198 protein-coding genes and 1 tRNA gene (1 of these 199 only partly in view) are annotated in these 198116 nt (G+C 69.1%); 68 read left to right on the forward strand and 131 right to left on the reverse strand.

From position 1 onward, the window contains the following. From HBH26_RS01710 to dapA, 9 genes are all read right to left on the reverse strand, one after another. Positions 1-258 carry the 5' portion of a hypothetical protein gene (locus HBH26_RS01710; protein ID WP_168132834.1) on the reverse strand. The gene continues 135 nt to the left of window position 1, outside the view, so only the first 258 of its 393 coding nucleotides appear in the window; it begins with the start codon at positions 256-258; the stop codon falls past the left edge of the window. Beyond that, a complete protein-coding gene (gene ilvD, locus HBH26_RS01715; protein WP_168132835.1) occupies positions 245-1966 on the reverse strand; it encodes a dihydroxy-acid dehydratase in 1722 nt (573 codons plus the stop codon). Before ilvD ends, HBH26_RS01710 begins: the two co-directional genes overlap by 14 nt. A gap of 87 nt (positions 1967-2053) precedes the next feature. Continuing rightward, a complete protein-coding gene (locus HBH26_RS01720; RefSeq protein ID WP_239024498.1) occupies positions 2054-2401 on the reverse strand; it encodes a response regulator in 348 nt (115 codons plus the stop codon). A 40-nt stretch (positions 2402-2441) separates the two neighbouring features. Then, on the reverse strand, positions 2442-4883 hold the full coding sequence (locus HBH26_RS01725) for a hybrid sensor histidine kinase/response regulator (protein ID WP_168132839.1): 2442 nt from the start codon (positions 4881-4883) through the stop codon (positions 2442-2444). 4 nt (positions 4884-4887) lie between these two features. Beyond that, positions 4888-6984, reverse strand: a complete 2097-nt coding sequence (locus HBH26_RS01730) for a M13 family metallopeptidase (protein WP_168132841.1) — start codon at positions 6982-6984, stop codon at positions 4888-4890. 57 nt (positions 6985-7041) lie between these two features. Continuing rightward, positions 7042-7620, reverse strand: coding sequence for a DUF2062 domain-containing protein (locus tag HBH26_RS01735; RefSeq protein WP_239024499.1), 579 nt, complete (start codon positions 7618-7620; stop codon positions 7042-7044). Positions 7621-7650: 30 nt separating this feature from the next. Beyond that, positions 7651-8133, reverse strand: a complete 483-nt coding sequence (gene smpB / locus HBH26_RS01740) for an SsrA-binding protein SmpB (protein ID WP_168132843.1) — start codon at positions 8131-8133, stop codon at positions 7651-7653. 181 nt (positions 8134-8314) lie between these two features. Next, positions 8315-8617: a hypothetical protein gene (locus tag HBH26_RS01745; protein ID WP_168132844.1), complete on the reverse strand. Its 303-nt coding sequence runs from the start codon at positions 8615-8617 to the stop codon at positions 8315-8317. Between the two features lies 1 nt (position 8618). Then, positions 8619-9500: a 4-hydroxy-tetrahydrodipicolinate synthase gene (gene dapA / locus HBH26_RS01750; RefSeq protein ID WP_168132845.1), complete on the reverse strand. Its 882-nt coding sequence runs from the start codon at positions 9498-9500 to the stop codon at positions 8619-8621. 154 nt (positions 9501-9654) lie between these two features. Between dapA and HBH26_RS01755 the strand changes: the two genes are divergently transcribed. Genes HBH26_RS01755 through HBH26_RS01780 form a run of 6 tightly spaced genes read left to right on the forward strand, consistent with a single transcriptional unit; the run spans position 9655 to position 14241 of the window. Continuing rightward, on the forward strand, positions 9655-11604 hold the full coding sequence (locus HBH26_RS01755) for a lytic transglycosylase domain-containing protein (RefSeq protein WP_168133056.1): 1950 nt from the start codon (positions 9655-9657) through the stop codon (positions 11602-11604). 4 nt (positions 11605-11608) lie between these two features. Further along, on the forward strand, positions 11609-12106 hold the full coding sequence (gene greB, locus HBH26_RS01760) for a transcription elongation factor GreB (RefSeq protein ID WP_168132846.1): 498 nt from the start codon (positions 11609-11611) through the stop codon (positions 12104-12106). Positions 12107-12158: 52 nt separating this feature from the next. Beyond that, positions 12159-12542: a DoxX family protein gene (locus HBH26_RS01765; RefSeq protein ID WP_168132847.1), complete on the forward strand. Its 384-nt coding sequence runs from the start codon at positions 12159-12161 to the stop codon at positions 12540-12542. Positions 12543-12594: 52 nt separating this feature from the next. Then, complete coding sequence (locus HBH26_RS01770) at positions 12595-12834, forward strand: hypothetical protein (protein ID WP_168132848.1); 240 nt, start codon at positions 12595-12597, stop codon at positions 12832-12834. Positions 12835-12875: 41 nt separating this feature from the next. Then, positions 12876-13643 carry an NYN domain-containing protein gene (locus tag HBH26_RS01775; RefSeq protein WP_168132849.1) on the forward strand — a complete coding sequence of 256 codons (768 nt, stop codon included), beginning with the start codon at positions 12876-12878 and terminating at the stop codon, positions 13641-13643. Between the two features lie 40 nt (positions 13644-13683). Next, a complete protein-coding gene (locus tag HBH26_RS01780; RefSeq protein WP_168132850.1) occupies positions 13684-14241 on the forward strand; it encodes a Uma2 family endonuclease in 558 nt (185 codons plus the stop codon). Here the strand turns inward: HBH26_RS01780 and HBH26_RS01785 are convergent. The 3 genes from HBH26_RS01785 to HBH26_RS01795 are packed head-to-tail and all read right to left on the reverse strand — an operon-like array spanning position 14216 to position 17216. Continuing rightward, the gene (locus HBH26_RS01785; protein WP_168132852.1) at positions 14216-14659 is read right to left on the reverse strand and encodes a ribose-phosphate pyrophosphokinase; all 444 of its coding nucleotides are present in this window, start codon (positions 14657-14659) and stop codon (positions 14216-14218) included. The genes HBH26_RS01780 and HBH26_RS01785 overlap by 26 nt on opposite strands. Before the next feature lie 43 nt (positions 14660-14702). Next, complete coding sequence (locus tag HBH26_RS01790) at positions 14703-16097, reverse strand: methyl-accepting chemotaxis protein (protein WP_168132854.1); 1395 nt, start codon at positions 16095-16097, stop codon at positions 14703-14705. 36 nt (positions 16098-16133) lie between these two features. Then, complete coding sequence (locus HBH26_RS01795) at positions 16134-17216, reverse strand: GNAT family N-acetyltransferase (RefSeq protein WP_239024500.1); 1083 nt, start codon at positions 17214-17216, stop codon at positions 16134-16136. A gap of 77 nt (positions 17217-17293) precedes the next feature. On the opposite strand from HBH26_RS01795, the gene HBH26_RS01800 reads away from it, so the two are divergent. Next, the gene (locus HBH26_RS01800; RefSeq protein WP_168132856.1) at positions 17294-17743 is read left to right on the forward strand and encodes a DUF2721 domain-containing protein; all 450 of its coding nucleotides are present in this window, start codon (positions 17294-17296) and stop codon (positions 17741-17743) included. A gap of 58 nt (positions 17744-17801) precedes the next feature. After that, the gene (locus tag HBH26_RS01805; protein ID WP_168132858.1) at positions 17802-18974 is read left to right on the forward strand and encodes an MBL fold metallo-hydrolase; all 1173 of its coding nucleotides are present in this window, start codon (positions 17802-17804) and stop codon (positions 18972-18974) included. A 73-nt stretch (positions 18975-19047) separates the two neighbouring features. On the opposite strand, the gene HBH26_RS01810 is transcribed toward HBH26_RS01805, so the two are convergent. Beyond that, on the reverse strand, positions 19048-20160 hold the full coding sequence (locus tag HBH26_RS01810) for a zinc-binding dehydrogenase (RefSeq protein ID WP_168132859.1): 1113 nt from the start codon (positions 20158-20160) through the stop codon (positions 19048-19050). A 91-nt stretch (positions 20161-20251) separates the two neighbouring features. Between HBH26_RS01810 and HBH26_RS01815 the strand changes: the two genes are divergently transcribed. Genes HBH26_RS01815 through HBH26_RS01825 form a run of 3 tightly spaced genes read left to right on the forward strand, consistent with a single transcriptional unit; the run spans position 20252 to position 23848 of the window. Continuing rightward, entirely contained in the window at positions 20252-21484 is a 1233-nt protein-coding gene (locus tag HBH26_RS01815) for a parallel beta-helix domain-containing protein (RefSeq protein ID WP_168132861.1), read from the forward strand. Next, positions 21481-22671: an SO2930 family diheme c-type cytochrome gene (locus tag HBH26_RS01820; protein WP_209308256.1), complete on the forward strand. Its 1191-nt coding sequence runs from the start codon at positions 21481-21483 to the stop codon at positions 22669-22671. The genes HBH26_RS01815 and HBH26_RS01820 overlap by 4 nt, the downstream gene beginning before the upstream one ends. Before the next feature lie 31 nt (positions 22672-22702). After that, positions 22703-23848 (forward strand): CaiB/BaiF CoA transferase family protein, encoded by a 1146-nt coding sequence (locus HBH26_RS01825; RefSeq protein ID WP_168132863.1) that lies wholly within the window; start codon positions 22703-22705, stop codon positions 23846-23848. Between the two features lie 7 nt (positions 23849-23855). On the opposite strand, the gene HBH26_RS01830 is transcribed toward HBH26_RS01825, so the two are convergent. The 4 genes from HBH26_RS01830 to HBH26_RS01845 form a co-directional block, all read right to left on the reverse strand. After that, on the reverse strand, positions 23856-24071 hold the full coding sequence (locus tag HBH26_RS01830) for a hypothetical protein (protein WP_168132865.1): 216 nt from the start codon (positions 24069-24071) through the stop codon (positions 23856-23858). Continuing rightward, a complete protein-coding gene (locus tag HBH26_RS01835; RefSeq protein WP_168132867.1) occupies positions 24068-24283 on the reverse strand; it encodes a hypothetical protein in 216 nt (71 codons plus the stop codon). The genes HBH26_RS01830 and HBH26_RS01835 overlap by 4 nt, the downstream gene beginning before the upstream one ends. Positions 24284-24342: 59 nt before the next feature. Continuing rightward, positions 24343-25734 (reverse strand): class II fumarate hydratase, encoded by a 1392-nt coding sequence (gene fumC, locus HBH26_RS01840; RefSeq protein WP_168132868.1) that lies wholly within the window; start codon positions 25732-25734, stop codon positions 24343-24345. 214 nt (positions 25735-25948) lie between these two features. Continuing rightward, positions 25949-26434, reverse strand: coding sequence for an SspB family protein (locus HBH26_RS01845; protein WP_168132870.1), 486 nt, complete (start codon positions 26432-26434; stop codon positions 25949-25951). A 73-nt stretch (positions 26435-26507) separates the two neighbouring features. Here HBH26_RS01845 and hisB point away from each other — a divergent pair, with 73 nt between their 5' ends. Genes hisB through hisA form a run of 4 tightly spaced genes read left to right on the forward strand, consistent with a single transcriptional unit; the run spans position 26508 to position 28769 of the window. Then, positions 26508-27095 carry an imidazoleglycerol-phosphate dehydratase HisB gene (gene hisB / locus HBH26_RS01850; RefSeq protein ID WP_168132871.1) on the forward strand — a complete coding sequence of 196 codons (588 nt, stop codon included), beginning with the start codon at positions 26508-26510 and terminating at the stop codon, positions 27093-27095. Further along, positions 27092-27403 (forward strand): YciI family protein, encoded by a 312-nt coding sequence (locus HBH26_RS01855; RefSeq protein ID WP_338057207.1) that lies wholly within the window; start codon positions 27092-27094, stop codon positions 27401-27403. Before hisB ends, HBH26_RS01855 begins: the two co-directional genes overlap by 4 nt. After that, a complete protein-coding gene (hisH, locus tag HBH26_RS01860) occupies positions 27400-28017 on the forward strand; it encodes an imidazole glycerol phosphate synthase subunit HisH (protein ID WP_168132872.1) in 618 nt (205 codons plus the stop codon). Before HBH26_RS01855 ends, hisH begins: the two co-directional genes overlap by 4 nt. Further along, entirely contained in the window at positions 28005-28769 is a 765-nt protein-coding gene (hisA, locus tag HBH26_RS01865) for a 1-(5-phosphoribosyl)-5-[(5-phosphoribosylamino)methylideneamino]imidazole-4-carboxamide isomerase (protein WP_209308257.1), read from the forward strand. Before hisH ends, hisA begins: the two co-directional genes overlap by 13 nt. Here the strand turns inward: hisA and HBH26_RS01870 are convergent. Both HBH26_RS01870 and HBH26_RS01875 read right to left on the reverse strand, forming a co-directional pair. Further along, a complete protein-coding gene (locus HBH26_RS01870; RefSeq protein ID WP_168132873.1) occupies positions 28766-29650 on the reverse strand; it encodes a hypothetical protein in 885 nt (294 codons plus the stop codon). The genes hisA and HBH26_RS01870 overlap by 4 nt on opposite strands. 239 nt (positions 29651-29889) lie before the next feature. Further along, a complete protein-coding gene (locus HBH26_RS01875) occupies positions 29890-30657 on the reverse strand; it encodes a helix-turn-helix domain-containing protein (protein ID WP_168133061.1) in 768 nt (255 codons plus the stop codon). A 110-nt stretch (positions 30658-30767) separates the two neighbouring features. On the opposite strand from HBH26_RS01875, the gene hisF reads away from it, so the two are divergent. From hisF to bfr, 11 genes are all read left to right on the forward strand, one after another. After that, positions 30768-31529, forward strand: a complete 762-nt coding sequence (gene hisF / locus HBH26_RS01880; RefSeq protein ID WP_168132874.1) for an imidazole glycerol phosphate synthase subunit HisF — start codon at positions 30768-30770, stop codon at positions 31527-31529. A 75-nt stretch (positions 31530-31604) separates the two neighbouring features. Beyond that, positions 31605-32735 (forward strand): DUF47 family protein, encoded by a 1131-nt coding sequence (locus tag HBH26_RS01885; protein WP_209308258.1) that lies wholly within the window; start codon positions 31605-31607, stop codon positions 32733-32735. Positions 32736-32751: 16 nt separating this feature from the next. After that, entirely contained in the window at positions 32752-33765 is a 1014-nt protein-coding gene (locus tag HBH26_RS01890; RefSeq protein WP_168132875.1) for an inorganic phosphate transporter, read from the forward strand. Between the two features lie 35 nt (positions 33766-33800). Next, positions 33801-34490, forward strand: a complete 690-nt coding sequence (locus tag HBH26_RS01895; protein WP_168132876.1) for a hypothetical protein — start codon at positions 33801-33803, stop codon at positions 34488-34490. A 10-nt stretch (positions 34491-34500) separates the two neighbouring features. Continuing rightward, the gene (locus HBH26_RS01900; protein ID WP_168132877.1) at positions 34501-34821 is read left to right on the forward strand and encodes an ArsC/Spx/MgsR family protein; all 321 of its coding nucleotides are present in this window, start codon (positions 34501-34503) and stop codon (positions 34819-34821) included. 104 nt (positions 34822-34925) lie between these two features. Next, the gene (locus HBH26_RS01905) at positions 34926-36251 is read left to right on the forward strand and encodes a phospholipase D-like domain-containing protein (RefSeq protein WP_168133063.1); all 1326 of its coding nucleotides are present in this window, start codon (positions 34926-34928) and stop codon (positions 36249-36251) included. Between the two features lie 139 nt (positions 36252-36390). Continuing rightward, a complete protein-coding gene (locus HBH26_RS01910; protein ID WP_168132878.1) occupies positions 36391-37170 on the forward strand; it encodes an SDR family oxidoreductase in 780 nt (259 codons plus the stop codon). Between the two features lie 211 nt (positions 37171-37381). Then, a complete protein-coding gene (gene purL, locus HBH26_RS01915; RefSeq protein WP_168132879.1) occupies positions 37382-39595 on the forward strand; it encodes a phosphoribosylformylglycinamidine synthase subunit PurL in 2214 nt (737 codons plus the stop codon). A 52-nt stretch (positions 39596-39647) separates the two neighbouring features. After that, positions 39648-40808, forward strand: coding sequence for a DUF418 domain-containing protein (locus HBH26_RS01920; RefSeq protein ID WP_239024502.1), 1161 nt, complete (start codon positions 39648-39650; stop codon positions 40806-40808). Positions 40809-40885: 77 nt separating this feature from the next. Next, positions 40886-41056 (forward strand): (2Fe-2S)-binding protein, encoded by a 171-nt coding sequence (locus HBH26_RS20535; RefSeq protein WP_168132880.1) that lies wholly within the window; start codon positions 40886-40888, stop codon positions 41054-41056. 101 nt (positions 41057-41157) lie between these two features. Continuing rightward, the gene (gene bfr / locus HBH26_RS01930) at positions 41158-41673 is read left to right on the forward strand and encodes a bacterioferritin (protein WP_168132881.1); all 516 of its coding nucleotides are present in this window, start codon (positions 41158-41160) and stop codon (positions 41671-41673) included. Between the two features lie 7 nt (positions 41674-41680). On the opposite strand, the gene HBH26_RS01935 is transcribed toward bfr, so the two are convergent. The 46 genes from HBH26_RS01935 to HBH26_RS02160 all read right to left on the reverse strand — a co-directional run bounded on the left by HBH26_RS01935 (position 41681) and on the right by HBH26_RS02160 (position 74850). Then, complete coding sequence (locus HBH26_RS01935; RefSeq protein ID WP_168132882.1) at positions 41681-42091, reverse strand: Hpt domain-containing protein; 411 nt, start codon at positions 42089-42091, stop codon at positions 41681-41683. A 77-nt stretch (positions 42092-42168) separates the two neighbouring features. Beyond that, on the reverse strand, positions 42169-43533 hold the full coding sequence (der, locus tag HBH26_RS01940; protein ID WP_168132883.1) for a ribosome biogenesis GTPase Der: 1365 nt from the start codon (positions 43531-43533) through the stop codon (positions 42169-42171). Positions 43534-43565: 32 nt separating this feature from the next. Next, a complete protein-coding gene (locus HBH26_RS01945; RefSeq protein ID WP_168132884.1) occupies positions 43566-44888 on the reverse strand; it encodes an outer membrane protein assembly factor BamB family protein in 1323 nt (440 codons plus the stop codon). Continuing rightward, positions 44885-45616: a tetratricopeptide repeat protein gene (locus HBH26_RS01950; protein ID WP_168132885.1), complete on the reverse strand. Its 732-nt coding sequence runs from the start codon at positions 45614-45616 to the stop codon at positions 44885-44887. Before HBH26_RS01950 ends, HBH26_RS01945 begins: the two co-directional genes overlap by 4 nt. A 64-nt stretch (positions 45617-45680) precedes the next feature. Then, entirely contained in the window at positions 45681-46559 is an 879-nt protein-coding gene (gene panB / locus HBH26_RS01955) for a 3-methyl-2-oxobutanoate hydroxymethyltransferase (RefSeq protein WP_168132886.1), read from the reverse strand. A 24-nt stretch (positions 46560-46583) separates the two neighbouring features. After that, positions 46584-47003, reverse strand: a complete 420-nt coding sequence (locus HBH26_RS01960; protein WP_168132887.1) for a hypothetical protein — start codon at positions 47001-47003, stop codon at positions 46584-46586. 49 nt (positions 47004-47052) lie between these two features. Continuing rightward, on the reverse strand, positions 47053-47400 hold the full coding sequence (locus tag HBH26_RS01965; RefSeq protein WP_168132888.1) for an arsenate reductase: 348 nt from the start codon (positions 47398-47400) through the stop codon (positions 47053-47055). 166 nt (positions 47401-47566) lie between these two features. Then, on the reverse strand, positions 47567-48400 hold the full coding sequence (bla, locus tag HBH26_RS01970) for a subclass B3 metallo-beta-lactamase (protein WP_338057209.1): 834 nt from the start codon (positions 48398-48400) through the stop codon (positions 47567-47569). Between the two features lie 155 nt (positions 48401-48555). Continuing rightward, positions 48556-50109: a glutamine-hydrolyzing GMP synthase gene (gene guaA, locus HBH26_RS01975; RefSeq protein WP_168132889.1), complete on the reverse strand. Its 1554-nt coding sequence runs from the start codon at positions 50107-50109 to the stop codon at positions 48556-48558. Between the two features lie 33 nt (positions 50110-50142). Beyond that, positions 50143-51231 (reverse strand): AI-2E family transporter, encoded by a 1089-nt coding sequence (locus HBH26_RS01980; RefSeq protein WP_168132890.1) that lies wholly within the window; start codon positions 51229-51231, stop codon positions 50143-50145. 183 nt (positions 51232-51414) lie between these two features. Continuing rightward, positions 51415-51837 carry a 50S ribosomal protein L17 gene (gene rplQ, locus HBH26_RS01985; RefSeq protein ID WP_168132891.1) on the reverse strand — a complete coding sequence of 141 codons (423 nt, stop codon included), beginning with the start codon at positions 51835-51837 and terminating at the stop codon, positions 51415-51417. Positions 51838-52073: 236 nt separating this feature from the next. Beyond that, positions 52074-53138 (reverse strand): DNA-directed RNA polymerase subunit alpha, encoded by a 1065-nt coding sequence (locus HBH26_RS01990; RefSeq protein WP_168132892.1) that lies wholly within the window; start codon positions 53136-53138, stop codon positions 52074-52076. A gap of 97 nt (positions 53139-53235) precedes the next feature. Then, a complete protein-coding gene (rpsK, locus tag HBH26_RS01995; protein WP_066486290.1) occupies positions 53236-53625 on the reverse strand; it encodes a 30S ribosomal protein S11 in 390 nt (129 codons plus the stop codon). Positions 53626-53740: 115 nt separating this feature from the next. Continuing rightward, complete coding sequence (rpsM, locus tag HBH26_RS02000) at positions 53741-54109, reverse strand: 30S ribosomal protein S13 (protein WP_168132893.1); 369 nt, start codon at positions 54107-54109, stop codon at positions 53741-53743. Positions 54110-54282: 173 nt separating this feature from the next. Then, positions 54283-54519, reverse strand: coding sequence for a hypothetical protein (locus HBH26_RS02005; RefSeq protein WP_168132894.1), 237 nt, complete (start codon positions 54517-54519; stop codon positions 54283-54285). 8 nt (positions 54520-54527) lie between these two features. Then, complete coding sequence (locus HBH26_RS02010; RefSeq protein ID WP_168132895.1) at positions 54528-55112, reverse strand: Uma2 family endonuclease; 585 nt, start codon at positions 55110-55112, stop codon at positions 54528-54530. Between the two features lie 22 nt (positions 55113-55134). Further along, positions 55135-55782, reverse strand: coding sequence for an adenylate kinase (locus tag HBH26_RS02015; protein WP_168132896.1), 648 nt, complete (start codon positions 55780-55782; stop codon positions 55135-55137). Between the two features lie 32 nt (positions 55783-55814). Next, on the reverse strand, positions 55815-57179 hold the full coding sequence (gene secY, locus HBH26_RS02020) for a preprotein translocase subunit SecY (protein ID WP_168132897.1): 1365 nt from the start codon (positions 57177-57179) through the stop codon (positions 55815-55817). A gap of 201 nt (positions 57180-57380) precedes the next feature. Then, positions 57381-57905: a 50S ribosomal protein L15 gene (gene rplO, locus HBH26_RS02025; protein ID WP_168132898.1), complete on the reverse strand. Its 525-nt coding sequence runs from the start codon at positions 57903-57905 to the stop codon at positions 57381-57383. A gap of 111 nt (positions 57906-58016) precedes the next feature. Beyond that, positions 58017-58196 (reverse strand): 50S ribosomal protein L30, encoded by a 180-nt coding sequence (gene rpmD / locus HBH26_RS02030; protein ID WP_168132899.1) that lies wholly within the window; start codon positions 58194-58196, stop codon positions 58017-58019. Between the two features lie 6 nt (positions 58197-58202). Then, positions 58203-58994 (reverse strand): 30S ribosomal protein S5, encoded by a 792-nt coding sequence (gene rpsE, locus HBH26_RS02035; RefSeq protein ID WP_239024503.1) that lies wholly within the window; start codon positions 58992-58994, stop codon positions 58203-58205. 3 nt (positions 58995-58997) lie between these two features. Then, positions 58998-59348 (reverse strand): 50S ribosomal protein L18, encoded by a 351-nt coding sequence (gene rplR / locus HBH26_RS02040; protein ID WP_168132900.1) that lies wholly within the window; start codon positions 59346-59348, stop codon positions 58998-59000. Beyond that, positions 59345-59878, reverse strand: coding sequence for a 50S ribosomal protein L6 (gene rplF / locus HBH26_RS02045; RefSeq protein ID WP_168132901.1), 534 nt, complete (start codon positions 59876-59878; stop codon positions 59345-59347). The genes rplR and rplF overlap by 4 nt, the downstream gene beginning before the upstream one ends. Then, positions 59878-60273 carry a 30S ribosomal protein S8 gene (rpsH, locus tag HBH26_RS02050; protein ID WP_168132902.1) on the reverse strand — a complete coding sequence of 132 codons (396 nt, stop codon included), beginning with the start codon at positions 60271-60273 and terminating at the stop codon, positions 59878-59880. The genes rplF and rpsH overlap by 1 nt, the downstream gene beginning before the upstream one ends. Positions 60274-60283: 10 nt before the next feature. Beyond that, positions 60284-60589 carry a 30S ribosomal protein S14 gene (gene rpsN, locus HBH26_RS02055; protein ID WP_168132903.1) on the reverse strand — a complete coding sequence of 102 codons (306 nt, stop codon included), beginning with the start codon at positions 60587-60589 and terminating at the stop codon, positions 60284-60286. 35 nt (positions 60590-60624) lie between these two features. Continuing rightward, positions 60625-61212 (reverse strand): 50S ribosomal protein L5, encoded by a 588-nt coding sequence (rplE, locus tag HBH26_RS02060; RefSeq protein WP_168132904.1) that lies wholly within the window; start codon positions 61210-61212, stop codon positions 60625-60627. Beyond that, positions 61205-61522, reverse strand: coding sequence for a 50S ribosomal protein L24 (rplX, locus tag HBH26_RS02065; RefSeq protein WP_168132905.1), 318 nt, complete (start codon positions 61520-61522; stop codon positions 61205-61207). Before rplX ends, rplE begins: the two co-directional genes overlap by 8 nt. After that, complete coding sequence (rplN, locus tag HBH26_RS02070; protein WP_114687598.1) at positions 61522-61890, reverse strand: 50S ribosomal protein L14; 369 nt, start codon at positions 61888-61890, stop codon at positions 61522-61524. Before rplN ends, rplX begins: the two co-directional genes overlap by 1 nt. A gap of 170 nt (positions 61891-62060) precedes the next feature. Further along, positions 62061-62345 (reverse strand): 30S ribosomal protein S17, encoded by a 285-nt coding sequence (rpsQ, locus tag HBH26_RS02075; RefSeq protein ID WP_168132906.1) that lies wholly within the window; start codon positions 62343-62345, stop codon positions 62061-62063. 13 nt (positions 62346-62358) lie between these two features. Further along, on the reverse strand, positions 62359-62568 hold the full coding sequence (gene rpmC, locus HBH26_RS02080) for a 50S ribosomal protein L29 (protein WP_168132907.1): 210 nt from the start codon (positions 62566-62568) through the stop codon (positions 62359-62361). 1 nt (position 62569) lies between these two features. Beyond that, positions 62570-63004, reverse strand: coding sequence for a 50S ribosomal protein L16 (gene rplP / locus HBH26_RS02085; RefSeq protein WP_168132908.1), 435 nt, complete (start codon positions 63002-63004; stop codon positions 62570-62572). 12 nt (positions 63005-63016) lie between these two features. Continuing rightward, the gene (gene rpsC / locus HBH26_RS02090) at positions 63017-63724 is read right to left on the reverse strand and encodes a 30S ribosomal protein S3 (RefSeq protein WP_168132909.1); all 708 of its coding nucleotides are present in this window, start codon (positions 63722-63724) and stop codon (positions 63017-63019) included. After that, positions 63724-64101: a 50S ribosomal protein L22 gene (rplV, locus tag HBH26_RS02095; RefSeq protein ID WP_168132910.1), complete on the reverse strand. Its 378-nt coding sequence runs from the start codon at positions 64099-64101 to the stop codon at positions 63724-63726. Before rplV ends, rpsC begins: the two co-directional genes overlap by 1 nt. Then, a complete protein-coding gene (gene rpsS / locus HBH26_RS02100; RefSeq protein ID WP_168132911.1) occupies positions 64101-64376 on the reverse strand; it encodes a 30S ribosomal protein S19 in 276 nt (91 codons plus the stop codon). Before rpsS ends, rplV begins: the two co-directional genes overlap by 1 nt. After that, on the reverse strand, positions 64376-65209 hold the full coding sequence (gene rplB, locus HBH26_RS02105) for a 50S ribosomal protein L2 (RefSeq protein ID WP_168132912.1): 834 nt from the start codon (positions 65207-65209) through the stop codon (positions 64376-64378). The genes rpsS and rplB overlap by 1 nt, the downstream gene beginning before the upstream one ends. A 1-nt stretch (position 65210) precedes the next feature. Continuing rightward, positions 65211-65528: a 50S ribosomal protein L23 gene (locus tag HBH26_RS02110; protein ID WP_168132913.1), complete on the reverse strand. Its 318-nt coding sequence runs from the start codon at positions 65526-65528 to the stop codon at positions 65211-65213. Next, positions 65521-66135 (reverse strand): 50S ribosomal protein L4, encoded by a 615-nt coding sequence (gene rplD / locus HBH26_RS02115; RefSeq protein WP_168132914.1) that lies wholly within the window; start codon positions 66133-66135, stop codon positions 65521-65523. The genes HBH26_RS02110 and rplD overlap by 8 nt, the downstream gene beginning before the upstream one ends. A gap of 2 nt (positions 66136-66137) precedes the next feature. Continuing rightward, on the reverse strand, positions 66138-66887 hold the full coding sequence (gene rplC, locus HBH26_RS02120) for a 50S ribosomal protein L3 (protein ID WP_168132915.1): 750 nt from the start codon (positions 66885-66887) through the stop codon (positions 66138-66140). 259 nt (positions 66888-67146) lie between these two features. Further along, positions 67147-67455 carry a 30S ribosomal protein S10 gene (gene rpsJ, locus HBH26_RS02125; RefSeq protein ID WP_055983317.1) on the reverse strand — a complete coding sequence of 103 codons (309 nt, stop codon included), beginning with the start codon at positions 67453-67455 and terminating at the stop codon, positions 67147-67149. Positions 67456-67706: 251 nt separating this feature from the next. After that, positions 67707-68900, reverse strand: coding sequence for an elongation factor Tu (gene tuf / locus HBH26_RS02130; RefSeq protein WP_168132916.1), 1194 nt, complete (start codon positions 68898-68900; stop codon positions 67707-67709). A 198-nt stretch (positions 68901-69098) separates the two neighbouring features. Continuing rightward, positions 69099-69674 (reverse strand): Uma2 family endonuclease, encoded by a 576-nt coding sequence (locus HBH26_RS02135; RefSeq protein WP_168132917.1) that lies wholly within the window; start codon positions 69672-69674, stop codon positions 69099-69101. Positions 69675-69867: 193 nt separating this feature from the next. Further along, positions 69868-71961, reverse strand: coding sequence for an elongation factor G (gene fusA, locus HBH26_RS02140; RefSeq protein ID WP_168132918.1), 2094 nt, complete (start codon positions 71959-71961; stop codon positions 69868-69870). Positions 71962-72067: 106 nt separating this feature from the next. Further along, on the reverse strand, positions 72068-72538 hold the full coding sequence (gene rpsG, locus HBH26_RS02145; protein ID WP_168132919.1) for a 30S ribosomal protein S7: 471 nt from the start codon (positions 72536-72538) through the stop codon (positions 72068-72070). A 98-nt stretch (positions 72539-72636) separates the two neighbouring features. Next, complete coding sequence (gene rpsL / locus HBH26_RS02150) at positions 72637-73008, reverse strand: 30S ribosomal protein S12 (protein ID WP_168132920.1); 372 nt, start codon at positions 73006-73008, stop codon at positions 72637-72639. Positions 73009-73203: 195 nt separating this feature from the next. Beyond that, positions 73204-73548, reverse strand: a complete 345-nt coding sequence (locus HBH26_RS02155; RefSeq protein WP_168132921.1) for a DUF3140 domain-containing protein — start codon at positions 73546-73548, stop codon at positions 73204-73206. Positions 73549-73578: 30 nt separating this feature from the next. Next, entirely contained in the window at positions 73579-74850 is a 1272-nt protein-coding gene (locus HBH26_RS02160; protein ID WP_168132922.1) for a Xaa-Pro dipeptidase, read from the reverse strand. A 58-nt stretch (positions 74851-74908) separates the two neighbouring features. On the opposite strand from HBH26_RS02160, the gene HBH26_RS02165 reads away from it, so the two are divergent. Continuing rightward, positions 74909-75370: a GFA family protein gene (locus tag HBH26_RS02165; protein WP_168132923.1), complete on the forward strand. Its 462-nt coding sequence runs from the start codon at positions 74909-74911 to the stop codon at positions 75368-75370. Here HBH26_RS02165 and HBH26_RS20965 read toward each other — a convergent pair. From HBH26_RS20965 to HBH26_RS02185, 4 genes are all read right to left on the reverse strand, one after another. Further along, positions 75360-76514 (reverse strand): hypothetical protein, encoded by a 1155-nt coding sequence (locus HBH26_RS20965; RefSeq protein WP_168132924.1) that lies wholly within the window; start codon positions 76512-76514, stop codon positions 75360-75362. The two genes, HBH26_RS02165 and HBH26_RS20965, sit on opposite strands and share 11 nt — an antisense overlap. A 46-nt stretch (positions 76515-76560) precedes the next feature. Next, positions 76561-78504: a CocE/NonD family hydrolase gene (locus HBH26_RS02175; RefSeq protein ID WP_168133067.1), complete on the reverse strand. Its 1944-nt coding sequence runs from the start codon at positions 78502-78504 to the stop codon at positions 76561-76563. Positions 78505-78508: 4 nt separating this feature from the next. Further along, positions 78509-79033, reverse strand: coding sequence for an acyloxyacyl hydrolase (locus HBH26_RS02180; RefSeq protein ID WP_168132925.1), 525 nt, complete (start codon positions 79031-79033; stop codon positions 78509-78511). 121 nt (positions 79034-79154) lie between these two features. After that, the gene (locus tag HBH26_RS02185) at positions 79155-80429 is read right to left on the reverse strand and encodes a hypothetical protein (RefSeq protein ID WP_168132926.1); all 1275 of its coding nucleotides are present in this window, start codon (positions 80427-80429) and stop codon (positions 79155-79157) included. A gap of 319 nt (positions 80430-80748) precedes the next feature. On the opposite strand from HBH26_RS02185, the gene rpoB reads away from it, so the two are divergent. The 5 genes from rpoB to HBH26_RS02210 all read left to right on the forward strand — a co-directional run bounded on the left by rpoB (position 80749) and on the right by HBH26_RS02210 (position 92607). Beyond that, entirely contained in the window at positions 80749-84942 is a 4194-nt protein-coding gene (gene rpoB / locus HBH26_RS02190; RefSeq protein WP_168132927.1) for a DNA-directed RNA polymerase subunit beta, read from the forward strand. Between the two features lie 160 nt (positions 84943-85102). Further along, positions 85103-89389 carry a DNA-directed RNA polymerase subunit beta' gene (rpoC, locus tag HBH26_RS02195; protein ID WP_168132928.1) on the forward strand — a complete coding sequence of 1429 codons (4287 nt, stop codon included), beginning with the start codon at positions 85103-85105 and terminating at the stop codon, positions 89387-89389. A 134-nt stretch (positions 89390-89523) separates the two neighbouring features. After that, positions 89524-89964 (forward strand): MarR family winged helix-turn-helix transcriptional regulator, encoded by a 441-nt coding sequence (locus HBH26_RS02200; protein WP_168132929.1) that lies wholly within the window; start codon positions 89524-89526, stop codon positions 89962-89964. Continuing rightward, the gene (locus HBH26_RS02205) at positions 89957-91048 is read left to right on the forward strand and encodes an HlyD family secretion protein (protein ID WP_168132930.1); all 1092 of its coding nucleotides are present in this window, start codon (positions 89957-89959) and stop codon (positions 91046-91048) included. The genes HBH26_RS02200 and HBH26_RS02205 overlap by 8 nt, the downstream gene beginning before the upstream one ends. Continuing rightward, entirely contained in the window at positions 91048-92607 is a 1560-nt protein-coding gene (locus HBH26_RS02210; RefSeq protein WP_168132931.1) for a DHA2 family efflux MFS transporter permease subunit, read from the forward strand. Before HBH26_RS02205 ends, HBH26_RS02210 begins: the two co-directional genes overlap by 1 nt. 189 nt (positions 92608-92796) lie before the next feature. Here the strand turns inward: HBH26_RS02210 and HBH26_RS02215 are convergent, their stop codons facing one another. Further along, a complete protein-coding gene (locus HBH26_RS02215; RefSeq protein WP_168132932.1) occupies positions 92797-93822 on the reverse strand; it encodes an aspartate-semialdehyde dehydrogenase in 1026 nt (341 codons plus the stop codon). A 166-nt stretch (positions 93823-93988) separates the two neighbouring features. Between HBH26_RS02215 and HBH26_RS02220 the strand changes: the two genes are divergently transcribed. Continuing rightward, entirely contained in the window at positions 93989-96253 is a 2265-nt protein-coding gene (locus tag HBH26_RS02220) for a coiled-coil domain-containing protein (RefSeq protein ID WP_168132933.1), read from the forward strand. Positions 96254-96346: 93 nt separating this feature from the next. Here the strand turns inward: HBH26_RS02220 and HBH26_RS02225 are convergent, their stop codons facing one another. The 32 genes from HBH26_RS02225 to gap form a co-directional block, all read right to left on the reverse strand. Beyond that, the gene (locus tag HBH26_RS02225) at positions 96347-96625 is read right to left on the reverse strand and encodes a DUF1467 family protein (protein WP_168132934.1); all 279 of its coding nucleotides are present in this window, start codon (positions 96623-96625) and stop codon (positions 96347-96349) included. 4 nt (positions 96626-96629) lie between these two features. Continuing rightward, complete coding sequence (locus HBH26_RS02230) at positions 96630-98270, reverse strand: ribonuclease J (protein ID WP_168132935.1); 1641 nt, start codon at positions 98268-98270, stop codon at positions 96630-96632. A gap of 72 nt (positions 98271-98342) precedes the next feature. After that, entirely contained in the window at positions 98343-99125 is a 783-nt protein-coding gene (locus tag HBH26_RS02235) for a type III pantothenate kinase (RefSeq protein ID WP_168132936.1), read from the reverse strand. Between the two features lie 14 nt (positions 99126-99139). Continuing rightward, the gene (locus HBH26_RS02240) at positions 99140-99859 is read right to left on the reverse strand and encodes a biotin--[acetyl-CoA-carboxylase] ligase (protein WP_168132937.1); all 720 of its coding nucleotides are present in this window, start codon (positions 99857-99859) and stop codon (positions 99140-99142) included. Positions 99860-99908: 49 nt separating this feature from the next. Next, positions 99909-101369: an NADH-quinone oxidoreductase subunit NuoN gene (gene nuoN / locus HBH26_RS02245; protein ID WP_168132938.1), complete on the reverse strand. Its 1461-nt coding sequence runs from the start codon at positions 101367-101369 to the stop codon at positions 99909-99911. Then, on the reverse strand, positions 101369-102910 hold the full coding sequence (locus HBH26_RS02250) for an NADH-quinone oxidoreductase subunit M (RefSeq protein ID WP_168132939.1): 1542 nt from the start codon (positions 102908-102910) through the stop codon (positions 101369-101371). Before HBH26_RS02250 ends, nuoN begins: the two co-directional genes overlap by 1 nt. Then, a complete protein-coding gene (locus tag HBH26_RS20970) occupies positions 102907-103035 on the reverse strand; it encodes a hypothetical protein (RefSeq protein WP_275402925.1) in 129 nt (42 codons plus the stop codon). Before HBH26_RS20970 ends, HBH26_RS02250 begins: the two co-directional genes overlap by 4 nt. Continuing rightward, a complete protein-coding gene (nuoL, locus tag HBH26_RS02255; RefSeq protein ID WP_168132940.1) occupies positions 103032-105140 on the reverse strand; it encodes an NADH-quinone oxidoreductase subunit L in 2109 nt (702 codons plus the stop codon). Before nuoL ends, HBH26_RS20970 begins: the two co-directional genes overlap by 4 nt. 7 nt (positions 105141-105147) lie before the next feature. Continuing rightward, entirely contained in the window at positions 105148-105465 is a 318-nt protein-coding gene (nuoK, locus tag HBH26_RS02260) for an NADH-quinone oxidoreductase subunit NuoK (protein ID WP_420824967.1), read from the reverse strand. Further along, positions 105462-106073, reverse strand: a complete 612-nt coding sequence (locus HBH26_RS02265; RefSeq protein ID WP_168132941.1) for an NADH-quinone oxidoreductase subunit J — start codon at positions 106071-106073, stop codon at positions 105462-105464. The genes nuoK and HBH26_RS02265 overlap by 4 nt, the downstream gene beginning before the upstream one ends. A 9-nt stretch (positions 106074-106082) precedes the next feature. After that, positions 106083-106568 (reverse strand): NADH-quinone oxidoreductase subunit NuoI, encoded by a 486-nt coding sequence (nuoI, locus tag HBH26_RS02270; RefSeq protein WP_168132942.1) that lies wholly within the window; start codon positions 106566-106568, stop codon positions 106083-106085. Between the two features lies 1 nt (position 106569). Further along, positions 106570-107616 carry an NADH-quinone oxidoreductase subunit NuoH gene (gene nuoH / locus HBH26_RS02275; protein ID WP_168132943.1) on the reverse strand — a complete coding sequence of 349 codons (1047 nt, stop codon included), beginning with the start codon at positions 107614-107616 and terminating at the stop codon, positions 106570-106572. Next, complete coding sequence (gene nuoG / locus HBH26_RS02280) at positions 107613-109604, reverse strand: NADH-quinone oxidoreductase subunit NuoG (protein ID WP_168132944.1); 1992 nt, start codon at positions 109602-109604, stop codon at positions 107613-107615. Before nuoG ends, nuoH begins: the two co-directional genes overlap by 4 nt. Next, positions 109604-110929, reverse strand: coding sequence for an NADH-quinone oxidoreductase subunit NuoF (nuoF, locus tag HBH26_RS02285; RefSeq protein ID WP_168132945.1), 1326 nt, complete (start codon positions 110927-110929; stop codon positions 109604-109606). Before nuoF ends, nuoG begins: the two co-directional genes overlap by 1 nt. Next, positions 110926-111600 carry a complex I 24 kDa subunit family protein gene (locus HBH26_RS02290; RefSeq protein ID WP_168132946.1) on the reverse strand — a complete coding sequence of 225 codons (675 nt, stop codon included), beginning with the start codon at positions 111598-111600 and terminating at the stop codon, positions 110926-110928. Before HBH26_RS02290 ends, nuoF begins: the two co-directional genes overlap by 4 nt. Beyond that, on the reverse strand, positions 111600-112814 hold the full coding sequence (locus HBH26_RS02295) for an NADH-quinone oxidoreductase subunit D (protein ID WP_338057217.1): 1215 nt from the start codon (positions 112812-112814) through the stop codon (positions 111600-111602). Before HBH26_RS02295 ends, HBH26_RS02290 begins: the two co-directional genes overlap by 1 nt. Positions 112815-112891: 77 nt before the next feature. Continuing rightward, positions 112892-113767, reverse strand: a complete 876-nt coding sequence (locus tag HBH26_RS02300; RefSeq protein ID WP_168132947.1) for an NADH-quinone oxidoreductase subunit C — start codon at positions 113765-113767, stop codon at positions 112892-112894. Then, the gene (locus HBH26_RS02305; RefSeq protein WP_168132948.1) at positions 113764-114333 is read right to left on the reverse strand and encodes a NuoB/complex I 20 kDa subunit family protein; all 570 of its coding nucleotides are present in this window, start codon (positions 114331-114333) and stop codon (positions 113764-113766) included. The genes HBH26_RS02300 and HBH26_RS02305 overlap by 4 nt, the downstream gene beginning before the upstream one ends. Next, entirely contained in the window at positions 114324-114698 is a 375-nt protein-coding gene (locus tag HBH26_RS02310) for an NADH-quinone oxidoreductase subunit A (RefSeq protein WP_168132949.1), read from the reverse strand. Before HBH26_RS02310 ends, HBH26_RS02305 begins: the two co-directional genes overlap by 10 nt. A 122-nt stretch (positions 114699-114820) precedes the next feature. Next, positions 114821-115633: an inositol monophosphatase family protein gene (locus HBH26_RS02315; RefSeq protein ID WP_168132950.1), complete on the reverse strand. Its 813-nt coding sequence runs from the start codon at positions 115631-115633 to the stop codon at positions 114821-114823. 230 nt (positions 115634-115863) lie between these two features. Beyond that, on the reverse strand, positions 115864-116427 hold the full coding sequence (gene efp, locus HBH26_RS02320) for an elongation factor P (RefSeq protein WP_168132951.1): 564 nt from the start codon (positions 116425-116427) through the stop codon (positions 115864-115866). Positions 116428-116485: 58 nt separating this feature from the next. After that, on the reverse strand, positions 116486-117082 hold the full coding sequence (locus HBH26_RS02325) for a M23 family metallopeptidase (protein WP_338057213.1): 597 nt from the start codon (positions 117080-117082) through the stop codon (positions 116486-116488). Between the two features lies 1 nt (position 117083). Then, on the reverse strand, positions 117084-118091 hold the full coding sequence (locus tag HBH26_RS02330) for a L,D-transpeptidase family protein (protein ID WP_338057214.1): 1008 nt from the start codon (positions 118089-118091) through the stop codon (positions 117084-117086). Positions 118092-118150: 59 nt separating this feature from the next. Next, entirely contained in the window at positions 118151-118843 is a 693-nt protein-coding gene (gene thiE / locus HBH26_RS02335) for a thiamine phosphate synthase (RefSeq protein ID WP_168132952.1), read from the reverse strand. A 113-nt stretch (positions 118844-118956) separates the two neighbouring features. Continuing rightward, positions 118957-119457, reverse strand: coding sequence for a hypothetical protein (locus HBH26_RS02340; protein ID WP_168132953.1), 501 nt, complete (start codon positions 119455-119457; stop codon positions 118957-118959). 39 nt (positions 119458-119496) lie between these two features. Beyond that, on the reverse strand, positions 119497-120183 hold the full coding sequence (locus HBH26_RS02345) for an O-methyltransferase (RefSeq protein WP_168132954.1): 687 nt from the start codon (positions 120181-120183) through the stop codon (positions 119497-119499). 17 nt (positions 120184-120200) lie between these two features. Then, the gene (locus HBH26_RS02350) at positions 120201-121106 is read right to left on the reverse strand and encodes a fructose bisphosphate aldolase (RefSeq protein ID WP_168132955.1); all 906 of its coding nucleotides are present in this window, start codon (positions 121104-121106) and stop codon (positions 120201-120203) included. A gap of 25 nt (positions 121107-121131) precedes the next feature. After that, positions 121132-121458, reverse strand: a complete 327-nt coding sequence (locus HBH26_RS02355; RefSeq protein ID WP_168132956.1) for a type II toxin-antitoxin system PemK/MazF family toxin — start codon at positions 121456-121458, stop codon at positions 121132-121134. Continuing rightward, the gene (locus HBH26_RS02360) at positions 121455-121739 is read right to left on the reverse strand and encodes a Clp protease/crotonase-like domain-containing protein (RefSeq protein ID WP_168132957.1); all 285 of its coding nucleotides are present in this window, start codon (positions 121737-121739) and stop codon (positions 121455-121457) included. Before HBH26_RS02360 ends, HBH26_RS02355 begins: the two co-directional genes overlap by 4 nt. A gap of 41 nt (positions 121740-121780) precedes the next feature. Beyond that, positions 121781-122971, reverse strand: a complete 1191-nt coding sequence (locus tag HBH26_RS02365) for a phosphoglycerate kinase (RefSeq protein ID WP_168132958.1) — start codon at positions 122969-122971, stop codon at positions 121781-121783. Continuing rightward, positions 122896-123432: an MOSC domain-containing protein gene (locus HBH26_RS02370; RefSeq protein ID WP_420824968.1), complete on the reverse strand. Its 537-nt coding sequence runs from the start codon at positions 123430-123432 to the stop codon at positions 122896-122898. The genes HBH26_RS02365 and HBH26_RS02370 overlap by 76 nt, the downstream gene beginning before the upstream one ends. 87 nt (positions 123433-123519) lie before the next feature. Further along, on the reverse strand, positions 123520-124521 hold the full coding sequence (gap, locus tag HBH26_RS02375) for a type I glyceraldehyde-3-phosphate dehydrogenase (RefSeq protein ID WP_168132959.1): 1002 nt from the start codon (positions 124519-124521) through the stop codon (positions 123520-123522). Positions 124522-124650: 129 nt separating this feature from the next. On the opposite strand from gap, the gene HBH26_RS02380 reads away from it, so the two are divergent. The 4 genes from HBH26_RS02380 to HBH26_RS02395 all read left to right on the forward strand — a co-directional run bounded on the left by HBH26_RS02380 (position 124651) and on the right by HBH26_RS02395 (position 126052). After that, positions 124651-124830: a hypothetical protein gene (locus HBH26_RS02380; protein WP_168132960.1), complete on the forward strand. Its 180-nt coding sequence runs from the start codon at positions 124651-124653 to the stop codon at positions 124828-124830. Between the two features lies 1 nt (position 124831). Beyond that, positions 124832-125137 (forward strand): cell division protein ZapA, encoded by a 306-nt coding sequence (locus tag HBH26_RS02385; RefSeq protein ID WP_168132961.1) that lies wholly within the window; start codon positions 124832-124834, stop codon positions 125135-125137. Positions 125138-125318: 181 nt separating this feature from the next. Further along, positions 125319-125849 (forward strand): 5-formyltetrahydrofolate cyclo-ligase, encoded by a 531-nt coding sequence (locus tag HBH26_RS02390; RefSeq protein WP_168132962.1) that lies wholly within the window; start codon positions 125319-125321, stop codon positions 125847-125849. Continuing rightward, on the forward strand, positions 125834-126052 hold the full coding sequence (locus HBH26_RS02395) for a DUF2842 domain-containing protein (protein ID WP_209308259.1): 219 nt from the start codon (positions 125834-125836) through the stop codon (positions 126050-126052). The genes HBH26_RS02390 and HBH26_RS02395 overlap by 16 nt, the downstream gene beginning before the upstream one ends. Here HBH26_RS02395 and HBH26_RS02400 read toward each other — a convergent pair whose 3' ends face one another. From HBH26_RS02400 to HBH26_RS02425, 6 genes are all read right to left on the reverse strand, one after another. Beyond that, on the reverse strand, positions 126053-126535 hold the full coding sequence (locus HBH26_RS02400) for a DUF421 domain-containing protein (protein WP_168132963.1): 483 nt from the start codon (positions 126533-126535) through the stop codon (positions 126053-126055). Positions 126536-126548: 13 nt separating this feature from the next. Beyond that, positions 126549-127073 carry a hypothetical protein gene (locus HBH26_RS02405; RefSeq protein WP_168132964.1) on the reverse strand — a complete coding sequence of 175 codons (525 nt, stop codon included), beginning with the start codon at positions 127071-127073 and terminating at the stop codon, positions 126549-126551. A gap of 72 nt (positions 127074-127145) precedes the next feature. Beyond that, positions 127146-127222, reverse strand: a tRNA-Asp gene (locus HBH26_RS02410). A gap of 23 nt (positions 127223-127245) precedes the next feature. After that, on the reverse strand, positions 127246-128472 hold the full coding sequence (locus HBH26_RS02415) for an AI-2E family transporter (RefSeq protein ID WP_168132965.1): 1227 nt from the start codon (positions 128470-128472) through the stop codon (positions 127246-127248). Positions 128473-128513: 41 nt separating this feature from the next. Beyond that, on the reverse strand, positions 128514-129200 hold the full coding sequence (locus tag HBH26_RS02420) for a Crp/Fnr family transcriptional regulator (protein ID WP_239024504.1): 687 nt from the start codon (positions 129198-129200) through the stop codon (positions 128514-128516). Positions 129201-129282: 82 nt separating this feature from the next. Beyond that, positions 129283-130992, reverse strand: coding sequence for a class I adenylate-forming enzyme family protein (locus tag HBH26_RS02425; protein WP_168133074.1), 1710 nt, complete (start codon positions 130990-130992; stop codon positions 129283-129285). A 166-nt stretch (positions 130993-131158) separates the two neighbouring features. Between HBH26_RS02425 and HBH26_RS02430 the strand changes: the two genes are divergently transcribed. From HBH26_RS02430 to HBH26_RS02455, 6 genes are all read left to right on the forward strand, one after another. Continuing rightward, positions 131159-132379, forward strand: coding sequence for a serine hydrolase domain-containing protein (locus HBH26_RS02430; protein WP_168132967.1), 1221 nt, complete (start codon positions 131159-131161; stop codon positions 132377-132379). 100 nt (positions 132380-132479) lie between these two features. Further along, a complete protein-coding gene (locus tag HBH26_RS02435) occupies positions 132480-134510 on the forward strand; it encodes a 3-hydroxyacyl-CoA dehydrogenase NAD-binding domain-containing protein (protein WP_168132968.1) in 2031 nt (676 codons plus the stop codon). Positions 134511-134628: 118 nt separating this feature from the next. Then, positions 134629-135966 (forward strand): amidase family protein, encoded by a 1338-nt coding sequence (locus HBH26_RS02440; protein ID WP_209308260.1) that lies wholly within the window; start codon positions 134629-134631, stop codon positions 135964-135966. A 62-nt stretch (positions 135967-136028) separates the two neighbouring features. After that, positions 136029-137213 (forward strand): acyl-CoA dehydrogenase family protein, encoded by a 1185-nt coding sequence (locus HBH26_RS02445; RefSeq protein WP_168132969.1) that lies wholly within the window; start codon positions 136029-136031, stop codon positions 137211-137213. Between the two features lie 143 nt (positions 137214-137356). Beyond that, complete coding sequence (locus HBH26_RS02450) at positions 137357-138484, forward strand: acyl-CoA dehydrogenase family protein (protein WP_168132970.1); 1128 nt, start codon at positions 137357-137359, stop codon at positions 138482-138484. A gap of 145 nt (positions 138485-138629) precedes the next feature. Beyond that, positions 138630-139526, forward strand: a complete 897-nt coding sequence (locus HBH26_RS02455) for an acyl-CoA thioesterase (RefSeq protein WP_168132971.1) — start codon at positions 138630-138632, stop codon at positions 139524-139526. A 13-nt stretch (positions 139527-139539) separates the two neighbouring features. On the opposite strand, the gene HBH26_RS20975 is transcribed toward HBH26_RS02455, so the two are convergent. The 7 genes from HBH26_RS20975 to HBH26_RS02490 form a co-directional block, all read right to left on the reverse strand. Further along, complete coding sequence (locus HBH26_RS20975) at positions 139540-140187, reverse strand: methyl-accepting chemotaxis protein (protein WP_168132972.1); 648 nt, start codon at positions 140185-140187, stop codon at positions 139540-139542. A 111-nt stretch (positions 140188-140298) separates the two neighbouring features. Further along, positions 140299-141384, reverse strand: a complete 1086-nt coding sequence (locus tag HBH26_RS02465) for a catalase family protein (RefSeq protein WP_168132973.1) — start codon at positions 141382-141384, stop codon at positions 140299-140301. 36 nt (positions 141385-141420) lie between these two features. Continuing rightward, complete coding sequence (locus HBH26_RS02470; RefSeq protein WP_168132974.1) at positions 141421-142236, reverse strand: SDR family NAD(P)-dependent oxidoreductase; 816 nt, start codon at positions 142234-142236, stop codon at positions 141421-141423. A gap of 91 nt (positions 142237-142327) precedes the next feature. Further along, positions 142328-143092: an SDR family NAD(P)-dependent oxidoreductase gene (locus tag HBH26_RS02475; RefSeq protein WP_168132975.1), complete on the reverse strand. Its 765-nt coding sequence runs from the start codon at positions 143090-143092 to the stop codon at positions 142328-142330. A gap of 23 nt (positions 143093-143115) precedes the next feature. After that, on the reverse strand, positions 143116-144165 hold the full coding sequence (locus tag HBH26_RS02480) for a phosphotransferase family protein (protein WP_168132976.1): 1050 nt from the start codon (positions 144163-144165) through the stop codon (positions 143116-143118). 13 nt (positions 144166-144178) lie between these two features. Next, on the reverse strand, positions 144179-145264 hold the full coding sequence (locus HBH26_RS02485; protein WP_168132977.1) for a Zn-dependent alcohol dehydrogenase: 1086 nt from the start codon (positions 145262-145264) through the stop codon (positions 144179-144181). A gap of 118 nt (positions 145265-145382) precedes the next feature. After that, positions 145383-146690, reverse strand: a complete 1308-nt coding sequence (locus HBH26_RS02490; RefSeq protein ID WP_168132978.1) for an acyl-CoA dehydrogenase family protein — start codon at positions 146688-146690, stop codon at positions 145383-145385. A 154-nt stretch (positions 146691-146844) separates the two neighbouring features. On the opposite strand from HBH26_RS02490, the gene HBH26_RS02495 reads away from it, so the two are divergent. Then, entirely contained in the window at positions 146845-148080 is a 1236-nt protein-coding gene (locus HBH26_RS02495; RefSeq protein WP_168132979.1) for a TetR/AcrR family transcriptional regulator, read from the forward strand. 6 nt (positions 148081-148086) lie between these two features. On the opposite strand, the gene HBH26_RS21125 is transcribed toward HBH26_RS02495, so the two are convergent. From HBH26_RS21125 to HBH26_RS02520, 5 genes are all read right to left on the reverse strand, one after another. Continuing rightward, positions 148087-148929 carry a helix-turn-helix domain-containing protein gene (locus HBH26_RS21125; RefSeq protein ID WP_168132980.1) on the reverse strand — a complete coding sequence of 281 codons (843 nt, stop codon included), beginning with the start codon at positions 148927-148929 and terminating at the stop codon, positions 148087-148089. 79 nt (positions 148930-149008) lie between these two features. Further along, positions 149009-150304 carry a spinster family MFS transporter gene (locus HBH26_RS02505; protein WP_168132981.1) on the reverse strand — a complete coding sequence of 432 codons (1296 nt, stop codon included), beginning with the start codon at positions 150302-150304 and terminating at the stop codon, positions 149009-149011. Positions 150305-150446: 142 nt separating this feature from the next. Next, on the reverse strand, positions 150447-153491 hold the full coding sequence (locus HBH26_RS02510; RefSeq protein WP_168132982.1) for a TonB-dependent receptor domain-containing protein: 3045 nt from the start codon (positions 153489-153491) through the stop codon (positions 150447-150449). Positions 153492-153707: 216 nt separating this feature from the next. Then, complete coding sequence (locus tag HBH26_RS02515) at positions 153708-154772, reverse strand: acyl-CoA dehydrogenase family protein (protein WP_168132983.1); 1065 nt, start codon at positions 154770-154772, stop codon at positions 153708-153710. 202 nt (positions 154773-154974) lie between these two features. After that, a complete protein-coding gene (locus HBH26_RS02520; protein ID WP_168132984.1) occupies positions 154975-156207 on the reverse strand; it encodes an acyl-CoA dehydrogenase family protein in 1233 nt (410 codons plus the stop codon). A gap of 120 nt (positions 156208-156327) precedes the next feature. Between HBH26_RS02520 and HBH26_RS02525 the strand changes: the two genes are divergently transcribed. Next, positions 156328-157548 (forward strand): TCR/Tet family MFS transporter, encoded by a 1221-nt coding sequence (locus HBH26_RS02525; protein WP_168132985.1) that lies wholly within the window; start codon positions 156328-156330, stop codon positions 157546-157548. Continuing rightward, positions 157545-158234, forward strand: a complete 690-nt coding sequence (locus tag HBH26_RS02530; RefSeq protein WP_168132986.1) for a glutathione binding-like protein — start codon at positions 157545-157547, stop codon at positions 158232-158234. Before HBH26_RS02525 ends, HBH26_RS02530 begins: the two co-directional genes overlap by 4 nt. Before the next feature lie 79 nt (positions 158235-158313). Here the strand turns inward: HBH26_RS02530 and HBH26_RS02535 are convergent, their stop codons facing one another. Beyond that, the gene (locus HBH26_RS02535) at positions 158314-159099 is read right to left on the reverse strand and encodes an SDR family NAD(P)-dependent oxidoreductase (protein ID WP_168132987.1); all 786 of its coding nucleotides are present in this window, start codon (positions 159097-159099) and stop codon (positions 158314-158316) included. 68 nt (positions 159100-159167) lie between these two features. On the opposite strand from HBH26_RS02535, the gene HBH26_RS02540 reads away from it, so the two are divergent. From HBH26_RS02540 to HBH26_RS02575, 8 genes are all read left to right on the forward strand, one after another. After that, positions 159168-160691 carry a class I adenylate-forming enzyme family protein gene (locus HBH26_RS02540; RefSeq protein ID WP_168132988.1) on the forward strand — a complete coding sequence of 508 codons (1524 nt, stop codon included), beginning with the start codon at positions 159168-159170 and terminating at the stop codon, positions 160689-160691. 105 nt (positions 160692-160796) lie between these two features. Continuing rightward, complete coding sequence (locus HBH26_RS02545; protein WP_168132989.1) at positions 160797-161579, forward strand: acyl-CoA thioesterase; 783 nt, start codon at positions 160797-160799, stop codon at positions 161577-161579. Between the two features lie 110 nt (positions 161580-161689). Further along, positions 161690-162145: an EF-hand domain-containing protein gene (locus HBH26_RS02550; protein ID WP_168133076.1), complete on the forward strand. Its 456-nt coding sequence runs from the start codon at positions 161690-161692 to the stop codon at positions 162143-162145. A 45-nt stretch (positions 162146-162190) separates the two neighbouring features. Further along, positions 162191-162910 (forward strand): response regulator, encoded by a 720-nt coding sequence (locus HBH26_RS02555; RefSeq protein WP_168133077.1) that lies wholly within the window; start codon positions 162191-162193, stop codon positions 162908-162910. Positions 162911-162942: 32 nt separating this feature from the next. Further along, entirely contained in the window at positions 162943-164247 is a 1305-nt protein-coding gene (locus HBH26_RS02560) for a sensor histidine kinase (RefSeq protein ID WP_168133078.1), read from the forward strand. An 88-nt stretch (positions 164248-164335) separates the two neighbouring features. After that, positions 164336-165154, forward strand: a complete 819-nt coding sequence (locus HBH26_RS02565; protein ID WP_168132990.1) for a hypothetical protein — start codon at positions 164336-164338, stop codon at positions 165152-165154. 43 nt (positions 165155-165197) lie between these two features. Further along, positions 165198-165752 carry a dCTP deaminase gene (dcd, locus tag HBH26_RS02570; protein ID WP_168132991.1) on the forward strand — a complete coding sequence of 185 codons (555 nt, stop codon included), beginning with the start codon at positions 165198-165200 and terminating at the stop codon, positions 165750-165752. A 348-nt stretch (positions 165753-166100) separates the two neighbouring features. After that, complete coding sequence (locus HBH26_RS02575) at positions 166101-167681, forward strand: reverse transcriptase domain-containing protein (RefSeq protein ID WP_093065243.1); 1581 nt, start codon at positions 166101-166103, stop codon at positions 167679-167681. Positions 167682-167775: 94 nt separating this feature from the next. Here the strand turns inward: HBH26_RS02575 and HBH26_RS02580 are convergent, their stop codons facing one another. The 4 genes from HBH26_RS02580 to HBH26_RS21130 all read right to left on the reverse strand — a co-directional run bounded on the left by HBH26_RS02580 (position 167776) and on the right by HBH26_RS21130 (position 174160). After that, complete coding sequence (locus HBH26_RS02580; RefSeq protein WP_168132992.1) at positions 167776-169311, reverse strand: nucleotidyltransferase; 1536 nt, start codon at positions 169309-169311, stop codon at positions 167776-167778. Then, on the reverse strand, positions 169308-169865 hold the full coding sequence (locus HBH26_RS02585) for an SLATT domain-containing protein (protein ID WP_168132993.1): 558 nt from the start codon (positions 169863-169865) through the stop codon (positions 169308-169310). Before HBH26_RS02585 ends, HBH26_RS02580 begins: the two co-directional genes overlap by 4 nt. A 75-nt stretch (positions 169866-169940) precedes the next feature. Next, positions 169941-173018, reverse strand: a complete 3078-nt coding sequence (locus HBH26_RS02590) for an AAA family ATPase (protein ID WP_168132994.1) — start codon at positions 173016-173018, stop codon at positions 169941-169943. After that, positions 173015-174160 (reverse strand): exonuclease SbcCD subunit D C-terminal domain-containing protein, encoded by a 1146-nt coding sequence (locus HBH26_RS21130; RefSeq protein ID WP_168132995.1) that lies wholly within the window; start codon positions 174158-174160, stop codon positions 173015-173017. The genes HBH26_RS02590 and HBH26_RS21130 overlap by 4 nt, the downstream gene beginning before the upstream one ends. Positions 174161-174234: 74 nt before the next feature. Between HBH26_RS21130 and HBH26_RS02600 the strand changes: the two genes are divergently transcribed. The 12 genes from HBH26_RS02600 to HBH26_RS02650 all read left to right on the forward strand — a co-directional run bounded on the left by HBH26_RS02600 (position 174235) and on the right by HBH26_RS02650 (position 185890). Continuing rightward, positions 174235-175020, forward strand: a complete 786-nt coding sequence (locus HBH26_RS02600) for a BrxR family transcriptional regulator (protein ID WP_168132996.1) — start codon at positions 174235-174237, stop codon at positions 175018-175020. 140 nt (positions 175021-175160) lie between these two features. Further along, on the forward strand, positions 175161-175877 hold the full coding sequence (locus HBH26_RS02605) for a hypothetical protein (protein ID WP_168132997.1): 717 nt from the start codon (positions 175161-175163) through the stop codon (positions 175875-175877). A 185-nt stretch (positions 175878-176062) separates the two neighbouring features. After that, positions 176063-176755, forward strand: coding sequence for a hypothetical protein (locus HBH26_RS02610; RefSeq protein WP_168132998.1), 693 nt, complete (start codon positions 176063-176065; stop codon positions 176753-176755). Positions 176756-176833: 78 nt separating this feature from the next. After that, positions 176834-177142, forward strand: a complete 309-nt coding sequence (locus HBH26_RS02615) for a hypothetical protein (protein ID WP_168132999.1) — start codon at positions 176834-176836, stop codon at positions 177140-177142. Next, the gene (locus HBH26_RS02620; protein WP_168133000.1) at positions 177117-178313 is read left to right on the forward strand and encodes a DUF6791 domain-containing protein; all 1197 of its coding nucleotides are present in this window, start codon (positions 177117-177119) and stop codon (positions 178311-178313) included. The genes HBH26_RS02615 and HBH26_RS02620 overlap by 26 nt, the downstream gene beginning before the upstream one ends. A gap of 134 nt (positions 178314-178447) precedes the next feature. Continuing rightward, entirely contained in the window at positions 178448-178792 is a 345-nt protein-coding gene (locus tag HBH26_RS02625) for a hypothetical protein (protein WP_168133001.1), read from the forward strand. Positions 178793-178904: 112 nt separating this feature from the next. Next, on the forward strand, positions 178905-179663 hold the full coding sequence (locus HBH26_RS02630) for a hypothetical protein (protein ID WP_168133002.1): 759 nt from the start codon (positions 178905-178907) through the stop codon (positions 179661-179663). Between the two features lie 127 nt (positions 179664-179790). Next, positions 179791-180033: a hypothetical protein gene (locus HBH26_RS02635; protein WP_168133003.1), complete on the forward strand. Its 243-nt coding sequence runs from the start codon at positions 179791-179793 to the stop codon at positions 180031-180033. After that, positions 180030-181604, forward strand: a complete 1575-nt coding sequence (locus HBH26_RS02640) for a type I restriction-modification system subunit M (protein WP_168133004.1) — start codon at positions 180030-180032, stop codon at positions 181602-181604. Before HBH26_RS02635 ends, HBH26_RS02640 begins: the two co-directional genes overlap by 4 nt. Next, on the forward strand, positions 181601-182299 hold the full coding sequence (locus HBH26_RS20355; protein ID WP_209308262.1) for a restriction endonuclease subunit S: 699 nt from the start codon (positions 181601-181603) through the stop codon (positions 182297-182299). The genes HBH26_RS02640 and HBH26_RS20355 overlap by 4 nt, the downstream gene beginning before the upstream one ends. Beyond that, positions 182292-182873 carry a restriction endonuclease subunit S gene (locus HBH26_RS20360; RefSeq protein WP_209308263.1) on the forward strand — a complete coding sequence of 194 codons (582 nt, stop codon included), beginning with the start codon at positions 182292-182294 and terminating at the stop codon, positions 182871-182873. The genes HBH26_RS20355 and HBH26_RS20360 overlap by 8 nt, the downstream gene beginning before the upstream one ends. After that, positions 182870-185890 carry a type I restriction endonuclease subunit R gene (locus tag HBH26_RS02650; protein WP_168133005.1) on the forward strand — a complete coding sequence of 1007 codons (3021 nt, stop codon included), beginning with the start codon at positions 182870-182872 and terminating at the stop codon, positions 185888-185890. The genes HBH26_RS20360 and HBH26_RS02650 overlap by 4 nt, the downstream gene beginning before the upstream one ends. Before the next feature lie 16 nt (positions 185891-185906). Here the strand turns inward: HBH26_RS02650 and HBH26_RS02655 are convergent, their stop codons facing one another. The 5 genes from HBH26_RS02655 to HBH26_RS02675 all read right to left on the reverse strand — a co-directional run bounded on the left by HBH26_RS02655 (position 185907) and on the right by HBH26_RS02675 (position 195321). Further along, positions 185907-187805: a DUF262 domain-containing protein gene (locus HBH26_RS02655; RefSeq protein ID WP_168133006.1), complete on the reverse strand. Its 1899-nt coding sequence runs from the start codon at positions 187803-187805 to the stop codon at positions 185907-185909. A gap of 422 nt (positions 187806-188227) precedes the next feature. After that, the gene (locus HBH26_RS02660) at positions 188228-191194 is read right to left on the reverse strand and encodes a DEAD/DEAH box helicase (protein ID WP_168133007.1); all 2967 of its coding nucleotides are present in this window, start codon (positions 191192-191194) and stop codon (positions 188228-188230) included. Further along, positions 191187-192587, reverse strand: coding sequence for an EH signature domain-containing protein (locus HBH26_RS02665; RefSeq protein ID WP_168133008.1), 1401 nt, complete (start codon positions 192585-192587; stop codon positions 191187-191189). The genes HBH26_RS02660 and HBH26_RS02665 overlap by 8 nt, the downstream gene beginning before the upstream one ends. After that, positions 192584-193378 carry an OmpA family protein gene (locus tag HBH26_RS02670; protein ID WP_168133009.1) on the reverse strand — a complete coding sequence of 265 codons (795 nt, stop codon included), beginning with the start codon at positions 193376-193378 and terminating at the stop codon, positions 192584-192586. The genes HBH26_RS02665 and HBH26_RS02670 overlap by 4 nt, the downstream gene beginning before the upstream one ends. A 17-nt stretch (positions 193379-193395) precedes the next feature. Next, the gene (locus tag HBH26_RS02675; protein ID WP_168133010.1) at positions 193396-195321 is read right to left on the reverse strand and encodes a hypothetical protein; all 1926 of its coding nucleotides are present in this window, start codon (positions 195319-195321) and stop codon (positions 193396-193398) included. Positions 195322-195424: 103 nt separating this feature from the next. On the opposite strand from HBH26_RS02675, the gene HBH26_RS02680 reads away from it, so the two are divergent. Beyond that, positions 195425-196666, forward strand: a complete 1242-nt coding sequence (locus HBH26_RS02680; protein ID WP_168133011.1) for a hypothetical protein — start codon at positions 195425-195427, stop codon at positions 196664-196666. Continuing rightward, positions 196663-197562 carry a hypothetical protein gene (locus HBH26_RS02685; protein WP_168133012.1) on the forward strand — a complete coding sequence of 300 codons (900 nt, stop codon included), beginning with the start codon at positions 196663-196665 and terminating at the stop codon, positions 197560-197562. The genes HBH26_RS02680 and HBH26_RS02685 overlap by 4 nt, the downstream gene beginning before the upstream one ends. A 264-nt stretch (positions 197563-197826) precedes the next feature. On the opposite strand, the gene HBH26_RS02690 is transcribed toward HBH26_RS02685, so the two are convergent. Beyond that, positions 197827-198116, reverse strand: a 290-nt coding sequence (locus tag HBH26_RS02690) for an ATP-binding protein (protein ID WP_168133013.1), incomplete at its 5' end; no start/stop codon positions are given.

Here is a 198116-nt window from a genome sequence, read left to right on the forward strand (position 1 = left end):
GCTGGTGACGAGCAGCCGGCGGAATCCGCCGTCGGGATGGCGCATCGTCAGCACCAGCCCGCGCGCCTCCTGCGTCCGCTCCACCCCGCATACGCGCTCGAGCGCCGCCGCCCCCGCCAGCGCGCACTTCACGCGCCCTTCGTCCGCCGCCGCCGCGCTCTGCTCGGCTTCCACCTTGGCCAGCACCTGGGTGTCCGCCGGCCGGTCCGAACAGGCGGCGAGGAGGAGCAGCGCCGTCGCGGGGCTAGATATCCGCATAGACGTGGCGCTCGGCCTTCGCGCCCGGATGCGTCACCGCGCCCGCCCACGCCGGGCCGACGTTCTGCGCGTAGCGCCACAGCGCGCCCGAGCCATAGTCGTTCTGCCGCGGCTGCCAGCGCGCGCGCCGCTCCGCCAGCACGTCCTCGGCGACCAACAGGTCAATCGTCCCCGCCTCGGCGTCGATGGCGATCCGGTCGCCGTCCTCCACCAGCGCGATCGGCCCGCCCGCCGCCGCCTCCGGCCCGACATGGCCGATGCAGAAGCCGCGCGTCGCGCCGGAGAAGCGCCCGTCGGTGATGAGCGCCACCTTCTCGCCCATGCCCAGGCCGTAGAGCGCGGCGGTGGTGGACAGCATCTCGCGCATCCCTGGCCCGCCCTTCGGCCCCTCGTAGCGGATGACGACCACCTCCCCCTCGGCGATGGCGCGCGCCTCCACCGCGGCGAAGGCATCCTCCTCGCAATCGAAGCAGCGCGCCGGCCCCTCGAACTGCAGCCGGTGCATTCCCGCCACCTTCACGATCGCGCCCTCGGGTGCCAGCGATCCGCGCAGGCCGACGACGCCGCCGGTCGGCGTGATCGGCGTGCGCGCGTCGTAGATCACCTTCTGGTCCGGGTTCCACGTCACCTGGTCGATGTTCTCGCCCAGCGTCCGCCCCGTCACGGTCATGCACTCGCCGTGGAGCAGCCCCTCGGCCAGCAGCGTCTTCATCAGCATGTACGCGCCGCCGGCCTCGTGCATGTCCTTGGCCACGTACTGACCGCCGGGCTTCAGGTCCGCGCAATAGGGCGTCGACTTGAAGATGGCGGCGACGTCGTGCAGGTCGAAGTCGATCCCCGCCTCGTGCGCCATCGCGGGCAGGTGGAGCGCGCCGTTGGTGGAACCGCCGGTCGCCGCGACGATCCGCGCCGCATTCTCGAACGCCTCGCGCGTGCAGATATCGCGCGGGCGGATGTCGCGTGCCAGCAGCTCCATCACCTGCGCGCCCGCCGCCACCGCGATCTGCTCGCGAGAGGTGTAAGGAGCCGGCACCATGTTGCTGTTGGGCAAGGACAATCCGATTGCCTCGCCGACGCAGGCCATGGTGTTGGCGGTGTATTGCCCGCCGCACGCGCCGTGGCCGGGGCAGGCCACCTTCTCCAGCGCGTGCACCTCCGACAGCGGGCAGGCGCCGGCGGCATATTTCCCGACCACTTCAAACACGTCGACGACGGTGACGTCGCGCTCCTGGTAGCGGCCGGGCAGAATCGAGCCGCCATAGACGAAGATCGACGGAACGTTCAGCCGCAGCATCGCCATCATCATGCCGGGCAGCGACTTGTCGCAGCCGGCGAAGCCGACCAGCGCGTCGTAGCAATGGCCGCGGACGGACAGCTCGACCGAATCGGCGATCACCTCGCGGCTGACGAGGCTCGCCTTCATGCCCTGGTGGCCCATCGCGATGCCGTCGGTGACGGTAATGGTGTTGAACCGGCGCGGCATGCCCCCGCCCTGTTCCACGCCCGCGCGCGCGGCGTCGGCCTGCGCATCCAGCGTCGTGTTGCACGGCGCACTGTCGTTGCCCGCGGAGGCGAGCGCGACGAACGGCCGCGCGATTTCCTCCTCGGTCAGGCCCATGGCGTAGTAATAGCTGCGGTGCGGCGCGCGCTCGGGCCCCACCGACACGTGGCGGCTGGGCAGGCGGGACTTGTCGAAACGGTCGGTCATGGCGCGCACGCCTATGTCGCGGGAGGGGGCGTCGGCGCAAGGATATTAGACGATCCTGCCCGGGCGCCCCGTCGCGGCGGGCGAAGGTCAGCCCAGCTGCGCCAGCGCCTTCTCGACCCCGTCCATCGTGAACGGCTTGGCCAGTCGCGGGCGATCGCGATGCTCGACCGCGATCTCGTCGCCGCCGCCGCCGGTCGCGAAGACGAAGGGGATCTGCCGCGCGGCCAGCGCGTCGGCGATCGCGAAGCTCTTCTCCCCGCCGCGCAGGTTCACGTCGAGGATCGCGGCATCGACGTTCCCCGCCTCCACCAGCGGCAGCGCCGCGGCGACGCTGTCCGCGGTGCCGGCGACCTGCCGGTCCAGCGCGTCGAGGAAATCCTCCAGCATCATCGCGATCAGGGGTTCGTCTTCAACGAGGAGCACGCGCATCGTCATGCGCGCCGCCATAATGGCTCCGGCGCGCGGCGCAACCGCATCATGCGGTGCCGTGCCCGGTCAGTTGTGCCGCCTCGGGCCCCTCCTCGCGCGACAGCACGTCGCGCACCGCCTCCGCCAGCTGCTGGACGGAGAACGGCTTGGGCAGGAACGACACGTTGTCGAGGTCGATCGATCGGCGCAGCTGCTCCTCGGCATAGCCCGACATGAACAGGATCGGGATGCCCGGCAGCTGGCGGCGCAGATGGGTGGCCAGCGTCGGCCCGTCCATCACCGGCATCATGACGTCGCTCACCACCAGCCGCGGCCGCTCGATCCCGTCGACCAGCTCCAGCGCCGCCTCGCCGTTCTCCGCCGCCAGCACGGTATAGCCCTGCCGCGTCAGCGCGCGCTCCGCCACGGCGCGCACCATGTCCTCGTCCTCGACGAGGAGGATCGTGCCCGATCCCCACAGCTCGCCGGTGCGCAGGCGGTTGTTGCTGGCCAGCGGCGTCGCCACCGGCCCGTCGCCGGACGCGGCGTGGACCGGCAGGTAGACGGTGAAGGTCGCCCCCTGCCCGGGGCGCGAATCGGCGAAGATGTAGCCGCCCGACTGCTTGACGATGCCGTACACGGTGGAGAGGCCCAGCCCCGTGCCCTTGCCGACCTCCTTGGTCGTGAAGAAGGGTTCGAAGATCTTGTGCTGCACCTCCAGCGGGATGCCGGTGCCGGTGTCGGTCACCTCCAGCGCGGTGTAGTCGCCCACCGGCATGATGTCGCCGCGGCGGCGCACCTCGGCGATCGGCACGCTGCGCGTCTGGATCGTCAGCCGGTGCGGCCCGTCGCCCGGCTTGGAGACCATCGCGTCGCGCGCGTTGACGGCCAGGTTGACGACCACCTGCTCCAGCTGGCCCGGATCGGCGCGCACCGACCCCTGGTCGCGTCCGTGCTTCACCTCCATCCGCACCGTCTCGCCCATCAGGCGGCGGAGCAGGTTGGACACCTCGCTGACGACGTCGGGCAGTTGCAGCACCTGCGGGCGCAGCGTCTGCTGGCGGCTGAAGGCGAGCAGCTGCCGCGTCAGCGATGCGGCGCGATTGGAGTTGGCGCGAATCTGCTGGATGTCGTCATAGTCGCTGTCGCCGGGCGAGTGACGCATCAGCATCAGGTCGCAATGGCCGATGATGGCGGTGAGGATGTTGTTGAAATCGTGCGCCACGCCGCCGGCGAGCTGCCCCACCGCCTGCATCTTCGTCGCCTGCGCCACCTCGCGCTTCAGCCGGTTCTCCTCGCCATTGTCCTTCAGGCTGAGCAGCACCGCCGCGTCGCCCAGGCCGCGGGCCGAGGCGATCGAGAAGACGATCGGTTCGTCCGGATGGTCCTTCAGCCGGACGGCGAAGTCCATCGATCGCCCGCCACCGCCGGCGAAGCGCCGCACCGCGTCCGCCACCACCGATTTGTCCTCGCGCACGACGAGGTCGCCGGGATAGAGCGGCGGCGCGGTCGGCTCCGCGGAGACGGCGCGCGCGAAGGCGGCGTTCATCTGCATGAACCGCCCCTCGCGATCGACCAGCGCCACGCCGAACGGCATCAGCATCACCAGCGCCTCGACATCCGCGGCGGCACCGTGCGCGATCGTGCCCTCGGCATCGACCATCGCGACGAGGATCGGCGAGTCGGCGCGGTCGCCCAGCGGCAGCTGCACCAGCCGCATCGGCGTCGCCATCTCGCCCTCCGCGACGAAGCGGACCAGCCGGTCGGCATCGCCGGCGAGATATTGCGCCAGGTCGTTGCCGACGATCTCCGCGTCGCCCGCGCGCGCGCGCAGCACCGGGTTCGCCGCCAGCACGTGGCCGTCGACGTCGATCACCGCGGCCATGATCCCCGCCTCGCCCGCGCGCACGCCCAGCGTGCCGGCGATGGCGTCGGCCAGCCGCTCGGGCGCGGCGCCGCCCTGGCCCTCCACCAGCCGCCACACCAGGCAGTCGCCGTCCGCGCCCGCGCGCAGCACGGTGGCGGCCAGCATCTCGCCACCCAGCATCAGGCCGTCGCACTGCGCCCGCCCGTCGCGCCACGCCGCGCGGCCCGCGCTCGCCAGTCGGTCCGCGCCGTCGCCGTCCAGCGGCAGCGAGGGCGGCGTGGCATAGCCGGCGAACAGCGCGGCGTAGCGGTCGTTGGCGCAGACCAGCCGCCCGCCGCGATCCGTCACCGCCACCGCGTCGCCGCTCGCCTCCGCCAGCGCGTGCGCGACACTCCAGTCCACCTCTCCGCCCGGCGCGGCACGCGCGGGCAGCAGGCGCGCGACGACCACGGCCACGCCCGCCAGCACGATCGCCGCGCCCAGGAAGCCCGCCGCGATGGTCACGCTGCCGATCAGCCACAGCACCAGCGCCGCGGCCAGCAGCCCGGCGACCGTCGCGATCGCCAGCGACGCGCGCGCACCCGTGCCGATCCGCGCCAGTCCGCGCGGCTCGTCCACGGTCGCGAGCACGTCGACGCCCATGCCGCTACCAGATCCTGATGCGCTGCGCCGGCGCCAGGTACGTCGCCTCGCCCGGCTTCGCACCGAACGCGGCATACCACGGGTCCAGGTTGCGCACGGTCAGCGCGCGGTAATGGCCCGGCGAGTGCGGGTCGCTGACCAGCTGCTGGCGCAGCGCGGGCTCGCGGAACTTCGTCCGCCACACCTGCGCCCAGCCGTAGTAGAAGCGCTGGTCGCCGCTGAGGCCGTCGATCGTCGCCGCCTTCTTGCCCTTCAGCGAGGCGTGATAGGCGTCGATCGCGACGGTCAGCCCGGCCAGGTCGGCGATGTTCTCGCCCAGCGTCAGCCCGCCCTGGATATGCTGGCCCGGCAGCGGCTCATAGGCGTCGTACTGCGCGACCAGCTGCTTCGTGAACGCCTCGAACCGCGTCACGTCCTGCGGTGTCCACCAGTCGGCGAGCTTGCCGGTCGGGTCGTACTTGCGTCCCTGATCGTCGAAGTGATGGCTGATCTCGTGGCCGATCACCGCGCCGATGCCGCCGTAGTTCACCGCCGGATCGGCCTTCGGGTCGAAGAACGGCGGCTGCAGGATCGCGGCGGGGAAGACGATCTCGTTCATCGTCGGGTTGGCATAGGCGTTCACCGTCATCGGCGACATGAACCATTCGTCGCGGTCGATCGGCTTGCCCAGCTTGGCGAGATCGCGCGCATAGTCGAACTCGTTCGAGCGGGCGACGTTGCCGACCAGGTCGTCGCGCTTCACCTCCAGCGCCGAATAGTCGCGCCACTTCGTCGGATAGCCGATCTTCGGCGTGAAGGCGGCGAGCTTCACCAGCGCCTTCCGCTTCGTTTCCGGCGCCATCCAGGCCAGCTTCTTCAGCCGCTCGCCCATCGCCGCGGTCACGTTCTTGACGAGCAGGTCGGCCTGTGCCTTCGCCTCGGGCGGGAAATAGCGCGCGACATAGGCCTGGCCCACGTCCTCGCCCAGCGCGCCGCTGACGAGGTCGACGCCCCGCTTCCAGCGCACCTGCTGCTCCGGCGTGCCCGACAGCGTCGTGCCGTAGAAACCGAACGTCGCCGCGTCGAACTGGTCGGTAAGATAGGGCGAATAGGCGCGCAGCGTGCGCAGCATCAGCTGGTCCTTCAGGACCGGCAGCGGCGTGGCGGCATAGACTTTCGCCTCGCCGGCGAAGGCGGTCGGCTGCGCGACCAGCACCGCGGGCTGCGCGTCGACGCCCAGCGCGCCGGCATAGGCCTTCCACGGGAAGCCCGCGGCCTGGCTTTCCAGCTGCGCCCAGGTCAGCTTGTTGTACGTCTTGTCCGCATCGCGGCTCTCGATCCGCGTCCAGTGCGCCTTGGCCACCTCGGTCTCATAGGCGAGCACCGCGGCCGCCCGCGCGTCGGCGTTCTGCTCGCCCGCCAGCGTCAGCAGCTGCGCGAGATACGTCCGATAGGCGGTGCGATAGGCCGCGAACGCCGGCGCGGGGTTCAGGTAATAGTCGCGGTCGGGCAGGCCGATGCCGCCCTGGTACATGCTGACGATATAGGCGTCCGGGTTCTTGTCGTCCTGGCCCACGCCGACGCGGAAGGGCCCCCCGACGCCCAGCCGCTGGAGCTTCCCCGCCTCCACCGCCAGCGCGTCGCGGTCGGTCGCGGCGGCGATGGCGGCCAGCCACGGCTTCACCGGGCCTGCCCCCTTCGCGTTGGCGGCGGCCTGGTCCATGAAGCTGGCGTAGAGGTCGCCGGACTTGCCGCCGGGCGTGCGCGCCGCCTCTTCCAGGATCTCGCGCGTGCGGCTCTGCGACAGGTCGCGCAGGACGTGGAACATACCGTAGCTGCTGCGGTCGGCCGGGATCTGCGTCGTCTTCTCCCACGTGCCGTTCGAATGCTCGTAGAAGTCCTTGCCCGGCGTCACGCTCGGATCGCGGCCGGCCATGTCGAAGCCGAAGTCGCCGATCTGCGGTCCGTTCGCCTTGGCGGGGGTTACCGGACCGGCCGCGGCCTTCGCGACCTGGCCGGTCTGCTCGCGCGTTTCCGGCGCGGAGGTTCCGGGCGCCGTCTGGGCGATGGCGAGGGTGGCGGCGGAAACGAGCAGGGGAAAGAGGACGACGGAGCGACGCATGTTTGTTCTCGACCCATTTGGTGGATGCCGCGTGGCATAAAGCCCTGCCGCCGCCCGTCAATCATGGTTACGCGCGTCACCAAGTCGCTCGTCATGCCGATCGTGGCGGTGCCGCCACTTGCGCGCGATCCACGCCCGCCAGCCAAGGGCCGCGACGGCGTAACCCAGCACCGCGCCCGCCACCGCGCACACGATCATGCCCAGCCCGGTCGCCGGCCCCACGTCCTGGATCAGCCAGTCCAGCCACGACGGCGCGGCACCCACCGCATCGCCCAGCGGCTGCCCCGGCACCGCGCTGTCGACGTGGAGCAGCAGCGCTCCCACCTTGTAGTACAGCACGAACAGGAAGGGCGTGGTCAGCGGGTTCGTGAAGAACGTCGTCAGCGCCGCCGCGGGCACGTTGGCGCGGAACGGCAGCGCCAGCACCGCGGAGGCGGGGATCTGCCCCATCGGGATCAGGATGCCCGTGAACATGCCCAGCGCCACGCCGCGCGGCACCGACCGGCGCGTGAAGCGCCACAATTCGGGCGCCAGCACGCGGTGCGCGATGGGGCGCAGCAGCCGGCTGTTCTCCATCGATTCGCGCGTCGGCAGGTTGCGCCGGCTCCACGCGGCGAAGCGGTCCCACGCGGTCATCGGTCGCGACGCCATCCGGCCCCCCTGCCGTCAACCATGATCGCGCAGCAGGCGACCCGCCTCGCGCTTCCAGTCGCGTTCCTTGATATGCTCGCGCTTGTCGTGCGCCTTGCGCCCCTTGGCCAGCGCCAGCTCCACCTTCGCCCTCCCCTGCCCGTTGAAATAGACCGTGAGCGGGACCAGCGTCATGCCTTCCCGCGCGACGGCGCCGTGCAGCTTGTTTATCTCGCGCTCGTGAAGCAGCAGTTTACGCGGGCGCTTGGGCTCGTGGTTGAAGCGGTTGCCGTGGCTGAATTCGGGGATGTTCGAATTGACCAGCCACACCTCGTCGCCCTTCACCTCGGCGTAGGACTCGGCGATCGATCCCTCGCCGAAGCGAAGGCTCTTCACCTCGGTGCCGGACAGGACGATCCCCGCCTCGTAGGTGGTGTCGATCGCATAGTCGAAGCGCGCGCGGCGGTTCTCGGCGACGATCTTCTTCTTGTCGAAGGTGGCGGGCTTGGGACGCGACATGTCCGGGCGATGTAGGCGCGGGCGACGCCGGAGGCAAAGGGCGATCGTTACGATTGGGCGTGGAGGGCGGGCGCACCGGCGCGGCTGCCCTTCGACTTCGCTCAGGGCGAACGGATGAAGCGTCCGGGAACCCTGTTTCCGTTCGGGCTGAGCGAAGTCGAAGCCCCTGCACGCGCACGGATCAGAACGGCGTCTTCAGCCGCACCATCGCACGGTTACTCGTGAACCCGCCGACGCCGGCCTGCTCCGCCTCCGCCGCCAGCTTCGTCCTCCCGCCGAAAATGCCGGTCTCCGCCTTCGGCAGCGCCGACGGATCGGCGGTAAAGCGGTCGGGCAGCGGGCGCAGCCGGAACGCCTCCTGCCCTTGCCCGCACACCACCAGCGAGCCATCTGCCGCGGCCGTGCCGCACGCCGGCACGGGAGTGCGCGGCTTCTCCATCACCGGGCCGGCGACCGCAGCCTGCAGCATCGCCAGCACCAGCATCTCAGAGCCCGGCCCGCGCCAGCGCCGCGTCGACCGCGGCGCGGCTCGCCTCTCCCGGCCAGGTCATCGGCAGCCGCAGGCCGTCGGGAAACCCGCGCCGAACCTTCGTCATGGCGTATTTGACCGGACCGGGCGACGCGTCGGTGAACATGGCGAGGTGCAGCGCGAAGAGGCGATCGTGCAGCGCCAGCGCCCCTGCGTTCTCCCCCGCCGCCCACGCCCGCTGGAACTCGGCGCACAGCCGCGGCGCGACGTTGGCGGTGACGGAGATGCAGCCGGTGCCCCCCATCGCGTTGAAGGCGAGCGCCGTCTCGTCGTTGCCCGACAGCTGCACGAACCCCTCGCCGCAGCCGGCGCGCTGCTCCGTCACGCGCGCCAGCGATCCGGTCGCGTCCTTGATGCCGACGAACGTGTCGGGAAACGCGGCGACGATCCGCGCCACCGTGGCGGGCTGGATGTCGGTGACGGTGCGGCCGGGCACGTTGTAGAGCACGATCGGCAGGTCGCTGCCACGCGCTACCGCCTCGAAATGGCGGAAGATGCCTTCCTGCGACGGGCGGTTGTAATAGGGCGGCACCATCAGCGCGGCGTCCGCCCCGGCTTCCTTCGCCGCCGCCACGTTGGCGATGGCGACGCGCGTGTCGTTCGATCCAGCACCCGCCAGCACCGGCACGCGCCCCTTCGCCTGGTCGACGCAGACGCGCACGATCGCGAACTGCTCCTCCTTCGTCAGCGTCGCCGCCTCGCCGGTGGTGCCGCACGGCACCAGCCCGGCAGACCCTTCGGCGATCTGCCACTCGACGAGGTCGCGATACGCTTTCTCGACGAACGCGCCCTCCGCATCGAACGGCGTGACGAGGGCGGGGATCGAACCTGAGAACATGGGTGTTGGACGCTCCGGACGCGGTGGAGGGCTTGGGGGACTGCGACGTGTTCAGGACAGATACGGGTTCGGTCGCTATCCTGTCCACCAGCGGCGACCAACAACGGTGAAAGCGGGCATCTTGATCGGATTGGTGACAGCGACGACCCTGGCGATGACGCTCGCCGGCAGCGCGGGCATGCAACAGGCGGCGGCGCCCGCCGCGGCCGCGCCCACCGCGCCTACTTATGTGACGGTGACGAACCCCGGCGGGATCGCGCAGGCGGTGGCACAGTGGAAAGTGCTGACGACGACGGATCAGCTGCCGTTCGACAGCTACGCCGGCTTCCTGATGCAGCACCCCGGCTGGCCCTCGCAGGCGGCGATCCGCCGCACCGCGGAGAAGAAGGCGGCGGACGGCACCGCCCCGCCCGCCAGTGTCGCCGCCTTCTGCCGGCGCCTGCCCCCGCTGACCGGAGCCGGGGCGGTCGCGTGCGCCCGCGCGTTCCAGGCGACGGGCTCGCCGACCGAGGCGGCGACGGCCGCGCGCGGGGCGTGGCGATCGGGCAATCTGTCGGCGCAGGACGAGGCCGTCGTGCTGGGCAGCTTCGCCTCAGCGCTGACGCCGGCGGACCACGACCGCCGCATGGACGCGCTGCTGTGGCAGGGGGCGACGGGCGCGGCGGCGCGGCAGATCGCCTATGTCAGCCCATCGGCGCGCCCGCTGCTGGAAGCGCGGCTCGCCTTTCGCACCAACGCGCAGACCGCCTCCGCGCTGGCCGCCGCCAACGACGCCGCGGGCGCGCGCGACGCAGGCTACCTCGCCGACAAGGCAACGTGGCTTCGGGGCAGCGGCGCCTCGCCCAGCGCGCGATCCTGGCTGGCGCGCACCCGCACCGGCATGACCCCGCCGGGCAACGTCGAGAAGTTCTACGAGGTGCTGCTGGCCAACGCGCGCGGCGCGGCGGCGGACGGGCAGTACCAGGCCGCCTACGACATCGCGCGACAGGTGGACGACGCCTATCCGGCAGGCACCGACGTCTCCACCAAGCCCTACGGCGAGCGCGACGACTACACCAGCCTCGCCTGGCTGGCCGGCCAGATGGCGTTGACGAAGATCGCCCGCCCGGCGGACGCGATGGTGATGTTCGGCAAATACGCCGCTGCCAGCCAGTCGCCCCAGACCCGTGCCAAGGGCTTCTACTGGTCGGCGCGCGCGGCGGAGGCGGCGCGGCTGCCGACGGAGGCGGACGCGCTGTTCCGCCGTACCGCGGGCTATCGCGACCAGTTCTACGGCCAGCTCGCCAGCGAGCGTCTCGGCCGCGCGCTGGTCGGCCCGCCCCCGGTCGCCGCCGGGCTGATCGATCCCGCCGCGCGCCAGCGCTTCCACGCGCGCGAGGTGGTGCAGGCGGCCGTGTTCCTCGGCAACGCGGGCCAGTACCAGGACCAGACCGCTTTCGTGAAGCAGATCGCCGCGGACGCGACCGGCGACAGCGACCACCTGCTCGCCGACGAGCTGTCGCGGATCATCCGCCGGCCCGACCTCGGCGTGCTGGTGGGACGCAGCGCGATGCAGAACGGGCTGACGGAGTATAGCGCCACCGCCTTCCCCACGGTCGCCGTCCCCGCCGCGCACGAGCCGTGGTGGACGATGATCCACGCCATCTCGCGCCAGGAAAGCCAGTTCGACCGCGCGGCGAGAAGCCCCGTGGGCGCGACCGGGCTGATGCAGCTGATGCCCGGTACCGCGCGGGAACAGGCGGGCAAGCTCGGCCTTCCCTACGATCAGCCGCGGCTGGCCACCGACACCGGCTACAACATCCAGCTCGGCTCGGCCTATTTCCAGCGCATCTTCGCCAGTTACGGCAGCTACCCGCTCGCCATCGCGGCCTACAACGCAGGACCGGGTAACGTGAACAAGTGGCTGCGCGCCAACGGCGATCCGCGCACCGGGGCGGTCGACATGGTCGACTGGATCGAGGCGATCCCATTCACGGAGACGCGCAACTACGTCCAGCGCGTGCTGGAGAACGCCGTCGTCTACGACCTGATGAACCCGCCGCGCGCCCGCAGCCGCGGGCCGGCCAACCTCAGCTGGTACATGGGCCGGGCGAAGAGGGGGTGAGCGGATGGATCGCCCCAATTACATCACCCCGGCGGGATACGCCGCATTGCGGGCCGAATACGACCGGCTCCTCGCCACCGAGCGGCCTGCGCTGGTGGAAACGATCGCCTGGGCGGCGGGCAACGGCGACCGCAGCGAGAACGGTGACTATATCTACGGACGCAAACGGTTGCGGGAGATCGACCGGCGGCTGGGCTTCCTGTCGCGCCGGATGAAGGCGGCCAAGGTCGTCGACCCGGCCCGGCAGGACGATCGCACGCGCATCTTCTTCGGCGCGACCGCGACGATCGCGGACGAGGACGACCGGCACCGCACGCTGACGCTGGTCGGCGACGACGAGGCGGACGCGGGCGCGGGCAAGGTGGGCTGGAACGCGCCGCTCGCGCGTGCGCTGCGGGGCGCCGCCGTGGGGGACGTGCGGCGGGTCGCGCTGCCCGCGGGCGAGAAGGAATATGAGGTGATGTCGATCGACTATCCCCCGGTTGCGGCCGACACGGCTTGATCTATGTTTTGCGTCGCCTCGGACTGGAGGCGATTGCGAAAGGACATGGACGATGCCGATCCCAGCCAGCTGGTCGCCCCCGCTGCTCAGCCTCTTCCGCGCCGTTTTCGGCCTCGTCTTCCTCAGCCACGGCGTTTCGAAGTTCTTCGGCCTGCCGCCCTTTCCCATGCCGATGACCCCCTTGATGACGGTGGCGGGCGGGCTGGAACTGGTCGGCGGCGCGTTGCTGGTGCTCGGTCTCTTCACGCGACCGGTGGCGTTCGTGCTGTCGGGGCAGATGGCGGTCGCCTACTTCATGGCGCATCTTCCCCACGGCTTCCTGCCGCTCGCCAATGGGGGTGAGGCGGCGATCCTCTACTGCTTCGCCTTCCTCTACCTCGCCGCAGCGGGTGGCGGATCGATCGCGCTCGATACGGCGCGCGTGCGCGCGCGCTGACCGGGAACGGCGCGCGGCGGCGGTTCGTTGGGGTGGCGAAGGAGATGGGACCATGGCGGAGAATCCCCGCACCACCACGGCGCGCGACCATGACGACAAGGATGTGATCGAGGGCATGATCCCCGCCGGCGACGCGGTGGCGGAGAGTGCAGGCGGCAATCTGCAGCGCGACATCGGCTCGCGTGCGGATCTGGGCCAGGTCGACGATCCCGACGGCACCGTCCGGCCGGAGAAGCAGGACGATATCGACAACGGTCAGGCCTATGACAGCAGCCGCGGCCCGAACCGCTGATCGTGCATTGACGTCATGACCGCGTGGGGGGAGGAAGCGTCATGCCCGACGAGACTCCCTCCCGCAACGTCGCCCTGCTGATCGACGCCGACAACGCCTCCTGGCACGCGATCGACCCGGTGCTGACCGTCCTGGCCGAGCTGGGGACCGTCAACGTCCGCCGCGTCTACGGCAATTGGTCGAAGCCCGCGCTGACCGGCTGGCGTGACATGTCGATCCGCCACGGCATCGAGCCGCAGCAGCAGTTCGACCTGACCAAGGGCAAGAACGCCACCGACATGAAGATGACGATCGACGCGATGGACCTGCTCTTCCGCGGCCGCGTCGAGGGCTTCGGGATCATGTCCTCGGACAGCGACTTCATGCCGATCGCCATGCGCATCCGGCAGGACGGCATTCCGGTCTACGGCTTCGGCAACGCCAACACGCCGGAGGGTTTCCGCCAGGCCTGCACCCGCTTCATCGACGTCGCCGCGCTGCTGGCCGAAGCCACGCCCGCCGCCCCGGCGCGCCCGGTGAACGAGGACGTGCCGCTCGACGCCTCGCTGCCCCCCGCGATCGGGACCAAGCGCAAGGCGGGGGACGATCCCGAGCTGCTGAAGCTGCTGATCGACGCCTATGACGCGGTGAAGCATGATGCCAAGGGCTTCTCCAGCCTGTCCGCGGTCGGGCAGCTCGCCGCCAACCGCTCCAGCTTCGACGCGCGCAACTACGGCTTCAAGCGCCTGTCCGACCTGATCGAATCGCTCCCCGCCTTCCAGACCGAGCGGCGCGAGGACGGGCAGATCTTCGTGAAGCGCGTGCGGTGATGCCCTTCCGGCGCACGGCGGCGGATGTTAGATTGTCGCCATGACGGCGCATGAACGGCTCCCGGGCAAGTACGACCTGCGCGTGGCGGACTACGCCATGCTTGCCGAAGCCGGTGCCTTCGGCGATCGCCGGACCGAGTTGATCGACGGGGACGTGATCGTCACGACGCCGGAGTTCAGGCCGCACGCCTTTCTTCGCGACGAACTTCACTTCCGGCTGCGCACGCGGCTCGAGGGACTTTCGTCGGACCTTTTCGCCACGAGCGGCAGCGTGGCCCTGTCCGAAACGACCATGCCGCAGCCCGACATCGTCCTGACGAGCGAACCGCGCGGCGAAGGTCCGATACCCGTCCTCTCGGTGGCCCTGCTGGTCGAGGTGTCGTCCACCACCGTGGACCGCGACCTCGGCCTCAAGCAACGGCTCTACGCCGCCGCCGGCATCCCCGAATACTGGATCGTCGACCTGCCCGCGGCGACCATCCGCCAGTTCTGGTCGCCCGCCGACGGCGCCTATGGCGAACAGCGCGAGGTCGCGTTCGGCGGCGACCTCTCCGCCGCGACCATCCCCGGCCTCATCGTGGCGACGACGGGCCTGTGACCCGCCAGTAGGCGAACACCTCGTCCTGCAACCCGCGGATCAACTCCGCCGCGGCCGTGCCGGTCCACGGCCCCGCATAATCGCCCTTGGCCGCGCCGGTCCACCAGCCCTGCCCCGGCAGCCGGTCCGACTCGCGCACCACCAGCACCGCCAGCCCCGGCTCTCCCGCCGCCGCCCCCGTGGTGTCGATCGCGTCGAGCGTGCGGCACAAGGTCCGCATCTTCGGCCGGGTGAAGCGATGCCCCAGCGCCAATAGCGCCTCGCTGTAGCTCAATGCCCGCCCCTCGCGCGCCGCGGCGAGCAGCAGGTCGCGCACGCGCGCCACGTCGGCGATCGAACCCGGCCCCGTCGGCGCGTCGAGTCCGTTCGCCACCAGCCAGCCGGCGAGGTCGCCCGACGCCGCCCGCCGCGCCGACATCAGGCGGGGGCGTGCGCGCAGGCGCGGCGGAAGGGTCGGCTCGTCATGCCGGGTTCTCATACGCCAGCGTCACGATCCCCCAAAGCGCGTTTCCGAAGCGCACCGGCGCCACCACCTGCTTCAGCAGCAGCACGCCGCCCGCCGCCAGCGGGCGGCGATAGGCCTTCACGTGGAACGGCAGGTCCGCGCGCGTCTCGCTCACCTGTCCCGGATGGCCGTGCATCAGCCCCTGTCGCGAATATTCCGCGTTCCATTCCGGCTGGCCCGGCCGCTGCGGCAGCGCACGCTCCGGCATGGGCACGGCGCCGAACTGGTTGCGGTCCATCAGCGTCATGCCGAAGAAGCCGGGCAGCGAGCGCGCGCGTTCCTGGTGCGGGCGGAACGCCGGGATGACCACCGCCTGGCTGGGATGCGTGAACTGCGGCGGGTCGCTGCCGACGATCGGCGCGTAGTGATCGCTCATCAACTGCGCCACGGTCACGTCGCCGCGCGCGATCGCGGCGTCGACGGTGGCGGTCACCTCCGTCACCACGTCGAGGACGAAGCGGATGTAGGGCGAGTCGGGGATCTCGACGCCGCTCTGCGCGATCATCTGCAACAGGCCGTTGGTGTCGTCGCTGACCCCGGCGACGCGGTGCGACAGCCGCTGGAGCCCGGCGGCGTTGTCGCTCGACGTGCTGGACAGCGCCTCCAGCCCGCCGCGGACGTGGCCGACCGCGGACACCATCGAATCGATCCGGTCGGCCACCGTCTGGCTGTTCGCCGACAGTGCCGCGATCAGCGAGGAGAGCCGGCCCACCAGCGTCTCGATGTCGCGCGCGCCGCGATGCGCCGACTGCGCCTTGGCGACGCCGTCGCCGATATGGCCAAGCATCTCCTCCGCCTCGCCCGTCAGCGCGCCGATCGACCGCTCGATCCGCTGCGTCGCCGCGGCCGTCTCGCTCGCCAGCTTCTTCACCTCGCTCGCCACCACCGCGAAGCCGCGCCCGGCGTCGCCGGCGCGGGCGGCCTCGATCGTGGCGTTGAGCGCGAGGAGGTTCGTCTGCTGTGCGATCGTGTGGATCGCGGCGGTGACGCGCCCCACCTCTTCCAGCGCGACGTTGAACGCGCCCAGCCCCTCGTGGATGCGGCTGACCTCGGCGATCAGCTCCACCACGTCCATCGTCGCCGCGCCCAGCTGCGCGCTGGAATCGGCGATCACGCCATGCGCCGCCGCGCTAGTGTCGCGCGCCTCGCTCGCGGCATGGGCGACGTTCTGCACGTCGCCGTCCAGCATCGTCACGCGCGCGCCGACCTGCTCGATCGTCCCGGCCTGCTCGGTCACGCGGGTCGCCAGTTCGGCGATATCGGCCTGGAGATCGAGCGTCCGGATGCCCAGTTCGCCGGCGACCGCAGCGGAGCGGACGACGGTTTTCTCTATGGGAATCGGCTGGTTCATGGTCGCGCAGCTATCACGCGCATCGTTAACGGACGGTCAGTCGCGCGTGCGCCACCATCGCCGCGCCAGCGGGGCCAGCCACGCCGGGACGCCGGGTCGCATCAGCACCCAGTCGCGGATCGCCGGTCCCTCCGCGGCGCCGATCACGCGCTTGTACCCGCTGTCGCCCGCGCCCCAGTCCACCCGCTCGACGCCGCGGTCGATCGCGGCGGTCAGGTTGCGATAGTAGAGCAGCTTGCCCGGCGAATGCTTGGCATAGGCGGGGTCGTAGCTGTTCGCGATCGCGTATTTCAGCGTGCCCGCATCGAGATCGAAGGAGAAGGCGGCGGGAACGCCGTCGACGTGCAGCAAGGCGGCGCTGAACATGCCGGCGATCACCGGGTCCTGCGCCGCCGCGCGGAAGAAGGCGCCATGGCCCCAGCGCGTGAACTTCGTGTCGCGGCCGTCGGTCCGCTCCGCCAGCCAGCTGCGCTTCTCCACCTCCGCCATCGCGTCGAAGGCGGCGGACCAGCCGGCGGGATCGGCGAAGGACCAGTCGAGCGTGCCGTGCGCGGCCAGGTGCTTCTCGTGGAAGCGGTTCTTGCGCAGCGTCGACCCGCGTGGCCACTGCCCCTCGCCACGCAGCGCGGCCATGTCGAGCAGGTAGCTGGTCGCCACCGTCCGGCTCGCCACGCCCCACCCGCGCAAGCGCGCCGCCGCGATCAGTGGGGCGATCACCGGATCGCCGTCGTAGACCGGGCCGATCCGCACCACCCGCGCCGTCCGCGCCAGCGTGTTCAGCGTCGCGTCCAGCACCGCCGGCGTGCAGAGCGCCGGGATGGCGGGTGCGCCGCGGAACGGCCAGTAGCAGCCCGGCACCGCCATCGCCTTCAGCCACCCCGGCCCGATCGCCACCAGCGGCAGCGCGAGCGCGGGAAAATCGTGCAGCGAGGCGACGATCGTGCGCGGCGCGCCGCCATAGGCCGCTACCGCGGCGGCATACCATCGCCGCCGCAGGAACCGGTGCGACGCCGGCGATCCGTCCGCCACCGCGTCGATCGTGGGCGGCAGCCCGTCGTGCAGCCGTGCCGTGGCGCGCGCGGCGGCATCGGTGTCGAGGCGCGTGGCGACCGTCATCATGCCGCGCGCTAGCATCGCGGCGGTTACCAAGCCGTTCGCCCTTGCGACGCGCGCGCGCGCTACGCAAAGAAGGCGTCATGGCCTATTCCCCCGCGGTCTCCACGATCGCCGACGCGATCCAGGCGTCGCTCAGCCCCGTGTTCATGCTCGCCGGCATCGGCGCGCTGCTCAACGTCCTCGCGGGGCGGCTGTCGCGCGTGATCGACCGCGCCCGCGCGCTGGAACGGGTGCACCTGGAGTCCAACGGCGCGGAGCGCGAGCGTGCGGTGCGGGAGCTGCGCCTGCTGGCACGCCGCATGACGATCACCAACGCCGCGCTGCTGATGGCGGTATCCAGCGCGGTGATGACGTGCATCGTCGTCGCCATGCTGTTCATCGCCGTGCTGCTGAAGTTCCACATCGGCCAGTACGTGGCCGCCGGCTTCATCCTGGCGATGGCGCTGCTGATCGCCAGCCTGGGCGCCTTCATGCTGGAGGTGCGCGTGTCCACCCACGCCATCCGCATCCGCGACGAACTGCTCCGCTGACGCATCCCGGCGGCGGCTTGCGCGTTCGGACGCTTCACCTGGATCAGGAGGGAAGCGGTTGGCGCTGGTGCTGAAGGTGGTCGCGGGCGTGATCCTGCTGCTGGTGGTGGCGATCGGCCTCACCGTCACGATCGTGCCGCGCTTCCTCGACCGCATCTACTACGAAGGGCCGGCCAGCGACCATTTCGACGGCGCGCGCTTCTTCAATCCGGACGGCGACGCGGACACCGTGCGGCCGCCAGGCGGCGGCGGGCGCGGCGGCTTCTTCTATCGCCAGCTGACCGGCAGCGACGGGCGCCCGGCCTGGCCCGCGCGCGTGGCGGTGGCGCGGTCGCGTCCCGCCACGCGGGTGGATGGCGAGCGGATGGTGGCGACGTGGATCGGCCACGCGACCGTGCTGGTGCAGACGCAGGGACTGAACATCCTGACCGATCCCGTCTGGTCCGACCGCGCCGGCCCGCTGGGGCTCGGCCCCCGGCGCGTCGCCGCGCCCGCCGTCGCCTTCGACGACCTCCCGCCGATCGACCTCGTTCTGGTCAGCCACAACCACTACGACCATCTCGACAAGGCGACGCTGCGGCGGCTGTGGCGGCGCGACCGGCCGACCATCGTCACCAGCCTGGGCAACGACAGCGTCATCGCGCAGACCGGCGCGCGCGCCACCGCGCTCGACTGGGCTCGGTCGGTGGAGGTCCGCCCCGGCGTCACCGTGGCGGTGACGCGCAACCATCATTGGGGCAGCCGCTGGTTCAGCGACCGGAACCGTGCCCTGTGGTCCAGCTTCGTCGTGACGCTGCCGTCCGGCGGCAACCTGTTCTTCGCCGGCGACACCGGCTTCGGCGACGGGCGCTGGCCGGCGGAGGCGGCGGCGCTGGGGCCGATCCGGCTCGCGCTCATCCCGATCGGCGCCTTCCGCTTCGTGCCCGGGCAGATGTCGTCGGGCAGCCACATCGGCCCGGCGGAGGCGGCGCTGGTGCACCAGCGGCTCGGCGCCGCGCGCGCGCTGCCGATCCACTGGGGCACGTTCCGCCTCAGCTACGAAGGGTATGACACGCCGCCGCGGATGCTGGCCGCGGCGATGCGCTGCACCGGCGGCACCGGCTTCGCCCCGGCGCCGCTGGGAGAACCACAGGAGATCGCGCCCTATGCCGCGGTGCCGACCTCACCGCAGATGGAGCGCGCCGCCATTCTCTCCTGCATGGACACGCCGGCGGTGAGAGCGCTGCGATGACGCAGGGCATGCCTCCGCGACGGCAAGGACCCGGTCCGGGCCCCCACCTTCCCGCAAGCACGATCTGTCCCGATCACCGCGAGGGATCGATCAGATACTTCTCCCCCGTCGCCTTGCGCTCGTACGCGCGCAGCACCTCGGGATCGAGCGCCTCGGCCAGGCCGATCGTCCGCGTATAGCGGCTGGCGAAGGTGGTGGTCAGCTCGTCGACGACGCGCTGGCGCATCCGCCCCACCACCTCGCCGCCCGCCTTCTGCATGAACGGCGTCAGCAGCCAGCCGCCGACGCTCCACTGGAAGCCGAAGGCCAGGCGGTTCAGCGTCGTCGGCGCCAGGTCCAGCGCGCCGTAGATGTACAGCTGCTTGAAGCTGTTCGATCCGTAGCGGCTGTATTCCTTCATGTTGCGGTTCGCCGCCTGCTCCATCGCCTGCACGATGTCGCTGCCCAGGCTGCCACCGCCGATCGCGTCGAACGCGATCGTCGCCTCGGTCGCGGCGATCGCATCGGTCAGGCGCTGGCGGAAGTCCGCGTCCTTGCTGTTCAGCACATGGGTGGCGCCGATGTCGCGCAGGATCGCGGCCTGCTCCTCGCTGCGCACCACGTTCACCAGCGGGACGCCGTCCGCCAGGCAGATCTTCTGCAGCATCTGCCCCAGGTTGGACGCGGCGGCGGTGTGGACGATCGCCTTGTGCCCCTCCATCCGCATCGTCTCCACGAAGCCCAGTGCGGTCAGCGGGTTCACGAACATCGACGCGCCGTCGGCGGCGCTCGCGCCCTCGGGCAGCGGCACCACGTCGCGCGTCTTCAGCTTGCGGAACTGGGTGTACATGCCCCCGCCCAGCATCCCCACGCGCTTGCCCTCCAGCGCCCTGGCGTTCTCGCCCGCGGCGACGACGGTCCCCGCGCCCTCGTTGCCCACCGGCAGCGACTGGCCCAGCCGCGCGCGCACGCCGCCGCGCCGCGACTCGGGAATGTCGAAGGAGAGGCCGCCATCCGCCTGCGCCATCGACGCGACGTCCGCCGGACCGAGCAGCAGCCCCAGGTCCGACGGGTTGATCGGCGCCGCCTCCACGCGCACGATCACCTCGTCGGCGCCCGGCGCGTCCAGCGTCACCTCCTCCAGCGCCAGCCTCAGCCGACCGTCCTCGGTCGCGGTGGAGCGCAGCTCCTTGCCGGTATAGGCCATACCCTCTCCTCTATCTCGATCAATGTCCCGGCCTGCGCTATAGCCATGCGGCGGACGGCGCAACGCCGCCGCACGACGGGGAGGATGCTGAATGCGCAGGATCGTGCTGGCGATGGCGATGGCGGGGGCGATGTCGATCGCACTTTCGGCGTGCGGCGCGAAGGTGGACGAGAACGGGTTCACCATAGACCCGGATTTCGAAAAGCGCCTGCAACAGCAATTGCTCGATGCCAAGCCCGGCGACACGGTGGCGATCCCCGCGGGGAAATACCGCCTGTCGCGCAGCCTGAGCCTCACCGGCAACGGCGTGACGGTGAAGGGCGCGGGCATGGAGAAGACGGTGCTTTCCTTCGCCGGCGCGACCTCGGGCGCGGAAGGGCTGCTCGTCACCGGCGACGACTTCACGCTGCAGGACCTCGCACTGGAGGACACCAAGGGCGACGCGCTGAAGGTGAACGGCGTGAAGAACACCGTCATCCGCCGCGTTCGCGCCGAATGGACCGGCGGGCCCAAGACCTCGAACGGCGCCTACGGCCTCTATCCCGTGCAGGTGACGAACGTGCTGATCGAGGACACGGTGGTGAAGGGCGCGTCGGACGCGGGCATCTACGTCGGCCAGTCGAGGAACATCGTCGTGCGCAACAACCGCGCCGAGGGGAACGTCGCCGGCATCGAGATCGAGAACAGCTCCGACGCCGACGTCTACGGCAACGCGACGACGGGCAACACCGGCGGCATCCTCGTCTTCAACATGCCCAATCTGCCGGTTCCCGGCGCGCGCACCCGCGTGTTCCGCAATAAGGTGAAGGCGAACAACCACGCCAATTTCGGCGCCGCGGGCAGCGCGGTCAGCTCGGTCCCGCCGGGCGCGGGGGTGATCGTCAACTCGAACGACGCGGTCGAGATCTTCGACAACGACATCGCCGACAATCAGACCGCCAACGTCATCGTCTCCTCTTATTATTCCACGGGCTTCGACACGGCGAAGGGTGTCGCCGCCGCCTACGATCCCTATCCGCAGGACGTGTTCGTCACCGGCAACCGCTTCACCGGCGGCGGCAACGCCCCGCCGGCGCGCTATCGCCCGCTCACCGCGCTGAACGACGGACGGCTGCCGGACGTGATCTGGGACGGCTTCACCGATCCCAAGCGCGCCGACCCCGGCATCTGCGTGCGGAACGGCGCGGCGAAGCTGCTGAACGTCGACGGTCCGGGCAAGTACGCGAAGGCGCGGATCGACACCGCGCGGGATTGCGCGCCCACGCAGCGGCTGAAGCCCGTGGTGCTCCCTGCCGCGATGACGAAGGACGGCGCGAAGGCGTGACCGCGATCGCGCTCGCCGTGCTCCTGCGCACGCAGGAGCCCAGGGCCGCAAGCGCCGGCGCTCGTAATCCTGGGCTCCTGCGTGCGCAGGAGCACGGGCGCGCGACGGTGTTCGCCCTTCTCCTCCTCGCGCTCCTCCTCGCCGCCTGCGCCCGCGCGCCGGCGGCGGTGACGTTCCACGACTCAGGCTATCCAGAGCATCTCTCCGACTGGGGCCTCTACGCGCGAGAGGGCGAGAGGCTGGTCGGGCGGCAGGGCGTCGTCGCCTTTGCGCCGGTCACGCCGCTGTTCAGCGACTATGCGCTGAAATGGCGGACGATGTGGACGCCCGCGGGCATGCCGGCGCGCTGGACGCCGACCGACGCCTTCGACTTTCCCGTCGGCACGATCGTGGCGAAGACCTTCTACTATCCGCGCAGCGGCGACGCGGTGGCGATCGGCAAGGCGCCACCGTTGTCCGCCACGCTAGACACCCGCGGCATGCGGCTGATCGAGACGCGCCTGCTGGTCCGCCGCGCGGAGGGGTGGGTGGCGATCCCCTATGTCTGGAACGAGGACGGCAGCGACGCGACGCTGGCGCGCACCGGGGCGGAGGTGCCGCTGACGCTGGCGCCCGCAGGCATGCGCTTCACCTACACCGTCCCCAACCAGAACCAATGCGCCGGCTGCCACGCGCAGGACAACCGCACCCGCGCACTCTCGCCGATCGGGCTGAAGGCGCGTCACCTCGACCATAACGGGCAGATCGCGATGCTGGAGCGGGCGGGCTATCTGGCCGGCGTCCCCGCCTCGCGCCCCGCCGCGAACGTCGACTGGTCCGACGAGCGGAAGCCGCTCGCCGCGCGGGCCCGCGCCTATCTCGACATCAACTGCAGCCACTGCCATGCGGAGCGCGGCCCTGCGCGTACGTCCGGCCTGTGGCTCGACGCCGCGACCGAGGATCCGCGCGTGCTCGGCCTGTGCAAGCCCCCGGTCGCCGCCGGGCGCGGCACCGGCGACCGGCCGTTCGACGTCGTCCCCGGTCACCCCGACCGCTCGATCCTCGCCTATCGACTGGAGAGCACCGATCCCGGCGCGATGATGCCTGAACTGGGCCGCGCGCTGGCGCACAGGGAGGGCGTGGCACTCGTCGCGCGCTACATCGCCGACCTGAAGGGCGCGTGCGAGCCCCTGGTGCCGCGCACTTGAGCCTGCGCGCCGCCTGCCGCAAAGCCGCGCGATGACCGATACCCCGCCCCGCCCCCTCGCCGGCCTGCGCGTCCTCGAACTCGCGCGCATCCTCGCCGGTCCCTGGGCGGGGCAGCTGCTGGCCGATCTCGGCGCCGACGTCATCAAGGTGGAGCGGCCCGGCACCGGCGACGACACGCGCACCTGGGGCCCGCCCTTCGTCACCGGCGCGGACGCAGAGAACCTGTCCGCAGCCTATTACCACGCCTGCAACCGCGGCAAGCGCAGCCTGGCGCTCGACATCGCCACGCCGGAAGGTCAGGCGCGGGTGAAGGCGCTGGCCGCCGGCGCCGACGTGGTGATCGAGAACTACAAGGTCGGCGGCCTCGCCAAATACGGGCTCGATGCCGCCAGCTTGCGCGCCGCGAACCCGCGGCTGATCGTCTGCTCCGTTACGGGCTTCGGCCAGACCGGGCCCTATGCGCATCGCGCCGGCTACGATTTCATCATCCAGGGGCTGGGCGGCATCATGTCGCTGACCGGCGAACCGGACGGCGCGCCGCAGAAGAGCGGGGTCGCGATCGCGGACCTGTTCACCGGCGTCTACTCCGCCGTCGCGATCCTCGCCGCCCTGCACGAGCGCGCTTCGACCGGCGCGGGCCGCCACATCGACATGGCGCTGCTCGACACGCAGGTCGGCGTGCTCGGCAATCAGGCGCTGAACTGGATGGTCGGGGGCACCGTGCCCGGCCGCATGGGCAACGGCCACGTCAATCTCGCGCCCTATCAAAGCTTCCCCACCGCGGACGGCGACCTGATCGTGGCCGTCGGCAACGATGGCCAGTTCGCAAAGCTGTGCACGGTGCTGGGCGTCCCTCTGGCAACCGATCCGCGTTTCGCGACCAACCCCATGCGCGTGACGAACCGCGCGGCGTTGATCCCGCTCGTCGTTGCGGAAACGGTGAAGTGGGACAGCGCCACACTGCTCGTCGCGCTGGAAGCGGCGGGCGTTCCCGTCGGCGCGGTCAATCGCGTCGATCAGGTGTTCGCCGACCCTCAGGTGGTCCACCGCGGAATGCAGCTGATGATCGACGGCCTGCCGGGCCTCGCCGCGCCGATCACCATCGATGGCGCGCGCATGGTCGCCGACGGCGCAAGCCCGCGGCTGGGAGAGCATCCCGACGCGGACTGGCGCTGATGCGACGTCAGATCGTCGGCGGCACCCGCCCGGCGCGGCTCGCGCGGTGGCGATCGTAGGCCTTCTTCGCGACATAGCCGCCGCCGAGCAGCATGCCGAGCGGCCCCATGCGCGTCGCGGCGCGGGCGGCCAGCGCGCCGAGCGCGGCGCCCTTCAGCCCGCCGCTGCCATCGCGCCGGTCCATTTCGCGCCCGACCAGCGCGCCGATGATGCTCCGAATCATGCCTTGATCCTTTCCGATACCGCGTTGCTCACCGCTTCCAGCCCCTTCAGCACGCCCCAGCCGATCGCCCAGGTCGCGACGACCGGCAACGCCACCTTCAGGACATTGGCGGTGATCGCGCCCTTGATGGCGCCGTCGAACGAGCCGTCGTCGTCGCCGGACATGGCATCGATCGCGCCGCCGATCAGCGCGCCGAGGGTGGTTGCGCCCATGGATGAAAGTCCCTTTCGTTACGCTGCAACAATGCTGCGCGGACGCCGCGGTTCCACCCTCACCCGCCCAGCATCGCCTCCGGTCGCACCACCCGGTCGAACGTCGCCTCGTCCACCAGCCCGAGCGCCAGGCCCGCCTGCTTCAGCGTCAGCCCTTCCTCGTGCGCGTGCTTGGCGATCTTCGCCGCGGCGTCGTAGCCGATCTCCGGCGCCAGGGCGGTGACGAGCATCAGCGACCGGTCGAGCAGCTCGGCGATCCGCCCGCGGTTCGCCGCCAGCCCCTCGACGCAGCGCTCGGCGAAGGTGGCGCACCCGGTCGCCAGCAGGTCGATCGAGCGCAGCACCGCCGCGCCGATCATCGGCTTGAAGACGTTCAGCTCGAGATGGCCCTGCGCCCCGCCCACGGTGATCGCGACATGGTTGCCCATCACCTGCGCGGCGACCATGGTCAGCATCTCCGCCTGCGTCGGGTTCACCTTTCCCGGCATGATCGAGCTGCCCGGCTCGTTCGCCGGCAGGTCCAGCTCGCCGAGACCGCAGCGCGGGCCGGAGCCGAGCAGGCGGATGTCGTTGGCGATCTTCGTCGCCGCCACCGCCAGCGTGTTGAGGACGCCGGACAGATGAACCAGCGGATCGTGGCTCGCCAGCGCCTCGAATGTGTTCTCCGCGGGCGAGAAGGCGATGCCGGTGATGCCGCGCAGCTCGGCGCAGACGTCCTTGGCGAACCCCCTGGGCGCGTTGAGGCCGGTGCCGACCGCGGTGCCGCCCTGCGCCAGCCGGTCGGTGCCGTGCTCCACCGCGGGCTCGATCCGCATCAGGCAGCGGTGGACCTGGTGCGCGTAGCCGGAGAATTCCTGGCCGAGCGTCAGCGGCGTCGCGTCCTGCAGGTGGGTCCGCCCGATCTTCACCACGTCGTGCCATTCCTGCGCTTTGGCGTCGAGCGCGACGTGCAGCCGCTCCACCGCGGGGATCAGTCGGCGCCGCACCGCGATGGAGCAGGCGACGTGGATCGCGGTAGGGAAGCTGTCGTTCGACGATTGCCCGCGATTGACGTCGTCGTTGGGGTGGACCGGCGCCTTGCCGCCGCGCGTGCCCGCCAGCACCTCGTTGGCGCGCCCGGCGATCACCTCGTTGACGTTCATGTTCGTCTGCGTGCCGCTGCCGGTCTGCCAGATCGCGAGCGGGAACTGGTCGTCCAGCTTCCCCCCGGCCACCTCCGCCGCCGCGGCCTCGATCGCCTCCGCCTTCTCCGCCTCCAGCCCGTGCCGCCGGTTCACCCGCGCCGCCGCCTGCTTCACCAGCGCCAGCGCGTGGACGATCTCGATCGGCATCCGCTCGCGCGCGCCGAAGGGAAAATTCTCCAGGCTGCGCTGCGTCTGCGCGCCCCAATAGGCGTCGGCGGGGACCTCGACGGGGCCGATCGAGTCGGTTTCGGTGCGGGTAGCGGTCATGCGCGCTCCTTATCCTCCCCGGTACGGGGAGGGGGACCATGCGAAGCATGGTGGAGGGGGAAAGCCTCGAACGCTACAGCGGCAAGGTCGTTTCCCGCGCCGGGCCGTCATGGGAACAAGTCCCATGACGTCGAAGGCGGCCGATGGCCGCCCCGGCCGAGCCGGCGCGTCGCCTCGCGATCGGCGCGTAGCCGAAGCTACGCGCCTCGCACCGTCACTTCTTGCGCTTGAAATCCACCGCCACGACGTTCGAGCCGTCCTCGACCGGCGCCGCCACCGGCCCGTCGTTCTCCGCCGGGTCGTGCCCGCCCGGCCCGTCGCCCGGCCCTTCCTGCGCCTGGAAACGCAGTTCGAAGTTCACCGTCGGATCGTGGAAGCCGGTGATCGCCGAATAGGGGATGACCAGCTTGGACGGCACCTGGTTGAACGACAGGCCGACGGAGAACTTCTGAGCGTCGACGGCGAGGTCCCAGAAGCGGTTCTGCAGGACGATCGTCATCTCGTCGGGGAACCGCTCGATCAGCCGCGCCGGAATGTCGACTCCCGGCGCCTGCGTCTTGAAGGTGATGTAGAAATGGTGGTCGCCGGGCAGGCCGCCCGATTCGGCCACCGTGCCGAGCACGCGCCCCACCACGGCGCGCAGCGCTTCCTGCACGATCTCGTCGTAGGGGATCAGGCTGTCGGGCAACATGTCACTCATCGCCACTATGGGTAACGCCCTGACGGTGACGGTCAAGATTGCATGAGCCGCCGCGCGCGCTATGGCACCGGCCATGCGCACCGCCACGCTTCGCCGCGCCACCAGCGAAACAGAAATCGACGTCGCCGTGAACCTGGACGGCACCGGCGTCTACGAGATCGCGACCGGGGTCGGCTTCTTCGACCATATGCTGGAGCAACTCTCGCGCCACTCGCTGATCGACATCCAGGTGACGACGCGCGGCGACCTGCACATCGACCAGCATCACACGGTGGAGGATACCGCGCTGGCGCTGGGCGCCGCGGTGGCGCAGGCGCTGGCGGACAAGCGCGGCATCCGCCGCTACGGCGACGCGCTGTCGCCGATGGACGAGACGCTCACCCGCGTCGCACTCGACATCTCCGGCCGGCCCTGGCTGGTGTGGAAGACGCAGTTCACCCAGACGAAGCTGGGCGAGATGGACACCGAGCTGTTCCAGCATTTCTTCCACAGCTTCGCGCAGGCCGCCGGCCTCACGCTGCACGTCGAGACGCTGTACGGCGAGAACAACCACCATATCGCCGAGAGCGCGTTCAAGGGCCTCGCCCGCGCGCTGCGCGCCGCGGTGGAGATCGACCCGCGCAAGGCGGACGCGATCCCGTCGACCAAGGGGATCCTGTGAGCGGCTATCGCGCGGCCGGCTCGCTGTGCGCGGTGGTGCTCAGCTACGTCCGCCCGCTGGACGAGGTGGACGCGCTGATGCCCGCGCACGTCGCCTGGCTGGAGGCGGGGTTCGCCGAGGGCGCGTTCCTCGTCGCCGGGCGGCGCGATCCGCGGACCGGCGGCGTGATCCTGATGCGCGGCACCGCGGACGACGTCGCGGCGGCGGCGGCGACCGACCCGTTCGTGACGGGCGGCGTCGCCACGGTGGAGGTGATCGCCTTCAACGCCAGCTTCGCCCAGCCGGACCTCGCAGGGCTGCTGGCATGACGCTGGCGCTGATCGACTATCAGGCGGGCAACCTCCACTCGGTCGCCAACGCGCTCGCCGCGGCGGGTTGCGCCGACCTGGCCGTCACCGCCGATCCCGCCGCCGTGGCGCGGGCGGACCGGATCGTGCTGCCCGGGGTCGGCGCATTCGGCGCCTGTGCCGCGGCGCTGCGCGGGGTGCCGGGCCTGGTGGAGGCGCTGGAGCGGCGCGTCCTCGGCGAGGCGGCGCCCTTCCTCGGCATCTGCGTGGGGATGCAGCTGATGGCGGACGCGGGGGAGGAGCACGGCACGCACGCCGGGCTGGGCTGGATACCGGGCCGCGTCCGCCGGCTCGATCCCGGCGCCACGGAGGCGAAGGTGCCGCACATGGGCTGGAACGACGTCGTCCCGCTCGCCGATCACCCGCTGATCGTGCGCGGCGAGGCCTATTTCCTGCACAGCTACGCCTTCGAGGGCGCCGGCGATCGGGATAGCGTGGTCGCCACCACCGACCACGCCGGCCCCGTCACCGCCGCCGTCGCGCGCGACAATCTGGTCGGCGTCCAGTTCCATCCGGAAAAGAGCCAGCGCTACGGCCTGGCGCTGCTCGAGAGGTTCCTCGCATGGAAGCCGTGACGGCGCCGCTGATCGTCTTTCCCGCCATCGACCTGAAGGCGGGGCAGGTCGTCCGCCTGGCCGAGGGCGACATGGATCGCGCCACCGTCTACGGCGACGACCCCGCGCACCAGGCGACGCTGTTCGCCGCGGCGGGCGCGGGGCACCTCCACGTCGTCGACCTCGACGGCGCCTTCGCCGGCGAGAGCGTCAACGGCGGGGCGGTGCGCGCCATCGTCGCCGCCTTTCCCGGGTACGTTCAGCTGGGCGGCGGCATCCGCACGCCGCAGAGCGTGGAGGCATGGTTCGACGCCGGCGTCGCGCGCGTCGTGATCGGCACCGCCGCGCTGGAGCGGCCGCAGTTCGTGCGCGACATGGCCGCGGCCTTTCCCGGCGGCATCGTCGTGGCGGTGGACGCGCGCGACGGCATGGTCGCGACCAAGGGCTGGGCCGACGTGTCCACCACCAGCGTCGTCGATCTCGCGCGACGGTTCGAGGATGCGGGCGTCGCGGCGCTGCTGTTCACCGACGTCGGCCGCGACGGGCTGTTGAAGGGGTGCAACGTGGAGGCGACGGTGGACCTCGCCCGCGCGGTGGACATTCCGGTGATCGCCAGCGGCGGCGTCGCCGGCATCGCCGACATCCACCTGCTGGCGATCCACGCGCGCGCCAATGGAGCGAAGGGCGGGATCGAGGGGGTCATCACCGGCCGCGCGCTCTACGACGGCCGGCTGGACCTTGCCGCCGCGATCAGCGTGGCCGCCGCGGCCTAGCTTGCGATCAATCGCCGCATCGCCGTCGCCGCCCCGGCGGCGTCGGGCAGGCCGGTGAGATCGACCGCCTCGACGTTCGACGTGCCTTTCCGCACCGTCACCGCCACCCAGCCGCGGCGACTCCGGTGATCTTCGCCGTTCTCCACCAGCGTCACGTCGACGATCGCGTCGGCGTCGATCGCGCGATACACCTCCGCGCGCAACGGGTGCAGCCAGGCGATCCGGCGATCGGTGACGACCAAGGTGCCGGCCACGTCGCGCGCCCACTCGGCCAGCGCCGACGCGCCGACGGTGGCGGCGAAGAACAGCACGCCGCCGAAGACGAAGAGCAGCGCGAAACTGAAGAGCAGCTTCTCGCCCAGCATGCCGTCGCCGGTCCACAGCCTCGTCGTCAGCAGGCCGAACACCATCATGACCGCGCCGACGCCCGCCAGCGCCAGCAACCGGCCCGCGCCGATGGCGTGCAGCCCGCGCCGCCCGCGCCACCGCACGGGCTCGCCGAGCGCGAGGCCCGCCGCGACGGAGACTTCGGCCCGGTCGGAGAGCAATCGGCGCAGGTTGGCGACCAGCCCGGCGGCGGCGACGACGATACACGGCACCAGCAGGGCAAGCAGCGGGACCTGGACATAGAGGGTCGGCACCACGAGCCCGCCCCGGCGCCGCCCGATCCACGCCGGCCCCTCCGCCGTGACGGTCAGCCACGCCATCGCCACCAGCAGCGCCAGCACCAGCGCGCCGCCGGCCACGCCGGCCTTCGCCATCAGCCGCCGCGCCGATCGCAGATGTCGCCGCCCGCCCGTCATCGTCACCCCCGCCGCCCGCCTTGTCGCGAAGCGCGACGGGCGGCGCAACCCCGTCGATCCTCCGACGAGGCCGGCCACGCCTTCGACGTCGTCGCTCGGGCCGGTTCCGGGATGACGGAGGCCCCTCGCTGCTAGCGTTACCGGATCAGGTGGGATCACCGGCACGGTGGTGATTTCGGCGTGCTGCAAGGCAAGAGGAGGGAGCGATGCTGAAGCATCGTGACCGACGAGCAACGCCGCAGCTCGCCGAAAGCGCCCCGCCGCACAGCGGTCGTCCGCGGGACGATGACGGTGGTTCAACCTGGTCCGGTAACGCTCTAGGCGATCGTCACGCCGACGACCCGCCACTCGCCGTCCTCGCGCTCCAGCGACACGGTCTCCACCGCCTCCGCCTTGTTGGCGAAGCGCGTGCGGAACTTGACGACCTCATAGCCGGCAGGCGGGGCGGGCAGTTCCTCCTGGCTGGCGAAGGTGCGCGACAGCGCGGCACCGAGCGGCACGCGCACCTTCTGCGAGACGTCCGCCCACACCCTGGCGGTGTTCAGCTTGCGAAACGCGGTGCCGGTCGCGCGATAGCTCTCGTCCCACCGGCCCTGGTCGACCAGCGTCAGGAACCGCTCGGCCGCGGCGACGACTGCGGGATCGCTCGCCTGCGCGGCGGCCGGCGGCGCTTGGGGTGCGGTGGCGACGGGAAGCGCGCCGGACAGCGCGAGCAGGCCGAGGAGGATGGTCATGACGGTGGCTCCGATGATGAAGGGGGAAAGCCGGCGCCGCGCCGGCCCCGCGCCGCCCGGCGACGCCGCTTCCGTCTCCTCCGTCGGGGGCGCCGCGTCCTCCCCCAACGTGCTGTACACAGGATTCTGATGGGGCCGCTCGCCCTCCGCCTCGAGCAGCAGTCGCGCCGCTTCCCGGCTGCTCGATACCGCCATCTTGCGCCGCGCCTCGCGCAGCCGCTCGTTGATCGTGTGGACGGACAGGTTCAGCGCGCGCGCCGTCGATTTCGCGTCATGCCCGCGCACGATCAGGCGAAGTGTCTGCTTCTCCTTTTCCGTCAAGGACCAGAGATCGTCCGCCCGCGTCATCATGCCGCTCGCTACGGCGCGCACGGCGGGGCAGCTACCCCAAAAAAATCGTAGCCACCTTCCCCCCGCGGCGGCGCTTGCCCTTGCCGCCCCCCGCGGGCATGGCGCGCCGCATGACCGTGCGTGCCCGTGTGATCCCCTGCCTCGACGTGTCGAACGGCCGCGTGGTGAAGGGCGTCAACTTCGTCGACCTGATCGACGCCGGCGACCCGGTGGAGCAGGCGCGCGCCTATGACGCCGCGGGCGCGGACGAATTGTGCTTCCTCGACATCGGGGCCAGTCACGAGGGACGCGACACGATCGTCGACGTGGTGCGGCGGACCGCGGCGGTGTGCTTCATGCCGCTGACGGTCGGCGGCGGCGTGCGCAGCGCCGACGACGCGCGCGCGCTGCTGCTGGCGGGTGCCGACAAGGTGGCGGTGAACAGCGCCGCCGTGGCCCGGCCCGAACTGGTCGCCGACATCGCCGAGCGGTTCGGCAGCCAGTGCTGCGTCGCCAGCGTGGATGCGCGCCGGACGGGTGATCGCTGGGAGGTGTTCACCCACGGCGGGCGGCGCGCCACCGGGATCGACGCGGTGGAGCACGCGCTGCGGCTGGCGGTGCTGGGCGCGGGCGAGCTGCTGGTGACGTCGATGGATCGCGACGGCACGCGCGACGGCTACGATCTCGCGCTGATCCGCGCCATCGCCGATCGCACGGCGGTGCCGGTGGTCGCCTCCGGCGGTGTCGGCACGCTCGACCATCTCGTCGCAGGCATCACTCAGGGCCACGCCTCCGCCGTTCTCGCCGCCTCGATCTTCCACTTCGGCGAGGCAAGCGTGGCGGACGCGCATCGTGCGCTGGCGGCGGCGGGTGTCCCGGTTCGGGCGGACTGACGCGCACGCTCGCCACCACTGTCGTCAACCTGTAACATAGCGCAGGCTAAGCGCCCCTTCAGACTGCACGAGTCCATGACGATCCGACAGACCGCCGCCCTGCCCTACCGCTCCGACGGCGCGTCGCCCGACGCCGCCGTACGCGTGCTGCTGGTCACCTCGCGCGAGAGCGGGCGGTGGGTGGCGCCCAAGGGCAACATCGCCGCCGGTCACGCCCCCCACGCCGCCGCGGCGCGCGAGGCGGAGGAGGAGGCGGGCGTGGTCGGCGCGGTGTGCCCGGTGCCGCTCGGCAGCTACCGCTACCGCAAGCGGCGCGGCAGCGGGGCGTCGCTGCTGATCGACGTGGACGTCTTCCCGCTCGCGGTCACGCGCGAGCTGGAGGAGTGGAAGGAAATGCACCAGCGGCAGCGCCGCTGGTTCTCGCTCGCCGAGGCGGCGGAGGCGGTGGACGAACCGGACCTGAGGGAGCTGTTCCGCAGCTTCAATCCGGCCGAGTTCCGCGCCGCCGTCCGCCGCAGCGGGCGGCCGGGGGTTCCGGCATTGGCAAACGGGAAGGGTTGGATGTTCGCTTGGTTCCAGCGGCTGCTGCCGCGCACGGGCAATTTCTTCGGCATGTTCGAGGCGCACGCCGCCACGGTGCTGGCCGGCGCGGAGGCGACGGCTCGGCTGTTCCACGGCGGCGCGCACGCGGCCGAGCACGTCCGCGAGATCGCCGAGCGCGAGCACGAGGCGGACGACATCACCCGCGACGTGCTGAAGACCGTGCGCGCGACGTTCCTGACGCCGTTCGACCGCAGCGCCATCGCCGCGCTGATCGGCGCGCTGGACGACACGGTGGACGAGATGCACGCCGCCGCCAGCGCCGTCTCGCTCTACGGCGTAACCGATTTCCCGCCGGAGATGCGCGACATGGCGGCGATCGTGGTCGACGCCGCGCGACTGACGTCGGAGGCGATGCCGCTGCTGCGCGACGTGGCGAAGAATGCCGGGCGCCTGCACGAACTGACCGAGCGGCTGATCCGCATGGAAGGCCAGGCGGACGAGATCCACGCCGCGGGCCTCCGCCGCGCGCTGTCCGACCACGGCGAGAAGGACACGCTGCGATTCGTCATCGAGCGCGAGCTCTACAAGCACCTGGAACGCATCACCGACGCGTTCGAGGACGTCGCCGACGAGATCGACGGCATCGTCATCGACCACGCCTGATCGGATCCGCCGGACCATGCATCAGCTCGCCTTTCCCCTGCTCGTCGGGCTGATCGCGCTCGCGCTCGCGTTCGACTATCTGAACGGCCTGCACGACGCCGCCAACTCGATCGCCACCGTGGTCGCGACGCGGCTGCTGTCGCCCGTCACCGCGGTGGTCTTCGCCGCCTTCTTTAACTTCGCCGCCTATTTCCTCACCCTCGCCTTCCCGCAGCTGCACGCCGTGGCGGAAACGATCGGCAAGGGGCTGATCGACCAGGAAGTGGTGACGCCCGCCGTCATCTTCGGCGCGCTGGTGGGCGCGATGTTCTGGAACGTCGTCACCTGGCTGAAGGGCATCCCGTCGTCGTCCAGCCACGCGCTGATCGGCGGGCTGGTCGGATCGGGCGTCGCGCACGCGGGCTTCACCGGCGTGCACTGGGGCGGGCTGAACAAGACGCTGATCGCGATCGTCCTGTCGCCCACGATCGGCATGTTCCTGGCGCTGGGCGTCATGCTGCTGTCCAGCTGGGCGCTCCACCGCCTGCCCGCGGTGAAGGCGGAGCGGACGTTCCGCACGCTCCACCTCTTCTCCTCGGCCGCCTACTCGCTCAGCCACGGCCTGAACGACGCGCAGAAGACGATGGGGATCATCACCGTCCTCCTCTACTCGACCGGCTATCTGTCGGGCGAGTTCGAGGTGCCGCACTGGGTGGCGATCAGCTGCTACGTCGCCATCGCCTGCGGCACCGCGACCGGCGGGTGGAAGATCATCGAGACGATGGGCAGCCGCATCACGAAGCTGTCGCAGCACCAGGGGTTCAGCGCCTCCACCGCGGGGTCGATGGTGATCTTCGGCGCCTCCGCGCTGGGCATCCCCGTGTCGACCACGCACACCATCACCGGGTCGATCATCGGCGCGGGCGTCGCGCGGCGCGCCTCGGCGGTGCGGTGGGGCGTGGCGAAGAACGTGGTGACGGCGTGGATCATCACCATCCCCGCGTCGGCGACGGTGGGCGCATTGTTCTACTCGCTGACCACGCTGTTCTGATATCCTCCCCGGCATGGGGAGGATAAGCTAGCCCCATGTTCGTCGGTCACTACGCCCCCGCCCTCGCGCTCGCCGGCACGCGCCGCGGGCCGCGGCTGGCGGCGCTGTTCGTGGCGGCGCAGTTCGTCGACCTCTTCTTCTTCGCCTTCGTTCTCCTCGGCGTCGAGCGGATGCGCGAGGTGCCGGGGCACACCGCGATGAACGCGATGGACCTCTACCACATGCCCTGGACGCACAGCCTGATCGGCACGCTGGGCTTCGCCGCGCTGTTCGCGCTCGTCGTGCGGTTGCGGCGCGGGACGTGGCAGGTCGCGATGCTGGGCGCCACGGTGGTCGCGTCGCACTGGCTGCTCGACTGGCTGGTCCACGCGCCCGATCTGACGCTGCTGGGCGTCGGGCGGCGACTGGGGCTCGCGCTGTGGAACCGTCCCGCCGTGGCGATGCCGCTCGAGCTCGGCATCACCGCGCTGGCGCTGGTCCTGTTCGCCTCGCGCACGCGGGCGCGCGGCGTGATGGGGCACGTCTCGCTCGCGGCGCTGGCCACGGCGCTGCTCGCCTTCCAGCTGGTGAATTGGTTCGCGCCGCAGCCCGCGATCGTCGTCGATCCCGTCCCCGCCAGCGTGCCGCTGACCGCGCTGCTCGCCTACGCCATCCTCACCGCGCTCGCCAGGTGGGTGCAGGCGACGCGCACGCCGGGGGCTGGACCGGCGGTGTCCAGCCTGTAGGACGGGCGGCATGAAGGCGACGATCTGGCACAACCCGCGCTGCTCCAAGTCGCGCGACGCGCTCGCGATCCTGCGCGACGCCGGGGCGGACGTGACCGTCGTCGAGTATATGAAGGCGCCGCCCTCGCGCGCGGAGATCGCGCGCGTCCTCGCCCGCGCCGGCATAGCGCCCGTGGCGGCGCTGCGCGCGGACGCGCCGGCGGTGGCGGACGACGCCGCCGCGCTGGCGATGATGGCACGCGACCCGTCGACCATCGAGCGACCCGTGGTCGAGACGGAGAAGGGCGCGGTCATCGCGCGCCCGCCGCACCTCGTGCGCGACCTGCTGTGACGGCGTCCCCCCTGCCCGACCGCGCGCGCTGGCGCGTGGAGCGCGCCACCCGCGCCGCGGTGGTGATCGACGCCGACGCCTATTTCCGCGCAGCGCGACAGGCGATGCTCCAGGCGCAGCACCAGATCCTGCTGGTCGGCTGGGATTTCGACGCGCGCATCAACCTGGCGTGGGCTGACGACCATCCGGAGGCGCCGACGACGGTGGGCGACTTCATCGGCTGGCTGGTGCGCCGCACGCCGGGCTTGCAGGTCTACATCCTGCGGTGGGACACCGGCGCGCTGAAGACGCTGTTCCGCGGCAAGACGCTGTGGACGCTGACGAAGTGGCGCTTCCTGCGCAAGCGCATCCACCTGAAGCTCGATTCGGTCCACCCGTTCGGCGCGTCGCAGCACCAGAAGATCGTCGTCATCGACGACTGCCTCGCCTTCTGCGGCGGCATCGACATGACCGACGAGCGCTGGGACACGCGGGAGCATCTGGACGATCAGCCGCACCGCCGCACGCCCTGGGGCACGCCCTACAAGCCCTGGCACGACGCCACCACCGCGCTGCAAGGCCCCGTCGCCCGCGCGCTGGGCGAATTGTGCCGCACCCGCTGGCAGATCGCCGGCGGCGGCGAGGTGGTGCCCCCGCCGCCCGCGACCGGCGAGTGCTGGCCCGCCAGCCTGTCCACCGACTTCACCGACGTGGACGTCGCGATCTCCCGCTCGCAGCCGCTGCACGAAGGACAGGAGGAGGTGCGCGAGATCGAGGAGCTGTACCTCCACCTCATCGCCCGCGCGCGCCGGCGGATCTACGCGGAGAGCCAGTATTTCGCCTCCCGCCGCATCGCGGAGGCCATCGCCGCGCGGCTGGCAGAGGACGACCCGCCCGAGATCGTCGTCGTCAACCCGGTGACGGCGCAGGGCTGGCTGGAGCCGCTGGCGATGGACACCGCGCGCGCGCGGCTGGTCACCGAATTGCGCCGCCGCGACCGCCACGGCCGCTTCCGCCTCTACCATCCCGTCACCGCCGGAGGCGAGGCGATCTACTGCCATGCCAAAGTGCTGGTGATCGACGAGGAGGTGATCCGCATCGGCTCGTCCAACTTCAACAACCGCTCGCTGCGGCTGGACACCGAATGCGACGTGACGATCGCCGACGGCGCCCCTGCCATCGCCGCGATCAGGGACGACCTGATCGCCGAGCATCTCGACGTCGAGCCGCGCCTCGTCACCGACGGCATCGCCGCCGAGGGCCTGATCGCGACCATCGAGCGGCTGCGCGGCGACGGCCGATCGCTCATCCCCTACGAGGTGGACGACCTGTCCTCGGTGGAAAAATGGCTGGCCGACAACGAGGTGCTAGATCCCGAAGGCCCCGCGGAGATGTTCGAGGCGTTCGAGAAGCGCGGGCTGTTGCGCCGGCTTCGGCGCCGGCGGCGGTAGCGCCGCTTGCGATCGGCGGCGCGCAGCATTAGCCTCGTCGTTCGGTACGGAGTTCTCGACATGATCCAGCGTCACCGCCGCGGTTGATCCGCCTCCGCCTCGCGGAGGCCCCGTCGGGTTGCTGTTTCACGAGAGCATCATGCAACGATTGAAGAACAAGACGTGCGTCGTCACCGGCGCGGCGCGCGGCATCGGTCGCGCCATTGCCGCGCGTTTCCACGCGGAGGGCGGCATCGTCGTCGCCACCGACATCGACGAGGCCGCGGGTGCGGCGACGGCGTCGGCCATCGGGTGCCGCTTCGAACCTCTCGACGTGCGCGAGGAAGCCGGCTGGTCGCGTCTCGCCCGCCTCGTCCCCGTCGCTGACGTCGTGGTCAACAACGCGGGCGTGACCGGGTTCGAGAGCGGAGCCGCCGCCCACGATCCCGAACACGCCAGCCTGGCGGACTGGCGCGCCGTCCACCGCGTCAATCTCGACGGCACCTTCCTCGGCTGCCGCTACGCGATCGGCGCGATGAAGGCGACGGGCACCGGCTCGATCATCAACATATCGTCGCGTTCGGGTATGGTCGGCATCCCCGGCGCGGCTGCCTACGCCTCCTCCAAGGCGGCGATCCGCAACCATAGCAAGACGGTGGCGCTCTACTGTGCACAGCAGGGCTGGCGCATCCGCTGCAACTCGATCCACCCGGCCGCGATCCTGACGCCGATGTGGGAGCCGATGCTGGGCAGCGGAGCCGATCGAGAGGCGCGAATGCAGGCGCTGGTCGCGGCCACGCCGTTGCGACGCTTCGGCCTGCCGGACGAGGTGGCGGCAGCGGCAGTCCTCCTCGCGTCGGACGAGGCGACCTACGTCACCGGAACGGAGATCACGATCGACGGCGGGCTGCTCGCCGGGTCGGCCGCGTCGCCGGGATGACGGCGCCCTGTCCTACGGCGGCCAACATCCGGCAATGCCGGCGGGATGGCCCCTGCCCCGCCCCGTTCGGCATGGCCCCGCTCGGCCATCGCCCACGCGCCGTCCGCGCCGAAGTGGACGAACGGTGCGCGACCCGGGAAAGATTCTCAACATTCGCGCGGTGCGTCCTGCGCCTTCCCTCGCCGCGCCCACGTCGCTAAGCGCTGCCCGCATGACCGCCATCACGCCGCAGATCGTCGCCGACCACGGCCTTTCCACCGAGGAATACGACCGCGTCCTCCACGCGCTCGGCCGCGAGCCGAACCTGGTGGAACTCGGCATCTTCTCCGTGATGTGGTCGGAGCATTGCAGCTACAAGTCGAGTCGCATCCACCTGAAGAAGCTGCCGACCACCGGTCCCCAGGTCATCTGCGGCCCCGGCGAGAACGCGGGCGTCATCGACATCGGTGACGGACAGGCGGCGATCTTCAAGATGGAGTCGCACAACCACCCAAGCTACATCGAGCCGTACCAGGGCGCGGCGACCGGGGTCGGCGGCATCCTGCGCGACGTGTTCACCATGGGCGCACGGCCGGTCGCGAACCTCAACGCGCTGCGCTTCGGCCGGCCTGACCATCCGAAGATGCGGCATCTCATCTCGGGCGTCGTCCACGGCATCGGCGGCTACGGCAATTGCGTCGGCGTGCCGACGGTCGGCGGCGAGGTGAACTTCCACCCGGCCTACGACGGCAACATCCTCGTCAACGCGATGACGGTGGGCGTCGCGGACACGGACAAGATCTTCTACTCGGCCGCCTCCGGCGTCGGCAATCCGATCGTCTACGTCGGGTCGAAGACCGGGCGCGACGGCATCCACGGCGCCACCATGGCCTCGGCCGACTTCGGCGAGGACGCCGATGCCAAGCGCCCCACGGTGCAGGTCGGCGATCCGTTCACGGAGAAGCTGCTGATCGAGGCGTGCCTCGAACTGATGGCCTCGGACGCGATCGTCGCGATCCAGGACATGGGCGCCGCCGGCCTCACCTCCTCCTCGGTCGAGATGGCGTCCAAGGGCGGCGTCGGCATCGAGCTGGTCATGGACGACGTGCCGCAGCGCGAGACCGGCATGACGCCCTACGAGATGATGCTGAGCGAGAGCCAGGAGCGGATGCTGATGGTGCTGAAGCCCGGCCGCGAGGATTTCGCGAAGGCGATCTTCGAGAAGTGGGAACTCGACTTCGCCGTGATCGGCCAGGTCACCGACACGGGCCGTATGGTGCTGAAGTGGCACGGCGAGACGGTGTGCGACATCCCGCTCGCCCCGCTCGCCGACGAGGCGCCGCTGTACGACCGCCCGCACGTGCCGACGCCGCCGGCCAAGGCGCTGGTGAACGTGCCCGAGTGCAAGGACATCGCCGCCGACCTGCTGGCGCTGATGGGCTCGCCCGACATCGCCAGCCGCCGCTGGATCTGGGAACAATACGACCACATGGTCGGCGCCGACACCGTGCAGCGCCCCGGCGGCGACGCGGCGGTGGTGCGCGTCCACGGCACGCAGAAGGCGCTGGCCATGACCACCGACTGCACCCCGCGCTACTGCTTCGCCGACCCGGTGGAGGGCGGCAAGCAGGCGATCGCGGAGGCGTGGCGCAACCTGTCGGCGGTCGGCGCCACGCCGCTGGCGGTCACCAACTGCCTGAACTTCGCCAATCCGCAGCGGCCCGAGATCATGGGCCAGATCGTCGGCTGCCTGGAAGGGATGAGCGAGGCGTGCCGTGCGCTCGATTTCCCGATCGTGTCGGGCAACGTGTCGCTCTACAACGAATCGAAGGCGACCGGCGGCGGCTCCGCCATCCTGCCGACCCCGGCGATCGGCGGCGTCGGCCTGCTGAAGGACTGGACGAAGAGCGCGACGATCGCGTTCAAAGGGTCGGGCGACGTCATCCTCGCGGTCGGCACCCGCCGCGGCCAGCTGGGCCAATCGCTGTGGCTGCGCGAAGTCCACGGGCGCGAGGAAGGCCCCCCGCCGCGCGTCGACCTCGATGCGGAGAGGAAGGCGGGCGACCTCGTCCGCACCGCGATCCTCGCCGGGCAGCTCACCGCCGTCCACGACGTGTCCGATGGCGGCGTGGCGGTCACGCTGGCCGAGATGGCGCTGGCGGGCAACGTCGGCGCGATGATCGACCGCAAGCAGCCGTTCGACTGCGCCGGCAGCTTCTTCGCCGAGGATCAGGGCGTCTACGTCGTCACCGTGGACGATGCCGCGCTGCTCGACTTCCTCGCCGCCGCGCAGGACGCGGGCGTGGAGGTGGAGCCGCTCGGCCGCACCGGCGGCAAGCGCCTGATCTTCGAGCGGCCCGACCGCGACGACGTGGTGACGCTGGATGCGCTGCGCGCCACGCACGAGGGCTTCTTCCCCGAGCTGATGGGGACCGGCCTCGCCTGAGGGACCCGCTCCCCGCATCGCCGCGCTGGACTTCGTGCGCGGCGCGGCGGTGATGGGGATCCTCGTCGCCAACCTACCCGGCTTCGCGCTGCCGCGTGCGGCCTATTTCTCGCCGCTCGCCTGGGGCGGCACCGCGCCGACGGACCTTGCGGCATGGGCGCTCACCTTCGTGCTCGTCGAAGGCAAGATGCGCGGGCTGTTCGCGCTGCTGTTCGGCGCGTCGGTGCTGCTGGTGGTCGAACGCGCCGAGGCGGCCGGGCAGAACGCCGCCGCCGTCCACCTGCGCCGCATGGCCACGCTGTTCGTCATCGGCTGCGCGCACCTCTACCTGTTGTGGTGGGGCGACATCCTGAACCAATACGCCCTTCTCGGCATCGCCGCCTTCCTCTTCGCCGGTGCGCCCACGCGGCTGCTGGTCGCCGCCGGGCTGGCGGGGGTGGCGGTGGCGGTGATCGACGGCGCGTCGCTGACGCTGACCGCCTACGCCACCGCCCCGCGCGCCACCACGGCGCAGGTCGCCGCCTGGGAGGCGCTGTCCGGCGGATGGGGCGTCCCGCCGACCCGCGACCTGCTGCGCGAGATCGCGACGTTCCGCGGCGATTGGCTGCGCGGCGTCGGCTGGCGGTGGGGGATGACGGCCAACCCCTTCGCGACCGCGCTGCGCGACGGGGCGGAGACGTTGGGCTACATGCTGCTCGGGATGGCGGCGTATCGCGGCGGCTTGCTGACGGGCGGCTGGTCCCGCCGCGGCTATCGCCGGCTCGCGCTGGCGACGCTGCCCCTCACGCTGGCGATCCACGTCGGACTGGCGCTCGCCACCTGGAGGAGCGGGTTCGACCTGCGCCGCGTCCTCCTCGCTTCCATGCTCGTGTCGCCGCTGGTCCGCCCGGCGATGGTGCTGGGCTATGCCGCGCTGCTGCTGCTCGCCTTCCGGCCCGCCGGCACGCTGTCGCGCTGCGTGGCGGCGGCCGGGCGGATGGCGCTCAGCAACTATCTCGCGACCAGCCTTGTTATGGTCCTGTTCTTCGACGGCTGGGGCCTCGGCCAGTTCGCGCGCTGGCCCCGCGCGTCGCTCTACTGGCTCGTGCCCGTCGCCTGGACCGTCATGCTGCTGTGGTCACCCTGGTGGCTCCGCCGATTCGCTTACGGCCCTGCCGAATGGGTGTGGCGAGCGCTGGCACGCGGCGAACGGCCCGCGTGGCGCGCCGTGTAGTTGCGAACGCGACGCAGAAGTTCTTGCGAATAATTCTCACCTGCGCTACTGACGCGATCGAAGCGAGGGGTTCGTCGATGGTCGTGTGCGTCTGCAACGCAATTCGGGAATGTCAGGTGCGAGAGGCCGCCCGGTCCGGTTCGACCACGGCCTGCCAGGCCTACCGCAGCATGGGTCGCCAGCCGAAATGTGGCCAGTGCGTCCCGTTCGCGCGGGAGATCATCGATCAGGAACGCGCAGCCGCTTAAGCCTCGCAATAGCGAAGAAACCGCAGTTTTCCGCCACTTTCAGGCTTGTCGCCGACCAGCGTGACGGCGTATTTGCGGCTCCAGCAAACACGGAGCCGATCATGAAGGGCGACCCCCAGGTCATCGACTATCTGAACGAGGCGCTCAAGAACGAGCTGACCGCGATCAACCAATACTGGCTGCACTATCGCCTGTTCGACCATTGGGGCGTCTACAAGCTCGCCGAGTTCGAGCGGCACGAATCCATCGACGAGATGAAGCACGCCGACTGGCTGGCGGAGCGCATCCTGTTCCTCGACGGGCTGCCCAACTTCCAGTTGCTGGGCCGCCTGCGCATCGGCGAGACCGTGGAAGAGGCGCTGAAGGCCGATCTCGCCATGGAGATCGAGGCGGTGGCGCAGCTGAAGGCCGCGGTCGCGCATTGCGAACAGGTGAAGGACTTCGTCAGCCGCGAGCTGTTCGCGCGCATTCTCGCCAGCGAGGAGGAGCATGTCGACACGCTGGAGCGGCAATTCGAGATGATCGAGCGGATGGGCATTCACAATTACATCCAGCTCAACTCGGTCAGCGAGCACGACAAGCCGGAGAGCGGCGCCGCACCTTACCTGAAGGCGTAGCCACGCGTCAAAGGCGACGGCCGAAGCCCTGTGCCGGCCGCCGCTGCGCCAGCGGATTCGCCTCGCGTTCCAGCAGCTCCAGCGTCCGCACGAACAGCGGGCGCAGCGCGACCACGTCCTCGATCGCGCCGCTGGGCGAGTCGCGCCGCTCGACGCAGGCGCGGGCGTGGTCCTCGATCTTCTCCGCCAGCGTCGCCAGCGGGTCCGCGCCGAACTGGCGCGCCTCCCCTTTGAGCGTGTGCGCCGGGATCACCATCGCCGCCGCATTGTCGGCCCGCAGCGCCCCCTCCAGCGCCCTCAGCGACTTCTCGCCATCCTCGCGCAGGTAGCCGAGCAGCCGCACGAACGACGCGCCCAGCTCCGCGCGCGCGCGCTGATAGGCGACGTGGTCGATCAATATGCCACCTTCGAACGACACCTTACCCTCCCGGCTCCCAATGCCCGGTCGTTGTCACCGCGCCATCTTGCCGCAAATCGGTAAAGGCGAGGTAAGCGTCAGCTGTCGAAGGGGTTTTTCGGCGCGCGCAGCATCAGTCGCACGGGCACGGCGCCGAAACCCAGCTCGCGCCGGATGCCGTTGACGAGATAGCGCTGGTAGCTGACCGGCAGCAGGTCGACGCGCGTGCCGAACAGCACGAAGCCCGGCGGACGCGTCTTCGCCTGGGTCATGTAGCGCGGCTTGATCCGCTTGCCGCCGGGGGCGGGCGGCGGATTCGCCTCGATCGCGCGCTCGAACCAGCGGTTGAGCTCCCCCGTCGGCACGCGCCGCGACCATGCCTCGCGCGTTTCGAACGCGGCGGAGAGCATCTGGTCCAGCCCCTTGCCCGTCGCCGCCGACACCGCCAGCAGCGGCACGCCGCGCGCCTGCGCCAGCCCCTCGTCCAGCGCGGCGCGCACGCCGTTGAACAGCTTCGACGGCTCCTCCGCCACATCCCATTTGTTGAGTGCGATCAAGAGGGCGCGGCCTTCCTCCAGCACCTTGTCGGCGATGCGCAGGTCCTGCGCCTCCAGCCCGAGCGTGGCGTCGAGCAGCAGCACGACCACCTCGGCGAAATCGACCGCGTGGAGCGCGTCGGCGACGGACAGCTTCTCCAGCTTGTCCTGCACCTTCGCCCGCTTGCGCATGCCGGCGGTATCGATCAGCCGGACCTGCCGCACCTCGCCGCGCGAGTCGCGCCATTCCCAGTCGATCGCGATCGAATCGCGCGTGATCCCCGCCTCCGGCCCGGTAATCATGCGGTCCTCGCCCAGCAGGCGATTGACCAGCGTCGACTTGCCCGCGTTGGGACGGCCGACGATGGCCAGCTTCAGCGGTGCGTCGGGCCTCTCCTCGTCCTCTGCCTCTTCCTCGACGCTCAGAGCGTCGAGGTGTGGCAGCAGTTGCTCGAACAGGTCGGCCAGCCCCTCGCCGTGCTCGGCGGACAGCTGCACCGGATCGCCGAAGCCAAGCGCGAGCGACTCCAGCACGCCCTGCTCGCCCGCGCGGCCCTCCGCCTTGTTCGCCACCAGCACGATCGGGGTGGAGGCGCTGCGCAGCCAGCGGGCGATCTCCTCGTCCAGCGGGACGATGCCGGCGCGCGAATCGATCACGAACAGCGCGACGTCGGCGGCGTCCACCGCCGCCTGCGTCTGCCGCCGCATCCGGCCGGGCAGCGTGTCGGGATCTTCGTCCTCGTAGCCGGCGGTGTCGATGACGCGGAAGTCGAGGCCCAGGAGGTGCGCGTCGCCCTCACGCCGGTCACGCGTCACGCCGGGGCGGTCATCGACCAGCGCCAGCTTCTTGCCGACCAGGCGGTTGAACAGCGTCGACTTGCCGACATTGGGGCGACCGACGATCGCGACGGTGGGAAGCGGAGACATGGCGCGCGCCCTAGCGCGCCACGCCCCGTCCGTCACCTGTAGGCGGAGATGCGCCCGTCGCCGCTCAGCACGTACAGTGTCTGATTGGCCACGACCGGGGGCAGCGAGAAGCGCTCGCCCGCCTTGATCGTCGTCTGCACTGACCCGTCCGTGGCGGACAGGCCGACCAGTTCGCCGACCGAGTTGGTCAGCCACAATTTCTCGCCCGCCAGCACGGGACCGAACCAATTGTAGGCGTCGTTGCGCTTTTCCACGTTCTTGAAGCCGCGCAGCTGGCTGATCCAGCGGACCTTGCCGTTGGCGCGCGACAGGCAGACGACGCGCGCGTCGTCGGTCACGACGAAGATCCACTCTCCCGCGATCCACGGCGTGGAAATGCCCGCGAACGTCTGCTCCCACAGACGCTGCCCGGTCGCGATCTCCAGCGCGACCATGCGGCCGCCCTGTCCGATGGCGTAGACGCGGCCGTCCTCGATCACCGGGTCGGCGTCGATGTCGGCCAGGCTGGACACCGACGTGGTGATCGACGTGCGCGACAGTGCGTCCTGCCACAGGGTCCGCCCGTTCTCGTAACGATAGGCGGTCAGTTCGCCGCTGGAGAAGCCCGCCACCACCGTGCCCGCGCTGGCGGCCGGCGCGGCGACGCCGAACACGCCCTGCGACTCGAGGCTGGCGCTGGCGTTCCACACGACGACGCCATCGGGCTGGTTCAGCGCGAAGATCTGATTGTCTTGGCTCAGCACGTAGACCTGGCCGTTGGCGATCGTCGGCGCGCCGCGCAGCGGGCCGCCCGGCTTCGCGCGCCACAATTCCTTGCCGTCCGCCGCGTTGAAGGCGACCACGTCGCCCAGCCCGTCGGTAGCGTAGACCTTGCCGTCGTCGTAGCTGACGCCGCCGCCGAAGCGCGCCGTGCGGTTCTGGTCGCCCTTCGCCACGCCCGCGGACCACAGCCGCGCGCCCGTGTCGGCGGTGAAGGCGTGGAGCGTGCCCGTCACGTCCACCGCGAACAGCTTGCCGTCGGCCACCACCGGCGCGGCGCCCAGCCGCGCGCGATTGCTGCCGCCGTCGATCTGCACCGTCCAGGCGCGCGACGGCGCGGCAGCCAGCGCGGGATGGTCCATCGACTTTTCCGCGTTGCCGCCCGACTGCGCCCACGCCGCGTTCGGCGCGGCGGCGGGCAGCAGGACCTGCACGTTGGCGAGCGCGGGATCGACCTCGACCGCATTCTCCGACGCCAGGATCGGGACGCGCTGTCCCACCGTCGGTGTCTTCTTCGGACCGCCCTTGAAGATGCCGCAGCCCGACAGGCTGGTCAGTGCGGCGACCGCGGCCACCGCCGCGAACGACTTCCTCATTGCTTGGTCACACCCTTGTTGCCGGCGTTGGTCGCGCCCGGGGCCCGCGTGCCCGCGGGCGCATCCACCCCCATCGCGCTCGACATCTGAACCGCACGTTGACGCAGGGAGGGCGGCACGCCCTCGTCGCGCGCGATCATCGCGAAGGTCTGCGCCGCCAGGTCGCGCCGCCCCTGCTTCAAATAGGCCGCGGCGACCAGCTCGCCCGCGCTGCCCAGCCACGGATTGCCCGGCACGACCAGCGACTTCAATCGCGTAACGACGGTAGCGGGGGCGAGCGTGTCGAACTCCGCGCTGGTCTGGCGGATCAGCGCCAGGTCGCGGAACGGCTGCGCCACGGCGGTGTCGCCGGCGATCGTCCCGAACTTCTGCGCCGCGCCCTTCAGGTCGTTTTTCACGAGCAGCAGGTCCGCCTGGGTAAAGGCGGCGAGCGTGCGATAGCCCTCCCGCTTCGACGCGGCGAGCTCCGCCAGCGGCTTGGCCGCGCCCGCGGTGTCCTGCGCCGCGAGATAGTCGTAGGCGGACTGGAGCTTCTCGCCCTCCTTCTCCGCGGCGACGGTCTGCTGGTGCCGGTAGAAGAGAAAGGCGCCGAAGGCGGCGAGCGCGACGACGACCGCGACGATCGCCACCCGGCCCCATCGCCGCCACAGCGCCACCGCCTGGTCGCGGCGCAGCTCCTCGTCGACTTCGCGCAGGAACGCTTCGTTGTTCTGGGGCGTCAGCGCCACCGCTCACTCCGCTTCTGAAAGGGAAACGCCGCGCTCTAGCCGAGGCGCGCGCGCGTGGAAAGTGTCACGCCTTCGGCGCGTAGGTCTGCTCCGCCGTGGGAAAGCTGCGGTCGCGTACCTCCCCGGCGTAGGTCGCCGCGCGATCGGAGATGAAGCCGGCCATGTCGCCGTAGCGCTTCACGAAGCGCGGCGTCCGCTCGAACAGGCCCAGCATGTCCTCCGCCACCAGCACCTGGCCGTCGCACTGCGCCGACGCGCCGATGCCGATCGTCGGCACGCCGACCGCCCGCGTGATCTCGATCGCGATCGGCTCCACCACGCCCTCGATCACCACGGCGAAGGCCCCCGCCTGCGCCACCGCGCGCGCGTCGCCGACGATCTTCGCCGCCTCCGCCTCGCTGCGCCCGCGCGCGCCATAGCCGCCGAGCGCGTTCACCGCCTGCGGCGTCAGGCCGACGTGCCCCATCACCGGGATGCCGCGATCGGAGAGGAAGGCGACCGTTTCCGCCATGGCCTCTCCCCCCTCCAGCTTCACCGCCGCCGCGCCCGTCTCCTTCAGCAGAAAGGCCGCGCTCTCGAACGCCTGCCGGGGCGACGCCTCGTAGCTGCCGAAGGGCATGTCGACGACGACCAGCGCGTGATAGCTGCCGCGCACCACCGCCGCGCCGTGCGCCGCCATCATCTGCAAGGTGACCGGCACGGTGGAGGGCAGGCCGTAGATCACCTGCCCCAGGCTGTCGCCGACCAGCAGCAGGTCGCAGTGCGGATCGAGCAGCTGCGCGGTCCGCACCGTATAGGCGGTCAGCATCACCAGCGGCTCGCCCCTGCCCTCGGCGATCGCCTGCTTGCGCGCGCGGATCGCCGGGACGGTCAGGCGCTTCATCGGCGCGGCCACGGGGGTGGCGCGGCTGGTGGAGGTGTCGATGGTGAAGGTGGTGGACATGCGCCCGTCCCTACCCCGCCCCGCTCACGCGATCCAGCGCCGCGCCCGCGCGCGGCGCGCGAGCCACAGCGCGAAGACGCCGATCGCGAGGATGACGGCGGGGAAATAGGTGACGAAGACGCCCTTGGCGGCGATGATGTCGGTCGCGGCGAAGAGCCAGCCGAACTGGACGAGGATCGCCACGATGGAGATGGCGGCGAGCGGCACCGCCAGCACGGACCGGAACAGCAGCGCCAGCGCCGCGAGGAAGCCGGTGCCCACGGCCACCGCGTAGATCGCATTGTACCACACCGGCAGCCGCGCGTAGAGCGCCCGGTCGTAGTCGCTCGCCGGCCCCATCGCCTCGGCGCCTAGCCGGAACTGCTGGATGCAGGCGAAGACGCCGGCGGCGCCCCACAGCAGCAGCAGCACGACGACGATCATGAACCAGCCCGGCCGCTTCATCGCACCCCTCCCCTCCCATCCCGCGCGCCACCATGCGCTCGGCCGCATCTTAGGGGAAGAGGGCGGCGTAGCGCTCCGACCCGAAGCCCACTTCCAGCCGGTCGCCGTCGACCAGCACCGGGCGCTTGATGGCGGACGGATGCGCCAGCATGATCGCCACCGCCCGGTCGCGATCGAGGCCCGCGCGATCCGCCTCGGGCAGCTTGCGGAAGGTGGTGCCGGCGCGGTTCAGCAGCACCTCCCAACCCAGCCGGTCGACCCATCGCTCCAGCGCGGCGGCGTCGACGCCGGCCTTCTTGTAGTCGTGGAAGGTGAAGGCGACGCCGTGGTCGTCGAGCCACGTGCGCGCCTTCTTGACGGTGTCGCAGTTGGAGATGCCGTGGAGGATGGCGGTCATGGTCTCACCTTTGGACAGGAGGTGCAGCGCGAATGTTGAGAATGTTGGCCGGTTCGCGCGCCTTTCGTCGACATTCGCCGGCCGCACGGTGCCCGGCCGCCGCTCGCCGCATCTTGGCGAAGGTGGCCGACGTAGGACAGCCCTTCCTCGCCACGGCAAGCAGCCGCTACGGCGCGGGCCTCGCCGCCCGCGTCTGCTTCGCCAATTCGCGGTCGAAGTCGTCGCGCGCCTTCACCACCATGGTGCGCAGCAGGCCGGGGGCGACGAGCGTGCCGGATCTCGCGCGCGCGAACACGTCGGCGCCTTCGGGATGCGCGGGCAGCACCACATCGGCCTTCAGCGCGGCGAGGCGGGCGAAGCTGGCGCGGAAGTCGGCGACGATGCCGGGATAGCGGCGGTTGCCGATCAGGCGGTTGCCCGCCACGGTGACGCTGCACGGGAACACGACGTCGCGGCGCCGGCCGCGATCGGCGACCTGCATCGTCCAGGTGGTGCAGCCCGGCGTGTGTCCCGGCGTCGCCACCGCGCGCAGCGTGACGTTGCCGAGCCGGACGCGATCGCGATCGCGCACGCGGCGATCCACCGTCACCGCGGGAAAGCGAATGACGCCGTAGCTGACCTCGCCGGGCGGAATCCCGCTCTCCAGCGCGGCGGCGTCACGGATGCCGGCCACCACCTTCGCACCGGTGGCGCGCTTCATCGCGGCGAGCCCGGCGGCGTGATCGAAGTGCGCGTGGCTGACGAGGATCAGCTTCACCTGGCGCAGCGGCACGCCGCTGGCGACGATGTTGCGCTCGATCGCGGGGACGTTCTGCTCCATCGTCGCGTCGATCAGGATCGCGCCCGCGTCCGTGCGGATCAGATAGGCGGCGAGGCCCTCGGTGCCGACATAGGTGATCGGTCCGATCAGCGGCACCGGCGGGATCGGCCGCGTCCACGCCGGCGGGTCGAGCTGCGCCGCGGCGGGGGCTGCGATCGCGAGCAGGGCGAGTGCGCCCACGCGCGAGAGAGGCTTGCCGATCGCGGCAGCCGACGGCGCCTTTCGGCGCCGAATGACGAAGCCGCGATCACGCCACGCGTGATCGCAAGCCCCATAGCGCGACGCCGCGCCGAATGATCGGGGCGAATGGCCCCCGGCCATTCGCTTCAACCCGATCATTCCCATTCGATCGTCCCCGGCGGCTTGGACGTATAGTCGTAGGTCACGCGGTTGACGCCCTTCACCTCGTTGACGATCCGTGTCGCGACGCGGGGCAGGAAGTCGCCCGGGAACTGGAACGCCTGCGCGGTCATGCCGTCGGTCGACGTCACCGCGCGCAGCGCCAGCACGCTGTCGTAGGTGCGCCCGTCGCCCATCACGCCGACCGAGCGCACCGGCAGCAGCACGGCGAACGCCTGCCAGATCGCGTCGTAGAGGCCCGCGGCGCGGATCTCCTCGAGATAGATGGCGTCGGCCTTGCGCAGGATGTCGCAGCGCTCCTTCGTCACCTCGCCGGGAATGCGGATGGCGAGGCCCGGGCCGGGGAAGGGGTGGCGGCCGACGAACACCTCGGGCAGGCCCAGCTCGCGCCCGAGATCGCGGACCTCGTCCTTGAACAATTCCCGCAGCGGCTCGACCAGCTTCATGTTCATCCGCTCGGGCAGGCCGCCGACATTGTGGTGGCTCTTGATCGTCACCGACGGGCCGCCGGTGAAGCTGACGCTCTCGATCACGTCGGGGTAGAGCGTGCCCTGCGCCAGGAAATCCGCGCCGCCGATCTTGCGCGCCTCCTCCTCGAACACCTCGATGAAGGTCTTGCCGATGAACTTGCGCTTGGCTTCCGGATCGGTGACGCCGGCCAGGCCGTTCATGAACAGCGTCTCCGCCTCCACGTGGACCAGCGGGATGTTGTAGTGCCCGCGAAACAGGCTGACGACCTGCTCGCTCTCGCCCGCGCGCATCAGGCCGTGATCGACGTAGACGCAGGTCAGCTGCTCGCCGATCGCCTCGTGGATCAGCACCGCCGCGACGGCCGAATCGACGCCGCCGGACAGGCCGCAGATGACGCGGCCGGTGCCCACCTGCGCGCGGATCTCCTCGATCTTCGTCGCGCGGAACTCCGCCATCGTCCAGTCGCCGGCCAGGCCGCAGACGTGGCGGGCGAAATTGGCGATCAACTTCCCGCCGTCGGGCGTGTGCACCACCTCGGGGTGGAATTGCATGCCGTAATAGCGCCGCTCCTCGTCCGCGGTGATCGCGAAGGGAGCGCCGGGGGAGGACGCGACGGGCCGGAAACCGGGGGCGAGCGCCGCGACATGGTCGCCGTGGCTCATCCACACCTGGTGCCGCTCGCCCTCCTGCCAAAGGCCGTCGAACAGACCGCAGCCGGCGTCGACCGCGACATAGGCCTCGCCGAACTCGCCGGAATTGCCCTTCTCCACGCGCCCGCCGAGCTGCGCGTTCATCACCTGCTGGCCGTAGCAGATGCCGAGCACGGGGACGCCCGCGTCGAACACCGCCTGCGGCGCGCGCGGGCTGCCCGCGTCGGCGACGGAGGCGGGGCCGCCGGACAGGATCACGCCGCGCGGCCGCATCCGATCGAAGACTTCCGCGGCGGACTGGAACGGCGCGATCTCGCTGTAGACCCCCGCCTCGCGCACGCGGCGCGCGATCAGTTGCGTGACCTGGCTGCCGAAATCGACGATGAGGATGCTGTCGGGATGCTCCATGCCGCGGGCTGTAGCGGGGCGGCCGGGTCCCCGCTAGCCCTCCGCCTCGGTGGCGGCTTCCGCCGGCACGCCGCGGCGCTGCTCCGTCAGGATCTGCCAGCCGGTCAGGAACAGCGCGCCCGCCAGCGGCCCGACCACGATGCCGCTGAGGCCGAGGAGGTCGATGCCGCCCAGCGTCGTCACCAGCACCAGCCAGTCGGGAATGCCCGCGTCGCGCCCGACCAGGATCGGCCGCAGGATGTTGTCGGCCAGGCCGATCACCAGCACGCCCGAGGCGATGACGACCACCGCCTGCCAGATCGCGCCGGTCGCCAGCAGGTAGAGCGCCACCGGACCCCAGATGATCGCCGGGCCGATCGCGGGCAGAAGCGCCGCGATCGCCATCAGCATCCCCCACAGCAGCGCCGCGGGCAGGCCGACGATGGCGAAGGTGATCGCGCCCAGCGCTCCCTGCACGATCGCGACCACGCCCGATCCCTTGATCGTCGCGCGCACGACGGAGACGAACTTGTCCGCCAGCCGCTCCGCGACGCTCCGCTCCAGCGGCAGCGAGCGGACCACCGCCGGGCCGATGCGGTCGCCGTCGCGCACCAGGAAAAAGGTGACGTAGAGGCCGACGCCGAACGCCAGCAGGAAGGCCGCCGCGTTGGCGCCGATCGAGAAGGCGCGGCGCGTCAGCATGCTGGCGCTGTTGCCCACCGCCTGCGTCAGCCGGGCCTGCGCCCGCTCGAAGCTGCCGAAGCCCGATCCGTCGAGCCAGCGCTGGATGCGGTCGGGAAGCGCGTCGTGCACCTGCTGGAAATAGGCGGCGAAGTTGATCTGCCCGCCGCGGATCTGCGTGTAGACGCCCGCCGCCTGATCGACGACCAGGCTGGCGATCACGAAGGCGGGGATCACCACCGCGATCGTGATGATGAGCAGCGTCACCGCCGCGGCCAGGTTGCGCCGGTCCGGCCAGCGCCGCAGCAGGCGCTGGAACAAGGGCTGGAAGAGCAGCGCCGCCAGCGCCGCCCACAGCAGCGCGCCCGCGAAGCTGGAGACGATCAGCGTCAGCCCGACGGTGATGAGCGCGAGGAAGAGGACGAGGCCGCCGTTCTCGACGCGACTGCGGGGGAGTGTCATCGCGCGGACATGCCCGCCTGAAGAGGAGCGATCGTCACGGAAGCCTTTCCGAAGGTCGTTTCGCCGGTGGAACTCTCGTGGCCGGCGAAAGGCTCCCGTTCTCGCGCCCTCGCCGCTCGTGCCGAAACGAATAGGGCCGCCCCATCGCTGGAGCGGCCCCTTCCTGTCTCGATCGGCGCGCGATCAGGCGGCGACGTCGAAATCCTCGTCGGTGGTCACGGGGCCCGAATCCTGGCCCTTCGCCGCCACGTCGCGGTCGACGAACTCGATCACCGCCATCGGCGAGGCGTCCGACGCGCGGATGCCGGCCTTGATGATGCGGGTGTAGCCGCCGTTGCGCGAGGCGTAGCGCGCGGCCAGCACGTCGAATAGCTTCACCAGCTGCGCATCGTCCAGCAGGCGGGCGTGCGCCAGGCGACGGTTGGACAGGCCGCCCTTCTTCGCCAGCGTGACCAGCTTCTCGACGTAGGGACGCAGTTCCTTCGCCTTGGCGACGGTGGTGGTGATCTGCTCATGCTTGATGAGCGCGGCCGACATGTTGCGGAACAGCGCGGCGCGATGCGCGGACGTCCGCTGGAGCTTACGACCGCCAACCTTGTGACGCATGATGGTCTTCCTTCTCGTTCGTCAGGGGGCCGTGCGAGGTACCCCTAGCCTGGTGGAACGGCGGCCACCGAACATACCGTTGTCCCTGAGCAGGCAGGGACCCATGTCTCTATCGAACAGCGCCGCGGCGGAGCCGCGTCGTGACGTCAGACGGATGGAGTGGCGGCTTCGCCGCGCCCCCATCCGCTGACCGGGCTTCCGCCGTCTCACGGATAGCTTCGCTATCCGCGCGCGGCTCAGCCCATGATCTCCTGCTCGAGCTTCTTCGCCACCTCTTCGATGTTCTCCGGCGGCCAGCCCGGGATCTCCATCCCCAGCCGCAGCCCCATAGACGACAGCACTTCCTTGATCTCGTTCAGCGACTTGCGGCCGAAGTTCGGGGTGCGCAGCATCTCCGCCTCGGTCTTGCCCACGAGATCGCCGATGTAGATGATGTTGTCGTTCTTCAGGCAGTTGGCCGAGCGCACCGACAGTTCCAGCTCGTCCACCTTCTTGAGGAGGTAGCGGTTGATCTGCGCCGTGTCGCCGGCCGGCTCGCCACCCGCGGCCGCCGGTGCCGCCACGCCGACCGGGGCCGAACGCGCGATCGACGAATCGTCGAAGTGGACGAAGAGCGCCAGCTGGTCCTGCAGGATGCGGCCGGCATAGCCCAGCGCGTCCTCCGGGGTGACCGTGCCGTCGGTCTCGACCGTCAGCGTCAGCTTGTCATAGTCCAGGTCCTGGCCCACGCGGGTGGGATCGACCTTGTACGACACCTGCCGCACCGGCGAGTAGAGCGCGTCGACCGGGATCAGGCCGATCGGCGCGTCGGCCGGGCGATTGGCCGTGGCCGCGACATAGCCCTTCCCGACGTCGGCGGTCAGCTCCATGTTGAGCGTCGCGCCCTCGTCGAGGTGACAGATCACGAGCTCGGGGTTCATCACCTCGATGTCGCCCGACACCGCGATGTCGCCCGCCTTCACCTCGGCAGGGCCGGTGGCGGACAGCTGGAGCCGCTTGGGCCCCTCGCCCTGCATCTTCAGTGCGATCTGCTTCACGTTCAGCACGATGTCGGTCACGTCCTCGCGGACGCCCGCCAGGCTGCTGAACTCGTGCAGCACGTTCTCGATCTTGATCGAGGTGACGGCGGCACCCTGCAGGCTCGACAGCAGCACGCGGCGCAGCGCGTTGCCCAGCGTCAGGCCGAAGCCGCGCTCCAGCGGCTCGGCGACGAAGGTCGCCTTGCGCTTGCCGTCGCCGCTCTTCTTCTCGAGGCCGTTGGGCTTCTTCAGTTCCTGCCAGTTCTTCGCGTTGACAGACAAGATCTCGTCCCCTGGGGTTGGGCGGGGGGTCGGCACGCGCCCCGCCAAGTAGAAACAGGACACGGCCGCTCGTCAGCGGCCGCGCGAGAACATCAGGTCAGACGCGGCGACGCTTGGACGGGCGGACGCCGTTGTGCGGGATCGAGGTCACGTCGCGGATCGACGTGATCTGGAAGCCGACCGCCTGGAGCGCGCGGAGCGCCGATTCGCGGCCCGAACCCGGACCCTTCACTTCCACCTCCAGCGTGCGCACGCCGTGCTCGGCGGCCTTCTTGCCCGCGTCCTCGGCCGCGACCTGGGCGGCGTAGGGCGTCGACTTGCGCGAGCCCTTGAAGCCCATCATGCCGGCCGACGACCAGCTGATGGCATTGCCCTGCGCGTCGGTGATGGTGATCATCGTGTTGTTGAAGCTGGCGTTCACGTGCGCGACGCCCGCGGTGATGTTCTTGCGTTCGCGCCGACGAAGGCGCTGCGGTGCCTGAGCCATGTGGTGTTCCTGACCTTCTTTTCCAAGTAGGCGGCCGGGAGGCTGTCAGCCTTCTACCGACCTCCGGTGGAGTGATCCGTGCGCAAACAGTCCCCCGGACTGTTCGCGTCTCGGATCACTTCTTCTTACCCGCGATCGGCTTGGCCTTACCCTTGCGGGTGCGCGCATTGGTATGCGTGCGCTGGCCGCGGACCGGCAGGCCCTTGCGGTGGCGCAGGCCGCGATAGCAGGCCAGGTCCATCAGGCGCTTGATGTTCATCGCGGTCTGGCGGCGCAGGTCGCCCTCCACCGTATAGCCCGCGTCGATCGCCTCGCGGATCTGAAGGACCTCCTGGTCGGTCAGGTCCTGCACGCGGCGCTCCGGCGTGATGGAGAGCTTCTCAGTGATCTCCTTGGCCTTCGCCGGGCCGATGCCGTGAATATAGGTCAGCGCGATCACCACGCGCTTGTTGGTCGGGATGTTCACACCCGCGATACGTGCCATGAAATATGTTCTCCTGTGCTCCACAGGGTGCGGCATGGCGCGCACACCCCATCTCGTCGCATTGCCTTCCGACTCGCCGCCCCTTCAACGCCGGAGCGCGGCGCACGCGCAAGGGCGCCGCCGGGGAACGGTTGATCGGAAGAGGTGCCGGTTAGGCGCGCGCCAACGCCATGTCAAGCAAGAGGTTCCCTGTTCCCGCCACGACGCATCCACCATCGTCGCAGCGCGACGACGAACCAGATCAGTTCGACCGCGCCGAACGGCCAGGCGCCCTGGAGGAAGCCGTACGCCGACCCGAGCAGGCAACCGAGCGCGAACAGCAACGTCCAACAGGCGGCGCGCTCCTCCAGCATGTAGCAGACGAGCATGAAGGTCACGGCGAACAGGCCGAAGGCGGTGAGCGCGTCCACGTCCCCGGTCAGCGCAGGCGCGCGGTGTCGACGAGGAGGCCGGGGATCGTGGCGGACGCGATCATATCGCCGAAAGCGAACTCCGCCTGCTCCGCGAACGCTTCGCCGGACGGCGAATGGAACCGCAGGATGCGCCGCCCCTTCACGTCGGCCACCCAATATTCGGGCACGCCGGTGCGCGCGTAGAGCCGCAGCTTGCGCCCCAGATCATGGCGGAGGGAGGAAGCGGAGACTTCGAGGACGAGGCGGACGATGTCGGGCGTGGCGAGGTCGCCTTCGGTACCGTTCAGTTCCACGACCAGCAGGTCCGCCTCGGGCAGGCTGTGGTCGTCCGAGCGGAGCGATACCGGGGTGAGCGCACTGAGCGCCGGAAAACGTTCGCGCAGCGCGATCACGACCGACGCCGTCAACTCGGCAAGGATCGAGCCGTGCGGCAGGAACAGCGGGCTCATCTCGAAAATCTCTCCCTCGATCAGCTCCACCCTGCCGAGGTTGTCGAACGCGCCCGCTTCGTCCAGCGCGAGGAACTCCTCGACCGTGAACCGGTGCACCACCGGCTCGCGATCGACGATGATGGCCTGTTCGTCACCCATGTCGGCAACCTAGCACGCCGCCTCACCGGCCGTCGAGGATCGCTCCGATCGCGGCGGTCACCGCGCCGATCTCGCCCATGCCGTCGACGCGCTTCACGAGGCCGCGCGCCTCGTAGCCCGGCAGGATCGGCGCGGTCTTCGCGCGATATTCCGCCATGCGGGTGCGCACCGTCTCCTCGTTGTCGTCGGGACGGCGCTTGAACTCGTGCGCGCCGCACACGTCGCACGTGTCGGCCACGGCGGGCTGCTTGAAGCGGTCGTGGTAGCCTTCGCCGCAATGGGCGCAGGTGTACCGGCCGACGATCCGCTCGACCAGCGCGTCCTCGTCCACCGCCAGCTCGATGACGTGGTCCAGCTGCTGGCCGCGCTCGTCGAGCAGCAGGTCGAGCGCGTCGGCCTGCGCGGCAGTCCGCGGATAGCCGTCGAAGATCGCGCCGGAGCCGGTGCCGGCATCCATCCTCTCGCCGATCAGCGCGGAGACGATCGCGTCGGAGACGAGTTCGCCCGCCTCCATCACCGCCTTCGCCTGGAGACCGACGGGCGTCCCCGCCTTCACCGCGGCGCGCAGCATGTCGCCGGTCGACAGCTGCACCATGCCGCGATCCGCGACCAGCCGCTGCGCCTGCGTGCCCTTGCCCGCCCCCGGCGGCCCCAGGAGGATGATGTTCACACGAAAACTCCCCTATTGCCGGACGGACCGGATCAGCGGCGCCGTGCGCCCTTCAGCTTCGCCTTCTTGATGAGGTCGCCGTATTGATGCGCCAGCAGGTGCGACTGGATCTGCGTCACCGTGTCCATGGTCACGTTCACGACGATCAGCAGGCTGGTGCCGCCGAGATAGAACGGGATCGACAGCGCGCTGACCAGATATTCCGGCACGATGCAGATGAAGGTCAGATAGGCCGCGCCGATCACCGTGATGCGCGTCAGCACGTAGTCGAAGTAATTCTCCGTGTTCTTGCCCGGGCGAATGCCGGGAATGAACCCGCCGTAGCGCTTCAGGTTCTCCGCCGTCTCCTCCGGATTGAAGACCACCGCGGTGTAGAAGAACGAGAAGAAGATGATGCCGGCGGCGTACAGCGTCATGTACACCGGCGAGCCGTGCTGGAGATATTGGTTCAGCGAGATCAGCAGGTCCCCGCCCCAGCTCTCGCCCGACACGCGATTGCCCGCGAACTGCGTGATCGTCAGCGGCAGCAGCAGCAGCGACGAGGCGAAGATCGGCGGGATGACGCCCGCGGTGTTCAACTTCAGCGGCAGGTGGCTGCGATCGGCCTGGACGCCGCGCTGCGTCTGGCGCTTGGGATATTGGATCAGGATGCGGCGCTGCGCGCGTTCCATGAAGCAGATCAGCAGGATCAGCCCGACCACGACCACGACGATGGCGATCAGGATGACCGGGCTGGTCGAGCCGGAGCGCCCGCCCTCCAGCAGGTTCAACAGCGTCGTCGGCAGGTGCGCCACGATGCCGGCCATGATGATGAGCGAGATGCCGTTGCCGATGCCGCGGCTGGTGATCTGCTCGCCCAGCCACATCAGGAACATCGTGCCGCCGATCAGCGACACGACCGCGCCGACGCGGAACAGCAGGCCCGGCTCGATCACCGCCTGCACGCCCGCCGTGGCACCGAAGCTCTCGAGGCCCACGGCGATGAAATAGCCCTGCACCGCCGTCAGCGCGACCGTACCATAGCGGGTGTATTGGTTGAGCTTCTTGCGCCCGCTCTCCCCCTCCTTCTTGATCGCGGCGAGCTGCGGCGACAGCGACGTCGCCAGCTGCACGACGATGGAGGCGGTGATGTACGGCATCACGCCCAGCGCGATCAGGCTCATGCGCGTCAGCGCCCCGCCCGAGAAGGTGTTGAAGAAATCGAGGACGCCGCCCTGCGTCTGGTTCGCCAGCAGGCCGAGCGCCGTCGGATCCACGCCGGGCAGCGGCACGTAGCTGAGCAGGCGGAAGACGATCAGCGCGCCGATGGTGAACCACAGCCGCTTCTTGAGGTCGGTCGCCTTCGCGAACTTCGCGAGGTTGAGGCTGCTTGCCATCTGATCGGCTGCGGATGCCATGCGCTTTTCGAATCCTGAAACGAAGAACGGCGGGATGCGTTGTCACCCGCCCCGCCGCCCATATAGGCGCGCGCGGCGCCTTGTCTAACCGGCTTGCGACCATTCGATCGTCACCCCGGCTTCGTGCCGGGGTCCAGCGCCAGGAACGTCGACGTCCGTGGCCCCGGATGCCGGGACGAGCCCCGGCATGACGGGAACGGCTCAGCCCTGCGTCTTGGGCGCGGCGCGGCCGGTGCGGTGCTTGGCCTTGGCCTTCTCCGCGGCGGGAACGATCTCCGGCACGGTCACCGAGCCGCCCGCCTTCTCGATCGCCTCGCGCGCCGAAGCGGAGACGCCCGCGACGGTGAAGTTCAGCTTGGCGGAGAAATCGCCCTTGCCCAGGACGCGCACGCCATGCTTGCCGCCGCGCGCCAGACCGGCCGCCTTCAGCGCCGCGTGGTCCACGTCGCTTCCGGTCAGCTTGCCGGCGTCCACCGCCTTCTGGATCGCGCCCAGGTTCACCTCGGCATAATCCTTGGCGAAGATGTTGTTGAAGCCGCGCTTCGGCAGCCGCATGTGGAGCGGCATCTGGCCGCCCTCGAAGCCGGCGATGCTGACGCCTTCGCGGCTCTTCTGGCCCTTCTGGCCGCGCCCGGCGGTCTTGCCCTTGCCCGAGCCGATGCCGCGGCCGACGCGGATCTTGGACTTGCGGGCGCCCGCGTTGTCGCGGAGTTCGTTGAGCTTCATGGTGTGCACTCGCTTTCGCTTTTGACGCGCTGATGGATACGGGAATGGAAAAGAGGAAGGGGGCCGTTAGCCCCCTCCCCCGCATTTGTCACTAGTCGGACGGGAGCGGCGTCAGCCCTCCTGAACCTCGACCATGTGCTGCACCTTGCGGATCATGCCACGCACTTCCGGCGTGTCCTGAAGCTCCGACACGCGGTGCATCTTGTTCAGGCCCAGGCCGACCAAGGTCGCGCGCTGGTCCTTGGTGCGACGGATCGGCGATCCGGTCTGCTTCACCTTGATGGTCGCCATCTGTGCTTACTCCGTCACCGCGGCCGCTTCGGCCTCGGCGGTCTCGGCCGTCGCGCCGTGGCCGCGGCCCAGCAGGTCGGCGATCTTCTTGCCGCGACGCTGTGCCACCGACTTGGGCGAGGTCTGATCGCCGAGCGCCTCGAACGTCGCGCGGATCATGTTGTAGGGGTTGGACGTGCCGATCGACTTCGTCACGACGTCGGCGACGCCCAGCGATTCGAACACGGCGCGCATCGGGCCGCCCGCGATGATGCCGGTGCCCTGCGGCGCCGAGCGGACGTGGACGCGGCCCGCGCCGAAGTGGCCGTTGCCGTCGTGATGGAGGGTGCGGCCCTCCTTCAGCGGCACGCGCACCATCTTCTTCTTGGCCGACGCGGTCGCCTTCGAGATCGCCTCCGGCACCTCGCGCGCCTTGCCGTGGCCGAAGCCGACGCGGCCCTTGCCGTCGCCCACGACGACCAGCGCCGCGAAGCCGAAGCGCTTGCCGCCCTTCACCGTCTTCGACACGCGGTTGATGTGGACGAGCTTCTCGATCAGCTCCTCGCCGCCGTCGTCCTGCGGACCGCCACGACGATCGTCGCGACGGCCGCCGCGGCCACCGTCACGCCCGCCGCGATTGCCGCCGGGGCCACCGCGCCCGCGACCGCCACCGGGGCCGCCACGTCCGCCACCCGGACCGCGACCGCCGCCCTGATAACCGCCACCGAAGTTGCCGCCGGTGTTAGCGCCGGCATCACCGGCGGGAGCGTCAGTCGCGGCGACGTCGCCGGGCTGCTGCTGGGTATCGTTGTCAGCCATCACTTAGAACTCCAGTCCCGCTTCGCGCGCCGCCTCGGCCAGCGCCTTGACGCGGCCGTGGAACAGGAAGCCGCCGCGGTCGAACACCACCTGCGTCACGCCGGCGGCCTTCGCCGCCTCGGCCACGCGCTTGCCCACCTCGGACGCGGCGGCGACGTTGGACGTCGCCCCCTCGTGACCGGCCAGCGTTGATGCCGACGCGATCGTGCGACCGGCGGCATCGTCGATGACCTGGGCGTAGATGTGCTTGCCCGAGCGGTGCACGGACAGGCGCGGACGCGTCCCCGCGCGCGCGCGCAGCGCGGTGCGGTTGCGGCGGCGCCGCTTCTCGAAAAGCGAAAGGCCCTTGGTCACTTCTTCTTCCCTTCCTTACGGAAGATGAACTCGCCGTCGTACTTGATGCCCTTGCCCTTGTACGGCTCGGGCTTGCGCCAGCGGCGGATCTCGGCGGCCAGCTGGCCCACCTTCTGCTTGTCCGCGCCGCTGATCTCGACGGTGGTGGCGTCCGGCGTCTTCACCTCGATGCCTTCCGGCACGTCGATGTTGACGTCGTGGCTGTAGCCGAGCTGCAGCTTCAGGTTGCGGCCCTGCGCGGCGGCGCGGTAGCCGACGCCGGTGATGAGCAGCTTCTTCGAGAAGCCCTCGGTCACGCCGGTCACCAGGTTCTGCACCAGCGTGCGCTGCATTCCCCAGAACGCCTGCGCGCGCTTCGTGTCGTTCGCCGGCTTCACGCCGATCGAGTCCGACTGCACGTCCCAGCTGACCAGCTCCGACATCGGCATCGACAGGGTGCCCTTGGGCCCCTTCACCGACAGCTGGTTGCCATCCACGCTCGCGGTCACGCCGTTCGGCACGGCGACCGCCTTCTTGCCGATGCGGCTCATCAGAACACCTCCGCCAGCACTTCGCCACCGACGTTCTGCTCGCGCGCTTCCGCGTCGCTGAGCACGCCCTTGGGCGTCGAGACGATGGTGATGCCGAGGCCGTTCATCACGCGCGGCAGCTCCTGGCTGCCCGAGTAGATGCGACGGCCCGGCTTCGAGACGCGCGCGACGTGCTTGATCGCCGGCTGGCCCTCGAAATACTTCAGCTCGATGCGCACGCCCTTGGCGGGGCCCATTTCTTCCTCGGCGTAGCCGCGGATGTAGCCCTCGCGCTGGAGCACGTCGAGCACGCGGATGCGCAGCTTGGACGCCGGCGACAGCACGCTGTCCTTGCGGGCGCGCTGGCCATTGCGGATGCGGGTGAGCAGGTCGCCCACGGGATCGGTCACTGCCATGATCGTATCCTTACCAGCTCGACTTCGTGAGACCCGGGATCAGGCCCTTGTTGGCCAGATCGCGCAGCATCACGCGGGCGAGACGGAACTTGCGGTAGTAAGCGCGCGGACGGCCCGTGATCTCGCAGCGGTTGCGGATGCGGGTAGGGTTCGCGTTGCGCGGCAGCTCGGCCATCTTGAGGCGGGCGATCAGACGCTCGGTCTCGTCGAGCGACTGGTCGTTCGCCGTCGCCTTCAGCTTGGCATACTTGCCGGCATATTGCTTCACGAGCTTCTTACGCCGCTCGTTCTTGTTCACGGAACTCAGTTTCGCCATGGACTTAAGCTCTCTTTATCAGACCAGAAGGGCGGTCATGCCGCCTTCTTCTCTTCGGTCGCTTCGTCTTCGATCGGGAACGGGAAGCCGAACAGGCGGAGCAGCTCGCGCGCCTCCTCGTCGGTCTTCGCCGTCGTGGTCACGATCACGTCCATGCCGCGCACCTTGTCGATGCGGTCATAGTTGATCTCGGGGAACACGATCTGTTCCTTGATGCCGCAGGCGTAGTTGCCGCGGCCGTCGAAGCTCTTCGGGTTGAGCCCGCGGAAGTCGCGGACGCGGGGAAGCGCGATGGTGATGAAGCGGTCGAGGAACTCGTACATCCGCTCGCGGCGCAGCGTCACCTTCACGCCGATCGGCATGCCCTCGCGCAGCTTGAACTGCGCGATCGACTTCTTCGCCTTGGTGATGACGGGCTTCTGGCCGGCGATCAGCTCCATCTCGGACGCGGCCTGCTCGACGCGCTTCTTGTCCTGCGTCGCCTCGCCCACGCCCATGTTGAGCACGATCTTCTCGATCCGCGGGATCTCGAGCGCGTTCTTGTAGCCGAACTTCTCGCTCATCGCCTTGACGATGCGATCCTCGTAGATGCCCTTCATCCGGGGCTTGTAGGCATCAGCCATCGATCTTCTCCCCGGTCTTGACGGCGACGCGGACCTTCTTGCCGTCCTGGGTCTCGAAACGGACACGCGTGGGCTTGCCGTCGGCGGTCACGTGCGCGACCTTGCTGACGTGCAGCGGCGCCTCGATGCGCTCCAGCCCGCCCTGCGGGTTGGACTGGTCGGGCTTGCGGTGGCGGGTCGCGACGTTGACGCCGCCCACGATCACCTTGCCGTCCTTGGGCATCGCCTGCGTCACGGTGCCGGTCTTGCCCTTGTCCTTGCCGGACAGGACGATGACCTGGTCGCCCTTCTTGATCTTTGCCGCGGCCATCACAGCACCTCCGGAGCGAGCGAGATCACCTTCATGTGGCCCTTGCCGCGCAGCTCGCGGACGACGGGGCCGAAGATGCGGGTGCCGATCGGCTCCTCGTTCTTGTTCACGAGAACCGCGGCATTGCCGTCGAAGCGGATCACCGAACCGTCGGCGCGGCGGATGTCCTTCGCCGTGCGCACGATGACGGCGCGGTGCACGTCGCCCTTCTTCACGCGGCCGCGCGGCTGCGCTTCCTTGACGGAGACGACGATGATGTCGCCCACGCCCGCCGTACGGCGCTTCGAGCCGCCCAGCACCTTGATGCACTGCACGCGCTTCGCGCCGCTGTTGTCAGCGACGTCGAGGTTCGACTGCATCTGGATCATGTTGAACCAGTCCTTCTACCCTGGGGTGGATTCCGACCCAACCCCGCCTTCGTCATATCCGTTCGTCCCGAGGAGCCGCTGAGCGAAGTCGAAGCGGCGTCTCGAAGGACCAGTGGTTCGAGACCGGGCTTCGACAAGCTCAGCCCCTCCTCACCACGAACGGGGTTCGTTCAAGCCGTCGCCGGCTCGTCGATCTCGACCCGCGCCGGCGTCGCGTGGGTGTTCACCCGCTCGATCACCTTCCAGGTCTTCAGCTTGCTCATCGGCGCGGTCTCCTCGATCCGCACCGTCTCGCCCGCCTTGTACTCGTTCGCCTCGTCATGGGCGTGGTACTTCTTCGAGCGGCGGATGATCTTGCCGTAGAGCGGGTGCTTGACCTTGCGCTCCACGTTCACGACCACCGTCTTCTCGCCCTTGTCCGAGACGATCATCCCGGTCAGCACGCGCTTCGGCATGTCTCTCGTCCTCTTACTTCGACGCCGCGGCAGCGCGGGCTGCCTGGGCGGTCTTGATGCGGGCGATGTCCTTGCGGACCTCGCGCACGCGGCTTGGCTTCTCGAGCTGGTTGGTCGCGGCCTGGAAGCGCAGGTTGAACTGCTCGCGCTTCAGCTGGCCCAGGTTCTCCGACAGCTGGTCGTCGGTCTGCCCGGCGATGTCGGTCTTCACGTTCTTCGCCATCTCACTCGCCTCCCAGGTGCGACGTGTCGCCGAGGCGCGCCACGACCTTGGTCTTGATCGGCAGCTTCATCGCGGCGCGCTCGAACGCCTCCGCGGCCAGCTTGCCCTCCACGCCGTCGAGCTCGAACAGGATCCGGCCCGGCTTGACGCGGGCGGCCCAGAACTCCGGCGAACCCTTGCCCGAGCCCATGCGGACTTCGGCAGGCTTCGACGAGACCGGCACGTCCGGGAACACGCGGATCCACAGGCGCCCCTGGCGCTTGATGTGGCGCGTGATCGCGCGGCGCGCCGCCTCGATCTGGCGGGCGGTGATGCGGTCCGGCTCCATGGCCTTCAGGCCGTAGGAACCGAAGTTCAGCGCGGTACCGCCCTTGGCGTCGCCGTGGATGCGGCCCTTGAACGCCTTGCGGAACTTGGTGCGCTTCGGTTGCAGCATGTCCTGTCTTCCTTAGCGACGGTCGTCGCGCGCAGGGCGCACGCCGGAGGTCTGAGCCTCCATCATGAGGCGATCGGTGGCGAGCGGGTCGTGGCCCAGGATCTCGCCCTTGAACACCCACACCTTCACGCCGCAGACGCCATAGGCGGTGTGCGCCTCGGCCTCGGCATAGTCGATGTTGGCGCGCAGCGTGTGCAGCGGCACGCGGCCCTCGCGATAGCTCTCCGAGCGCGCGATCTCCGCGCCGCCCAGCCGGCCGCCGCAATACACCTTGATGCCGTCGGCGCCGAGGCGCATGGCCGACTGCACCGCGCGCTTCATGGCGCGGCGGAACGCGATGCGACGCTCCAGCTGGTCGGCGATACCCTGGGCGACGAGCTTCGCGTCGACCTCGGGCTTGCGGATCTCGACGATGTTCAGCGACACGTCGGACGAGGTCATCGAACCCAGCTTCTTGCGAAGCTTTTCGATGTCCGAGCCCTTCTTGCCGATGATGACGCCGGGGCGCGCGGCATAGACGGAGATGCGGCACAGCTTGGCCGGACGCTCGATCACCACCTTGGAGATCGCCGCCTGCGGCAGCGTCTTCACGATGTACTGGCGGATCTTCAGATCCTCCAGCAGCAGGCGGCCGTAATCCGCACCCTCGGCGAACCAGCGGCTGTCCCAGGTGCGGTTGATCTGCAGGCGCAGACCGATCGGGTTGCTCTTGTGACCCATTAGGCTTCTTCCTGCTCGCGCACGACGATCCGCAGCCGGCTGAACGGCTTCAGGATGCGGGTGGACTTGCCGCGGCCGCGCGTGGCGAACCGCTTCATGGTGATCGACTTGCCGACCGACGCCTCCGCGACGACGAGCGCGTCGACGTCGAGGTTGTGGTTGTTCTCCGCGTTGGCGATGGCCGAAGCCAGCACCTTGCGGGCGTCCACCGCCATCGCCTTCTTCGAGAAGGTGAGGATGTTCAGCGCGTCGCCGGCCTTGCGGCCGCGGATCAGGCCTGCGACCAGGTTCAGCTTCTGGGCCGAACCGCGGATCTGCGTGCCGACCGACAGCGCTTCCTTGTCGCCGACCTTGCGGGGGGATGCTGGCTTGCTCATCAGCGCTTGCCCTTCTTGTCCGCGGCGTGGCCGGGGAAGTAGCGCGTCGGCGCGAACTCACCCAGCTTCATGCCGACCATGTCCTCGTTCACCGATACCGGCACGAACTTGCGCCCGTTGTAGACGGTGAACGTCAGACCGACGAACTGCGGCAGGATGGTGGAGCGGCGCGACCAGGTCTTGATCGGCGCGCGGCCACCCGCGTCCTGCGCGGCCTCGGCCTTCTTCAGCAGGCTCAGTTCGACGAACGGGCCCTTCCAGACGGAGCGCGCCATTACTTCTTCCTCGCGTGACGGCTGCGGATAATCATCTTATCCGTGGACTTGTTGTGGCGGGTGCGCGCACCCTTGGTCGGCTTGCCCCAGGGGGTGACCGGGTGACGGCCGCCCGAGGTCCGGCCCTCGCCACCGCCGTGCGGGTGGTCGACCGGGTTCTTGGCGACGCCGCGGGTCAGCGGGCGCTTGCCCATCCAGCGGCTGCGGCCGGCCTTGCCCAGGTTCTGGTTCTGGTTGTCCGGGTTGGACACCGCCCCCACCGTGGCCATGCAGTCGGCGCGGATGTAGCGCTGCTCGCCCGAGTTCAGGCGGACCATCACCATGCCGCGGTCGCGACCGACGACCTGCACGTAGGTGCCGGCCGAGCGCGCGATCTGGCCACCCTTGCCCGGCTTCATCTCCACGTTGTGGACGATGGTGCCGACGGGGACCTGGCCGATCTCCATCGCGTTGCCCGGCTTCGTGTCGGTCTTCTTCGCCGCGATCACCTTGTCGCCGGGCGCGAGCCGCTGCGGCGCGATGATGTAGGCCTGCTCGCCGTCCGGATAGGTGACCAGCGCGATGAAGGCGGTGCGGTTGGGATCATACTCCAGCCGCTCCACGGTGCCCTCGACGTCCCACTTGCGCCGCTTGAAGTCGACGTAGCGGTACTTCTGCTTGTGGCCGCCCGCGATGCCGCGGCTGGTCACGTGGCCCTTGTTGTTGCGGCCGCCGGTCTTGTGCTTGCCCTCGGTCAGCGACTTGACGGGCTTGCCCTTCCACAGCGCCGACTTGTCGACGAGGATCAGGCCGCGCTGCGCCGGCGAGGTCGGATTGTAATGCTTGAGTGCCATCTTACTTGGCCCCCTCGGTCACGTCGATCGACTGCCCTTCGGCCAGCGTCACGATCGCCTTCTTCATGTCCGAACGGAAGTACGGCGCGCCCTTCCAGCGCTTCGTCTTGCCCTTCTGGACGATCGTGTTCACGCCCTTCACGGTCACGTCGAAGATGGCTTCGACCGCGGCCTTGATCTCGGGCTTGGAGGCGGTCTTCGCCACCTTGAACACGACGGCGTTCTGCTCGGACAGCAGGGTCGCCTTCTCGGTGATGTGCGGCGCGACGATCACGTCATAGTGACGGTTGTCGATCGCACCCTTCTGCGGCTTAGCCATTGAAGCGCGCCTCCAGCTTCTCGACGGCCGCGCGGGTCAGCACCAGCGTGTCGGCCTTGATGATGTCGTACACGTTCGCGCCGACGGCCGGCAGCAGCTCCACGCCCGGCAGGTTGCGGCCGGCGCGGAAGCCCTCGGCGGCCTCGCCGTCGATGACCAGCGTGCGCTTGCCGACGTTCAGCGTCGCGAAGTGACCCTTCAGGTCCTTGGTCTTCGCGACCTCGAACCCGTCCAGCACGATCAGCGAGCCGGCCTTGGCGTGGCTGCTGAGCGCCATCTTCAGACCCAGCGCGCGAACCTTCTTGTTCAGCGACGGATTGAAGTCGCGGACGCGGGCGCCGTGCGCCTTGCCGCCGCCGATGAAGACGGGGGCGCGCCGATCGCCGTGACGGGCGACGCCGCCGCCCTTCTGGCGACCCAGCTTCTTGCCCGACCGGGCGACGTCCGAACGCTCGCGGGTGCCGCGCGCGGTCGCGCGACGCTTCTCGAGCTGCCAGGTCACGACGCGGTGCAGGATGTCGGCGCGCGGATCGAGGCCGAAGACCTCGTCGTTGAGCTCGATGTCCTGACCGTCGGTGCCGGCGAAGGAGGAAACCTTGACCTTCACGTTCAGCCCTCCTGGCCGTCGGTCGCTTCCGGAGCGGCCGTCTCGGCCGGCGTATCCGCAGCGGTGTTGGTGTTCGCCGCGGCCTTCAGGCCGGCGGGATACGGGGTGTCGGCGTGCGCCTTCACCTTGACGGCGTCCTTCACGAACAGCCAGCCGCCCTTCGATCCGGGCACCGAGCCCTTCACGAAGATCAGGCCGCGCTCGACGTCGGTGCCGACGATCTCGAGGTTCTGCTGGGTGCGGTTCTTGTCGCCCATGTGGCCGGCCATCTTCTTGTTCTTGAAGACGCGACCCGGGTCCTGGCGGTTGCCGGTGGAGCCGTGCGAGCGGTGCGACACCGACACGCCGTGCGTGGCGCGCAGACCGCCGAAGTTCCAGCGCTTCATGGCGCCGGCGAAGCCCTTGCCCTGCGTGCGCCCCTGGATGTCGACGTACTGGCCGGCGACGAAGTGGTCGGCCGACAGCTCGGCGCCGACGTCGAGGAGATTGTCCTCCGTCACGCGGAACTCGTGGACGACCGCCTTGGGCTCGACCTCGGACTTGCCGAAGTGGCCGCGCTGCGGCTTGGCGACGTTCTTGGCCTTGGCGCTGCCGGCGCCAAGCTGGACGGCGGTGTAGCCGTCACGATCGGTTTCGCGACGGGAGACGACCTGAAGCCCGTCCAGCTGCAGGACGGTGACGGGCACGTGGCGGCCGTCGTCCTGGAACAGGCGGGTCATCCCCAACTTCTTCGCGATCACGCCGGTACGCATGATCTGGTGCTCCTTACAGAGGCACCCCGGGGACCATCCCGCGGGGTGCGTGTCCGGACCCGAAAATGCGAAGCGTGCCCCCGTCCGGGCCGGTTTGCCTCCGTGAAGGAAGCGACGGGAGACGCTGTCCCGGCGACCGAGGCCGCCGGCGGTATCTCTGCTTGTCAGGTTCCCCGCCTGGCGGGGGCCTCACCGCCCTTCCCCACCGAGGGAAGGACCCGCCCGCGGGACTCAGCGTCAACCGCGGGAAGGCGAGCCATTAGGCGAGCTTGATCTCGACGTCAACACCGGCCGCGAGGTCCAGCTTCATCAGCGCGTCGACCGTCTGCGGCGTCGGCTGCACGATGTCGAGCATGCGCTTGTAGGTGCGCACCTCGAACTGCTCGCGCGACTTCTTGTCGATGTGCGGGCCGCGGTTGACCGTGAACTTCTCGATGCGGGTCGGCAGCGGGATCGGGCCGCGGATCAGTGCGCCGGTGCGACGGGCGGTGTCGGCGATGTCGCCGGTCGCCTGGTCGAGCACGCGATGGTCGAACGCCTTCAGGCGAATGCGGATGTTGGTGTCCATGTTACCCTACCGATGCTGTCCACGCCCCCGGCCGTCACCCCGCCCGCTTGAAGAGCGGGGGCTCGTGCCGCAGGCGGATGCCGGCGGGATGAGATCCCCCACCAGCGGGGGACGACGGAGAAAGAGCGAAGGTCTCTAGATCTCGAAGTGGCGCCGCTTAGCGGTGCCCTCATTAAAAGGCAACCGCCCGCCGCACCTTTTCGGTGCGACGGGCGGAACCTTTCGCGACGAACCGCTCGCGCGGCCGCGGCTTACTTGGCGATCGAGCTCACCACGCCGGCGCCGACGGTGCGGCCGCCCTCGCGGATGGTGAAGCGCTGGCCGACGTCCATCGCGATCGGCGCGATCAGCTTGATGCCCAGGGCGACGTTGTCGCCCGGCATCACCATCTCGGTGCCCTCGGGCAGCTCGACGGTGCCGGTCACGTCCGTGGTGCGGAAGTAGAACTGCGGACGATAGTTTGCGAAGAACGGCGTGTGGCGGCCGCCCTCGTCCTTCGACAGCACGTACACCTCCGACGAGAAGTCGGTGTGCGGCTTGATCGAGCCCGGCTTGCACAGCACCTGGCCGCGCTCCACCTCGTCACGGGCGACGCCGCGGATCAGCGCACCGACGTTGTCGCCGGCCTGGCCCTGGTCGAGCAGCTTGCGGAACATCTCGACGCCGGTGACGGTGGTCTTGCGGACCTCCGGGTGGATGCCGACGATCTCGACTTCCTCACCGACCTTGATGATGCCGGTCTCGACGCGGCCGGTCACCACGGTGCCGCGACCCGAGATCGAGAACACGTCCTCGATCGGCATCATAAACGGCTTGTCCAGCGGACGCTCCGGCTGCGGGATGTACTCGTCGACCGACTTCATCAGCTCGAGCACCGCGTCCTGGCCCAGCTTCTGGTCCGAACCCGACAGCGCGGCCGTGGCCGAACCCTTGATGATCGGAATGTCGTCGCCCGGGAAGTCGTACGAGCTCAGCAGCTCGCGCACTTCCAGCTCGACGAGCTCCAGGATCTCCTCGTCGTCGACGAGGTCGACCTTGTTCATGAACACCACCATCGCGGGCACGCCGACCTGGCGCGCCAGCAGGATGTGCTCGCGGGTCTGCGGCATCGGGCCGTCGGTGGCCGACACGACCAGGATCGCGCCGTCCATCTGCGCGGCGCCGGTGATCATGTTCTTCACGTAGTCGGCGTGGCCGGGGCAATCGACGTGCGCGTAGTGGCGGTTCGTCGTCTCGTACTCGACGTGCGCGGTCGAGATGGTGATGCCGCGCTCGCGCTCTTCCGGCGCCTTGTCGATGTTCGCGAAGTCGACCGCGACGCCGCCCGACGTCTCGGCCAGCACCTTCGTGATCGCCGCGGTCAGCGAGGTCTTGCCATGGTCGACGTGACCGATGGTGCCGATGTTCAGGTGCGGCTTCGTCCGCTCGAATTTCGCCTTCGCCATGTTTCTTCCTCTACAGCGCGCCGCCTGGAAGCCGGCGGGCCGCGTGATCTCGAATCGACTATGAAAAGGGGTCGCCCCCTAAGCGCAAGAAGCCGGGCGTCGCCGCCCAGCCCCTACGAGGCCGCGCACATAGCGAGCCACGGCGGGGTGCGCAAGACGGTTGAGCGCCATCCAGATGTCGGCACACGGGAACGCGCGTCAGGCGAGGAGGAACCCGGTCTCGACGCTCAGGCCCGGGATGGCGATGGATATCAGGTCGCTCCCGAACGCCACCTCGCTCTTCACGCCGTACCCTTCGGCACCGGGCTGCGCGTGGATCACCATCCGTGCGGCATCCAGATCGACCACCCAATATTCCGGAATGCCCGCGGCGGCATACAGAGCGGCCTTGCGACCGAGATCGACGGCGAGGATGGAACTGGCGACCTCCACCGCAAGAAGGACCGTGTCGCCCGGCATGAAGCGGGAGCCCTTGTAGCTCGAAACGACGATATCCGGTTCTGGCACGCTGTCGTCTGCGACGACCACCGATACTGCGATGATGGTGATCAGGTCGGGACGCAGCGTCTTGAGGTGCGATCGTATCTGAAAGCCAAGCTCCGTCTTCGCGACGCCGTGACGGGTGGTTTGCGGACTCATGGTGTAGATGTCCCCGTCGATCAGCTCGGCCTTGCGCACGTCCTGGAGCGCGCCGCCTTCGTGCAGGACCTCGAAGTCGGATGCGCGCAGGCGGTGTCCCTGATGCGCCTCGGCAAGAAGGGCGGGAGCGTTCATGGCGCCAGGATAACGCGCGACAACGCGGGACGGAAGCGGACGCGAAAAGGCCCGCCCCCGGCGTGGGGACGGGCCTTTCGGTTCTCGCGGGCCGACGCGGGAGCAAGTCCCGCTTCGCCGAAGCAGTGGCATGCGCCCGAGCCCGGCCGGCCCTGCGGCCTCTCGGGGCCAAGCAGACTTGGCCTCGTGCGCCTCAGGCCAGCTTCGCCTTCACCTCGTCGGCGACGTTCTGCGGCACCTCGTCATAGTGCGAGAACTGCATCGAGTAGCTCGCGCGGCCCTGCGTGAACGAGCGCAGCGAGTTGACGTAGCCGAACATGTTCGCGAGCGGCACCATCGCGGTCACCGCCTGCGCGTTGCCGCGCGTGTCGGTGCCCTGGATCTGCCCGCGACGGCTGTTCATGTCGCCGATCACGTCGCCGAGGTAATCCTCCGGCGTCACGACCTCGACCTTCATCACCGGCTCCAGCAGCGTGATGCCGGCCTTCTGCGCGGCCTCCCGCATCGCGCCGCGCGCGGTGATCTCGAACGCCAGCGCCGACGAGTCGACGTCGTGGTACGCGCCGTCGTACAGCGTGATCTCGAAGTCGATGATCGGGAAGCCGACCAGCGAGCCGGTCGCCGCGGTCTCGCGGAAGCCCTTCTCGATCGCGGGGATATATTCCTTGGGAATGTTACCGCCCTTGATCTCGTCCTTGAAGATGATGCCCTCGCCGCGCTCGCCCGGCACCAGCTTCACCTTCACCCGGCCGAACTGGCCGGTGCCGCCCGACTGCTTCTTGTGCGTATAGTCGACGTCGACCGCCTTCTTCAGATACTCGCGATACGCCACCTGCGGCGCGCCGACGTTCGCCTCGACCTTGAACTCGCGCTTCATGCGGTCGACCAGGATCTCGAGATGGAGCTCGCCCATCCCCTTGATGATGGTCTGCCCGGACTCGTGATCCGTCGACACGCGGAACGAGGGGTCCTCGGCGGCCAGGCGGTTGAGCGCGATACCCATCTTCTCCTGGTCGGCCTTGGTCTTCGGCTCCACCGACAGCTCGATGACCGGCTCCGGAAACTCCATGCGCTCCAGGATGATCGGGTGCGCCGGGTCGCACAGAGTGTCGCCCGTGGTGGTCTCCTTCAGGCCCGCGATCGCGACGATGTCGCCCGCGCGTGCCTCGTCGATGTCCTCACGCGAGTTCGCGTGCATGAGGAGCATGCGGCCGATCTTCTCCTTCTTGTCCTTCACGGAATTCAGGTAGCCGCCCTTGACCAGGACGCCCGAGTAGATGCGCGCGAAGGTGAGCGAGCCGACGAAGGGATCGTTCATGATCTTGAACGCCAGCGCCGAGAACGGCGCCTCGTCCGAGGACGGACGCTCGTCCGGCGTCTCGCCGTCCAGCTTCACGCCCTTGATCGCCGGCACGTCGAGCGGCGACGGCAGGAAGTCCACCACCGCGTCCAGCAGCGGCTGCACGCCCTTGTTCTTGAACGCCGAGCCGCAGACGACCGGCACGAACGCCATGTTCAGCGTGCCCTTGCGGATCAGCGCCTTCAGCGTCTTCGTGTCGGGCTCGTTGCCCTCCAGATACGCCTCCATCGCGTCGTCGTCCTGCTCGACGGCGAGTTCGATCAGGTCGTTGCGGTACTTGGCCGCCTTCTCGACCATGTCGTCGGGAATGGGCTGGTACTCGAACTTCGCGCCCAGGCTCTCTTCCAGCCAGATGATCGCGCGGTTCTCGACCAGGTCGACCAGACCCTTGAAGCCGCCCTCGATGCCGATCGGCAGGTACAGCACCGCCGGCTTCGCGCCCAGGCGGTCGATGATCGACTGCACGCAGAAGTAGAAGTCGGCGCCGGTGCGGTCGAGCTTGTTGACGAAGCACATGCGCGGCACGCCGTACTTGTCGGCCTGGCGCCACACCGTCTCCGACTGCGGCTCCACACCCGCAACGCCGTCGAAGCACGCGACTGCGCCGTCGAGCACGCGCAGCGACCGCTCGACCTCGATCGTGAAGTCGACGTGGCCGGGCGTGTCGATGATGTTGATGAGGTGCTCGGGGCCCTTGCCCTCCTCGGCCTTCCACTTGCAGGTGGTGGCAGCCGACGTGATCGTGATACCGCGCTCCTGCTCCTGCTCCATCCAGTCCATCGTCGCGGTGCCCTCGTGCACCTCGCCGATCTTGTAGGACTTGCCGGTGTAGTAGAGGATGCGCTCCGTCGTCGTCGTCTTGCCGGCGTCGATGTGCGCCATGATGCCGATGTTGCGATACAGTTCGAGCGGATGGCTGCGGGCCATGGTCGGGCTTCCTTAGCGATGTGGGGAGCGCAGCGTTATCGGCCGGCTCCCCACGATATAGGTCAGTTTTGCGACGCTTCCAAGACGGACCGCGCCGGCATCGCGGTTACCAGCGATAGTGGCTGAACGCGCGGTTCGCCTCCGCCATGCGGTGCGTGTCCTCGCGCTTCTTCACCGCGTTGCCGCGGTTGTTCGACGCGTCGAGCAGCTCGCCCGACAGGCGCGACGACATGGTGTTCTCGCTGCGGCTGCGCGCCGCCGAGATCAGCCAGCGGATCGCCAGCGCCTGCGCGCGCTCCGGACGGACCTCGACCGGCACCTGGTAGGTCGCACCGCCGACGCGGCGGCTGCGGACCTCGATGCCCGGCTTGATGTTGTTCAGCGCATCGTGGAACACGCCGATCGGCTCGCGCTTGGCACGGGTCTCGACGGTCTCCAGCGCGGAATAGACGATGCCTTCCGCGACCGACTTCTTGCCGTCCAGCATCACGCTGTTCATGAACTTCGACAGGACCACGTCACCATAGACGGGGTCGGGCAGGATTTCCCGCTTCTCGGGACGACGACGACGAGCCATCTGGACTTCCTTGCTTCTTCAGCTGTTCCGGAACCCGTCCGGGGCTTACTTTTGATTCTGGACCCCGGCCTGCGCCGGGGCGATCGGCCGGCGGCCGATCACTTCGGACGCTTGGCGCCGTACTTCGAGCGGGACTGACGGCGGTCCTTTACGCCCTGCGTGTCGAGCACGCCGCGCAGCACATGGTAGCGCACGCCCGGAAGGTCGCGCACGCGGCCGCCGCGGATCAGCACCACCGAGTGCTCCTGCAGGTTGTGGCCCTCGCCCGGGATGTAGCTGATGACCTCGCGCTGGTTGGTCAGGCGGACCTTGGCCACCTTGCGCAACGCCGAGTTCGGCTTCTTCGGCGTGGTCGTGTAGACACGGGTGCAGACGCCGCGCTTCTGCGGGTTCTGCTCCATCGCAGGGACCTTGGACTTGGCCTTCTGCAATTCGCGGCCCTTGCGGACCAGCTGGTTGATCGTCGGCATTGAAGCCTTCACCTTTCAAAGGGTTACTTTGCTGGAGCCTAACAAGCCAAGGAATACGAAAAGGACCGTGCGGACGCCCGTTTCCGGTCGCCGGCGGCCCTGATGCATCCAGCAATGTTCAAGCGTGCCCGACGGAGTCGCCTCCTCCGAACGGGCGGCGCTATACCGCCGCGCCGCGGCGTGGTCAATCGGCCGCTACTTCAGCGGGTCGTGGCCCCAGTTCATCAGCGAGTAGCGCCAGTCGCTGTGCTCCTTGTCCGTCGCCGGGCCGCCCTGCTTCAGGTGGCGGTGAACGTAGCCGACCACCTTGCGCATGTGCGCGTAATCGTCGTCGGTGAGGTCCGCCTTCTTCGTCCGCTTCAGCTCGACGATCCGGCGGCCCGACTTGTGCCCGACGCTCTCCCCGGCGCCCTGCCCGTCCTCGCCCTTCCAGCCGACGCGCTTGCTGTCGTCGGTGTCGAGCCACTTGTCCAGCTCCGCGGGGGCCATGTTGACGGCGTCGGCGAAATCCTTCGCGGTCCGGTCGTGATCCTCTGCCATGCGTGCTGAACGAGCCGGCGCCCGCGCGGTTCAATCCACCCGCTCGCCGCCCTTCACCACCGCCACCGGGCGCTCCAGCACGGTGACGTCGGCCAGCGGATTCCCCCTCACCGCCACCATGTCGCCGAACCGGCCGGTCGCGATCGCGCCCACGTCCTTCTCCCGTCCCAGCGCCTGTGCGGCATTCCACGTCGCGCTGCGGATCGCCTCCGCCGGCGTCAGGCCGAACCGGACCATGACGGCGAACTGCCGGGCATTGTCGCCATGCGGGTAGACGCCCGCGTCGGTCGAGTAGATCATGCGCGCGCCCGCCCGCGCCGCCTTGCGGAAATTCTCGCGCTGGAGCGTGCCGACCGCGCGTTCCTTCGCGATGTTCTCCGGCAGGACGCCGTTCTTCTCGCCTTCCGCCAGCGTGTAGTCGGTGTTGTAGACGTCGAAGCCGAGCCAGGTACCGCGCTCCTTCGCCAGCCGGATGCCCTCGTCGTCGATGAAGCTGACGTGCTCGATCGTGTCGATGCCGGCGCGGATCGCGGCCCTGATCCCCTCGGCCCCGTGCGCGTGCGCCGCCGTCTTCAGCTTCCAGAAGTGCGCCTCCTCCGCCACCGCCCGCAGCTCGTCCTCGCGCAGCTGCTGGACGCCGGGTTCGGTGTTGCGGCTAAACACGCCGCCGGTCGCGCACACCTTGATGACCTCCGCCCCGTACTTGCGCTGCTCGCGCACGCGCTTCCTCAGTTCGTCGGGCGTGTCGCCCACGGCGGGCGACACCGCCTTGAACGACGGGGGCAGATAGGTCTGGTCGCAATGGCCGCCGCTGGCGCCGAGCGCATGGGCCGCGGGCACGATGCGCGGTCCCTGCACCCAGCCGCCGTCGATCGCCTGCTTGATGCCGACATCCCCGTAGCCGTCCGAACCGACGTTGCGGACGGTGGTGAAGCCGGCGCGAAGCGTGCGCTCCGCGTTGCCGACGCCCTGCGCGATCCAGAAGCTGTCGGTGAACTGCAGGCTGCTGTAGCCGCCGTAGCGGGCATTGCTGGTCAGATGGACGTGCATGTCGATCAACCCGGGAACGAGCGTGACGTCGCCCAGGTCGATCCGCTCCGCATCCGCCGGGGTCGCCGCGGGCGCATCGCCGCGGGTGGCAATGGCGGCGATGCGGCCATCGGTGACGACGACGACCGGATTGGCGAGCAGCGCGCCCTTCTCCACGTCGAGCATCCGCGCGGCGGTGACGACGCTGGTCTTCGCCGCGGCGGGCACGGCCGCGCAGGCGGCGGACGCGAGGATGACGGCGCGCAGTCTCATATGGCATTCCCCCTTCGACAGCGGCGATCCTTCACCAGATGCGCCGGGGAGAAAAGCGATGAATCCAGGCCAGCTGCCAATGGAGGGCGGGTGCCGCTGCGGCGCGGTCCGCTTCCGCGTGGACGCGGCGCCGCTGCTGACGATGGCGTGCCATTGCACGGGGTGCCAGCGGATGACGGCGAGCGCCTTCTCGCTCTCCGTCGCGGTGCCGACCGCCGCGTTCGACGTGACGGCGGGCGAGACCGTGATCGGCGGCCTGCACGGCGCGCAATTGCACCATCACCATTGCGACCGCTGCAAGAGCTGGCTGTTCACGCGGATCGACCCCGATCCCGGTTTCGTCAACGTGCGCGCGACGATGCTGGACGACGCGTGCTGGTACGTGCCGTTCGTCGAGACCTTCACCAGCGAGGCGCTGCCCTGGGCCAGCACGCCCGCCCGCCACTCCTACGCCGGCTTTCCGCCGATGGAGCAATTTCCTGCGCTGCTCGCCGAGTACGCAGGATCGACTAGCGCCTGACCGATAGGACGTGCGGGCGCACGCCCACCGCGTCGTGCATCCGCGCGGGCGCGTCGAGGAAGAAGGGCGCCAGCTTGTCCGCCCCTTCCCGCTCGACCCCCAGCGCGAACGCGGTGGCGGTCACGCCCGCCTCGCCGTCGGTCACGTAGCGGGCGCCGAGCGCGGCGACGGGGACGAACATCGCGCGATCGGCGACGGTCATCACGTTGATGTCGGCGCGCGGCAGCGTGGCGATGGCGGCCATCGCGCGCTCCTCCCCCGGCGCGAGCGAGAAAGGCGCGGCGATGGCGCGGGCGGCCGCGTCGGTGGCCACCGCCTCCAGCTCCGCTTCCTGGTCGGCGCGCGCGCTGAGCAGCCGCAGGACGACGCGCACGTCCTCCGCCGCCGCCTCTCCCTCGTTGCGGACGATCACCTCGGCGTCAAGCGTGGCGGTGAGCAGGTTCATCCCCGCCCGGCGCGGGCGCAGCTCCAGCGCGATCCAGGCGCGCGGCGGGGCGGCGGGTGACGGGGCGGCGGGTGACGGGGCGGCGGGTGACGGGGCGGAGCTCGCGACCGGTGCGCGCGGTGCCGCCGGCCTCGACGCCTCCACCTGCTCCGTCACGACGGGGACGGGGTGGGGGTCGGGATCGGCGGCGCGCCGTCGCCGCCGCGCCGCCAGCGCCACCAGCACCAGCGCGATCAGCAGCCCGCCGACCGTCGGCAACATCCACGGCGACCCGCGTTCCGGCGGAATCGGCAGCGCGGTGGCGGGCCGCCCCCCGGCGAGCGTTGACGGCGCCGGCGCGAGTGCGGCGACGGTGGCAGGCGTCGTCAGCGTCGGTGCGGGGGCGGCCGCACCGGGTGACGGCGGCGATTCGGGCGTTGCTGACGGCGTGGGCGTGGGCGTCGGCGTCGGCGTCGGGCGCTCCCGCGGCGTCGCGGCGGCAAGCGGCGCGGGAGCCGCGCGCGTCGGTGTCAGCGCCGGCGTCGGCGTGGGTGTCGGCAGCGTGATCGCGATCGGCGGGGGAACCGCGCTCGCCGCGGGAGGCAGCGCGACGGCGGGTGTCGGCGATGGCGTGGGCGAGACGGTCGCCACCGGCACGTCCTGCGTCGGAGCGGGGGTGGCGAGTGCGGCGGCGAGCAGGAGCGGAAGTCGCGAGGGCATGGCGCGTTGCGCTACCCCCGCGAGCGTGAACGTCAACTGTCCCGTCCTATCGCGCCCCTGACGCGGACGCCGCCACCGCCGCCTGATCCACCGGCACGATGGGCAGTTCGACCGCGCTGGCGCTCGCCCCGCCTCGCTCGATCGTCACCGTGGCGGCCTTGTAGTCCTGCGGACGGGCGAGGAAGATGTTCGGCACGTACGTCTGCGGATTGCGATCGTAGAGCGGGAAAAGGCTGGACTGCACCTGCACCATGATGCGGTGCCCCGGCTGGAACACGTGGTTCACCGTGGGCAGGCGGAAGCGATAGCGCTGCACCCTGCCAGCCGGGATCGCGCTCGGCTTCGCGAAGCTGTCGCGATACCGGCCGCGGAAGATGTCGAGGCTGATCGGCAGTTGATAGCCGCCCATCTTCGGGTCGGTCGCGTTCGCCGCCGGATAGACGTCGATGATCTTCACGACGAAGTCGCCGTCCGTCCCGGTCGTGCGCGCGAACAGGTTCGCGAAGGGCGCGCCGGACACGCGAACCGCCTGCGTCAGCGGCGCGGTCTGATAGGTGAGCACGTCGGGGCGGCCATCGGCGTGGCGCTGGTCGCTGACCAGCCAGTCGCCCCAGCGACCGTCGTCGAAGTTCACCGGCCGCGGCAGATGCGGCACCGGCTTGGCGGGATCGGACACGTAGCGGTCCCCGCCCTGCCCGCCCCGCGCGAAACCGAGCGCGCCGTCCGCCTGGAGGAAGAGGGGCGTCAGCGGCGCGGCGCATCCCGCCTCGCACGCCAGCGGCCATTGCGACAGACGGTCCCACCGGTTCTCGCCCGTGTTGTAGATCGCGGCGACCGGCAGGTTCGCCGCCGGGCTGCCGGGCTTCAGATACTGGTCGAACAGCGGCAGCACCATGTCGTCGCGGAATTGCGCGGCGGTGTCGCCGTTCCACTGGAAGGGGCCAAGCGAGCGCCCCTCGCGATTCACCTGGCTGTGTCGCCACGGCCCCATCACGAGGAAGTTGTTGCCGGTCTTGCCCTTGGCCTTCAGCGCCTCCCACGCGGTGATCGCGCCGTACATGTCCTCCTGATCCCACAGCCCCTGTTCCCAGATCGTCGGCACGTCCGAGGGGTTGGCGGCGAGCAGCTTGTCCAGTGCCTGCCCCTGCCAATAGGCGTCGTAGGCCGGGTGGCTGACGAACCGCTTCCAGAACGGCAGCTGGTCATAGCCCGACTTCTTCGCCCAATCGCCGGCCGAGCCGGTGCGGAAATTGTCGTAATCGTCCCAGCCGCCAGACGGCGGCGCCTTGCCCGCGCCCTTGTAGCCGGTCTGCGACCCGATCCAGCCGATGTTGGCCAGGCGGAAGGCGCCGTAATGGTACCAGTCGTCGCCCATCCAGCCGTCGATCATCGGACTTTCCGGCGCGGCGACCTTCAGCGCCGGGTGCGGCTTCAGCAGCGCCATGACCACGGTGAAGCCCTCGTACGACGAGCCGATCATGCCGACGCGGCCGTTGCTTTCCGGCAGGTTGGCCTTGTTCACCAGCCAGTCGATCGTGTCCCAGGCGTCCGTGGTGTGATCGACGGCGGTGGGGTTGAGCGGACCGATCGGCGGTCGCGTGACGACATAGTCGCCCTCCGACCCGTACTTGCCGCGCACGTCCTGGTAGACGCGGATGTAGCCGCCCTTCACGAACCCCTCGTCGGCGAGCGGCAGCGCATTCAGCATCGACGGGCTGTCGCTGCGATTGGCGCGGCCGGCGGCGTTGTAGGGCGTGCGCGTCAGCACGATGGGCGCGTCCTTCACGCCCTTGGGCACGACGATGACGGTGTACAGCTTCGTGCCGTCGCGCATCGGCACCATGACGACGCGCTTGTCGTAATCGTAGCCGACCTTCGGCGGGGAGAAGGCGGCGGGGATGTCGCCCGCCGGCGCGGGTGCCTGCTGCTGCGCGGCAAGCGGCGCGGCAACGGCCGCCGCGGCAAGAAGAAGATACGCCTTCACATCGATTCTCCTAGCGTAGCGCCACGGCGAGGCGGGCGCCGATCATGTCGAGCCCCGGGTTCTGCGCGCCGAAGATCTGCGCGTGGCTGAGGTGTGTCCACGTCAGTTCCGCGGTGACGCGCGGCGCGACGGCGGTGCCGATGCCCAGTTCGGGCTCGAACAGCACGCGGCTGCCCAGGTCGGTGTAGATGTTCGTCCGCCGGTCCAGCCGGGTCGACGGGCCGTCGTGCACCGCAATGCCGATGCCCGGCCGCAGGAACCAGCCGCCCACCGGCACCTTCAGCGCGACGCCCGCCGCGACGAAGCTGGTGTCACCGGCGGTGTTGAGCGATCCGAAGGCGTAGGGCTGCAACGCCGCCCCGCCGATCCGCGCGACGGGCGCGAGCCGGACGCCCGCCTGCACGTCGACCCCGCGCTCGCCGGTATCGAAGGTGAGCGGCGTGTCGACGCCGTGGGCGAGGATGCCGCCGAACACCTCCTGCGCGTGCGCCGCGGGGGCGGCGAGCAGGAGGAACGGCGCGACGATGCGGATCATCGCCCCAGCCTAGCCGAAGCCAGGTGCCGGGCAAGGGGTTAGAAGGCGGGATCGATCCCGGCGCGCGCGTGCCGGTCCGCGACGAAGTGCAGCGAACCGGGCGCGCGGCGCGCCGCGCCGCTCAGATCCGCTCGGGCTGGCGGTAGAGTTGCGCCTCCACGTCGTCTCGCATCAGGTTGCGGTCGAGCGCGATCGGCTCCGGCGCGCCGCCGCCGGTCGCGCCGCCGACGAGGAACGAGGCCGAGGTGCGGCCCTCGCTGCCGTCGGGCAGGCGGTAGCGGGCGTCGGCGACGATCACGGGGCGGAACGCGCCGGTGCCCAGCGCGGCGCGGTTCATCGCCAGGGTGGCGTCCACCCGCGTCCCCTCCCCCGCGGCGATCGTCATCGGCGACACGGCCGCGTCCTCGCGCGGGTCGATCAGCAGGCGCTCCATCTCCGTGGCGTCGTCGGCGGAGAGCATGAAGGTGGCGATGCGCACGTCCTCCGCCGCGACCGGGCCGGCGTTGCCCACGGTCAGTTCGATCTCGACCAGCGCCTCGTCGACGTTGGTGCCCGCGCGCACCGGACGCATCGCGAACTCCAGCCACGGGCGATCTCCCGGCGATTCGGCCGCGGTGAGCGCGGCGACGTCGTCGCTGTCGGCGGGGGCGACGCTCGCCTCCTCCGCCGCCACCGGGACGACCGGCGCGTCGGGCACGGGATCGTGCCGCGGCGTCACCAGCGGCGCGGCGGCCATCGCCGCGGGGGCGGCGCGCACCGGGCCAGGCTCGACCGCCGCCGGGCCGGCGGCGCCGTACTCGGCGGGCGCGGGCTCGCCCCATTGATCCTCCGCCTCGTCGGCCTTGCGGCGGCGCAGGAAAAAGAAGGCGCCGGCGGCGACGATCAGCGCGGCGATGACGGCGAGCGGCCACACCGGCGCGCCGCCTTCCTGCGCCGGCTGCGCAACGGCCGGTGCCGAAGCCGGCCGGGCCGGCTCTGCGGCGGTGGGGGAAGTCTCCCCCGGGGCTGCGGGCGCCGCGGCCGTTAACGAAGGTGTGGCGGAAGCCGTGGGCTGCGGCCGTGCGGCCGGCGCCTCGGTGCGGGCGGCGGCGCGGACCGCCGGTGCGGCGGCCGCCTCGCGGGGCGGGGCGGCACGGCGGCTCGCGCGGCGCTCGGCGGCGCGCTCCTCATCCTCGGCCGCAGCCTGTGCGGCGGCTTCCGGATTGATCGGCGTCGCGCTGTCACCGGAAGCGGGGCTCGACGGCGTCGCGGTCTGCGGCGCGGCGGTGGACGCGACGGGCGGCGGCGTGACCGGCACGACCTGCCCGGCGGCGGGCCCGGGTGTCGGCGGGACCTGCTGCGCCAGCGCGGGGGCGGACATCGTGACGGCGGCCGAGATCATCAGCGCCGCGCGCACGGATCGGTTCCTCTCCATCTCTATCTCTCCCATCGTTTGCACGGATCAACCCGCTGCGAAACGGATCGGTTCCGGAACGGACGCTTCCGGCATGTCGGCCGGCGTTGACATGGTGCGGGCACGTCCCTATTTCCCGATCACTTCCACAGCACCGGGACATGGGGCGCCGTCGCGCAGCGCCCCGCACGTATGGTGCCGCGGAAACAGGACGCCGAAGGCTGCCGTCGCCTGCCCCGACATCGGGACAGGCAGACGAGCGGCCTTTTTCCGTTCTGTCACGAAGCGCTCGTGATTTCCTGCTGAGAGGCAAACAGGCACCATGGCAACCAAGGCGATCGACGCGGGCTCCGCGCGGACGGACAAGGCGGGCACGCGCAAGCGGCGCATCCGCAAGGTGTTCGGCAACATCCACGAAGTGGTGCAGATGCCGAACCTGATCGAGGTCCAGCGCGAGAGCTACGAGCAGTTCCTGCGGTCCGACCCGTCGATCGGCTACGTCTCGGGCCTGGAGAAGACGCTGCGCAGCGTGTTCCCGATCCGCGACTTCGCCGGCACCGCCGAGCTGGACTTCGTCAACTACGAGCTGGAGCCGCCGAAGTTCGACGTCGAGGAATGCCGCCAGCGCGGCATCACCTACGCCGCGCCGATGCGCGTCACGCTCCGCCTGATCGTGTTCGAGGTGGATCCCGATACGGAAACCCGCTCCGTGCTCGATATCAAGGAGCAGGACGTCTACATGGGCGACATGCCGCTGATGACGGAGAACGGCACGTTCTTCATCAACGGCACCGAGCGCGTGATCGTCAGCCAGATGCACCGTTCGCCGGGCGTCCTGTTCGACCATGACCGCGGCAAGACGCACGCGTCGGGCAAGTACCTGTTCGCCGCGCGCGTGATCCCCTATCGCGGCAGCTGGCTGGACTTCGAGTTTGACGCCAAGGACATCGTCAACGTCCGCATCGACCGCAAGCGCAAGCTGCCGGTGACGGCGCTGCTGTACGCGCTGGGCCTCAACTCGGAAGAGATCCTCAACCACTTCTACAACCGCGTCACCTTCGTGCGCGGCGCCAATGATGTGGAGGGGGGCGGCTGGCAGATCCCGTTCGCGGCGGAGAACTGGCGCGGCGTGAAGCCGACGTTCGACCTGATCGACGCGAGCTCGGGCGAGGTCGTGTTCGCCGCGGGGCAGAAGATCACCCCGCGCGCCGCCAACAAGGCGGGCAAGGACGGGCTGGCGACGCTGCTGATCCCGACCGAGGAGATCTACGGCCGCTATTCCGCCTACGACCTCATCAACGAGACGACGGGCGAGATCTACGTCGAGGCGGGCGACGAGATCGGTCCGGACAATCTGGAGAAGCTGGACAAGGCCGGGATCGACCGGATCGAGCTGCTCGACATCGACCACGTGTCGACCGGCGCGTGGATCCGCAACACGCTGAAGGCGGACAAGGCCGAGGAGCGCGAGCAGGCGCTCTCCGACATCTATCGCGTGATGCGCCCCGGCGAGCCGCCGACGCTGGAGACGGCCGAAGCGCTGTTCGCCGGCCTGTTCTTCGATCCGGACCGCTACGACCTGTCGGCGGTGGGCCGCGTGAAGCTGAACATGCGCCTCGACCTCGACGCCGAGGACACGGTGACGACGCTGCGCACCGAGGACATCCTGGCGGTCGTGAAGACCCTGGTCGACCTGAAGGACGGCAAGGGCGAGATCGACGACATCGACAACCTGGGCAACCGCCGCGTGCGGTCGGTGGGCGAGCTGCTGGAGAACCAGTATCGCGTCGGCCTGCTGCGCATGGAGCGCGCGGTGAAGGAGCGCATGTCGTCGGTGGACGTGTCCACGGTGATGCCGAACGACCTCATCAACGCGAAGCCCGCGGTCGCCGCGGTGCGCGAGTTCTTCGGTTCGTCGCAGCTGTCGCAGTTCATGGACCAGACCAACCCGCTGTCCGAAGTGACGCACAAACGCCGCGTCTCGGCGCTCGGGCCGGGCGGGCTTACCCGCGAGCGCGCGGGCTTCGAAGTGCGCGACGTGCACCCGACGCACTATGGCCGCATCTGCCCGATCGAGACGCCGGAAGGCCCGAACATCGGCCTCATCAACTCGCTGTCGACCTTCGCCCGCGTCAACAAGTACGGCTTCATCGAGACGCCGTACCGGCGCGTGGTGGACGGCAAGGTGACCGACGAGGTCGTCTACCTGTCGGCGATGGAGGAGCAGAAGCACACCGTCGCGCAGGCGTCCGCGGAGACGGACGAGGACGGCCGCTTCACCGAAGAGCTGGTCTCCGCCCGACAGGCGGGCGAGTTCCTGATGGCGCTGCCCGAAACGATCACGCTGATGGACGTGTCGCCCAAGCAGCTCGTGTCCGTCGCGGCCTCGCTGATCCCGTTCCTGGAGAACGACGACGCGAACCGCGCGTTGATGGGATCGAACATGCAGCGCCAGGCGGTGCCGCTGGTGAAGGCCGAGGCGCCGTTCGTCGGCACCGGCATGGAGGAGACCGTGGCGCGCGATTCCGGCGCCGCGATCGCCGCCCGCCGCGCGGGCGTGGTCGACCAGGTCGACGCGAGCCGCATCGTGATCCGCGCCACCGGCGAGCTGGATAGCAGCAAGTCGGGCGTCGACATCTACACGCTGATGAAGTTCCAGCGCTCCAACCAGTCGACCTGCATCAATCAGCGCCCGCTGGTGAAGGTGGGCGACGTGGTGAAGGCCGGCGACGTGCTGGCCGACGGCCCGTCCACCGAGTTCGGCGAGCTGGCGCTCGGCCGCAACGCGCTCGTCGCGTTCATGCCCTGGAACGGCTACAACTACGAGGATTCGATCCTCATCTCCGAGCGGATCGTGAAGGACGACGTGTTCACGTCGATCCACATCGACGAGTTCGAGGTGATGGCCCGCGACACGAAGCTGGGGCCGGAGGACATCACGCGCGACATCCCCAACGTCGGCGAGGAGGCGCTGCGCAACCTCGACGAGGCGGGCATCGTCTACATCGGCGCAGAGGTGGAGCCGGGCGACATCCTGGTGGGCAAGATCACGCCGAAGGGCGAGAGCCCCATGACGCCGGAGGAGAAGCTGCTTCGCGCCATCTTCGGCGAGAAGGCGTCCGACGTGCGCGACACGTCGCTGCGCCTGCCGCCGGGCGTTGCGGGCACGATCGTCGACGTGCGCGTCTTCAACCGCCACGGCATCGACAAGGACGAGCGCGCGATGGCGATCGAGCGCGAGGAGATCGAGCGCCTGAAGAAGGACGCCGACGACGAGCGCACGATCCTGAACCGCGCCACCTGGTCCCGCCTGCGCGAGATGCTGCTCGACCAGGTCGCCACGGCTGCGCCCAAGGGCGTGAAGAAGGGCGTGACCATCGACATGGACGTGCTGGACAGCGTCGACCGCCACGAATGGTGGAAGTTCGCGGTGCAGGACGACGCCCGCCAGAGCGATCTGGAGGCGGTGAAGGCGCAGTACGACGAGGCGGCCAAGCGGATCACGGACAAGTTCCACGATCGCCGCGAGAAGCTGGAGCGCGGCGACGAGCTGCCGCCGGGCGTGCTGAAGATGGTGAAGGTCTTCGTCGCGGTGAAGCGCAAGCTGCAGCCGGGCGACAAGATGGCCGGCCGTCACGGCAACAAGGGCGTCATCAGCCGCATCCTGCCGCAGGAAGACATGCCCTTCCTCGCGGACGGGACGCCGGTCGATCTGGTGCTGAACCCGCTGGGCGTGCCGAGCCGCATGAACGTCGGGCAGATCTTCGAGACCCACCTGGGCTGGGCCGCGCGCGGCCTGGGTCAGCAGATCGCGGAGGCGCTGGACGACTGGCGCGAGGCCAATCCCGATGCTAAGCCGGGCGCGATGCCCGACGCGGTGAAGGACCGGCTGAAGTCCGTCTACGGCGAGCACTACCTCGAGGATATCGAGGCGCGCGACGGCGAGCAGATCGTGGAGCTGGCGCAGAACCTGCGTGCGGGCGTGCCCATGGGCACCCCGGTGTTCGACGGCGCGGTGGAGGCGGACGTCTCGGCCATGCTGGAGCTGGCGGGCCTCGACCCGTCAGGCCAGTCGGACCTGTTCGACGGGCGCACCGGCGAGAAGTTCGACCGCAAGGTGACCGTCGGCATCATCTACATGCTGAAGCTGCACCATCTGGTGGACGACAAGATCCACGCGCGCTCGATCGGGCCGTACAGCCTCGTCACCCAGCAGCCGCTGGGCGGCAAGGCGCAGTTCGGCGGCCAGCGCTTCGGCGAGATGGAGGTGTGGGCGCTCCAGGCGTACGGCGCCGCCTATACGCTGCAGGAGATGCTGACGGTGAAGTCCGACGACGTGGTCGGCCGCACCAAGGTCTACGAGGCGATCGTCAAGGGCGACGACACGTTTGAGGCCGGCATCCCGGAGAGCTTCAACGTGCTGGTGAAGGAGATGCGCTCGCTCGGCCTCAACGTGGACCTGAAGTCCATGGAGGAAGCCGACGGCGACGACGGCATCGCCATCGCGGCGGAGTAAGGAGCAACCGCCTTCCCTTTCCCGGCGGGAGAGGGAGGGAGCGGCCGCAGGCCGCGGAAGGGTGAGGGCGAGCTAGGCGCGCCTGTCACCCTCACCTTCCCACCCGGCTGCGCCGGGCGGGCCCCTTCCTCTCCCAAGGGAGAGGAGAAAGAGGTTGAAAATGAACGAACTGACCAATTTCGCCAATCCGCTCGCGAAGCCGGAGACCTTCGACCAGATCCAGATCGGGATCGCGTCGCCGGACAAGATCCGCAGCTGGTCCTTCGGCGAGATCAAGAAGCCCGAGACGATCAACTATCGCACGTTCAAGCCCGAGCGTGACGGCCTGTTCTGCGCGCGCATCTTCGGTCCGATCAAGGACTATGAATGCCTGTGCGGCAAGTACAAGCGCATGAAGTACAAGGGCATCGTCTGCGAGAAGTGCGGTGTCGAGGTCACCGTCTCGAAGGTCCGCCGCGAGCGGATGGGCCATATCGAGCTGGCCGCGCCCGTCGCGCACATCTGGTTCCTGAAGTCGCTGCCCTCGCGCATCGGCCTGCTGCTCGACATGCAGCTCAAGCAGCTGGAGCGCGTGCTCTACTTCGAGGCCTATATCGTCATCGAGCCGGGCCTGACGCCGCTGGAAAAGTACCAGCTGCTGACCGAGGACGAGCTGCTCGAGGCGCAGGACGAATATGGTGAGGACGCCTTCTCCGCCGGCATCGGCGCCGAGGCCGTGCGCATCATGCTGGAGAACCTCGACCTGGAGGGCGAGAAGACCCAGCTGCTGGAAGAGCTGGCGACGACCAAGTCGGAGCTGAAGCCCAAGAAGATCATCAAGCGGCTGAAGGTCGTCGAGAGCTTCCTCGAGTCGGGCAACCGGCCCGAGTGGATGATCCTCGAGGTCGTGCCGGTCATCCCGCCCGAGCTGCGCCCGCTGGTGCCGCTGGACGGCGGCCGCTTCGCGACGTCCGACCTGAACGACCTGTACCGCCGCGTCATCAACCGCAACAACCGCCTGAAGCGGCTGATGGAGCTGCGCGCGCCGGACATCATCGTGCGCAACGAGAAGCGGATGTTGCAGGAAGCGGTCGACGCGCTGTTCGACAACGGCCGCCGCGGCCGCACGATCACGGGTGCCAACAAGCGTCCGCTCAAGTCGCTGTCCGACATGCTGAAGGGCAAGCAGGGCCGCTTCCGCCAGAATCTGCTCGGCAAGCGCGTCGACTATTCGGGCCGTTCGGTCATCGTGACCGGGCCGGAGCTGAAGCTGCACCAGTGCGGCCTGCCCAAGAAGATGGCGCTCGAGCTGTTCAAGCCGTTCATCTACGCGCGCCTCGACGCCAAGGGCCTCAGCATGACGCTGAAGCAGGCCAAGAAGTGGGTGGAGAAGGAGCGCAAGGAAGTCTGGGACATCCTGGACGAGGTGATCCGCGAGCATCCCGTGCTGCTCAACCGCGCGCCGACGCTGCACCGCCTGGGCATCCAGGCGTTCGAGCCGGTGCTGATCGAGGGCAAGGCGATCCAGCTGCACCCGCTGGTCTGCTCCGCGTTCAACGCCGACTTCGACGGCGACCAGATGGCCGTGCACGTGCCGCTGAGCCTCGAGGCGCAGCTGGAAGCGCGCGTCCTGATGATGTCGACGAACAACATCCTGTCCCCGGCGAACGGCAAGCCGATCATCGTGCCGTCGCAGGACATGGTCCTCGGCCTCTACTACCTCTCGATGATGAAGGAGAAGGAGCCGGGCGAAGGCATGCTGCTGGCCGACATGGCGGAGGTGCACCAGGCGCTGAACTCCGGCGCGGTGACGCTGCACACCAAGGTCATCAGCCGCGTTCCCCAGACGGACGAGAACGGCAAGCAGTACCTGAAGCGCTTCGAGACGACGCCGGGCCGCATGCTGCTGGGCGAGACGCTGCCGAAGAGCCACAAGGTGCCGTTCGACGTCGTCAACCGCCTGCTGACGAAGAAGGACGTCGGCGACGTGATCGACGAGGTCTATCGTCACACGGGGCAGAAGGAGACGGTGCTGTTCGCCGACGCCATCATGGCGCTGGGCTTCCGCCACGCGTTCAAGGCGGGCATCTCGTTCGGCAAGGACGACATGATCATCGCGCCGGACAAGGACAAGCTGGTCGACGAGACCCGCGAGCAGGTGAAGGATTACGAGCAGCAGTATCAGGACGGCCTGATCACGCAGCAGGAGAAGTACAACAAGGTGATCGACGCCTGGTCGCGCTGCGGCGATCAGGTCGCGAACTCGATGATGAACGAGATCAAGGCGGTCCGCCATTACGAGGACGGCGATGACGCCGGCCGCGAGAAGCCGATCAACTCGATCTACATGATGGCGCACTCGGGTGCCCGCGGCTCGCAGGCGCAGATCAAGCAGCTGGCGGGGATGCGCGGCCTGATGGCCAAGCCGTCGGGCGAGATCATCGAGACGCCGATCATCTCGAACTTCAAGGAAGGCCTGACGGTCCTCGAATATTTCAACTCCACCCACGGCGCCCGCAAGGGTCTCGCGGACACGGCGTTGAAGACGGCGAACTCGGGTTATCTCACCCGCCGTCTCGTCGACGTGTCGCAGGACTGCGTCATCATCGAGGACGATTGCGGCACCGAGCGCGCGCTGGAGATGAAGGCGATCGTGCAGGGCGGATCGACCATCGCCTCGCTCGGCGAGCGCATCCTGGGCCGCACCACGGCCGAGGACGTGGTCGACGCGAAGTCGGGCGAGGTGGCGATCCCGTCGGGCACCTTGCTGGACGAGCCGATGGTGGCGCGGATCGAGGCGCTGGGCATCCAGGCGATGAAGATCCGCTCGCCGCTGGTCTGCGAGAGCAAGATCGGCGTCTGCGGCAAGTGCTACGGGCGTGACCTCGCGCGCGGCACTCCGGTGAACATCGGCGAGGCCGTGGGCGTCATCGCGGCGCAGTCGATCGGCGAGCCGGGCACGCAGCTGACGATGCGGACCTTCCACATTGGCGGCGCGGCGCAGCTGAACGAGCAGTCCAACCTGGAAGCGCCGGTCGACGGCACGGTCGAGTTCCGCGACCTGCGCCTGATCGAGGACCAGCGCGGCCGCCGCGTGGTGCTGAGCCGCTCGGGCGAGATCGCGATCGTCGACATGGACGGTCGCGAGCTGGCGGTGCACAAGATCCCCTACGGCGCCTACGTCATGTTCGATGATGGCCACATCATCAGCAAGGGCGACCGCATGGCGGAGTGGGACCCGTTCACCATGCCGGTCATCACCGAGACCGGCGGCACGGTAAAGTTCCAGGACCTCATCGAGGGCAAGACGCTGACCGAGCAGGTCGACGAGGCGACGGGCATCGCCCAGCGCGTCGTTACCGAGTTCCGCGCCTCGGCACGGAGCAAGGAGGATCTGCGCCCGCGCATGACGCTGCTGGACGAGGGTTCGGGCGAGGCCGCACGCTACATGCTGGCGGCGGGCGCGGTGCTCTCCGTGGAGGACAATGCGACGGTGCAGGCGGGCGACGTGCTCGCTCGCGTCGCCCGCGAGTCCGCCAAGACCCGCGACATCACCGGCGGCCTGCCGCGCGTCGCCGAGCTGTTCGAGGCGCGCGTTCCCAAGGACTCGGCGATCATCGCCAAGGTCTCGGGCCGCGTCGTGTTCGGCAAGGACTATAAGGCGAAGCGCAAGATCGGCATCCAGCCCGAGGATGGCGGCGAGGTGGTCGAGTATCTCGTCCCCAAGTCGAAGGTGATCGACGTTCAGGAAGGCGACTACGTCAAGCGTGGCGACAACCTGATCGGCGGCTCGCCCGATCCGCACGACATCCTGGAGACGATGGGCGTGGAGCCGCTGGCGGAGTATCTCGTCAGCGAGATCCAGGAAGTCTATCGACTGCAGGGCGTGAAGATCAACGACAAGCACATCGAGGTGATCGTCCGCCAGATGCTGCAGAAGGTGGAGATCACCGACGGCGGCGACACCACGCTGCTGAAGGGCGAGCAGGTCGACCGCGAGGCGATGGACGAGGTGAACGCGAAGCTGGAGAAGAACCAGCAGCCGGCGCAGGGCAAGCCCGTCCTGCTCGGCATCACCAAGGCCAGCCTGCAGACGCGCAGCTTCATCTCGGCGGCGTCGTTCCAGGAGACCACCCGCGTCCTCACCGAGGCGGCGGTCCAGGGCAAGCAGGACACGCTGATGGGCCTGAAGGAGAACGTTATCGTTGGCCGCCTGATCCCGGCGGGCACCGGTGCGGGCATGAACCGCCTGCGCGTGGCGGCCTCGTCGCGCGACGCGGCGCTGCGCGTCCAGCAGCGCAAGCTGCAGGAGGCGATGATCCTGGCCGGCACCGCCAGCGAGGTGAAGGCGGCCGAAGACGCGCGCAGCCCGCGCGACGACACCGGCACGGGCAGCGATCCGCTGGCCGAGGTGGTGCCGTCGGGCAGCGGCACCGATGCCGATGCGGGCGAGTATCTGAACGACTGATCCACCGACCTCGGTGGAGAACGAGGGCCGTCGATCCTGCAGGATCGGCGGCCCTTCGTCGTTGATGCGCCCCGTAGAGACAAGGTTCCGGTCGGCCCTTCACCTTCATAAGCATGCTTATTATATGTGCACGCATGACGGAATCGATCGGCTTCCTCCTCTCCGACACCTCCCGCCTCCTCCGGCGCCGCTTCGACGAGCGCGCGCGGGCGATCGGGGTCACGCGCCCGCAATGGCGCGCGCTGACCGCGCTCAGCCGCGCCGAGGGCATCAACCAGGGCGCGCTGGCCGAGCGGCTGGAGGTGGAGCCCATCACGCTGTGCCGGATGGTCGACCGGCTGGCGGAAGCGGATCTGGTCGAGCGTCGCCGCGATCCCGGCGACCGGCGGGCGTGGCGCATCTTCCTCACCGACCGCTCGCGCCCGCTGCTCGACGAACTGCGCGGGATCGGCGGAGACGTGATCGAACGCGCGCTGGACGGGATGGACGAGGCCGACCGCGAGGCCCTGGTCCGCGCGCTGGAGCGCATACGCGAGAATCTGTCCGCCGAGACGAAGGAGGCTGCGCATGGCTGACGCCGACCCGCATCGCGCGCCCGTGGTCGATGCCAACGCCCCCGCGGCCGACGTTCCGAGCCTGACGCCCGACGCCGCCGCGCTGCCGCGCCGCCGCTGGGTGCGGCTGGCGCTGCTGCTCGGCGTGCCCCTGCTGATCGCGCTGGTGGGCGGCTGGTTCTACCTGACGTCGGGCCGCTACGTGTCGACCGACAACGCCTATGTGCGGCAGGACATGGTCTCCGTCAGTCCCGACGTGTCGGGCCGCATCGTCGCGGTCAACGTGCGCGAGAACCAGGGGGTGAAGGCGGGCGACGTCCTGTTCCGCATCGATCCCGAGCCGTTTCGCATCGCGCTGGCGCAGGCCGACGCGGCACTGGCGGAGGCGCGCGTCGACCTGGCGACGAAGGCGACCGACACCGGGGGCGCGGCGGCGGACCTGCAGAGCGCCAGCGCGGACCTGACGCTGGCGCAGGCGACGTACCAGCGGCAGGACGCGCTGATGCAGCGCGGCTTCACCACCCGCGCCTCCTTCGACGCCGCGACGCAGGCGGTGGCCGCCGCTCGCGCCCGGGTCGCCGCGGCGCAGGCGAGCGCGGCGCGCGCGCGCCAGCAGCTCGGCTCCGGCAATGCCGCGGGCACGCCCGCCGCGATCCAGGCGGCACAGGCACGCCGCGCCCAGGCCGCGCTGAACCTGGAACGCACGGTCGTCCGCGCCCCCACGGATGGTGTGGTCAGCCAGACCAGCCGGTTGCAGGTAGGCAACATCACGCCGTCCGGCGTCCCCGCGCTCAGCCTGGTCGCCAGCCAGGCGGCGTGGGTCGAGGCGAACTTCAAGGAGACCGACCTCGACCACATGCGCGTCGGCCAGTCGGTCGACATTGAGCTGGACGCCTATCCCGAACTCGACATCCACGGCCGCGTGCAGTCGATCGGGGCGGGCACGGGGTCCGAGTTCTCCGTGCTGCCGGCGCAGAATGCGAGCGGCAATTGGGTGAAGGTGACGCAACGCGTGCCCGTGCGCATCGCGATCGAGGGCCGTCCGCCACGTGCGCTGATCGCGGGACTTTCCGCGGACGTGAAGGTGGATACGGGCGAGCGCTGATGGCGACGGCCGCCGGTTCCGTGCGGGCTGCGCCGGTGGAGGGCCGCCCCCTCCTGCCCGTGCGCAACCGCGGGCTGCTGACCGTCGGCGTCATGGGCGCGATGGTGATGCAGATCCTGGACACGACGATCGCCAACGTCGCGTTGCCGCACATGCAGACGTCGCTGGGCGCCACCGTGGATACGGTCACCTGGGTGCTGACGAGCTACATCGTCGCCACCGCCATCGCGCTGCCCGCCACCGGCTGGCTTTCCGACCGGATCGGCAGCCGCAACCTGTTCCTCGTGTCCGTCGGCGGCTTCGTCATCGCGTCGATGCTCTGCGGCATCGCCACCAGCCTGCCGGAGATGGTCGCCTTCCGCGTGCTGCAAGGCATCTGCGCCGCCTTCATCAACCCGCTGTCGCAGACGGCCATGCTCGACATCAACCCGCCCGAGCGCGCCGCGAAGGCGATGAGCGTGTGGGGCATGGGCGTGATGGTGGGGCCGATCATGGGGCCGGTGATCGGCGGCTTCCTGACGGAGAATTACGACTGGCGCTGGGTGTTCTACGTCAACGTGCCGGTCGGCGTGCTGACCTTCGCGATCCTCTGGTTCCTCCTGCCCTCTCGCGAGAAGGCGCAGCGGTCGTTCGACTATGCCGGCTTCGTCTACGTCGGCGTGGCGGTGGCCGCGTTCCAGCTGATGCTCGACCGCGGGCAGAGCGAGGATTGGTTCGAGAGCTGGGAGATCGTCGCCGAGGGCCTCGTCGCCGCCGCCGCCGCGTGGATGGCGGTGGTCCACCTGACGACGGCACCGCGCCCGCTGTTCGATCGCGCGCTGTTCCACAACCGCAACCTGGTGATGGGCATGATCTTCATGGTCGTCGTCGGCATCTCCACCATGGCGCCGATGGCGCTGCTGCCGCCGATGCTCCAGCAATTGTTCGGCTATCCCGTGATCGACACCGGCATGATGATGGCGCCGCGCGGCGTCGGCGTGCTGTTCACCATGTGGCTGGCGGGGCAGATGATGGGGAAGGTGGACACGCGGATCGTCATCATGACGGGCCTCGTCATCTTCGCCTGGTCACTGCGGATGATGGCGAACTACTCGTTGGAGATGGATTACTGGCCGGTGGTGAGCGCGGGGTTCATCCAGGGGCTGGGCATGGGGCTGGTCTTCATGCCGCTGAACGCCCTCGCCTTCGCGACACTGGACGGCAAGTACCGGACCGACGGGGCGAGCATCCTGAACCTGATGCGGTCGATCGGCCAGTCGGCGGGGATCTCGATGGTGACGGTGCTCCTGGCCCGCAACATCCAGACCAGCCACGCCGACCTCGCCGCCCACGTGACCGCGAACACGATCCCCGCGGTCAACCTGGCGCAGATCGACCGGTTCGGCAGCCTGTCCGACGCGACGCTGGGCATGGCGGACGCGATGGTGAACCGGCAGGCGGCCATGATCGCCTATATCGACGACTTCTATCTGATGGCCTGGATCTCGATCGCGGTGGTGCCGCTGGTGCTCCTGCTGAGGAAGCCCAGGGGCAAGGTGGAGGTGGTGCATTCCGAGTGAGGCGTCTGCGTGCGGCAGCCTGCCTCCGCTGAACCGCCTTCGTTCAGGCCGATCGAAGCCCAAGGCGACACGCGTGCGGCATTGCTTCGACTTCGCTCAGCATGAACGGATGCGGCTGCTCCCGGCTCGCTGATCGGCAGAACATTCGGACGGGCACCAGAGCGGCACCCGCCCTCGATCACCGACTCGCTACGCCTTCTTGAGGTGCCGCCGCCCCAGCAGCTCGGCGATCTGCACCGCGTTCAGCGCCGCGCCCTTGCGCAGATTGTCGCTGACGCACCACAGCGCGAGGCCGTTCTCCACCGTCGGATCCTCGCGCACGCGGCTGACGTAGGTCGCGTCGTCGCCCGCGCTCTCGATCGGCGTGACGTATCCGCCGTCCTCGCGCTTGTCGACCAGCATCACGCCGGGCGCCTCGCGCAGGATCTTCTGCGCGTCCTCGGCGGAAAGCTCGTTCTCGAACTCGACGTTCAGCGCCTCGGAATGGCCGACGAACACGGGCACGCGCACGCAGGTGGCGACGACCTTGATCTTCGGATCGAGGATCTTCTTCGTCTCGACCACCATCTTCCACTCTTCCTTGGTCGACCCGTCGTCCAGGAAGCTATCGATGTGCGGGATCACGTTGAAGGCGATCTGCTTGGTGAACTTCTTCGGCTCCGCGGGATCGCCGACGAAGATGTTGCGGCTCTGTTCGAACAGCTCGTCCATGCCGGTCTTTCCCGCGCCCGACACCGACTGGTAGGTCGCGACGACCACGCGCCGGATCGTCGCGGCGTCGTGCAGCGGCTTCAGCGCGACCACCATCTGCGCGGTGGAGCAATTGGGATTGGCGATGATGTTCTTCGCGCGGTAGCCGTCGATCGCGGCCGCGTTCACCTCCGGCACGATCAGCGGCACGTCCGGATCCATACGGTAGAGCGAGGAATTGTCGATCACGGTGCACCCGGCGGCGGCGAACTTGGGCGCGTAGACCTTCGTCGCCTCGCTGCCGATCGCGAACAGCGCCATGTCCCAGCCGGCGGGATCGAAATGCTCGATGTTCTTCACCGTCAGCATCCGGCCGGTGTCGCCGTATTCGATCTGGTCGCCGGTGGAGCGCGAGGAGGCGAGGACGGCGATCTCGTCCGCCGGAAACTGCCGCTCCGCCAGGATGTTCACCATCTCGCGTCCGACATTGCCCGTCGCCCCGGCGACCACGATACGATAACCCATGCTGCTTCCCCGTGCGAACTGTGCCGCGCTCCTAGGCCGCGGGCACGCGGATGGGAAGCGCGCGGCGCTTTGGCCGGGTAAAGCCGCGGTTGCCGGTCGGCCGCATCCGCACTCGGTCCACCGCCTCGGGCCTTTCGCAGGCACGGAAAGATGATACACCCGGGCGATGAACGGGGGACTGGCGATCGTCGAGACGCGCGCAACCGAGGCGTATGAGGAGCAGGCGGAGGCACAGCCCTTCGCCGAGCCCGCGCCCGTATTCAACGAGGATCTGCCCGAAGGCGGCGCGCGGCGCCGCGCCGTCGGGATCGCGGCGGTCGTGCTGTCGCTCGCGTGGGTCGGCGCGCTGCTGTGGCTGGCGCGCGACGACCTGGCCTTCATGTCCGCACTCGGCGTGGCGCAGCTCGGCGCCGCGGCGGCGACCGTGCCTGCCCTCGCCGGCATCCTGTGGCTGGTCGCGCTGCGCACCAGCACGGCGGAGGCGCGCCGCTTCGCCGCCAGCGCCCATGCAATGCGCGTGGAGGCGCAGGCGCTGGAGAGCACGGTCGCGATCCTGGGCGACGCGGTGGAGGAACGCCGCCAGCAGCTTGCCGAGCAGGTGCGGCTGCTGACCGCGCTGGGCGATGCCGCCACCAACCGGCTCGCCACCATCGGCCGCGGCCTGTCCGAGGAGATCGACCAGGCGGACGTCCACGCCCGCGCGCTCGCCGCCGCGGCGGAACGGACGCAGGCACAGCTCGACGTGCTGGTCACCAGCCTGCCGCGCGCGCACGACGAAACCCGGTCGCTGACCGAGGCGATGGAGCGCGCCGGACTCGCCGCCGGGGAACGCACCGCCGCGCTTGATGCGCAGGTCGCGGCGCTGGCCGCGCGCGGTCGGGAGGCGGAGACGATCGCCAGCGGCGCGGCGGAGAAGCTGGCCGCGCACATGGCGCGCATGGACGCTACCGGCGCCGCCGCGGGGGCGAAGCTGGAAACGGTGACGCAGGACGCCGCCGCCGCGGTGGACGCGCTGCTGGACCGCACCGCCCACGCCATCGACCAGTCGCGTCAGGGCATCGCCGCGCAGGGCGACGCGATGCTGGCGATGATCGGCGCCAATCAGTCGGCGCTGGACCAGGCGGCGCGCGAGAGCGCCGAGGCGCTCGCCGAGCGGATCAGCCTGATCGAGATCGTGATCGAGCGGATCGCCGCGCGGCTCGACGCGCAGCGCGAGAGCGGGCGCGGGCTGTTCGACGAGCTGGACGAGGCGACCTCGCGGCTCGACCGCCGCTTCTCGGCGCTGAGCGAGGCGGGCGCGGAGCGGACGCAGGCGCTGGCCGCCTCGGTTAGCGCGCTGGGCAGCAGCGCGGAGGCGATGGCCTCGTCGCTGGACGCCGGGCTCGCCGCGGGCGAGCGCTCGATCGCCTCCGCCGAACTGCTGCTCACCGCGCTGGACGCCGCGGTGCGCGAGATGGACGAGACGCTGCCCGACGCGATCCAGCGGCTGGAAGCGCGCGTCGCGCAGTCGCGACAGGTGGTGGTCGCCGCCAAACCCGAACTGCTGGCGCTCGTCACCGCGGCGGAGAGTACGCACGACGCGATCGAGGCGGTGGCGCAGGTCGTGTCCGATCAGCGGCGGCAGGTCGACACCATGTCGCAGACCCTGCTCGATTCGCTGGCGCAGGGCCGCGACCGCGCCGACGCGATCGGCGCCGCGGTGGGCGAGGCCGCGCGCCAAGCCGACGACCTTTCGGAACAGGCCGCGCCACGCCTGATCGAGGCGCTGCTGCGCGTGCGCGAGACCGCAGCCGCCGCGGCGGAGCACGCGCGCGAGGCACTGGCCCGCGTCATCCCCGAAGCGGCAGAGGCGCTGGAGCAGGCGAGCGCGGCGGCGGTGATCCGCGCGACCGAGCACGGAGTCGAGCCGCAGGTCCGGCAGATCGCCACTGCGGCGGAAGAGGCGGTGGCCTCCGCCGCGCGCGCCGCCGAGCGGCTCGATCGCCAGCTGCACGGGATTGAGGCGACGATTGCGCTGGTCGACCAGCGGCTGGAGGAGGAGCGCGAGGCGCGCGAGGAGACGGACAGCTTCGCCCGCCGCGCCTCGCTGCTGATCGAGGCGTTAAATTCCGCCTCGATCGACCTGACGCGCACCTTCGCACCGGAGATTTCCGACAGCGCCTGGGCCGCATACCTGAAGGGCGACCGCGGCGTCTTCACCCGGCGCGCGGTGCGGCTGCTGGACGGCAGCGAGCAGCGCGACGTCGCCAGCCTCTACGACCGTGACACCGCCTTCCGCGAGCAGGTGAACCGCTACATCCACGATTTCGAGGCGATGCTGCGCACCATTCTGGCGCAGCGCGACGGCTCGCCGCTGGGCGTGACGCTGCTGTCCAGCGACATGGGCAAGCTGTACGTCGCACTGGCGCAGGCGATCGAGCGGCTGCGCTGACTGACGCGCCAGCCGCGCGGCCTCTTTCCCCCTCGAACTAATCGGAGACGCGGAGGTTCAGGCGGCGCGGATCACTACACGTCGCACGACCGATCAGTCGGCGACCTCCACCGGCCCGGCCCAGTCGAACTGGCTGGGCGCGATCCAGCCGTATTCGTAATTGGCGACGAACAGCCCGAACAGGACCGTCGCGACCGCCGTGGTCCGCAGCAGCACCCTCTTCAGCGAGAAGGTGTGCGGGGCGCTCTCCGCCTGTCCCGGCACCAGCGCCGCGCCCGCCTCCCCCGACGTCTTCACGCCGAAGGGGAGGACGAGGAACACCGAGAACGCCCAGAAGAGGATGTAGATCGCGACCAGCGAGGTCCAGCGCATGGCGTCAGACCTGCACGATCACCACGTCCACCACCGGCTTCTTGCCGGTCCAGCGCGTCGCGAGGCGGCGCACGGCGAGGCGGACGTCCTCGCGCAGCCGCTCCCGGTCGCGCGGGGGCCCGCGCATCGCCTCGCTGGCGGCGTCGACCGCGTCGGCCAGGAAGGTGTCGCGCTCGTCCTCCACCGGCACGCCCTGCACGCGCACCTCCGGGATACCGCCGGCGCGCCCGTTGCGGTCCACGCCGATGCCGACGGAGATCTGCCCGTTCACCGCGATCCGGCGCCGCTCGTTGATCGTGCCGCCGTCCGCCGGCAGGATCACGTCGCCGTCCAGCACCAACCGGCCGATCGGCGCGTCGCCGATCTTCTGCGGTCCGTCGGGCGCGATTCGCACGATGTGACCGTCGGTCTGTACCAGCGCACGCGGGATGCCGTTGGCGAGGCCGAAGCGCGCGTGCTCCTTCAGGTGCCGCATCTCGCCGTGGACGGGCAGCAGCGCCTGCGGGCGCATCCATCCGTACATCTTCAGGAGTTCGGGCCGGCCGGGATGGCCGGAGACGTGGACGTGCGCCTGCTTCTCCGTCACCATCTCCACCCCCGCGGCGGCGAGCTGGTTCTGGATACGGCCGATCGCCACCTCGTTGCCGGGGATCTGCTTGGACGAGAAGACGACCGTGTCGCCCTCCGCCAGCTTGATCGGGTGCGATCCGTCGGCGATGCGCGCCAGCGCCGCCCGCGGCTCGCCCTGACCGCCGGTGGCGACGATCAGCACCTTGCCCCGCGGCATCCGCATCGCGGCGTCCATGTCCACCGTCTCGGGAAAGTCCTTCAGATAGCCGGTGGCGCGCGCCACGCGCAGGATGCGGTCGAGCGAGCGCCCGGTTACGCAGATCGCGCGGCCGGTCTCCTTCGCGACGCGGCCCAGCGTCGCGAGACGCCCGGCGTTGGACGCGAAGGTGGTGACGAGCACGCGACCCTTCGCCTTGTTTACCGTCGACAGCAGGCCGTCGTAGACGCTCGCCTCGCTGCCCGAGGCCTCCGCGTTGAAGACGTTGGTCGAATCGCAGACCAGCACGTCGATGCCGCGGTCGCCGATCGCGGTCAGCTCCTCCGGTGAGGCGGGCGTGCCGATCACCGGGTCCTTGTCCAGCTTCCAGTCGCCGGTGTGGAACACGCGCGCGGCGGGAGTCTCGATGACCAGCCCGTTCGCCTCGGGAATGGAGTGCGCCAGCGGCACCAGCTCCAGCTTGAACGGGCCGACTTCGAAGGAGCGGCCGGCCTTCACCAGCTTCAGCTTGACCCGATCCTCAATCCGCTCCTCCTCCAGTTTTCCGCGGATCAGCCCGGCGGTGAAGGGAGTGGCGTAGAGCGGGACGCCCAGGTCCTCGATCAGATACGGCAGCGCGCCGATATGGTCCTCGTGACCGTGCGTGATGACCACGCCGACCAGATCGTCGATGCGCTCCTCGATGAAGCGCAGGTCGGGCAGGATCACGTCGATGCCGGGATAGGCGCCATCGGCGAACGTCACGCCGCAGTCGACCATCAGCCACTTGCCGGCATGGCCGTACAACGTGACGTTCATGCCGATCTCACCGGAGCCGCCGAGGGCGCAGAAGAGCAGTTCGTTATCGCGGGGGGTCATTACATTCCTTGGATTGTCGGTGTTCGTTGGCGCGGACGTCGCGCGGGCGGAGCGCCTCGCGGCGCAGGAATCTCAGGCACCGATATGGGCGCGCTCGGCCATGATCGCCAGCCCCTGGATCGTCAGGTCCGGTTCGATCGCGTCGAAGGCGTCGCTGTGCCGCTCGAACAAGGTGGCGAGGCCACCGGTGGCGATCACCTTCACCGGACGGCCGACCTCGCGCTTCATGCGCGCGACCAGCCCCTCGATCATCGCGATATAGCCCCAGTAGATGCCGATGTTCATCTGGTCCACCGTGTTGCGGCCGATGACGGAGGCGGTTGCGGGCGCCTCGATCGCGATGCGGGGCAGCTTGGCGGCGGCGGCGACCAGCGCGTCGAGCGACAGGTTGATGCCGGGGGCGATGATGCCGCCCTTGTAGGCGCCGGAATAGTCGGAGAAGTCGAGGGTCGTCGCGGTGCCGAAATCGATGACGATCAGGTCGCCGGGGTGCAGCGCGTGCGCCGCGATCGTGTTCACCGCGCGATCGGCACCCAGCGACGCGGGCTCGTCCACGTCGATCGTCACGCCCCATTCCACCGGCGCGCGTCCCGCGATCAGCGCGTCGGTGCGGAAATACTTGCTCGCCAGGACTTCGAGATTGTGCAGCGCGCGCGGCACCACGGTGGAGACGATGACGGCGTGCACGTCGTCGCGCGTGAAGCCCTCGAGCTGGAGCAGCTGGCTCAGCCATACCGCATATTCGTCCGCGGTGCGGCGCGGATCGGTGGCGATACGCCAGCGCGCCTTGATCTCACGGCCGTCGACCAGCGCGAAGACCACGTTGGTGTTGCCGGCGTCGATCGCAAGCAGCATCGCTCCCCTCCCCTTCAGATCAGGAAAATGTCGCCGGCGTGGATGGCACGATGCGTGCCGTCGGCCAAGCGCAGGACGAGCGCACCGGCCGGATCGAGCGCGGCGAAGACGCCCTCCACGCTCTCCCCGTCGGGCAGCCGGGCGACCAGCGGCGTGCCGGGGGGATGCGCGCGCTCGCTCCAGCGCGCGACGACCGGGGCGAGCCCGTCGCGTCGCCACAGGTGGAGCCAGGCGGCGGTGAGATCGGCGAGGTGAGAGAGGAACGCGGCGGCGTCAACCGCGGCGCCCTCCGCCGCCAGGCTGGTGGTCGCGCGATCGGCCAGCGCGGGATGATGCGCCACGTTGACGCCGACGCCGATCACCACCCAGTCGTCCGCGCGTTCCAGCAGGATGCCGGAGAGCTTCGCGCCGGCGATCAGCAGGTCGTTGGGCCATTTCAGCGCGAGCTGACGCGTGCGCGCGGGCGGCAGCGCCAGCCGCACGGCCTCTTCCAGCGCGACCGCGGCGACCAGGGCCAGCGTGGCGGCGGGCGGATCACCCGCGGAGAGGCGGACGAGCGTGCTGGCGAAGAGGTTGCCCGCGGGCGAATCCCACGCGCGGCCCTGTCTTCCCTTCCCCGCGGTCTGCCGCCCGGCGCGCAGCCACAGCCCGTCCTCACCCGATCCTGCACGGGCGAGCGCCAGGAGATCGGCGTTGGTCGATCCGGTCTCCGCGACGGTCAGGATGCGGGGCATCGTTGCAGCCTCTCCGCACCGTTCGTTCGAGCGAACGGACGGGAGTTGGTCAGAACAGCGCCCGCGCCGCGCCCATCGTCCAGGCGGTGAGGAGCGGGATGGCGAGGTAGCCGAGCGGCGACACCGCCACCGCGGCCACCGCGATCAGCCCGCCTTCCAGCCTGTCGCCCGGGCCGAACTCCCCGACCGGCTCGTCGAAGTACATCGTCTTGACGACGCGCAGATAGTAATAGGCGCCGATCACGCTCATGGCGATGCCGACCACGGCGAGCGGGAACAGCCCCGCCTGGACCGCGGCGTAGAACACGGCGAACTTGGCGTAGAAGCCGAACAGCGGCGGGATGCCCGCGAGCGAGAACATGAAGATCGCCAGCGCTGCGGCCAGGCCGGGACGGGTGCGCGACAGACCGGCGAGGCTCGCCAGCGTCTCCACCGGCTGTCCGCTCGCGTCGCGCATCTGCAACACGACGAGGAAGCTGCCCAGCGTCATCGCGATGTAGATCGCCATGTAGCTCAGCACGGCGGCGACGCCTTCCGGCGTGCCGGCGGCCAGGCCGATCAGCGCGAAGCCGACGTTGTTGATCGACGAATAGGCGAGCAGGCGCTTCACGTTCTGCTGCCCGATCGCCGCCACGGCACCCAGCAGGATGGAGGCAAGCGCGGCGAAGATCACGATCTGGCGCCACTGATCCTCCGCCGGCCCCATCGCCTCGATCGCGACGCGAACGGCGAGGCCCATCGCTGCGACCTTCGGCGCGGAAGCGAAGAAGGCGGTCACAGGGGTCGGCGCGCCCTCGTAGACGTCGGGCGTCCACATGTGGAACGGCACCGCGGAGATCTTGAAGGCTATGCCGGCGAAGACGAAGACCAGGCCGAAGATCAGCCCCATCGACTTCGCGTTGCCGCTCAGCGGCGCGGCGGCATAGGCGCCCGCGATCTCGTCGAACAGGGTGGAGCCGGTGAAGCCGTAGACCAGGCTGATGCCGTAGAGGAGAATGCCGGAAGCGAGCGCGCCCAGCACGAAATACTTCAGCCCCGCCTCCGCGGAGCGCGCGTCCTGTCGCATGAAGCTGGCGAGCACGTAAGCGGCCAGGCTCTGCAATTCGAGCCCGACGTAGAGCGTCAGCAGGTCCGCGGCGGACACCATGATGCCCATGCCCATTGCCGACAGCAGGATCAGCACGGGATATTCCGGCCGCAGGTCGTCGCCCGCGGTGCGGCGGAAGAAGTCGGGCGCCAGCAGCACGGAGATGGCGGCGGCGACGTAGATCAGCACCTTGGTGAAGCCGGCAAAGGCATCGGCCCGGTACAGTCCCTCGAACGCCGCGCCGCCCGAGGATGCGGGACCCGCCAGCGCGATCGTGGCGCCGGCCAGCACCGCCACCGCGGCCCAGGACACCGCCCTCGTCGACCCGGGACCGCCCCAGGCGGCCACCAGCATGAGCGCGAGCGCACCGAGGCCGAGCACGACTTCCGGCAGGATCATCGCGAGTTGCGCGGCATAGTTCATCAGTGCGCGCTCCCGTGCGCGGTGGTTTCAGCATGGGCCGCAGGGACGATGCCCTTGCCCTTGGTGGGAAGGCTGTCGCCCGCCGGCTTGGCGCGGTCGAGCCGGGCGAGCAGGATCTGCGTGTCCTTGCGCATCGGCGCCAGGAAGCTTTCCGGATAGACGCCCATCCACAGCACCACCGCGGCGATCGGCGCCAGCAGCCACAGCTCGCGGCCGGAGAGGTCGGACATGGCGCGCACCTCCTCCGACTTGATCTCGCCGAAGACCACGCGGCGATAGAGGTACAGCATGTACGCCGCGCCCAGGATGATGCCGGTGGTGCACAGCAGCGCGATCGTGGTCGACACCTGGTAGGTGCCCATCAACGCCAGCAGCTCGCCGACGAAGTTGGACGTGCCCGGCAGCCCGATCGACGCCATGGTGAAGAGCAGGAACAGCAAGGCGTAGCGCGGCATGTTGATGGCAAGGCCGCCGTAGCGGCTGATCTCGCGCGTGTGCAGCCGGTCGTAGATGACGCCGACGCACAGGAACAGCGCGCCGGAGACCAGTCCGTGACCCAGCATCACCATCATCGCGCCCTCGATCCCCTGCGCGTTGAAGGCGAACAGGCCGATGGTCACGATCGCCATGTGCGCGACGGACGAATAGGCGATCAGCTTCTTCATGTCCGACTGCACCAGCGCGACCAGGCTGGTGTAGATCACCGCCACCGCGCTCAATCCGAAGACCAGCCAGAACAGCGACGACGATGCCTCGGGGAACATCGGCAGGCTGAAGCGCAGGAAGCCGTAGCCGCCCAGCTTCAGCAGCACGCCCGCCAGGATCACCGATCCCGCGGTCGGCGCCTGCACGTGCGCGTCGGGCAGCCAGGTGTGAACCGGCCACATCGGCATCTTGACCGCGAAGGACGCGAAGAACGCGAGCCACAGCCACGTCTGCACGTCGGCCGGGAAATCGTACGCCATCAGCGCCGGGATCGACGTCGTGCCCGCGGTGATGCTCATGTAGAGCATGGCGATGAACATCAGCAGCGAGCCGAGCAGCGTGTACAGGAAGAACTTGTACGACGCGTAGATGCGGTTCGCGCCGCCCCAGATGCCGATGATGAGGAACATCGGGATCAGGCCGGCCTCGAAGAAGATGTAGAACAGGAAGATGTCCTGCGCCGCGAAGGTGCCGATCATCAGCACCTCGGTGAAGAGGAACGCGGCCATGTACTCGGACACGCGCTTCTCGATCGCGACCCAGGACGCGCCGATGCAGATCGGCATCAGGAAGACCGAGAGCGCGATCAGCAGCAGCGCGTAGCCGTCGATCCCCAGCGCCCAGGCGAAGCTGCCGAAGACGGGGCTATATTCCTGGAACTGCCACTGCGCGCCGCCGACGTCGAAGCTTGTCCACAGCACGACGCCGAGCGCGAGATCGACCAACGTCGCCGCCAGCGCGGTCCAGCGCGCGGTCTGCGCGGGCAGGAACAGGCACGCGACCGCGGCCAGCGCGGGCACGAGCAGCATGATCGAGAGGATGGGAAAGCCGGTCACTTCGCCCCCAGAAAACCGTTCGGGCCGAGCTTGTCGAAGCCCTGCCCTTCCCCTGTCGACGGGGAGAAAAGGAAGTACGACCCTTCGACAAGCTCAGGGCAAACGGACGTGTCGATGGCGCTCATCCGGCGATGGCCCACGTGACCGCGGCAGTCAGCCCGATCAGCATGACGAAGGCGTAGGTATAGACGTATCCGGTCTGCAGCCGCGCCGCGGCGCGCGATCCGACCTGTACCAGCCAAGCCGAGCCGTTGGGACCGAAGCGGTCGATCGTGCCCTCGTCGCCCCTGTGCCACAGCACGCGCCCGATCGCGAAGGCGGGGCGGACGAACAGGAAATGGTAGAGCTCGTCGAAGTACCATTTGCGCAGCAGGAAGCGGTAGAGCGGCTGGAACGTGTCGGCGAACTTGGCCGGGAAGTCCGGCGAGCGGATGTACGCCGCCCAGGCGATCAGCAGCCCCGTCAGCATGACGATCGTGGCGCTCAGCTTCACCAGCAGCGGCACCTCGTGCATCGCGTGCATCAGATGCTCGTCGAAGGCGATCGACCCCTTCCAGAAATGCTCGCCCGCGTCGGGCTCGATGAACTGGTGGAAGAAGGCGAAGCCGGCGGCGACCGCGCCGATCGACAGCACGATCAGCGGGATCAGCATCGGCAGCGGGCTCTCGTGCGGGTGATAGCCGCCGGTGCCGGTCGGGATCTCGTTGAAGCCGCGGCTCTCCACCGCCGGCGCATGGCCGGCGTCCTCGTGCGCGGCATCCCCGTGATGGTCGGCGCCGTGATGGTCCGCGCCGTGATGCGCCTCGGCATGATGATCGTCATGGCCGTGCGCGTCGTGCAGCGCGTGCTGGATATGCTCCGACGCGGCCCAGCGCGGCGTGCCCCAGAACGTCAGGAACATCAGCCGCCACGAATAGAAGCTGGTCAGCAGTGCCGCGAACACGCCCGTCATCGACGCCACGGGCGATCCCGCCGCCCAGCTGACCTCGATGATCGCGTCCTTCGAGTGATAGCCGGCGAACCCGCCGATGCCGTAGATGCCGACGCCCGTGATCGCCAGCGTGCCCAGCAGCATCGCGACGAACGTGACCGGGATCGACTTCCGCAGGCCGCCGTAGAAGCGCATGTCCTGCTCGTGATGCATCGCGTGGATCACCGAACCCGCGCCGAGAAACAGCAACGCCTTGAAGAAGGCGTGCGTGAACAGGTGGAACATCGCCGCACCATACGCGCCGACGCCCGCGGCGAAGAACATGTAGCCGAGCTGCGAGCAGGTCGAATAGGCGATCACGCGCTTGATGTCGGTCTGCGTCGTGCCGACCGTCGCGGCGAACAGGCAGGTCGCGGCACCGATGAAGGTGACGAAGCCGAGCGCGGTCGGCGACGCCTCGAACATCGGCGACAGGCGGCACACCATGAAGACCCCCGCCGTCACCATCGTCGCGGCATGGATCAGCGCCGACACCGGGGTCGGCCCCTCCATCGCGTCGGGCAGCCAGGTGTGCAGGCCGAGCTGCGCCGACTTGCCCATCGCGCCGACGAAGAGGAGCAGGCACAGCACCGTCATCGTATCGAAACGATAACCGAGGAAGCCGATCGTGCTGCCCGCCATCCCCGGCGCCGCGGCGAGGATCGCCGGGATCGAGACGGTGTCGAAGACGAGGTACGTGCCGAAGATGCCGAGCATGAAGCCCAGGTCGCCGACACGGTTGACGACGAACGCCTTGATCGCGGCGGCATTGGCGCTCGGCTTGCGGAACCAGAAGCCGATCAGCAGGTAGCTGGCCAGCCCGACGCCTTCCCAACCGAAGAACATCTGGATCAGATTGTCGGCCGTCACCAGCATCAGCATCGCAAAGGTGAACAGCGACAGATAGGCGAAGAAGCGCGGCTGGTCCGGATCCTCGCTCATATAGCCCCAGCTATAGAGGTGGACGAGCGCCGAGACGCTGGTGATGACGACCAGCATCACGCTGGTCAGCGCATCGACGCGCAGCGCCCAGTTCACGTCGAACGTGCCGGACTGGATGAAGTGCAGCACCGGCGTGACGCTCGCCTGCGCGTCGCCGAGGACGAACGACAGGAAGATCGGCCATGACAGCGCGCAGGCGACGAACAGCGCGCCCGTCGTGATCGCCTTCGGCAGCGTCGCGCCGAACGACTTGTTCGCGAAGCCCGCGACGATCGCGGCGACCAGCGGCAGGAAGACGATGAAGAGGATCGAGTGCACGGACGTGTTACCCCTTCATCCGGCTGGGATCGTCGACCGAGATCGAGCCACGGCCGCGGAAGAAGATGACGAGGATGGCAAGGCCGATCGCGGCCTCGCCCGCCGCCACCGTCAGCACGAACATCGCGAAGACCTGTCCCACCAGGTCGTTCAGCGCCGCGGAGAAGGCGACCAGGTTGATGTTCACCGCCAGCAGGATCAGCTCGATCGCCATCAGGATGACGATGATGTTCTTGCGGTTGAGGAAGATGCCCAGCACGCCCATCGTGAACAGCAGCGCCGCCACGACGAGATAGTGGATCAGGCCGACTCCGCCTGCACTCACAATTGCACCCCCTGCCCGATCTCCGGCCGCACGTTGCGCGTCGCGTCCTGCGGCCGGCGCGCCACCTGACGCGCGATGTTCTGATAGCGCGAGCCGCTCCGCTCGCGATGCGTCAGCACGATCGCGCCGATCATCGCCACCAGCAGCACGAAGCCGGCCGCCTCGAAGATGAAGAGATAGCGCGTGTACAGCAGGTAGCCGACCGCGGTGATGTTCGGCACGCCGGCATCGACCGGCGCGGCGCGGCGCGACAGCTCGATCCCGCCCGCGTCCCAGGCGAACACGCCGATCAGGATCTCCGCCACCAGCGCGACGGCGAGGACCAGGCCGATGCCGAAGTAGCGCACGAAGCCCGCGCGCAGCGAGGCGAAGTCGATGTCGAGCATCATGACGACGAACAGGAACAGCACCGCGACCGCGCCGACGTACACGATGACGAGCAGCATCGCGATGAACTCGGCCCCCACCAGCACCATGAGGCCCGCGGCGTTGAAGAACGCCAGGATCAGCCACAGCACGGAGTGGACCGGGTTGCGCGACGCGATCGTCATCGCGCCGGACAGCAGCACGACGAGAGCGAAGATGTAGAAGGCGATGGCCTGGATCATGGCGCGCGCCTAACGGTACGGCGCATCGGCGGCAAGGTTCGCGGCGATCGCGCGTTCCCAGCGGTCGCCGTTGTCGAGCAGCTTGGCCTTGTCGTAGATCAGCTCCTCGCGCGTTTCCGTCGAGAATTCGAAGTTTGGACCCTCGACGATCGCATCCACGGGACAGGCTTCCTGGCACAGGCCGCAGTAGATGCACTTCGTCATGTCGATGTCGTAGCGCGTCGTGCGGCGCGACCCGTCGTCGCGCGGCTCCGCCTCGATCGTGATCGCCAGCGCGGGGCACACCGCCTCGCACAGCTTGCACGCGATGCACCGCTCCTCGCCGTTGGGATAGCGGCGCAGCGCGTGCTCGCCGCGGAAGCGGGGCGAGATCGGGTTCTTCTCGAACGGATAGTTGATCGTCGCCTTGGGCTTGAAGAAATACTTCAGCGTGAGGGCGTGCGCCTTCACGAACTCCCACAAGGTGAACGCCTTGATCGTCGAAGCGAGACTCATGTCAGATCCCTACCCGCATGAACATCAGCACGCCGGAGACGAGGAACACCCAAAACAGCGACAGCGGCAGGAAGACCTTCCAGCCCAGCCGCATCAGCTGATCGTAGCGATAACGCGGCACCGTCGCCTTGATCCAGCTGAAGACGAAGAAGAAGAACAGGATCTTCGCGAACAGCCAGATGATCCCCGGCACGGCATATAGCGGCGCCCAGTCCAGCGGCGGCAGGTAGCCACCCCAGAACAGCGTCGCGTTGAGCGTGCACATGAGGATCACGTTGGCATATTCGCCGAGCCAGTAGAGCGCGAAGCTCATCGACGAATATTCGGTCTGGTAACCGGCGACCAGCTCGCTCTCCGCCTCCGTCAGGTCGAACGGCGCGCGCTGCGTCTCGGCCAGCGAGGAGATGAGGAACACGATCGACATGGGGAACAGCAAAGGGTTGAACGCGAAGCCGTTGATGAAGCCGTACAGCCCCTTCTGCGCCTCCACGATCCCGGTCAGGTTGAACGTCCCCGCCCACATCACGATCGAGATGAGCACGAAGCCGATCGCCACCTCGTAGCTCACCATCTGCGCGGCGGCGCGGATCGCGGAGAAGAAGGGATATTTGGAGTTGGACGACCAGCCCGCCAGGATGATGCCGTAGACGCCCAGCGACGAGGCGGCGAGCACGTAGAGCAGGCCGACGTTGATGTCCGCCAGCACCACCTCCGGCTGGAACGGCACCACCGCCCACACGATCAGCGCGACGGTGAAGGTGATGATCGGCGCCAGCAGGAACAGGCCCTTGTTCGCCGCGGTGGGGACGATCGTCTCCTGCAGGAACACCTTCAGCCCGTCGGCGAACGACTGGAGCAGGCCGAACGGCCCCACCACGTTCGGCCCGCGCCGCAGCGCCATCGCGGCCCAGATCTTGCGATCGGCGTAGATGATCATCGCCACCGCCAGCATCAGCGGCAGCGCGATGACGAGGATGCCGATGATGGTCGCCAGGAACCACGCCCAGCCATAGGGCAGGCCGACGGAGGTTTCGAAGAAGTCGGTCACTCCGCGGCCTCCGCGAACGCTTCGCCATGGACCAGTTCGGCCGAGCAGCGCTGCATCGTCGGCGATGCGCGGCAGATCGCATTGGTCAGGTAGAAGTCCTTGATCGGATAGCCCTCGATCCGGCCAGCCGCGGTCGTGCCGAGCGACGGCGGGTTCCACGCGAAGGTCTTCAGGCCCGGCTCGGCGAGATCCGGACAATCGAGCGCCATCGCGGCGCGCAGTTCCTCCAGCGTGTCGAACGGCAGCGTCTTGCCCAGCCGCTCGGACAGTGCGCGGAAGATCGTCCAGTCCTCGCGCGCGTCGCCCGGCGGGAACACGGCGCGCTCGCCGCGCTGCACCCGGCCCTCGAGGTTGACGAACGTCCCGCTCTTCTCCGCGTAGCTGGCACCCGGCAGCACGACGTCGGCGTGCGCCGCGCCGCGGTCGCCGTGGTGGCCGACATAGACCTTGAACCCGCCGAAGCCGGTGAACTCCACCTCGTCCGCGCCGAGGAAATAGGTGACGCCGGCGTCGCGCGCGTCGGCGATGCCGCCCTTGCTGGCATAGCCGAGCATCAGCCCGCCCATCCGCGCGGCGGCCATATGGACGACGTTGAAGCCGTTCCAGCCGTCGCGCACCAGGTTCAGGCTGGTCGCCAGCCCCAGCGCCGCGCCGTGCGCGCCCTTCATCGCCGCACCGCCGACGATCACCGCCGGGCGCTCGGCCTTGCCGAACGCCTCGGTCACCGCCTCGGGCAGGTCGCCGAGCAGCGACAGGTCGTCGCCCAGCCACGTGACCTTGTACGTCAGCTCCGTCTCGGCACCGATCGCGAACACCCTAGCGCCGCGCTTGATCGCCTTGCGGATGCGCGTGTTCACCAGTGGCGCTTCCCAGCGCAGGTTGGTGCCCACGAGCAGGATCGCGTCAGCGCGCTCGATGCCCGCGATCGTCGTGTTGAAGTTCACCGCGGCCAGGCTGGAGGTGTCATAGTCCATGCCGGTCTGCCGCCCCTCCAGCACGGGCGTGCCGAACTGCGTCGCCAGCGCCTTGGCGGCGAACATCGTCTCGCAATCGACCAGGTCGCCGGCGACCACGGCCACCTTGCCGTGGTCCGCCGCGACGATCGCCTCGAACGCCTCATCCCAGGTCGCGGGATGCAGCTTGCCGCCGCGCCGCACATACGGACGGTCGAGCCGGCGGCGCACCAGCCCGTCGATGGCGTGGCGCGTCTTGTCGTGCGCCCATTCCTCGTTCACGTCGTCGTTGATGCGCGGCACGCAGCGCAGCACCTGCCGACCGCGGCTGTCGAGGCGGATGTTCGTTCCCACCGCGTCCATGACGTCGATCGTCAGCGTCTTGCGCAATTCCCACGGCCGCGCCTCGAACGCGTAGGGCTTGCTGGTCAGCGCGCCGACCGGACACAGGTCGACCACGTTGCCGCTCAGCTCGCTGGTCACCGCCTCCTCAAGATAGGAGGTGATCTGCATGTTCTCGCCGCGATAGATCGCGCCGATCTCCTCCACGCCCGCCACTTCCTCGGCGAAGCGGATGCAGCGCGTACACTGGATGCACCGGGTCATGATCGTCTTCACGATCGGACCCATGTACTTCTCCGTCACCGCGCGCTTGTTCTCGTCGTAGCGCGAGTGGCCGCGGCCATAGGCCATGGCCTGGTCCTGCAGGTCGCACTCGCCGCCCTGGTCGCAGATCGGGCAGTCGAGCGGATGGTTGATGAGCAGGAATTCCATGATGCCCTCGCGGGCGTTCTTCACCATCGGCGTGGTGGTGAAGACCTCCTGATTGTCCGCCGCGGGCAGCGCGCACGACGCCTGGGGCTTGGGCGGCCCGGGCTTCACCTCGACCAGGCACATGCGGCAATTGCCCGCGATCGACAGCCGCTCGTGATAGCAGAAGCGCGGGATCTCCTTGCCCGCGGCCTCGCACGCCTGGAGCACGGTGGCTCCCTGCGGCACCTCGACCTCGATCCCGTCTACCTTAAGCTTGGGCATTACTCTGCAGCTTCCTGCATGGGTGCTAGATCACCGGGGCGGCCGGTGCGCTCGTGGATGCGGCGCTCCAGCTCGGGCCGGAAATGCTTGATGAGGCCCTGGATCGGCCACGCCGCCGCATCGCCCAGCGCGCAGATCGAGTGGCCCTCGACCTGCTTCGTCACCTGCTGGAGCATGTCGATCTCGCCGATGTCGGCGTCGCCGGTGCGCAGCCGCTCCATCACGCGCCACATCCAGCCGGTGCCCTCGCGGCACGGCGTGCACTGGCCGCAGCTCTCGTGCTTGTAGAAGTAGGAGATGCGGCTGATCGCGCGGACGATGTCCGTCGACTTGTCCATCACGATGATCGCCGCGGTGCCGAGCCCCGATCCGACGCCCTTCAGACCGTCGAAGTCCATCGGACAGTCGATGATGTCCTTGGCCGGCACCAGCGGCACTGAGGAACCGCCCGGGATGACGGCCAGGAGATTGTCCCAACCGCCGCGGATGCCGCCGCAATGCTTCTCGATCAGCTCGCGGAAGCTGATGCTCATCGCCTCCTCGACCACCGTGGGGCGATCGACGTGGCCGCTGATCTGGAAGAGCTTGGTGCCCTTGTTGTTCTCCGCGCCGAAGCTGGAGAACCACTCGGCGCCGCGGCGCAGGATGGTCGGCGCGACGGCGATGCTCTCGACGTTGTTCACCGTCGTCGGGCAGCCGTAGAGGCCCGCACCCGCCGGGAACGGCGGCTTCAGCCGCGGCTGGCCCTTCTTGCCCTCCAGCGATTCCAGCATCGCCGTTTCTTCGCCGCAGATGTAGGCGCCCGCGCCGCGGTGGACGAAGACGTCGAAGTCATAGCCGGTACCGCACGCGTTCTTGCCGACGAGACCAGCGTCATACGCCTCCTGCACGGCGGCGAAGAGCGTCTCCGCCTCTCTGATATACTCGCCGCGGATGTAGATGTACGCCGCTCGCGCCCGCATCGCGAAGCCGGCGACCAGCGCGCCCTCGATCAGCTTGTGCGGATCGTGGCGGATGATCTCGCGGTCCTTGCACGATCCCGGCTCGGATTCGTCGGCGTTGATGACGAGGAAGTTGGGCCGGTCGGCTTTCGGCTCCTTGGGCATGAACGACCATTTGGTGCCGGTCGGGAAGCCCGCCCCGCCGCGCCCGCGCAGGCCCGACGCCTTCACGACGTCGATGATCTTGTCCTGGCCGAGTTCCAGCAGCGCCTTCGTATTGTCCCAGTCGCCGCGCGCGCGCGCCGCGTCCAGCCGCCACGACTGATAGCCGTAGAGGTTGGTGAAGATGCGATCCTTGTCGGTCAGCGAAGTGATCGCCGTCATGCGCCCCACTCCGGACGATAATCGTGGTTCTCGCTCATCATCGCCACCAGCGAGGTCGGTCCGCCGAGCGGCTCGACGGTGTGACGGCCGGGCTCCTGCGTACCTGCCTTGGGCTGCTCGCCGCGCGCCAGCGCCTCGATGATCGTAACGGTGCGATCGTAGTCCAGATCCTCGAAATTGTCGTCGTTGATCTGCACCATCGGCGCCGACGCGCAATTGCCCATGCACTCGACCTCGGTCAGCGTGAACAGGCCGTCCGGCGTGGTCTTCCCCTTCACCAGTCCCTTGTTCTTGCACGCCGCCAAGACGTCGTCCGACCCGCGCAACATGCAAGGCGTCGTGCCGCACACCTGCACATGGTAGCGGCCGACCGGCGCCAGGTTGAACATCGTGTAGAAGGTCGCGACCTCGTACACGCGCATGTACGGCACGCCGATCTCGCGCGCGACATACTCGATTACCGGCACGGGCAGCCAGCCCTGCGTCTGCGTCTCCGCGCCGACCTGCCGCTGGGCGAGGTCGAGCAGCGGGATCGACGCGGACTGCTCGCGGCCCGCCGGGTAGCGCGCGAGGATGGCGTTGCGCTTCTCGCGGCTCTCGTCGGACCAGGCGAACGCTCCCCAGCGGGCGCGGACCTCGGCTTCGTCGGGAATTTGGGGTGCGTCAGCCATCAGCGGTCACATTCACCGAAAACGATATCCATCGCGCCCAGGATCGCGGTCGTGTCCGCCAGCATGTGGCCGCGGCTCATGAAGTCCATCGCCTGGAGGTGCGAAAAGGCCGTGGGGCGGATCTTGCAGCGGTACGGCTTGTTGCTGCCGTCGCTGACGAGGTACACGCCGAACTCGCCCTTGGGGCTCTCGGTCGCGACGTACACCTCGCCCGCGGGCACGTGATAGCCCTCGGTATAGAGCTTGAAGTGGTGGATCAGCGCCTCCATCGAGCGCTTCATCTCGCCCCGCTTCGGCGGCGCCACCTTGCGGTCGGTCGTCGCGACCGGCCCTTCTGGCATCTCGTTCAGGCACTGGCGCATGATGCGGGCCGACTGACGGACTTCCTCCACGCGCACCATGAAGCGGTCGTAGCAGTCCCCGCGGGTGCCGACCGGCACGTCGAAGTCCATGCGATCGTAGACGTCGTATGGCTGCGACTTGCGCAGGTCCCACGGCACGCCCGCGGCGCGGATCATCGGGCCGGAGAAGCCCCAGGCGATCGCATCGTCGCGGCTGACGGTGGCGATGTCCACGTTGCGCTGCTTGAAGATGCGGTTGTCCGCGACCAGGCTGATCGCATCCTCGAACAGCCGCGGCAGGCGCGTGTCGAGCCAGTCGCCGATGTCGGCCAGCAGCTTCAGCGGCACGTCCTGGTGCACCCCGCCGACGCGGAAGTAATTGGCGTGCATCCGCGCGCCGCTGATCCGCTCGTAGAAGTTCATGCAGTCTTCGCGCAGCTCGAACAGCCACAGGTTCGGCGTCATCGCGCCGACGTCCATGACGTGCGAACCGAGGTTCAGCATGTGGTTCTTGATGCGCGTCAGCTCCGCGCAGAACACGCGCAGATATTGCGCGCGCAGCGGCACCTCCAGGTCGAGCAGCTTCTCCGCCGCCAGCACGAAGCTGTGCTCCATGCACATCGGCGAGCAGTAATCGAGCCGGTCGAAATACGGGATCGCCTGCGCGTAGGTCTTGTACTCGATCAGCTTCTCGGTGCCGCGGTGCAGCAGGCCGACGTGCGGGTCGATCCGCTCCACGATCTCGCCGTCGAGCTCCATGACGAGGCGCAGCACGCCGTGTGCCGCGGGATGCTGCGGACCGAAGTTGATCGTGTAATTCTGGATGGCGACGTCGCCCGGCTCCGCGTGCGCGCTGTCGGTCGCGTGCAGGATCTTCTCCACCGCGGGATCTACCGCGGTGCGCGCGTTGACCTCTTCGGCGCGGGTCGGCGCGTCGGTGTGTACGTCGCTCACTGGTTCTGTCCTCCAGTGCCGCCGCCCGCCGGCCCGCTACTCTTGCCGGGCAGCACGTCGGGATCGGCAGGCTTGGGCTCGCCGCCGTCCGGGCCGGGCTTGCCCGCTCCGGTCTCGGCGGTGCTGCCCGCGTCCTTCTTCGCATAGGGCTCGCTCGGCGCGGACGGCGCCGCCTTGGCGCTCTGCGCGGCGTCGGCCTTCTGCACCTGCGTCGCCGTCAGCGGCGTGGGCGCGCCCTTCGCCTCGGGCAGGGCCGCCTTCTCGTCGCCCGGCAGCACGTATTCGGCGCCTTCCCACGGGCTCTCGAAGTCGAAGCTGCGGAAATCCTGCGCCAGCTTCACCGGCTCGTACACCACGCGCTTCTGCTCTTCCGAATAGCGCATCTCGACATAGCCGGAGAGCGGGAAATCCTTGCGGAACGGATGCCCGCGGAAGCCGTAATCGGTCAGGATGCGGCGCAGGTCGCGATTGCCCGCGAACAGCACGCCGTAGAGGTCGTAGACCTCGCGCTCCAGCCAGCCGGCGACGGGCCACAGCCCCGTCACCGACGGTACCGGCGTCTCCTCGGTCGCGCCGACGTGAACGTGCAGGCGATGGTTGCGCGTCAGCGAGAGGAGGCAGTAGACCACCTCGAACCGCTCGGCCCGCGACGGATAGTCGACGCCCGCGATCTCCATCAGCTGCTGGTATTCCAGGCCCGGCGTGTCGCGCAGCGCGGTCATCGCCGCGACCAGCCCGTCGCGCGTCACGTGCAGCTGCACCTCGCCCGCGATCTCGATTGTGTCGAGCAGCGCCGCGCCCAGCGTCGCGCGCGCGGCCTCCATCGTCGCCTCGTTCAGCGAGGAGGCCCAGGCGGGTGCCGGTGCCTTCATCGCTCGATGCTCCCGGAACGGCGGATCTTCCGCTGCAGCTGCATCACGCCGTACAGCAGCGCCTCCGCGGTCGGCGGGCAGCCGGGAACGTAGATGTCGACCGGCACGATGCGGTCGCAGCCGCGCACGACGGAATAGCTGTAGTGATAATAGCCGCCGCCGTTGGCGCACGACCCCATCGAAATGACGTACTTGGGCTCCGACATCTGGTCGTAGACGCGGCGCAGCGCCGGGGCCATCTTGTTGCACAGCGTGCCCGCCACGATCATCACGTCCGACTGGCGCGGCGACGCACGCGGGGCGGCGCCGAACCGCTCCATGTCATAGCGCGGCATGTTGACGTGGATCATCTCCACCGCGCAGCACGCCAAGCCGAAGGTCATCCACCACAGGCTGCCGGTGCGCGCCCACTGGAACAGGTCCTCGGTCGAAGTGACGAGGAAGCCCTTGTCGGTCAGCTCGCCGTTCAGGCTGTCGAAGAAGCCCTGGTCGGGCGCCACGACGCCGCGCCCGCTCTCCGGCGCGTTGACGAGGCCGACGGGGCCGGAGTGCGCCTCTACTCCCATTCCAGCGCTCCCTTCTTCCATGCGTAGACGAGGCCGAGCGCCAGCTCGCCGATGAAGATCATCATGCTGACCCACGCGGTCCAGCCGAGATCGAACACGCTGACCGCCCAGGGAAACAGGAACGCCGCCTCCAGGTCGAAGATGATGAACAGGATCGCGACCAGGTAGAAGCGGACGTCGAACTGGCTGCGCGAATCCTCGAACGCGGGGAAGCCGCACTCATATTCGCTCAACTTCTCCGGCGTGGGCTTGTAGGCGCCCGTCAGCCGCGACACGGCCATCGGCAGGAACACGAAGGCCGACGACAGGACCAGGGCGACGCCCAGGAACATCAGGATCGGCAGATATTGCGACAGATCGACCAAAGGGACTTCTCGCAGGTGCGAACGGAACAGGGCCAGCCTTTAGGCCTACGCATATAGCGGGGCAAGGTTTCCGGCCGTGAGAATGACTCGCAGGTGACAACCTCCCCGGCACGGGGAGGATCCTACCTGAGCGCGCCGGCGACCATCTTGTGGAGCTTGGAATGCAGCCCGTCGTTGGCGGCGAGGAATTCGTTGCGGTCGGCGTAGCGCTCGCCGCCGCGATAGTCGGTGACGAAGCCGCCCGCCTCCTTCACCAGCAGCACGCCGGCGGCGTAGTCCCACGGCTTCAGGTCGCTTTCCCAATAGGCGTCGAAGCGTCCCGCCGCGACCCAGGCGAGGTCGAGCGCGGCGGCGCCCAGCCGGCGGATGCCCGCGACCTGCGGCGCCACCGCGCCGAAGATGCGCGACCAGGTGACGAAATCGCCATGGCCGAGGAACGGAATGCCCGTCGCCACCAGCGCCTCGCTCGGCTCGCGTCGTGCGGACACGCGCAGCCGCTGATCGGTCAGCCACGCGCCGCGGCCCTTCTCCGCCCAGAAGCTCTCGTCGGTCAACGGCTGGTAGACCAGCGCCGTGGTGACCTCGCGCTTGCCCGACGGCAGCGGCTCCTCCACCGCGATCGAGATGGCGAAATGCGGGATGCCGTGCAGGAAGTTGCTGGTCCCGTCGAGCGGATCGATGATGAAGCGCGGCTTGGCCGGATCGCCCGCGATCTCGCCCCGCTCCTCCATCAGGAAGCCCCAGTCGGGACGCGCCTTCGACAGCTCCTCGAACAGCGTCTGCTCGGCGCGCTGGTCGGCCTGGCTGACGAAATCGGCCGGGCCCTTGCGACTGACCTGGAGGTGCTGGACCTCGTTGAAGTCGCGGCGCAGCCGCGGCGCGGCCTTGCGCGCGGCGCGGTCGATGACGGTGATGAGGCCGGAATGGGCGGGCATGGTAAATCCTTCTCCCTCTCCCCATCGGGAAGAGGGCCGGGGAGAGGGGCAGTCGTCGCCGGCGCAACGGCCGTTCGGACGACCTGTAGTTCATTCGCCCGCCTTTGACAGGTCGAGCGTCAATCAACGACCCGCCGCGAGCAAAGCCCGCGTCGTCAGTCGCGCTGCGCGCGCTGGCCGGACCGGCGGATCGGACAGATAGCTACGCTATCTGACTCGTCCGCTCGGCCTCAATCCGCGCGCCGCACATACGTCCCCTCGTACACGTCGACCACGATCCGCGTGCCGCTGGCGATGTGCGGCGGCACCATCACGCGGACGCCGTTGTCGAGCACGGCGGGCTTGTAGCTGGACGAGGCGGTCTGCCCCTTCACCACCGCGTCGGCCTCGACGATCGTCGCCTCCACGGTATCGGGCAGCTGGACGCTGATCGCCTCGTCCTCGTACAGCTCCATCACCACGTCCATGCCGTCCTGCAGGAAGGCGGCGGCGTCGCCGAGCAGGTCGCGCGGCAGCGTCACCTGGTCGTAGGTGTCCTTGTCCATGAAGACGAGGCCGTCGCCCTCGGCGAACAGGAACTGGAAGTCCTTGGTGTCGAGCCGCACGCGCTCCACCGTCTCGGCCGAGCGGAAGCGGACGTTGTTCTTGCGCCCGTCGCGCAGGTTCTTCAGCTCCACCTGCATGTACGCGCCGCCCTTGCCGGGTTGCGTGTGCTGGATCTTCACGGCGCGCCAGATGCCGCCCTCATACTCGATGATGTTGCCGGGACGGATGTCCACGCCGCTGATCTTCATGGGTTCCTCGAACCTGTTGGAAAGAGCCGGGCGCGCGGGGGCGCCGATGGCGCGCGATCTAGCGCCGCCCGGCGGGTTCGACAAGCAGCGGATAGGGATTGAGCGGGACTCCGGCGGACCACCCCTCGCCCTGCGCCATCCGCTTGACGGAGAAGTGGAGGTGCGGCGCCTCGGGGCTGGCGTTCCCGGTCGACCCTACCGTTCCGAGCAGGTCGCCGCGGCGCACCGCCTGCCCTTCCGCCAGGCCGGGGCGGTAGGTGTCGAGATGCGCGTAGTAGAACACCAGACGGCCATCCGTGCTGCGCACGTAGACGGTGTTGCCGCCGTCGCGACTGAGGAACAGCTTCTCCACCCGGCCTGGCGCCGCCGCGAGCACGGGCGTGCCACGCGGCGCCATGATGTCGATCGCCTCGTGCGCGCGCGCGCCGCCCGCGCGCGACTGGCCCCAGGTGTCGGTGAGCTGCGCCGCCCGCACGCCCGCGACCGGCACCGGCAGGCGGCCGACCTGGGTCATCGCCGCGGGCGCGGGCACCGCCGGAGCGACCCGCGCCGCGCGCACGGACGCGCCATTACCCGGCCCGAACGAGAGCATGGAGGCGAACAGCGCCGCCGCCAGCACGATCGCGCAGAGGATGCCCCAGCCCAGCCGCGTCACGTTACGCTCGGAAGATGACCGGCGTGCCGGACTTCACCATCAGCGCCACCCGCGCCGCATCCCAGTTGGTCAGCCGGACGCAGCCGTTGCTCTCGGCCCGGCCGATCAGTTCCGGATTCGGCGTGCCGTGGATGCCGTAATGCTCCTTCGACAGGTCGATCCACACCACGCCGACGGGGTTGTTGGGCCCGGGCGGAATGATCTGCGCCTTCTTGTCGTCGCTCACGCCCTTCAGGATCGCGGGGTTCATCTTCCAGTCGGGATTGGGCGAGACGTGCAGCACCTTCCAGTTGCCGATCGGCAGCGGGTCTCGCGCCGAGCCGATGGTGGCGGTATATTGCGCGATCACCTTCCCGCCCGCGTCCAGCACGCGCAGGATGCCGTCCGACTTGTCGACCGTGATCGTCGCCGCCTTCGGCACCCGCGCCTCCACGTTCAGCCCGGCCAGCGTGGCGCGCCAGGCCGGCGTCGCGTCCGCGGGATAATCGCGCGAGGAGGGCAGCGAGTTGGGCGCGACGATCCTCGTGCCCGGGCGGATCGTCGTGACGCCGGGGTTCAGCGTGGCGAGCACCGCGGGCGTGGTGTGGTAGCGCTCGGCGATCTTCTCCAGCGGGCGGCTGTACGCCATGCCGGGCAGCTTCGCCTGCTCCGCATAGTCCTTCGGCATGGGATTGACGAACGGACCGGTGAAGCTGCCGCGGTCGAGCGTCACCTCCACGGTCGGCCGCGCGGCGCGATAGGGATAGAGGGCGCGCAGGGTGGCCGGATCGGCCTTCCCCGTCACCGTCAGTCCGCGCGACTCCTGAAAGCCCTTCAGCGCGTTGACCAGCGACTGTCCGCCGCGCCCGTCGAGCACGCCGGGGCCGAAGCCCAGCTTGTCGAGGATCACCTGCACGTGGAGGGTCGAGCGGTCGATCGCGGGGGTCGCGGCGGGCGCCTGGGCGAGGGCGGGCACGACGACCGACGCGCCGAGCGCGGCGGCGGCGAGGAGGTAGGGTTTACGCAGCACGGTTGGGGCACCTCGTTCTTTTCGGTGCCGGAACAACGCGCCCGCTGCCGTGCGGCTCCCTATCGGGTCGACAGCACCCCGGCGAACGCCGCCACCGCCGCGCGCTCGTCGCCGTTCCACACCGCACCCGACACCGCAAGGAAGTCCGCCCCCGCCGCCACCAGCGGCGCGGCATTGTCGGGCGTGATGCCGCCGATCGCGACCGAGGGCAGCTCGAACAGCGCGGACCACCAGCCGAGGATCGAGGGGTCGGGCCGGTGGCGCACCTCCTTGGTCGTTGTCGGGAAGAAGGCGCCGAACGCCACATAATCGGCGCCCGCCTCCCCCGCCTCCATCGCCAGATGGCGGCTGTCGTGGCAGGTGACGCCGATCTGCACCGCCGGGCCGAGCAGCTGTCGCGCCTCGCGCGGGTCGCCGTCGTCCTGGCCCAGATGCACGCCGTCCGCGCCCAGCCGCTTCGCCAGCGCGACGCTGTCGTTGACGATGAAGGCGACCTCGCGATCGGCGCACAGACGCTGCAACGGCTCGGCCAGTCGCGCCGCCTGGTGCTGGTCCATGCCCTTCACCCGATACTGGAACGCCGCCACCGGCCCCGCGTCCAACGCGCGGGCGAGCCGGTCGGGAAAGCCGCCGCCGACGTCCAGCGGCGAGACGAGGTAGAGCTGGCACGGCGGCCGGGACACGTCGCGCTGGAAACGGGCGCCGAACTCGGGATCGAGCGGGCCGAGGATGTCGTCGTCTTCGTCGGTCATGCCTGTGCGTCTACGGCCGGAGCAGCGCTAAGAGAAGCGGCGAGAACTCCACCGAGGTCTCACCGACAAGCGTTGCATTGGCCATCGGACTGATGGGTCCCGTCGCGTCCGGATCAGCTTCGCCGATCAACCTTCGACTCCGACGAAGGGGGAGGTGGAAGCGGCGGCAAATGCTCGATGATACAACGCCATGGAGGGCAACCGGCAACGTCGTAGACGATCGTAAGGCTCACGTGCTGTCCTTTACGAGCCTTCGATGATCGCTCAACGTCGAGCCTTGCCTGTCCGACGATCCGTTGGGCGATATCGCTGCTCTGGTCCGAAACTTGATGATAGGGGCGCTCACGACACTTGATGATACGATCGCCGGATCGATCGCATAGCAACGACACGCGCCATGACGTTTGGAGACGAGGAAGCTTGTGCCATGCCGCAGTGGAACGCGGCACGTCCCAAATCAATCGGGAACCGCTAAAGCGAGCCGCCTTCGTGCAGTCGACACCCTCGCAAAAGCGTCCTTGGACGTAGAAGGCATCGTTCGAAAGCGGACGATCCTCCCTGAGGTTGTAAACCTGCAGCGGCGGACTTGCCAACGCCAGCAACCAGACGATCATTCTATCGGCTCCGCATTTCCGCCCATGCCGGTTGCACCGTCACCCTGCCGCATCCTCTTCCACCACCGCCAGCAGGAACCCGTCCCACCCCTTTTCGCCCACCGTCTGCACGACCGTGGCGGAGAGGCGCGGCTCGGCCGCCACCGCCTCGTACAGCGCGCGGGTGCCGACGATACGCGGATCGTCGCTCTGGGGGTCGAGCACCCCGCCCTCGCGCACCACATTGTCGACGACGATGGTCGTTCCCGGTCGTGACAGGCGCAGCGCGTGGCGCAGGTAGGTGACGTTCCCCTGTTTGTCGGCGTCGATGAAGACGAAATCGAACGGCCCTTCCAGCGCGGCGAGCGTCTCCGCCGCGTCGCCCGCGATTACGCGGACGCGATCGGCGAGGCCCGCGCGATCGAGGTTGGCGCGCGCGACGGCGGCGTGGCCGGAATCGAGCTCCAGCGAGACCAGTTCGCCGCCCTCTCCCACCGTGCGCGCCAGCTCGATGGTGGAATAGCCGCCGAGCGTGCCCACCTCCAGCACCCGCCGCGCCCCGGCCATGCGCGCGAGGAGGTGGAGCATCCGCCCTTGCAGCGGCGACACGTCGATCGCGGGCAGGCCCGCCGCCGCGTTCGCCGCCAGCGCGTCGGCCAGCGCCGGATCGCCGGGGAGCAGGTGGGCGGCGGCATAGCCGTCCACCTGCGCCCAGCGCGGATCGGGCGTGTCGACGCCTTGGATCATCTCGGGCCGCGACCGTTTCAGGCCGCGACGGGTGCCTTGGCCGTGGAGGCGGCGTAGATCTCGTCGATCGCCTCGCCCAGCGCCGCGTCGAATTGCGCGTCGTCCATCTGCGCACGAAGATCGGACAGCAGCGCGCGGCTGAAGCTGGCGATCACGCCCGTGTTCTTCGCCAGCTCCGCACACGCCTCGGTGCGGCTGAACCCGCCCGACAGCGCGACGACGCGCAGCACGCGCGGATGCTCGACCAGCGGCAGGAACAGGTCGGCCCTGGCCGGCAGCGACAGCTTCAGCATGACCTTGTCGTCACCGGTCATCGCGTCCAGCGCCTTGGTCAGTTCGTCGAGCAGGATCGCGTCCGCCTCGGCCCGTTCCGCGCTCTTGATGTTCACCTCGGGCTCGATGATCGGCACCAGCCCGTGCGCCAGCACCTCCCGCGCGACGTCGAACTGCTGCGTCACCACCGCGGCGATGCCCTCCCTGTTGGCGAGATTGATGACCGAGCGCTCCTTGGTGCCGAACACGCCCAGCCCTCGCGCGCGGTCGAGCAGCGCGCCCAGGCCCGGCATCGGCTTCATCAGCTGCACGCCGTTCGCCTCGTCCTCCAGCCCCTTGTCGATCTTCAGGAAGGGGACCACGCCCTTGTCGGCCAGCGCCTGCGGCACCGGCTTGCCGCCGGCTTCGCCGTCCATCGTGCGCTCGAACAGGATCGCGCCGATCACCTTGTCGCCGGTGAAGGCGTCCGAGGTGATGATGCGGCTGCGCATCTGGTGGATCAGCGCGAACATCTCCTCGTCGCTCGACCAGGCGCCGTCCTCGATGCCGTAGCCCTTCAGTGCCTTGGGCGTGGAGCCGCCGGACTGGTCCAGCGCGGCGATGAAGCCGCGGCCCGCGGCGATCTTCTTCGTCATGTCGGCGGTGTTCATGATCGTTCCCCTCTCGATTCTCTGATTACAAGGCGAGCCAGCGACGCAACGCCTGGTCGACGGCGCGCATGGTCGCGGGATCGAGCGACCCGATGACGCCGCCGATCCGCTCGATCGGATGCGTGTAGATCAGGTCGGTCTGCACTTCGCTCGGTAGGCGCAGGCCGTTCTGGTCGGTCGGCGCGACGAAGGGCCGCTGCCCCTCGATACCGCGCAGATGCGAGGTCAGCGGACATCCTGTGACGCGATCAGGCGCCGTGAGCGCGCTGTCGCGCTGAACCACGACGTAGGGACGCGGCTTGCCGGCAGGCGTATTCGGCTCGCGGACGAGGATCAGGTCGCCCCGCTTCATCGCGTCGGCGGGGGACCGTCCGGTCCCCAGTCGTATCCGCCGTCCTCGGCGTCGAGCCACGCCGAAAACGCTTCGCTCGACGCGATCGCCGCACGCCGCTCCGCTTCGGTCAGGCGGGACGCGTGAACCTCCGCGGCGCGCCGGATCTGCTCGTCGACGTCCTCGCGATCCAGACGATCGATGATCCAGTCGCGCGCCACCACGCTCTTGGGTCGCCCGATCTCCCGAGCATAACGCTCCAGCCGCTGCTCGGCCTTCTCGTCCAGGCGGATACCCAGCATCGCGACACCTCGTTCAACATGTTGAACGTAGGCGCCAGCCCTCACTGCGTCAACGCCGCCACGCCGGGCAGCTCGCGTCCTTCCATCCACTCCAGGAACGCCCCGCCCGCGGTCGACACGAAGGTGAAGTCGTCGGCGACGCCCGCGTGATTCAGCGCCGCCACCGTGTCGCCGCCGCCCGCGACGGAGACGAGGCTGCCGTCCTTGGTCAGCGCCGCCGCGGTCTTCGCCAGCGCGACGGTGGCGGTGTCGAACGGCGCGGTCTCGAACGCGCCGAGCGGACCGTTCCACACGAGCGTACGGCAATTCTTCAGCACGTCGCCCAGCGCCTCGACCGCGGCGGGGCCGACGTCCAGGATCATCTCGTCCGCCGCGACCTCGTGCACGTTGACCGTGCGCACCGGCGGGTTGGCGCGGAATTCGCGGGCGACCACCACGTCGTAGGGCAGGTGGACGGTGCAGCCGGCGGCATCGGCGGCGTCGAGGATCTCCTCCGCCGTGCCGGTCAGGTCGTGCTCGCACAGGGACTTGCCCACGTCGACGCCGCGCGCGGCCAGGAAGGTGTTGGCCATGCCGCCGCCGATGATGAGGTGGTCGACCCTGCCCACCAGATGCTTCAGCACGGCGAGCTTGGTCGACACCTTCGCGCCGCCTACCACGGCGGCGACGGGATGCTCGGGCCGGCCGAGCGCCTTCTCCAGCGCGTCCAGCTCCGCCTCCATCGCACGGCCGGCGAAGGCGGGCAGCCGGTGCGCCAGCCCCTCGGTCGAGGCGTGTGCGCGGTGCGCGGCGGAGAAGGCGTCGTTGACGTAGAGGTCGCCCAGCGCGGCGAAGCGATCGACGACGGCGGCGTCATTCTTCTCCTCGCCGCCGAAGAAGCGCGTGTTCTCCAGCACGGCGATGTCGCCCGGCCGGAGCGTCGCCACCGCGGCGGCATCCCCCTCCCAGTCGACGTAGCGGACCGGGCGGCCGAGCACCGCCTCGTAGGGCTTCACCACCTGCGCCAGGCTGAACTCGGGCGAGGGGACGCCCTTGGGGCGGCCGAAATGCGCGAGGACGAGGACGATCGCGCCCTTGTCGGAGAGCTCCGCCACGGTCGGCACCGTGGCGCGCAGGCGGGTGTCGTCCGTCACCTTCCCATCGGCGAAGGGGACGTTCAGGTCCTCGCGGACGAGGACGCGCCTACCGCGGACGTCACCGATATCATCGAGCGTTCGGAATGACTTGGCCATGCTTCCTCGATCCTGATCTCATCACCGGCGGCGATCCGGCCACCCGCGATCACCATCGCGCAGGCGCCGCCGCGCCAGTCGGGCAGCAGCGCCGCCTTCAACCCCGGGGCCAGCGCCTCCATCCGCTCGCACGGATCGGCCTCGCGCGTGATCTCCAGCACCACCTCGGCGCCGATGAACACGAGCGCGCCCCTCACCTGCGGCAGGTCGACGCCGTCGACCAGCAGGTTCGCGCGCCGCTCCTGCCACGGCAGGGCGTGGCCGACCTCCGCGGTCGCCGCCTCCCAGTCGCCACGCTCGATCAGCGTCACCTGCCGCTTGTACGGCTTGCCTCGCATCGCGCCGCGAAAATCGCCCTGGACGCCGCCCTCAAGCGTCACCAGCGCGTGGTCGAGCAGCTCCATCGGCGCCTTCGGCCGCGCGTGTCGGGCGATGCCGAGGAGGACGCCGAAACCGCTCACACCCGTTCATCCGGGGCAACGTCGAAGGGCACGCGCAACGCACGGGCTTCGACTTCGCTCAGCACGAACGGGCGTGTGCGCATGGGACTAGCCCAGCTTCGCCATCGCCGTGGCGGTGTCGACCATGCGGTTGGAGAAGCCCCACTCGTTGTCGTACCAGGTGACGACGCGCACCAGCTTGCCGTCGATCACGGCGGTCTCCAGCCCGTCCACCGTGGAGGAGAACGGTGTGTGGACGATGTCGATCGAGACCAGCGGCTCCTCCGAATATTCCAGCACGCCCTTCATCGGCCCTTCGGCGGCGGCCTTCAGCAGCGCGTTGACCTCGTCCTTCGTCGTGTCGCGCTTGGGCGTGAAGGTGAGGTCGACCAGGCTGCCGTCCGGCACGGGCACGCGCACCGCGCTGCCGTCCAGCTTGCCCTTCAGTTCGGGCAGCACCTCGCCCACCGCGCGCGCGGCGCCGGTGGTCGTCGGGATCATGCTCATCGCCGCGGCGCGGGCGCGGCGCAGGTCGGGATGAATCTGATCGAGGATCTTCTGGTCGTTGGTATAGGCGTGGATCGTCGTCATCAGCCCGCGCTCGATGCCGATCGCGTCGTTCAGCACCTTGGCTACCGGAGCGAGGCAGTTGGTGGTGCACGACGCGTTGGACACGATCGTGTGCCCCGCCTCCAGCCTGTCGTCGTTCACGCCGTACACGACGGTGATGTCGACGCCCTTGGCCGGGGCGGAGATGAGGACCTTCTTCGCGCCCGCATCGATGTGCTTTTGCGCGCTCTCGCGATCGGTGAAGAAGCCGGTGCACTCGAGCACGATGTCGACGCCCAGCTCCCTGTGGGGCAGGTTCGCCGGATCGCGCTCGGCGGTCACGCGGATGCGCTTGCCGTCGATCACCAGGTCCTGGCCCTCGGCGGCGACGGTGCCGGCGTACTTGCCGTGGACGCTGTCGCGGCTGAACAGCCAGGCGTTCGACTTGGCATCGGCCAGGTCGTTGATCGCGACCAGCTCCAGCTCGCTGCCGCGCTCCAGCAGCGCGCGCGCGACGAGCCGCCCGATCCGTCCGAAGCCGTTGATCGCTACCTTGGTCATGCGTCGCTCCTCACCCCCGTTGGTCGATTCCGCGGGTCTTTGCGCAGGCCCGGGCGCGCCCGTCAACCGTGCCCGCGTCGAGCCGGGCGGACTTGTCGTCGGCCCCGGCGAGACGTATCGGGCCGGGACATGGACAATCCCGCCCTCGACCGGCTCGACTCCGCGATCACGCGCCTGGAGCGCGCGGTGGCGGGGCATCGCGACCGCAGCACCGACCTCGCCCGCCGCCACGCCACGCTGAAGTCGCGCATGAGCGAGGCGGTGGCGGCGTTGGACCGCGTGATCGAGCGCGAAGGCGGGGACGCCTGAGATGGCCGTCGTCACCCTGCGCATCGGCGACAGCGTCCACGACCTGGCCTGCCGCGACGGCGGCGAGGCGCGGCTGGAACAGGCCGGCGCGATCGTCGACGAGTTCTGGGACAAGGGGCGCGCGGCGTCGGGCGGCGCGGGCGGGCAGCGCGCCATGCTGCTGACCGCGCTGATGATCGCCGACGCGCTGATCGAGGCACGCGAGGCGCCGCCGCCGGAAACGCCGGAGAGCCGCCTGCTCGACGCCCTGGCGACGCGGCTGGAAACTCTCGCCTCGGACCTTGAGGAAGAGGGCGCGAGCGCCTAGATCGGTTGGCGGCGGGCACTGCCCGGTACGAGCCTCGATACATCCCCGAGGCTATTCATCATCCAAGGGGGTTGTCCCTGCCCGGATCCTGGTCCGACGTACACGATCCCCACCTGACGTCTTGGGCGTCGGCGGATTTTCCGGCAAACGGCCACGGCGGTCCCGCCACCCCGCCCCCATCATGACGGACAAGGATTCCCTCCGCGCTACGCTGCGCGCGCGCCGCCGCGCCGCCTCGGGCGCGATCCCGGCATGGCCGCCGTTCGTCGCCCTCCTCTCCCCCGCACTGGTCGTCGCCAGCTACGTTCCCGTGGGCGGCGAGGCCGATCCCGCCGCGCTGGAGCGGGCCGCGCGCGCCGCGGGCTGCACGCTCGCGCTGCCGCACGTGGTGGATCGCGCCACGCCGCTCGCGTTTCTGGCGTGGGACGCGGGCGCGGTGCTGACCGAGGGGCCGTTCGGCCTGCGCCAGCCGCCCGCTCACCACGCCGCGGTCGCGCCGGACGTCGTGCTGACGCCGCTGGTCGGCTTCGACCGGCAGGGCAACCGGCTGGGCCAGGGCGCGGGCCATTACGACCGCGCCTTCGCGGCCTTTCCCGATGCCCACCGGATCGGTATCGCGCTGGCCGTGCAGGAAACCGATCAGCTCGCGCCCGACCCGTGGGACGTCCCCCTCCACGCCATCGCGACCGATCGCGAATGGATCGTGCCGTGACGCCCGACTGGCGCAAGCCCGTGGGGATGCTGGCGATCCTGGCGCTTATCCTCGTCTGGTGCGTGGCCATTGCGTCGCTGTCCGCCACGGTGGGCGGGTGGCACGGGCTGGCGCAGCTCGCCTTCTACGTCGTCGCCGGAATCGTGTGGATCGCGCCGCTGAAGCCGCTGCTGCGCTGGATGGAGACCGGGCGCTGGCGCTGATTACGTCGGCGAAGTCTCGTTCCGCTGACGGCTCTCGCCCCCGCCGTCGCGCTTGATGAAGCTGATCTTGCCCGACGGCTCCAGGATCGCCCAGTCGACGTCGGCCATGCGCGCAATGCCGGCGAGCCGCATCTCCGATTCCACCTCGCCGCGGGTCATGCGGTCGCGCCGCAGGTTCGCCTCCAGCAGCTCGCCGTGGCGGACGATGACGCGCGGCTCCCCCTCCAGCGCCCCCTTCAGGCGCGGGAAGAGATAGACGAGCCAGCCGAGCACCAGTCCCCAGAAGGCGAAGGTGACGATCGCCAGCGTGGCGCCGGTCAGACTGAAATCGTTGTGCGTGATGCCCTGCTGGATCAGGTCGCCCATGACGACCAGCACGACCACCTCGAACGGCGTCATCTGTCCCAGCTCGCGCTTGCCCAGCAGCCGCACGAGCAGGAACAGGATGAAAAACATCGCCGTCGCGCGCAGCACGACATCCATCAGTAAGGACCCATCACGGCAGCACCCGGATCGACAGCGGCACCCGCGCGATCTCGCGCTCGCCGTCCAGCACGATCACCGCGCCGGCGGTGCCCCAGGTCAGTGGCGGGTTGATCTGCCCGTCGAACTTCGCGTGCAGCGTCTCGCCCGCCTTCAGCGGCCCATAATGGAAGCGGAAGACGCCATCCTTGAACTCCTCGCTCTCCGCCGAGGGGATCTGCGAATTGATCGTCTGGTCCTGCCACAGCGACGGCGAGATCGCGATCACCGCGTCGGCGATGTCCGCCTTCGCCGCCACCGTCACCTCGGTCTCGAAGAACAGGCCGGAGCGCAGCGTGCGCGGCAGTTTCACCGTCATCGTCGCGCCCGGCGCCTCCACCCGCTCCACGGGCGAGCGTCCGCCGCCGAGCAGACCCGTCGCCGCCAGCAGAAGGATCGCGCCCAGCACGACGAAGGAGAAGGGATTGGCGTGGCGGTGGAGCAGCGCCCGGTGGTTCGCCAGCCGCTCGCTCGTTCCGTCCGGATAGGCGGATGCCATCGCCACACGCTCCCGTTACCGGGGCGAAACGATCGATCGTAAAAGGGGTTGCACGCAATCCCTGCGAGGGGATGGCGCGAGTGACGGGGCTCGAACCCGCGACCTCCGGCGTGACAGGCCGGCGCTCTAACCAACTGAGCTACACCCGCTTGAGAAGCGTGAGGCGCGCCAACTAGGCGGGCGGCGCTACCCTGTCAACGGGGTTATTTCCCGCATCGTTGCGCTCGGCGAACCCGCCCTTCCCCTCGCGCGTCAGCGTGCCGTGTTCGAACAGGAAGCCCGCCACGTCGGGCCTTCCCGCGGCGGCCATCACGATCTGCACGATGATGAGGATCGGCACCGCCAGCAGCGCGCCCACGGTGCCCCACACCCACCCCCAGAAGCTGATCGAAACGAGGATCATGACCGGGTTGATGGTCAGCCGGTGGCCGACGATCAGCGGCGTCACCACGTTTGCCTCGATCAGGTGCGCACCGTACATGATCGCGGGCGGCGCCAGCGCGGTCCACACGTCGGAGAAGGTCATCAGCCCGCCGACGGCCAGCAGCAGCGCGGCGACCACCGGGCCGAAATAGGGAATGTAGTTCAGCAGCGCGACGATCCCGCCCCACATCAGCGGGAACGGCATCCCCAGCGCGTGGACCGCCAGCGCGACGATGAGGCCCAGGGCCATGTTGATGAGCGTGATGGTGCCCAGGTACGACGACACGTCGTCGACCATGTCCTGCAGCACGCGCGCCGTCGCCATCGCGCCGCCGAAGCTGGACCGCGTGGTGATCATCCGCTGCCGCATCCGGCTCCACCCGGACAGGAAGAAGAAGGCGACGAGAATGGCGTAGAAGGTCTGCACGATCACCGCCGGCGCGCTGGTGGCGGCCAGTTGCACGATCGACGAGGGCGGGGCGACCGCCGCGGTGGGCGACGGGCGCACCGGCGTGTCCGCGATCTGCCGCAGCGCGCGGTTGGCGTAGCGCTCCAGGCTGGAATACAGGTCCAGCAGCGGCGCCAGATTGGCCTGGATGCGCCCGATGCGCGAGGGCAGCAGGCGGAAGAAGTCGGTCGCGGGCACGACGATCGCGGCCAGCGCGACGTTGGCGATGACGAGGAACAGGATGACGCAGATCAGCGCCGCCAGCGCCGACGGCACGCGCCGCCGCTCCAGCCATTCCAGTACCGGGATCAGCGCCAGGCTGACGACCAGAGCGATCGTCGTCGGCATGAAGAATTCCGCCCCGGCCTTCAGCGCGAAGGGAAGGCCGAGGCAGAAGGCCGCGCCCGCCGTCAGCGTCAGCGCCGCGAGCAGCCGGTCGCGCCGGAGCGCGACGCGCGGATCGTCCCCTTCCGGTTCGGTGACGCTCTCGGCGAGGAAGGCGTCGGCGGCGGGGGGACGATCGGCCATGGCGCGACGTTAGCGACGATCGCGCGGTCCCGCCATCGCCGTCACGCCTCCTGCCACGGCCCACCCTCGAGGTAGAGATAGTCGGGATCGAACTCCGCCACGCGGGCCAGCCGGGTGGCGTCCATGATCCGCACCTCCCCGCGCGTCATCTCCGCCAGTCCTTCCTCGCGCAGCCGCCGCAGCGTGCGGTTCACGTGCACCGCGGTGAGCCCACACGCCTCGCCCAGGTCCTGCTGCGTCAGCGGCAGCGCGAACCGGCCGTCGCTGACGCGTCCCACCGCCGCCAGCCGCGCCTGCGTCTCCAGCAGCACGTGGGCGATGCGCCCCACCGCGTCGAGCCGGCCGAGGCGGAAGATCCACTCGCGATGCAGCGCCGCGTCGAGCAGCGTCGAGCGCCATAGCAACCGCGCCAGGTGCGGATGCTCTTCGAGGATCTCGGTCAACCGATCGTGCGGAAACGTGGCGATCCGCGCCTCGGTCAGCGTCGCGACGTCGTGGTCCAGCCGCATGAGCGGATAGCCGTGCAGGTCAACGAAGTCGCCCGGCAGCTGGATCGCCACCAATTGCCGGAAGCCGTCGCGCGCGTCCATGTAACGGCACATCACACCGTCCAGCAGCAGCGTGGAATAGCTGACGCGATCCCCCCGGTGCGACAGGATGGTACGCGCCGGCAGCGTCTGCACGCGGTCCACCGCCGCTTCCAGCACGTCCTTCTCCTGCTCGCTCATGGCCGCGCGTCCGCGGCCCCGCAGGAAGTCTTCCGTCACCCGCATCGCTTCTCGCCTGTTTCTTCGCTGTAACGACAGGCTTCTACGCTGCGACGCGGTCTTCGAACAATGACCTCAATTCACGTTTCAGGATCTTGCCGTTGGCGTTGCGCGGCAGCGTTTCCGATACGAAGCGGATCGCCACCGGCGTCTTGAACACCGCCAGCCGCTCGCGCACCCACGCCTGCAGCTCCGCCTCCGTCGCGTGGCTGCCGGGTGATAGGTGCACCACCGCTGCCGGTTCCTCGCCCAGCGTCCGGTGCGGCAGGCCGATCAGCGCGCAGTCGGTGACGGCGGGGTGGGCGTAGAGCACGTTCTCCACCTCGGTCGAGTAGATGTTCTCGCCGCCGCGGATGATCATGTCCTTGGCGCGGTCGAGAATATAGACGAAGCCGTCCTCGTCCAGGCACCCCAGGTCGCCGGTCCGCACCCACCCGTCGACGAAAGTCTCCGCGGTCGCCTCCGGCCGGTTCCAGTATCCGGTGACGACCATCGGCCCGCGCGCCCACAGCTCGCCGATCTCGCCCACGGCAAGCTCGTGCCCGTCCTCGTCGGTGATCTTCAGGTCCGCCACCGCCGCCGCCGGGCCCGCGCTCTTCGGCCGTGCGAGATAATCCTCCGCCGCGTTGGACGTGACCGTGGCCATCGTCTCCGTCATGCCCCAGCCGTTGCCGGGCAGCGCGCCGAACTCCTCGTAGATGCGCTTCACCAGCTCGGGCGCGGAGGGCGCGCCGCCGTAGGCGATCGATTCGAGGCTGGAGAGATCGTACCGCCCGCGGTCGGGATGCTCCAGCAGCTGCCAGGCGACGGTCGGCACCCCGCCCGTCACGTTCACCTTCTCGCGCTCGATGATCTCCATCGCGCGCAGCGCGTCCCATTTGCGCATGTAGATCGAGGTCGATCCGCCGGCGATCGCGCCCATCAGCCCGGCGGAACAGGCGGTGACGTGGAACAGCGGCACCACCGTCAGCATCACGCGGGGCGCGGGATCGGGAACGGGCGCGCCGCGACGCAGGTACGTGCGCGCGCCGACGAAGCCCGACGTCATGATGTTGGTCATCATGTTGCGGTGCGTGCCCAATGCACCCTTGGGCCGCCCCGTGGTGCCGCTGGTGTAGAAGATCGTGACCGGATCGTCCGCCGCGACCCGCGTGTCGGGCAGCGCGCGGTCGGGCAGCGCGCGGTCGGGAAGCGCGGGCCAGTCGTGCGGGGTGCCGATCAGGTCCTCCAGCCGCACCGCCCCGTCCAGCGGCGCGGCGGCGCGCGTGACCACCACCTGCTCCAGCCCCGGCAGGTCGGCATAGCAGGACGCCAGCCGCTGGTGCCGCTCGTCGTCCGCGAACAAAATGCGCGCGCCCGAATCGGAGAGGCCGAAGGCGAGCTCGTCTCCGGTCCACCACGCGTTCAGCGGCACCGCGATCGCGCCGATCGACGCGACGGCGAACAGCAGGGCGGGAAACTCGGGCAGGTTGCGCATCGCCATGGCGACGCGGTCGCCCTTCGCGATGCCCTGCCCCGCCAGCCAGTGCGCCAACGCCGCGACGGCGCGGTAATTGGCCTCGTAGCTGACGCGCTCGTCCTCGTGGATCGTCATGATCCGCGGCCCGTGCGCGCGCGCCGCCTGCGCCAGCACGCGCAGGCTCTCCGGCGCGTTCTTCCACACGCGGGTCGGCACGCCGCGGATGGTGACGGTCTCCATCTCGAACTTCGCGCCCGGCGCGGTCAGCAGCGCGGTCGCGTCGGCCATCGACATCGCCGGCCAGGAGGGGTCGAGCGCGATCAACGGTTCGTCGGCCACAATGGTCCTCTCGCCTCTGTCATCCGAACATCGGGTTCGGTTGGACGTGAGAGTAGAGTTGATTTCGACCACGCTCAAGCGATAGGAACGGGAATAATTCGAAGCGGGGGTATGGAGAGCTATGAAGATCGCGACGCCCGGCAAGCACGGCTTCGACGGCGCCCGCCTGGCCGCGATCGACGCCTTCGTGAAGGACCGCTACCTCGACTCGGGTCGCCTGCCGCACGCGCAGCTGCTGGTCGCGCGCGACGGCGAGGTGGTGCACTTCTCCTCGCAAGGGTCCGCGCGCGAGGGCGCCGCGCCGGTCGACGAGGGCACGCTGTTCCGCATCGCCTCGATGACGAAGCCGATCACGTCGGTCGCGTTCATGATCCTGCTGGAGGAGGCGAAGGTCGCGCTCGACACCCCGCTCCACCACGTGCTGCCGGAGTTCAAGGGCGCCGGCGTCTATGCCGGCGGCGGCGCGGGCGTGCCGTTCGCCACGCGCCCCACGACCGAGCCGATCCGCATGGTCGACCTGCTGCGTCATACCGCGGGCTTCACCTACAGCTTCCAGAACCGCAGCAACATCGACGCCGCCCATCGCGAGCTGAAGCTGGAGAACTGGCACGGCGGCTACGACCTCGACGGCTTCGTCGCCGAGCTGGGCAAGCTGCCGGTGGAGTTCGACCCCGGCTCGCAGTGGAACTACTCCGTCGCCACCGACGTGCTGGGGGCGGTGGTGCAGCGCGTGTCGGGCCAGCCGCTCGACCGCTTCCTGCACGACCGCATCTTCGCGCCGCTGAAAATGGACGACACCTTCTTCGCCGTGCCCGCCAATAAGATCGACCGGCTGGCCGACTGCTACACCTTGCTCCCCGGAAAAGGTCGCGTGATGTACGATCGCGGTGCGGAGAGCGCGTGGTCGCGGATGCCCAAGCTGGTGTCGGGTGGCGGCGGGCTCGTCTCCACCGCGCTCGACTATCACCGCTTCTGCCGGATGTGCCTGAACGGCGGCGAGCTGGACGGCGCGCGGATCCTCGGGCGCAAGACGATCGAGCTGATGGTGCAGAACCACCTGCCCGGCGGCGCCGACCTGTCGCAGATGTCGAAGTCGCTGTTCAGCGAGACGCAGAACGCCGGTACCGGCTTCGGGCTGGGCTTCGCGGTCACGATCGATCCGGCGCGGTCGATGATGCCGGGCAGCGCGGGCGAATATTACTGGGGCGGCATGTTCTCGACCGCCTTCTTCGTGGATCCCGTGGAGCGCGTCAGCATGGTGTTCATGACGCAGCTGTCGCCGTCGATGACCTATCCCATCCGCCGCGAGCTGAAGACGATGATCTACGCGGCGCTGACCTGATCGCTGGTGCTCCTGCGGACGCAGGAGCCCGCAGCCACGAACGCCGCGCTGGCGACCCTGGGCTCCTGCATTCGCAGGAGCACGAAGACGGAGACGAACGATGACCGCCCCCTCCCCCATCCGCACCGAGCGCCACGGCGAGATCCTCGTCATCATCTCCGATTCGCCGCCGGTGAACGCGCTGGGCGCGGCGGTGCGCGACGGGCTGGAGGCGGGCGTGAAGGAAGGCGTCGCCGACGCCTCGATCAAGGCGATGGTGATCCGCTGCGACGGCCGGACCTTCTTCGCCGGTGCGGACATCACCGAGTTCGGCAAGCCGCCCAAGGGCGCGAGCCTGCACGAGGTGATCGACATGATGGACGCCAGCGACAAGCCCATCGTCGCCGCGATCCACGGCACCGCGCTGGGCGGCGGATGCGAAGTGGCGCTCGCCTGCCATTACCGCGTCGCGGTGCCCTCCGCCGTGATGGGCCTGCCGGAGGTGAAGCTGGGCCTGCTGCCCGGCGCGGGCGGCACGCAGCGGCTGCCGCGCATCGTCGGCGTGAAGGCGGCGCTGGAGATGGTCGCGATCGGCGATCCGATCCCGGCGAAGAAGGCGGCCGAGGTCGGCCTGGTCGACAAGGTGGTGGGCGAGGGATCGCTGGAGGCCGATGCGATCGCCTTCGCCAAGGAGATCGCCGGGAAGCGCCCGATCCCGCGCGTGCGCGACAAGACGGTCGATCCCGATCCCGAGGCGGTGGAAGCGTTCAGGAAGGCGCACGGCCGCAAGATGCGCGGCTTCGACGCGCCCGCCGCGAACATCGCCTGCGTCGTTGCGGCAAGCGAGAAGCCGTTCGACGAGGGCATGAAGTTCGAGCGCGAGCAGTTCATGAAGCTGATGACGGGCACGCAGTCCGCGGCGCAGCGCCACATCTTCTTCGCCGAGCGGCAGGCGGCGAAGATCGACGACGTCGATCCCAAGACGCCGCTGCGCCCCGTCAACAAGGTCGGCGTGATCGGCGCGGGCACGATGGGCGGCGGCATCAGCATGAACTTCCTGTCCGCCGGCATCCCGGTGACGATCGTGGAAATGCAGCAGGAGGCGCTCGACCGCGGCACCGGCGTGGTGCGCAAGAACTACGAGGCGAGCGCCGCCAAGGGCCGCATCAAGCCCGACGCGCCGGAGAAGGCGATGGCGCTGCTGACGCCGACGCTGAGCCTCGACGACCTCGCCGACTGCGACCTCATCATCGAGGCCGTCTACGAGAACATGGACGTGAAGAAGGAACTGTTCACGAAGCTGGACGCGATCGCCAGGCCGGGCGCGATCCTGGCCAGCAACACCAGCTACCTGAACGTCGACGAGATCGCCGCGGTGACGAAGCGGCCCGAGGACGTGGTGGGCATGCACTTCTTCTCCCCCGCCAACGTCATGAAGCTGCTGGAGGTGGTGCGCGGTGAGAAGACCGCGGGCGACGTGCTGGCGACCGTCATGGCGTTGGCGAAGAAGATCCGGAAGGTCGCCGTCGTCGCGGGCGTGTGCCACGGCTTCATCGGCAACCGGATGCTCAGCCCGCGGCAGATCGAGGCGAACAAGCTGCTGATGGAGGGCGCCACGCCCGAGCAGATCGACCGCGTCCACGTGGAGTTCGGGATGCCGATGGGGCCGTTCCAGATGAGCGACCTTGCCGGGGTCGACATCGGCTGGCACCGCGATCCGACGCGCATCGAGAGCATCCGCGATGCGCTCGCCGCCGAGGGCCGGTGGGGCCAGAAGAAGAACGCCGGCTTCTACGACTATGACGAGAAGCGCAATCCGACGCCGAGCCCGCGGGTGGCGGAGATCATCGAGGACTTCCGCAGCCGCTCCAATCTGCCCAAGCGCGAGATCACCGACGAGGAGATCGTGGAGCGCACGCTCTACCCGATGGTCAACGAGGGCGCGCTGATCCTCGAAGAGGGCAAGGCGCAACGGGCGAGCGACATCGACGTGGTGTGGATCTACGGCTACGGCTGGCCGGTCTACCGCGGTGGCCCGATGTTCTGGGCACAGACCGAGGGGCTGCCCAAGGTGGTCGCCGGGCTGGAGAAGCACGGGTTCAAGGTGGCGGAGAGCCTGAAGGCGGCCGCGGAGAGCGGAGGGAAGCTGTGAGGGGGATGTCGTCACCCCGGAACTGTCCCGGGGTCCATTGGGCTGCTTACTCTCCGGCCGATACTTTCACGGCACGGTGGATGCCGGGACAATCCCGGCATGACGAGTCCTGCCGATAATGGAACGCACCGCCCTCGCCACCGCCGCCGCGGTCCGGGCCGGCGAGACGACCGCGCTCGACGAGACCGAGGCCGCCATCGCTCGCATCGAGGAACGCGACGGCGCGCTCAACGCGGTCGTGGTGCGTGATTTCGACCGCGCCCGCACCGCCGCGCGGGAACTGGACGCACGGATCGCGGACGGCTTCGACGCGCCGCTGCTCGGCGTGCCGATGACGATCAAGGAAAGCTACGACGTCGCCGGCCTGCCGACGACGTTCGGGTTCGCCGAGCACAAGGACTTCGTCGCGCAGGCGGATGCGGAGGCGGTGCGGCGGCTGAAGGCCGCGGGTGTCGTGCTGCTGGGCAAGACAAACGTGCCCCCTGCCCTCGCCGACCTGCAATCGAACAACCCGGTCTACGGTCGGACGAACAACGCGATCGACCAACGCCGCGTCGCCGGCGGGTCGTCCGGCGGCTCCGCCGTGGCGCTGGGCGCGGGGATGGTCCCGCTGGAATATGGTTCGGACATCGGTGGCTCGATCCGCGTGCCCGCGGCGTTCAACGGCGTGTTCGGCCACAAGCCGACCTGGGGCGTGCTGCCGACCGAGGGGCATTACTTCCCCGGCACCGACAGCGCGCGCACCGTCCTGTCCGTGATCGGCCCGATGGCGCGCGACGCCGACGATCTCGACGCCGCGCTGCAGGTGGTGGCGGACCACCCGCTCGCCCCGCCGCGCCGTCACGTCGAAGGGCGCTGGCGGGTCCTGTTGCTGGCCGGGCATCCCATGGCAAAGGTGCAGCGCGCCATCGTCGACGCGCTGGAGACGCTGGGCCGCCGGTGGCAGGCCGCCGGCGCCGAGATCGACACGACCAGCGACCTGTTGCCCGATCTCGAACGCCACCACGAGGGCTATTGGCGGATGCTCAACATCGCGCTGTCGCGCCGTGCGCCGTCGCAGCCGGGGCAGGAGCCGCCGACGCTGGAGAGCTGGTGGCACCTCCACGACGAGCAGGCACGCATCCAGCGGCAATGGCGGCGGCTGTTCGCCCGCTACGACGTGGTGGTCGCGCCCGCCGTGGGCATGACCGCCTTCCCGCACGACGACGAACCGTTGCAGACGCGAGGGCTCGACATCGACGGCGAGCGGACCACCTTCTTCCACCAGTTCGCCTTTCCCGGTCTCGCCACCTTCCCGATGCTGCCCGCCACCAGCGTGCCGATCGGGCACGACGCCGACGGGCTGCCGATCGGCGTGCAGGTGATCGCCGACCTCTACGCCGACCGCACCGCGATCGCCGCCGCGAAGGTGGCGCACGCGCTCGTCATCCCGGTGAAAGCCGGGGTGACGCAGTGACAACGACCAGCCCCTTCCACCACGAGACCCCAGCTTTCGCCGGGGTGACGGAGTAGGATGACATGACCGACCTCGATACCTTCCGCACCGAGACCCGCGCCTGGCTGGAAGCGAATTGCCCGCTGGAGATGCGCGAACCCGTCCGCACGGAGAAGGACACCGTGTGGGGCGGGCGCGACCAGAGCTACATGACACCCGCGCAGAAGCAGTGGATGGACGCCATGGCCTCGCGCGGCTGGACCGTGCCCGACTGGCCCAAGGAGTACGGCGGCGGCGGACTGTCTGCCGCGGAGACGAAGGTGTTGCGCGAGGAGATGGCGCGCATCCGCGCGCGCAACCCGCTGAACTCGTTCGGCATCTCGATGCTCGGGCCGGCGTTGCTGAAATACGGCAGCGAGGAGCAGAAGCTGGAGCACCTGCCCAAGATCGCGCGTGGCGAGATCCGCTGGTGCCAGGGCTATTCCGAACCCAACGCCGGCTCCGACCTCGCCAGCCTGGCCACCAGCGCGGAGGACAAGGGCGATCATTTCCTCGTCAACGGGCAGAAGGTGTGGACCAGCTACGCCGACAAGGCGGACTGGATCTTCTGCCTCGTCCGCACCGACCGGACGAACAAGCACAACGGCATCAGCTTCGTGCTGTTCGACATGGCGACGCCCGGCGTGTCGACCAAGCCGATCCTGCTCATCAGCGGCTATTCGCCCTTCTGCGAGACCTTCTTCGACAATGTGAAGGTACCCAAGGAGAACCTCGTCGGCGAGCTGAACAAGGGCTGGGACGTCGCGAAATACCTGCTCGGGCACGAGCGCGAGATGATCTCCGGCATGGGGCTGGGCGGCACGGGGGGCAAAAACCCGCTGGTCGTCGGCGCGCTGGCGACGATCGGGGTCGACCACGACGGCAAGCTCGCCGACCCGCTGCTGCGCGCGCAGATCGCGCTGTTCGAGGTGCGCGCGAAGGCGTTCGCGGCGCAGAGCGAGCGCTTCATCGACGAGCTGAAGGCCGGTCGCGCCCACCCCGCGCAGCCCAGCATGATGAAATATTACGGCACCGAGCTGAACAAGGCGCGCTACGAGCTGGTGATGGCCGCCGGCGGATCGGACGAGCTGGAATGGGAGAGCGAGGCCAGCAACGGCGGACGCGAGGCGCGCGCGTGGCTGCGCACCAAGGCGAATTCGATCGAGGGCGGCACCAGCGAGGTGCAGCTGAACATCATCGCCAAGCGGATCCTCGAGCTGCCGTCCTGACCCATCCCCGTTCGTGGTGAGGAGGGGCCGAGCAACGTCGAAGCCCCGTCTCGAACCACTCGCCACCGTCCTTCGAGACGCCGCTTCGACTTCGCTCGGCGGCTCCTCGGGACGAACGGACCTTCTCCTGACCGGAGTATAAGATGCCCCTGTACCTGAACGACGAACAGACGATGCTGCGCGACACCGCCAGGGATTTCGTCGCCGAGCACGCCCCGCCCTCGCACATGCGGTCCCTGCGCGACGCCAACGACGCCACCGGCTTCTCCCGCGACCTGTGGAAGCAGTTCGCGGAGATGGGGTTCACCGGCATCCTGATCGGCGAGAACGCCGGCGGGCTGGGCCTGGGCCACGTCGAGGCGGGCGTGGTGCTGGAGGAGATCGGGCGCAACCTGTCGCCCTCCCCGTTCCTCTCCACCGCGGTCGCGGCGGTCGAGGCGCTGAAGGGCAGCGCGCAGGCGGAGCGGTGGTTTCCCGGCATCCTCGCGGGCGACACCGTCGCCGCGCTGGCGATCGACGAGGGGGCGAAGCACCGCCCGTCCGTGAGCATGACGGCGGAGCGCGCCGGCAACGGCTTCCGCCTGACCGGCAAGAAGCAGTTCGTGACCCACGGCCACGTCGCCGACCTGCTGATCGTCGCCGCGCGCACCGCGGGCAGCGCGGACGACGAGGAGGGCGTCACGCTGTTCGCGGTGCCGAAGGACGCCGCCGGCCTGACCGCCACGCCCGAGCGGCTCGCCGACTCCAGCCTCGCCGCGCGGATCGCGCTGGACGGGGTGGAGGTGGATGCCGACGCGGTGATCGGCGACGTGGACGCGGGGCGCGACCCGCTGAACCGCCTGCTGCGCGCGGGCCGCACCGGCGCCGCGGCGGAGATGCTGGGCGTCGGCGGCGGCGCGATGGACATGACGGTCGGCTACCTGAAGGAGCGCAAGCAGTTCGGCACGCTGATCGGCAGCTTCCAGGCGCTCCAGCACCGCGCCGCGCACCTCTACAGCGAGATGGAGGTGGCGCGCGCCGCGGTGCTGAAGGCGCAGCAGCTGCTGGATGCCGGCGACGAGCGCGCGGACCAGGCGGTGTCGGTCGCGAAGGCGATGACCGGACTCGCCACCACGCTGGCGGTACAGGAAGGCGTGCAGATGCACGGCGGCATCGGCATGACGGACGAATACGACATCGGCTTCTACATGAAGCGCGGGCGGGTGCTGGCGGAGATGTTCGGCGACGCGAATTTCCACGCCGACCTGCTGGCGAAGGCCGCGGGCTATTGACGATTCCCTATCCTCCCCGGCACGGGGAGGGGGACCATGCGCAGCATGGTGGAGGGGGGATGCGGCAGGCGGATCGTATGCGGCGATCCCCCTCCACCACCGGCTTTCGGCCGGCGGTCCCCCTCCCCGTGCCGGGGAGGAAATGATGACCGACGCCCCTAGCCCCGCCGACCTCGCCGCCGACCTCGTCGACCTGCTCGACGTCGAGGAGCTGGACACCGATCTCTATCGCGGCCGCCGCTCGAAGGGCGGCGTCGGTCGCGTGTTCGGCGGGCAGGTGATCGCGCAGGCGCTTCAGGCAGCGCAGCGCTCCGTCGACGAGCCGAAGATCGCCCACTCGCTCCACGCCTATTTCATGCGCGCCGGCGACGAGAACTTCCCCATCATCTTCCGCGTCGTGCGCGACTTCGAAGGGCGCAGCTTCGCCACCCGTCGCGTCATCGCGATGCAGCGCGGCCAGCCGATCCTGAACATGGCCGCGTCCTTCCAGGTGCCCGAGGACGGCTACCACCACCAGGACGCGATGCCCGACGTGCCCGCGCCGGAAACGCTGCCGACCGAGGCCGAACTGCGCGCGAAGGACGCGGCCAACCTGCCCGAGAAGCAGCGCGCCATGGTGACGCGCCCCCGCCCGATCGAGATCCGCCCGGTCTACCCGCGCAAATGGTTCAACCCCACGCCGACCGATCCGGTGCAGCACAGCTGGTTTCGCGTCTGCGCCGCCATCGGCGACGACGCCGCGATGCACCGCGCAATCCTTTCCTACGCCAGCGACATGGCGCTGCTGGGCACCTGCATGCTGCCGCATGGCGTGAACTGGACCACACCGGGGTTCCAGAGCGCCAGCCTGGACCATGCGGTGTGGCTGCACGAGCCGTTCCGCGCCGACGAGTGGCTGCTCTACGTCACCGACAGCCCGTGGGCGGGCCACGCGCGCGGCATGAACCGCGGGCGCATCTTCACGCAGGACGGGCGGCTGGTCGCCAGCGTGGCGCAGGAAGGACTGATCCGGATGCGCAAGCCGCGCGATGGCGGCGCCTGACGCGCGGCGTCCGTCAGCCCTCGATCATGCGCCGCGCGTTGGCAGTGGCGGCGCGCGTGCTCTCCGCCAGCTTCTTCACTTCGTTCGCCACCACGGCGAAGCCCTTACCCGCGGCGCCGGCCCGAGCCGCCTCGACGGAGGCGTTGAGCGCCAGCAGGTTCGTCTGCGACGCGATGCTCGCGATCGCGTCGACCACCGTGCCCAGCCGGTCGATCAGCGCCTGGCGGTCCGCCTGCCCCTCCTCCGCCTGCGCACGATAGCGCTGGCTCTCCTCCAGCCGGCTCGCCACCTCGCGAGAGAGCCGCACCTCGTCGGTAACGTCGGTGGCGAACTTCAGGATGCCGTCGATCGTGCCCTGCGGCCCGACCAGCGGCGTGTAGGTGGCCTGCAACCAGATGTCGCGACCGTCCACGGTGAGTCGCCGGAAGCGGCCGGCACGATGGCGCCCGGCCACCAGATCATCCCAGAACAGCCGATACTCCGCCGAATGCGCCAGCTCCGGCGGGCAGAACATCGCGTGGTGACGCCCGACCACCTCGGGCAGGTGGTACCCCATCGAGACGAGGAACTGGTCGTTCGCCCAGCGTACCAGCCCCGTCGGCTCCAGCTCCACCACCAGCTGCGATCGCTCGATCGCTGTCCACAGGGGCCCGTCGCGCATCACTTACCTCAGAGTCAGTAGGCGGCGCATAGCCCAGCGACGCTTGTCACGTCGCTAGTAAAAACTAACATCGGTTATAAAAATCCGCTTGACTGAAATCGTTTGCAGCGATTACGACGGCTCGTGGATCGGGCATCCGTTCGCCCGCTGACGAAACTCGGCGGAGTGGCGGTACGTATCGCGACGCGCGCGATTGACGTTGCCCAGCGGCCGGTGGGCGGCAAGAGCCGTCCAGATGCTGAAGCGGGTGCGCTCGTTCACCTCCTCGACCAGGGCCGGATCCCAGCTGTCCTGCGCCCGCGCCCGCACGATGCCGACCCGCTGCCATGGCGCCTCCACCTCGTCCCACTCGACGGTAGGATCCTCGACCGGCTGCTTCGCCAGGTCGCGGGCGAGCTGGACGCGGAACTCCCATTCCGCATCGATCGAGCGCATCTCGTCGCGCAAACGATGGCGGATCGCGTCGCGGTCGCCCGCGGGATCGATCGTCTCGCCGGTCAGCGCGGTCATCGCCGGCGCCAGCGGCTTCAGGCTGAACTTCGCCACGTGATCGCCGTAGCGGAACGGAGTCGCGCTGAAATAGGTCTCGCCAAGCGGCTCCACGTTGGGGGCGCCGCCCAGCGTCTTCACCGCCGCGCTGTCCACACCGACCGCGGAGAGGGCGGCGTTGACGCCGCGAAGCACCGCCGACAGGGCCACCTTTGCCCCTTCCGCCCGGTCGGTGGTCTTCGCCAGCAGCTTCAGATTGCCGAGGAACGTGTCCGCCGTCCTCGCCTGGAACACGGGCGCGTTGACGAGGATGAAGTCCTGCGTGCGCCCTTCCGCCCCCGGCAGCCGCTCGCCGTCCACGTCCAGCACCTTCAGCGCCAGCCCGCGCGGCACCGATATCGCGTCGTCGAGGATGTCCCCCGGGTTGGTCGACAGCCGCATCAGCACGCGATGCTCGCCTGCTCGCGCGAACAGCCCCTGTGCCAGCTCGGGCGGCAATCCCGCGTCGATCGTCAGCGTGCCGTCGAGGATGGCGTGCGCCTTGGCATGGACCGAGCGGACGGCGTGGCCGTAATCCTCGTGCGTCCGTGTCAGGATCCGGTCGAACGTGTCGTTCAGTGCCGCCACCGTCTCCGCCTCGTCGGCGCGGACGTCCTCGATCTGGTCGTGGTAGCGGACGGGTGCGGTCACGAGGCGATCTCCTTGCATTATCAAGGATCAACCTCTGCCGCCCGGCGACGTTCCTCACACCGCGGTGCGGCCGTACTCCTGCTTGGTCACCGGGTGGCTGGACGACAGGCCGCCGTCCACCGCGATCGCCTGGCCGTTGACGTAGCTCGCGTCGTCGGAGGCGAGGAAAAGTGCGACCTTCGCCAGCTCCTCGGGCTGCGCGCCGCGGCGCAGCGGGTTGAGGCGGCCGACGCGGTCCATCTTGTTCGCGTCGCGCGCATAGTCGAAGGTCGGCTTGGTCATACCGGTTTCGGTCAGCCCCGGGCAGATCGCGTTCACGCGCACGTTGGAGCCGGACAACTGCTGGGCGGACACCATGGCGAGGTTGATGACGCCCGCCTTCGACGCCGAATAGGCCGGCGACCCCGCGCCGGAGCGGATGCCCGCGACGCTGGCCGTCAGGATGATCGCGCCGCCCCTGCCCGTCTGACCGGCCCGCTCCGCGATGCGCGGCGCGGCGTGCTTGACGGCGAGATAGGGCCCGATCAGGTTGACGCGCAGCACCTCGGTAATGAGCGACACGTCGGTGTCGAAGATGTTGGCCATCCCGCCGGAGATGCCGGCGTTGGCGAACATCACGTCCAGCCCGCCGAAGCGGTCGCAGGCGAGCGCCACTGCCTTCGCCACGTCCTCCTCGCTTCCCGCGTCGATGCGGATCGCCTCCGCGGTGCCGCCGGCGTCGCGGATCGCCTGCACCGTCGCGTCCGCGGTGTCGTTGATATCGGCGACCACCACCTTGCCCCCTTCCGCAGCGAAGAGCGTGGCCGCGGCGCGGCCGATGCCGGAGCCCGCACCGGTGACGATGATCGATCTGTCCTGAAAGCGCGCCATGTCGTTCCCTTCTCCGTTCGCCCCGAGCCTGTCGAAGGGCGTGTTCCCGGCACGTGCTTCGACAGGCCCAGCACGAACGGCGTCCCGGCCGTCAGATCGTGACGCCCCCGTCGATCACCATCGTCTGGCCAGTCATGAAGGCGCTGGCGCGGCTGGCGAGATAGACCACGGCGCCCGCGATCTCGTCGGGCTCGCCGATGCGGCGCAGCGGGGTGGTGGCGTTGCGCTGCGCCGCTGCGGCCTCATCCTCCCACAGCGCGCGCGCGAAATCGGTCTTGATGAGGCCCGGCGCGATGCAGTTCACGCGGATGCCGTGCGGCCCGTACTCGTGCGCCAGGTTGCGTGCGAGCTGCATGTCGGCGGCCTTGCTGATGCAATAGGCGCCGATCACGGTCGATCCGCGCAGGCCGCCGATCGAGCTGACGATGACGATGCTGCCCTCGTTGCGCTCCTTCATCTCCGGCGCGACCATCGTGATGAGCCAATGGTTGGAAACGATGTTGTTGTCCAGGATCTTGCGGAACTGCTCGTCCGCGATCCCCTCCTGCGGGCCGTAATAGGGGTTGGACGCGGCGTTGCAGACGAGCACGTCGATGCGGCCGAACGCCGCGCGCGTGGCATCGACCAGCGCCTGGAGCCCCGCCTTGTCGGAGATGTTCGCGGCAACCGCAATGGCGGTCCCCTCGCCGAAGCGGGCGTTGATGTCCGCCGCGGCGGCGTCGCACGCGTCCTGCTTGCGGCTGGAGATCACCACCTTCGCGCCCTGCTCCGCGCAGGCGATCGCGGAGGCCAGACCGATCCCGCGCGAGGATCCGGTGATGAGCACGACCTTCCCGGTCAGATCGAACAGCGACATCGAACTCCCTCCCTCCCGTCCTCTCACGCGCCTGCCTTCTTCGCGAAGTCCCACGCCGCGTCGACCAGGTGCGGCACGCGCGCGGCGGTCGCTTCCGCCTTGGCGTTGGACGCCGTGCCGATCAGGAAACGCTTCTTGATGCCCTGTACGATGCTGGCGAGACGGAACAGGTTGAAGGCGAAATACCAGTCGAGCTGCGGCAGACCGTCGCGCCCGGTGCGCGCGCAATAGCGCGCCACCATCTCCTCCAACGTGGGGATGCCGGTGTCCGGCCCGGTCAGCCCCATCACGCCGGACCGGCCCTCCGGCTCGGTCACCCAGCTCATCAGATAGTAGGTGAGATCCGCCGTGGGATCGCCCAGCGTGCACAATTCCCAGTCGAGCACGGCCGCCACCTGCGCCTCGGTGCCGGGCGCGAACTTCATGTTGTCGACGCGATAGTCGCCGTGGACGATCGACGTGCGGGTCTGCTCGGGCACGGTGCGCGGCAGCCACTCGATCAGCGCCTCCATCGCGGGCATGTGCTCGGTCTCGGCGCCGCGATACTGCTTGGTCCAGCGGCTGACCTGCCGCTCGAAATAGTTGCCGGGCCGACCGAAATCGGTGAGGCCGATGGCCTCGTGGTCGGTGTTGTGCAGGTCCGCCAGCGTGTCGATCATCGCGTGATAATGGTCGCGGCGCTGCTCGGGCGTCAGGTCCGGCATGGCGCCATCCCAGATCGTGCGCCCGTCCACCATCTCCATCACGTAGAAGGCGCTGCCGATGACCGCATCCTCCTCGCACAGGCCGTACTGGCGCGGGACGGGAAAGCCGGTGGGGTGGAGCGCGGCCATCACGCGATGCTCGCGATCCACCTGGTGCGCGCTGGGCAGCAGCTCGCCCATCGGCTTGCGCCGCAGCACGTAGTCGCGCCCCGGCGTCATCAGCTTGTACGTGGGGTTCGACTGGCCGCCGGCGAACTTGGCGTAGCTGAGCGGCCCCGCGAAATCGGGCACGTTGGCCTGCATCCACGCCGAGAGCCGCTCCGTATCCAGGCGGTCGCGTTCGGCGATCTCGTCCTGAAGCTCGCTCATGCGCCCATCCTCTTCACGAGAACGTGATGACGCTGCGCGTGGCGTCCCCCCTGCGCAGTTCGTCGAAGGCGTGGTTGATCTGCGCCAGCGGCAGCCGCTCGGCGATGATCGTATCGAGGTCGAGCAGCCCGCGCTGGTAGAAGTCGACCAGCCGCGGAATATCGACCGGGAAGCGGTTGTACCCCATGATCCCGCCCTGCAATCGCTTGCCGGAGAGGAGGTCCATCGCCGAAAGGCCGACCTTCTCGTTCAGCGGCATCATGCCCAGGATCGTGGCGGTGCCGCCGCGGCGTAGCACCTTCACGCTGGTGTCCGCCGACTGCGGACGGCCCACGGCCTCGATCGCGTGGTGGACGCCGCCCTTCGTCAGCTCGACCACCTCCGCCACCGCGGTCTCGCTCATCGCGTCGAACGTGTGCGTGGCGCCCAGCTTCTCGGCGATGGCGCGCTTTTCCGGCACGGGATCGAGCGCGATGATCTTGCCCGCGCCCGCGATCTTCGCCGCATTGACCGCCGCGAGGCCGATGCCGCCGCAGCCGACGACGCAGACCGTCTCGCCCGGCGAGACGTCGGTGGTGTTGAACACCGCGCCCGCGCCCGTCGTAACCGCGCAGCCGATCAGCGCGGCGCGATCGAGCGGCATGTCGCGGTCGATGGCCACGCACGCATGCTCGTGGACCAGCATCATTTCCGCATAGGCGGACAGGTTGAGCATCTGGTTGACGGGGTCGCCGTTGGCCATCCGCAGCCGCGGCGCCTCGCCCTTGCCACGGCGCACGTCGGTGCTGACGCACAGGAACATGCGGCCGGTGACGCAGAATTCGCAGTGGCCGCAGAAGGCGGAAAGACAGGTGACGACGTGGTCACCGGGCTTCACCGTGCGCACCTCGGCTCCCACCGCCTCCACCACGCCCGCGGCCTCGTGGCCGGGGATGGCGGGCAGCGGGTGCGGGTAGGTGCCGTCGACGAAGTGCAGGTCGGACCGGCACACGCCGACCGCGACCGTGCGGATCAGCACCTCGTGCGCGCCGGGAGTCGCGACGTCCACGTCGGCGATCTCCAGCGGCTGCTTCGTCTCGAACAATATCGCGGCCTTCATGCGCCTCCCCTCCCCTCGCCCGATGCGTCACCCCGGCGAACGCCGGAGTCCAGACCCAGGGGCGCCTCGCTTGCTGCCCTGGATCCCGGCCCGCGCCGGATGACGTCAATTCGCTGACTTACCGGCTGACCCCGATGTCCCCGCTCGACACTTCGGGTCCGCGGTCATTCGACGGGCGATCCACCTTCCAGTCGCCGTACTTGCCGAATTCGTTGCGGGCGATGGCGCGCGCGTGGACCTCGTCGGGACCGTCGGCCAGCCGCAGAGTGCGCTGCGACGCCCAGGCATGGGCCAGCCCGAAATCCTCCGCCACGCCCGCGCCGCCATGCGCCTGCACCGCGTCGTCCAGGATCCGCAGCGCCATGTTGGGCGCGAAGACCTTGATCATCGCGATCTCCTGCGACGCGGCCTTGTTGCCGGCGACGTCCATCGTCTGCGCCGCCTTCAGGCAGAGCAGGCGCGTCATCTCGATCTCGATGCGGGCCTGCGCAACGCGCTGCTCCCATACCGAGTGATCGGAGATGCGCTTGCCGAACGCCACGCGGCTCAAGAGGCGCTTCGCCATCTTCTCCAGTCCCACCTCGGCCGCGCCGATCGTGCGCATGCAATGGTGGATGCGGCCCGGCCCCAGCCGGCCCTGCGCGATCTCGAACCCGCGGCCCTCGCCCAGGATCACGTTCTCGACCGGGACGCGAACGTCGGTGAAGCTGACCTCGCCGTGGCCGTGCGGCGCATGGTTGTAGCCGTAGACCGACAGCATCCGCTCGATCTTGATGCCCGGCGTGTCCATCGGCACCAGCACCTGGCTCTGCTGCTGATGGCGGGACGCCTCGAAATTGGTCTTCCCCATCAGGATGCCGACCTTGCAACGCGGATCGCCCACGCCCGAGGACCACCATTTGCGGCCGTTGATGACGTAATGGTCGCCGTCGCGCACGATGCGCGTCTCGATGTTGGTCGCGTCGGAGGAGGCGACCGCGGGCTCGGTCATCAGGAAGACGGAGCGGATCTCGCCGTTCATCAGCGGCCGCAGCCACCGCTCCTTCTGCTCGCGCGTGCCGTAGCGGTGCAGCACCTCCATGTTGCCGGTATCCGGCGCGGAGCAGTTGAACACCTCGCTCGCCCAGCCGATCTTGCCCATCTCCTCGGCGCAGAGGGCATATTCCAGGTTGGTCAGCTGCGTCCCCTCGAACTCGAAGGTGTCGTCGACGTGGTGCTGGCCCGAGTGCGGCGGCATGAAGAAGTTCCACAGCCCGGCGGCACGCGCCCGCTCCTTCACCTCCTCCACCACGGGGATCACCTTCCACGGGTCGCCTTCGTGGTGCTGGCGGTGGTATTCATCCTGGCGCGGCGTCACCTCCGCGTCGATGAACGCCTTCACGCGATCCCTGAAATAGGTCTCGCGCTCGCTGAGAGTGAAATCCATCGCATCCCTCCGCCACTTCGTTTGATCCGCGTCTAGGCCATACCGCTTATTCGGTAAAGCGCCCAATTTCCGCCGCCGCGGCTACGGCACCGCGGCATGGTCGGGGAAAGAAAAAGGGACTGTTTCTTCGAAAACCCCGTGCTAGGATCGTTCGATGGGGGACCTGAGGGACGAGGCCGACACGGGCACGCGGCGTTTCCGCGAGAAGCGCGAGGCGATCCTCGCTGCCGCGGCGGAGGCGATCAACGAGCAGAGCGCGAAGGGCATGACCTTCGCCGACGTGGCTCGCCGCGTCGGGCTGAACACCACCAGCGTCACCTACTACTTCAAGCGCAAGGAAGACCTCGCCGCCGCCGCGTTCGAGCATACGCTCGACTATCTGATGGTGATGCTGGACGCGGCGATGGAGGCGTCCACCCCGGCGGAACGGGTGGAGCGGTTCCTGGCGATCAACCTGGCGCGGCTGGAGCGGATCGCCGACGGCGAGGAGCGCCCCTTCGCCGTCCTTTCCGACCTGCGCGCCATGGACGAGCCGGTACGCGCCGGGCTGATGGCCGGCTGGCGCGAGGTGTTCCGGCGCACCCGCGCGTTGTGGGGCGAGGGCAAGGGGCGCGCCGCGACCGACCTGGCGGGGGCGCGTGCGCACGTGCTGCTGGAGAATATGTTCTGGTTGCCGGTGTGGCTCCCCCGTTACGAACGGGACCAGTATCCGCGTGCCATCGCCCGGCTGACCGACATCTTCCGCCACGGCATCGCCGGCCCGGGTGCGGCCTGGTCGCCCCAGCCAATCGACCTGCCGCCCGGCGACGCGGTGCCCGGGCGCGAGGCATTCCTGCTGGCGGCGACGCGGCTCATCAACGAACTCGGCTATCGCGGCGCCAGCGTGCAGCGCATCGCCAGCGAGCTGAACGTGACGAAAGGCAGCTTCTACCACCACCTCGACGCCAAGGACGATCTCGTCGCCGCCTGCTATCGCCGCAGCTTCGACACGATCGCGGCGGCGCAGCGGCTGGCGGACGAGCGCGGCGGGACGCAGTGGCAGCGCTTGTGCGACACGGTGGCGACGCTGATCGGCGTGCAATTCTCGCAGCACGGCTCGCTGCTGCGCACCACCGCGCTGTCCGGCCTGCCGCACGGCGTGCGCCAGTCGATGGTGGACCGGTCGAACCGCATCGCGCGTCGCTTCGCCGGCACGATGTCCGACGGCATCGGCGAGGGGACGATCCGCCCGGTCGACACGCTCGTCGCCAGCCAGGCGATGATGGCGTTCCTGAACGCCGCGTTCGACATGCGGAAATGGGCATGGTCGATGCCGCCCGAGCGCGCGTCGGCGCTCTACGCCTCCACGTTGATGTTCGGCCTGTTCGACGATCGCGTGATCGACGGCTGAGCCCGGCTACACCGGCGCACCGATCACCGCGGCGCGCACGTTCATCGCCATCTGGTTCAGCGGCCCGCGTCGCTTCTCGAACTCGCGCACGGAGCAGCCCAGGAACAGGTGGCAGTCGCGCAGGAAGTGCGACCGGTCCCAATAGCCCGCCTCCTCCAGCAGCGCGGCCCCGGCGTCTGGTACGGTCAGCACCCCGCTCAGCGCGCGCAGGAAGCGGCCGCGGCGCAGCAACAGCTTGGGCGTGAACCCGAAATGAAGGCGGGTGAAGGCGGCGAGCGCGCGCTGCGACATGTCCAGCGCGTCGGCGACGCCCTCGATCCGGTCGACCGTCGCATCGCTCAGCAGGTCGTACAGCGTGACGATACGCGGGTCGATCGGCCGGCTGCGTGCCAGCCGGTCGAGCAGCCACTCCTCGAACACGGCGGCGGGATCCTCGCCCGCGTTCAGCCGCTCGCCCAGCGCGGGCAGGTACGGATCCAGCAGGGCGGCCGGCACGACGCGGTTGGCGTGGCGGGAGATATCGCCGCCGAACAGCGCGGCCCACCCCATCGGCAGCAGGCCGACGCCGACCAGGGTCCCGCCGCCGGTCTCGACGTAGCCGGCGTAGCTGCTCGGCCCGTGGAACGACGCCGTAGGGACGGGGTCGACGCGTCGGGAGCCCAGCCTCACCGACCAGGCCCCGCTTCCGGTCAGCGCGAAGCGGATGCTCGACCAGCCGGGAAACAGCGCGTCGCGCAGCACTGCGCCCGGCGGCAGCGCCACCGCGTAGCGGTGGTAGCCGGAGACGTAACCCGACAGCGCGTCGGACGCGCGCCAGTAACTGATCGGTGAACCTGCCCCCTGCTCCACACCGCCCCCCAGCGCTCAAGCGACCGGGGTTGTAATCAAAATGCTACGGGACGGAAGAGGAGGACGCGATCTTTCTCGTTCACCTATGTCTGCGCATCAACACGCCTGCGCGCCAGTAGCAGAAGATCGGCACCGGCGTTAGCAGCGCCACCGCGAACATGGCGTAGCGCAGCGATTCGGTGCCGTAGGTCGGCGCCAGCATGTCGCTGATCCTGCCGACCGCCAGCGGACCGAGGCCCAAGCCCACCAGATTGGTGAACAGCAACGCCAGCGCGGCCCACATCGCGCGCAGCCGCAGTGGCGCGAGATGCTGGATCAGCGCGTAGGTCGGCCCGATGTACGCGCCGGCGAACAGCGACGCGACGAAATAGGACGTCAGCGCCAGCGGAACGTTGTCGATGAAGTAGAAGCCGACGGCGAACGGAAAGGCGATCGTCTTCATGACGGCGATCACCCACGGCTGCGTGTGGAGCCCGTGACGCTTGGCCATCCGGTCCGCGATCGCACCGCCGACCAGCGCCGAGACCGCGCTGGTCAGCGCGGCGGGAAGCGCGATGTAATTGGCGACGTCTAGCATCGACATGCCGAGCGAGCGCTGCATGTAGCTCGGGCCCCACCCGGTCAGCGCGTAGCCGACCAGCGAGGTCAGCATGATGCCGCACACGAGATAGACCGCCGCGCCGTTGTGCAGCATCTGGAGGAAGCCGTGCCACATGCCGGGCAGCGGCTCGTCGGTCTCTTCTGCCACGCGCGCGACGTCCGACAGGCCGCGGCGCGGTTCCACCATTACGAAGCGCACGATCAGCGCCAGGACGACGCCCGGAATGCCGACGACCATCATGGCCGCGCGCCAGCCATAGGCGTGCGCGACGTTGCCGCCGATCATGATGCCCAGTCCGCCGCCCAGCAGGACGCCGAGCGAGTAGATCGCCATCGCACTGGCGCGCTTCTCCGGCGGGTAGAGGTCGGCGATGATCGACTGGCTGGGCGGCCCCGATCCCGCCTCGCCCACGCCCACGCCGATGCGGAACAGGAGGAGTTGCGTGAAGTTCTGCGCGACGCCGCACATTGCGGTCATCGCGGACCAGATCGCCAGGCTGGCGGCGATGATGTTGCGACGGTTGGTGCGGTCCGCCAGCCGCGCGATCGGCACGCCCAGCGTCGCGTAGAACAGGGCGAAGACCAGGCCCGACAGCAGGCCCAGCTGCGTGTCGGTCAGCACCAGGTCGCGCTTGATCGGCTCCAGCAGGATCGCCAGGATCTGCCGGTCCATGAAGCTGAAGAAATAGGTGAGCGTCAGCAGCGTGAGCGTCAGGCCGCGTCTGCGCAGGGCCAGCGTGTCGGCGATCTCGGGGCGGTTCAGCACCTTCGCCATAGGCGGCTCTCTCCTGCTCGTGATGATGACAGGCTAGGCCCGCCCGACGCAGCCTTCCATAACGGAACTTACGCGGCAACCCTTTGATACGAAAAGCCCTGCCCAGTCGAGGCTGAGCAGGGCCGAACGACGTACCGAACGTTCAGAACTTCTGCGACAGCGCCACCTTGGCGGTGAAGCCCAGCGGGTTGCCGGTGAACGGGTCGTAGTTCTGATCCAGCCGCGCGAACGGCGGATCGCGATCGAAGATGTTGAGCGCGGAGACCGCGATCGTCGTGCCGGTGCTGAACTGCAGGCGATAGGTGACGTCCGCGGTCTTGAACGCGCCGATCTCCTTGCCGCGCGTCACCGACGCGCCGGCGAGCGCGGCGGCGTTGGGCCCGAAGATCGCGGCGCCGCGCTGGTCGGTGTAGCCGTCGATATAGTTGAACTGGATGCGCAGCGACATGTTGTCCAGATCGCCCTGCACGTACCAATTCCCCTTCCATTGCGGAATCGGATAGGCGGTCGTCTGATAGTTGAGCTGCCCCACGCCGTCGAAGGTGGGCTGCACCACGACGCCTTCGACGGTGACGTCGCCGGTCTTGTACTCGATGACATAGGTGCCCGCGCCGCCCACCAGCAGCCGGCCCGGCCCCAGATCGCCGCGGAAGCTCGCCTGGAAATCGAGGCCGGAGGTGGACACGTCGGCGGAGTTGATGACCTGGGTGCGCAGCCGCTGGACGTTGGCGATGCCGCAGCCCGCCGCGGTGAAGGTGAAGCGCGCCTGCAGTGCGGCGAAGGCGGGGTTGCCGCAATTCGCGGTGCCGCTGGCGCCGAACAGCGCGTTGACGATGCCCTGCGTCGGCTCGCCCTCGATCGGTCCCGACAGGTCGTACTTGAAATAGTCGACGCTGGCGTTGAACCCGCCCGCCTCGACGATGACGCCGCCGTTGTACGTCGTGGCGCTCTCGGGCGCCAGATTGGGATTTCCGTTCACGTCGACCGCGCGGAACGACGTGCCGATGATCTGCAGCGCGGTCAGGTTGCCGTCCAGGTTCTGCGCCGGCGGCCCGCGGAACGTGGTGCCCGCGCCGCCGCGCACGCCCAGCCAGTCCGTGATCTGCAACTTGGCGCGCGCCTGCGGGTCGAAGGTGGAGCCGACCGAACCGCCGTAATCCTCGTACCGGGCCGACAATTGCAGGTTCAGCGCATCGACGATCGGCACCTGCAATTCGGCGAACACCGCGTAGACGTCGTCGCCGAGCCGCGCGTTGCGGTTCGTGCCCAGGAAGCCGAGCGCCCCGGTCTGCTGTGTGCAGGTGGCGGCCGGGTTCAGCGGCGTGCCGGGACACGGGAAGGACGCCAGGTTGCTGACGTCGTTGTACGTGCGCGCGTAGTTGTTCTTCCGATATTGCGCGCCGATCGCGAAGGCGAGCTCGCCGCCGGGCAGCGTGATGCCGCTGCTGCCGGAGAGCACCAAGTCGCCGACGAACAGCTTCGTGTCCGCCACCGTGCGCGTGTCCTGGAAGAAGTTGTCGAACGTCGCCACGTCGTTCACCAGCCCCGCCCCCGGCGTCAGGCTGAAGCCCGCCGGGCTGCGCGTGCCGGCGAAGTTGGGGTTCACCTGTCCGGTGACGGGGTTCACCTGGATCGCGGTGGAAAAGGGATTGTAGAAGGTGCAGCCGTTGGTGCCAGCGAGGGCGGCGACCTGCGCGGCGGTCAGCCCGGCGCGCGAGGCCGCGGAGGCATAGGCGCAATTCTGTCCGCCGAACCCCGCCAGCGCGTTCTGGAAGAGGTCGCCGAACGTGTCGGTGCCGCCGAAGTCGCGGTAATACTCGCTGTACGTGCCTCCTGCCGACAGGACGAGGCCCGGCGTCAGGTCGATCTGAAGGTCCGCGGTGAAGCGAATCGAATCGGATTGGCGCGGCGAGGTGGCGGAGCCGCGGTCGTTGCTGCCGCCGATCAGCAGCGGGTTGCCCGCGAGGAAGGCAGGACGGAACAGGACCGGGAAGGCCAGCGCCGGTGCCAGCGGCGTGCCGCCCGCGGTGAGGCAGTTCGACGCCGCGCCGTAGACCGCACAATAGTCGCGCAGCGCAGGCGCGTAGGTCGGGATCTGGAACACCCCGCCCCCGCCGCCCGCGGCGTTGGCCGAAGGGGGCAGCGTCGGCAGGTACGTCGGCGAGGTGGTGATGCGCGTCTCGCTGTGGCCGTAGAGGCCGGTCAGCGTCAGCTTGGCGTTGCTGGCGACGTCGAACGCGACCTCGACATAGGCCTGGTAGCGGTCCTCCGGCTCCACCAGATTGCCGAACTGGCCGTAATTGTTGAAGCAGCGGTCGGTGGTCGATCCCGTCACGCTGCGGAACCCGCCCACTGCGGTGCAGCCGAGGTCGGTCGTGAAGTTCAGCCCCCCGACGGTCGCGTTGAAGTCGAAATTGCCCGGGTTGCCGCCGCCGGTCCAGCCGCCCTGCGGATTGTTGGCATAGGGCTGAACGGTGAAGTCGCGGTCGGTGGTGCGAAGCTCGGAGCGGTGCTGATAGCCGAACGAGGCGAGCATGCGGAAGCCGTCGCCCGAGTGGCCGTAGCTGATCGCCCCGCCATAGTCGCCGTCCGACCCCTTGATGTAGCGATAGTCGCCCGAGGCGAGAAAACCCTGCTGGTCGTCGCGAGTGATGAAGTTGACCACGCCAGCGATGGCGTCGGAGCCGTAGGTGGCGGCGGCACCGTCCTTCAGCACCTCGATCCGCCCGATCGCGCCGGAGGGAATCAAATTGATGTCGACGATCGGGATGCCGCTGCCGGCGGACTGCACGATGCGCTTGCCGTTCAGCAGCACCAGCGTGCGCTGCGGGCCGAGGCCGCGCAGGTTGACGGAGGCGACGCCCTCGTTGCCCTGGCTGCGGCTGTCGAACTGGTTCGCGTCGCCGATGACACCGTTGGACGTCGGCAGGTTCTTCAGCAGCTCGACCGCGGTGGGCGCCCCCTGCTTGGCGAGCTCGTCGGCGGAGATCACGTCGACCGGGACCGCCGCATCCTCCGGCGTTCCGCGGATCAGCGAGCCGGTGACGATGATGTCGGGGGCACCGGGGCCCGCATCCTCGGTCGTCTGGATGGTCGCCGGATCGCCACCGATCTGTGCCCCCGCCGGGGCGGCCAGCGCGAAGGCCAGCGTCGACCCCGCGCAGGCGAGCAGAACCTTGCCCGTCATCCCTTTCTCCTCTCCTGGCGGTCGGAACGCTTCTCGGCTCCGTACCGTGGGTTCGATTTAGAACCCGATTGAGGATGAAGGTCAATAAGGCGGCGGGCAACTTTCTCGATTCGGCCCTACCTCCGCTTCGATTTCAGCGGGATGCTGGTTGCCGCGGCAAGGAAAAGCCGCGGCAGGGCCGCGCCGGGTCATCGGCGGTCGCGATACGACGCTGGATCAATAGCCGTTCAGCCGCGCGAAGCGGTCGCGATGCCAGGCGGCATTGCCCCACATCGTCTCCAGCACCGCGGCACGCTTCAGGTACAGGCCAGCGGCATATTCGTCAGTCATGCCGACGCCGCCGTGCAGCTGCACCATCTCGCGGCTGACCAGCTTCAGCGTGTCGCCCGCCACCGCCTTGGCCAGGCTCACCGCCTGGTCGACGTCGGAGCGGCGCGCGTCGATCGCCTCCAGCGCGCCTTCCACCGCGGAGCGCATCAGCTCCAGCTCGGTCAGCATCTTCGCCATGCGGTGCTGCAGCGCCTGGAACGTCGACAGTACCTGCCCGAACTGGACGCGCTGCTTCAGATAGTCGTTGGTCTGGTGGAAGGCGCTCTCCGCCATGCCCAGCATCTCCGCCGCGATCACCGCCGCGGCGCGATCGGCGATCGCCTGCGTCAGCTCCGGCCCGCCCAGCTTCTCGGCCGCCGCGCCGTCGAACGCCACGTCGGCGTGACTGCGCGAATCCGCCATCCGGCGCGAGGAGACGGAAACGCCCTCGCCCTTCGCGACGAGGTAGAGGCCGTCGGTCGCCGCGACCACGAAGGCGTCGGCGGCGTCGCCCTCGGCGACGAACTTCTTCGTGCCGGTCAGCCTGCCGTCCGTCACCGTCGCGCCGATCGCGCGGTCGTGGATCGGGCCCTCGTCGATCGCCAGCGTCGCGATCGCCTCGCCCGCGGCCAGTCGCGGCAGCCACTCGCCCTTCGCGGCGTCCGACGATCCTTCGACGATCGCCGACGCCGCCACTGCGGTCGACGCCAGCGGCGAGGCCGCGAGATTGCGCCCCAGCTGCTCGACGACCAGGCCGAGCGAGAGGTAGCCGAAGGCGGAGCCGCCGTGCTCCTCCGGAATCAGCACGCCGGCCCAGCCCATCTGCCCGACGGCTTCCCATTGCCCACGGTCGAAACCCTCCGCGTTGCCCGCGTCGCGCATCTTGCGGAAGGCGGCGACCGGGCTCTCGTTGTCGGCCCACTCGCGCGCCATGTCGCGCAGCATCACCTGTTCGTCGTTCAGGACGGCCATGTCGTTCCCTTTCCATCCGTCCCGTCCGTTCGCCCTGAGGAGGGACTGAGCGCCAGCGAAGGCCCGTCACGAAGGGCTGCCTCAGCGCATGTCCTTCGAGACGCCGCTGCGCGGCTCCTCAGGACGAACGATCGGAAGTTCCAAACCGATGAAGGTCGGGCGAGCGGCATCTTCGCACCGCTCGCCCTTCCCCTCTCCTACCTCACTGGTGGTCCAGCATCCCCAGGATGCGCTTGGCGATGACGTTGTTCTGGATCTCCGACGAACCGCCGTAGATCGACACCGCCTTCCCCCACAGCCAGCTGCGCGTCTGCGCCAGCTCGTCCTCGGAGAAGCCCTCGCCTTCCCAGCCCAGCCCCTGCATCCCCATGATCTCGATATTCAGCTCGGCGCGGTCCTGCGTGATGCGCGCGCCGACGTTCTTCATGATCGACGTGGCGGCGGACGGCCCGGCATTGCCCTTCGCCTCCAGCGCGGCGCGGCGCAGCGTCAGCGCGAAGGCGCGCTGGTCCATTTCGTGCTTGATGATGCGCGTGCGCAGCTCGGCATCGTCGATCCGGCCTTCCGCGTCGGTGCCGCGATACTTCTTCGCGATGTCGGGCACGGTCTTGCCCGCGTTCATGCGACCGGCGGAGCCGCTGCCGCCGGACAGCGAGTTGCGCTCGTGCTGGAGCAGGCGCGTGCCGATCTCCCAGCCCTGCCCCTCGCGCCCGACCAGGTTTTCCTTGGGTACCTTCACGTCGGCGAAGAACGTCTCGCAGAACGGGGACTGGCCGCTGATGAGGCGGATCGGCTTGGTCTCGACCCCGGGCGCGTCCATGTCGATCAGCAGGAAGCTGATGCCCGCGTGCTTCTGCGACTTGTCCGTCCGCACCAGCGCGAAGCACTTGTCCGCCCACTGGCCGCCCGACGTCCAGGTCTTCTGCCCGTTGACGACATAGTGATCGCCCTTGTCCTCCGCGAAAGTCTGAAGGCTCGCGAGATCGGAACCGGCACCCGGCTCCGAATAGCCCTGGCACCAGCGGACCTCGCCCTTGACGATGTCGGGGATATGCTGCCGCTTCTGCTCCTCGCTGCCATATTCCAGCAGCGTGGGGCCGAACATCATCACGCCCATGCCGCCGATCGGGTTCCAGGCGCCGATCTTCGCCATCTCCTCCTGCAGCACGCGCGCCTCGGCGCGGGACAGGCCGCCGCCGCCATATTCCTTCGGCCAGGTCGGCACGCCCCAGCCCTTGGCGCCCATCGCCTCGCGCCATTTCCGCTGCGCCGGCGTCTCCTCGGTCGGGCCGTCGACGGCGGACATGGCGTTGTCCTTGCCCCGTAGCGCGGGGTCGAAATTCTCGTCGAGCCACGCCTTCGCCTCGCCCCGGAACGCATCCAGGGGGTCGGCGGGGCTGCCGGAATCGTTGGCCAGTTCGGCGGCGGTCGCCATGTCGCATTCTCTCCCGCAACAGCGATTCAGAAGATCGGGTATGGTCGCTGCATCGCACGCCCGGCGACGCAGGTAAAGCGGGAAGACAGCGTCGGCGCACTCGGCTACACCCCCGCGTCGATGATCCGCTTCGATCACCGCGCCGTTCCCATCGTGCTGGCCGCCGTCACCGTCGACGTGATCGGCTTCGGCATCGTCATGCCGGTGCTTCCCGCGCTCGTCACCGAGCTGGGGCGGGTCGACCTGCCGGAGGCGACGCGGATCGCGGGATGGATGCTGGCGGTGTTCGCGATCGGCCAGTTCGTCGCCGGGCCGGTGCTCGGGAACCTGGGCGACCGGTACGGACGGCGCCCGGTGCTGATCGCCGCCATGGTCGGCTTCGCGCTCGATTACCTGCTGATGGCCGCCGCGCCGAGCCTGATGTGGCTGTTCGTCGGGCGCGCGATCGCGGGGGTGTGCGGCGCCACCTTCGGCCCCGCCGGCGCGGTGATCGCCGATGTCAGCACGCCGGAAAGACGCGCGCAGGCGTTCGGCCTGCTGGGCGCCGCGTTCGGCATCGGCTTCATCGTCGGCCCGGCGCTCGGCGGGCTGGTCGCCGGCTGGGGCGTGCGCGCGCCGTTCGTCGTCGCCGCCGCGCTGGCCGCGCTCAACGCGCTGACCATGCTGCTCTTCCTTCCGGAAACGCTGAAGCCGGAGAACCGCCGCCCGTTCCGGCTGGCCGACGCGCACGTCGTCGGCGCGTTCCGTCCGCTGTTCGCCGCGGGCAACGCCGCGCCGCTGCTGGTCGCCTGGTTCCTGTGGCAATTGGGCGGCGTGGTCTATCCCACGGTGTGGAGCTTTTGGGCGACGCTTCGCTTCGGCTGGGACGCGGGGCAGATCGGCTGGAGCCTCGCCTGGGTCGGCTTCCTGCAATTGCTGGTGCAGGTGTTCGTCACCGGCCGCGCCGTCCGGCGGCTGGGCGAGCGCGCCGCGGCGGTGATCGGGCTGGTGGCGGGTGCGGCGACGCTGGTCGCCTATGCCTTCACGACGCAGGGGTGGCAGGTCTACGCCTTCTTCCTCGTCGGCGCGTTCGGTGCGCTCGCCTGGCCGGCGATGAACGGGATGCTCAGCCGGCTGGTCGACGCGACGCGGCAGGGGGCATTGCAGGGCGGGCTGGGCAGCATGAACTCGGTCGCCGCGATCGTCGGCCCGCTGCTCGCCGCGCAGAGCCTCGCGTGGGGGGCGGGCCGCGGCTTCGACGGGCTCGCCTTCCTGCTGGCGGGCGTGCTGATCGCGGCGGCGGCGTTGATCGTGGCCTTCCTCGTCCCCACCCTTCGCGCATCGCAAGGAGACAGCCTATGATCGAGCTTTATTACTGGCCGACGCCCAACGGGCACAAGATCACGCTCTTCCTGGAGGAAGCCGGGCTCGACTACACGATCCATCCCGTCAACATCGGCAAGGGGGAGCAGTTCGCGCCCGAGTTCCTGCGCTTCTCGCCCAACAACCGCATGCCCGCGATCATCGACCGTGCGCCGACCGATGGGGGCGAGCCGATCACCGTGTTCGAGAGCGGCGCGATCCTCCTCTATCTCGCGCACAAGACCGGCCGGTTCGGCGGCGCGGACCCGCGCGGGCACGTCCAGGTGCTGGAATGGCTGATGTGGCAAATGGGCGGCCTGGGCCCGATGCTGGGGCAGAACCATCATTTCACCCGCTATGCGCCGGAGAAGATCCCCTACGCCATCGACCGCTACGTAAAGGAGACGAACCGGCTGTACGGCGTGCTCGACCGGCGGCTGGAGGGGCGCGCATTCATCGTCGGCGACGACTATACGGTGGCGGACATGGCCTGCTTCCCGTGGATCCTGCCCGAAGCGCAGGGGCAGGACATGGCGCAATTCCCGAACCTGGCGCGCTGGCACGCCGCGGTAAAGGCGCGGCCCGCGACGGAGCGCGCCTATGCCAAGGGACGCGAGGTGCAGGCGCAACCGGTCGAGATGAGCGAGGAGCAGAAGAAGGTGCTGTTCGGTCAGACGGCGCGGTAGCCCCCCTTCGTTCGGCCTGAGCGAAGGCGAGGGCTAGGCGCTTGTGCTTCGACTTCGCTCAGCACGAACGGGGGTCCTGCTACCCCTCCCGCCCCGGACGGCGGCTGAGCCCCACGTCCAGGTGCGCGCCCGCGTCCACCAGCATCACCTCGCCCGTGATCGCGCGCGTGGCGGGGTCGAGCAGCATCTCGACCGGCGCGGCGACGTCGTCCGGCCCCGCCGCCAGCGCCATCGGCGTGGCGGCGGCGATGCGGGCGTTCAGCTTCGCAAAGCCCTCCTCGCCCAGCCGGTTCTCGAACCAGCCGGTGCCGACGTAGCCGGGCGCCACCGCGTTCACGCGGATCGCGGGCGCCAGCACCCGCGCCAGGCTCTTCGTCATCGTCACCAGCGCGCCTTTGGACGCGGCATAGGCGACCGACGATCCGATGCCGAACACCCCGGCCACGCTGGCGACGTTCACGACCGCACCGATCCCGCCGGCGCGCATCGCGGGCGCCGCGGCGCGGATCATCTGGAAGGGAGCGATCGTGTTCAGCCGGTAGATGTCGACGAAATCCTCCGCCTCCAGCGCGTCGAGATCCTCGTGCGCGGCGAACTTCGTGCGGCCGGCGTTGTTGACGAGGAAGTCCACCCGGCCGAACGCCGCCTGCGCCGCCTCCACCAGCGCGTGGCACTGCGCGTCCTCGACGATGTCGGCCTGCACCGCGACGGCGCCCTCGCCCACCTCCGCGACCAGCGCTTCCGCCGCGTCGCGGCTGGACGCATAATTGACGACGCAGCGCACGCCGCGCGCCGCCAGCCGGCGAACCACCGCCGCGCCGATGCCGGTGCCGCCTCCCGTCACGATCGCCACTGCGTCACGCATCGCCCTCTCCCGTCCTTTTCGAACATTGCGTATGGCATTCGCCGGCAGCTTCGCCTAGCCGTGGCGGTATGACGACCCCGCTCGACGCCGCGTTCGGCACCCTGCCCGAGCTGATCCGCGCCACCGCCAGCGCGCAGCCGGCGAAGCTCGCCATCGCCGACGGCGACGCGCAGGTCAGCTACGAGGAACTGGACCGCGCGATGGACCGCATCGCCGCCGCGCTCCAGCGCGACGGTACGGCGCAGCGGCAGGCGGTCGCCTCCGTCGCCTATCCGTGCGTCGCGCAGGCGCTCGTCTTCCTCGGCACCCTGCGCGCGGGATCGGTCGCCGCGCCGATCCAGCCCTCGGCGACGCCCGCGCAGATCGCGGGGATGATCGCCGACAGCGGGGCCGACATCGTCTTCCTCGACGCCGCCAACGCCGACGCACTGGTGGGACAGGACATCGCCGCGAGGGTGGTGATGCTGGAGGAGCTGGACGCGTGGCTCGCCCCCGCCGGTGCGAAACCACAGCCGGTGGAGATCGCGCCCGAGGACGGCTTCAACATCATCTATTCCTCCGGCACGACGGGCGTGCCCAAGGGGATCGTGCAGAGCCATGCGATGCGCTGGCAGCACCTGTCGCGCAACGCCGCGGCAGGCTTCGACACCGCGGTCACGCTGCTGTCGACCCCGCTCTACTCGAACACCACGCTGGTCAGCTTCCTGCCGACGCTGGGTTGGGGCGGCAGCGTGGTGCTGATGAAGAAGTTCGACGCGCGCCGCTATCTCGAGCTCGCCGAACGCTATCGCGCGACGCACACGATGCTGGTGCCGGTGCAGTACCAGCGGATCATGGCGCTGGACGACTTCGACCGCTTCGACCTGTCCGCCTTTCGCTTCAAGACCTGCACCTCCGCCCCGTTCAAGGCGGAGCTGAAGGCGGACGTGGTGGCGCGCTGGCCGGGGCTGCTGGTCGAATATTACGGCATGACCGAGGGCGGCGGCTCCACCGCGCTGAACGCGACCGAGCATCGCGACAAGCTGCACACCGTCGGCCGCCCGCTGCCCGACCACGACATCCGCCTGATCGACGACGAGGGCAACGAGGTGCCGCCCGGCGGCACCGGGGAAATCGTCGGCCGGTCCGCGGCGATGATGAACGGCTATCACGGGCGCGAGCAGGCGACGCGCGACGCCACCTGGACCAGCGCGGACGGCCTGCGCTTCATCCGCCACGGCGATGTCGGCCGCTTCGACGAGGACGGTTTCCTGGTGCTGATGGACCGCAAGAAGGACATGATCATTTCCGGGGGCTTCAACATCTACCCCTCGGACATCGAGGCGGTGCTGGCGGAGCATCCCGCGGTCGCTGACTGCACCGTCGTCGGCGTGCCGAGCGAACAATGGGGCGAGACGCCGGTCGGCTTCTACGTGCCGCGCGAGGGCGCGGAAGCCGGCGTGGACGACGTGCTGGCGGAAACGAACGCGAAGCTGGGAAAGACGCAGCGCCTTTCCGCGCTCTACCAGGCGGACGAACTGCCGAGGAGCGCGATCGGCAAGGTGCTGAAGCGCGAGCTGCGCGACCGGCTGGCGGCGGGGGAATTCGCCTGAGGCGCCGTCACCCCGGCCTTGGCCGGGAGCCAGAGTACCAGGCGTGCACGTCCGCGGCCCTGGGTGCCGGGACAGGTCCGGCATGACGAACACGGGGGATAAGGCATGACACTGAAGGAAATTCTCGACGCGCTGGCGCCGCAGCCGGACGGCATGGCGTGGCGCGGCGTCATTCCCGACGGCTGGCTGCAGGGCCGCACCTCGTTCGGCGGACTGTCCGCCGCCATCGCGCTCCACTGCGCCATGCGGTCGGAGCCGGACCTGCCGCCGCTGCGCTCCGCGCAGGTCAGCTTCATCGGGCCGCTCGCCGGTCCGATCCAGGTCGTGACGCACAAGCTGCGGCGCGGCAAGAACGCCGCCTTCATCCAGGCGGACGTGGAGAGCGAGGCGGGGCTGGGCCTTCGCTGCACCTTCGTCTTCATGCGCGCGATCGAGAGCGAGATCGACCACGAGGACACGCCCGCGCCCGATTTCCCCCGTCCGGGGCCCGACGACACGACGTTCAAGGGCAACCCGCATGTCGCCTTCACGCGCAATTTCGAGTTCCTCGATCGGCGCGAGGGGCCCAACCTGAAGCCCGCCGAGTGGCTGCGCTGGACCCGGCTGAACGAGCGCGAGGGGATCGACCCTGTGGTGGAGCTGATCGCCATTGCCGACTGCCTGCCCCCGGCGGCACTGCGCATCCTGGGCCGCAACGTGCCGATGAGTTCGCTGACGTGGATCTTCAACGTGCTAGGCCCGCAACCCGCGACCGAGGACGGCTGGTGGCTGCTGCGCTCCGACGCGGACTATGCCCATGCGGGCAGCTCGTCGCAGGTGATGGGCGTGTGGAACGCGCGCGGCGAGAAGGTAGCCGAGCAGATGCAGTCGGTCGCGATCTTCGGCTGATACAATTCGCGACAAAGCGGGGGCGTCGCGGACACAGTGCGGCGACACGCACGGGATAGAGGGGATCATCGACGGCGCACCCTGCGCCGTGCGCATCGGGACCCAATGAAATGAAGCGCCTTCTTCCCCTCCTCGCTCTGACGATGTCCGGCGGCGCACTGGCGCAGACGCCCCCGCCGCCCCCCCCGCCCGCCGGCGCACCACACCCGGCCGACGCCGATCGCGACGGCATGGTCACCCGCGCCGAGGCGCTCGCCGACGCCGACCGCCGCTTCGCCGAGATGGATGCGGACAAGGACGGCAAGGTGACGCGCGAGGAGCGTCGCGCCTTCCGCGACGCGCACCGCCCGGGTCCGGCCCGCGCCGGCCGACCCGACGGTCCACGGCCCGATCGCGACCGCGCCGGCCGGCGGGGAGGCGAGGAGACCACGCAGGCGCAGTTCCGCGATCGCGCCGCCGCGATGTTCGACCGCACCGACACCAACCGCGACGGCCGCATCGACGCGCAGGAGCGGGAGGCGGCGCGGCTGCTGATGCGGTCGCGCATGATCGAGCGGCGCGACTGACGCCCCCTTCCAAACGGACCCGCCGCCATGTCACAAGCCGACGCGATGGCCGACATACCGCATCTGCTGCTGGTCGACGACGAGCGCTCGATCCGCGAGCCACTGGCGCAATATCTGACCAAGCAGGGCTTCCGCGTCACCCAGGCGGGCGACGCGGAGAGCGCGCGGATGCGCATGGCGGCCTATGCCATCGACCTCGTCGTGCTCGACATCATGATGCCCGGCGAAGACGGGCTGTCGCTGTGCCGCCACATCCGCGCGACCGGAGAGACGCCCGTCATCCTGCTGACCGCGCGCGCGGAGGAGACCGACCGCATCGTCGGGCTGGAGATGGGCGCGGACGATTACGTGGTGAAGCCCTTCTCCCCGCGCGAGCTCGCCGCGCGGATCAAGGTGGTGCTGCGCCGCACCGCCGCGGGCGGCACGCGCCAGCATGCGCCGGACGCGGGATCCTACGCCTTCGCGGGCTGGGTGCTGAAGACGGGCGAGCGCACGCTGGTCGATCGAGAGGGCGTGTCCGTCCCGCTGTCGACCGGCGAGTACAACCTCCTCCTCGCGCTGGTGCAGCGCCCACGGCAGGTGCTGACCCGCGACCAGCTGCTCGACCTGACGCAGGGGCGCGAGGCCGCCGCGTTCGACCGCGCGATCGACAACCAGGTCAGCCGCCTGCGCCGCAAGATCGAGGCGGATCCCAAGGCGCCCGACATCATCAAGACGGTGTGGGGCGGCGGCTACGCCCTGTCCGCCGAAGTGACGAGGCTGTGATCCGCCCCTTTCCCCGCAGCCTGGCCGGACAGATGGCGCTGCTGGTCGCGCTGGCGCTCGCGCTGGCGCAGGCGATCAACTTCACGCTGGCGCTGCGCGAGCGCGACCAGTTCCGGCGAGACCAGACCACCCGGCCCGCCGCGATCCGCATCGCCGACGCGCTGGATCGCGAGGCCGAGGGCCGGCCGATCGACGCGGAACGCGGGCGGGTGCGCCGCGCCGCCGCCAACCCCATCACCCCGTCGATGGAGGCGCAGCCCGCGCTGGCCGCGGAGCTGCGGCGGCAGCTGGCCGAACAGGGCGTGCGCGCGCGCCACGTCGCCATCGCCATCGCGCATCGCGGCGAGTACGTCGTGCCCGACGACGCGGTCGGCCGCCGCATGGCGCGCCGCCGCCGCAACGCCGACGTCATCCTGATCGCGGTGCAGCAGCCGTCCGGCGCGTGGCTGACCATCGCCGGCTTCTGGCCGCGCGACGAGGAGCGGTTGTTCTGGCAGCTGGTCGGCCAGACGCTGATCCTCTACGCCGTCGTGCTGCTGCCCGTGCTGTGGATCGCGCGCCGCATCTCGCGCCCGCTGAAGGCACTGGCGATCGCGGCGCGCGGCTATTCCCCTGCCGATCCGCCCGACCCGGTCGAGCCGCGCGGGCCGGCGGACGTACAGGCGGTGATCCTCGCGTTCAACGCGCTGTCGCTGCGCGTGACGGGGATGCTGGACGAGAAGGACCGGATGCTGGGCGCGATCGGCCACGACCTGCGCACCCCGCTGGCCGCGCTGCGCGTGCGCATCGAATCGGTCGAGGACGACGCCGACCGGACGCGCATGGCGGAGACCATCGCGGAGATGAACCGCACGCTGGACGACATCCTGTCGCTCGCGCGGCTCGGCCGACCCAGCGAGCCGGCGACGCAGGTCGATCTGGGCGCGCTGGTCGACGCGGTGGTGGAGGATTTCCGCGACCTGGGCGAGGACGTGACCTTCGACGAGCCGCCGCGCGTCGCGATGACGCTGCGCCCCTCGCTGATGCGTCGCGCGGTGCGCAACCTGATCGAAAATGCGGTCAAATACGCCGGCACGGCGGAAGTGTCGCTGGAACCGGCGGCCGAGGCGGTCGCGATCCGCGTGTGCGACCGTGGCCCCGGCATCCCGGTGGAAAGGCTCGGCGACGTGTTCGCCCCCTTCACCCGGCTGGAGACGTCGCGCAACCGCGACACCGGCGGCATCGGCCTGGGCCTCGCGCTCGCCCGCGCGATCGTGGAGGAGGCGAAGGGAACGCTGACGCTCGCCAACCGCGATGGCGGCGGGCTGGTGGCGACGATCACGCTGCCGCGGGTTTGACTCGCTCGTCTGCGCGCCGCATCCTGCGCGCGCCGGCCGCGGGGGGTGGCCGGTGCGGGATGCCACCCGGCGGGCGCGGCGTCCGTGGATGCCGCTCATGCCCTATTGCCGCGCGCACTGGTATCTCCTCGCGCTGATCGCGGTCGCCGTGTTCGCCTTCTGGCCCGGCTATTTCGCGACATGGTACGACGCGCGTTGGGGAATGCACCTGCATGGCATCACGGCGACGGGATGGCTGCTTCTGCTCGCCGGGCAGAGCTGGTCGATCCACCAGCGCCGGGTCGGGCTGCACCGAGCGCTGGGCCGGGCCAGCCTGTTCTACTTCCCCGTGTTCCTTGCCGGGGCGTCGGCCGTGCTGCTCAGCATGGCACGCGCCACGCCCACCCACCCGCTCTACCAGGTGTACGGGGCGCGGCTGGCAGCGCTGGACGGACCGTCGCTGCTGCTGCTGGCGTGGCTGTTCCAGCGCGCCATCGCGGAGCGGCGGCAGCCGCGGCGCCACGCCGCCTCGCTGCTCGCGACGCCGCTGCCGCTGCTGCCGCCCATCGTCGGCCGCATCGTGCCGGTGCCCGAGATGCTGACGGCGGGCGCGTCGGACCCGATCCCGGCGTTCGGGTGGTCGGTACGATTGGGGGCGCTGGCCGCCATCGCCATTGCCGCGATCCTCTACGCGCGGCGCCCGCGCGACGGGCAGCCGTTCCTCGTCACCGCGCTGGCGCTGGCGCTGTTCGCCGTGTTCTTCGACACGCTGGGGCGCACCGCCGCCTGGGCGGACGCGATGCGCTGGCTGGCGCAGCAGACCGACGTGGCGGTATTGGGGACGGCCGCGGCGATCGGCGCGGCGGCGTCGTGGACCGGGTGGGTCGCCGGACGGCGCCCGCGCGGCGCCGCGGCGGTTCCGGCCTGAGCCGGGCTTGCAACGCGCAGGCTTGCGCGCGAAAGCATCGGCCATGTCCGTGATGTCCGACCGCTGGATCCGCGAGCGCGCGCTGCGCGACGGGATGATCGAACCCTTCGTCGAGGCGCAGCGGCGCGACGGCTGCATCAGCTACGGCCTGTCCTCCTACGGCTACGACGCGCGCGTCGCCGACGAGTTCAAGATCTTCACCAACGTCGACAGCGCCATCGTGGACCCCAAGGATTTCGCGGCGAACAGCTTCGTCGATCGCAAGACCGACTGCTGCGTCATCCCGCCCAACAGCTTCGCGCTGGCGCGGACGGTGGAATATTTCCGCGTGCCGCGCGACGTCCTCGTCATCTGCCTCGGCAAGTCGACCTACGCTCGCTGCGGCATCATCGTGAATGTCACGCCGCTGGAGCCGGGCTGGGAAGGCCATGTGACGCTGGAGTTCAGCAACACCACTCCCCTCCCCGCGCGCATTTACGCGAACGAGGGGGCGTGCCAGTTCCTGTTCCTGCAGGGGAACGAACCGTGCGAGATCAGCTACGCCGACCGTGCGGGCAAGTACATGGGCCAGCGCGGGGTCACGCTGCCGCGGCTGTGACCGTTCGGACAACCTTACACTGACATTCGCACAACCTTACACTGACATCCGGCTGATTTCGGGGCTTTTCACGACGCACGAGGACATAAAGGTCGAGCCTCCTTCGCTCATGCACCCTCGACTGGCGGTAAGGCAGAGGCGGCAATCCTCACACCTGACCCCGATCCACAACGACCGGTTAGGAGCACAGATCGCTGTTCACCGTCTTCGTTCCCTCTGGTATAAGCATTCTACGGGGTCTCCCCCTCGCATACGCGCTGTAGAAACTGCGGCGTAAGAGTCAAAGTCTGCACCTATCGTGCCCGCCGAATGCCCTTGGGTGCACCGGCGTGATTGGAAGGGGACCCCGTGCCACGCCCTGCCCGCGCCTTCGGTCCCCCGATCCGCGTCAAGCTGCCTGTCGAGGTCGCGAGCGAGGGAGCGATCCTCGCACATCTCGCCGTCAGCCCGGCCGAAGCGAAGAAGATCCGCTACTATCGGGCGAGGATGTACCGGACCTTCTCCATCCAGAAGAAGTCCGGGAAGGCGCGCATCATCACCGCGCCCGACCGGCGGCTGAAGATGCTCCAGCGCAGGATCTGCGACCTGCTCACGCCGGTGTATCGGCGTCGCAACCCCGTTCACGGCTTCGTCGCCGATCGATCGGTCAGAACGAACGCCGAGGCGCACCTCGGAAGCAAATACGTTGTTAACATCGACCTCAAGGACTTCTTCCCGTCCATCTCGGAACGCCGCGTCACCGGCGTGCTGATGTCTTTAGGCATCGGCCGAGACGTGGCCGAGATCCTCTCGTCCATCTGCTGCGTGAACGGCTGTCTGCCACAGGGCGCGCCGAGCAGCCCGCTCCTGTCCAACATGATTTGCTTCAGGCTGGACAAGGAGCTGATGGCGTTCGCGAAGAGGACGCGTTGCATATACACCCGCTACGCCGACGACATCACCTTCTCGAGCTATCAGCCGCTCGCAGGGCTGTTCGAAGCGGTTCCCCCTTCACCCGGCCGCTTCGCTCCGGACCTTCTGTCCGCCGAGGTCGCCGCGATCTTCGCTGCGAACGGCTTCGTCATCAATCCCGAGAAGGCCCACTACGCAGATCGACACTCGCGCAGGACCGTGACGGGCCTTCGCGTGAACGAGGCGATCAACGTCGATCGTCGCTTCGTCCGCAACCTGCGTGCCGCCCTCTTCTCCGTGGAGAAGCTCGGGGCGGCGGCGGCGCAGGCCAAGTTCCATGCCACGCACGGCGGAAGGGTCGCGCTCGGCAACCACCTGCAGGGCAAGCTGTCATGGCTAGGATACGTCAAGGGCCAGTCCGATCCCGTCTTCCGCAGCATGGCGTCGCGCTTCAACAGATCCTTCCCCGACCGGGCGCTGACGATCCAGCCGACCAGGGACGAGATCCGTGATCGCGCGGTCTGGCTGGTGGAGCACTGGGAGAACGGAGGTGACCAGGGCACCGCCTTCTTCCTCAGAGGCGTGGGCCTCGTCACGGCAAGCCACTGCGTGTCGCCCTCCGGTGCCGTGGAGGTCTACCATCCGTCGAAACCGTCGAACAAGTTCACGGCGAACGTGAAGCACCGCTGCGAGCACCGAGATCTCGCCGTCCTCGATCATGCGATCGCCGCCACGGAGTTCTTCGAACTGGAGGCAGCCGCGACGGCGGTGGTCACCGGCGACGCCACCGTCGCGGTCGGATATCCGGGCTTCGGACCGGGCGACAAGCTGAACGTGAGGACGGGGAACGTGACCTCCCTCCCGATCAAGAGCGGTGTGCAGATGGTGGAGGTCCAGCAGATGCTAACCCAGGGCATGTCCGGTGGCCCGCTCACGGATCCGGACGACGGGGTCATCGGCATCATACACAAGGGCGGGCCGGAGCACGGAAGGCAGTTGTCCGTAGCCATCGAGGTGCTCAGGGACTGGCTGGCCTGAGCCACAGCAAGGCACCCGTCCAGACACTCCTTCAAAATCGTGCCTTCGCCTCATCTCTTCACCTGGTCCGGCTCTGCATCCCGCGGTCGACGGCTCAGACGATCGTGACGAGGAAGGAACCGCTCCTGGCGACGAGCAGTCCGTCCTTCACGATGAGGCACTCGATGCTGTGCGTGCCGGGATATTCGGCCCCCTCATACCTCGAGAGCACCCCCGGCGTGACGTCACCGGCATCGAAGCCGCCGCGGAGATCCCGCGCCACCCTCGCGGCCTCGCCCGTGTTCACGATCTGCCAGAAGACCTCGAACGGTCGCTTGACCTCCGTCCGAGCATCGAAGCGCAGCTCGGAGCCACGGGCGATCGGCTCGCCGCTCGAGAAGACGTGAGGCCTGAAGCCGTCGCGCATCGCGGTGGCCGTGACGATGTCCACGCTTCCTTCACGGTAGATCGGCCAGGTGGGCGGGCGTCGGTGAGGAGCGTCGAGAACCCGGCGCATGGCACGGTTCGCCCGCGCCGCGAACGTGACGGTCGACCTCTGGACGCCGCGACGACGTGCGACGGCGGCCTCGACGAGATCACGACCGATCCTGGGCGCGAGGACGTCGACGAACTCGGTGGCGTCACCGAGCCTCGACGCGGCGGCGAAATCCGCCCGTGCGGTCTGCAGCCAATCGTCGAACGCCACCTGCTTCGAAGGATCGTCGTTCCAGGCGTCGGCGAAGTTCTCCCGCGGGTCGGAGGGGTTCGCTATCCACCACTCGCCGGAACGGCATTCCACATAGGCATCCATGCGGTCGAGGATGCTGAGCAGGGCACCGGCGATGGTGCTCTCCTGCCCGTAGGCATGCGCGGCCAACGTGGTGATGACGATCGAGCTCGGTCTGCCCTCGGGCTCGTCGACGAACCTCATGTCGCGGTGACGCTTCAGAATCTGGATCGCCGACTGCAGCGGCGTGCGGACCCGATACGTCGGAATGTCAGCCACGTCGGCTCGGGCCTGGATGGCCATCGCTTTGCGCCGGCTTTCGAAGACGGGCCGCATCCGGGCAAGGAACCACGCGGCGTAGCCGTTCGGATTGCTGGCGGGCCAGTCGTCGCTCAGCCGTCGGTAGTTGTGATGCTGGGTGTCGGTGATCGAGATCGCGTCCTCGACGAAGTCGAGCGACAGCGACGCCGTCTCGCGGATCAGCCGCTGGCGCTGCCCGTCCGGCACAGACGGGAGGACGTCCATGTGGAATTGCGCTTCGTCCGCATAGTTGAGCGTCCAGCACCTGTCCCACGGTGACGGTTCCTCCATGCCGTGCCGGGCCGCGTAGAGCTTCAGCTCCTTTCCGAGATCCGCGTGCAGCTGCGCCTGCGTGCGGTCCGCCTTGCTGATGTCGAACTCGCAGACGACGTCCAGGTCGTAGTGCTCGTCGCCGCTCAGGGGCCTGATCGCCGTTCCCAGGCGGAACGATCCCTGCGTGTAGACCTCGAGATCGACGTCCGCGAACACGGAGGCGGGCCGGTCCAGCCAGTCGGCGACCGACCTGTAGCTGCGGTCGGCGGCCTCGTAGCGCGATTGCGGGATCTGCAGGGTCTCCGCGAGATCCTCGATCAGGCCTTCGCCGATGACGTTGCGCTGGTTCATGCCCCGGCCTTCCGCAGCGACGAGGGAAGGAGCAGATCCAGCTCGCCATCCGAGAAGGTGAGGTCCTCCCGGTTCTTCAGCGCGTCCTGCGCGTCCAAGTAGGCGGCGGCGGTCGTCTGGGGTGCGCCCTTGTAGATGGCGGCGAGCCTCGCCTGGAGATCGTCGCGCCGCTTGACGGCCTCGTCGTCCGAGATCCGCTGCATGCGCAGGTCGGTCAGCAGCGAAAGGTACGACTCCCTGATCGGCCACAGGCTCGCCGCCGCATCCCGATGCTTCTGCGAAGTCCCGCCCGGATCGAAGCCCTTCATGTATCCCGAGATGATCAGGCTCGCGATCGATGCTACGGCCGTGGCGATCTTCAGCGCGACCTCGTCTAGGAAGATGACGGAGAAGGCGCCGGACGCCGTGACGGCGGTCAGGACGATCTGGGCGAGCTTGAACCGTCGGAGCGTCCGTCCGCAACGATCGCCCATCTTCTCGTGGGTCTTGTGCGTGTAGACGACCCGGCCGAAGCACTCGCGGATCTGATCCTCCAGTTGCGTGAAGCCGGTCATCCTGTCCCGTTCTCCTCCGTCCGAGTCCGCCTGATCCCGATGGCCAGCTGGTTGATCGTGTTCGGTCGTCATCGGTCAGGCCGCTCTTCGTTCGACACGGCTGCCGCCCATGCCCTTCACGATGGAGAAGCCGTTCGGCACCGCCTGCTGGACCAGCGGCACGTGCGAGATCAGGCCCACCGCGCGGTTCCTGCCGACGATTTCCTGCAGCACCTGCAGGACGAGATCGAGCGTCCCGCTGTCGTTCTCGGTGTCCAGGCTGCCGAAGCCCTCGTCGATGAAGATCGTGTCCAGCCGGATGCGCCCGTGGCTCATCTCGACGATGTCGGAGAGGCCGAGCGCGAGCGACAACGCCGCGATGAACGTCTCGCCGCCGGACAGCGTGCTGATCTCGCGAGGCCGCCCGGTCTGGATGTCGTGCACGCGGATGTCGAGGCCGCGCTTGATCCGGCCACCGATCGCCTGCAGGTCCCGCTCAAACCGGTAGCGACCGCCGGTCATCGGATCGAGCCGCAGGTTCGCCGCATCGAGAACATGGTCGAACATGGCGCCGATCGCGAACGTCTCGAGCGGCGTCCTCATCAGGTTGTCGCCGGCGAAGGCGTCGGCAAGCCCGCGGAGCGGGCCCGTTTCTTCCTCGAGCCTGGCCAAACGCTCCAGCTGATCGCGCAGGGACGACAGCAGGTCGTCGAGCACCTTCTTCGCGGCATCGGCATCGGCAGCCGCCCTGCGGGTCCTCAGGCACTCGGCCTGTGCGCCGTTCCGCGCCACCACGAGAGCGGCGAGATCAGGTCGCTCGACGTCCTTGATCGCATCGTTGGCGGCCGTCGCCTGCGCCTCCGCGATCGCGACGTCGTTCCGATAGGTCCGGATGCGCTCCGCATGTGCGGCAATCTGCGGGATGTCCACACACCCGAGTTCATAGGCGGCCACGTCCAGCCCGACTTCTGCAAGGCGAGCTTCGAAGGCCGACCGCCCCTTCTCCATCTCGATTTCGGCATGCGCGACGGCATCCGTCGCACCGAGCACCTTGGCGGCGGTCGTGTCCCTGTCCGTCGCGGCCTTGCGCAGCCGCTCCTCCGCTTCGGTCAGCGCGTCGCGCAGCGTCTTGATCGATGAAGCGATGTTCGCGGCCTCCCGCTCCAGCGCGCCCTCGGCCCTGAGCGCTTCCGGCACACTGGCGATCGCATCCTCGTACGACCGAGCGGCGACGGCCTCTTCGGTGCGGGCCTTCTGCAACACGTCCCGCGCCTTCTCCGCCTCCGCGGCGGCGGTCGTCAGCAAATCCTTCGTCCGTGCGGCCTGCTGCTCGAGTTCGGCGGGTGCGGCGATCTCGCCGAGAGCATCGAGTTCGCCCTGAACGCGCGCGACTACGCTGGCCGCGTCAGCGGCAGACGACTTCGGCTTCGTCAGCGCGGCGAGTTCCGCGACGCGCTCCTCCAACGTCACCTCGGCGGTCCTGACCGCGGCTTCGGCGAGGTCGGCCGTCCGCACGGCGACATCGAGGCGCTCGCGGGTCGCACGCATCTCCGTTTCGAGCGCACGCGGATCGCCTTCGCCGTGTGCGGGAGACGGATGCTCCGCACTCCCGCATACGGGACACGGCTCGCCATCGATCAGATGCATGCCCGCCAGCACCTGCGCCTGCGCGTCGATGAAGGCCCGTTCGGCCGCCATCGCCGCCGCGCGGAGCGGCTCGACCTCGCCGGCGGCGGCGGCCCGCGTCTTCTTCGCTTCCTCGACACCGTTCCGGGCGGCCACGACCCTTCGATCCGCGACGCCGTAGGCCTTCGCCGCACCATGGTCGGCGGTGGCGGTGACGAGCTGCGCGTTCAGTTCGGCCTGTTTGAGCGTGGCGCTGCGCGCACTCTCGACTTCCTTGCCGAGCCGGATGTGGAGCGCATCGAGCCGGACGCGTTCCCCTTCCACCAGGTCGAACGCCTTCTGGGCCTCATCCAGTCCGTCCTGCCTGGCCGACCACCTCTCCTTCAGGTCCGCAGCTCCCTCGAGCAGGCCCTTGCGCCGCTCGACCTCCGCAGCGCTGGCGGAGAGGACATCGATCTGCTCGGCTCGGCTGCGTGCCAGCGTGACGGCCTCCTCGGAGATGGCGTGCCGCTTCTCGGCATCCCCCGCGGTTGTCCGGGCGTCCTCCTCCGCCTTAATGGCCTTCACGCGCGCCGACTCGAGGTCGGTCAGCCGCGCTGCGAGATCGACGGCACGCTGGGCCTTCTCGGCACGCGTCAGGATGACCTGGACGCCTTCGATCTCTTCTCGCTGCAGTTCGAGTTCAAGTTTGTGGCGATCCGCGGCCTCAGTGGCCTTGAAGCGGCCCTCCACCGCCTCGGCCGTAAGATGCGCCTGCTCGGCCGTCCGGGCGACACCTTCGGCGGCCGTCGCTTCGTCGTGACGGGCCTGCGCCGTCTCCGCAGCCGCGGTGATGCCGGCGGCGAGGTCGTCCGTGCTGGCGAAGCCGGCGTCAGCGAGGCGCTGAGCGACGAGGCGGTGACCGTCGTCGAAGTCCCGCTTCGCCGCCGCGGCGTCCTCCTTCATCCGGACGGCGATCCGGCGGTAGATGCTGACGTCGAACAGCTCGCGCAGGATCTCGACCCGCTGGTTGCTGTCGGCGATCAGGAACCGCTCGAATCGTCCCTGCGGCAGCAGCACGATCTGCCGGAACTGCTCGACGCCGTAGCCGAGCAGTTCCTTTACCAGCTTCAGCACCTCACCGACCTTCGTCTCGGCGAGCACGACGCCGCAGTTGTCCGCGGTCACATCGTCGACGGCGATCGCGGTCGCATCGAACAGCCAGGCCTTGTGGGCGCTGGCCGTCTCGCCTTCGCCCCGCATCTTCGGTCGCGACTGATCCGGCTGACGACGCACGAAGTAGCGCTTGTCGCCGAGCTCGAAGAGCAGCGACACCTCCGTCAGCCGGTCGGCGTCCGCGTGACCGGACCGCATGGTGGCGATCGACTGCTCCGGCTTGGCACCGACGCCGAACAGCGCGAACGTCATGGCGTTGAAGATCGACGACTTGCCCGAGCCCGTCGCGCCGTAGATGCCGAAGAGCCCGGCGTCGGTCGCCTCGCGGAAGTCGACAACCTCGGTGCCGGCGTAGGGACCGAACGCCGTCATGGTGAGCACGACGGGCCTCATGCGTCCTCTCCCGCCACGACCATGTCGCCGAGCGCCGTCTCGACGAGCGCACGTTCGGCCTCGCTGATCTCCTGCTCGCGCACGAAGCCCACGAAGTTGACGATCACCTCCTGCGGCCGTTGGAGGGCGACCCTGCCCTCCCGCAACCGCTGCTCGCCGGCCGTGGCGTTGCGCTCGTAGGCGAGCTGGACCGCGTTCGGGTACAGCCTGCGGATGCGCTTCATCGGATCGATCTGCGGCGTCTCGTCCGTCAGCACGATGCCGATCAGGTCGTCCGATCCTTCCGGCGCGGCGAGCAGTTCGGCCAGCCTGCCCCGAAGCGTGCGGATGCGCCGCCGCGGCACGAAAGGGATCGGCGTGGTCGTCACCGAGCCGTCCGCGGCTAGGTCGACGAGGGTCATCGACTTGTCGTGACCCTCCTCGTCGAAGCCGAACGCGAGCGGCGCGCCCGCATAGCGGACGTGCTCGGCGCCCACAGCCTGGGGGCGGTGGAGGTGTCCGAGCGCGACGTAGTGGGCGCCTTCGAAGACCGACGAGGGCACGGTTTCGATGCCGCCGACGGCGCGGGTGAGCGGCCGCTCGCCCTCGCTGGTGGACGCACCCTCGACGAACGCGTGCGCGACGACCACCCAGCGTGCGCCGTCCGGAAGATGACGCCTGGCGCTCGCGACCTGCTCGCGCAGCACATCGGCAGGGCACGAGATGTCGTCGTTGCCGTAGCAGGCGCGGGCGGCGAACTCGAAGGAGAACGGCAGGGCCGAGATCGCCACCGGGCCGTGCTCGTCGGAGAGCAGGAGCGGTTTCTCTTCGGGATCGAGCGGGCCGCGCACCAGCGAGCGGTCCGGGTCGGCGAGCACGCCCATCATCCCGATCTGCGCCGCCGAATCGTGGTTGCCGGCGATCAGCACGATCGCCGTGCCGCTCGTCGCCCCGACCCGCCGCACGAAGTCGTTGAACCGCCTGAGCGCGGTCTGCGGAGGCGTCGCCCGATCGAAAATGTCACCCGCGATGATCAGGACGTCGGGGGCATACGCCGCGATCGCCTCCTCGACCTGCGCGAGCACCACGTCGTGATCCTCGTGCAGCGACACCGCATGGAACTGCCGCCCGAGATGCCAGTCGCCGGTATGGAGGATCCTCACCTGTGTCTCCGTATAGTGGCTATACGTGCAGAAGCTATATGGACACCGATGGTTCCGTCAAGTAGCGGTCGCGCATGGAAGCACAGGATCTCCGTCGGACGGTCAGATCGCGTCTCGCGTATCTGGACCAATGCTTCCGATGGCGCGGGCAAGCGAACCGCAGCGCCCTGACCCGCAAGTTCGGCATCTCGCCCGCCCAGGCCGCGGTCGACTTCCGCGAGTATCTCGCGCGCTGCCGGGAGCCGCTGCCGCTCTACGACACGGTGCGGAAGACCTACGTCGCATCGGATCGGCATCTCGGCCTCGAGGACCCGGGCGAACTGCCGCCGATGCTCGAGGTGATCGCCGACGGTGCGGCCGAGCGGTTCGACGAGCTGCCGATGCCGGAGCGACAGTGCCCGGCGGCGATCATGCGCCACCTCTACCAGGCGATGGACCGAGGCGTGAGGATCGAGATCGACTACGTGTCGATGAGCTCGGGCCGGACCACCTCGCAGTGGATCGCGCCCGCCCGGATCGCCTACGATGGGGAGCGCCTCCACTTCCGCGCGTGGAGCTACCGCCACGGGGAATGGCGCGACTATCTGCCGGTGCGGGTGTCGGAGGCGAGCAGCTTCGCGACCGAGCCGCTTCCCGAGCCGCTGCCGACGGACGTCGAGTGGGAAACCATGGTCCGGGTCGCCCTGCGCCCGAGGTCCGGTCTCTCGCCGGAGCAGCGGCAGGCGGCGCGTGACGAGTACGGGTTCGCTGGCCAGGACGCTCTGGTCTTGGAGACGCGCGCCGCCCTCGCCTTCTATCTCGACCGTCGCTGGGGGCTCGACCTTCCCGGCTCCAGGCTGGAGCGCGCGCCGGACGACTGACGACGATCGGCGAATCCTCACCGGGGACTTCTTCAGTCCGAAACGTTGCTCCGCGATCGAAGCACTTTGCTCCGCCGAATGATTGGCGCCGAGCACCCTTCCGGCACCATGTCGTCGCTCCCGCGAGAAGGAGCATAGCCATGGCCCGCAACGATCCGCAGAGCAGAGCCGCCCCGTCCGGTCCGTGGACGACCTGTCCGCCCGACGCGGTCCCGATCACGGTCGTCCGCGCCGAGCTGGTCGCGGACGGCGGGACGCATCGCGTGTCGATCCTTCGCGAGTTGCGCTGCGGTGACGTCGTCGTCGCCGGTGGTCCGGTGTGGTCGCGATCGACCTCGGACGAGGTCGCGGCGACGGACGCGTTCGAGGGGCTGATGATCGGCGGTGACGACCTCGTCTTCCTCGCGGAGGCGGCGCTCGTCCTCAGCCCCGGCAACGTCGACGCGGTCGTCGACCAGCACGTCGCGAACGCCGTCAGGGCCAGGGAGGCGGCGCGCGTCAAGGCCGCCGAGAAGGCGGCGAAGGCGGAGGCCAAGGCGAAGCGCGACCGCACCATCGGCGTCTACTTCATGGGCGACAAGAAGAAGCCCGTGGTCGAGATGCGACGCGGCGTGCTCTCCACCCCGTTCCTGAAGCTGCAGTTCGGCGCCGAATGGGAACGCGACCGCTTCTGGGACTGGTTCAAGTGGCAGAGCCATCGCCACGACGAGATCGAGGCCAAGGTCGCGGAGTCCGGCGCTGAACCGGTGCGCCGCGAACTCCTCTACGAGATGCTGACCACCGAACAGGTCGTGAAGAAGCGTGGCCTAGGTGCCGGCGGCCGCCGCCCGCTCCTCTTCTGGAGGGGCGACCTGTGACCTCGACCCGCCCGAGATCCGCTCCCTCCGGAACGTTCGTCATCGCGGACGTCGAACCGTCGGTCCAGGTCGCCTTTCCGATCGAGGCGGACGCCCCCACCTTCGGCCTCGACCGGCCGACCCGCCTGCTGGGGGCGACCGCGCTGCCGCCCGACGCGCTGCCGTCGGCGACGGGACTCGATCACGTGCTGGACCTGCGCTCCCTCCTCGCCGACGCCTGCCACGCGAAGGTCATGGCGGGGCGCAACTGGTTCGGACACCCGCCTATCGTCCTCGTCGGTGAACCCGGGTTCGGCCGCGGGGCCCTCGCCCACCGCATCGCCGATCTTGCCGGCGTGCCGCTGGTCGCAGCCGCTGGCGCGGAAACGGAGGCCACCGCCGAGGACGTCGGCCTGCGCACGATGAACGTGCCTGTGCCGATCCTGGCCATGACGCTGACGCGCTGCGCCAATCCGATCGTCCTGCTTGATCTCGCCGACCGCGATCTGACCCCGCTGGCGTCGCGTCGTCTGGCAGAGATGCTCGATCACACCCGCACCGGTCGCTGGCTGCACGAAGGGCTGCGGTGCGTGTTCGACCTGTCCCACGTCTCGTGGATCGTCCAGGCGTCCCGCCGTTCCCCGACCATCGCCGCCATCGAGGCGGTGGGCGGCCGGGTGATCCACGTCGCGGCGCAGACAGACGTCCGCGAGGATCTGCGGCGCCTCTCCACCGCTCAGGAGGTCGCCCGACGCGGCGGGCGCAGCACCACCGAGCCGCATCTGGTCGGTGACATCCTCGCCGAACTGCAGCGGCGGTTCCTGCGCGATTCGCCGTCCGGAAGGTCGCTCTGGGACTACGCCGTCGCCTTCGCCGACGAACGCGGGGTCGGCGCATGAACCGCCGACCGACGCAGCGCGCCCCGCCCGCGCCGCTCCACCCGACCACACGCGAACCGACAACGAGGAACACCGACCATGAACGACACCGACACCATCGACCACGCCGGGGACGCCTCCCCGCCCACCACCGCCCTCGTCCGATCCGCCGCCGTGCGGTCGATCGTGGTCAACGGACGCAGCCACCTGTTCGCCGGCGACGAGATCGGCACCAAGGACCTGGCCCGGCTGGCCTTCCCGGAACAGCAGGGTCGCAGCTACGCCGCGCTGACCGTCGCCTACGAAGGCGGTCCGCTCGTCGCCGGGTCCGGCCTGATGACCGGCCGCACCACGACGCCGGTGGCCGAGGGGCAAAGCTTCAGTGTCTCGCTCACCGACAAGTCCTGATCCGCAGCTCGGACGCCTGCTCGACGAGGGTTACGACGTGACCCTCGTCGGTGGGATGCTGATCGTGCGCCACGTGCCCTACGTCGCCCCCGACGGGGGCGGCGTCAGGGTCGGGACGCTCGCCGTCATGGCATCGGTCGCCGGCGACGTTCTCGTCCGCCCCCGCTCGCACACCGCATGGTGGCTGGGCGAGACGCCCTGCGACGCGCTCGGGCACCCGCTCGAGACGCTGATCGTAGGTGAGGATCCGCGAGAGATCATGCCCGGCGTGCCGGCGGACCTGCAGCTGTGCAACAAGCCCAAGGGACGCGAATTCTTCGACCATCACGAATACGTGACGACCTACGTCGCGATCATCGGCGCCCACGCCCAGCGGCTCGATCCGCTGGCCACGGCACGGGTGGGTCGTTCGACCCGGACGAGTTCCACGGCCGAGCCGTTCTGCTACGCCGATACCGCTACGGCACGCGCCGGCACGGGCGCCGCCGCGGGGCGGATCGCCGGCCGATCCGTCGGCATCGTCGGGCTGGGCGGCACCGGCTCATACGTGCTCGATCTCGTCGCCAAGTGCCCGGTGCAGGCCATTCACCTCTACGATGCCGACCGGTTCGAGCAGCACAACGCCTTCCGCTGTCCCGGTGCGTTCGGGATCGAGGACCTTCGCGCCGCCATGCCGAAGGTGGAGCTGCTGACGCGAGCCTACTCGCGCCTGCACCGTCGGATCGTCCCGCACCGGATGCGTATCGATGCGACCACGGCACCCATGCTCGACCTGCACGACTTCGTGTTCGTCTGCGTCGACGACGGTGCCGCCCGGACGCCGATCCTCGCCCATCTCGCCGCCCGCGGCATCCCCTACGTCGATGTCGGCATGGGCCTGTCCATGGGCGACGGCGGGATCGTCGGAGCCGTCCGCACGACGCTCGGCACCCCCGACACGCACGACGCGGTCGCCTCGCGCATACCGTCGACCGGCGATCCCGGCGGGCTCTACGCCGCCAACGTCCAGATCGCCGAGCTGAACGCGCTCAACGCCGCCCTCGCCGTAATCGCCTGGAAGCGCATGGCGGGCTTCTACGCTACCGGCCGCGATTTCGACCACGGCGTGTTCGTCGTCGAGACGGGCGCCCTGCACCGCGAAGGGCGCGGCGACCGTGATGGTACGAAGTGAGCGAGTCCGGCAACGACGGCGGGGGACGCCGACCCGTCGACCGTCGGATGGGAACGGACCGGTCGGTGCGTCTGGAGCCGGGCGTCGGTGCGGGGCGGCGGACGCACGCCGGGCCGCGACGCGATGCAGAGGCCGTGCGTCTCGACGCGTCGGTCTTCGAAGCGGTCGAACTGGCCGGCGTGCTTGCCGAGGAAAGCGTCGTCCCGCACGTGCGACGCCGCGGCCCTTCCGAGATGCGGGGATCGTCGAGCGTGATGATCGACACGCGTGACGCGACGCTCGCCGCCTCCTTCCGGCGCCTCGGCCTGCTGCGGCGGTGTCCCACCTTCCGCTGCTGGACCGTGGAGCGCCGGTGGTCGGAGGCGTTCGGCGACCTCGAGCTGGACGAGCGGATGTGCGAGCGCGTGGCCACCCACCTCGCCGCCGCCTTCCCCGGGCGGCTCCGGACCCGCGTGATCTCGCTGATCGCCCGCGCCTGACGTCCCGCTCCGCCTGGCGCACGGGACATGCGGCTTCGACTGAGGACCCAGCGCCTAAACGTAGACCATCACGACTTCGGAGCGACTGATGCAGGAAAGATGGCTTCTTCACATGACGGAAGCCCAGCGGATCTACGCCGTGGGACTTCTCGACGCCGTGCTCGATCTCCTGGGCAGCCCGGTCGACATCCCACCGGTGCGTTCGCCGGAATGGACCCGCCTCTCTCTGACGGATCTTCCCGGCCGCCGAACCGGAGCCAGCGTCACCCTGTCTCGCGGCAGGGTCTTCCTACGCACGCCGCTGTCGCCGAAGCGGCGGAGGTTCGCTGCGGAGATCGTCGGCCCGGCGTGTTCCCCGATCGACGTGATCGCCGACGGGGACGTCGCCGTCATCCTCGTGACGCTCGCCGGATGGCGCAGGGTGTTGTCGTCCGCAGTGACGGCGGAGACGAGGGCGGACGCGGACGCCATGGCCTCCGCCTACACCAGTCTGCTGCGTGGAGCCGTCCAGGCGCACTGCTCCGACTGGGAGCTGGCGACCGTGCAGTCGTCTTGCGAGGACGGCCACGTCGCGAAGATCTTCAGCAGGGATCAGGGCGGTTGCCAGGTCAAGTCCCGCTTCGCCAGCCGGCCAACGGCGCGGACGGACGGCGGCATGATGCGGGGGCTCGTCGACGAGTTTGAGCGGATCGCCGGCAACCGCACCCACGCGCACGTGGTCGAGCTGGAGAGGTGGCACCGTTACCGCCTGTGCTTTCACGCCACGCCGACCTACCTCGTGTCGCCGACACCGGAGGCCATGCTGACGCTGCGGGCGCTCAATGCGCTGCCATCGGGGGCGCGGCTGATCGCCGATGCCGACCGCCATTGAGGATTCCGGCAGACTAAACTTATCCCGCTCGCCTCGAAGCAGGAGAAGGCGCAGCGGGACTTGATTACCGGAACATCTCGGCAACTTGCCATTGCGGGACACCGCCGCTTCATATATCCATGAAGCCATGCAGGCGATTGACGTTCTCGTAGCGGCTGGACGCGCGCTTTACGGAGACCGCTGGCACACGTCCGTCGCTCGTGATCTAGGAACGACATACCGCACGATCAGGAACTGGCTTGACGGTCGGCATCCGACCCCGATCGATCTGGAAGACCGGCTTCGGCGCCTGCTGGCCGAACGAAGGCTGGAGCTGGATGCGGTGCTCGGCCGCATCGATATCCGAGAAGACGAAAGCAGGAAGCAATGAGCGGAACCCGCGACCTCGAACGCGCCGAACTCCACCGGACCATCTGGCGCCTCGCCAACGAACTGCGCGGCAGCATCGACGGGTGGGACTTCAAGACCTACGTCCTCGGCGCGTTGTTCTACCGCTTCATCTCCGAGAACCTCGCCGCCTACCTGAACGACCAGGAGCGCCGCGCCGGCGACTCCGATTTCGACTATGCCGCGCTCAGCGACGAGGACGCGGAACTGGGACGCGACGAAACGGTCAGGGAGAAAGGCTTCTACATCCTACCGTCCGCGCTGTTCGCCAACGTGCGCCGCCGCGCGCGCACCGACGCTAACCTGAACGAGACGCTGTTCAATGTCTTTCGCGCGATCGAGGGGTCCGCCAACGGCACGGAGAGCGAACCCGACATCCGCGGGTTGTTCGAGGACTTCGACGTCAACAGCAACAAGCTGGGCACGTCCGTCGCCAAGCGCAACGAAAAGCTGGTCAAGCTGCTGGAGGCGATCGGCGACCTGCCGCTGACCAACGGCGGCTTCGACGGCAACACCATCGACCTGTTCGGCGACGCCTACGAATACCTGATGCAGATGTATGCGTCGAATGCAGGCAAGTCCGGGGGTGAGTACTACACGCCGCAGGAGGTGTCCGAGCTGCTCGCCCGCATCACCGTCGCCGGGAAGACCGAGGTCAACAAGGTCTACGACCCGGCCTGCGGCTCCGGTTCGCTGCTGCTGAGCTTCGCCAAGGTGCTGGGCCACGACCGGGTGCGGCAGGGCTTCTTCGGTCAGGAGATCAACCTGACGACCTACAATCTGTGCCGGATCAACATGTTCCTGCACGACGTGAACTACGAGAAGTTCGACATCGCGCACGGGGACACGCTGATCGATCCAGCGCACTGGGACGACGAGCCGTTCGAGGCGATCGTCTCCAACCCACCCTATTCGATCCGGTGGGACGGCGACGCCAACCCGCTGCTCATCAACGATCCCCGCTTCGCCCCGGCCGGCGTGCTGGCGCCCAAGAGCAAGGCCGATCTCGCCTTCGCCATGCACATCCTACACTGGCTGGCGGTGGACGGCACCGCCGCAATCGTCGAGTTCCCCGGCGTCCTCTACCGCAGCGGCGCCGAGCAGAAGATCCGGCAGTATCTGATCGACAACAACTTCGTGGACGCCGTCATCCAGTTGCCGCCCGACCTCTTCTTCGGCACCAGCATCGCGACCTGCATCATCGTGCTGAAGAAGTCGAAGCGCGACAACGCCACGCTGTTCATCGACGCCGGCACCCAGTTCGCTCGGCTGGGCAACAAGAACACGCTGGCGCCGGCGCACCGGCAGCGCATCCTCGACGCATTCACTATGCGCGAGGACGTGCCGCACTTCGCCAGGCTGGTGGACAATGCCGACATCGCCGAGAACGGCTACAACATTTCGGTATCCTCCTACGTCGAGCAGGCCGACACGCGGCAGGCGGTCGACATCACCGCGCTGAACGTGGAGATCGCCGGCATCGTCGAGCGGCAAGTGCGGCTGCGGGAGGCGATCGACGCGATCGTCGCCGATCTGGAAGGGGAAGCGGCATGAATCAGATCGATGCGATGCTCAAAGAGCTCTGCCCGGCCGGTGTCGAATACAAGCCGATCGGCGACATAGCCCGGCTCGTCCGTGGCAACGGAATGCCGAAGTCGGATTTCTCCGAAGCCGGGGTAGGCTGCATCCACTACGGTCAGATCTACACCTACTACGGGACGTGGACGACCGAGACGAAGTCGTTCATCCCGCCGGAGAAGGCTGCCCGTCTGGCCAAGGTCGATCCCGGCGACCTTGTCGTCACCAACACCAGCGAGAACATTGACGACGTCTGCAAGGCGGTAGCGTGGCTCGGCGACGACCAGATTGTGACCGGCGGGCACGCGACCGTTCTGAAGCACGATCAGGATCCGAAGTTCCTCTCCTACTACCTCCAGACGCCGCAGTTCTTCGCGGAGAAGAAGCGCCATGCCACCGGCACGAAGGTCATCGACGTTTCGGCGAAAAGCCTGGCGAAGATCCTGGTGCCCGTTCCACCCCTCGAGGTGCAGCAAAAAGTTGTTGTGATCCTCGACAGCTTCACCAAGCTGGAGGCGGAGCTGGAGGCGGAGCTGGAGGCGGAGCTGGAGGCGCGACGTGCGCAATATCGCCACTATCGGGACAGTCTGCTGAGCTTCGAGCGGACCGGCAAGCAAGCAAGCAAGCAAGCAAGCAAGCAAGCAAGCAAGAAGGATAGCGCGCTTGGGTGACTTGGGCAAGCTCACTCGGGGACGTCGGTTCACGAAGGAGGATTATGCCTCCGGCGGTATCGGCTGCATCCACTACGGTGACATCTACACCAGCTACGGCACGTCCGCGACCGCCGCGGTGTCACACGTGCGGGCGGACATGGCCCGCTCGCTCCGGTTCGCCAAACCGGGCGACGTCGTCATCGCCGCCGTGGGCGAGACGGTCGAGGATGTCGGCAAGGCGGTGGCGTGGCTGGGCGACGAGGACGTGGCGGTGCACGACGACTGTTTCACGTTCAGTCACGACCAGAACCCGAAGTTCGTCTCCTACTACCTCCAGACCTCAACCTTCCATGCGGAGAAGAACAGGTTTGTAGCCCGCGCGAAGGTGAAGCGCCTGTCCGGCGAGAGCCTCGCCCGCCTGACCATCCCCGTCCCCCCGCGCGAGGAGCAGGACCGCATCGTCAGCATCCTCGACAAGTTCGACGCGCTGGTGAACGACCTGTCGAGCGGTCTGCCGGCAGAGATTGCCGCCCGCCGCCGTCAATACCAACACTATCGCGACAGGCTCCTGACGTTCAGACAGGCCGCATGACCGAAGCGCCGCCGCCCAACCGCTACGAAGCGATCGCCGTCTCCGGCGAGAGCACCGTCGTGGCCGAATACCAGCAGGAGGCGGCAGGACCGAACGACGCCGGCTACCAGTCGGAGGCGGAGCTGGAGGCCGCGCTTGTTCGCCAGCTGCGGGGACAGGCCTACGAGCATCTGGCGATCGCGTCGGAGGCCGACCTGATCGCGAACCTGCGCCGACAGCTCGAGCGGCTGAACGGCATCGCGTTCTCGCCGGCCGAGTGGGAGCGCTTCTTCAGCACATGTATTGCCGCCGCTAACGACGGCATCGTGGAGAAGACCGCCCGCATCCAGGAGGACCACGTCCAGGTGCTGCGCCGGGACGACGGCACGTTCCGCAACGTCCACCTGATCGACAAGGACAGCATCCACAACAACGCGCTGCAGGTCGTGAACCAGTACGAGGTCACCGGTTTGCGGGCGAACCGATACGACGTGACGATCCTCGTCAACGGCCTGCCGATGGTCCATGTCGAGTTGAAGCGCCGCGGCGTCGACATCCGCGAGGCGTTCAACCAGATCGACCGCTACCAGCGCGACAGCTTCTGGGCTGGCTCGGGCCTGTTCGAATACGTCCAGCTGTTCGTCATCAGCAACGGCACACTGACCAAATACTACAGTAACACGGTGCGCGACGGGCACCTCGCCGAGCAGCGTGGCAAGCGCGTCCGCGGCAGGACCTCGAACAGCTATGCGTTCACCAGTTGGTGGGCGGACGCGAAGAACCGGCCGATCACCGACCTGGTCGGCTTCACCAAGACCTTCTTCGCTAGGCACACCCTTCTCGCCGTTCTGACGCGCTACTGCGTGTTCGACGTCGATAGGAAGCTGCTGGTGATGCGGCCCTACCAGATCGTGGCGGCGGAGAGCATCCTGCTGCGAATCCTGACTGCGACCAACGCCCGACAGCTCGGGACCGTAGCCGCAGGAGGCTACGTCTGGCACACCACGGGCAGCGGCAAGACGCTGACCAGCTTCAAGGCCGCCCAGCTCGCCCGCGACCTGCCGGACGTCGACAAGGTGCTGTTCGTCGTCGACCGCAAGGACCTCGACTACCAGACCATGCGGGAATATGAGCGGTTCGAGCGCGGGGCCGCCAACTCGAACGCCTCCACGTCGGTCCTCCAGCGGCAGCTGTCCGACCCGGACGCCCGCATCATCATCACCACCATCCAGAAGCTGTCGCGCTTTGTCGCCACCAATCGGCGGCATCCGATCTACGACGCGCACGTCGTGGTCATCTTCGACGAGTGCCACCGCAGCCAGTTCGGCGACATGCACGCGGAGATCACCCGGTCGTTCCGCCGCTACCACCTGTTCGGCTTCACCGGCACGCCCATCTTCGCCGAGAACTCCGGAAACGGCGGCAACCCCGCGCGACGGACCACCGAACAGGCGTTCGGCGAAAGGCTCCACACCTACACGATCGTCGACGCCATCAGCGACAGGAACGTGCTGCCCTTCCGTATCGACTACATCAACACGATCAGGACGGGCACGGCGATCAAGGACAAGCAGGTGTCCGCCATCGACACCGAACGGGCGTTGCTGTCACCCGAGCGGATCGGGCAGGTTGTTGGCTACGTCCGCGAGCACTTCGACCAGAAGACGCGGCGCGCCAGCGGATACCGGCACGATGGCCGCCGCCTCGCCGGCTTCAACTCCATCCTGGCCACCGCATCGATCGACGCCGCCAAGCGCTACTACGCCGAGTTCGCGCGGCAGCAGGAGGGGGTGCCCCCGGCGCAGCGGCTCAAGATCGGCCTGATCTACAGCTTCGCCGCCAACGAGGCGGACGACGATCTGCTCGGCGACGAGGCGTTCGAGACGGACGGACTCGACCAGAGCTCGCGCGACTTCCTCGACGACGCGATCCGCGACTACAACGCGCTGTTCAGCACCAGCTTCGACACGTCCGCCGACCGGTTCCAGAACTACTACAAGGACCTGTCGCACCGCCTTAAGCGGCGCGAGCTGGACATCGTCATCGTCGTCAACATGTTCCTGACCGGATTCGACGCCACGACCCTCAACACGCTGTGGGTGGACAAGAACCTGCGGTCGCACGGCCTCATCCAGGCCTTCTCCCGCACCAACCGCATCCTCAACTCGGTCAAGACCTACGGCAACATCGTCTCCTTCCGCGATCTGGAGGAGGAGACGAACGACGCGCTCGCACTGTTCGGCAACAAGGACGCGAAGGGCATCGTCCTCCTGAAGCCTTACGCCGAATACCACGACGAATACGCCAGACGGGTCGAGGATTTGCGGAACGGCTTTCCGCTCGGCTCCCCGATCATCGGCGAGACGGCGCAGAAGGCGTTCGTTAAGCTGTTCGGCGCGATCCTGCGCCTGCGCAACATCCTCACCGCGTTCGACGCCTTCGCCGGCGCCGAGATTCTGACCGATCGCGAGTTCCAGGACCACCTCAGCGTCTACCTCAACCTCTACGCCGAATTCCGCACGACGTCCGAGGCGGAGCGCGAGGCGATCAACGACGACGTCGTCTTCGAGATCGAGCTGGTCAAGCAGGTCGAGATCAACGTCGACTACATCCTGATGCTCGTGGAACGCTACCTCGCAGCCAGAGGCACCGGCGAGGACAAGGAGATCAGGGCGACGATAGAACGCGCCATCGATTCCAGCCCGTCGCTGCGGAATAAGAAGGACCTGATTGAGCGGTTCGTCGACTCGGTTTCGTCCAGCGGCAAGGTCAACGCGCAGTGGAGCGCCTTCGTCGCCGCGAGGAAGGTGGAGGAGCTGGACCGGATCATCGTCGAGGAGAGGCTCGATCCGGCCGCGACGCAGGCGTTCGTCGCCGACGCCTTCCGCGACGGTGCCATACCCACCGCTGGAGTCGCGATCACTAGGATCATGCCGCCCGTGTCGAGGTTCGCGAAGGGCGGCGGGCATGCCGCGCGAAAGGATTCGGTGATCGGCCGGCTGTCGGCGTTCTTCGACCGCTACTTCGGGCTGAGCTGACCGCGCGAGCAGACGGTCATGCCGATGTCAGCGGTGGCCAGATGGTTCGGGCCAGTTCGAACAGGTGCTCCCCACGATCTGAGATGTCCGTCTCCCTCCAGTCCATCCGCTTGCCGAACCACTTGTTCAGGAACAGGCCGGTGTGGACGTCGAACTTGGCCCGCTTCTCCGAGAAGCTTTTGTTGCCCGCGGAGATGTTCAACCCGCTCGTCACCAGCGTGAGGTTGCCAAGCGTGCCGATCGCCGCCCGCCTGGCGATCGCCTGCGTCGACGTTCCATACGGCCCATCGTGGACGACACCGTCGCCGAAGGGCCATTCGGCCGTCCAGGTCTGCGGCATAACATGCTCTATCCAGAGATCCGCCGGCCGCTCGGCGGTTTCCGCCATGGTCGAGCGCGAGGCCACCTCCAGCTCCCACAGGACGTCGACGAGACGCGATTTGGGCGCGATGGCGTAGGCGTCGCTTGTCAGGATGCCCTGTCGGAGCTCCTCATCGTCCGGGAACCTGGAGCTATCGCCGTCACGGCCGTCGAAGAAGGCGGTAAACGACGCCACCGACACCCCGTTCTCCACGAAGTGCGACGCCAGGCCGGCGAACACGTTGTTCAGGTTCTTCGTCGTGAGGTCGCACAGCGCGCGGCGCACGAGGTAGGAGTAGAGCAGGCGGCAGATGGTGGACCGGGCGTGCCTATCGACGCCGTCACGGCCCAGCTGCATCGCGACCGGGTAGACGGTCGTGACCTGCCATGCCGCCATCTTCCGCCCGAACCATGCGAGGTCTCCATCGCCCTGCCTCCTGCCCTCAAGCGTCTCGTAAAGCGGCGCGTAGTGTGCGAGCAGCCGCAGTTCGTCCTCGACCTTCGGGTATCGGGGCTTCCCCTTCGGCAGGGCGAAGGAACGATATTCGGCGTAGAGCTCACGCATCGAGATCTTGGCCCCGGTCTCGGCGGCCAGAGCGTGCGCCAGGAAGTGGTCGATCCGCGGCCTCGTCGGGCGCGCGTTCGGCGCAGGCTCCCGCCACCAGGCGTCGTCGAGCGGGTCCCACAGCTTGCGATACAGATCCTCGACCTTCGCCCCCTCCTTCTCGGCGCGGTGGAAGATGTTGTTCCGGACCAGGTCCATCGCCAGCAGCGGCTCGCCCTTCGAGTTCAGGGTCTCGAAAATGACCTGGGCGTCGTCGTTCTCGCCCAGGCTTATGACGACCAGCTTGAGACGCTCCAGCACGGCGTTCAGCAGCGCCTCGAGACGCTCGCCCGCGAGATCCTCGGAAGACCCACCCTCGACAGCATGCTCGTCGAGCGGATCCTCCGGTGGAGCCTCGTCACTCGGCCCGGTCTTGACGAACTCCTCGATCCAGCGATCGAACAGGACGTAGGCGCGGAAGGCGGGGAACGGCGTGTTCTTCGGCACGCCGGCGCCCCAGAAGAGATGGCGGTAGCGCGCCGTGACCGCTTGATGGTCGAGTTCCATGAGATCGTGGAACAGCTCGCGGTCCGACGGGGTCGGCGTCAGCTTGTAACGGGTGAGCGGGTCGGTGTCCTTGCTCTTGGTGTTGTTGAACAGGTAGCCGTTCACGTGGTCGATGAAGTCCGCGAGACCGTGCCGCCGGGCCACCTCGCGCAGGGCCACCAGGAACAGCTGGAACGTCGTCAGCCGCTGCTGGCCGTCGACCACCTGCACGACCGGAGTCTTGCTGATCTGCGACCCGATGTCGATCGGAGCGAGGATGAGCGCGCCCATGTAGTGCTCGAACCGGCTCTCGCCCGACAGCACCTCGGCAGCTTTCGCCTGAACGTCCTCCCAGAAGGGCAGCAACCGGTGCTCAGCCCACTGGTATTTACGCTGGTAGAGGGGAACGATGAAACGTCGGTCCTCCTTCAAGACGGCCTCGACCTTGTGATCGTCCGCGTCCATTGCCCGCCGTCCTTGCCTGCCTGTCCTATGCTCTTGATACCGGCGGCGCATCGGGCGTCCACCCAGAGCGCGCGCCGTCCTGCACCGGGCTACTGTTCGATGCGTTGCGTCAGGAGATCCTCGCCCTGGACGAGGTGTACGGAAAGATTACCTCAAGCTCTACGTCGCCTACAAGGCCGAGACGAACTTGGTAGACTTCGTAACGCAGGCCGGTTCGCTGCGCGTCTCATAATGCCAAAGAACCGGCACGGCAGGCGCTGGAAATACAGGTCAGGTGGCGGCGAGGAGGATCCAGCCTAAATCTTCGCTTCCCACCTCCGCCCCGAAGTGCGTCCGAGCAACCCTCCGATCTGTGCGAGTAAGGTAATGATGAACAGATGGCGAATGTGGCGTTGGCCCGGGCAGTCGCACACGCTTTCCCATCACCCGATCGTCTCCTCATAGAGTCGTCGAGCATCCTCGTCCGACAGCGCCGGCGGCATGAGCAGATCCCGGCTCAACGCCCGCTTCTGTGCGAGCAGCGCATGAAGTCGGCTGTCGAAGCTGTGCTCCTCGCCGCCCGGCAAGAGCGCCATCGGCAAGTAGACGTTGACCGGGCGCTGCTGACCGATGCGGTAGCATCGATCCGTGCTCTGATCCTCGACAGCGGGGTTCCACCATCGGGTGAGGTGCACCACGTTGTTCGCCGCCGTCAGCGTCAGACCGACGCCTCCCGCCTTCGGTGACAGGATCATGACGTCGAACCCGGGCGGCCCCGCCTGGAACGCATCGACGCGCTCCTGACGCCTCGGTCCCGCCACCTCGCCGGAGATAATCATGGGCGCGCGGGTCAGGCCGTAACGGCGCTGCAGCACGCCAGCCAGGTCGGCCTGCGCCGCCCGCATCTCCACGAAGAGGAGCGCCTTCTCGCCACGGTCCCTGATCTCGTCCAGGATCGACACCGCCGCCGTGAGCCGAGCTGACGATCGGACGTAATCCTCGTCGGATGCGACCATCGAGCGCTCCAGCGGTGCAAGCGAGACGGCCCGCATGGCCTGCAGCGCTTCAAGCATCTTGCCGCGGTCCTTCCGCCGACGCGCCTCGGCAACCACCGCCGAATAGGCGTTCGCCTGCACGTCCGGCATGGCGACCTTGCGAACGTGCTCGGTCTTGGTCGGCAGCCCTTCCAGAACCTCGTCCTTCATGCGTCGGAGCATGACGGCCGGCCGCTCGGGACCGGGCACCGACAAAGCGTCCTTCAAACGTCTGAGGTCCTCGGGGTCTGGTCGATCCTCGTAACGACGGCTGAAGTCCTTCAGCCCGCCAAGCGCTCCAGGATGAAGGGTGTCCATGAGGCACCACAGGTCGGCCAGCCGGTTCTCGATCGGCGTTCCGGTCAGCGCCAGCGAGAACTCCGCCTGCATCGCCTTCGCTGCATCGGTGACCTGCGTGCCGGGCGTCTTGATCTTCTGGATCTCGTCGAACACGATCACGCCGAAGCGGATGCGACCGAAGCTGTGCTGGTAGTCCCGCAGCGTCTCGTAGGTGGTCAGCACCCAGTCGGCCGCCGCCATCCGCTCCACGTCGAGGACCGGTCGGGCGATCTCGAGCTCGGATCCCGCTCCCGTCCGCAGTGCACGCAGCGACGAGCCGTAGGCGCGAAGGACGCTTCCGAGACCCGGCTCGGCGAGGTGGATCTCGTGCTCCTTCTCCCAGTTGCGGAGCAGACCCGTGGGCGCGACGATCAGCAGCGGTGCCCGCTCCACCAGTCCCCGTCGCATCGCCTCCCGGATCCATGCAAAGAACGCCAGCGTCTGAAACGTCTTGCCCAGACCCATGTCGTCGGCCAGCAGGGCGCCGGTCCAGCCCGCCTGCCAGCAGCGCTGCAGCCAATCCACGCCTTCGCGCTGATGCGGCTTCGGCACGGACCGAAGCAGAGCCTCATGGAGGCCTGCATCGACGGGCGGCACCCGGGGAGCGGGGTCGCTGTTGAAGACGACCTCCTCGAAGTTGTTCCGGACCAGTAGGACGTGCGGCTCGGTCCCGCCGGTCGGCTCCCGACCGCCTGGCGCGTCCTCGTCGCCCTTACCGTCGGCGCTCTCGTCAGCGGCACTATCGAGCTTCGCCTCACCCCCCGCCAGCGCTCGCTGGATCTCTCCAAGCGAAGCCAGCGTCTGTTCGGTTGCGGGAATGGAAGTGCCGTCGAACACCACCTCCGGCCGGCCCTGGTCAATGGCGTCCCGGATCCGGTCAGCCAGTTCGGAAATGCGCTCGGCGGGCAGCTGAATCGGCGCACCATCGACCACCAGACCGACCACCTCCGGTGGCAGCCACGGCTCGCGCGGCACCTGGACCCAGGGCAGCACCTTCTTCTGCCAGAGCCCGATGGCGTGAACCCGCTCGGAGAACTCGCGCGTCTCCCTGAAGAGCTCCTCGACGAGGTGCTCGTCCAGTTCGCCGCCGAGGGCCTCGCGTAGGTAGCCGCGCGGGTTGCGGACGAAGTCGCGGGCGACCTCGCCGCCTGCGCGCTGCACCTGCCGTGCCACTCCCATGGCCTTTCGCAGCGGCGGTGACAGGATCAGCAGCCAGCCATCCGGAAGGGCGTATCGACCCCGCGCGTCCGTAAACTGCCGGAAGCGCGCATCGGCGAACGCCTTCTGCAGATGCTCGGGCAGGAGCGGCTCGGGATCGACCGGAGGCGCGCCGTCACGATCGAGCGGCTCGCCCTCGGTCACCTCGTCGGATCCGCCGGGCTTCGCGGCGAAGAGCACCGGGTCGAAGTCGATCTCGCCGTCGCGCTCGAAAGGCCGCAGCGTGAACGCGCCGGCATGCGCCACCCGGACCTGCCGGAGATATGGCGACGCGTCGATGGGCCCCCGGTCCCCCAGCGTAGGCAGGAGTTCCTGCACATCCATCCAGGCCGCCGCACGACCATCCGGGTCAGTCGCGGGAAGGGCGTTGAAGCGGTCGATCGCAGCCGCGATCTCGAAGAGCTCCGACGGCAGCAGATAGCGACGCGTACCCAACGTGAGGAACGCGCCGTCGCGCTTGGCACCCAGAACCGGCCGGCCATCGAGATGGTGCCATCGATGATCCACCCTGAAGGCATCCCGGTCGATCGTGTCCTGATGCTGGACGAAGAGCGTGACGGGCGGAGCGGCCGGCAGACCCAATGCCGAGCGGATCGCGGGAGAGAGCGCCGCCGCCTCGGCATGAGGCAGATGCAGCTCGTTCCCCTGGGCGAGCGCGACCTCGTCCTCGACCAGCCGCCACAGCGCGCCGACCGCCGGCACTAGCCCGGGCGCGGCCGCGCCTGGCCAGCTCTCCACGTCGACGGGACCGGCCGCGGCGAGCCCGCTCACCACGACCCAGTCCTCCTCGGACATCCACTCCAGCTTCAGCTCAGGCATGCGGCCTCATCTCGTTGATACCGATCCGCACCCCGATCCTGCTGGCCAGCCAGTCGCCCAGATCGCTCTGCCAGGCGTAGCGTGCCGTCCCGTCGTGCCGCTGGTCGTAGAGGCAGTCGGCCCGGACCTCGTCGGCAGAGTAGACGTAGTCGCCCAGCGCCGGCGCCCTGGCATCGTCCTGCGCCCAGATGCGGACCGAGCCCGCATGGCTCCACTCGGCGACGACGTAGCCGCCGATCCGCATAAGCATGACCGACTGCTTCCGCTCCGCTCCCGACAGCGTCGCGAAGGAGGATACCCGCTTCTTCTGAGCCGGATTGCGCGCCAGCCACTCGACCGCCTGCCGGCCGAACACGGGCCAGGCGTCGTCGATGGCGCCCTTGCGCTCCAGCGCCAGCCAGAAGGCCTTCCGCCATCTCCAAATTGGATCCGCAGTCGCACTCAGGATGTCGAAGAAGAGGTCGAGCGCCTTTCGCGCGAGCCAGCGGGTGATCGTCCGGCGGGCGTCCTGGCTTATGTCCACCCACGCCTTCGGGTGGCTCCGCGGATCGCCGTAGAGCTCGTCGAAGAAGCCGACGAGCGCGGCCTTCGCCTCGACGTTGGCGAGGTCGCGGGTCGCGAAGGGCGCGAGGAGCAGTTCGGCCAGCTGCACCCGCTCGCCGGGGAAGCGTAGAGTTCCGCCGGTCCGCAGAAAGCCGAGGACGTTCGCCACGGCCGCACCGGTGATGGGTCGCCCGGTCGTGAGTTCCCGCGACAGCCTAACCGCGAGACGCGTCGCCAGCGGCGCATGGAACCCCGACTGGGCAAGCAGCTCGGTCGTGAAGCCAAGATCTCGAAGCAGGAGCCGAACATCGCCGTTCTGCGAGAGCGCCGCATCGGTCATGCGGTCGGTCAGCCCGTCAGACTGGAAGAGCATCACTCGTTGCGCACGATCGCGCCAGCGCACAGCCCAGGCAGCGGAGTGCCTCTCGAGCTCGCGGCCGATCATGCGACCCGCTGCCGCCGTAGCGCTCGCCCCCTCCTCCCAGTCCCGAAGGTAGCTGTGCAGCATAGCCTTGAGCAGTCGCGGCTGCCGTTCCGCCGCAAGCCTGCGACCGAACTCAGAGGCGAAGGTGTCGCGATCCAGCAGTCGGGGGCGGCCCTGGAGGCACACCCATGGCGCGAGAAGCCAATGTTCGGATGAAGGCTGGCGCCCGCCTTCGCACCATGCCGCGAACGCCTGCAGCGCCCGCAGCAATTCCTCCTCGCCGGGCCGGGTCGGCACCTCGAAGAGTTCGGCAACCCTCCGTGCGGCGGTCCGCATCAGCGGCTCCGCCGGGATGTGCTTCTCGAGATCGAAGGCTAAAGCCGACAGGCCGTTCAGGCTTGCAAGGGTCGCCGAAAACCCCGTCACTCGACCGCGCCGAGAAAAGAGCCGACCGACGACGTGGCCTTGATGTCGCCCTTCGTCGGAGGCGCGATCAGGAAGCGCACGTCGATGCGGCGGTTACGCGCCCGGCCGTCCACCGTCGCGTTGTCGGCGATCGGACGCTGAGCGGCATAGGCGCTGACGCCGAACAGCGTGGCGTTGCCGGCCGCGTTTCGGATGCCCTCGAGGCTGGGTGCCGCCTGCACCATGGACCTGTATGTCTGGATCGATCGGTCGGAGGAGAGGGACCAGTTGTCGGAGTAGCGGGCGGTGGCGATCGGGATCACGTCGGTGTGCCCCTCGACGTAGACCGCCTCGAGGATCGGCTCGGAACCGTCCGGACAGTCGTGCCCCGCCCTACCGCCGAGCTGGCCGTAGCAGGGGAGTTCGCGGGCGAGCAGCGACGCCAGGCGTGTCAGCGCCGCACGGCCGCGATCGCCGAGGTCGGCCGAGCCGGACGCGAACAGCACCGTCTCGGGAAGATGCAGAACACCGTTCTTCTCGTCGATCTCGACGGGAACGTCGGCACGCGCCAGCTCCTTCTTAAGACGGCGAAGCAGCCCGGCGCGCTGATCCTCCCGACCGCCGAGTTCGTCCTCCAGCGCCGCGATCCGGTGGTTCAGCCTGGCCTCCGCACTCTGATAGTTGAGCGCGAAGATCATCAGGAGAATGATGAACACGAACAGCATGCCGATGAGCAGGTCGTTGAGGGAGACGAAGTAGCTCTCCTCCTCCCGCCCTTGCGGCGCGTCGATGGTCCTGGTCCTGCGTGGCACGCGCCCTCAGCCCCGCTTCACTCGGCAGCCTCGACCCGTTCGAAGCCCGCGCGCGACACCGCGTCGGCGAAGGCCTTGAAGTCGCCTCGGCGAGGCAGGTCGTCCAGGACCTCGTCCAGCTGCTGCACGGCGGCGCTGAGGCGCCCGACCGCCTCGGCGAGTTCCTTGTCGACCGACTTCACGAAGCCGCTGGTCCGCTCGCCGAAGGTGCCAAGCCCCTCGAACAGCTTCTGCATCGCGCCCGATAGCGCGTTGTTGAGGGCGCCGAGATCGCGATTGATGACCTCCACTCGCCGCGTCAGACCCTCGACCAGCTCCGACGACCTCTCGTTTGTGGCGTCGGCGCGATCGGCGACTTCATCGACGCGCTCGGCCACTCGCTCGAGCCGCTCCGAGACGGTGGTCATGGAGGCGGCCAATGCGCCCAGCGCTTCCGCGGACTCTCCCGCCTTGTCGACCTGGGCGACGAGGCTGCCGAGCCCCTCGGTGACGCCGCGGGCTGCTTCGAGGGCGCCCTCGAACTGCCGCGCGAGAGCATCGCTGGTTCGGGTCAGGCTGTCCGCAAGCGCGGCACTCCGCTCGGAGACCGACCCGAGCGAGTCCGCACTGGCCTCGATGCGCCCGGCTGCCCCATCGAGGGAACGGGAGAGCTGCACGCCCGCCTCCGAGATCCGGGCGTCCAGGTTGTCGACCGCGGCGATCATCGACGTGGACAATTCGGTCACGCCCGTCTTCATCGCATCACCGACGTCCGTCGCAGCCTGCTCCAGCTCGCGGCGCGCAGCGGTGGCTCCGGCCTCGACCTCGGCTGCGACCTGCCGCACGGCTCCTGTCATTCCCTCGGTTGACTGCCGCAGCGAGGCGTCCAGGTTCTCGCCCGCCGCCGCGAAACTCGTCGCGAGTTCCTTCGACCCCTCCTCGATACCCGCCCTGAAGCTCTCGCCTGCCGCGTCGATCTGACCAGGAAGGGCACCGATCGCCTCGGCCGCCGTCTCAAGCATTTCGCCCAGTCGGCGCGTATGCTCCTCCGCCGCTCCGCTCAGCTCCCCGGCGAACTGCTGGGCCATGCGTTCGAGCGCCGACTGGTTTATGTCGCCCAGCTTGCCGGCCATCCCGTCGATCGCTTCCTGAACCGGCGCGAGTGCGGTCGCGAAGGTCCTGCCGATCCGCTCGTCAAGGGCCTGGGCAATGCTGACTGCCAGATCCTGGTTGAAGCGCTCCAGCTGGGTAGTCTGGCGCCCGAGCTCGGCGAAGGAGTCCGCCGCCAACCGCTCGGAACTGAGCGGCAGGACGAGGCGCTCCAGCTCGCGATTGATCCTCTCGATGTGGAGTTCGGTCGCGTGCAGGCGCCGGTTCTTGCGCCACGCGAAGATCAGGGACGCTCCAAGCGCGGTCACCGATGTCAGGAACTTGGCGGCCGCCGCCCCCAGCAGCTTGCGAAGCGCGAGCTTGGACGCCTCCAGATCCGCCTGGATGCCGTCTCGTGCGATGAAGAGCGCCGCCACGAGGCCGAGGAACGTCGCGAGCAGGCCGAGCCCGACGAGCTGGTTCGGCACACCCTCGAACGATCGCAGGTCGATGCGCCCCTGTCTGAACAGACGCGGGTTGAAGAACTCGCTCGGCGGCAGCCCCGAGGCGACGCGGCCGGTCCGCTCGTCCTGGTGGAGATCTGCGACGTAGCCCCGCCAGGCGTGGCCGATGTACCGGTCGTCACCGAACTCCTCACAGAGAGCCTCGACGTCACCGACGAACTTCAGACCGTCGCCGTCGTAGCTCGCCAGACGGGCGCCGAAACGGTCCAGCGCAGCATCGAACGCGTCGAGCTCGTCCCGCCCCTTGATGTAGCGCCACCAGGCATAGGCGACGATCGCGACCGAAAGGACGAGAGGCGTCGGCTGCCAGCCGAACACTAGCGGTATGCCGTGCTCGATCGGCCACATCACAATACTGCCGATATCCACTCCCGATCGCCCCCTTCGATCCGATGTTCTGATCGCGACATCAGCGTGATAGCCATGCCGACGGGAGTCAACGTAACAACGAGCCGTGAACAAGGTGCTGCGACCGATCGAAGTCACGCTGGAGAGGGATGGGACGGTCGTCGACAGGATCGATCGCCTGCCGAGACGCATGCCGGACGGTTCGATCGGCGTCGAATACATGGGGCTCGTCTACCCTCTCGCCCGGGCCGGCCGCGCCGCGATGGATGGCAGATGGTGCTACCCCTCCGAGGCGCCGATCTGCCTGGAAGCGCCCGAGTTGTCGATCGGGACGGGTCGGACGTTCTGGACATTGGATCGGTCCGGAACGCGGCCATACCTCTTCGTGAACGGATCCGAGGCGCTTCTGGCCGAAACGCTGTCCCGCCTGGCCAGCGCCGCCGTCGCGGTCGAACATCACGGTCCCTCGTTCCGGGAAGGAGAGAGCGGACTTCTGCACGACTGGTTCGTGAGGCTCGACCCGACTGACGCGCCGGGAGACTGGGAGCTCGCGCAACTGCTCGCCGACGTCGCAGAGCCCGACGTTCCACCCGACGCGGCCACGCCTGAGCTTGTCAATGCTCGGCTCCGTCGGGACCACGACCGGCTTGCGACCCGCCTGGTAAACGCCGAGCGCGAACTCGCCACGGCCATCGCCGCCGCGGACGCGAACCAGGCGGAACTTGACGGCGCGCGGTATGAGGCGGAGCGCGCCAGCCGCAGACTGGAGACGGAGGCGGCCTTCCTGAGAGCGGGCATTTCGGCGCTGCGTTCGCAGACCCCCGTCGTCGACGATGGCCTTGTGGCCGATCTCAACGAGCGCGTCGACGTTCTCACGGCGGACCGGGACGACGCACTCGCGTCATGGACGAAGGCGGAGGAGAGCGTCACCCAGCTGCGCATCGGCCTCGAAGCCGCCGAAGCTGCTCTCGCCGAGGCTTCGGCGCGACCGAACGAGCGGCCTGCGCCCGCCACCAGGAAGCAGGCGAGAGCGGATGCCGAACTGCAGACGGTGCTCAGAACCTTGCTGCCCGGCATAGACCTGGTGCGCGGCTCGGCCGACTTCATCCTGACGGAGGTTGAGGACCGCCGGGACCTATACGGCAAGCTGAGGCTGCTGATCGACGATCCCGTTTCGGTCGGTGGTAAGCGGGTCCATGCGGCGGATGGCTGGCTCGAGGTACACATGGGCACGGGACGCGGCCGCGACGGTAGGCTCTACTACAAGAAGAGCGGTCTACGCTGGTCGGTGCTCGTATCGGACAAGGCCGCGCAACCGAACGACTTTCAGTGGCTCAAGGCGCAATGACCATGACATCCATATCTCACGCGCTTCTCGTCAGTCCCGTAGAAGCCGAGACGCTGCTTTCCGGCCGCAGCGACGTGATCCGTCGATCCCGCCCCACGGAACTGCGGATGCGTGTCGGCATCCTGCGGGACGATGGAACCCTTGTCGCTACCGCTCTGCTAATCGACGCGTCGCGTCCCGGCGTTGAGTCGACCGCGAGCGAGTGGACGCTGCATGAAGTCGAGATCCTGCTCAACCCGATAAAGGTCGGAACGGGCAGCGGTCCTCTATGGCGACGCCTCGGCACCTCCGACCGCGACCGAGTCGCCGGCCGGTCGACCACCGACGATAACGGCGAAGGTGAAGCGGAACCCGAAAGCACGACCGGGCTGTCCGGGCCGCAGGCGAACGGCGCCGCGAGTTCAATTGAAGCGGTAAGCCTCTCCTCCGCGGACGAACGCTTCGACGGAGTCAACGAAGAGCCGAAGCGCGGATCAGACGAAAGCGACCAGGACGTGTTCGTCGAAGGCACCGTTCGGGAGACGGTTGCAGTGGAAGCGATCACGGAGAGTTCATCACCGACTGTCGCGGCATCGGCGGAAGAAAGCGACCGACGCCTCGACGATGCACGGGAGCGAGCACTCGCCTTCGTGCCGACCGGAATGATCGACGTCGACGAGGCGCACCGGCTCCTGATCAGACTGCGCGACGTCGAGATCAAGCGCTCCTTTCCCGACGTCAGACCGGAGCACGGCATCCTGCGCCGCACGATGCTCCAGGCCCTGCTGGACACCGGGGTAGCGTCGCGCGAGGACTACGACGAGCTGATCCCGACGGACCTGAAGCGGATGACGGATCGCCGACAGGTGGAGGTGTATCTGGATCCCCTTATCGAGATCCTGTCATGCGTCGCATGACCGGCGTGCGAACGGAAGGATGAGCATCGTCCGCGGTTCGATCAATACCAGTGTGGCGATTGGAACGAGTGGTCGTCGTCCTCGCCGAATATGTCAATCGGCGTCCAAAAAGGACCCCCTATCGGCGTGCAAAAGGGACCCCCTTCGTCAAGCAGCGTGACGGGTATGGGGGTCGCACCGTTCGCGCTGGTTGCGGCGTAGGGCGGGCGTAGCCCGACCGGAGGCGCAACCAGCGCGAAGCGTTCTCTGCGGGTGCCCCGGGCGTCAGCTTCGGTGTTTGAAGCGCCAGCTGTCGTTGCCGGTTTCGACGATGTCGCAATGGTGGGTAATGCGGTCGAGCAGCGCGGTGGTCATCTTGGGGTCGCCAAAGACCGTCGGCCACTCACCAAAGGCGAGGTTCGTCGTGACGATGACGGAGGTCTGCTCATAGAGCTTGCTGACGAGGTGGAAGAGCAGCTGACCGCCCGAGCGGGCAAAGGGCAGGTAGCCGAGCTCATCGAGCACCACGAGGTCGAGCCGGGAGAGCTGGGCCGCCAGCGTGCCGGCCTTGCCGA

The sequence above is a fragment of the Sphingomonas corticis genome (assembly GCF_012035195.1).
In the GTDB taxonomy this organism is placed as follows: Bacteria; Pseudomonadota; Alphaproteobacteria; order Sphingomonadales; family Sphingomonadaceae; genus Sphingomonas; species Sphingomonas corticis.

Excerpts from the sequence above, each read along its gene's own strand:
- ilvD (WP_168132835.1), bottom strand. The coding sequence starts at position 1,966 with ATGACCGACCGTTTCGACAAGTCCCGCCTGCCCAGCCGCCACGTGTCG.
- HBH26_RS01720 (WP_239024498.1), bottom strand. The coding sequence starts at position 2,401 with ATGACGATGCGCGTGCTCCTCGTTGAAGACGAACCCCTGATCGCGATG.
- HBH26_RS01725 (WP_168132839.1), bottom strand. The coding sequence starts at position 4,883 with ATGGGCGTCGACGTGCTCGCGACCGTGGACGAGCCGCGCGGACTGGCG.
- HBH26_RS01730 (WP_168132841.1), bottom strand. The coding sequence starts at position 6,984 with ATGCGTCGCTCCGTCGTCCTCTTTCCCCTGCTCGTTTCCGCCGCCACC.
- HBH26_RS01735 (WP_239024499.1), bottom strand. The coding sequence starts at position 7,620 with ATGACCGCGTGGGACCGCTTCGCCGCGTGGAGCCGGCGCAACCTGCCG.
- smpB (WP_168132843.1), bottom strand. The coding sequence starts at position 8,133 with ATGTCGCGTCCCAAGCCCGCCACCTTCGACAAGAAGAAGATCGTCGCC.
- HBH26_RS01745 (WP_168132844.1), bottom strand. The coding sequence starts at position 8,617 with ATGCTGGTGCTGGCGATGCTGCAGGCTGCGGTCGCCGGCCCGGTGATG.
- dapA (WP_168132845.1), bottom strand. The coding sequence starts at position 9,500 with ATGTTCTCAGGTTCGATCCCCGCCCTCGTCACGCCGTTCGATGCGGAG.
- HBH26_RS01755 (WP_168133056.1), top strand. The coding sequence starts at position 9,655 with ATGACGCTCGCCGGCAGCGCGGGCATGCAACAGGCGGCGGCGCCCGCC.
- greB (WP_168132846.1), top strand. The coding sequence starts at position 11,609 with ATGGATCGCCCCAATTACATCACCCCGGCGGGATACGCCGCATTGCGG.
- HBH26_RS01765 (WP_168132847.1), top strand. The coding sequence starts at position 12,159 with ATGCCGATCCCAGCCAGCTGGTCGCCCCCGCTGCTCAGCCTCTTCCGC.
- HBH26_RS01770 (WP_168132848.1), top strand. The coding sequence starts at position 12,595 with ATGGCGGAGAATCCCCGCACCACCACGGCGCGCGACCATGACGACAAG.
- HBH26_RS01775 (WP_168132849.1), top strand. The coding sequence starts at position 12,876 with ATGCCCGACGAGACTCCCTCCCGCAACGTCGCCCTGCTGATCGACGCC.
- HBH26_RS01780 (WP_168132850.1), top strand. The coding sequence starts at position 13,684 with ATGACGGCGCATGAACGGCTCCCGGGCAAGTACGACCTGCGCGTGGCG.
- HBH26_RS01785 (WP_168132852.1), bottom strand. The coding sequence starts at position 14,659 with ATGTCGGCGCGGCGGGCGGCGTCGGGCGACCTCGCCGGCTGGCTGGTG.
- HBH26_RS01790 (WP_168132854.1), bottom strand. The coding sequence starts at position 16,097 with ATGAACCAGCCGATTCCCATAGAGAAAACCGTCGTCCGCTCCGCTGCG.
- HBH26_RS01795 (WP_239024500.1), bottom strand. The coding sequence starts at position 17,216 with ATGATGACGGTCGCCACGCGCCTCGACACCGATGCCGCCGCGCGCGCC.
- HBH26_RS01800 (WP_168132856.1), top strand. The coding sequence starts at position 17,294 with ATGGCCTATTCCCCCGCGGTCTCCACGATCGCCGACGCGATCCAGGCG.
- HBH26_RS01810 (WP_168132859.1), bottom strand. The coding sequence starts at position 20,160 with ATGGCCTATACCGGCAAGGAGCTGCGCTCCACCGCGACCGAGGACGGT.
- HBH26_RS01815 (WP_168132861.1), top strand. The coding sequence starts at position 20,252 with ATGCGCAGGATCGTGCTGGCGATGGCGATGGCGGGGGCGATGTCGATC.
- HBH26_RS01825 (WP_168132863.1), top strand. The coding sequence starts at position 22,703 with ATGACCGATACCCCGCCCCGCCCCCTCGCCGGCCTGCGCGTCCTCGAA.
- HBH26_RS01830 (WP_168132865.1), bottom strand. The coding sequence starts at position 24,071 with ATGATTCGGAGCATCATCGGCGCGCTGGTCGGGCGCGAAATGGACCGG.
- HBH26_RS01835 (WP_168132867.1), bottom strand. The coding sequence starts at position 24,283 with ATGGGCGCAACCACCCTCGGCGCGCTGATCGGCGGCGCGATCGATGCC.
- fumC (WP_168132868.1), bottom strand. The coding sequence starts at position 25,734 with ATGACCGCTACCCGCACCGAAACCGACTCGATCGGCCCCGTCGAGGTC.
- HBH26_RS01845 (WP_168132870.1), bottom strand. The coding sequence starts at position 26,434 with ATGAGTGACATGTTGCCCGACAGCCTGATCCCCTACGACGAGATCGTG.
- hisB (WP_168132871.1), top strand. The coding sequence starts at position 26,508 with ATGCGCACCGCCACGCTTCGCCGCGCCACCAGCGAAACAGAAATCGAC.
- hisH (WP_168132872.1), top strand. The coding sequence starts at position 27,400 with ATGACGCTGGCGCTGATCGACTATCAGGCGGGCAACCTCCACTCGGTC.
- hisA (WP_209308257.1), top strand. The coding sequence starts at position 28,005 with ATGGAAGCCGTGACGGCGCCGCTGATCGTCTTTCCCGCCATCGACCTG.
- HBH26_RS01875 (WP_168133061.1), bottom strand. The coding sequence starts at position 30,657 with ATGATGACGCGGGCGGACGATCTCTGGTCCTTGACGGAAAAGGAGAAG.
- hisF (WP_168132874.1), top strand. The coding sequence starts at position 30,768 with ATGACCGTGCGTGCCCGTGTGATCCCCTGCCTCGACGTGTCGAACGGC.
- HBH26_RS01885 (WP_209308258.1), top strand. The coding sequence starts at position 31,605 with ATGACGATCCGACAGACCGCCGCCCTGCCCTACCGCTCCGACGGCGCG.
- HBH26_RS01890 (WP_168132875.1), top strand. The coding sequence starts at position 32,752 with ATGCATCAGCTCGCCTTTCCCCTGCTCGTCGGGCTGATCGCGCTCGCG.
- HBH26_RS01895 (WP_168132876.1), top strand. The coding sequence starts at position 33,801 with ATGTTCGTCGGTCACTACGCCCCCGCCCTCGCGCTCGCCGGCACGCGC.
- HBH26_RS01900 (WP_168132877.1), top strand. The coding sequence starts at position 34,501 with ATGAAGGCGACGATCTGGCACAACCCGCGCTGCTCCAAGTCGCGCGAC.
- HBH26_RS01905 (WP_168133063.1), top strand. The coding sequence starts at position 34,926 with ATGCTCCAGGCGCAGCACCAGATCCTGCTGGTCGGCTGGGATTTCGAC.
- HBH26_RS01910 (WP_168132878.1), top strand. The coding sequence starts at position 36,391 with ATGCAACGATTGAAGAACAAGACGTGCGTCGTCACCGGCGCGGCGCGC.
- purL (WP_168132879.1), top strand. The coding sequence starts at position 37,382 with ATGACCGCCATCACGCCGCAGATCGTCGCCGACCACGGCCTTTCCACC.
- HBH26_RS01920 (WP_239024502.1), top strand. The coding sequence starts at position 39,648 with ATGGGGATCCTCGTCGCCAACCTACCCGGCTTCGCGCTGCCGCGTGCG.
- HBH26_RS20535 (WP_168132880.1), top strand. The coding sequence starts at position 40,886 with ATGGTCGTGTGCGTCTGCAACGCAATTCGGGAATGTCAGGTGCGAGAG.
- bfr (WP_168132881.1), top strand. The coding sequence starts at position 41,158 with ATGAAGGGCGACCCCCAGGTCATCGACTATCTGAACGAGGCGCTCAAG.
- der (WP_168132883.1), bottom strand. The coding sequence starts at position 43,533 with ATGTCTCCGCTTCCCACCGTCGCGATCGTCGGTCGCCCCAATGTCGGC.
- HBH26_RS01945 (WP_168132884.1), bottom strand. The coding sequence starts at position 44,888 with ATGAGGAAGTCGTTCGCGGCGGTGGCCGCGGTCGCCGCACTGACCAGC.
- panB (WP_168132886.1), bottom strand. The coding sequence starts at position 46,559 with ATGTCCACCACCTTCACCATCGACACCTCCACCAGCCGCGCCACCCCC.
- HBH26_RS01960 (WP_168132887.1), bottom strand. The coding sequence starts at position 47,003 with ATGAAGCGGCCGGGCTGGTTCATGATCGTCGTCGTGCTGCTGCTGCTG.
- HBH26_RS01965 (WP_168132888.1), bottom strand. The coding sequence starts at position 47,400 with ATGACCGCCATCCTCCACGGCATCTCCAACTGCGACACCGTCAAGAAG.
- guaA (WP_168132889.1), bottom strand. The coding sequence starts at position 50,109 with ATGGAGCATCCCGACAGCATCCTCATCGTCGATTTCGGCAGCCAGGTC.
- HBH26_RS01980 (WP_168132890.1), bottom strand. The coding sequence starts at position 51,231 with ATGACACTCCCCCGCAGTCGCGTCGAGAACGGCGGCCTCGTCCTCTTC.
- rplQ (WP_168132891.1), bottom strand. The coding sequence starts at position 51,837 with ATGCGTCACAAGGTTGGCGGTCGTAAGCTCCAGCGGACGTCCGCGCAT.
- rpsK (WP_066486290.1), bottom strand. The coding sequence starts at position 53,625 with ATGGCTCAGGCACCGCAGCGCCTTCGTCGGCGCGAACGCAAGAACATC.
- rpsM (WP_168132893.1), bottom strand. The coding sequence starts at position 54,109 with ATGGCACGTATCGCGGGTGTGAACATCCCGACCAACAAGCGCGTGGTG.
- HBH26_RS02010 (WP_168132895.1), bottom strand. The coding sequence starts at position 55,112 with ATGGGTGACGAACAGGCCATCATCGTCGATCGCGAGCCGGTGGTGCAC.
- secY (WP_168132897.1), bottom strand. The coding sequence starts at position 57,179 with ATGGCATCCGCAGCCGATCAGATGGCAAGCAGCCTCAACCTCGCGAAG.
- rplO (WP_168132898.1), bottom strand. The coding sequence starts at position 57,905 with ATGAAGCTCAACGAACTCCGCGACAACGCGGGCGCCCGCAAGTCCAAG.
- rpmD (WP_168132899.1), bottom strand. The coding sequence starts at position 58,196 with ATGGCGACCATCAAGGTGAAGCAGACCGGATCGCCGATCCGTCGCACC.
- rpsE (WP_239024503.1), bottom strand. The coding sequence starts at position 58,994 with ATGGCTGACAACGATACCCAGCAGCAGCCCGGCGACGTCGCCGCGACT.
- rplF (WP_168132901.1), bottom strand. The coding sequence starts at position 59,878 with ATGAGCCGCATCGGCAAGAAGGCGGTCGCCGTGCCGAACGGCGTGACC.
- rpsH (WP_168132902.1), bottom strand. The coding sequence starts at position 60,273 with ATGGCAGTGACCGATCCCGTGGGCGACCTGCTCACCCGCATCCGCAAT.
- rpsN (WP_168132903.1), bottom strand. The coding sequence starts at position 60,589 with ATGGCGAAACTGAGTTCCGTGAACAAGAACGAGCGGCGTAAGAAGCTC.
- rplE (WP_168132904.1), bottom strand. The coding sequence starts at position 61,212 with ATGGCTGATGCCTACAAGCCCCGGATGAAGGGCATCTACGAGGATCGC.
- rplX (WP_168132905.1), bottom strand. The coding sequence starts at position 61,522 with ATGGCCGCGGCAAAGATCAAGAAGGGCGACCAGGTCATCGTCCTGTCC.
- rplN (WP_114687598.1), bottom strand. The coding sequence starts at position 61,890 with ATGATCCAGATGCAGTCGAACCTCGACGTCGCTGACAACAGCGGCGCG.
- rpsQ (WP_168132906.1), bottom strand. The coding sequence starts at position 62,345 with ATGCCGAAGCGCGTGCTGACCGGGATGATCGTCTCGGACAAGGGCGAG.
- rpmC (WP_168132907.1), bottom strand. The coding sequence starts at position 62,568 with ATGGCGAAGAACGTGAAGACCGACATCGCCGGGCAGACCGACGACCAG.
- rplP (WP_168132908.1), bottom strand. The coding sequence starts at position 63,004 with ATGCTGCAACCGAAGCGCACCAAGTTCCGCAAGGCGTTCAAGGGCCGC.
- rpsC (WP_168132909.1), bottom strand. The coding sequence starts at position 63,724 with ATGGGTCACAAGAGCAACCCGATCGGTCTGCGCCTGCAGATCAACCGC.
- rplV (WP_168132910.1), bottom strand. The coding sequence starts at position 64,101 with ATGAGCAAGCCAGCATCCCCCCGCAAGGTCGGCGACAAGGAAGCGCTG.
- rpsS (WP_168132911.1), bottom strand. The coding sequence starts at position 64,376 with ATGGCGCGCTCCGTCTGGAAGGGCCCGTTCGTCGAACTGAGCCTGCTG.
- rplB (WP_168132912.1), bottom strand. The coding sequence starts at position 65,209 with ATGGCACTCAAGCATTACAATCCGACCTCGCCGGCGCAGCGCGGCCTG.
- HBH26_RS02110 (WP_168132913.1), bottom strand. The coding sequence starts at position 65,528 with ATGGCTAAGCCGCAGAAGGGTGCGATCGACAACCGTCACTATGACGTG.
- rplC (WP_168132915.1), bottom strand. The coding sequence starts at position 66,887 with ATGCGTACCGGCGTGATCGCGAAGAAGTTGGGGATGACCCGCCTGTTC.
- rpsJ (WP_055983317.1), bottom strand. The coding sequence starts at position 67,455 with ATGGACACCAACATCCGCATTCGCCTGAAGGCGTTCGACCATCGCGTG.
- tuf (WP_168132916.1), bottom strand. The coding sequence starts at position 68,900 with ATGGCGAAGGCGAAATTCGAGCGGACGAAGCCGCACCTGAACATCGGC.
- HBH26_RS02135 (WP_168132917.1), bottom strand. The coding sequence starts at position 69,674 with ATGAACGCTCCCGCCCTTCTTGCCGAGGCGCATCAGGGACACCGCCTG.
- fusA (WP_168132918.1), bottom strand. The coding sequence starts at position 71,961 with ATGGCCCGCAGCCATCCGCTCGAACTGTATCGCAACATCGGCATCATG.
- rpsG (WP_168132919.1), bottom strand. The coding sequence starts at position 72,538 with ATGGCTCGTCGTCGTCGTCCCGAGAAGCGGGAAATCCTGCCCGACCCC.
- rpsL (WP_168132920.1), bottom strand. The coding sequence starts at position 73,008 with ATGCCGACGATCAACCAGCTGGTCCGCAAGGGCCGCGAATTGCAGAAG.
- HBH26_RS02155 (WP_168132921.1), bottom strand. The coding sequence starts at position 73,548 with ATGGCAGAGGATCACGACCGGACCGCGAAGGATTTCGCCGACGCCGTC.
- HBH26_RS02160 (WP_168132922.1), bottom strand. The coding sequence starts at position 74,850 with ATGAGACTGCGCGCCGTCATCCTCGCGTCCGCCGCCTGCGCGGCCGTG.
- HBH26_RS02165 (WP_168132923.1), top strand. The coding sequence starts at position 74,909 with ATGAATCCAGGCCAGCTGCCAATGGAGGGCGGGTGCCGCTGCGGCGCG.
- HBH26_RS20965 (WP_168132924.1), bottom strand. The coding sequence starts at position 76,514 with ATGCCCTCGCGACTTCCGCTCCTGCTCGCCGCCGCACTCGCCACCCCC.
- HBH26_RS02180 (WP_168132925.1), bottom strand. The coding sequence starts at position 79,033 with ATGATCCGCATCGTCGCGCCGTTCCTCCTGCTCGCCGCCCCCGCGGCG.
- rpoB (WP_168132927.1), top strand. The coding sequence starts at position 80,749 with ATGGCAACCAAGGCGATCGACGCGGGCTCCGCGCGGACGGACAAGGCG.
- rpoC (WP_168132928.1), top strand. The coding sequence starts at position 85,103 with ATGAACGAACTGACCAATTTCGCCAATCCGCTCGCGAAGCCGGAGACC.
- HBH26_RS02200 (WP_168132929.1), top strand. The coding sequence starts at position 89,524 with ATGACGGAATCGATCGGCTTCCTCCTCTCCGACACCTCCCGCCTCCTC.
- HBH26_RS02205 (WP_168132930.1), top strand. The coding sequence starts at position 89,957 with ATGGCTGACGCCGACCCGCATCGCGCGCCCGTGGTCGATGCCAACGCC.
- HBH26_RS02210 (WP_168132931.1), top strand. The coding sequence starts at position 91,048 with ATGGCGACGGCCGCCGGTTCCGTGCGGGCTGCGCCGGTGGAGGGCCGC.
- HBH26_RS02215 (WP_168132932.1), bottom strand. The coding sequence starts at position 93,822 with ATGGGTTATCGTATCGTGGTCGCCGGGGCGACGGGCAATGTCGGACGC.
- HBH26_RS02220 (WP_168132933.1), top strand. The coding sequence starts at position 93,989 with ATGAACGGGGGACTGGCGATCGTCGAGACGCGCGCAACCGAGGCGTAT.
- HBH26_RS02225 (WP_168132934.1), bottom strand. The coding sequence starts at position 96,625 with ATGCGCTGGACCTCGCTGGTCGCGATCTACATCCTCTTCTGGGCGTTC.
- HBH26_RS02230 (WP_168132935.1), bottom strand. The coding sequence starts at position 98,270 with ATGACCCCCCGCGATAACGAACTGCTCTTCTGCGCCCTCGGCGGCTCC.
- HBH26_RS02235 (WP_168132936.1), bottom strand. The coding sequence starts at position 99,125 with ATGCTGCTTGCGATCGACGCCGGCAACACCAACGTGGTCTTCGCGCTG.
- HBH26_RS02240 (WP_168132937.1), bottom strand. The coding sequence starts at position 99,859 with ATGCCCCGCATCCTGACCGTCGCGGAGACCGGATCGACCAACGCCGAT.
- nuoN (WP_168132938.1), bottom strand. The coding sequence starts at position 101,369 with ATGAACTATGCCGCGCAACTCGCGATGATCCTGCCGGAAGTCGTGCTC.
- HBH26_RS20970 (WP_275402925.1), bottom strand. The coding sequence starts at position 103,035 with ATGAGCGCCATCGACACGTCCGTTTGCCCTGAGCTTGTCGAAGGGTCG.
- HBH26_RS02265 (WP_168132941.1), bottom strand. The coding sequence starts at position 106,073 with ATGATCCAGGCCATCGCCTTCTACATCTTCGCTCTCGTCGTGCTGCTG.
- nuoI (WP_168132942.1), bottom strand. The coding sequence starts at position 106,568 with ATGAGTCTCGCTTCGACGATCAAGGCGTTCACCTTGTGGGAGTTCGTG.
- nuoG (WP_168132944.1), bottom strand. The coding sequence starts at position 109,604 with ATGCCCAAGCTTAAGGTAGACGGGATCGAGGTCGAGGTGCCGCAGGGA.
- nuoF (WP_168132945.1), bottom strand. The coding sequence starts at position 110,929 with ATGACGGCGATCACTTCGCTGACCGACAAGGATCGCATCTTCACCAAC.
- HBH26_RS02290 (WP_168132946.1), bottom strand. The coding sequence starts at position 111,600 with ATGGCTGACGCACCCCAAATTCCCGACGAAGCCGAGGTCCGCGCCCGC.
- HBH26_RS02300 (WP_168132947.1), bottom strand. The coding sequence starts at position 113,767 with ATGAAGGCACCGGCACCCGCCTGGGCCTCCTCGCTGAACGAGGCGACG.
- HBH26_RS02305 (WP_168132948.1), bottom strand. The coding sequence starts at position 114,333 with ATGGGAGTAGAGGCGCACTCCGGCCCCGTCGGCCTCGTCAACGCGCCG.
- HBH26_RS02315 (WP_168132950.1), bottom strand. The coding sequence starts at position 115,633 with ATGCCCGCCCATTCCGGCCTCATCACCGTCATCGACCGCGCCGCGCGC.
- efp (WP_168132951.1), bottom strand. The coding sequence starts at position 116,427 with ATGAAGATCAGCGGCGTGGACATCCGTCCCGGCAACATCATCGAGTAT.
- thiE (WP_168132952.1), bottom strand. The coding sequence starts at position 118,843 with ATGACCGACGAAGACGACGACATCCTCGGCCCGCTCGATCCCGAGTTC.
- HBH26_RS02340 (WP_168132953.1), bottom strand. The coding sequence starts at position 119,457 with ATGATCGTCTGGTTGCTGGCGTTGGCAAGTCCGCCGCTGCAGGTTTAC.
- HBH26_RS02345 (WP_168132954.1), bottom strand. The coding sequence starts at position 120,183 with ATGATCCAAGGCGTCGACACGCCCGATCCGCGCTGGGCGCAGGTGGAC.
- HBH26_RS02350 (WP_168132955.1), bottom strand. The coding sequence starts at position 121,106 with ATGAACACCGCCGACATGACGAAGAAGATCGCCGCGGGCCGCGGCTTC.
- HBH26_RS02355 (WP_168132956.1), bottom strand. The coding sequence starts at position 121,458 with ATGAAGCGGGGCGACCTGATCCTCGTCCGCGAGCCGAATACGCCTGCC.
- HBH26_RS02360 (WP_168132957.1), bottom strand. The coding sequence starts at position 121,739 with ATGCTGGGTATCCGCCTGGACGAGAAGGCCGAGCAGCGGCTGGAGCGT.
- HBH26_RS02365 (WP_168132958.1), bottom strand. The coding sequence starts at position 122,971 with ATGGCCAAGTCATTCCGAACGCTCGATGATATCGGTGACGTCCGCGGT.
- gap (WP_168132959.1), bottom strand. The coding sequence starts at position 124,521 with ATGACCAAGGTAGCGATCAACGGCTTCGGACGGATCGGGCGGCTCGTC.
- HBH26_RS02380 (WP_168132960.1), top strand. The coding sequence starts at position 124,651 with ATGGACAATCCCGCCCTCGACCGGCTCGACTCCGCGATCACGCGCCTG.
- HBH26_RS02385 (WP_168132961.1), top strand. The coding sequence starts at position 124,832 with ATGGCCGTCGTCACCCTGCGCATCGGCGACAGCGTCCACGACCTGGCC.
- HBH26_RS02390 (WP_168132962.1), top strand. The coding sequence starts at position 125,319 with ATGACGGACAAGGATTCCCTCCGCGCTACGCTGCGCGCGCGCCGCCGC.
- HBH26_RS02395 (WP_209308259.1), top strand. The coding sequence starts at position 125,834 with ATGGATCGTGCCGTGACGCCCGACTGGCGCAAGCCCGTGGGGATGCTG.
- HBH26_RS02400 (WP_168132963.1), bottom strand. The coding sequence starts at position 126,535 with ATGGATGTCGTGCTGCGCGCGACGGCGATGTTTTTCATCCTGTTCCTG.
- HBH26_RS02405 (WP_168132964.1), bottom strand. The coding sequence starts at position 127,073 with ATGGCATCCGCCTATCCGGACGGAACGAGCGAGCGGCTGGCGAACCAC.
- HBH26_RS02415 (WP_168132965.1), bottom strand. The coding sequence starts at position 128,472 with ATGGCCGATCGTCCCCCCGCCGCCGACGCCTTCCTCGCCGAGAGCGTC.
- HBH26_RS02420 (WP_239024504.1), bottom strand. The coding sequence starts at position 129,200 with ATGAGCGAGCAGGAGAAGGACGTGCTGGAAGCGGCGGTGGACCGCGTG.
- HBH26_RS02425 (WP_168133074.1), bottom strand. The coding sequence starts at position 130,992 with ATGTCGATGGCCGACGCGACCGCGCTGCTGACCGCGCCGGGCGCGAAG.
- HBH26_RS02430 (WP_168132967.1), top strand. The coding sequence starts at position 131,159 with ATGAAGATCGCGACGCCCGGCAAGCACGGCTTCGACGGCGCCCGCCTG.
- HBH26_RS02435 (WP_168132968.1), top strand. The coding sequence starts at position 132,480 with ATGACCGCCCCCTCCCCCATCCGCACCGAGCGCCACGGCGAGATCCTC.
- HBH26_RS02440 (WP_209308260.1), top strand. The coding sequence starts at position 134,629 with ATGGAACGCACCGCCCTCGCCACCGCCGCCGCGGTCCGGGCCGGCGAG.
- HBH26_RS02445 (WP_168132969.1), top strand. The coding sequence starts at position 136,029 with ATGACCGACCTCGATACCTTCCGCACCGAGACCCGCGCCTGGCTGGAA.
- HBH26_RS02450 (WP_168132970.1), top strand. The coding sequence starts at position 137,357 with ATGCCCCTGTACCTGAACGACGAACAGACGATGCTGCGCGACACCGCC.
- HBH26_RS02455 (WP_168132971.1), top strand. The coding sequence starts at position 138,630 with ATGACCGACGCCCCTAGCCCCGCCGACCTCGCCGCCGACCTCGTCGAC.
- HBH26_RS20975 (WP_168132972.1), bottom strand. The coding sequence starts at position 140,187 with ATGCGCGACGGGCCCCTGTGGACAGCGATCGAGCGATCGCAGCTGGTG.
- HBH26_RS02465 (WP_168132973.1), bottom strand. The coding sequence starts at position 141,384 with ATGCAAGGAGATCGCCTCGTGACCGCACCCGTCCGCTACCACGACCAG.
- HBH26_RS02470 (WP_168132974.1), bottom strand. The coding sequence starts at position 142,236 with ATGGCGCGCTTTCAGGACAGATCGATCATCGTCACCGGTGCGGGCTCC.
- HBH26_RS02475 (WP_168132975.1), bottom strand. The coding sequence starts at position 143,092 with ATGTCGCTGTTCGATCTGACCGGGAAGGTCGTGCTCATCACCGGATCC.
- HBH26_RS02480 (WP_168132976.1), bottom strand. The coding sequence starts at position 144,165 with ATGAGCGAGCTTCAGGACGAGATCGCCGAACGCGACCGCCTGGATACG.
- HBH26_RS02485 (WP_168132977.1), bottom strand. The coding sequence starts at position 145,264 with ATGAAGGCCGCGATATTGTTCGAGACGAAGCAGCCGCTGGAGATCGCC.
- HBH26_RS02490 (WP_168132978.1), bottom strand. The coding sequence starts at position 146,690 with ATGGATTTCACTCTCAGCGAGCGCGAGACCTATTTCAGGGATCGCGTG.
- HBH26_RS02495 (WP_168132979.1), top strand. The coding sequence starts at position 146,845 with ATGGGGGACCTGAGGGACGAGGCCGACACGGGCACGCGGCGTTTCCGC.
- HBH26_RS02505 (WP_168132981.1), bottom strand. The coding sequence starts at position 150,304 with ATGGCGAAGGTGCTGAACCGCCCCGAGATCGCCGACACGCTGGCCCTG.
- HBH26_RS02510 (WP_168132982.1), bottom strand. The coding sequence starts at position 153,491 with ATGACGGGCAAGGTTCTGCTCGCCTGCGCGGGGTCGACGCTGGCCTTC.
- HBH26_RS02515 (WP_168132983.1), bottom strand. The coding sequence starts at position 154,772 with ATGGCCGTCCTGAACGACGAACAGGTGATGCTGCGCGACATGGCGCGC.
- HBH26_RS02520 (WP_168132984.1), bottom strand. The coding sequence starts at position 156,207 with ATGGCGACCGCCGCCGAACTGGCCAACGATTCCGGCAGCCCCGCCGAC.
- HBH26_RS02525 (WP_168132985.1), top strand. The coding sequence starts at position 156,328 with ATGATCCGCTTCGATCACCGCGCCGTTCCCATCGTGCTGGCCGCCGTC.
- HBH26_RS02530 (WP_168132986.1), top strand. The coding sequence starts at position 157,545 with ATGATCGAGCTTTATTACTGGCCGACGCCCAACGGGCACAAGATCACG.
- HBH26_RS02535 (WP_168132987.1), bottom strand. The coding sequence starts at position 159,099 with ATGCGTGACGCAGTGGCGATCGTGACGGGAGGCGGCACCGGCATCGGC.
- HBH26_RS02540 (WP_168132988.1), top strand. The coding sequence starts at position 159,168 with ATGACGACCCCGCTCGACGCCGCGTTCGGCACCCTGCCCGAGCTGATC.
- HBH26_RS02545 (WP_168132989.1), top strand. The coding sequence starts at position 160,797 with ATGACACTGAAGGAAATTCTCGACGCGCTGGCGCCGCAGCCGGACGGC.
- HBH26_RS02550 (WP_168133076.1), top strand. The coding sequence starts at position 161,690 with ATGAAGCGCCTTCTTCCCCTCCTCGCTCTGACGATGTCCGGCGGCGCA.
- HBH26_RS02555 (WP_168133077.1), top strand. The coding sequence starts at position 162,191 with ATGGCCGACATACCGCATCTGCTGCTGGTCGACGACGAGCGCTCGATC.
- HBH26_RS02560 (WP_168133078.1), top strand. The coding sequence starts at position 162,943 with ATGGCGCTGCTGGTCGCGCTGGCGCTCGCGCTGGCGCAGGCGATCAAC.
- HBH26_RS02565 (WP_168132990.1), top strand. The coding sequence starts at position 164,336 with ATGCCGCTCATGCCCTATTGCCGCGCGCACTGGTATCTCCTCGCGCTG.
- dcd (WP_168132991.1), top strand. The coding sequence starts at position 165,198 with ATGTCCGTGATGTCCGACCGCTGGATCCGCGAGCGCGCGCTGCGCGAC.
- HBH26_RS02580 (WP_168132992.1), bottom strand. The coding sequence starts at position 169,311 with ATGAACCAGCGCAACGTCATCGGCGAAGGCCTGATCGAGGATCTCGCG.
- HBH26_RS02585 (WP_168132993.1), bottom strand. The coding sequence starts at position 169,865 with ATGACCGGCTTCACGCAACTGGAGGATCAGATCCGCGAGTGCTTCGGC.
- HBH26_RS02590 (WP_168132994.1), bottom strand. The coding sequence starts at position 173,018 with ATGAGGCCCGTCGTGCTCACCATGACGGCGTTCGGTCCCTACGCCGGC.
- HBH26_RS02600 (WP_168132996.1), top strand. The coding sequence starts at position 174,235 with ATGGAAGCACAGGATCTCCGTCGGACGGTCAGATCGCGTCTCGCGTAT.
- HBH26_RS02605 (WP_168132997.1), top strand. The coding sequence starts at position 175,161 with ATGGCCCGCAACGATCCGCAGAGCAGAGCCGCCCCGTCCGGTCCGTGG.
- HBH26_RS02615 (WP_168132999.1), top strand. The coding sequence starts at position 176,834 with ATGAACGACACCGACACCATCGACCACGCCGGGGACGCCTCCCCGCCC.
- HBH26_RS02630 (WP_168133002.1), top strand. The coding sequence starts at position 178,905 with ATGACGGAAGCCCAGCGGATCTACGCCGTGGGACTTCTCGACGCCGTG.
- HBH26_RS02635 (WP_168133003.1), top strand. The coding sequence starts at position 179,791 with ATGCAGGCGATTGACGTTCTCGTAGCGGCTGGACGCGCGCTTTACGGA.
- HBH26_RS02640 (WP_168133004.1), top strand. The coding sequence starts at position 180,030 with ATGAGCGGAACCCGCGACCTCGAACGCGCCGAACTCCACCGGACCATC.
- HBH26_RS20355 (WP_209308262.1), top strand. The coding sequence starts at position 181,601 with ATGAATCAGATCGATGCGATGCTCAAAGAGCTCTGCCCGGCCGGTGTC.
- HBH26_RS02650 (WP_168133005.1), top strand. The coding sequence starts at position 182,870 with ATGACCGAAGCGCCGCCGCCCAACCGCTACGAAGCGATCGCCGTCTCC.
- HBH26_RS02655 (WP_168133006.1), bottom strand. The coding sequence starts at position 187,805 with ATGGACGCGGACGATCACAAGGTCGAGGCCGTCTTGAAGGAGGACCGA.
- HBH26_RS02660 (WP_168133007.1), bottom strand. The coding sequence starts at position 191,194 with ATGCCTGAGCTGAAGCTGGAGTGGATGTCCGAGGAGGACTGGGTCGTG.
- HBH26_RS02685 (WP_168133012.1), top strand. The coding sequence starts at position 196,663 with ATGACCATGACATCCATATCTCACGCGCTTCTCGTCAGTCCCGTAGAA.